Source organism: Pseudomonas sp. LBUM1669 (genome assembly GCF_059695705.1).
This window is the reverse complement of record NZ_CP166784.1, coordinates 1,832,144-2,059,334: the sequence shown is the minus strand read 5'-3', so window position 1 is coordinate 2,059,334 and position 227,191 is coordinate 1,832,144. Positions and strand designations below refer to the sequence as shown.

Here is a 227,191-nt window from a genome sequence, read left to right as displayed (position 1 = left end):
GGCGCGGTCAACAGCGTCGGCATGCCCGATGACTGGGCCAACTGGAAAGGCACCTGGGAAGACCTGGCCAAGACTTACGGCCTGAAACATATCGACACCGACATGAGTTCGGCGCAGGAAATCGCCAAGTTTGCCGCCGAGAAAGACAATGCCAGCGCCGACATCGGCGATGTCGGCGCAGCCTTCGGCCCGATCGCGGTCAAACAAGGCGTGGTGCAACCCTACAAGCCAAGCACCTGGGACCAGGTCCCGGACTGGGCCAAAGACAAGGACGGCAACTGGGCGCTGGCGTACACCGGCACCATCGCGTTCATCATCAACAAGAAGCTGTTGCACGGCTCCGAAGCTCCGACCAAGTGGGCGGATCTGAAAACCGGTAAATACAAGGTGTCCATCGGTGACGTGAGCACCGCCGCCCAGGCCGCCAACGGTGTACTGGCTGCGGCACTGGCCAACGGTGGCGACGAGAAGAACCTGCAGCCAGCGCTGTTGCTGTTCGCAGATATCGCCAAGCAGGGCCGCCTGTCCATGGCCAACCCGACCATCGCCACGATGGAAAAGGGTGAAATCGAAGTCGGCGTGGTCTGGGACTTCAACGGCCTGAGCTACAAAGCCAAGATGGCGAACCCGGACGATTACGTGGTGCTGATCCCCTCCGACGGCTCGGTGATTTCCGGTTACACCACCATCATCAACAAATACGCGAAGAACCCGAACGCCGCCAAGCTGACCCGCGAATACATCTTCAGCGATGCCGGTCAGATCAACCTGGCGAAAGGCAATGCCCGTCCAATCCGCGCCGATCACATCAAGCTGCCGGCCGACGTCCAGGCCAAGCTGCTGCCTAACGAGCAGTACAAAAAGGTCACGCCGATCAAAGACGCGGATGCGTGGGAAAAGACTTCCAAGGCCCTGCCTCAGAAGTGGAACGAAGAAGTCCTCGTCGAGATGAAGTAATGCTGTAGCACAAACACTGGAGAACCAATGTGGGAGCGGGCTTGCTCGCGAAGGCGGTTTCACATTCAACACATGTGTTGACTGACAGGCCGCCTTCGCGAGCAAGCCCGCTCCCACACTGGACCGTGTGAAGTTTAAGTTTTTCGAATATCTGTTTCACGGAGTCCCGCCCCTATGAAGCACAACGTCATCCTTGTCGTGCTCGACGGCCTCAACTATGAAGTCGCGCGCCACGCCTTGGGGCACCTGCAGGCTTACGTCGGCGCAGGACGCGCGGCACTCTACAAACTGGAGTGCGAACTGCCGGCCCTGTCCCGACCGCTTTACGAATGTATCCTCACCGGCGTCCCGCCCATCGAAAGCGGCATCGTCCACAACAACGTTTCGCGCCTGTCCAACCAGCGCAGCATTTATCACTACGCCACGGATGCTGGCCTGACGACTGCAGCCGCGGCCTATCACTGGGTCAGCGAGTTGTATAACCGCTCGCCGTTCGTGGCCGCCCGGGATCGTCACACCGACAGCCCCGACCTGCCGATCCAGCACGGTCACTTCTACTGGAACGATCACTACCCGGATTCGCACCTGTTCGCCGACGCCGAAAACCTGCGTCTACGCCATGCGCCCAACTTTTTGTTGATCCACCCCATGAACATCGACGACGCCGGGCACAAGCACGGCCTCGACACCCCGCAATACCGCAACAGCGCCCGCTCGGTGGACATTATTCTGGCCGACTACCTGCAAACCTGGCTTGACGCCGGTTATCAGGTGCTGGTGACCGCTGACCACGGCATGAACAACGACCGCTCGCACAACGGCCTGCTGCCGGAAGAACGCGAAGTACCGCTGTTTGTTCTGGGCGATGCCTTCAGCTTCAACACCAGCGCCGCGCCAAAACAGACGGACATCTGCGGCACGGTCTGCGAACTGCTGGGCGTGGCCCACGACAAACCTGTCTGCCGGGAGCTGCTCAAGTGAACGCCATGAACCGTGGTAAATGGCTGGCCGCCTTGTGCCTGGTACCTTTCGCTTTGTTTTTTATCGTGTTCGAGATCGCGCCGCTGGTCTGGGTAATGATCAACAGCCTGCCATCGGAAGAGTTCGGTTGGGGCCTGGCCAACTTCAGCAAAATCTTCAATTCGAAATTCTATTTGCAGGCGATCCAGTACAGCCTCGAGATCAGTTTCTGGTCCAGCGTATTCGGCATCATCATCGCGGTGCTCGGCGCCTATTCCCTGCGCCGGGTTGACTCGAAACTGCGCAACTTCGTCAACGCCTTCGCCAACATGACCAGCAACTTCGCCGGCGTGCCGCTGGCCTTCGCGTTCATCATTTTGCTGGGGTTCAACGGCAGCTTCACCATCATGCTCAAGCAGGCTGGGATCATTCAGGACTTCAACCTGTATTCGAAAACCGGGCTGATCATTCTCTACACCTACTTCCAGATTCCATTGGGCGTGCTGCTGCTCTACCCGGCTTTCGACGCCTTGCGCGAAGACTGGCGTGAGTCGGCCGAGTTGCTTGGCGCCAGCGGCTGGCAATTCTGGCGCCACATCGGTTTGCCGGTGCTGACCCCTGCGTTGTTGGGCACTTTCGTGATCTTGCTGGCCAACGCTCTTGGCGCCTACGCCACGGTCTACGCGCTGACCACCGGCAACTTCAACGTGCTGCCGATCCGCATCGCGGCGATGGTGTCCGGCGACATTTCCCTGGATCCGAACCTGGCCAGCGCCCTGGCCGTGGTGCTCGTGGCGTTGATGACCCTGGTGACCATCGTGCATCAGCTGCTGTTGAAGAGGAGCTACCATGTCTCGCGCTGAACTGGGCCCCGTCGGTGTCTATCACCGGGTGGTGGTGTACGTGCTGTTTGCCATTCTGTTGTTGCCGCTGGCCGGGACGTTGATTTACTCGATCGCCAGCAGCTGGTCGGCGACCATTCTGCCCAGCGGCTTTACCTTCAAGTGGTACATCCAGCTGTGGAGCGATCCGCGCTTCCTGCATGCCTTCGGGCAGTCGCTGCTGGTCTGCGTCGGCGCGTTGATTCTGTCGGTGGTGCTGATTCTGCCGCTGCTGTTCGTGGTGCATTACCACTTCCCCAAACTCGATGCGCTGATGAACATCCTGATCCTGCTGCCCTTCGCGGTGCCGCCGGTGGTGTCCTCGGTGGGGCTGTTGCAGCTCTACGGTTCCGGGCCGTTTGCGATGGTCGGTACACCGTGGATTCTGATCGGCTGCTACTTCACCATCGCGCTGCCGTTCATGTACCGGGCGATCACCAATAACCTGCAAGCGATCAACCTGCGCGACCTGATGGACGCCGCGCAACTGCTCGGCGCCAGCACCTGGCAAGCCGCGTTCCTGGTGGTACTGCCGAACCTTCGCAAGGGTTTGATGGTGGCGTTACTGCTGTCATTCTCGTTCCTGTTCGGTGAATTCGTGTTCGCCAACATCCTGGTCGGCACCCGCTACGAAACCCTGCAGGTCTACCTCAACAACATGCGTAACAGCAGCGGCCACTTCACCAGTGCGCTGGTGATCTCCTATTTCTTCTTTGTGCTGGTTCTGACCTGGGCGGCCAATATCTTGAACAAGGACAAAAGCGAATGAGTTATGTCAGCGTCCAACACCTTCAGAAAAACTACGCGGGCACCACGGTGTTCAGCGACATCAACTGCGAAATCCAGAAAGGTGAATTCGTCACCCTCCTTGGCCCGTCCGGTTGCGGCAAGTCCACGCTGTTGCGTTGCATCGCCGGCCTGACGTCGGTGGATGGCGGCAAGATTCTGCTGGAGGGCGTCGATCTGGTTCCGATGAGCCCACAAAAACGCGGAATCGGCATGGTGTTCCAGAGTTATGCACTGTTCCCCAACATGACCGTGGAGCAGAACATCGCCTTTGGTTTGCGCATGCAAAAGGTCAATACCGACGACAGCCAGAAGCGTGTCGCCGAAGTGTTGAAACTGGTTGAGCTCAATGACTTCGCCGCCCGTTATCCGCATCAACTGTCAGGCGGCCAATGCCAGCGCGTAGCCCTCGCCCGCTCACTGGTCACCCGTCCACGGCTGCTGTTGCTGGACGAACCGCTGTCAGCCCTCGACGCGCGGATTCGCAAGCACTTGCGCGAACAGATCCGTCAGATCCAGCGCGAACTCGGCTTGACCACGATTTTCGTCACACACGATCAGGAAGAAGCGCTGACCATGTCTGACCGGATTTTCCTGATGAATCAGGGAAAGATCGTACAGAGCGGCGACGCCGAAACCCTCTACACCGCGCCCGTGGATGTGTTTGCCGCCGGCTTCATCGGCAACTACAACTTGCTGGACGCCGACAACGCCTCGAAACTGCTGCAACGGCCGATCAACCATCGCATCGCGATTCGCCCGGAAGCCATCGAGCTGAGCCTCAATGGCGAGCTTGACGCACAAGTGCGCAGCCACAGCTTGCTGGGCAACGTGATTCGTTATCGGATCGAAGCCCGGGGCGTGGAATTGGTGGTGGACGTGCTGAACCGCTCGGCGGCCGATCTGCACCCCGATGGTCAGCGCCTGGCACTTTCCATCGATCCGACTGCCCTGTGTGAGGTAGCCTGATGCCTTTGTTGATGTCGAAGAGAGAACTGCACTGATGGCCCTGGCAATTTTTGATCTGGACGAAACCCTGATCCACGGCGACTGCGCCACCCTCTGGAGCGAGCAAATGGGGCGCCTGGGCTGGGTCGATCCCGAGTCGTTCATGCGTCAGAACAACGAATTGATGGACGCTTACAGCCACGGCAAGCTGCGGATGGAGGACTACATGACCTTCAGCCTGGAGCCGATGATCGGCCGCACACCGGAAGAGGTCGACCATTTGGTCGGGCCCTGGGTGGAAGATTTCATCGAGCCGATCATTTTCAGTGACGCCACCAAAGCCATCGCCGCCCATCGCAAGGCCGGCGACCGGATTCTGGTGATCTCGGCGTCGGGCACACATTTGGTCAGGCCGATTGCCGACCGTTTGGGCATCGACGAGATTCTCGGCATCGAACTGGAAGTGGCGCACGGCGTTTACAGCGGCCACACCGTCGGCACCCTGACCTACCGCGAAGGCAAGATCACCCGGCTGCTGGAGTGGCTGGATGCGGAAGAGGAAAACCTGGAAGGCGCGAGTTTCTATTCCGACTCGCGTAACGATTTACCGCTGCTATTGAAGGTGGATTTCCCACACGTGGTAAACCCGGATCCGGTCCTGCTCGAGCACGCCGAAAAAGCCGGCTGGCCAATCCATATCTGGAAGTAACCGATCCCCCTGTAGGAGCGAGGCTCGCCCGCGAAGAACGATAACGCGGTCTCACTGGTAAACCGCGTCGCCTCATTCGCGGGCAAGTCGGATCGCCGCCCGCTCGCTCCTACAGATTCAGTGTGTCCTTCAGGTCAGACTTGGGTCGATGATCAGGACCAACTTCCCCGCCACCTTATTACTCGCCAACTCCGCAAACGCCGCTTCGGCGTCCTTGATCGGGTAGGTCTTCGCCAACTGCGGACTCAACCGCCCCTCAGCAAACAACGGCCACACATGCTGGCTCAAATCACTGAGCAAATCTGCTTTGAACTGCTCATCGCGACTGCGCAAGGTCGAGCCCAGCAGTTGCACGCGCTTGGCCAGAACCTGCGCCAGATCCAGGTTTGCCTCACGCCCCCCCATCAAACCGATCAGCACCCAGCGACCATCCAAAGCCAGCATTTTCAGATTCAGCGCAGCGTAGTTGCCACCGACCGGATCGAGAATCACGTCGAACGGCCCCAGATCCCGCAAACTGTCGAGGACGCCCGAGCGCACCACACCGCCCTGCGCACCCAACGCTTCGCAATAAGCCAGACGCTCGGCGGAGCCGACGCTGACCCAGCACGGGTTGCCAAAGGCCTTGCACAGCTGAATGGCCGCTGAACCGATTCCACTTGCTCCGGCGTGCAGTAGAACTTTCTCACCTGGTTTGAGCGCAGCCAGTTGAAACAAATTCAGCCAAACGGTCGCGTACACTTCCGGCAGCGCTGCCGCCTCAGCCAGGGACAAACCTTCGGGAACCGGCAACACATGCCGTCCGTCGACAACTACCTCCTCGGCCATCCCACCCCCGGCCAGCAAGGCGCAGACTCGATCACCGACCTGCCAGGACGAGCCCGGGCCGACCTCGCTGATCACCCCTGAACACTCAAGACCCAGTACCTGACTGGCTCCCGGCGGTGGCGGATAAAGCCCTGCTTTCTGTAACAAATCGGCGCGATTGAGGCCTGCTGCCGCCACTCGAATCCGAACTTGTCCTACATCGCATGTAGGACTGGGCTCTTCAACCCACTCCACTTGACCTTCCACGCCTTGCAATGCTTTCACAGTGCCTCCATAGTGAGTCTGGACTGAGCCCGTAGCTGTAGCGCCGGGCTTTCTTGCATTATGTGACCGGCCCTTTGTGGAACCGGCGACTTCAAAGACGGCCTAATATGCGTGATCAATTGTCCCCGCGTCGAATCAGCATGAAGCATTTTTTCCCCAGCACCGCCCTAGCCCTATTCATTGGTATCGGCCTGTTGCCGATGTCGAGCAATACATTCGCAGCCAATAGCTGGGACAAGCTTCAGCCTGATCGTGACGAAGTGATCGCCAGCCTGAACGTCGTCGAACTGCTCAAGCGCCATCACTACAGCAAGCCGCCGCTCGATGACGCGCGCTCCGTGATCATCTATGACAGCTACCTCAAGCTGCTGGATCCGTCGCGCAGCTACTTCATGGCCAGCGACATTGCCGAATTCGACAAGTGGAAGACCCAGTTCGACGATTTCCTCAAAAGCGGCGACCTCAACGCCGGGTTCACCATCTACAAGCGCTACCTGGACCGCGTCAAAGCACGTCTGGACTTCGCCCTTGCCGAGTTGAACAAAGGCGTCGACAAAATCGACTTCAACACCAAGGAATCCTTGCTGATCGATCGCAAGGACGCCCCTTGGCTCAAGTCCACCGCCGAACTCGATGACCTGTGGCGCAAACGCGTCAAGGACGAAGTCCTGCGGCAGAAAATCGCGGGCAAGGACTCCAAGCAGATTCAGGAAACCCTGACCAAGCGCTACAAAAACCAGTTGGCGCGCCTGGACCAGACTCGTGCGGAAGACATCTTCCAGGCGTACATCAACACCTTCGCCATGTCCTACGACCCGCACACCAACTATCTGTCGCCGGATAACGCGGAAAACTTCGACATCAACATGAGCCTGTCCCTCGAGGGCATCGGCGCCGTGTTGCAGAGCGATAACGATCAGGTAAAAGTCGTGCGCCTGGTGCCTGCCGGCCCGGCCGACAAGACCAAACAGGTTGCACCGGCCGACAAGATCATCGGCGTTGCCCAAGGCAACAAAGAGATGGTCGACGTGGTTGGCTGGCGTCTGGACGAAGTGGTCAAGCTGATCCGTGGTCCGAAAGGCACCGTGGTGCGCCTGGAAGTGATTCCGGCCAGCAATGCGCCGAACGATCAGACCAGCAAAATCGTGCCGATCACCCGTGAAGCGGTGAAGCTTGAAGACCAGGCGGTGAAGAAGTCAGTCCTCAACCTGAAACAGGACGGCAAGGACTACAAGCTCGGCGTCATCGAGATCCCGGCTTTCTACCTCGACTTCAAGGCGTTCCGTGCTGGCGATCCGGATTACAAGAGCACCACTCGCGACGTCAAGAAACTGCTGACCGAGTTGCAGAAAGAGAAAGTCGACGGCGTGGTCATCGACTTGCGCAACAACGGCGGCGGCTCCCTGCAGGAAGCCACCGAGCTGACCAGTCTGTTCATCGACAAAGGTCCGACCGTACTGGTGCGTAACGCCGACGGCCGGGTCGATGTACTTGAAGATGAAAACCCGGGCGCGTTCTACAAAGGCCCGATGGCGTTGCTGGTTAACCGCTTGTCCGCCTCGGCTTCGGAGATTTTTGCCGGTGCCATGCAGGACTACCACCGCGCGCTGATCATCGGCGGCCAGACCTTCGGTAAAGGCACCGTGCAGACCATTCAGCCGCTGAACCATGGCGAACTGAAACTGACCCTGGCCAAGTTCTACCGGGTTTCCGGCCAGAGCACCCAGCATCAGGGCGTACTGCCGGACATCGATTACCCGTCGATCATCGACACCAAGGAAATCGGCGAAAGCGCCCTGCCGGAAGCCATGCCGTGGGACACCATCCGCGCGGCCATCAAGCCGGCGGTCGACCCGTTCAAGCCGTACATCGCGCAGCTCAAGTCCGAGCATGACGTGCGCTCGGCCAAGGATGCGGAGTTCGTGTTCATCCGCGACAAGCTGGCCTTGGCCCAGAAGCTGATGGCGGAAAAAACCGTCAGCCTCAACGAAACCGATCGTCGTGCACAACACGCCGATATCGAAGCCAAGCAACTGGTGATGGAAAACATCCGTCGCAAGGCCAAGGGCGAAGAGCCGCTCAAAGAGCTGAAGAAAGAAGACGAAGACGCGATCGCGGCCGAGCCGGACAAGACCAAGCCAGAAGACGATGCCTACTTGAGCGAGACCGGGCGGATTCTGCTGGATTACTTGAAACTCAACACCGCGGTAGCCAAGCACTAAAAATGGTGGCGATTTAATGCTGACGCTCTCCGGAGCGTCATCATACAGTCATCATTCTGTCGTGAAATAAAGGACTGGGAGCTCTTGGCTCCCAGTCCTTTTTTTATCGCCAGAGATTGCCATGACCACGACAGAACAGCTGAGTGCCTTGAGTTCCATACTGGCTCAAAGCGGCTTGCACAGCCTGTTCCAGCCGATCATTTCCCTCTCTGAGCGACGCATTGTCGGCTACGAAGCTCTCACCCGCGGCCCATCAAACAGCCCGCTGCACTCCCCCATCGCGTTGTTCGCGGTCGCCCGCCAGGCCGGTCGCTTGAGCGAGCTGGAAATCGCCTGCCGTGAAAGTGCCTGCCGACGCTTCAATGAACAACAACTGCCGGGCAAACTGTTTCTTAACGTCTCTCCGGAATCCTTGCTGGAAGCCGCTCATCAACCGGGACGGACCCTGCAATTGCTGCAGGACTTCGGCATACCGCCGAGCCAGGTTGTGATCGAACTCACCGAACAGACCCCAACCGACGATTTCCAGTTACTGCAAAACGCCCTGCATCACTACCGGGCGATGGGATTTTCCATTGCGCTGGATGATCTGGGCGCGGGCTACTCGAGTTTGCGCTTGTGGTCCGAGCTGCGTCCGGACTACGTGAAGATCGACCGGCATTTCATCGACGGCATTCATCAGGATGCGCTCAAGCGTGAGTTCGTCGGCTCGATCCTGCAAATCGCGAAAGCCTCGCGGGCGCAAGTGATCGCCGAAGGGATCGAACTGCCGGAAGAGCTCGCGGTGCTGACGGAGATGGGCGTAGATCTGGTGCAAGGCTACTTGCTGTGTCGGCCTCAAGAGCATCCACCTCGCGAGGCGCGATCCTTGATGCCCAAACACGACAGCACCGCCGTGGCGCTCAATGATGAAGGCAGCGACCTCAGCGCCTTGCTCAACGACCAACCGGCCGTGGCACGGGACACACCGACGGCCACAGTGCTGGAAGCCTTCCGCCGCCAGGCCAACCTGAACTCACTGGCGGTGCTCGACGAGCAAGGCCATCCTTGCGGCATCGTCCATCGGCATTCGCTCTCAGACGCGTTGCTCAAGCCCTTTGCTACCGATCTGTTTGCACGCAAGCCCATCAGCCGCTTGATGAACGACGACTTCCTCGCCGTGGAGATGAGCCAGTCGCTGCAACAAGTCAGTCGCTTGATCACCAGCCGCGCGCGGCAGCGCATCGAGGAGGACTTCATCATCACCCTCAACGGTGGCTATCTGGGCCTGGGCCGGGTGATCGATGTACTCAAGCTGATTACCGAACTGAAAATCCAGCAGGCCCGCTACGCCAACCCGCTGACCCTGTTGCCGGGCAACGTACCCATCCAGCAATGCCTGACGCGGCTGCTGCAACAGGAGCGGGAATCGGTGATCTGTTACGTCGACATCGACAGTTTCAAACCCTTCAACGACATCTATGGCTATGGCCGTGGGGACGAAGTCCTGCTGTGTCTGGCGCAATGCCTGAACGATCGCGTCGATCCGTCCCGCGACTTCGTCGGTCATATCGGCGGCGACGACTTCCTGCTGGTGCTCGGCCCGGAAGACTGGCGCAAACGGTTGAATCAGTTGCTGGACGACTTCCAGAGCCAGTGCCGGCGCTTCTACCGCAGCGAACACCTGGAAGCCGGCTGCTTTATCGCGCCGAATCGCCAGGGCGTGCGCCAGGAGTTTCCACTGTTGTCATTGTCGATCGGCGTGGTGCATTTGCATCCACAGGCCTGTGGACAACTCGATGCGAGCCAGTTGGCGGAGATGGCTTCGCAGGCCAAGCATCATGCGAAGAACGTGGCGGGGTATAGCGTGCATGTGATTGACAGTTTGGCGGTGCCGGTGGTCGAAGAAACCTTGATTGCCGGGCATCGCTAATCCTGCTTTTGTGGCGAGGGAGCTTGCTCCCTCGCCACAAATCAGCGCAAGACGCTACTCCGGCGACATTGCGCCCAACCGCCGCCCAACCACATCCAGCACATCACAGCCATCACGCAACGGAATGGCGCAGAGCAACGCGAAGTCGCTGAGAATCATCGAATCGCACTCAATCGAACCGCGCATGGACAGGTTCTCCAGTACTTGGGTTACAGCTCGGATTCGGTAGCGGGCGGCGTCGGTCAGAATATCGAGCGGCGCGTGGGTGTCGACGAACAAGGTCGGCATGTCGCTGCAGTTGCTGGTCAGCGCCATGAAGCGGTTGTCGGGATGAGGCGTTAGAGGGGTGTAAGGCGGATCTGGCGTAAGCGTTTTCATTGTTTTACTTCCTAACGTATGGATTGGAGCCGCCAGAAATCACTTCCACGCAATAGGTGGCGGCTGAACGCGGGTGTGGAAGACCGAGACGTTAGGCACTCGGCGCACTCGAAAGCGCCCCGCGCACAGTGTAGTGGTCTAATGAAACCGGACACCCATTTAGGCGAGAATGCTCGCCAGATCGAGGTGTCAGATGACCAAACAACGTCGGTTCTTTTCTGCTGAATTCAAACGCGAGGCTGCCGACCTCGTGCTTAAGCAAAACTACAGCTACATCGAAGCCAGCCGTTCACTCGGCGTCGGCGAGTCGGCATTACGCCGTTGGGTCGACCAGGTTCAGCAGGAGCGCAAAGGCGTTACCCCGCAGAGCAAAGCGCTGACACCGGAGCAGCAGAAAATCCAGGAGCTGGAAGCCCGGATCGCCCGGCTTGAACGGGAAAAATCGATAAAAAAAAAGGCTACCGCGCTCTTGATGTCGGAAGATCACGAGCGTACGCGCTGATCAATCAGCTGAGCGTCCATGAGCCGTTTGATTGGCTATGCAACGTATTTGAAATCAACCGCTCAAGTTACTACGCCCACCACCTAAAGCGCCGAACGCCGGATGTCGAACGACTTCGGTTGCGCAGCCGGGTGAGCGAGTTGTTTTCACAAAGTCGCAGTGCTGCCGGCAGCCGTAGCATCCTCTCGTTGATGCGTGACGATGGTGAGCAACTCGGTCGGTTCAAAGTGCGCAGCTTGATGCGTGAGCTTGACCTCGTCAGTAAACAGCCAGGTTCTCATGCCTATAAACGAGCGACGATTGAACGGTTGGATATCCCGAACATCTTGAATCGGGAGTTCAATGTCCCGGCACCCAATCAGGTGTGGTGCGGCGACATCACCTACATTTGGGCTCAGGGGAAATGGCACTATCTGGCGGTCGTGCTGGATCTTTGCGCGCGTCGGGTGGTGGGCTGGGCATTGTCGAAAAAGCCGGATGCCGAGCTGGTTACTAAGGCTCTGGATATGGCTTACGAGCAACGAGGAAGGCCTCAGGGCCTGCTATTTCACTCGGATCAAGGGTCGCAATATGCGAGTCGTTTATTTCGCCAGCGGCTGTGGCGTTATCGCATGCGCCAGAGCATGAGTCGTCGGGGGAATTGCTGGGACAATGCGCCGATGGAGCGCGTGTTCCGCAGCTTGAAAACTGAATGGATACCGACCACAGGTTACAGAACTGCTCAAGAAGCCCAACGCGATATCAGCCATTTCTTGATGCATCGGTACAACTGGATTCGGCCCCATCAATTCAACGGTGGGCTGGCGCCAGCTCGGGCCGAAGAAAAACTTAACGTCGTGTCCGGGATTAGTTGACCACTACACAGCCACCATAAAACACAGGCGAAAAAACGCCGAACTGGTGGCGCTTGACGCGCCTAACGATAGAAGGGCTTCCACGCCCTGTCACTGAATTTGCAGTGACAGCCAGAAGACTATCGATGAGACACGTCGCGCACCAGTTCATGAAAGCCGCCACAACTCGAAGGAAATCTCCGATGGATTTACACAGCAATAAACGCGCAGGACTTTGCGCGGGATCAATCAGGAAAGAAGTCAGGAACGGACGATGTTGGTGTAGGGCAATTCTCTAATGCGCCGTCACTAATAAACGAAACGTCAGAAACGCAAACGTGGCGAGAGGTTTCCCTCACGCCACGTCCCGTAAACCCTCGCTCTTTCAGCCGCGCGGTGATTGCACCAAAAACTCCGCAATCAGCGACGCAACCTGCTCCTGAATCATCTCCCGCGCCCTCCCACCCTCACCATCCCCACAAATAATCCCATCCCCCGGCACTTCTTCCTCAAGAAGCGCCACCGCCCCAGGTTTGCACACCGCCATAAAACTAAAGTGGCTAGCGTCTTTAATCTCGACATAGCGCGTCGACGCTTGGGGCAGGCGTTTAGCCAAGTCAGCAGACTCCAACTCAGCCGGAAGATCCTCAGACGGCACACCCGCAGCGATCACCAGCGTCGGTACCGGCAGCGCCGCAAGGCTTTCATCAGTCATCCCGCGTGACAGTCCCAGGTCCAATGAAACAACGGCGGTGACGCGTTTATCGCTTAAATCGGCGGCCAGTCGGCCCTTCGATTCCGGGGTGCTTGCCGGGTTCATCTGTCGGTAGACGTTGCAACTGGCCAACTTCGTGTGGGTTTTGCAGTCTTGGGCGAAACGGTCGGGGACGAAACGGGCGCCAGCGGTTTCCATGACGGTCCAGCCGCCGAGGGAATGACCCACGGCGGCGATTTGATGCTTGGCGACCGCGCCAAAGTGTTCTGGCTGGGCCATGACCGCGTCGATGGCCCGGCTGAGGTCCGCGGGCCGCAGCCACAACTGCGCCGCGGCTTGAGGGCTGCGGTCTTTGCTGGTACTGCCGGGGTGGTTGACCGCTGCCACGATGTAACCCTTGTGGGCCAGTGCGCTGGCCAGCCACATCTGGTTGCTCCAATTGCCCCCGTAACCGTGGGAGAGCACCACCAATGGATGCTCGCCGGCAGCCGGTGGTGCGTCGGGTACGGCGAGGGCGCCGACAAACACGGCGTTGTCGCGGATCAACTGCGGTTTGGCGGTGGATGCGCTGGGGTACCAGACGACCATCTCCAGCGGGCGGTCGTTTTTCGCGTCTGGCAGCGTCGAGGACTGGAAGCCGATGGGGTTATCGTCAGCGAATACACTCGTGGTCAGGCAGACCAGAAACAGGGCGCCGAAAGCTGTTTTCAATGTTTTATCTTCCTTGATTAGATTCAACTCATTAACACCTGACATCCGCAGTCAGGCGCATCAATTACTGCGCAGTATCGCCACTCTCCAACCCTTTCAACTTGATCTCCGCCAACGGATGCCCGGCCTGCGCTGCTATCCGCCAGAACCGCGCCGCTTCGACTGGATCCGGCGCCTTGCTCGGCGTCCCCGCCAAACTGATTACGCCCACCTGATACGCCGCTTTGCCATCCCCCGCCAACGCCGCCAGGCGCAGCAATCGCACACCCTCCTCGCGTGCCCCAAGGCCGACGCCGCGAAAGGTCAGGATGTGGCCATAGAAGCTTTGCGCGCCGACATCACCCAGGTTGGCCATGCGCGCGAACTGGCCTTCGAGCCAGCTCCAGCCGCGCGGCTGGCGCACAAACCACGACCAATGAAACAACCGGCGGGCCAGCCAGTAACTGGCGCGCGCCTTGAGCTTCAAGAACACTCAGGCCTCCGCCGACTCTGGGTATTCGTATTCAAACACGCGCACCACTTCCGAGGCGTGCCACGAGGCGGCAGCAACACCATCGGACGGCCCGGAGAAACGCCCCAGACGCTCGACGCATTCGAAAAAACCGGTGCGTGGCAGACGGCTGGCGCCCTGGCTGATCACCAACGAGCTGCGCAGCGGCTGCTCGGCCTTGGCGTCCAGCGCGGCCAAATGCTCAAGGGCAGCGGTCAGGGTTAGCATGGCCGGCGTGGGCAACTGCAAACGTTCCAGCAAGGCTCGATAAGTCAGCAGGTGGCGCTGACGGCGGGCCTGATCCAGCTCACCCAACAACCCGTCCCAATGTTGACGACTGATGCGTACGCTCACGATTCATCCCTCCACCCTGGCACCGTCAGTTCCCAGGCCAGGCTGCGGCGAATCGCAGCGTCGGGCAGACGCTCGCCACTTTCGATCAAGGCCAGATAAGACGGGCTGATGCCTACCGTGCGGGCGAGCGCCTCAATGGCGATGCCCTTCCCTTCGCGCAAACTGCGTAGTTGATCCAGACCCGGAAGAATCTGGTCTGGTGATGGTGCGTGACGCACCGGCGTGTCGGGCGCCGGTTGTTCGTTGATGCCTGCTGCTTTCAGTAGAGCCTGATACTGAGCCCACGGCAAAACCGCGTATTCGGGCTCGCCTTCGCGTGTGATTATCTGAATATCCATGACTTCCCCGTAGGACAACGACACTTAGCGAGTCGGCACTTTTCCCTAGAAGTGTAATCCTAACAGCGGCCACGGTCGCGGGGGGTAGGAATATAAGGACGATCCTCAATCGAATCAGGTTTTTTTCGGGCCCTGAAGCTGAAGTTGCTCGGGGGTATCGGGGAGACGTTCGACCACCGCAAGCTTCTCCGGCAACTGGCGATTGCGCCAGGCACGGAAGGCATTGAGTTCGTCGTCGAGGACTTTCATCAACCAGGCCAGCACGGCAATGTCATCGAGCATGCCGAATACCGGGATGAAGTCCGGAATCGCGTCAACCGGGCTGAGGAAGTACATCAGGCCGGCCACCACCGAGAGCAGCGCCTTCGGGCTGATGGCGCGGTATTCGCCACGCCAGTAGGCCAGGCACAACGCCTGCAACAGGCGCAGATCATCTTTGAGTTTGCCCAATCGGTTGCCCTGGCTGGCCCCTTTGCTGGCGACGGCGAACAGCAGGGTTGGCAAACGTCCACGGGCAAGCAGGCGTCCGGCGAGTGGCAGGAAGCGTGCGAAATTCCAGGGTGTTTTCATCATTCCTCCCGCTGAAATGTTATCCACACAAATTGTGGATAACCTTGTGAACAGAGCTATATTTCACCGCTGAAAGCCCCGTTTCATAAGGGCTCAACTCAGATCGGGCGTTTTTTACTCACATAAAAAAACCCAAGATTTCATTGACTTGGCGCGCTGGCGCGGCTAGCACGGCGTCCTCAATGGCTATGACTGCACCGTACAGCATCCGTTCGCTTTGTTTACCCTCGCTGAACGCCAGATGCAACAACGCCCCGCATAAAGCGAGGCGTTGTTTTTAAAGCAGACGCTGATTACTTGGCGGCGTCTTCTTTTGCTGGATCCTTGATCGCCAGCAGTTCCAGGTCGAATACCAGCACCGAGTTGGCTGGAATCGCCGGGCTTGGGCTTTGGGCGCCGTAGGCCAGCTCGCTAGGAATGTACAGTTTGTACTTCTCGCCAACGTGCATCAGTTGCAGGCCTTCGACCCAACCCGGAATCACGCCGCTAACCGGCAGATCGATCGGGCTGCCACGGTCGACGGAACTATCAAAGGTAGTGCCGTCGGTCAGCTTGCCGGTGTAGTGAACAGTCACTACGTCGGTCGGCTTTGGCTGTGCGCCATCAGCTTTCTTGACCACTTCGTATTGCAGGCCCGAAGCAGTGGTGGTGACACCGGCTTTCTTGGCGTTGTCTTCGAGGAATTTCTTGCCGGCGGTTGCCGACTCTTCGCTCATTTTGGCCATACGCTCTTCAGCACGCTTCTGCAGTGCTGCGAAGGCTTCGACCAGCTCGTCATCCTTCAGCTTCTGTTCTTTCTTGCCGACGGCATCTTCGATGCCTTGGGCTACGGCTTTGGAGTCCAGGTCATCCATGCCTTCCTGAGCCAGGCTCTTGCCCATGTTCAGGCCAATCCCGTAGGAAGCTTTTTGCGCCGGGGTTTTCAGCTCTACGCTGGTCTGCGAGTCACAACCCGCAAGTACCAGGCTAACCAGGGCCACCGCCGCCGCCAACCGATGCTGTTTCATGCTATTTCCTTGTTCATGCGCCTAAAGGGCAATCGAGTAAAGCCGCGAGCTTATCAGGCGGCCACGACCAATGGCTACCGGCATGAGAGCAGGAAACTTCTGATAAGTTCAGGTGTTTTAACGCATTTCGGGATTGTAATGATGAAGCTTCTGTCATCTTGAGCCCACTGAGACGGATACCGGATCCCACAGCATCTGGCGTAATGGCCACTTGCCGCACCTCAATCACTGAGGCATAAGAGAGCTAAAAATCGACAGGGATGTTTATTTTGCGCCTCTTATTCCGCCTGCTGGTGTTGTTCGCTGTGCTGCTGGGGCTGGGCCTGGCCGTGGTTCTTTATTACGTCGCCAACCCGAAGCTGCCGACCTGGTCACCCGCGCAACAGGTGCATTACCTGGAACAGTGGAGCGCCGCCGACCGCCAGACTTACTACTTCACCCCCCAGGGTACGCAGGTCAAAGGTTTGCGCTACGACTGGTTCAACGCCCTCGAACTGCCCTTCTCGCAACAACGCTTCGCCGCGCCCGAGTACCTCGCGCGCTTTGGTTTTTTGATCGATCCCGAGCAGAAGCCCACGCCGAACAACCCCGGCAACTTGCCCGTGGGTTTTGCTCGCCATCAAAACCCCGGCAGCCAGGACGAATACCTCGACATCACCTGCGCCGCCTGCCACACCGGAGAATTGCGTTTCAACGGCCAGGCCGTGCGCATTGACGGAGGTTCGGCGCAGCATGTCCTGCCTTCCAGTGTTCCTACACTACGGGGCGGCAGTTTCGGGCAAGCATTGGTGGCAAGCCTGGCCTCGACGTACTACAACCCCTGGAAATTCGAACGTTTCGCACGCAACGTGCTAGGCGAGGACTACGACACCCGGCGCCAACAGTTGCGCCAAGACTTCAAAGCCTCCCTCAATACGTTCGTGAAAGTGGCCTGGAACGATACCCATCGCGGGCTCTATCCGACCGAGGAAGGCCCCGGCCGCACCGACGCTTTCGGGCGCATTGCCAATGCCAGCTTCGGCGATGCGATTTCACCTGATAACTACCGCGTGGCGGATGCGCCGGTGGACTACCCGCAGCTGTGGGACATGTGGACCTTTGACTGGGTGCAATGGAACGGTTCGGCGCAGCAACCGATGGCCCGCAACATCGGCGAAGCGCTGGGCGTCGGTGCCACCCTGAATTTCTTCGGCGCCAATGGCCAACCGCTCAAAGGTGACGAGCGCTATCCTTCGAGTGTCCGCTTGCGCGACTTGCACCAGATCGAACAAACCCTGCAACGGCTCAAACCACCGGCCTGGCCAGAAGCGCTGCTGGGCGCAATCGACCGGCCCCTGGCCGTCAAAGGTCGCGAATTATTCAGCGAAAACTGCGCCGGTTGCCACGTGCCCCGATCGGTCCAGGCCAACGGACGCTGGGTGCAACACCTGAAAATGCTGCCGGTGGATTACATCGGCACAGACCCGGGGGCGGCCAATAACATTGCCGACCATCGCTTCGACCTCAGCGCCTTGCAATGGGACCCGACGGAGCTGGCGAAACTGGATGTGCAGTTGCAACCGCCGCCCACCGAGACACTGGACATGAGCAAACTCTCGTCAGCCAAAGGCCTGGCCTACGTCACCGCGCTCGTAGGAAACCGCGCTTACCGCGAAGCGAAAATCCCCGAGGCCGAGCGCCCGGCCATGGATGGCTTCGGCCTGCCGATTGGCGTGCGTGAATTGCGCGCCTACAAGGCCCGCCCATTGGCCGGCGTCTGGGCGACAGCGCCATTTCTGCATAACGGTTCGGTGCCGAGTATTTATCAACTGCTCTCGCCCCAGGATGAACGGGCAACGGCCTTCTACAAAGGCACGTTCGAGTATGACCCCAGGCACTTGGGCTATCGCACCGAGGCCTTCACCAATGGCTTCAAGTTCGACACGCGCATCACCGGTAATCACAACAGCGGCCACGAATTCCGGGCTGGCAAGCGTGGTAACGGCGTGATCGGTCGGCTGCTGCAACCGCAGGAGCGCTGGGCGCTGCTGGAGTATCTGAAAGTGTTAGGCGGCCCGTTGGAGGCACAATTGCCATGAGCAGACTCTGGATGTGGTTTGGCGCCTTCCTCGGCAAAACCCTGTTGTGGCTACTGGGCCTGGGAGTGCTCGGCTGGGCGCTGGCCACGGCGTGGTTTGCCTGGCAGCACCGGGGACCGGTTTCAGCTGAAGAACTGATCCCGAACGGCGAAGCGGCGATGACTCAGGACATCATTCAGACGGCCGTGCGCATCGTCGACCAGCACCGGGAAAGCATCCGCTACCTGCGCGACGCACATGCCAAGGCGCACGGTTGCGTGAAGGCCGAGGTTCAGGTGCTGCCGAATCTGACGGATGAGCTGCGTCAGGGCGTGTTCAGCGAACCCGGCAAAACCTGGCAAGCGACCATGCGATTGTCCAACGGCAATGCCTATCCACAGTTCGACAGTATCCGCGATGCCCGGGGCATGGCAATCAAGCTGCTCGATGTGCCTGGCAAGCAACTGCTCGCCGATCAACAAAGCCGTGGTGAACAGGACTTCGTGATGTTCAGCCACCCGAATTTCTTCGTCAGCGATGTCGCCGAATACCGTCAGAATGTGGGCGCTCAGGCCGATGGCAAGAAGCTGATGGCGTTTTTCCCCGGCTGGGATCCCCGCACGTGGCAGGTTCGCCATCTGTTTATTGCCTTGGCGACACTCTCCCCGGCCCCGGAAAGTCCGACGCAGACGACGTACTTTTCGGTCTCGCCCTACAAGTTTGGTAACGCCAATGCGAAGTTTCGGGTGACGCCGGACCCTGACAGTTGCCCGGCCTACACGTTGCCGGCGCAGAACCAGAAGCTGCCGAATTTTTTGCGCAATGCGCTGAATCAGCAATTGTCGACGGATCGGGTGCCCGTGTGCTTCGTCTTGCAGATTCAACGGCAGGACGCGGACCAATACATGCCGATCGAAGACACGAGTATCGAGTGGAAGGAAAAGGACGCGCCGTTCGAAACCGTGGCGCGGATCAAACTGCCCGCCCAGGACTTCGACACGCCGGCGCTGAACGTGCAATGTGACAACCAGTCGTTCAATCCATGGTTCGGGCTTGAGGCCCATCAGCCGATGGGTGGCATCAACCGCCTGCGCAAGGCGGTGTATGAAGCGGTCAGCGATTACCGCCACAGTCGTAACGCCGAGCAATAAAGCCAAATTCTAGACAGCAAAAAGCCCGCATTAAGCGGGCTTTCTGTGTGGTGACCTGGCGTTCAGCGTTCCAGGTTACCGAATATGGCGCAGCGGACGGGACTCGAACCCGCGACCCCCGGCGTGACAGGCCGGTATTCTAACCGACTGAACTACCGCTGCGCGTAGCGTTGAAAGTAAGTGGTGGGTGATGACGGGATCGAACCGCCGACATTCTGCTTGTAAGGCAGACGCTCTCCCAGCTGAGCTAATCACCCTTTACCTTCGTTGCGGGGCGCATTGTGCCACAGATTTTCGTAAAGTGTTGATTTAATTGATATTTTCTCAAAAAAATCTGAAAACCGATGAAACAACACATTCCGCAGGAACAACAGACAGAAAAAAACCCGCGTTAGCGGGCTTTTCCGTGGTGACCTGGCGTTCAGCATTCCAGGTGACCGAATATGGCGCAGCGGACGGGACTCGAACCCGCGACCCCCGGCGTGACAGGCCGGTATTCTAACCGACTGAACTACCGCTGCGCGTAACACTAAAGCGAATGGTGGGTGATGACGGGATCGAACCGCCGACATTCTGCTTGTAAGGCAGACGCTCTCCCAGCTGAGCTAATCACCCTTCACTTTCGGTGTGGCGCGCATTCTACGGAGCGACCCAACCTCTGGCAAGCACTTTTTTAAATAATTTTTGCAGGCCTTCCAAAGGCTTAGAGAAGGGTTGGCCTATGGCTTCGCTAAGAGAATAATGCCCCCCTTTGTATAAAGGAGAGACTCGCCCCATGTGGTTCAAAAACCTGCTTATCTATCGCCTGACCCAAGATCTGCCTTTTGATGCCGAGGCGTTGGAAACTGCACTGGCCACCAAACTGGCGCGTTCATGTGCAAGCCAGGAGTTGACCACCTACGGTTTCGTCGCGCCCTTCGGCAAAGGCGAAGATGCCCCCCTGGTGCACGTCAGCGGCGATTTCCTGCTGATCTCCGCCCGTAAAGAAGAACGCATCTTGCCGGGCAGCGTCGTGCGTGACGCCGTGAAGGAAAAGGTCGAAGAGATCGAAGCCGAACAAATGCGCAAGGTCTACAAAAAGGAACGCGACCAGATCAAGGATGAAATCATCCAGGCGTTCCTGCCGCGTGCCTTTATCCGTCGTTCGTCGACCTTCGCCGCCATCGCGCCGAAACAGGGCCTGATCCTGGTCAACTCGGCCAGCCCGAAACGCGCCGAAGACCTGCTGTCCACCCTGCGTGAAGTGATCGGCACACTGCCGGTACGCCCGCTGACCGTTAAAATGTCACCGACCGCGACAATGACTGAATGGGTCACCACCCAGAAAGCCGCGGACGACTTCTTTGTGCTGGACGAGTGCGAACTGCGCGACACCCACGAAGACGGCGGAATCGTGCGTTGCAAGCGTCAGGACCTGACCAGCGAAGAAATCCAGCTGCACCTGAGCACCGGCAAAGTGGTGACTCAGCTGTCGCTGGCCTGGCAAGACAAACTGTCTTTCGTCCTCGACGACAAGATGGTGGTCAAGCGCCTGAAGTTCGAAGACCTGCTGCAAGACCAGGCGGAGCAGGACGGTGGCGAAGAAGCCCTCGGCCAGCTGGACGCCAGCTTCACCTTGATGATGCTGACCTTCGGCGACTTCCTGCCGGCGCTGATTGAAGCGTTGGGCGGTGAAGAGCTTCCGCAAGGGATCTAAAGGCTGGTGATGACTACTGTGGGAGCGAGCCTGCTCGCGATGAGGGCGTGACATTCAACATTGAGTTGACTGACACCCCGCCATCGCGAGCAGGCTCACTCCCACATTTGGTTTGTGGTGGTACTTAAAATAAGGATCAGGCCATGCGCGCCCTCGCTGCATTGAGCCGTTTTGTCGGCAACACCTTCGCTTACTGGGTTCTGATTTTCGCGGTCGTGGCGTTTCTGCAGCCGACGTGGTTCATCGGTCTGAAAGGCGCCATCGTGCCGCTGCTGGGCCTGGTGATGTTCGGCATGGGCCTGACCCTCAAACTCGAAGACTTCGCCGAAGTCGCTCGCCATCCTTGGCGCGTAGCGCTGGGCGTGGTTGCACATTTCGTGATCATGCCCGGCGTGGCGTGGTTGCTCTGCCAGGCGTTTCAACTGCCACCGGAAATTGCCGTCGGCGTGATCCTGGTCGGCTGTTGCCCAAGCGGCACCTCGTCGAACGTAATGACCTGGCTGGCACGCGGTGACCTGGCGCTGTCGGTGGCCATCGCCGCCGTCACCACCCTCCTCGCTCCGCTGCTGACGCCGGCGCTGATCTGGCTACTGGCTTCGGCGTGGCTGCCCGTGTCCTTCATGGAGCTGTTCTGGTCGATCCTGCAAGTGGTGCTGTTGCCGATCGTGTTGGGTGTGGTTGCCCAACGCGTGCTCGGCAGCCGGGTGCGTCATGCGGTGGAAGTATTGCCGCTGATTTCGGTGGTGAGCATCGTGATCATCGTCACCGCCGTGGTGGCCGCCAGCCAGGCGAAGATTGCCGAGTCGGGCCTGTTGATCATGGCCGTGGTGATGTTGCACAACAGCTTCGGTTATCTGCTGGGTTACTTCACCGGGCGCCTGTTCAAGTTGCCGCTGGCCCAACGCAAATCCCTGGCGCTGGAAGTCGGCATGCAGAACTCCGGCTTGGGTGCTGCGTTGGCCAGTGCGCACTTCTCGCCACTGGCGGCGGTTCCCAGCGCATTGTTCAGTGTCTGGCACAACATTTCGGGGGCGTTGCTCTCGACGTATTTCCGTCGCATGAGCGAAAAACAAGACCGGAAAACCGCGGCTCAGCAAGCAGCCGAGTAATCCGCAAACTTGATCCCCGGGTTAATGATGGGCACTCTATGGTGCAACGCGAGGACGACCTCGCGGCTCGATCGAGTCATTAATCCGGGGACGACCCCGTCAATCGATGGAGGTCTCTCATGTCCTGGATCATTCTGTTTTTCGCCGGCCTGTTCGAAGTTGGCTGGGCCGTCGGCCTGAAATACACCGACGGTTTCAGCCGCCCGCTCCCGACCGCATTGACCGTTGCCGCCATGGCCATCAGCCTTGGCTTGCTGGGCCTTGCCATGAAGGAATTGCCGCTGGGCACGGCCTATGCGATCTGGACCGGTGTGGGTGCCGTGGGCACGGTCATCGCGGGGATCATTCTGTTTGGTGAATCCATGGCGCTGTTCAGGCTGGCCAGCGTGGCGCTGATCATTGCCGGGTTGGTTGGGCTCAAGATTAGCGCCTGACCTTTAGATCGCCTTCGCGGGCAAGCCTCGCTCCTACAGGGTTTATGTCGCATCCCGAATGATGGATATGCCACAAACCCCGTAGGAGCGAGGCTTGCCCGCGAAGAGGCCCTCACAGTCACCGCCTATCTAACGGTCCCACGCAGATCCCCAACCATCGCCTGCAACTTCGCTGGCTCCGCCGCCTCAACCGCCACCGCCGGACCAGCCACCAAGGTCACCGGCGACCACAACCGACGAAACAATCCCTTGCCCGGATCGCGGCTGAAGAAACTCCCCCACAACCCTTGTAACGCCAGCGGAATCACCGGCACCGGCGTCTCTTCGAGAATGCGCACCAGCCCGCCCTTGAACTCACTCATCTCCCCGTCAGCGGTCAACTTGCCTTCCGGGAAGATGCACACCAGCTCACCGTCCTTCAGATACTGAGCAATACGCGTGAAGGCTTTTTCGTAGATTTGAATGTCTTCCTGGCGCCCCGCAATCGGAATCGTCCCCGCCGTGCGGAAGATGAAGTTCAGCACCGGCAGGTTGTAGATCTTGTAGTACATGACAAAGCGAATCGGCCGACGCACTGCACCGCCAATCAACAACGCATCCACAAACGAAACATGGTTGCAGACCAGTAATGCCGCGCCTTCATCCGGGATCAAATCGAGATTGCGGTGCTCCACGCGGTACATGGAATGGCTGAGCAGCCAGATCATGAAACGCATGGTGAACTCAGGAACGATGCTGAAGATGTAGGCATTGACGCCGATGTTCAGCAGCGACACCACCAGAAACAGCTGCGGGATCGACAGCTCGACCATGCTCAGCAGCACGATCGAGACAATCGCCGACACCACCATGAACAGTGCGTTGAGAATGTTGTTGGCGGCAATCACCCGCGCGCGCTCGTTCTCGGGGGTGCGCGACTGAATCAGCGCATACAGCGGCACAATGTAGAAACCGCCGAAAATCCCCAGGCCAAGAATGTCGATCAACACCAGCCAGGTGTGGCCAAACCCAAGGATTTCGATCCAGCCATGGCCGTCAACGCTGTCTGGAATACCGCCGGAATGCCACCACAGCAGCAAGCCAAACACCGTCAGGCCAAACGAGCCGAACGGCACTAGGCCGATCTCGACTTTGCGTCCGGAGAGTTTCTCGCAGAGCATTGAGCCCAGCGCGATACCCACGGAGAACACCGTCAGAATCAGCGTCACCACGGTCTCGTCGCCGTGCATCCACTCCTTGGCATAGGCCGGGATCTGCGTCAGATAAATTGCCCCGACAAACCAGAACCATGAGTTGCCGACGATGGAACGCGACACCGCGGGCGTTTGCCCCAGGCCCAGTTTCAAAGTGGCCCAGGATTGGCTGAAGATGTTCCAGTTCAGGCGCATTTGCGGCGATGAGGCCGCCGCCCGGGGAATGCTGCGACTGGCCAGGTAGCCGAGCACCGCGACAGCGATGATCGCGGTGGACACGATGGGCGCGTAATGACTGGACGACATCATGATCCCGGCGCCGATGGTGCCGGCGAGAATCGCCAGAAACGTGCCCATTTCCACCAGCCCGTTGCCCCCCACCAGCTCTTCTTCACGCAGGGCCTGGGGCAGGATCGAGTATTTCACTGGCCCGAACAGCGCCGAGTGCGTGCCCATGGCGAACAACGCCACCAGCATCAGCGACAGGTGATCGAACAGGAAACCCACCGCGCCGACCGCCATGATGGCGATTTCCCCGAGCTTGATCAGACGAATCAGCGCGTCCTTGGCGAACTTTTCCCCGAACTGACCGGCCAGCGCCGAGAACAGAAAGAACGGCAGGATGAACAGCAACGCGCACAGGTTGACCCAGATCGAACGGTCACCCTCGATGGTCAGCTTGTACAGAATGGCGAGGATCAACGACTGCTTGAAGATGTTGTCGTTGAACGCCCCGAGGGACTGCGTAATAAAGAATGGCAGGAAGCGCCGGGTGCGAAGCAAGGTGAACTGTGAGGGGTGGCTCATCTTCCATGTGTCCCTGAGATTGGGTAGAGAGTGGCTTGGCGATTTGTTATTGGAATGTCGAACGTCGATCCAGGCCACACATTACCTAATCTTTGCCGGTTATTTCTTTAATCCTGCAATGCACGGCGAGACAAACAACTCGCCCCGCCACGCGCCCTGCACTGTGCGTTTGGAGACGATCAGCCACATCACCGCCAGCATCGCCACCAGCACACAACCAAAGACACTGAAAAACGTCAGGTTCAAGGTGCTGCCCAGTTTCAACGTCGTCAGAGAATAGACGCCCAGCGGGAAGGTGAAGCCCCACCAGCCCAGGTTGAACGGAATACCGTCGCGCAGATAACGCACGGTGATCAGCACCGCCATCAGCATCCACCAGAAGCCGAAGCCCCACAGCGTGATCCCGGCCACCAGGCCCAACCCGGCCGCAATTTCACCGATGCCCGGCAGGCCGTTGGCCGCGAAGATGGCCGGCGCGTCGGCGCCCAGCAGCAACATGCCAAGCGCCCCGGTGCCGATCGGCCCCAGCGCCAGCCAGCTGGAGGCGGCCATGTTTTCGTGAGGCAATTTATGCAGCGCCATGCGCAGCAACAGAATCGTCAGAATGCTGAACGCCACCGGTAGGGAAAAGGCCCAAAGCACGTAGCTGGTCGTCAGCACCACCAGTTGCGAATGGGCATCGGCCAAGTGCGGCGCCAGCAGACCACCGCTGGCGGCGGCCACTTCTGCCGCGACCACAGGCAACAGCCAGACTGCTGTCATCTGGTCGATGCTGTGCTCCTGGCGGGTGAACATCATGTAGGGAATCAGCACGCCGCAGGCCAAAGACATCGCCACATCGAGCCACCACAGCACTTCGGCGACATGAATCACGCCGTCGCCCCAGCGCGGCAAGCCGAACACCAGGAAACCATTGATGATGGTCGCCAACCCCATGGGGATGGTGCCGAAAAACATTGATACCGTGGAGTGGCCGAAGATCCGTCGAGCCTCATCGAAGAACAGCACCCAGCGCGCGGTGTAGGCGGCGGTGAATAATACGAACAGGCAGATATTGAGCAGCCAGAGACCTTCGGCCACCGCGTGCAGACCGGGTATGGCGACGGGCAATTGTGCCAGCGCCAATGCCAGTACGCCCGTGCCCATGGTCGCGGCGAACCAGTTGGGCGTGAATTGGCGAATGGCCTCAAGCGGATGCTGCAAATGGCTGAACGGTTTGAAACCGGGGGTGGTGTTGGGGCATGTCATGGCGAATTCCTCTCCTCTTGTGAGGTGGAATTCAGGGTAGACCCGAATCGAATATCTATATAACGGGTAATATCTCTAACTGTTATCTGTTTTGTAGATATAGCGTCAGACGCTGCCTTCGGTCTCGATCACCAGGATCCTCGCCGCACCTTGTGGATGGGCAACGTGTTCGGTGCCCACCGAGGCGTAGAAAATGTCGCCGATGTCGAGCAGCGTGTCCTTTTCAACACCGTCTTCGCGATAGCGCATCTGCACCTGGCCATCGAGCACGACGAACACTTCCTGACCTTCGTTGACGTGCCATTTATACGGCTGATCGGTCCAGTGCAAACGGGTGGTGATGCCGTTCATGCTGGCGATATCCAAGGCGCCCCAGGCACGGTCGGCGGTGAAGGATTTGCTGCGGATGATCTTCATGGGGCGTTCCGTCGAAAGAAGTGGCGGTGCCAAGGCTAGCGGTCATCGAACATCGGCGCCACAGACTTTGACAGGCTGTTGACGCATCAACGCCAACAACGCAACGACGGCCAGGACAATCAGCACCGCGCCATAACCATCGGTCGTGGTCACCAACCCAAAGGCTCGCGTCAGATTCCCCGCCAGCAACGACGGCAGGCAGAAGGCCAGATAGCTGAGCACATAAAACGCCGACATCAACCCGGCCCGTTCGTGAGGCAAAGCCAGCGGCACGACGCTGCGCAACGAGCCGAGGAAACTGGCGCCGAACCCGCATCCGGCGACCAGCGTCCCGATGAAAAACAACGGCAGGCTGGCGCTGTGTACCGCCAGTAAAATCAGCGCCACACCGACGGGCAGAATGCTCGCGCCGACCCGCAAGACTTTGTCGGCCGGGCGACTGCGCAAGGTGTAGATCATCAACGCGCCGGTGACGGTCAGCACGGCAACTGTCGCACCGCCAATCAGATTGGAAGTCGATCCGGTGGCCGTCCGCACAAGGGATGGAGCGAGGGACGCGTAAAAACCACCGAGCGCCCAAGCTGCAGTGTTGATCGGGAGCACCAGCCACAACGCACGCCGCGCCTGGATGGGCACATGCAGAGTCGGAAGCAGCGAAGCCAGCGCCCCCCGCTGTGGGCTGACACTTTCCGGCAGACGCCAGACGTACAGCGCCTGCAACCCGAACATCGCGAGCAGCACCCAGAAGGTCAATTGCAGTGGCAGCGGCGCAAACTCGGCCAACAAGCCGCAACCCATGGCGCCGGCCGCCATGCCGAGCAGCGGTGCGACGCTGTTGACCAGCGGACCTTGCTGGCGATCGGTGTCGAGCAGCGCGGCACCCAATACAGCCGTGGCCATCCCGGTAGCAAAGCCCTGAAGCACCCGGGCGCTGATCAGCCAGGCGACGCTGTCAGCATTGATAAACAGCAGCATGGCCAGCATGTTCAGCACCACAGCGGTGAAGATCACCGGCTTGCGCCCCAGGTAATCCGAGAGCGAACCGACGGTGAGCAGCGCGGCGAGCAAGCTGATGGCGTAGACGCCAAAGATCAGGGTCAGGGTCGCTGCCGAGAATCGCAGGTGTTCCTGATACAAGTGGTACAGGGGCGTTGGCGCAGTGGAAGCGGCAAGAAAACTCAGTAAAGTGATCGCCAGGAACCACAGGCTGGAACGGTTTGATATCGAGCTGGACATGCGCACACTCCGCAAAAGCTAATTTGTTGCTTTTGCGGAGTGTGCTACTGGTCCACGCTTAAAGCAAATTCTTTGTGTTAAGGTCCGCCATATGGCTATTAAAGAAGGTTTACGCCCGGGCGGTCGAAGCGCCCGGGTGCAAGAGTCGATTCATTCGGCTGTCCGCCAACTCCTTGAAGAGCAGGACCGCGCCACCGTGACCGTCCCACAAATCGCTGCGCGCGCGGGAGTGACGCCGTCGACGATTTATCGGCGTTGGGGTGATTTGTCGGTGTTGCTGGCCGACGTGGCCCTCGCCCGCCTGCGCCCGGAAAGCGAACCGGCCGACACCGGCAGCTTGCGCGGTGATGTGCGGGCCTGGGCGGAGCAGTATCTGGACGAGATGAATTCCGAGCCCGGGCGAAACATGCTGCGCGACGTGCAATGCAGCACCACACCGGTCTATTGCACCACGATCATCGGCGGGCAGTTGCAGACGATTCTGGACCGTTACCCGGATCAGCCGAAACCGAGTGTTGACCGACTGATCAACCTGGTGGCGGCACCGACGGTGTTTCGCATCCTGTTTTCGGCGGCGGCGCTGGAGGTTGAGGAATTGCATCAGTTGATCGAGCTTGCGTTAAATCAGTGAGGCCGCCTTCGCGGGCAAGTCGGGTCGCGAAGAGGCCAGCACAAACACTAAAAATCCAACTGACAAACACCCTGCGACACCCCACCACGCCACGACCTTGGTCGACACTGACTAACCCCGGCCATCGTGCGAGACTGTCTGACCGGGCGGGAGTCCCGGGTGTCTTTTGTCGGGAGTTCCCATGTCGCTGTCCAGCGGGCTGATCGCCGCCGTCGCCCTGGCCTATATGGCCATCATGTTCGCCATCGCCTTTTACGGCGACCGTCGCAGCACACCGTTGCCGCCGCGAGTGCGCGCGTGGGTGTACAGCCTGTCGCTGGCGGTCTATTGCACCAGCTGGACCTTCTTTGGCGCCGTCGGCCAGGCCGCCGAGCAACTCTGGTCATTCCTGCCAATCTACCTCGGGCCGATCCTGCTGCTGGTCTGCGCGCCGTGGGTCCTGCAAAAAATGGTGATGATCAGCAAACAGGAGAACATCACCTCCATTGCCGACTTCATTGCCGCCCGCTATGGCAAATCCCAATCGCTGGCGGTGGTAGTGGCGCTGATTTGCCTGGTTGGCGTGTTGCCCTACATCGCGCTGCAACTCAAGGGAATCGTGCTCGGGGTGAACCTGCTGATCGGCGCCGGTGCCGACGCCATGGGCACCCGCGCCCAGGACACGGCGCTGATCGTGTCGCTGGTATTGGCGCTGTTCACCATTGTCTTTGGCACCCGCAACCTCGACGCCACGGAACACCACCGTGGCATGGTGCTGGCGATTGCCTTTGAATCGCTGGTCAAGCTGTTCGCGTTTCTCGCGGTCGGGGCGTTCGTGACTTACGGCCTGTACGACGGATTCGACGACCTGTTTGACCAGGCCATGCTCGCCCCGCGCCTGGAGGCGTACTGGAAGGAAACCATCAATTGGCCGTCGATGGTGGTGCAGACCGGCGTGGCCATGATGGCGATCATCTGCCTGCCCCGGCAGTTCCACGTGACGGTGGTGGAAAACATCGACCCTCAGGATTTGCGCCTGGCGAAATGGGTGTTCCCTGCCTACCTGGCGCTGGCAGCGCTGTTTGTCGTACCCATCGCCCTCGCCGGTCAGATGCTGTTGCCCAGCTCGGTACTGCCGGACTCTTTCGTCATCAGCCTGCCGCTGGCCCAAGCCCACCCGGCCTTGGCATTACTAGCCTTTATCGGTGGCGCCTCGGCGGCGACCGGCATGGTGATCGTCGCCAGCGTGGCGCTGTCGACCATGGTCTCCAACGACATGTTGCTGCCGTGGCTGCTGCGCCGGAACAACGCCGAGCGACCGTTCGAAGTGTTCCGCCAGTGGATGCTTTCTGTGCGCCGGGTCAGCATCGTGGTGATTCTGCTGCTGGCTTACGTCAGTTACCGCCTGCTTGGCTCGACTGCGAGCCTGGCGACCATCGGCCAGATCGCCTTCGCCGCCGTGACCCAACTGGCCCCGGCCATGCTCGGCGCGCTGTACTGGAAACAGGCCAATCGCCGGGGCGTGTTCGCCGGTCTCGCCGCCGGGACATTCCTCTGGTTCTACACCCTCATTCTGCCGATCGCGGCCCACAGCCTCGGTTTGTCCTTGAGCAGTTTCCCGGGGCTGGCCTGGCTGCACAGCAACCCGCTGAACCTGCCGCTCACCCCGCTGACCCAAGGCGTGGTGCTGTCGCTGGCGGCCAACTTCACGCTGTTCGCCTGGGTGTCTGTGCTGTCACGCACGAGGGTGTCGGAGCACTGGCAGGCCGGGCGTTTCATCGGTCAGGAAATCAGCGCGCGCCCCAGCGCCCGCTCGATGCTCGCGGTGCAGATCGACGACTTGCTGCAACTGGCCGCACGCTTCGTCGGTGAAGAACGGGCGCGGCAGAGCTTCATCCGTTTTGCCTACCGCCAAGGCAAAGGTTTCAACCCGAACCAGAACGCCGACGGTGAATGGATCGCCCACACCGAACGTTTGCTGGCCGGCGTACTCGGTGCTTCCTCGACGCGCGCGGTGGTCAAAGCCGCCATCGAAGGTCGGGAAATGCAACTGGAGGATGTCGTGCGGATCGCCGACGAAGCCTCGGAAGTGCTGCAGTTCAACCGCGCCCTGTTGCAAGGCGCTATCGAAAACATCACCCAAGGCATCAGCGTGGTCGACCAGTCGCTGAAACTGGTGGCCTGGAACCGGCGTTATCTGGAACTGTTCAATTACCCGGACGGGCTGATCAGGCTTGGCCGCCCGATTGCCGACATCATTCGCTACAACGCCGAGCGCGGACTGTGCGGCCCCGGTGAAGCCGAAGTGCACGTCGCCCGCCGCCTGCACTGGATGCGTCAGGGCCGCGCCCACACCTCTGAAAGACTGTTCCCCAACGGACGTGTGATCGAACTGATCGGCAACCCGATGCCCGGCGGCGGTTTCGTCATGAGTTTCACTGACATCACTGCGTTCCGCGAGGCCGAGCAGGCGCTGACCGAAGCCAACGAAGGCCTGGAGCAGCGGGTCACCGCGCGGACCCACGAACTGTCCCAACTCAACGTGGCCTTGACCGAAGCCAAGGGCACCGCCGAATCGGCCAACCAGTCGAAAACCCGCTTTCTGGCGGCGGTCAGCCATGACTTGATGCAACCGCTGAATGCCGCACGCCTGTTCTCCGCAGCCCTCTCCCATCAAGACGATGGCCTGTCCAGCGAGGCGCAGAAACTGGTGCATCACCTCGACAGCTCGTTGCGCTCGGCCGAGGACCTGATCAGCGATCTGCTGGATATTTCCCGCTTGGAGAACGGCAAGATCAACCCGGACCCCAAGCCCTTCGTGCTCAACGAGTTGTTCGATGCACTCGGTGCCGAGTTCAAGGCACTGGCCCAGGAACAAGGGCTGAAATTCCGTGTTCGGGGCAGCACTTTACGAATCGACAGCGACATCAAACTGCTGCGGCGGATCCTGCAAAATTTCCTGACCAACGCGTTCCGCTACGCCAAGGGGCCCGTGCTGCTCGGCGTCCGGCGCCGCAACGGGGAGTTGTGCCTGGAGGTCTGGGACCGTGGACCGGGAATCCCTGAAGACAAGCAACAGGTGATTTTCGAAGAATTCAAACGCCTCGACAGCCACCAGACTCGCGCGGAGAAAGGCCTGGGACTGGGGCTGGCGATTGCCGACGGGCTGTGTCGCGTTCTGGGTCACACCTTGCGCGTAAGGTCCTGGCCGGGGCGCGGCAGTGTGTTCAGCGTCAGCGTGCCGCTGGCACAGGCACAAGCCGTCGCGCCGACCCAAGTCAACGAGCTCAATGGCCACGTGCTGAGCGGCGCGCAGGTGTTGTGTATCGACAACGAAGACAGCATCCTGATCGGCATGAACAGCCTGCTGACACGCTGGGGTTGCCAGGTCTGGACCGCACGCAACCGCGACGAATGCGCGGCGCTGCTGAAGGACGGTGTACGTCCGCAATTGGCGCTGGTGGATTACCACCTTGACCATGGCGAGACCGGGACCGAGTTGATGGCGTGGTTGCGCACCCAACTGGGTGAGCCGGTGCCGGGGGTGGTGATCAGTGCTGATGGCCGGCCGGAGACAGTGGCCCAGGTGCATGCGGCGGGCCTTGAGTACTTGGCCAAACCGGTGAAACCGGCGGCGTTGCGGGCGTTGTTGAGTCGGCATTTGCCGTTGTAGCGCAGGAGGGTTCAACACACATCAATGTGGCGAGGGGGCTTGCCCCTGTTGGGCTGCGCAGCGGCCCCCGAACCCTTACCGCGATTCCTTCAGGTAATAACGCGCGGCCTGATTGACGACTGCTGCGCAGCCGAACGGGGGCAAGCCCCCTCGCCACAAAGAACAGGTGCTGCCTTGTTTACTCAGGCAACTCGGCCAATCCATCGACATCGGTCATCGCCCGCTCCAACAGATCAGCCGGCAAGCTCTTGCTGGCTCGCGCACCCAGCAACTTCAACTGCTCACTGCGACTGACCAGGTTGCCGCGACCTTCTGTCAGCTTGTTGCGCGCAGAGCTGTAGGCCTTGTCCAGTTGCTGCAAGCGATTGCCGACTTCATCCAGGTCCTGGATGAACAACACGAACTTGTCGTACAGCCATCCGGCGCGCTCGGCGATTTCCCGGGCGTTCTGGCTCTGGCGCTCTTGCTTCCACAGGCTGTCGATGACCCGCAGGGTCGCCAGCAACGTGGTCGGGCTGACGATGACGATGTTGCGGTCGAAGGCTTCCTGGAACAGCGTCGGCTCAGCCTGCAACGCAGCGGAGAACGCCGCTTCGATCGGCACGAAGAGCAAGACGAAATCCAGACTGTGCAAGCCGTCGAGTCGCTTGTAATCCTTGCCTGACAGGCCTTTGACATGATTGCGCAGCGACAGCACGTGCTGCTTGATGGCGATCTGGCCGATGGCATCGTCTTCGGCCGATACGTATTGCTGATAGGCCGTAAGGCTGACTTTGGAGTCGACCACCACCTGCTTGTCGCCCGGCAGATAAATGATCACGTCCGGCTGGAAACGCTCACCGTCCGGCCCCTTGAGATTGACCTGAGTCTGGTACTCACGGCCCTTCTCCAGCCCGGCGTGTTCAAGCACGCGCTCAAGAATCAACTCACCCCAGTTGCCCTGGGTTTTCTGCCCTTTCAACGCACGGGTGAGGTTGGTGGCTTCGTCGCTTAGGCGCAGGTTCAGTTGCTGCAGGCGCTCCAGCTCTTTGGCCAGGGAAAACCGCTCTCGGGCTTCGGCCTGATAGCTTTCCTCAACGCGCTTTTCGAAAGACTGAATGCGTTCTTTCAAAGGATCGAGCAACTGGCCCAGGCGCTGCTGGCTGGTTTCGGCGAAACGCTGCTCGCGCTCGTCGAAGATCTTGCCCGCCAGTTCGGCGAATTGCGCTCGCAGCTCGTCTCGTGAGCCTTGCAGGTCGTCTAGGCGCTTTTGATGGCTGTCCTGCTGCTCACGCAGCTCGGCGGTGAGCGAGGCCGCCCGGGCGTCCAGGCGCCGCAGCTCGGCATCTTTGCCGGCGCGTTCGATGTTCCAGGCGTGAGCCGCATCGCGGGCATCGTCGCGCTCTATCTGTAGCAGTTCGATTTCACGGCGCATCGCAGCCAGCTCTGCCTGCTTGGCGGCGTTGGCCTGGCCCAGATCACCGATTTCATCGCGGCAGGCTTCGAGCTGAGCGTTCAAGCCGTCCTGCGCCAGTAGCGACATGGCCAGACGCTCTTCCAGCAACGCCGCCTCGGCTTGGCCAGCGCTCGCCCGGCGCTGGATTTGCCAGGCCAATACCAGCAAGGGCAGTGCGGCGCCCGCCAGACCCAGCAAAATGCTGGTCAAGTCCATAGCCATAGCGACTCCTGCCGATGAAATAAAGCTTGAAGGGTAACCAAGGCGTCAGGACTTGGACAGCTCAGTCTTCGACCAGGCCCAGTTCCTGTTGAGCGCGTCGGTCCCCTGCTCGCGCGGCCTGGCGCAACAGGTCCTGGCCAATCCGGCGATCGCGGGCATTGCCGCATTCACGGCACATCAACTGGCCGAGACGACTTTGCGCGGCCACCACACCTTCGCGGGCAGGCTGTTTGAGCAAGCGTCCGGCGAAATGTTTGATGTTGGTGTTTTCACCCAGGCGCGGGCTATCGAGCAACCACTCCGCCACTCGCATCGAAAAGCGTTTGGGAGGGGTAACACTGGGAGGTGTTGAGGTGGCAGAAACTGATACGGAGCGAAACTTCATAAAGCACTGTGGGGCAGATCGGAAGGCGCGCCACTCTACTCTTTTTTTCTTACAGGTAAAGTCTAAAAAACCCGGCACGCCCGTCCTAGAGCAAGCGCTCGGGACAATCCACAGAAGCTGTGGATAACTCAGTGGACAACCGCCCTTGAACTCGCGCAAAGCCCTGTGGAATGGGGCTCGCAGTCAAACTGACGATTTTTTCACCAGTAAAAAAAAGCGATGTTTTTCATTGACTTAAATTTTCAGTACAGGCACCCACTGTGGTCGGGGCGCGGATGACAGTCCGGTTACAGTCTGCGCAACTTATGTGCACAAGTACCTTCGCGGCAGTTATATCGATGCTCTTTTTCGGAGCGTTTTGTGCAGGGTTCCTGGGGATAACCTTGGTAAAGCCTTGTCCCAGGCTTATGCCGGAGCGGCGACCAACGGTCGGAAATTGTCCCCTGACGCAGCATGTTGGCGGGGCACGGAAATTATTTTACCTTCAAGCTTCCCTTCGCCTACTCAATCCGTTAGTATCCGCGGCGTTAGTACCAAGCTGAAAGTCAATTCTGGTCGAACAAATCCTCCCGGTCAGCCTTCCCAACGGAAGCCTCCACCGAACAAGCGGGATCGACCACCTCGATGGTTTCCAGGTAAACCTTGCGCCAACACAGCCTTTGAAACGAAAGCAAAGGGTGTTGCGAAGCTCACTTACTCTGACCGAACCAGCCTGCAAATTGATCAGGATCTTCACCCCGGGCCCAGAACCTTTGCCCTTGATGTGTTGCCTGCCCTCCTAAGTACCTACCTGCCAGCCCAAGCGCGCCAATTATTAGCGCTTCAAACTGGCTGCTTTGTTCCAGTCGGGTTCTTCGTTCGACCAATGGTGGTCGTCGTCACTGGAACGTTTAAATTTTGCACGGTTCTTATCCGTGTCGCTTGTAGGAACACCATTTAATGACTACTCAAATCCACACTCAGGATGCAATCCGCACCCTAACCAACGCTTTTGCACCAATGAACTGCCTGATCATGGCCGCTCGCAAAGGCTGCTTCAGCTTCACCCTGGTCAACGAACACGGCATCGCTCGTCACAGCGAACGCCTGTACCCCGATCAATACTCCAGCGCAGAACCGCTGCAGGCAGTGATCGAGCGTACCCGTCAGGCACTGGTTGCCTGATACGCCAGAAAGACTGAAAACCTCAAAAGCCCTGCTCAAAAAGCAGGGCTTTTTATTGCCCGATATTTCTCAACAGCCAGCCTGCGGCTAAGCACTAAACGATATAACGGTTATAACTCGCAGCCGGAAATATTTTAAAAACAGGCCTTTACAGCGCGAATATGACACTACACTTCAACTCAAGCGGCTTGATCCGCTTTCCGGCGAGCCTGAGTCGATTCACCTGCTGCCAACGCTCCCTTCAGGTTTCGCCGCCCATTTCATGTTTCGAGGGCTTTATGGGTATCGCTGCCAGCGAACTGTGCCGTTATGTGATCCGTCCGACATTGATTTACCTCGGGCGCCATAGCGCAACTGCCGAATCCCTTCTGCTGGGCATCGCCGCCAGCCAGTCAGCCCTTGGTTCCGCCCTGCACGACCGCCGTGGAAACGGCCTGTACCGAATCGCCGAACCCCGCCACCAGGCTCTCTGGGATCACTACCTGGCGCTGGACCCCGAGCGCGCGAGTCTCGTCCGCGGCCTCGCCAGCCAGCATGCCTTTCTCAGCGGACCGCACCTGGAATTGACCGTCAACCTGCGTTACGCCACTGCCATCGCCTGGCTGCTGGTAGAAGAACAGAACACTCCCCTCCCCGCCGCGGATGACTTGTTGGGAATGGCGCGAATCTGGCGCCAGACTTTTCAGCCTCAAGGACGCCTGCGCGATTTCACCTACGCTTGGCAAACCTGTGTATCACCACTGAATCAGGTCGCCTGCTGACCCACCGGTTTCCAAAGATCCTGCAACGGGTCGCGAATCTGGTCGGATTGTCCTACAAAACCGCTCTAACTCAAGCCATACAGCCTATAGCGCTGGGACGAAAATGTTGGTAATTTTCGCCCCGGTGATCACCAGGAGTTCTAATAATGAAAAAAGTAATGCTCAAAACCACCATTAGCCTCGCCGTTGCCATGGCATCCACCCAGATCTTCGCAAGTGGCTTTGCCCTCAACGAACAAAGCATCAGCGGGATGGGGACAGGTTTTGCCGGGCGATCTTCTTCTGCCGACGACGCATCCACCATTGCTGGCAACCCTGCCGGCATGTCTCGCATCAAGCGCGAACAAGTGACCGGCGGTTTAGCATTCATCGACGCGCACACTGACATCAGTGACGCCAGCTCCCGTCCGAATGGCGGTACCAACAAAGGTGACATGGTCCCTTTCATGGGCGTGCCGATGGGCTACTACGTCAAGCCAATCGACGACCACTGGGCATTCGGTATCGGTGTGTACGCTCCGTTCGGCCTGGTGACCGATTACGAGAACGGCTTCGCCGGCCGTTACTTCGGCAGCAAGAGCGAAGTCAAGATCGTCACCCTGCAACCGACTGTCAGCTACGCCTTCAACGACAAGGTCTCCATCGGTTTCGGCCCGACCATCAACCGTATCGACGGCACCCTGGAATCGAATCTGTCGATTACCCAGGCCGCACCGGACGGCAAGGTCAAGATCGAAGGTGACGACACCGCACTGGGCTACAACATCGGCGTCCTGGTGCAAGCCACCGACAGCACTCGCGTCGGCCTGACCTACCACTCGAAAGTGAAGTACAAGCTCGAGGGTGACACTAAGGTCAACTACAACGTGCTCGCCGCTGTGGGCCAGAATCCAAGCCAGAAGTACGACGCCTCGCTGGACCTGACCACGCCTGAATCGGTGGATTTCTCGGTCACTCACCAGTTGGACGACCAGTGGACGCTGTACGCAGGCAGCACCTGGACTCGCTGGAGCCGCCTGAAAGAAATCACCGTCGATAACAAGGGGGTTCCGGCCATCCTGAACGGTCAGTTCGGCACCATCACCGAAGAACAGAACTGGCACGACACCTGGGCTCACGCCATCGGTGCGTCCTACCAGCTGAACAAGCAATGGGTGCTGCGTACCGGCTTGTCCATTGACCAGGCACCGACCAACAACGTCGACCGCTCCCCACGCATCCCGACGGGCGATCGCAAGATTTTCAGCGTGGGCGCCGGCTGGAGCCCGACCGACGACCTGACCATCGACGTAGCGTACTCGTACCTGCGCGAAGAGTCGGTCAAGGTCAACAACAGCAACGACCGTGGCCAGAACTACAGCGCCAAGTATGAAAACTATGCGAACGGTTTCGGTGTAGGCGCGACCTACCGCTTCTGATGATTCACGGCGTGCCTGAAACGCTCGCCACCTGAATCAAAAAAGCCCCGCTCTCTTGCACAGAGGCGGGGCTTTTTCATGGGCGTCAATCAGGGTTGCGAGGCCAGGGCTTTTTCCACCGCGGCGATGAACTCGGGATCGTCGGGCTTGGTCAGGCTGGAGAAATTGGCGATCACCTTACCTTTGCGATCGACCACGTATTTGTAGAAATTCCACTTCGGCGCGCTGGTCTGTTTGGCGAGGACCTTGAACAGGTGAGTCGCGTCTTCACCGCGTACTTTCTGCGGCTCAGTCATGGTGAACGTCACGCCATAGTTCACGTAGCAGACCTTGGCGGTCTCAGCGCCGTCCTTGGACTCCTGCTTGAAGTCATTGGACGGAACGCCGATCACCTCCAGCCCCTGATCCTTGTAACGCTGATTCAGCGCCTCAAGGCTTTTGAACTGTGGGGCAAAACCACAGAAGCTTGCGGTATTGACCACCACCAGCGGTTTACCCTCAAACCGCTGGCACAGGTCGATGGATTCCTTGGCGCGCAGCTTGGGCAACGAGCCCTGCAACAGCTCCGGGCACTCGGCTGCTTGTGCCAATCCGGTAAACGCCACCAGCAACGCGGGGACTGCAATCCAGCGCATCAGCATGTCGGTGCATCCTTGATTAATGGTCACAAACGAAGTTACTCGCCCTCGCCTGTTCCTAGCAAGCGCCCATGCCCAACTGCATCAGCGCCAACCCGCCCTGATGCCATCCCCACCAGGCCAGGGCCAGCAGCAAGGCGCCGACAGCGACTACCGCCATTCGCGGCCAGAGACGGTTCATATCGCACTCAACCGGGTTTGCAGGCGCGCTACCGGCTGCTCACGCACCGGCCAGTTGAGGGCGGCGGCCAACAAGCTCAAGAGAATCGCCACTTGCCAGATCAAGTCATAGCTCCCGGTTCGGTCATACACCACGCCACCCAACCAGCCGCCGAGGAACGAACCGAGTTGGTGGAAGAGGAAAACAATCCCACCGAGCATGGACAGGTTTCGCACGCCGAACAAGGTCGCCACTGTGCCGTTGGTCAATGGCACGGTCGACAACCACAGGAAGCCCATGGCCATGCCGAACAGGTACGCAGTGGTCGTGGTGACCGGCGCCCACAGAAACAGGGTAATCACCACCGCCCGCAACAGGTACAAACCGGTGAGCAAGCGCGGTTTGGACATGCGACCGCCGAGCCAACCTGCGGTGTACGTGCCGAAAATATTGAACAGCCCGATCAGCGCCAGCACCGTGGTGCCCACCGTGGCCGGAAGATGCTGATCCACCAGATACGCCGGCAAATGCACACCGATGAACACCACCTGGAAACCGCAGACAAAAAAACCCAACGCCAACAGCCAGAACCCCGAATGGGAGCAGGCCTCACGCAGCGCTTCGGAGAGGGTTTGCTCATGACCGAGCACGGGCAGCGGCTTGTCCTTGAGCATGCTCACCAGCGGGATGATCAGCGCCACCAGCAAACCCAGGACCAGCAATGCGGCGGACCAGCCGAGCCAGCCGATCAACCCCAGCGTACCGGGCAACATGGCGAACTGACCAAACGAGCCGGCGGCGCTGGCGATGCCCATGCCCATGCTGCGTTTCTCCGGCGGCACGGCGCGACCGACCACGCCGAGGATCACCGAGAACGATGTGCCCGACAGGCCGATGCCAATCAACAGGCCCGCACTCAGGGACAAGGTCACCGCCGAGTCGGACAAGCCCATGAACACCAGGCCCACTGCGTACAGAACACCACCGACCAGCACCACTTTCGCCGCGCCAAAGCGGTCGGCCAACGCGCCGGTGAACGGCTGCGCCAGGCCCCAGATCAGGTTCTGCAAGGCAATGGCAAAGGCAAACGTCTCACGCCCCCAGCCAAACTCGGCACTCATCGGTGCCAGGAAAAGCCCGAAGCCATGTCGCACGCCCAAAGACAATGCCAGGATCAGTGCACTCCCCACCAAAACCCAACCGCATGTACGCCACATCGAGGTCATTCTTATTCTCCGGTAGCGGGTATATACCCGCTTAAGGTCGGAAAAACCGGCATCACGCCAGTTCGTCCAGCAGTCGCAACAAGGTTTCGCGTTTTTCGGCGCCCAGACGGTCGATCAGCCGCTGCTGCGCCGCTTCCCAGGCAGGCAAGGCCGCTGTCAGGCGATCTGCGCCCGCCTGGGTCAGCCGGACGATGCGGTTACGCATGTCCTCCCCCTCGACCAGCGCCACCAGACCTTCGCCCTCAAGCACTCGAAGATTGCGCCCCAGGGTGCTGCGGTCCAGGCCCATGGCTTCGGCCAGGGTGGAGATACTCGGTTCATTCAGACGCTGCAGATTGCATAGCAAAGAATACTGGGCAACGTTGATCCCGAAGCCGTCGAGAGCGCCGTCGTAATGCCTGCTGACGCCACGGGCGGCGCGACGCAGGTTGATGCATAAACATTGAGAGTCGAGCATGGTGCGTGTATATACCCGCGAGTGTGTTAAATCAAGTTACAGATGGGTTTGTTCAGCAAAATCAAAGGGGTCTGGCAGAGCGCATTCACGGGCCTGCTAGCGAAAATGCCGGTACATCTTGCCCACAACCATCAAACCAGCGCCAATCCTACCAGCACCACCATCTCCAGCAATTCCAGCATGGCCCCGGCCGTATCCCCCGTCGTCCCGCCCAATCGCCGCAGCATCAGCTGTCGTAACCAGACAAACATAACCCCCGCCAGCACAAGCGCCCAAACCCCACTGAGACCTGCGATCAAAACACAGGCCAACGCACTGACCGCCAACACCCGCTTACCCGCCAAACGCGGCAGATGATCGGCCAACGCCTGCCCCAACCCGCCGGCACGCACATACGGTGTGGTCAGGAACAAACCCAGCAAGGCGCTGCGGCCAATCAGTGGAACGATGATCAGCAACATACTGTGCGGCTGCTCGATCAACGCCAGCAACGCGGCGAATTTGAGCAATAACACCAACACCAGCGTCACCACCGCAATCGGCCCGCTGCGCGGGTCCTTCATAATGGTCAGCGTGCGCTCGCGGTCGCCGAAACCACCGAGCCAGGCATCAGCGCTATCGGCCAGACCATCCAGATGCAACGCGCCGCTGAGCAATACCCAAACGGTCAGCAGCAGCGCGGCGTGAAGCAATAGCGGCGTGCCCAGCAACAGCCAGTTCAGTGCCCATAAAAGGACACCAAACAGCAGCCCGACCAGCGGATAAAACAGCAGCGACCGACCCAGTTCCTCAGGTGTGGGCATACCGGGCAGACGTATCGGCAAACTGCTGAGAAATTGCAGGGCGATCCAGAAGGGCAACATGGTCAGATCGCTTCCTTGAGGAGGACGCCTGACTCGACGCTCAACGAAAACAGCGAGCCATGGCCGACCTCGACATTCAGCAACTGCTCACGGGGCAAGCCACGTGCCTGAGCCAGCAACAAACGCATGACGCCACCATGACTGATCAGCAAGATCCGTTCACCCGCATACGCGGCGTGCAGACGCTCTATCGACGCCAGCACCCGCATCGAAAATGCTTCAACCGGCTCACCTTCCGGCGGCGTAAAGGCATACGGATCGGCCCAGAACAGCCCCAACCCCTCGGCGTCAGTCTCCATCAGCGCCGCCGCGCTCTGCCCTTCCCAGGCACCGAAGTGCAGTTCTTGCAGATCCTTGTCGAGGTGCACAGGCAGCCCCAGTTGTGCACCGAGTTCGTCAGCAAACCGCGCACAACGTTGCAACGGTGAACTGATCAACCGATCCCAGGGCCCTTGCTCGACCACCGCCGCGCGCATCTGCGCCCAGCCCTTGTCGGTCAGCGTATCGTCGAGGCTGCCGCGCAAACCGCCGCCGAGTTCGGTTTCCCCGTGGCGCAGAAGATCCAGTCGCAACGTCATTCCGGACGATCCGCCACCGCCGCTTCGGCGAAGGTTGCCATCTGCCCGTGAAGATCGCAGGCCAGACGCAGCAACGGCACGGCCAACGCGGCGCCACTGCCCTCGCCCAGACGCAGCCCCAGATCCAGCAGCGGCTCGGCATTGAGGGTTTCCAGCACATGACGATGACCCGGCTCGGCACCGCGATGGCCGAACAACAGCCACTCACGGCAGTCAGGGTTCAAGCGCGCCGCCACCAACGCGGCGACGCTGCAGATAAAGCCGTCCACCAGCACCGCAACGCCTTCCTGGGCGCACGCCAGATACGCGCCGACCAGCGCCGCAATCTCAAAACCGCCGAGGTTGAACAGGGTTTGCAACGCATCACCCCGCTGAGCACCGTGTAATGCCAGGGCACGTTCGATGACCCGGGCTTTGTGGCTGACCCCCGCCGCGTTCAAACCGGTGCCCGGCCCGGCCAGATGCACCACCGGGCACTCGAGCAAGGCACAGGCCAGCGCGCTGGCCGCCGTGGTGTTGCCGATGCCCATCTCGCCGCCGATAAACAGCTGCGCGCCCGAGGCGACCGCTCGCTGCACGCTGTCGCGGCCAGCCTGCAAGGCGAGTTCGCCCTGGGCAACCGTCATGGCCGGGCCTTCGACGAAATTGGCGGTGCCCGCGCCGATGTTGAGGTGACGCACACCCGGCAGGTTCAACGCCGGCGTCACCGTGCCGAGGTCGACCACTTCAAGGGAAGCCCCGAGCTGGCGCGCCAACACACTGATTGCCGCGCCACCGCTGACAAAGTTATGCAGCATCTGCCCGGTGACTTCCTGAGGGAACGCCGATACGCCTTCTGCAACCACACCATGGTCGCCAGCAAAAATGGCAATCCACAGCTGATCGAGACTCGGTTTGACCTGCCGTTGCAGCCCCGCCAATTGCACGGCCACCGATTCCAGTCGGCCGAGGGAACCGGCGGGTTTGGTCAGCTGCTGTTGACGTGCCTGCGCCTGCTCGACGGCTTGCGCGTCGATCGATTTGCACGGGTTCAGCCACCAGGATTGAGTCATAAAGCAGTTCCTTTCAAAGTCAGGGGCAGGCCGGCGACAGTCAGGACGACACGTTGGCAGCGCTCGGCCAGGGCTTGATGCAGCCAACCGGCTTCATCGACATAGCGGCGAGTCAATTCGCCCAGCGGCACGACACCCATTCCGGTCTCGTTGCTGACAAAAATGATTTCACCCGGCAATGACGCCAGGCAGTCCAGCAGGGCTTCGCGTTCTGCGTTCAGACGTTCGGCATCGTCGAGCATCAGCAAATTGGTCATCCACAGGGTCAGGCAATCCACCAGCAGACAACGCTCGGCGCGGGCGCTTTCGCGCAATACGCGGGCGAGTTCGATCGGTTCTTCGATCAACGCCCATTCGGCCGGACGACGGGCCCGATGGTGGGCGACCCGTTCGTTCATTTCACCGTCCAGCGGTTGGCTGGTGGCGATGTAAGTCACCTGGAGTTGACTGTCTAACGCAAGTTTTTCAGCCAGTCGGCTTTTGCCGGAGCGGGCGCCGCCGAGGATCAGTTGCAGCATGGTTCATTCCTTAAATATGCGGTGTAGCTGCTGGCCTCTTCGCGGGCAAGCCTCGCTCCTACGGATCTGAGCCGCTCTTGACCTTGTAGGAGCGAGGCTTGCCCGCGAAGGCGTCCCCTCAAAAACCGCAGAGTTCACGCAGCAATCGGGTATCCAAATGCTTTTCCACCAGATCCGCCAACCGCTCGATATCCCGCTCGCGCAACCCGTGGTAATCCACTTCCTGCACATCCTGCAAACCCGCCCAGCGCAGCAGCGCACTGCACGCTGCCGGGGATTCAAACAGGCCGTGCAGGTAGGTGCCGAAAATCTGCCCGTCAGCACTTTGCGCGCCATCGCAGCGACCATCGTCTAACTGCACTGCGGCGTTTTCCAGCGCTGGCCCGGTGGTCACCCCGGCATGGATTTCATAGCCACTGACCTGCGCATCCTCCAGCCCCAGACGACCGCGCACATTGCGCAATTGCTTCTCTTCTTCGAGCTGTGTTTCGAACGCCAGCAGGCCCAGACCGGGACTGGAACCCGGCGCGCCTTCGAGGCCCAGCGGATCGTGCACCTGCTCACCGAGCATTTGCAGACCGCCGCAAATCCCCAGCACTTTGCCGCCATAGCGCAGATGACGACTGATGGCCGTGTCCCAGCCATTGGCCCGCAGGTACGCAAGATCACTGCGCACACTTTTCGAGCCGGGAAGAATGATCAGATCAGCCGGCGGGATCGCCTGGCCGGGGCCGATGAATTGCAGGTCCACTTGCGGATGCAGGCGCAGCGGATCGAAATCGGTGTGGTTGCTGATGCGCGGCAGTACCGGCACCACCACGTTGAGCACGCGCTCAGCCTTGTCGGTCTGGCGCTGATCGATGCCGTCCTCGGCTTCCAGGTGCAAATCCATGACATAGGGCAGCACGCCGATCACCGGTTTGCCGGTGCGCGCTTCGAGCCAATCGAGGCCGGGTTGCAACAAGGCGATGTCGCCGCGAAAACGGTTGATGATGAAGCCTTTGACCCGCGCCTGCTCGGTCGGCGACAGCAGTTCCAGCGTGCCCACCAGATGCGCAAAAACCCCGCCGCGATTGATGTCGGCGATTAACACCACCGGACAATCCACCGCCTCGGCAAAGCCCATGTTGGCGATGTCGCCGGCACGCAGATTGATCTCGGCCGGCGAGCCTGCACCTTCAACCATCACCACCGGATACGCCGCGCTCAAACGTTCGTGGGAGGCCAGCACCGCTTGCATTGCGATGGTTTTGTAGTCGTGATACGCGACCGCATTCATCGTCGTGACCGCGCGACCATGGATGATGACCTGGGCGCCGGTGTCGCTGTTGGGTTTGAGCAGCACCGGATTCATGTCGGTGTGCGGCTCAAGGTTGGCCGCCTGGGCCTGCACCGCTTGGGCGCGGCCGATCTCGCCACCATCGGCGGTCACGGCACTGTTAAGGGCCATGTTCTGCGGTTTGAACGGTACGACGCGCACGCCCTGACGCGTGACCCAGCGACACAACGCCGTCACCAGCGTGCTTTTACCGGCGTCGGATGTGGTGCCTTGCACCATCAACGTAGTCATCGGGTGTCCTTGACGAAAGATTGAAGCGCCAGTTCGAGGCGCTGCCAATCGGCTTCAACCGCCGGCAAGCCGAAACGCACGCTGCTGTTGTGGGCGAACAACCGCAGCAGGATGCCGCGCCTCGCCATGAACTCGTGAAGTGCTTCGGCATGCTCGGTGATCAGCCATTGGAACAAGGCGCAGCCACCCTGCGGCGGGAAGCCATGCTGACCGAGCAAAAGCGCCAGGCGTGCGCTGGCCTCCTCGCTGCGCCCGCGCTGCCTTGCGTGGCCTTCGGTGTCCAGCAAACAGGCTTGGCCCAACACGCGTGTCGGTCCACTGACAGCCCAGGGCCCCACCTGCTCGGCGAGCAGTTTGAGCAGCCTGCGCTCTGCCAGCACAAAGCCCAATCGCACACCGGCCAGGCCAAAAAACTTGCCGAAGGAACGCAGCACGATCAGGCCGACCTGATGGGCAAACGGCGCGAGGCTCAGCGTCGGCGTGTTGTCCATGAACGCTTCGTCCACCACCAGCCAGCCACCGCGCGAGGCCAGTCGGGCGTGCCAGTCGAGCAGGCGACTCGGGGGCAGGCTCAGGCCCGTCGGGTTGTTCGGGTTGATCACCACCAGCACGTCGAGGCTGTCGATATAGAAGTCGACTTCCTGCTCCAGCACCTCGCGCACGATGTAACCATTGCTGCGCCATGCGTGCGCGTGTTCGGCGTAACACGGCGACAGCACGCCGACCTTACCGGCCCGACGCAAACGCGGCAGCAACTGGATGGCCATTTGCGAACCGGCCACCGGCAGCACCTGTCCGGTGCCGTAATAATCGCAAGCGGCCTGCTCCAGACCGTCATCGGTTTCCGGCAAGCGCGCCCAGGCGCGCGACGGAATGTCCGGGATCGGGAATGGCCACGGCGCGAGGCCGCTGGACAGGTCCAGCCAGTCAGCTTCGGCAATGCCGTATTCGAGCGCTGCCTTGCGCAAGCGACCACCGTGCTCAAGCATAGAATTCAGCTCCCACGCAGAGAATCAGCAGCCATAACCATACCCCGCGCTGAACCAATTGCCAGCCACGGTCGATGGAATCGGCATCCGCCGGCACGCCTTCGCCCAGTTGCGGACGCTGATGCAGTTCACCGTGATAGATCGCCGCCCCGCCCAATTCGACGCCGAGCGCACCGGCACCGGCCGCCATCACGGGCCCGGCGTTGGGGCTGTCCCAGGTCGGGCCCTGGGTGCGCCAGCATTTCAAGGCCAGCCGGGTTTTGCCCAACAGCGCGTAGGTCAACGCCACCAGGCGTGCAGGCATGTAGTTGAGGACATCGTCGATCTTCGCCGCCGCCCAACCGAAACGTTCGAAGCGTTCGTTGCGGTAACCCCACATGGCATCGAGGGTGTTACTCAAGCGATAGAGCACCACGCCGGGCGCGCCGGCCACGGCAAACCAGAACAGCGCAGCGAATACCGCGTCACTGCCGTTCTCCAGAACAGATTCAGTGGCGGCGCGGGCGACTTCGGTTTTATCCAGTTCGCTGGTCTGACGGCTGACCAAATAACCCACGCGCTTGCGGGCTTCGTCCAAATCATCACTGCGCAAAGCCTTGGCCACCGGTTCGACGTGCTCACCGAGGCTACGCATGCCGAGGGCGCAATAGAGCGCGAGAATCTCGACAATCCAGCCCGCATACGGCGCCCAGGAAAACGCCGTGGCCAGCAACGTCAGCGGCACGACCGCGATCACCCACGCGGTGACGCCATGGCTGCGCCAGCCACGCCCCTCACCGTTGAAACGTTGCTCGATGCGGTCGGCAAAACGGCCGAACGCCACCAGCGGATGCCAGCGTTTGGGCTCACCCAGCAGCGCGTCCAGCGCAACCGCGGCGACACTCAATAACGCCACACTCATTGACTCACTCCCCAGTAATTTTCATACAGCAACTCACTGAGCGGACGCGCCTGCGCCCACCCTTCGAGTACCAGCATCGGCGCCGGATAGAATTCCTTGACCGGGCCGAGGCAAAGAACCGCCAACGGCTTGGCCCCGGGTGGCAAACCCAGCAGGTCCGCCAGCGCTTGCGGCTCGAACAGCGACACCCAGCCCATGCCCAGACCTTCAGCGCGGGAGGCCAGCCAGAGGTTCTGGATCGCGCAGGACAACGAGGCCATGTCCATTTCCGGCAAGGTGCGACGACCGAAGATGTGGCGCTCGCGATCGTCCATCAGCGCGGCGACCAGCACCTCGGCGCAGTCGTTGATGCCTTCGACCTTGAGCTTCATGAATTCGTCGGTGCGCTCGCCGAGTGCTTCGGCGGTGCGGATGCGTTCTTCTTCCACCAGCTGCTGGATCTTGCTGCGCAGGGCCTGGTCGCTGATGCGGATGAAGCGCCAGGGCTGCATCAGGCCGACGCTCGGCGCTTGGTGGGCGGCTTCGAGCAGGCGTCGTAGCAACTCAGGCTCGACAGTGCCGCCGCTGAAGTGGCGCATGTCGCGACGTTCGGCGATGGCCCGGTAGACCGCTTCGCGTTCGGCTTCGGAGAATGCGTTGTCGGTCATGGCCTGCTCGCGAAGACTGCATCAAAGTCCGGCGCAAAAAGAGCGGCAACCGCCGAAGGATTGGACGGAAAATAAAAATGCACATAAGAGGCCGTCATCCGCCCCGCACGATAAACCGCCTCCGCCCCCCGTCCGCCGTTCGGACTGAGTCCACGGGCAATCGGCTCAAGTTCGGTGCTGGTCAACGAATGGTGATAGGTGTGGCCACGCAACGCACCTTCCGGCAACTCAACCGCTTGCAAAGCCAACGCGGCCAGACGCTTTTGCATCACCGCATCACCTTTGAGCAAGCCAACCAATTCGGCGCGAGTACCTTCGACATCGGTCAGCGAATCGAGCAGGTACAACATCCCGCCACACTCGGCCAGCAACGGTTTGCCAGCGGCATGATGGGCGCGGATCGCGTCGAGCATCGAGGTGTTCTGTGACAGCGCCACATGGTGCAGTTCCGGATAACCGCCCGGCAGATAAAGGCTGTCCGCCTCTGGCAAATCAGCATCGCGGATCGGCGAGAAGAACAGCAACTCGGCGCCCATGGCCCGCAGCAAATCCAGGCTCGCGCCGTAGGTGAAGGCGAACGCTTCATCACGGGCCACGGCAATTCGGATGCCTTTAAGCAAAGGCTCGGCGGCGATCACATCGGGCCCGGCGAATTCCACCGCGGGCGGCAGCGCCACATCGCAACTGCTGGCCAGCGATTCGGCCGCCGCATCAAGGCGCACGTCGAGATCGTTCAACTCGCTGGCCTGAACCAGACCGAGATGCCGACTCGGCAATTCGATCCCGGTTTCCCGCGACAAGGCGCCGTACCAGCGCAAGCCTTCAGTCAGGCTGCCTTCGAGCAATTGCGCATGACGCAGCGTGCCCACGCGGTTGGCCAATACACCGGCAAACGGCAAGTCCGGCTGATACTTCGCCAGCCCCAGCGCCAGCGCACCGAAGGTCTGCGCCATCGCCGTGCCGTCAATCACCCCGAGCACCGGCACACCGAAATGCCGCGCCAGGTCGGCGCTGGACGGCGTGCCGTCGAACAGCCCCATGACGCCTTCAATGAGGATCAGGTCGGCTTCCCCGGCCGCCTCCCACAAAAGCCGACGGCTTTCCTGCTCGCCAACCATCCACATGTCCAGTTGATACACCGGCGCACCGCTGGCGCGCTCGAGAATCATCGGATCGAGAAAGTCCGGGCCGCATTTGAACACGCGCACCTTGCGCCCCTGATTGCGGTGCAAACGGGCCAGCGCGGCGGTGACAGTGGTCTTGCCCTGACCGGAGGCCGGCGCGGCAATCAATACCGCCGGGCATTGACGATGGCTACTCATAAAGTGCAGCTCACAATTCGACGCCTTTTTGCGCTTTGATCCCGGCCTGGAACGCGTGCTTGATCACGCCCATTTCGGTGACCGTGTCGGCCAGTTCGATCATCTCTGGCTTGGCGCCGCGACCGGTGACCACCACGTGTTGCATCGGTGGACGCGCCTGCAAGTCGGTGAGCACCTGATCGAGGTCGAGGTAACCGTGCTTGAGGGCAATATTCAACTCATCCAGCACCACCAGACCAATCGACGGGTCACGCAACAACTCACGCGACACAGCCCACGCGGCTTCGGCGGCGGCGATGTCACGCTGACGGTCCTGGGTTTCCCAAGTGAAACCCTCGCCCATCACATGAAAACGCACCTGCTCCGGGAAGCGGCGGAAGAACAGCTCTTCACCGGTGCTGTTACGGCCCTTGATGAACTGCACCACGCCGCACTGCATGCCGTGGCCCATGGACCGGGCGAGCATGCCGAAGGCCGAGCTGCTCTTGCCTTTGCCGTTGCCGGTCAGCACCAGCAGCAGGCCGCACTCATTCGGCGAGTTGGCGATGCGTTCGTCGATCACGGCTTTTTTGCGCTGCATGCGCGCCAAGTGGCGTTCGTCACGATCAGGGGAATCAGTCATGGGGAGCTCTCCGTTGAGGCTGGATAACGGCGGGCAGGCACAAGAATAGACGGCAAGAAGCCTGGCATCGCCCACCGTGATGCCGTTGGATGAATCAGGCCGGTCTCCGGGCTCATGAGCGGCTCGCGCCGGACTGCGCGCCTTCCCATGTCGACAGTCGACACAGTGGCTCAAGACGCAGTCTTTACTCATTTACCGTTGCGGGGGCAGCGCCGGGATCGTGACGTTTCGTCGCTTGGTGATAGTCACTCACCGGCTTCCCTGTTTCACTCTGTCGGCCACCGCCACAGAGCACCTGAAACAAGCCGCGAAGGTTAGAGGGTTGGGGGTGGAGCGTCAATTGAAGACAAAGCGCGCGCGAGCGATATACTGCCGCCGATCAATTATCTGACATCAATCTTGCACGACACTGTCAGCTTTGATATCAAAGCGCCACAACCCAACATCACAATTACAAGGGTGAGCAACATGCAAGGCATGATTATCAGCAATCCGAAGCTGGAATTCCTGCGACCGGTGCTGGAACGCTGGTTTGACTGTATCGACCGCTACAACACGGTGCGCGGCGATAACGACACGCCTTACTGGCACGACGAAAAAGCCAACCTCGGCCTGCTCTCTGCAGCAGCCTGGATGGCGGAAATGGTCACACTGCAACAAACACCGACGCGCAAACAGAACGAAGAAGGGGAACGCAACGGCCGCGCCGATCTGTATATCGCCACCCCCGAACAACGCGCCTACCTTCAGACTACTCAACGCTGGCCGCGGGTCAATAGCCTGAACCTGACTCAAGCGCTGCAGGACATCACCAGCAACGCCAAGCGCATCAGCTACGCCAGCGACCTGAGACTCGGCTGCCTGTTCGTTGCGCCTCAAAAGGCACAGCAGAGCGCGACACCGGAAGAACTCCAGGACATGGTCGACGACCTGCAAAAGGAACACAGCTGCGCCGTGGCCTGGTATTTCCCATACGCCTACCGCAAGTTGCGCAACGAAGCGGGCAACTATCACCCCGGCATCGCCGTGCTGCTCAAGGAAGCCCGCGGCTGACTGGTTGAACCATCGCGTGCTTAAGCTTCTCTATGATTAAGACAATGCACTCATAGGGAAGTCCAGCATGCACAAGCCCCAGCTCGTTCTCGTCATCGCGCTCGCCGGAGGGCTCGCCGCTTGTGGTGAAACCTCCAGCCTGCAAGTCTCCGACGGCACCGGCCCGTCACCCAAACTGCCCGAACCGAACAAGACCCTGATCCCGACGGTGAACATCGCCCCGGCGATCGGCTGGCCGGATGGCGCGAAACCCACCGCTGCGGCGGGCACTCAAGTGGCGGCATTTGCCGAAGGGCTCGATCACCCGCGCTGGCTCTACGTGCTGCCCAACGGCGATGTGCTGGTAGCCGAAACCAACGCGCCACCGAAACCCGATGACGGCAAAGGCGTTAAAGGCTGGGTCATGAAGAAAGTCATGGGCCGTGCCGGCGCCGCCGTTCCCAGCCCGAATCGCATCACGCTGCTGCGGGACAAGGACCACGACGGCATCGCCGAAACCCGCACGGTGTTCCTGGAAAACCTCAATTCGCCCTTCGGCATGACCCTGGTCGGCAATGACCTGTACGTCGCCGACACCGACCGCTTGCTGCGCTTTCACTATGAAAATGGCGACACCGCGATCAAGTCGCAGCCGATCAAGGTGGTCGACCTGCCGGGTGGCACGCTGAATCACCACTGGACCAAAAACGTCATCGCCAGCAAGGACGGCAGCAAGCTGTACGTCACAGTCGGCTCCAACAGCAATGTCGGAGAAAACGGCCTTGATCAGGAGGAAGGTCGCGCGGCGATCTGGGAAGTGGATCGCGCCACCGGCAATCACCGGATCTTCGCTTCGGGGATTCGTAATCCAAACGGCATGGCCTGGGAACCTCAGACCGGCGCCCTGTGGACGGCGGTCAATGAGCGGGACGAAATCGGTAGCGATCTGGTGCCGGACTACATCACTTCAGTGAAGGACGGCGGGTTCTACGGCTGGCCCTTCAGCTACTACGGCCAGCACGTCGATATTCGCGTCGAGCCGCAGAACCCTGACTTGGTGGCCAAGGCCATTGCGCCGGATTATGCGGTCGGCCCACATACCGCATCGCTGGGCCTGTCGTTTGCCGAGGGCAACACACTTCCAGCGCAATTCAAGGAAGGCGCCTTCATCGGCCAGCACGGCTCATGGAACCGCAACCCGCACAGTGGTTATAAAGTGATTTTTGTTCCGTTCGCCGGAGGCAAACCGACCGGAAAACCTGTGGATGTGCTGACTGGTTTCCTCAACGAGGATGAGAAAGCCATGGGCCGGCCTGTGGGCGTGGTGATTGATCAGCAGGGCGGCTTGCTGGTGGCCGATGATGTGGGGAACAAGGTGTGGCGCGTTTCGACCGCTAAATAGCAGCCCTGTAGGAGCGAGGCTTGCCCGCGAAGGCTGCAGGTCAGGCAACACTAATGCTGGATCTGCCAACGCCTTCGCGGACAAGCTCGCTCCTACAAGAATCCGCGTTTAGCGTTTACGACAGAGCGTGAGCCCATCGCCCAACGGCAACAACGACAGATCCACACGCGAGTCATCCTTCAAGGCACGATTGAGCGCCTGGATGGCTCGGGTGTCTGCGCTCTCGGCGTTCTCCTCAAGCACCCGCCCACTCCACAGCGTGTTATCGAACACCGCCAGGCCGCCGACGCGCAGCAGACGCAGGGCATGCTCCAGATAGTGGGGATAGTTGGACTTGTCGGCATCAATGAAGATCAGGTCGAACGCCTCCGGCTGATCCAACAGGGCGAGTGTTTCCAGCGCAGGTGCCAGACGCAGGTCAATTCGCTCGGCCAGCCCCGCCTCCTGCCAATAACCGCGTGCGATAGCGTTGTAGTCGCCGGGGATATCACAGCAGATCAGCGAACCGCCCTCCGGCAACGCAGCGGCCATGCACAAAGCGCTGTAACCAGTAAACGTACCGACTTCCAGCAAGCGCTTGGCGCCAATGAGCTTGACCAGTAACGCGAGGAACTGCCCCTGCTCCGGCGCCACCTGCCAGCGCGCCATGGGCAGCGCCTGGGTTTCGTCACGCAAGCGCTTGAGCAGCGGCGTTTCCCTCAGGGAAACGTCGAGCAGGTATTGGTACAGGGCATCATCGAGATTGAGGGTGCGAGCGGTCATGACAACCTCTTCGAACAGGACGCTACGGGTTACGCGCCAGGTGTTCAGGCTGCAGAACGCGCTTGGCGCTCAGATAAGCCTTCTGCCAGTAAGCCTTTGACAGGCTGTCCAGCTTCACCGTGCCGCCGGTGGCCGGCGCATGAACGAAGCGACCTTCGCCGACGTAGATCCCGGCATGACTGACCTGGGAGCCGCCATTGGTGGCGAAGAAGATCAAGTCACCGGTTTGCAGGCCTTCCTTGCCGACGCTGGCCGCCTGCATGCTGATCATTTCGCGGGTGGTACGCGGCAGGGAAATACCGGTGACGTCACGGTAGACGTAACCGATCAGGCCGCTGCAATCGAAGCCCGAATCCGGCGTATTACCGCCCCAACGATACGGCGTGCCCACCAGGCCAAGCGCGCGGAACAGCACGTCTTCTGCCTCGGCGGAAAAGGGTTGTGGATTACCGAAAACAATGGGAGCGCGAACCACCGGCGCAGGCGGCGGTGTGCGACTGGCGCAGGCGCTGAGCAGCGCTGCGAATAACATGATTGCGAGGCGGGCCGACATCGTCATAAGCAGAACATCCTGATCTGGCTGCGGCTTTTTCTATCGGGAAGACAGAAAAGAAAACCGCCTGCGCAGGACGCAGGCGGTTTGCCATCAATAATAGATCTGGATTCTAGCGGCTATGGGCCAAACTTCAAGTAAGACTTTAAGTTCGCCTTACAAACTGTCCGCCTACTTCCTTGCGAAGAGGCTTTTGTCGCCACTGGCGTGGCGACGGGCTGAAGATTTACTTGCGTGCGGTGACCACGGTCGGGGCCATCGCGAGGGCGCGCTTGGCTTCGATGAAGGTCTTGCTCCAGTAACTGTCGCCCAGGCTATCGACCCGGACACCACCGCTTTTGCGGCTGCTGGAGTGGATGAACTGGTTGTCACCCAGGTAGATCCCGGCGTGACTGACACGACCGCGACGACCATTGGTGGCGAAGAACAGCAGATCACCCGGCTTCAGCGCGCTGCGCGCTACCAGCGGAGCGTCGACGTTGATCATTTCGCGAGTGGAGCGCGGCAGGTTCATGCCGGCTTCTTCACGAAACAGATAACCGATGAAACCGCTGCAATCGAAGCCGGCCTCGGAGGTGCCGCCGAAACGGTAACGGGTACCGATCAGGGACATGCCACGCTCGAGGATGCTGTCGGCCAGAACCGGAAGCTGGTACGACTTGCCATCGGCGAAGTCTGCCAGTTCTTTATCGGTGGCCAGCTCTTCCTGGAAAAGAACGGAAGAAGACTGTGCAGTAACTGAATTCTTGACCTGCTGTTGTTGCTCTTGCTGAGTCACTGGGGAGTGGGCAGCGCAACCGAACAACAGGGTAACGAGTGCGAGAGGCACGAGGGGTGCGAAGCGCTTTAGCATGGGCACGACCGTGGCTGATAGTTGTAAAGAAGCCGAGACTATGCCCGCTATCATCCTCATTTGCAAATTCAATCGAACTTTATGTGACTTATCGGTTTCTCGTTTACATCTAAGCGCTTAAGCCCCATTTAGACGCTCGCGCAGCCTGCAACCCTGTAGGAAAGCGGATTTTCTGGCGCCTGAAATATGCCGAAACCCCCGCCAGGCTTAGGTTTTACCAGCCTAGAGTTTCTTTCAGGAACGGGATCGTCAGCTTGCGCTGAGCTTGAAGGGAGGCCTGATCGAGACGTTCAAGCAGCTCGAAAAGCGCGCTCATGCTGCGGGTACCGCGAGTCAAAATAAAATGCCCGACTTCATCGGTCAGGTGCAAGCCACGACGGGATGCGCGTAGTTGCAAGGCGCGCAATTTGTCTTCGTCAGAGAGCGGACGCATCTGGAAGATCAGTGCCAGGGTCAGGCGCGATTTCAGGTCAGCCAGTTTCACCGGCAATTCGCGCGGCGAGGTTGATGCGGCAATCAGCAGACGCCGACCGCTGTCGCGCAGACGATTGAACAGATGGAACAGCGCCTCTTCCCAATCCGCCCGGCCGGCTACCGCCTGCAAATCATCAAGGCAGACCAGTTCGTATTGTTCGAGGTTGTCGAGGATCGAGATGCCGCGGTCCAGTAGCTCGGCCAACGGCAGATACACCGCCGGCTCACCCAGTTGCTCAAAGCGCAGGCAGGCTGCCTGCAACAAGTGCGTGCGCCCTACCCCGTCCTTGCCCCAGAGATAGATCAGGCTTTCGGTCCAGCCGGCGTCGGCTTCGCATAGCCGCTCGACATAGCCGAGTGCAGCGGCATTGGCGCCTGGGTAGTAATTGATAAAGGTGGCGTCATCACGCAGACGCACACCTAGGGGCAGCTGAATCGGTTTCATGCTGACTGAACAGTTCCAAAGGAACCGTTAGTGGCCTCTGTGTAAAGTTTGCGAAGTTTATACCCGTGAGGCGGGTCGCACAATGCGACAGACCACAAGCAAAATCAAAGGTTTGCGTTAACGCCCTGGTTTCATGACAGTTTCTTTGGCGGCGCATGTGACAGCAACGCGAGGGATACGGGCCAACCTGGCATGAAACCAGGCCGCCCGCCATGAGACTTCAACGACCCTTACCGTTCAGGCTCGTCGACACGCCCGTAGATATCCGAATCTTTATACAAATCATGCACATGGCGCACCAGCACCATGATCACCGCCGCCACTGGCAACGCCAGTAACACGCCGGTAAAGCCAAACATTTCGCCCCCCGCCAGAATGGCGAAGATCACTGCCACCGGGTGCAGACCGATACGATCACCCACTAGCAACGGCGTCAGCACCATCCCTTCCAGTGCCTGCCCGACCATCAACACCGCGACGATACCGACCATGGGATACAGATCGCCGCCGAACTGGAACAGGCCGGCGATCAACGCCGCACCGATCCCGATGACAAACCCCATGTACGGCACAATGGCCGCCAGACCTGCGATCAGACCGATCAACAACCCCAGCTCCAGACCCACCAGCATCAAGCCCGCGGCATAGATCACGCCCAGCGCCAGCATCACCAGCAACTGCCCGCGCACGAATGCCCCCAGCACTTCATGGCATTCACCCGCGAGGGTCATGACGCGTTCTTCACGATCACGGGGCAGCAGGCTGCGGATCTTGGCCATCATCAGGTCCCAGTCCCGCAGCAGGTAGAAACTCACAACGGGGATCAGCACCAGATTCGCCAACCAGCCAATCAGCGCGAGCCCGGAAGCCGTCGCCTGACTCAGCACCACCCCGACAATGTCGGTGGTCTGGCCCATGTGTTCGCTGATCGCTGCCTTGAGCTTGTCGAACTTCCAGAAGTTATCCGACAGTCCGAATTTCGATTGCGCCCACGGCAGTGCGGTGTGCTGCAGCCAGTCGAGCATCTGCGGTGCCAGTTCATACAAGCGAAACAACTGCTTGGCGAGCATCGGCACCAGCACCAACAGCAATGCGGTGAAGATCAAGGTAAACAGCGCAAACACCGCCACCACGCCCCAGGTGCGTGACAGACCAGCCCTTTCCAGCCGATCCACCAGCGGATCGAACAGATAGGCCAGCAGCAACGCGACCAGAAAGGGCGTCAGGATCGGATGCAACAACCAGACAAACACGCAGAGCAGAACCACTCCACCCAACCAGAACCAACGCCGCGTATCGGCCATGTACCACTCCATATGCATCTATATAAAGAAAGAAAACCTTACCAACGGAATCTCAGCTGCGGCACCGGTGCCGGGGTTGGCGCAACCACAGGCGCCGCCCCCTCAGGCACCGGTTGCACAGGCGCTGCCGGAGCGGGTACCTCACCGGCCGGAACCTCCTGCAACTTCGCCAGGGACAACTGCGCCTTCAACTGCTCGGCGCTGCCATTGACTCGATAAAGAATGCGCTCACCCTCGACACTTTGCAGACGAGCACCAAACGGCTCCAGCAAACGCCCCAGCGCAGCATAGCGCTCCAGATTCATCCCTTGGACTTCCAACAGTTGTTGGCCCGAAGCCCCCGGCTTGACGACAAACCGCGGCGCCAGACGCTCACTGACTGCCAGCATTACCGCATCCGCCACAGCGGCCTGATCCGCGCCCTGCACGCTACCCGCCTCCTTCTTGTCGCCCAGCCACAAATTCCACTTGGCCTGCCACTGGCCGCCCTCTTCACGGGCATGCACCGCGAGCAAGGCGTCAGCGTTGTAACGGTCCGACGCACCGCGCAATGGCGCTGCATCAGTACCCTCAAGATTCGGCGCTGTAGCGACCAGTTGCTCACTCAGGTCCGCCAATGGGAGACGCAACGGCAGACCACGGTGTTGTGCCGCGCGACGCAACGGCGCGGCGCTGGCCTGACCATCACCCACCAGGCTCGAACCCTCGACGGAATCGTTCAACCACCAACTCAGGATCGACGGCCGATTCGCCCCCCACAGAGACAACCCGGCGCGGCGCAAGGCTTGTTCAGTGGTGGCCGGGTCGAAATCGACTTTCAGCACTTCCGGCGGGCCGGCGTCGAAACCGTATTGACTGATAATTTGCTGCGGGTCTTTGCGCAGCGCCGCCAACCCCGGGCTTTGCGCAGCCTTGGGGTCGCCGGTCAGGCGCAGCACCAGCGTGTCCAGCGCGCGCTGGGTCGCCTGATCGCGCTCCTCAGTCGACTGACTGCTGACAGGCTCGCGCACCTGATACAGGCCTTTGACGGTTTCGGCATGACTCGCCAGGCTGACCAGTGACAAACAGCCTGCAAATAAAAATCTGGAAAAAAAACGCATGGAAGATTCCTGACGACAAGAGCGGCTGGAACAGACCGCATGAAGATGATCGAGCAAGGCTGTGACCACATCCCTGCGCAAAACATTCACCACGGTCTAACGAAGTTTTCGCACTGTCATAACGATAGACGGTTAATCGCGATACCTTATACAGCCATCGAGGCGGCGACCAACACGGGCAATAACGGTTTTTTTCAGCCGATATGCCCCTGCCGTCGGCGTGAGGATGGCCGCTGCCCTTCAAGCCTGATAAAATCGCGCGCCTTCGCAGACCGGCAACAGCCGGGCACCCTGAAATTCGTGCAAGGCGCTCGCCTTCGTTTATTTCGGCGGTCCCACTGGACTCGGTCGTTACCCCTGAATCCCCCCTAAAGGCCTGGATCATGAGCAAGCAACCCTCCCTGAGCTACAAGGACGCCGGTGTAGACATCGACGCCGGTGAAGCATTGGTCGAACGCATCAAGAGCGTCGCCAAGCGCACTGCGCGCCCGGAAGTCATGGGCGGCCTGGGCGGTTTCGGCGCCCTCTGCGAAATCCCGGCCGGCTACAAGCAGCCCGTACTGGTTTCCGGCACGGACGGCGTGGGCACCAAGCTGCGCCTGGCTTTGAACCTGAACAAGCACGACAGCATCGGCATCGACCTGGTGGCCATGTGCGTGAACGACCTGGTGGTTTGCGGCGCCGAGCCGCTGTTCTTCCTCGACTACTACGCCACCGGCAAACTGAACGTCGAAACCGCGACCCAGGTCGTGACCGGCATCGGCGCTGGCTGTGAACTGTCCGGCTGCTCCCTGGTCGGCGGCGAAACCGCTGAAATGCCGGGCATGTACGAAGGAGAAGACTACGACCTGGCCGGCTTCTGCGTCGGCGTCGTGGAAAAATCCGAAATCATCGACGGTTCCAAAGTTGCTGCCGGCGATGCCCTGCTCGCCCTGCCGTCTTCCGGCCCGCACTCCAACGGCTACTCGCTGATCCGCAAGATCATCGAAGTGTCCGGTGCCGATATCGAAAACATCCAGCTCGACGGCAAACCGCTGACCGACCTGCTGATGGCCCCGACCCGTATCTACGTGAAGCCGCTGCTCAAGCTGATCAAGGACACCGGCGCGGTCAAAGCCATGGCCCACATCACCGGTGGCGGCCTGCTGGACAACATCCCGCGCGTGCTGCCAAAAGGCGCCCAAGCCGTGGTTGACGTCGCGAGCTGGACCCGTCCTGCCGTGTTCGACTGGCTGCAAGAGAAAGGCAACGTTGACGAAAACGAAATGCACCGCGTGCTGAACTGCGGCGTGGGCATGGTCATCTGCGTTGCTCAAGAGCACGTTGAAACCGCCCTGAACGTCCTGCGCGAAGCCGGCGAGCAGCCTTGGGTCATCGGTCAGATCGCCACCGCTGCCGAAGGCGCGGCTCAGGTTGAACTGAAGAACCTCAAGGCTCATTGATGTCCCAGACCTGTGATGTGGTGGTGCTGTTGTCCGGCACCGGCAGTAACTTGCAGGCCTTGATCGACAGCACGCGGACCGGCGACAGCCCGGCCCGCATCGCTGCGGTGATTTCCAACCGCAGCGATGCTTACGGCCTGCAACGCGCCAGGGATGCGGGTATCGACACCCGCTCCCTGGATCACAAGGCTTTCGAAGGCCGCGAAGCCTTCGATGCCGCACTGATCGAACTGATCGACGCCTTCAACCCCAAACTCGTAGTACTGGCCGGTTTCATGCGCATTCTCAGCGCTGACTTCGTGCGCCATTACGCGGGTCGCCTGCTCAACATCCACCCCTCGCTGCTACCCAAATACAAAGGGTTACACACTCATCAGCGCGCGCTGGAAGCCGGCGACACGGAACATGGCTGCTCCGTGCACTTCGTCACCGAGGAACTCGATGGCGGACCACTGGTCGTACAGGCAGTAATACCGGTAGAGTTGCACGATTCGCCGCAGAGTCTGGCGCAGCGGGTCCATGTTCAGGAACACCTGATCTACCCGATGGCTGTACGCTGGTTTGCCGAAGGCCGTTTATCGCTCGGTGAACAAGGTGCTTTACTGGATGGAAAGTTACTCGCGGCCAGCGGCCACTTGATTCGAAACTAGGAGATTTTATGCGTCGCGCCCTGCTCTTCGCTTGCGCTCTGTTTGCCCTGCCTTTTGCGCAGGCTGCAGAACTTCAACCGTTCTCCGCCAGCTACACCGCCGACTGGAAGCAGCTGCCCATGAGTGGCACGGCTGAACGCAGCCTGACCCAAGGTGCCAACGGTGTCTGGAAGCTCAGCTTCAAGGCCTCGATGATGATCGCCAGCCTGACTGAAGAAAGCACCCTGACCCTGGACAAGGACACGTTGCTGCCCCAGTCCTACCACTTCGAACGCGGTGGTCTGGGTAAAGCCAAGAAAGCCGACCTGGATTTCGACTGGACCAACAAAATGGTCACCGGCACCGATCGCGGTGATGCGGTCAAGATCCCGCTCAATCGCGGCATGGTCGACAAATCCACGTATCAACTGGCCCTGCAGCACGACGTAGCCGCTGGCAAGAAAAGCATGAGCTATCAGGTCGTTGACGACGGCGAAGTCGATACGTATGACTTCCGCGTGCTGGGTTCGGAGAAAGTCGACACCAAGGCCGGCCAGATCGATGCGATCAAGGTCGAGCGCGTGCGCGACCCGACGCAAAGCAAGCGCATCACCGTCCTGTGGTTCGCCAAGGATTGGGATTACCTGCTGGTTCGCCTGCAACAGGTCGAAACCGACGGCAAGGAGTACAACATCATGCTCCTCGACGGTACGGTCAACGGCAAGACTGTCAAAGGCAGCTGATCCAGCTCGACACAAGAATCCGGAATCCGACAAGGATTCCGGATTTTTTTATGCCTGCTGAACGTCAAATCCGCGCCAGCGCCTGGGCCAGGTCGGCGCGCAGGTCTTCGACATCCTCGACGCCCACGGACAAACGCACCAGCGCATCGCCGATCCCGAGTTCCGCGCGGGTGTCTGCCGGAATGGTGGCATGCGTCATGATTGCCGGGTGCTCGATCAGGCTTTCCACCCCGCCCAGGCTCTCGGCCAGGGCAAAGATCTGCACATTTTCGAGGAAGCGTCTGGCCCCAGCCAGATCGCTATTCAGATCGAGGGAAATCATCCCGCCGAATCCACGCATCTGCTGTCGTGCCAATTCGTGCTGCGGGTGCGACGGTAAGCCCGGATAGTAAACGCGCGCCACCTGCGGCTGACGCTCCAGCCATTGCGCCAGCTCCAGCGCGTTGCTGCAATGGCGCTCCATGCGCAGCGCCAGCGTCTTCACCCCGCGCAAGGTGAGGAACGCGTCAAACGGCCCGGCGATAGCGCCCACCGCGTTTTGCAAAAAGCCCAGGCGCTCGGCCAGTTCGGCGTTCTGCCCAACCACCGCGATGCCGCCGATCACGTCGGAGTGGCCGTTCAGGTACTTGGTCGTCGAATGCACCACGATATCGAAACCCAACTCCAGCGGGCGTTGAATCCACGGACTGGCGAAGGTGTTGTCGGCGACACAGAGGATGTCGCGCTCGCGGCAGATGCGCGCAATGGCGGCGAGATCAGAAAGGCGCAGCAAGGGATTGCTCGGCGTCTCGACACAAACCATCCGCGTGTCGTCCTGCAATGCCGCTTCGAAGGCCGTCAGGTCGGTCAGGTCGACGTAACTGAAGCGATGCCCGGCACTGCGCTGACGGACTTTGTCGAACAGCCGGAACGTCCCGCCGTACAAGTCGTTGCCGGAGACGATGTGCGCGTTTGCATCGAGCAGTTCCAGCACCGTGGAAATCGCCGCCAGCCCGGAGGCGAAGGCGAACGCCCGGGTCCCGCCCTCGAGGTCGGCCACGCAACGCTCCAGCGCGAAACGCGTCGGGTTGTGCGAGCGCCCATAGTCGAAGCCCTTGTGCACGCCGGGGCTTTGCTGCAAGTACGTGGAGTTGGCGTAGATCGGCGGCATCAGCGCCCCGGTGGAAGGATCCGGTGTTTGGCCGGCATGGATTACACGGGTGCCGAAGGCGCGTGACGAGCCGGATTCATCGTGCTGACTCATGTAAGGGATCTCCGCAGGTGATTGAGCAGGTCGACTCGCGTAATCAAGCCATGGAAGGCCGAGGCGTCGGCGATGATCGCCACCAGCCCGCGATCAAGCTCCGCCTGCAGTTCGGCCAGACTGGCGCTCGCCGGCAGGGTTTGCAACTTGTCAGTCATGGCGCTGGCCACGGGCATGCGCAAGTGCGAAGCGTCTGCCTGAACGCCCAGTAGAATATCGGACTCATCGATCACACCGACCAGTCGCTTCCCATCCGCCAGCACCGGCAGTTGCGATACATCCGCCAGGCGCATGCGCTGGAAGGCAGTGAGCAGCGTGTCGTCGGGCCCGACGCTGATCACCCGGCCATCCTCGAAACGCCGCGCGATCAGGTCACGCAGATCACCGTAACGCTTGTATTGCAGCAGGCCCTGATCGTTCATCCACTGGTCGTTGTAGACCTTCGACAGGTAGCGGGTGCCGGTGTCGCAGACGAAGCTGACCACGCGCTTCGGCTCGGTTTGCTCACGGCAGTAACGCAGGGCCGCCGCCAGTAAGGTGCCGGTCGAGGAACCGCCGAGAATGCCTTCGGCGCGCAGTAGTTGGCGGGCATGATCGAAACTTTCCTCGTCGCTGATCGAATAGGCGTGGCGCACGCTGGAGAGGTCGGCAATCGAAGGAATGAAATCCTCACCGATGCCCTCCACCGCCCATGAACCAGCCTTGCCGAGGGTGCCGCTGCGGCTGTACTCGGCCATCACCGAGCCGACCGGATCGGCCAGCACCATTTCGAGGTTCGGTTGCACGCGCTGGAAGAAACGGGTCAACCCGGTCAGCGTGCCGGCCGAACCGACGCCGACGACGATGGCATCCAGATCATGCTGGGTCTGTGCCCAGATCTCCGGCGCGGTGCTGCATTCGTGGGCCAGCGGATTGGCCGGGTTGTTGAATTGATCGGCGAAGAAGGCATCGGGAATCTCCTGCGCCAGCCGCGCCGCGACGTCCTGATAGTAATCGGGATGGCCTTTGCCGACGTCGGAGCGGGTGATGTGCACCTCGGCCCCCATGGCCTTGAGGTGCAAGACCTTCTCGGTGGACATTTTGTCCGGCACCACCAGCACCACTCGATAGCCTTTGGCACGGCCGACCAGGGCCAGGCCGAGGCCGGTGTTGCCAGCGGTGGCTTCGACGATGGTGCCACCGGGTTGCAGACGGCCATCGCGTTCAGCGGCGTCGATCATCGCCAGACCGATGCGATCCTTGATCGAACCGCCGGGGTTCTGTGATTCAAGTTTGAGAAACAGCGTACACGGGCCGGTATCGAAGCGGCTGACGCGCACCAGTGGCGTATTGCCGATCAGTTCAAGCACGGCAGGGCGGGAGTCGTTTGGCATGTCGTAACCTCGCTGCGAGAATCCGCACTGGATGGACAGCAACCGGCATCGGGTCTTCGCGCGCCAGTCACTCGTAATGCCTCGCAAGGAACATAGGCAGGGAATGCGCTATCCGCAACCGTGCGCAGCCAACCGGTCGCCTGGCCGTCTTAACGGTTGCGCGGCAGAATCGACAGAAAATTATCCCGCGCGACTTTTCTCGCAACCTTCTCGGGCAAGGCGTCGAGAAACGGATCGAAGCTGCGCAATTCCTTACCGAGCTTGTTGAAACGTCCCACCACATCAGAGCCGAGCATGAAGCGATCCGGGAAGCGCTCCACCAGTTTCAACCAGGCTTCTGAAGGCTTGCCCTGCTCATCCAGCAGGTAAGGCGTCAGCATGCTCCAGGACAGGTCGATGTACAGATTGGGGTAGGCCTCGAGCATTCGAGTCAGGGTCGGCAACAGAAAATCCAGCTGGGTCTGATGCCGATGGACCTCGGCGCTGGTGCCTGCGTGGGCCCAAATGAATCGCGTATGCGGATGATTACGTAGCGGCTCCTCGACTTCCGACAGGTACAGCGGATTTTTCTCACGCTTGGAGGTGATGTTGGAGTGCAACATCACGGGCAAGTCGTTCTCGGCAGCCAGGTGATAGATCCGCGTCATCGCCTCGTTGTTGGCCCGTGGCGTGTCGCCGGAGGTCAGCGCGGTCAGGTCATCATGGCGGGTAAACACTTCGCCGATTCCCTGCCACAGCCCCGGATTGAGATCGAGCATGCGCTGGATGTGCGCTACGGAGTTTTTGTCGTTGGGATTGAAGCCCGACAGGAACGGGTGAAAACGCTGACGCTGCCCGGGCGACAATTTGTTTACCGCTGCCGCGACAATCACATCCGTCGCGCTGTACCAATAGGCATCAGCGTCATCACCGGCGTAATAGCGTGGGCGCTTCGGTTCATCTTCGTGCCATTTCTTCGCCACCGGGATCCCGGAAACCATCACATGATCGATGGCGTTGTCGTCCATGGCCTTGAGCAATGTCGGCATGCCGGCCGTTTCCTGGAAAAAGTCCACGTAATGCAGGTGCGCATCGCTGTAGGCGTATTCGCGTGCAGTGGCGTGAGCACTGGATAGCGCCAACAAACAGGCAAGGCTCAAACGGAACAGGGGCACGGGCATTCTCCGGGGGCAGGAAAGACGTAGACCTGCGCGCACACGAAACGGTTCAGCCGGTAAGAAAGTGGAACGCGCATCATCAGGAATGCTCTATAACTTCGAGGTCTATTTTGATCGAATGACTTTTTAGCCTGGGAGGCTCCTCATGACCGTTACCGTCAATACCGTTTCCGCTGAAGGTTTTCGCCACAGCGTCCAGATCGACGACCACGAGCTCTTTGCCGATGTGCCGACCACATCTGGCGGCGAAGGCACCGCCCCTGAGCCACACGACTACTTCGACGCGGCCCTGGGCGCCTGCAAGGCCCTGACACTGAAGATGTACGCGAAGAAGAAAGACATTCCGCTGACCGGCGTGACGGTCGAAGTCAAACGTGACAACAGCGAAGAGCAGAAAGGCAAATATGCCCTGCACGTCAAACTGACCCTCAAGGGTGTGCTCACCGATGCCCAGCGTGATGAGTTGCATCGCGTAGCGGATCGCTGCCCGGTGCACAAACTGATGACCAGCACGCAAGTGAGCATCGAAACCCATCTGTCCGAGGGTGCCTTCAGCCAATAGCGGCAAGGGCTGCGCAAGCGGGTTATGCTCCACGCGTCACCCGCTCAGCCTGGAATGCACCATGAACACGCCACTCGTGATCCGCCCTCGCGCCGAAGATGTAGAAGGCCAGCCGATTTTGCGCCCGCTGCCGTCGGCCAAATGCCGCAGCGTCGGGCCTTTCGTATTTTTTGACCACATGCTCGAAACCCGCTATCCACCGGGTAAAGGCATGAACATCCGTCAGCACCCGCATATTGGCCTGTCCACCCTCACCTACTTGTTCGAAGGAAAAATCCAGCACAAGGACAGCCTCGGTTCCGACCAGGTGGTCGACGCCGGCGATGTCAGCTGGATGACGGCGGGCAGCGCGATTGCCCATGTCGAGCGCACGCCTGAGGCGTTGAAAGACAGCGGCTTCACAATACACGGTTTGCAGGTTTGGCTCGCCTCTCCCAAGGCGCATGAACAGGGGCCGGGCCACTACAGCCATCACCCGGCAGCGACGTTGCCGGTCAGCGATAACCTTGGCGTGAAGATCCGGATGATTGCCGGGGCAGGCTTTTGCCTGGAATCGCCGGTGCCGGTGCTTTCTCCTACGTTGTATGCGGAGTTGAACCTGCAAACCGCGACCACCTTGCTGATTCCGACCGAGCATGAAGAGCGAGCGCTGTATGTGTTGAGTGGTGAAGCGCAGCTTGATGGCGAGTCACTGGAGCCCCATGCGCTGGTGGTGCTGCCTGCCGGAGAGGAAATGACGTTGTTCGCCGAGAGCGATTGTCATGCGGTGCTGTTTGGCGGGGCACCGCTGGACGGGCCACGACGAATCAACTGGAATTTCGTGGCGAGCGATCCGGCGGCGATCGATGAAGCGCGGCGGCGCTGGGCGGCCGGGGATTGGCCGACGGTGCCGGGGGAAGTTGAGCGGATCGAACTGCCTTAGGATCTTCGGCATCAGTTACATCGCCATCGCGAGCAGGCTCACTCCTACAAGAGGGAATGCATTCCAATTGTAGGAGTGAGCCTGCTCGCGATGAGGTCGGCCCTGACACCAACAATGTCAGGGAACGACATCAGCCGCTAAACACTTCATCCAGCAGATTGTGCATCGAAGTAAACGCCCGCCCCGCCGTCTTCGCGTCATACATCATCTTGCCCGGCACGTTCGCATGCGGATCAGTAAACGAATGCACCGCGCCGCCGTAGCTCAGCAGTTGCCAATCCACGCCCGCCGCATTCATTTCCTCTTCAAACGCCGGCAATTGCTCTTTCGGCACCAGCGGGTCTGATGCACCGTGCAACACCAGCACCGAGCCCTTGATGTTTTTCGCATCGTTGACGTTCGGCGTATCGAGGGTGCCATGGAACGAAACCGCTGCTTTTACCGGCGCGCCCGTGCGGGCCAGTTCCAGTGCGCAGCAACCGCCAAAACAGAAACCAAAAGTCGCCAGCTTCGCCGTATCAACCACCGCCTCGCCCTGCCCTTGCAGCTGCTCGAACGCCGCCTGCATGCGCTTGCGCAGCAAGGCGCGATCGTTCTTCAGCGGCATCATGGCTGCACCCGCCTCGTCGCCATTCTGCGGACGCACCGACTGGCCGTACAGGTCCGCAATCAGCACCACATAACCCTTGGCCGCCACCGACTTGGCGATTTCCTCGGCACCGACGCTGACGCCCATCCAGTTCGGCGCCATCAACAGACCGGGGCGCGGGCCTTTGTGGTCGGCATCGAACGCCAGACGGCTTTCATATGACTGGCCATCAATCTGATAAGCGACGGAACGAACAGTAATTTGACTCATGACGAACTCCCAGTAAAAGACACCAGAATGAAAAAACCCGCCGAAGCGGGTTTTTGTACAACTTCAGTTAAACCGACAGTTCAACCAACAGCTTGTTGAGGCGGCGCACATAAGCGGCCGGGTCTTTCAAGCTGTCGCCGGCCGCCAGGGCCGCCTGATCGAAGAGAATGTGCGACAGGTCGCCGAAACGCTCGTCACTCTGCTCAGCGTCGAGTTTCTCGATCAGCGGGTGAGCCGGGTTGAATTCGAAGATCGGCTTCGAATCCGGAACCTTCTGCCCGCTGGCTTCGAGGATCTGGCGCATCTGCATGCCCAGGTCCTGCTCGCCGATGGCCAGAATCGCCGGGGAATCGGTCAGACGGTGGGAAACCCGTACTTCAGCAACAGAGTCGCCTAGTGCGGTTTTCAGACGATCAACCAGGCCTTCTTTGGACTTGGCGACTTCTTCCGCAGCTTTCTTGTCCTCTTCCGAGTCCAGGTTGCCCAGGTCCAGGTCACCACGCGCCACGTCGACAAAGCTCTTGCCGTCGAAGTCGCTGAGGTAGCTCATCAGCCACTCGTCGATGCGGTCGGTCAGCAGCAGCACTTCGATGCCTTTCTTGCGGAAGACTTCCAGGTGCGGGCTGTTCTTGACTTGCGCGTAGGTTTCGCCGGTCAGGTAGTAGATCTTGTCCTGACCTTCCTTGGCGCGAGCCAGGTACTCGGCCAGACCCACAACCTGCTCGCCTTCTTCGCCCTGAGTGGAGGCGAAACGCAGCAAGCCAGCGATTTTCTCTTTGTTGGCGAAGTCTTCTGCCGGGCCTTCTTTCATGACCTGACCAAAGTTCTTCCAGAAGCCTTTGTATTGCTCAGGTTCGTTCTTCGCCAGTTTTTCCAGCATGTCCAGGACGCGCTTGGTCAGGGCCGACTTCATGGAGTCGATGATCGGGTCTTTCTGCAGGATTTCCCGCGACACGTTCAGCGACAGGTCGTTGGAATCGACTACGCCCTTGATGAAACGCAGGTACAGCGGCAGGAACGACTCGGCCTGGTCCATGACGAATACGCGCTGTACGTACAACTTCAGGCCTTTCGGCGCTTCACGCTGGTACAGATCGAACGGAGCACGGGTCGGCACGTACAGCAGCGAGCTGTATTCGAGCTTGCCTTCGACCTTGTTGTGGCTCCAGCTCAGCGGATTTTCGAAGTCATGAGCGATGTGTTTGTAGAACTCCTGATATTCCTCGTCCTTGATCTCGGTGCGAGGACGGGTCCACAGGGCGCTGGCGCGGTTGACGGTTTCCCATTCAACGGCCGGCTTCTCTTCACCTTCAGCGGCGGCCACTTCTTTCGGCAACTCGATCGGCAAAGCGATGTGGTCGGAGTACTTCTTGATGACGTTGCGCAGGCGCCAGCCATCGGCGAATTCGTCTTCACCGGACTTCAAGTGCAGAACGATACGGGTGCCGCGCTCGGCTTTCTCGACGGTGGCCACTTCAAAGTCGCCTTCACCCTTGGACGACCAGTGCACGCCTTCGCTGGCGGCAGCACCGGCACGACGGCTGAACACGTCAACTTTATCGGCAACGATGAACGCCGAGTAGAAACCGACACCAAACTGACCGATCAGGTGCGAGTCTTTCTTCTGATCGCCAGACAGATGCTTCATGAAGTCGGCAGTGCCGGATTTGGCGATCGTGCCCAAATGGGTGATCGCGTCTTCACGGCTCATGCCGATGCCGTTGTCTTCGAGGGTGACGGTTTTGGCGTCCTTGTCGAAGCTCACACGGATTTTCAGTTCGGCGCCACCTTCCAGCAGTTCAGGCTTGGACAGGGCTTCGAAACGTAATTTGTCGACAGCGTCAGAGGCGTTCGAGATCAATTCGCGAAGGAAAATTTCCTTGTTGGAATACAGCGAATGGATCATGAGGTGCAGCAGTTGCTTCACCTCGGTCTGGAAGCCCAGGGTTTCCTTTTGAGTTTCCACACTCATGGTCATCAAACTCCAATCAGATGGCAGTGGCCGCGACCTGAAGGGTCGGCGGCGGGTTGTCATCAGAGTTTGGGGCTGAGTTCAGGATTTCAAGGGCTCTTCAATTTTGAAATGACCGCGGGCCGTGGCAATCGGTTCGGCTTCGGTGGTTTGCCAGGCGGTAATCGCTACGTTTGCGACACGCCGGCCCTGGCGACAGACCTGACATTTGGCCCAGGTGTCGCGAAACTGCCCGGCTCGCAGGTAGTCGAGGGAGAAGTCGATGATCTTCGGCACACCCGGCGAACCGGTGAAAATCAGCAGGTGCAGCGCTGCGGACAGCTCCATGAACCCGGCGATCACCCCACCATGGATGGCCGGCAGTAAAGGGTTACCAATGTTGTCCTTATTGGCCGGCAGGCGGAACAGCAACTCATCCCCGACACGGGAACACTCGACGCCGATCAGTTTGGCGTAAGGGAGCAGGTGCAGCAGCGAGGCGTAGTCTCCCTGCTCGTGGGCCTGCTGAAGTTGTTCTTTGAAAGTGTCAGTCATTTCGCACCTCCGGCGATCGCACCGCCAAAACCCTTGGCGCCTTTGACGGCTTTGCCCATGCGCATGAATGTGCCGACGACATGGGCGATGGGTTGCTCGGGATCGTCCTGGTAGGCAAAGCCTCGGGCGAAGATTACGTCGGTGGTCACCCGGTAGCATTGGGCGAAACCGTAGACATCCTTGTGAGGCGCGGCGGCGTGCATGTAGTCGATGCGTAAATCGAGGGTCGGACAGACTTCAAACTCGGGCAGGACGCAGAGCGTCGACATGCCGCACGCGGTGTCCATCAACGAGGTCAAAGCCCCGCCATGGATCACACCGGTCTGCGGGTTGCCGACGATTTGCGGACTGTATGGCAGGATGACTGTCAGGCCTTCGCTGCTGGCGCTGTGAACGCGCAAACCCAGTACCTGACAATGCCTGAGCGCCGACAGAAATCGCGTCGCGCGCTCAAAAACGGGGTTTTCGGTCATGTGAAAAATACTCTTCTTAATATTCGGCGATCGTATTCAGCGTATTCGTAAAAGTTCCCGTGGGAATAATCTTATATATCTGAACGAATTGAGGAACTTAACCCTAGTGGCTGTGCTCGAAAGGCCAGTAGATATTTTCCATAAGGAGATACACCCCATGCGTAAGACTTTAGCTATTGCCTTGATGTTGACCGCTTCCCTCGGTCTCGCTGCTTGCGATAAAAAATCCGAGGACAAAGCTCAAGATGCTAACCAACATGCTGAGCAAGCTCAGCAAGACATGAACAAAGCTCAGGATAAAGTGAACGACGCTGCGAAAGAAAACGCCGAAGCCGCCAAAGCTCAGGCTGAATCGGATGCAGCGGCAGCAAAAGAAGCACCTAAAAACTAAATCAGTTTTTAGCGTGATAAAGAAAACCCGCCAAGTGCGGGTTTTCTTTTGTCTGTGATTTACCCCGCTAGAGCAAAATAGTTCTAAAAGTCTGACTAATCATCAGCAGCAACGAACACACTAGTCCGATGAACCACACCAGACTCCGCTGCCAGGCAAGATCAGCCCAATAGCACAGTAAATAAATGACTCGGGTAATCACAAAGATGATTGCCAGCGAATCGATCAGCCACCCCGCCGTTTGCGTGGTGTGCGCCATCAACACCCCCACCGCAAACAATATGAAGGCCTCGAAGCAGTTTTGATGCGCTGCCACGGCACGGGCGCCGAAGCCTGTGAGTTGCGCTTGTTGCTGACGCGGCAAGTGATTGTTGTAACCGCCCTGCTCTTTCATGGCCTTGGCCACTGGCATGCGGGCCACGTAGATCAGCAAGGCGCTGATGAACACGCACCAGAACGGAATACTCATCAAGCGGCCTCTTTATTGGCTTCGGGCAATGGCGCCTCTGTAGGGGTATAGACCATCACATCGAGAACGTCGGAATGAAACTCCCGGCGATACAACACCAGCACCACGCCGGCACTCATCAACATGAACAGCCATGGGCTGACGAACCAGGCCAGCATGGTCATGCCGAAGTAGTAAGCGCGCAGGCCAAAGTTGAACTGGTTTGCCGCCATGGAGATCACCCGGGCGGCTCGCGCAGCGAAGGCTTTGCGCTCTTGTTCGGACACGTGACGTTCGCCAATCATTGGCGCCGACCCGATCAAAATGGCGGCGAAGTTGTACTGGCGCATGCACCAACTGAAGGTGAAAAACGCATAGACAAACACCAGCGCCAAGCAGAGCAACTTGATCTCCGACATACCCTGCGATGCCTGTTGCACCATCGGAATATCCGCCAGCAACGACACGGCCCGCTCAGAGGCGCCGAGTACAGTGAGAATGCCGGCCAGGATAATCAGCGTGCTGGAAGCGAAGAACGAGGCGTTGCGCTCCAGGTTGCCAATCACGCTGGCGTCGGCGATGCGGTTATCGCGCAACAGCATGCGGCGCATCCAGTCTTCACGGTACAAGTGCAGCACACTGGCCAGGCACGCGGTGTCGCGGCCTTTCCACGAAGCATAACGGGTGTAACCGCCCCAGCAGATGACAAACCAGAGCGCGGCGAGGATGTGGATGATGTTGGCGTGGATGAACGACATGCAGGTCCTTGTGATGTGAGATCGGTACACCGAAACCCTGTGGGATTTGCAGTGCTTCGACGTTAGCTGACAAAAAAAGACACCGCATCTCGCGCATAAAAAATGCCCCGTATCGATTGATACGGGGCATTTCTGTTTTCTGCTTGATTGGCCCGCTTGTGGCGGGCCATGAAGCAGCTTAAGCCAGCGCTTCCTCGCGCTTGCCCAGCAGACGGTCGCAAACCACCGCAACCACCAAGGTCATCACCGACGGCACCAGCCAGGCCAGGCCCTGCTCGCTCAGCGGCAGATGGGACAGCTGTGTTGGCATCCAGTCCGCCAGACCTGCGCCCTTGAGCGCATCGATCATGCCGAAAATGAACGAGACCAACATCACCGGGCCGACGATGCGGCCCTGTTCATGCCAGAAGTCTTTGCAGAAGCTCAGCGCTACCAGGGCGATGCACGGCGGGTAGATCGCTGTCAGCACCGGGATCGAGAACGCAATCAGCTTGGTGAGGCCCAGGTTGGACACAAACAGGGAGAACACAGCCAGGATAATGACCAATGTCTTGTAGGACAGTGGCAGCACACGGCTGAAGTATTCAGCGCAAGCGCAGGTCAGGCCGACTGCTGTCACCAGACAGGCCAGAGAGATCAGCACCGCCAGGAAACCGCTGCCCAACGAACCGAAGGTGTGTTGAACATAGGCGTGCAACACCGCCGCGCCGTTGGCTGCACCGGCCGCCACTTCATGGCTGCCCGAACCGAGACGGAACAGGCTGACGTACACCAGCGCCAGGCCCACGCCGGCAATCAGCCCGGCAATGATCGCGTAACGGGTGATCAGAGCGGGGGACTCGACACCACGGGAGCGGATCGCGTTGACGATAACGATGCCGAACACCAGTGCGCCGAGGGTATCCATGGTCAGGTAACCGTTGATGAACCCTTGGGAGAACGGCGCCGCGACATACTCAGGCGTGGCCACACCAATATCGCCGGCCGGCAACGCGAACGCGGCGATGCCGAGTGCGGCCAGGGCGATGATCTTCAGCGGCGCGAGGAAACGTCCCACGGTATCCAGCAAACGGCCTGGATACAGCGAAATGAAGAACACCAGCAGGAAGTACACCGAACTGTAGAGGAACAGCGCCAGCGGGCTCTCGCCGGTCAGCGGCGCAAGACCCACTTCGAACGATACGGTCGCGGTGCGCGGCGTGGCGAACAGCGGGCCAACAGCGAGGTAGCACGCAGCGGCCAGCAAGCCACCGGCGATTTTGCCGATCGGGCTGCTCAACGCATCCATCGCCCCACCGACCTTGGCCAGAGCAACTACGGTGATCACTGGCAAACCGACCGCGGTGATCAGAAAGCCCAGCGCTGCCATCCAGACATGAGGCCCGGACTGTAAACCGACGATAGGCGGGAAGATGATGTTGCCAGCCCCGACGAACAGGGCAAACGTCATAAAACCAAGTGCCAGGATGTCCTGACCTTTCAAAACTTTCATTAAGGAAATACCACACTACTGAATCGGAATTTAGAGAGGGATTTCCCTGAGGGTGAGGGAAATGCTGTCGGTCCGTATAGGACTGACCCGTTTAGCGCGACGCTTCCTTGTGGGACGCAAACGCAAAAATGGCGGATAGCCTAACGAATTTGCCCGACAAACGCACTGTTAAGGGGCGATCTATCCGATACGCGACATTTCCGTGTCGCGTTTACATATCTTATTTACCTACCTTAGAACAGATCGTTCCCACGCTCTGCGTGGGAACGCATCCCGGAAACGACAAAGGCCACCCGAAGGTGGCCTTTGTTTGGTGAAGCGTCAGCTAAGCGCGAGGCTTACTTGATCGCCCAACCGGTCAGCTCGGACAAAGCCTTGCCGATGTCTGCCAGCGAACGCACGGTTTTAACGCCTGCGTCTTCCAGGGCAGCAAACTTCTCGTCTGCAGTGCCTTTGCCGCCAGAGATGATTGCGCCAGCATGGCCCATGCGCTTGCCTGCAGGGGCAGTCACACCAGCGATGTAGGAAACAACCGGCTTGGTCACGTGTGCCTTGATGTAGGCAGCCGCTTCTTCTTCAGCCGAACCGCCGATCTCGCCGATCATCACGATCGCTTCGGTCTTCGGGTCTTCCTGGAACAGCTTCAGGATGTCGATGAAGTTCGAACCCGGGATCGGGTCACCACCGATGCCGACGCAAGTCGACTGACCGAAACCGGCGTCAGTAGTTTGCTTCACAGCTTCGTAGGTCAGGGTGCCGGAACGGGAAACGATACCGACTTTGCCTGGCAAGTGAATGTGACCTGGCATGATGCCGATCTTGCATTCGCCTGGAGTGATCACGCCTGGGCAGTTAGGACCGATCAGGACTACGCCCAGCTCGTCGCACTTAACTTTAGCGTCCAGCATGTCCAGGGTAGGAATGCCTTCAGTGATGCAGACGATCAGCTTGATGCCGCCGAAAGCAGCTTCCAGGATCGAATCTTTGCAGAAAGGAGCCGGAACGTAGATCACGCTGGCGGTGGCGCCAGTGGCAGCTACAGCGTCTTTCACGGTGTTGAACACTGGCAGACCCAGGTGCTCGGTGCCGCCTTTGCCTGGAGTTACGCCGCCAACCATCTTGGTGCCGTATTCGATGGCTTGCTGGGTGTGGAAACTACCTTGCGAACCGGTAATACCCTGGCAGATAACTTTGGTGTCTTTATTGATCAGGACGCTCATTATTTGCCCTCCGCAGCTTTGACAACTTGTTGAGCAGCGTCGGTCAGGCTGGTAGCAGCGATGATGTTCAAACCGCTTTCTGCCAGTACTTTAGCGCCCAGCTCAGCGTTGTTGCCTTCAAGGCGAACAACAACCGGGATTTTCACGCCGACTTCTTTCACAGCGCCGATGATGCCTTCGGCAATCATGTCGCAGCGAACGATGCCGCCGAAGATGTTGACCAATACTGCAGCGACGTTAGTGTCGGACAGGATGATCTTGAACGCTTCGGTAACGCGTTCTTTGGTAGCACCGCCGCCCACGTCGAGGAAGTTGGCTGGTTTGCCGCCATGCAGGTTGACGATGTCCATGGTACCCATGGCCAGGCCAGCACCGTTGACCATGCAACCGATGTTGCCTTCCAGCGCTACGTAGTTCAGTTCGAACTTGGCAGCGTGCGCTTCGCGCGGATCGTCTTGCGACGGATCGTGGAAAGTCTTCAGCTTAGGCTGACGGTACATGGCGTTGGCGTCGATGTTGATCTTGGCGTCGAGGCAATGCAGATCGCCGTCAGCCTTGATCACCAGCGGGTTCACTTCCAGCAGAGCCAGGTCGTGATCCTTGAACAGCTTGGCCAGACCTACGAAGATCTTGGCGAACTGAGCAACTTGCTTGCCTTCCAGACCCAACTGGAATGCCAACTCGCGACCCTGGAATGGCTGAGCGCCAACCAGTGGATCGATAGTGGCTTTCAGAATTTTTTCTGGAGTGTCGTGAGCGATCTTCTCGATGTCCACGCCACCTTCGGTGGAAGCCATGAACACGATGCGACGGCTCGAACGGTCAACGACAGCGCCCAGGTACAGCTCTTTAGCGATATCAGTGCACGATTCAACCAGGATCTTGGTGACTGGCTGGCCATTGGCGTCAGTCTGGTAAGTCACCAGACGCTTGCCCAGCCACTGCTGTGCGAAGGCCTTGGCGTCTTCTTTGCTGCGAACCAGCTTTACGCCGCCCGCTTTACCGCGACCACCAGCGTGGACCTGGGCTTTGACAACCCACTCGGTGCCGCCGATTTTGTCGCAAGCTTCTGCTGCTGCTTCCGGGGTGTCTACAGCGAAACCCTGGGATACTGGCAGGCCGTACTCAGCGAACAGCTGCTTACCCTGATACTCGTGAAGATTCATGCTTATTACCGTCTTCGTTAGGTACTGCGCATTCGGTGCTGCACTTGTTCAAGTGCCGCACCACCTGTGACTGCTGCTTGCGTAGCCTTTCCGGACAACCGGTGCAGCTACGCAAGACTGCGTCCAGCGGATATTCCGCGGTGAGTCTTGCATGCAAGGCTCACGACGGGCCATACCGCCGTGGTTTCTTATTGTCTTAACGCTTCTTGCGGTTGGCGATGTGGATGGCGCCGCCATTCACAGCCAAAGCTGCTTCGTGCAAGGCTTCAGACAGGGTCGGATGGGAGAAAACCATCATGCCCAGGTCTTCAGCGCTGGTGCCGAATTCCATGCCGATCGCGCCCTGCTGAACCAGTTCTGCAGCGCTCGGACCAATCACGTGGACGCCCAATACGCGGTCAGTCTTGGCATCAGCAATGACTTTCACGAAACCGCCGGTGTCGTTGGCTGCCATGGCACGGCCACTGGCTGCGAACGGGAAGGTGCCAACGTTAACTTCAACGCCTTCGGCCTTCAAGACCTGCTCGGTTTTGCCGACCCACGCGATTTCCGGGTGAGTATAAATAACAGACGGGATCAGGTCATAGTTGATTTGGGCTTTGTGGCCCTTGATGCGCTCAACCACCATGATGCCTTCTTCGGACGCCTTGTGCGCCAGCATCATGCCGCGAACCACGTCACCGATTGCGTAAACGCCCGGTACGCTGGTGGCGCACTGGTCGTCAACGAATACGAAACCGCGCTCGTCGATGTTCACACCGCTGTCGGCAGCCAACAGTTCGGTGGTCACTGGACGGCGACCAACGGCAACGATCAGCTTGTCGAAGGTGATGTTCTGTTCGCCGTTGGCATCGGTGTAGTTCACGACAACTTCGTTGCCGTTCACTTTGGAACCGGTGACGCGAGCACCCAGCTTGATGTCCAGACCTTGTTTGGTCAGGGTCTTGAAGGCTTCTTTGGAAACGGCGTCGTCAGCGGCTGGCAGGAACTTCTCCAGCGCTTCCAGGACAACCACTTCCGAGCCCAGACGCGACCAGACCGAACCCAGTTCCAGACCGATCACGCCAGCACCGATCACGCCCAGACGTTTTGGAACCGATTGGAATTCCAGCGCGCCGGTCGAATCAACGATCACGTTCTGGTCAACCGGAGCGGGTGGAATGTCGATCGGACGCGAGCCCGAAGCCAGAATCACGTTCTCGGCTTCGATGATTTCGACGGTGCCGTCTGGCTTGGTCAGTTCGACTTTCTTGCCGGCCAGCAGTTTGCCGTGGCCTTGCAGGGAAGTGACGCCGTTCGCCTTGAACAGAGTGGCTACGCCAGAGGTCAGGCCTTTGACGATGTTGGCTTTACGGCCAACCATTGCCGCCACGTCCATGGTCACGCCAGCGTGATTGATACCGTGGATCGCGAAGCCTTCTTTGGCTTCCTTGTATTTCCAGGAGCTGTCCAGCAGCGCCTTGGATGGAATGCAGCCGACGTTCAGGCAAGTACCGCCGAGGGCCAGTTTGCCTTCCTTGTCGGTGTATTTCTCGATGCAGGCAGTGGAGAGGCCCAGTTGCGCTGCTTTAATGGCAGCCACGTAACCGCCAGGGCCCGCGCCAATCACTACCACGTCGAATTTCTGAGTCATGTGTCATTCCTTCTCGAATCAAACCGGACAATCCCTTTTGGGGACTGTCGTGGGACGAAGCTGGTCATTACAGGAGGGCCGCCATTACCGAACGACCCGTGCAACGAAATCAGATATCCAGCAGCAAACGAGCCGGGTCTTCCAGCAGGTTCTTGATGGTAACCAGGAAGGTCACAGCTTCTTTGCCATCGATCAGACGGTGATCGTAGGACAGAGCGAGGTACATCATCGGACGGATAACAACCTGACCGTTGATCGCCATAGGACGCTGCAGAATGTTGTGCATGCCCAAGATGGCCGCTTGCGGCGGGTTGACGATCGGAGTCGACATCATCGAACCGAAGGTACCACCGTTGGTGATGGTGAACGTACCGCCGGTCATTTCGTCCATCGACAGTTTACCGTCGCGAGCCTTCTTGCCGAAGGTGGCGATGCCGCCTTCGATTTCAGCCAGGCTCATCAGTTCGGCGTTACGCAGAACCGGTACAACCAGGCCGCGGTCGCTGGAAACAGCCACACCGACGTCGGCATAACCGTGGTAAACGATGTCGGCACCGTCGATCGACGCGTTGACGGCCGGGAAGCGTTTCAGCGCTTCGGTGGCAGCCTTGACGAAGAACGACATGAAGCCCAGGCGCACGCCGTTGTGGGACTTCTCGAACAAGTCCTTGTACTTCGAACGCAGGGCCATGACTTCAGTCATGTCGACTTCGTTGAACGTGGTCAGCATCGCCATGTTCGACTGGGCTTCTACCAGGCGCTTGGCCACGGTAGCGCGAACGCGGGTCATCGGAACGCGCTTCTCGATGCGGTCGCCAGCGGCGAACACAGGAGCAGCGGCAGCCGGAGCGGCAGCCTTGGCAGGCGCGGCAGCCGGAGCGGCTTTCTTGGCAGCAACGGCTGCAACCACGTCTTCCTTGGTCACACGACCGCCTTTGCCAGTGCCGGCAACGGAAGCGATGTTGATACCGTTTTCTTCAGCCAGCTTGCGAGCAGCCGGTGCAGCAACAGGATCGTCTTCGCCTTCAGCGGCTGGCGCAGCAGCTTGTGCAGCAGCCGGAGCAGCGGCAGCAGCTGGAGCGGCAGCAGCGCCGCCCGCTTCGATGGAGCCCAGCACTTCGTCGGACAGAACGGTGTCGCCTTCGTTCTTGACGATAGCGCCCAGCACGCCGTCAGCGGTAGCCAACACTTCCAGCACAACCTTGTCGGTTTCGATGTCGACGATCAGGTCGTCACGCTTTACAGCGTCGCCCGGTTTTTTGTGCCAGGTGGCAACGGTGCCATCGGCAACCGATTCCGGGAAAGTGGGGGCTTTGATTTCGATAGCCATTATCTGTGGGTCCTTAAATTCGGTTTCAGGTGCGCGAAGGCGTTAAACAGTAAAGGCGTCTTGCAACAGTTTTTCCTGCTGCTCAGCGTGCATCGATGCATAACCACAAGCCGGTGCAGCAGAAGCATCACGACCGGCGTACTCGAGAACGAGTGCCTTGTTGTGATTACCTACGATGCGGCGCATGTGGTGTTGGCTGCAGTACCAGGCACCCTGGTTCATCGGCTCTTCCTGACACCAAACGATATGTTTGAGGTTGGTGTACGGAGCCAGGACTTCATTCAAGTCGTCCTCAGGGAATGGGTACAGCTGCTCGATACGCACGATGGCGATGTCATCACGACCTTCGGCACGGCGTTTTTCCAGCAGGTCGTAGTAGACCTTGCCGCTACACAGAACAATGCGCTCGACCTTTTTCGGGTCTTGAACATCGATTTCCGGGATAACGGTCTGGAACGAACCTTCGGCCAGATCTTCCAGGGTCGATATGGCCAGTTTGTGACGCAGCAGCGACTTCGGAGTCAGAACGATCAATGGCTTGCGCAGCGGGCGAATCACCTGACGACGCAGCAAGTGGTAGATCTGGGCCGGCGTAGTCGGTACGGCTACCTGAATGTTGTGCTCGGCGCACAGCTGCAGGTAACGCTCCAGACGCGCCGAAGAGTGCTCCGGACCCTGACCTTCATAACCGTGCGGCAGCAGCATGGTCAGACCGCATAGACGGCCCCACTTGTGCTCGCCACTGGTGATGAACTGGTCGATAACCACCTGGGCACCGTTGGCGAAGTCGCCGAACTGGGCTTCCCAGATCACCAGCGCCTCAGGCGTGGTGGTCGAGTAACCGTATTCGAACGCCAGCACGGCTTCTTCGGACAGGAACGAATCGTACAGGTCGAAACGTGGCTGGCCCTTGTACAGGTTTTGCAGCGGGATGTAGGTCCCCGCGTCTTTCTGGTTGTGCAAGACAGCGTGACGGTGCGAGAACGTACCGCGACCGATGTCCTGACCCGTCATGCGAATCGGGTGACCTTCGAACGCCAGGGTCGCGTACGCCATGGTTTCGGCGTAACCCCAGTTGATCGGCAGGCCGCCGGCTTGCATTTTCTGACGGTCTTCGTAGATTTTCGAGACCTGGCGCTGAACCACGAAGCCTTCCGGGATTTCCAGCAGCTTGGCGGACAGTTCCTGCAAGGTTTTCAGATCGAAGCGTGTGTCGTGACGCGCAGTCCAGGCGTGGCCCAGATACGGACGCCAGTCCACGAACAACTCTTTGTTCGGCTCTTTGACCAGGCTTTTTACAACATGCAGGCCGTTGTCCAGCGCGTTGCGGTATTCGTCGACTTTCGCCTGAACACGCTCTGCGTCGAGTACACCGCCCTGGGTCAGACGATCGGCATACAGCTCACGGGTGGTGCGCTGTTTGGTGATCTGCTGGTACATGATCGGCTGGGTGCCGCTTGGCTCGTCGGCCTCGTTGTGGCCGCGACGACGGTAGCAGACCAGGTCGATCACCACGTCACGCTTGAACTGCATGCGGTAGTCGATGGCCAGCTGGGTCACGAATAACACGGCTTCCGGATCATCGCCATTCACATGGAGGATCGGCGCCTGGATCATTTTCGCAACGTCGGTCGCGTACTCTGTGGAGCGCGAGTCCAGCGGGTTGCTGATGGTGAAACCAACCTGGTTGTTGATCACGATGTGCACGGTGCCGCCGGTCTTGAAACCGCGGGTCTGCGACATCTGGAAGGTTTCCATCACCACGCCCTGACCGGCGAATGCCGCGTCACCGTGGATGGAGATCGGCAGAACCTTCTCGCCGGTAGGGTCGTTACGACGATCCTGACGGGCGCGAACCGAACCCTCGACCACTGGAGATACGATTTCCAGGTGGGACGGGTTGAAGGCCATGGCGAGGTGAACTTCACCGCCGGTGGTCATTACGTTGGACGAGAAGCCCTGGTGATATTTGACGTCACCGGAACCCAGCTCGACCTTCTTCTTGCCTTCGAACTCGTCGAACAGCTCGCGCGGGTTCTTGCCGAAGGTGTTGACCAGCACGTTCAGACGGCCACGGTGGGCCATGCCGATAACGATTTCCTTGGTGCCATAGGAACCGGAACGCTGGATCAACTCGTCGAGCATCGGAATCAGGCTCTCGCCGCCTTCCAGGCCGAAACGCTTGGTACCCGGGTATTTGGTGCCCAGGTATTTTTCCAGGCCTTCGCCCGCGGTGACGCGCTCGAGCAGGTGGCTCTTGATGTCGGCGGAGTACGTCGGACGACCACGCACGCTTTCCAGACGCTGCTGGAACCACTGGCGCTGCTCGGAATCGGTGATATGCGTAAATTCAGCGCCGATGGTGCGGCAATATGTCTGCTGCAACGCTTCGTGAATTTCGCGTAGGCTCGCCTCCTCTTTGCCGATGAACAGGTCGCCGGCACGGAAGGTCGTATCAAGATCGGCATTGGTCAAGCCGTAATGATTGATCGACAGGTCTGCAGGTGCAGGACGCTGCCACAGCCCCAGCGGGTCAAGCTGGGCTGCCTGGTGGCCACGCATACGGTAGGCCTGGATCAATCGCAGCACTTCAACTTGCTTCTTCTCGTGCTCACTGCTCACGCTGCCGGCGGAAACCGGTTGGGCGCGGCGCTGGTTCTTTGCCAGCAAGACGAAATGATCGCGAATTGTGGAGTGCGATACATCGGTGGCAGTGTTGCCGTCAGCAGGCAACTTCTGGAAGTAGGTGCGCCACTCTTCTGGCACAGCGTTAGGGTCGTGCAGGTAGAGCTCATAGAGCTCTTCCACATAGGCAGCGTTACTACCGGATAGGTAGGCGCTGTTCCACATGCGCTGCATCACGCTTTCTTGCATGCTTGGTCACCCTCGGTTAGGGGAACACCACCGGCGTAGACACCGAGCAAACTTGCAGAAGTCCGAATGCAGCGACCAAAACAAGCCACTTAGGATCACGCTGATAGTCCGGGTACCAGCCCGGATGCCCCTGCTTGTCTCATTTCTTCAAAATAAGAGCCGCAGCTTTATGGGCTGCTGCCCAGGTTAAAACTACGGCGCCGGTTGAAGCCTGCGCCGTAGCATCTACGGGTACAACGGTCCTGCGATTACAGCCTGTATCACACGCCGCTTTGCAGCAGCATGTTACGCACGTGACCGATGGCCTTAGTCGGGTTCAGGCCTTTCGGACAGACGTTGACGCAGTTCATGATCCCGCGGCAGCGGAATACGCTGAACGGGTCATCCAGCGAAGCCAGACGCTCGGCAGTCTTGGTGTCGCGGCTGTCTGCCAGGAAGCGGTACGCTTGCAGCAGAGCAGCCGGGCCCAGGAACTTGTCCGGGTTCCACCAGAAGGACGGGCAAGAGGTCGAGCAGCAAGCGCACAGGATGCACTCGTACAGACCGTCGAGCTTTTCACGCTCTTCCGGGGTCTGCAGACGTTCGATGGCCGGAGCCGGCGTGTCGTTCTGCAGGAATGGCTTAACCTTTTCGTATTGCTTGTAGAAGATGCTCATATCGACGACCAGGTCACGGATAACCGGCAAACCTGGCAGAGGACGAACGATCAGCTTGTTACCTTTTACGACAGCGGACAGCGGCGTGACGCACGCCAGACCATTTTTGCCGTTGATGTTCATGCCGTCGGAACCGCAAACACCTTCACGGCAAGAGCGACGATAGGAGAAACCCTCGTCCTGCTCTTTGATCAGGGCCAGCACGTCCAGCACCATCAAGTCTTTACCGTTGGTATTGACCTGGAATTCCTGCATGAACGGCGCGGCGTCCTGATCAGGGTTGTAGCGATAAACACTGACTTGCAACATGGCGGCCACCCTTAATAAGTCCGAATCATTGGTTCAAAGGTCGGGACTGTTTTTGGCGAGAAGTTCACGGCACGCTTGGCGACGCGCTTCTCACCCGGGAAATACAGGGTGTGGCACAGCCAGTTAACGTCATCGCGCTCTTCGAAGTCTTCACGGGCGTGCGCACCGCGGGACTCTTTACGGATCTCTGCGGCGATGGCGGTAGCTTCGGCCACTTCCAGCAGGTTCTGCAGCTCCAGGGCTTCGATACGGGCGGTGTTGAACGCCTGGCTCTTGTCATTGATCTTGACGTTGGCGATACGGCTACGCAGATCAGCCAGCTGGGCAATACCCTTCTGCATGTATTCACCGGTACGGAATACACCGAAGTAGTTCTGCATGCAGCTTTGCAGTTCTTTACGCAGAGTGGCGACGTCTTCGCCTTCGGTACGCGAGTTCAGGCCATCGAGACGAGCCAGGGCTGCGTCGATGTCGGACTGGCGAGGACGGGCGTAATCAACGCCTTCTTTCAGGGTCTGCTCCAGGAACAGACCGGCCGCACGGCCGAACACCACCAGGTCGAGCAGCGAGTTGCCGCCCAGACGGTTGGCACCGTGAACCGATACGCAAGCCACTTCGCCCACTGCGAACAGACCAGGAATGATCTGGTCAACGCCTTCGGCGTCCTGGGTGATTGCCTGGCCATGAATGTTGGTGGCAACGCCGCCCATCATATAGTGGCAGGTTGGAACGACCGGAATCGGCGCCACGGCTGGATCGACGTGGGCGAAGGTCTTGGACAGTTCCATGATGCCTGGCAGACGGCTGTGCAGAACTTCTTCACCGAGGTGATCGAGTTTCAGCATTACGTGGTCGCCATCCGGACCGCAACCGTTGCCGGCGATGATTTCTTTAACCATCGAACGGGCAACAACGTCACGACCTGCAAGGTCTTTGGCGTTCGGAGCATAACGCTCCATAAAACGCTCGCCGTGCTTGTTGATCAGGTAACCGCCTTCACCGCGGCAACCTTCAGTAACCAGTACACCGGCGCCGGCGATGCCGGTCGGGTGGAACTGCCACATTTCAATGTCTTGTACCGGCACGCCAGCACGCAGAGCCATGCCGACGCCGTCACCGGTGTTGATCAGCGCATTGGTGGTGGACGAGTAGATACGGCCTGCACCGCCGGTCGCCAATACGGTGGCGTTAGCGCGGACGTAGGAAGTTTCGCCGGTTTCGATGCAGATGACGATCATGCCGACAAAGGCACCGTCTTCGTTCTTCACCAGATCGACGCCGTAGTATTCGTTGAGGAATACGGTGCCGGCCTTCAGGTTGGCCTGGTACAGGGTGTGCAGCAGCGCGTGACCGGTACGGTCGGCAGCGGCGCATGTACGTGCAGCCTGCCCACCTTTACCGAAGTCTTTCGACTGACCGCCGAACGGACGCTGATAGATGCGGCCCTGTTCGGTGCGGGAGAACGGCAAGCCCATGTGCTCGAGTTCGAAAACTGCTTCCGGGCCTACGGAACACATGTATTCGATAGCGTCCTGGTCACCGATGTAGTCGGAACCCTTGACGGTATCGTACATGTGCCAGCGCCAGTCATCGTTCGGATCTGCCGAGGCGATGGCGCAGGTGATGCCACCCTGGGCGGATACAGTGTGCGAACGAGTCGGGAAAACCTTGGTAACTACGGCAGTCTTGTGACCACCTTGTGCCAGTTGCAGCGCAGCGCGCATGCCAGCACCGCCGCCGCCAATAATAATGGCGTCGAACGAAAGCGTATTAACTGTAGTAGACATGAATCAGATACCCCAAAGAATCTGCACACCCCAGACGAAGTAGGCGAACATCGCAACGCCGCATACTGCCTGGAAGAGGAAACGTATTGCAGTCGCGGACTTGCCGAACGCCATTGGCGTCAGGTAGTCGGTCGCGATGGTCCACATGCCGACCCAGGCGTGAGCGCCGAGGGCAACGAGGGCCAGGAGACTGAAAATACGCATCCAGTTGCTTGCGAACAGTTCATGCCATTGGGCGTAGCCGATGCCAGGGTTGGCGACGACGTATCCGATCAGGAAAATGAAGTAAGCCGCGAGAACGACCGCAGACACACGTTGTGCCATCCAGTCATAGAGGCCCGAACGGGACAGGTTCGTGACGTTAGTTACCATATCCAAACTCCTGCCAGAACGATCACCACCACGGAAACGGCGATAACGATTTTCGAGCCCAGTTTGCCGCCTTCAAGCGACTCGCCGATGCCCATGTCCATGATCAAATGGCGCACACCGGCAACCAGGTGATACAGCAAGGCGGACAGGATGCCCCAAATCACTAGCTTGGCTAGCGGACTGGTCAGACACGCTTTCACCTGACCGAAGCCTTCTTCCGAGTCGAGCGACTTGTCCAATGCATAAAGCATGATGGCCAGGCTGACAAAGAGGATGATTCCGGAGATTCGGTGAAGAATGGACGTGTAAGCAGTGACTGGGAGTTTGATGGTCCTTAGGTCTAGGTTTACAGGTCGTTGGCTATTCACGGCTTTTTTTCACACTGAAGAGCCCCTAACAATCAGGGCAAAGTTGTTGGGGAGTGCACTGGTCAGGTACCCACCACCCAGGGAGTGCGACCCCCAATAAAGCAGGCCCAAAAGCCCCTGGCGGTCGGAGGCCGAGTATAGACAGTTAGGCTACTAATGACAACGCGTTCACCTTCCCCTAATAGCGCATTGCACAAGTTGGATAAAAGGCGTAAATGGCAGTCAATTTCGAGGAAAAAGTCCGGTTAAAGCCTTCTGGAGCAAGACTTTAGGCAAATTGACATTCGAATTTATCTCACTATAGTGGTGCGGGCCCTGCGTGGGGGGTCTGTCTGATGATTTCAAGCATAAATAGGAGGCCACATGGCTGACAAAAAAGCGCAGTTGATCATCGAGGGCGCAGCCCCCGTCGAGCTGCCCATTTTAACCGGCACCGTTGGTCCCGATGTTATCGATGTTCGGGGCCTGACGGCCACGGGCCGTTTCACCTTTGACCCTGGTTTCATGTCGACAGCTTCCTGCGAGTCGAAGATCACCTATATCGACGGCGACAACGGCATTCTGCTGCACCGCGGTTACCCGATCGAACAGCTGGCTGAAAAATCGGACTACCTGGAAACCTGCTATCTGCTGCTCAACGGCGAATTGCCGACCGCAGAACAGAAGGCCCAGTTCGTCAGCACCGTGAAGAACCACACCATGGTTCACGAGCAGCTGAAGACCTTCTTCAACGGCTTCCGTCGCGACGCTCACCCAATGGCCGTCATGTGCGGCGTAGTCGGCGCCCTCTCGGCCTTCTACCACGACTCCCTCGACATCAATAACCCACAGCATCGCGAAATTTCCGCGATCCGCCTGGTTGCCAAGATGCCGACCCTGGCAGCGATGGTTTACAAGTACTCCATGGGCCAACCCATGATGTACCCGCGCAACGACCTGACGTACGCGGAAAACTTCCTGCACATGATGTTCAACACCCCGTGCGAGATCAAACCGATCAGCCCGGTGCTCGCCAAGGCCATGGACAAGATCTTCATCCTCCATGCCGACCACGAGCAGAACGCATCGACTTCCACCGTACGCCTGGCCGGCTCTTCGGGTGCCAACCCGTTCGCCTGTATCGCCGCCGGCATCGCTGCACTGTGGGGCCCTGCCCACGGCGGCGCGAACGAAGCTGTTCTGACCATGCTGGATGAAATTGGCGATGTGTCGAACATCGACAAGTACATCGCCAAGGCCAAGGACAAGAACGATCCGTTCAAACTGATGGGCTTCGGTCACCGGGTTTACAAAAACCGCGACCCACGCGCTACCGTCATGAAGCAGACTTGCGACGAAGTACTGAAGGAACTGGGGATCAAGCACGACAAGCAACTCGAACTGGCCATGCGCCTGGAAGAGATCGCGCTGACCGACCCGTACTTCATCGAACGCTCGCTGTACCCGAACGTCGACTTCTACTCGGGGATCATCCTCAAGGCGATCGGCATTCCAACCAGCATGTTCACCGTGATCTTCGCTTTGGCGCGGACCGTCGGCTGGATCTCCCACTGGAAAGAAATGCTCTCCAGCCCGTACAAGATTGGCCGTCCGCGCCAGCTGTACACCGGCTACGAGTCGCGTGACATTACCAAGCTGGAAGACCGCAAATAAGACCTGTCTTGCGATAACGTCTTAAAGCTGTACCGGGAACGGCCTCTATTTATATAGAGGCCGTTTTTGTTTGTGCGGTCTCAGATGTCTCAGCGGCCTGAGGGCCGACTGGTTTTTTGGTTGGGTACATATCCATTTCTGCGGTAACGGCGACTTATGGTTTCGCTCTTACAGCGAGCCCCTTTTTCAAACGCCGGAGTGCCGGCCCAGCAAAAAGGAACCAAAAGGCTTCGCCCCGGCGTTCGGCCTGCCGAAGGGGCGAGAGGTCAAGATCAAGATCAAGATCAAGATCAACGTCAAAAGCCAAAGCCAAAGCCAAAGCCAAAGCCAAAGAAACCTACCACCTGTAGGAGCGAGCCTGCTCGCGATGGCGGTGTGCCAGACAAAGCAATGTTGATTGAACCACCCCATCGCTAGCAGGCTCACTCCCACAAAAAAGCAAATCGGCATACGGCTTTTGCTTTTCACCACTCATCAGGCCGAGCGTTAGCTCGCCTGCAGCTCTTGATTTTGATCTGCCCGCCCCTTCGGGAGGCTGAGTGGAGGTGTTTATCTGGGGGGAGGCGCGTAGCGCCGTGCGGCGAAGCCGCACACATCGAGAGGAGGTCGAAGCGAAGCCGACCGGAGGCGATGCCCCCAGATGAATGCCGGAGCGAAGGAACGCCGAGCCCAGGCGAGGGGCCGGACGTTGGGGCGAAGCGTTTTGGTTCCTTTTGGGCGTTTGCAAAAGGGACTCGCTGTAAGAGCGAAACCGCCAGCAGCCGTTACCGCAGAAATGGATATGTACACCTGAGAGAGACAGGTCGGCTACCAGGCCGCCTTCGCGAGCAAGCCCGCTCCCACAGGGTCAGCGCAACACCCAACAAAAAAAAATGCCCCGATCTCTCGACCGGGGCATTTTTCGTTTAACGCAACTTACACAGACAAACTCGAAGCCTTAGTGAGAAACCGCCCCACTCGCCCCCAAACCAGTCTGCGAACGAACAAACTGCGGGAAAAACAGCGCTCGCTCATTAACGCCAGCCGCGGACTTGTCAGTGATCGAGAAGAACCAGATCCCGATAAACGCAATGGCCATGGAGAACAGCGCCGGGTACTCATACGGGAAGATAGCCTTCTCGTGATGCAGGATCTGCACCCAAATGGTTGGCCCAAGCACCATCAAACCAACGGCACTGATTAGCCCCAACCAGCCGCCAATCATCGCACCACGTGTGGTCAGCTTCTTCCAGTACATGGAAAGCAGCAGCACCGGGAAGTTACAGCTCGCCGCGATGGAGAACGCCAGGCCCACCATGAACGCGATGTTCTGGCTTTCGAACAGAATGCCCAGGCCGATCGCCAGCACCGCCAAAGCGATGGTGGTGATTTTCGAGACACGGATCTCGTCCTTCTCGTTGGCCTTGCCTTTCTTGATCACGCTGGCATACAGGTCGTGAGACACCGCCGAAGCACCAGCCAGGGTCAAACCGGCAACCACTGCCAGAATGGTCGCGAACGCTACCGCCGAAATGAATCCCAGGAAAATACTGCCACCCACCGCGTTGGCCAGGTGCACCGCCGCCATGTTGTTGCCGCCCAACAGCGCGCCAGCCGCATCTTTAAAGGCCGGGTTGGTGCTGACCAGCAGGATCGCGCCAAAGCCGATGATGAAGGTCAGGATATAGAAGTAGCCAATGAAGCCGGTTGCATACAGCACGCTCTTGCGAGCTTCTTTTGCGTCACTCACGGTGAAGAAGCGCATCAGGATGTGCGGCAGGCCAGCGGTACCGAACATCAGTGCCAGCCCCAGGGAGAACGCGGAGACCGGATCTTTCACCAGACCACCCGGGCTCATGATCGCTTCGCCTTTGGCGTGAACCTTGATCGCCTCGGAGAACAGCGTGTTGAAGTCGAAGTTGACGTGCTTCATCACCATCAGCGCCATAAACGAGGCACCGGACAGCAACAGCACTGCCTTGATGATCTGCACCCAAGTAGTCGCCAGCATGCCGCCGAACAGCACGTACATGCACATCAGGACGCCGACCAGGATCACTGCCACGTGGTAATCCAGACCGAACAGCAACTGGATCAGCTTGCCGGCCCCGACCATTTGCGCGATCAGGTAGAACGCCACCACCACCAGCGAACCGCAAGCGGACAGCGAGCGAATCTGGGTTTGCCCAAGGCGGTAGGACGCCACATCGGCAAAGGTGTACTTGCCCAGGTTACGCAGGCGCTCGGCGATCAGGAACAGAATGATCGGCCAGCCCACCAGGAAGCCGATCGAGTAGATCAGGCCATCGTAGCCGGAAGTGAACACCAGGGCGGAAATACCCAGGAAGGACGCCGCGGACATGTAGTCACCGGCAATCGCCAGACCATTCTGGAAACCAGTGATCTTGCCGCCGGCCGCATAGTAGTCGGCCGCCGAGTTATTTTTCTTGGAGGCCCAGTAGGTGATATACAAAGTCGCGCCGACGAACGCCACGAACATCAGAATCGCGGCGACGTTCAGCGGTTGTTTCTGAACCGCGCCGGTCAGGGCTTCAGCCGCCCAGGCACCCGGTGCGAATGCTGCAACGCTCAATAGAGCCAATAGACGCCGGATCATTGCTGAGCCTCCTTGAGAATCAGATTGTTCAGGTCGTCGAATTCGCCATTGGCGCGTCGCACATAGATTGCAGTCAGGATAAAGGCCGAGAGAATCAGCCCGACACCAATCGGTATCCCCCAGGTAATCGAAGACTCGGGGCTGATTTTCGCCCCCAGAATATGCGGCCCGTAAGCAATCAAAAGGATGAATCCGGAGTAAAGCCCAAGCATGATCGCCGAAAGAATCCAGGCGAACCTTTCTCGCTTACTAACCAGCTCCTTGAAGCGCGGGCTGTTTTGAATCGAGAGGTAAATGCTGTCGTTCATTGTTTTTATCCTCGCAGCACAGATGAAGTTGGAACGTTATCCACTCTATGCGGCTGCGGGGCAGGTTCCAGACGACCTTAGTATTAGAACGACATGACAGAATCGCCATTTTCTGGTGTGACGCAACTTTTGTAGGAGCCAGGCTTGCCGGCGAAGGCGTCCTCACGATCGCTTTCGCCGGCAAGCCTGGCTCCTACAAAAAAACAAAAGGCCCCTTGGCAATATGCCAAGGGGCCTTGATAGTGGCTGACTAGAGCCGTCAGCTCAAATCACTTGATCCAGTCTGCAACGCGCTCAGGGTGTTTGGCCACCCAATCTTTCGCCGCGGCTTCAGGCTTGGCGCCGTCTTGAATCGCCAACATGACTTCGCCGATTTCGTCTTTCGAGGCCCACTGGAAGTTCTTCAGGAACTTGGCAACTTCCGGTGCCTTGGTCGCCAGTTCTTTGCTGCCAATGCTGTTCACGGTTTCAGCCGCGCCATAAACGCCTTTCGGGTCGTCCAGGAAGCGCAGTTTCCACTTGGCGAACATCCAGTGCGGCACCCAACCGGTGACGGCAATGGATTCGTTTTTCTTCTCGGCACGGGTCAGCTCGGCGATCATGCCGGCGCCGGAACTGGCCTTGAGTTGATACCCGGTCAGATCGTAATCCTTGATCGCCTGCTCGGTTTTAAGCATCACGCCCGAACCGGCGTCAATGCCGACGATGCGTTTTTTGAAGCTGTCGTCCGTTTTCAGATCGTCAATGGTTTTGGCCTTGACGTATTCCGGCACGATCAAGCCGATTTTTGCATCTTTGAAGTTCGGACCGTAATCGACGACTTGATCCTTGTTCTTGGTCCAGTATTCGCCGTGAGTCACCGGCAGCCAGGCGGACAACATGGCGTCGAGTTTGCCGGTGGCCACACCCTGCCACATGATCCCGGTGGCGACGGCTTGCAGTTTCACGTCATAACCCAGCTTTTGCTTGATCACTTCGGCGGCCACATGTGTGGTCGCGACGCTATCGGACCAACCGTCAACGTAACCGATGCTCAGGGTTTTGCTCTCGGCATTGGCAAATGTGGAGCCAATCGCAAGCACCAGAGCGGCACCTGCGCCTAAAAGTCGTCGCATCTTCATCGTTACTTCCCCGAAAGTGCTGCGCTCGACGGGTGCCGAGTCGCGTCAACGTATTGTTATGGTGCACAGCGCCCCCATCACGCCCACCGCAAACTCGTTCGAACATCAGCGTGATTTTCTAAGAGAGCACTGATGCCTCGATAATCAACCTGACGACAACCGCGACCTGTGCTGTCAGCGACCTCAAGGCATCGAGAAACGACATCAGAACGCCATTAATCACGACCGCCTCGAATGCGCCGGCCAATCCGCCCGAACTTTGCATGTCAAAATTATGCAAGCCCCCTAGGGCGGGGCAAATGAAGGTAACATGCGCGGCTTTGCTCCCAGACGGCCTGACCATGCCCGCGACATCCCGCTTTCCTTTTCCGGCTTATCTTTTCGCTTGCTTGCTGGGGCTGTTTGCCCTCGGCGGCTTCTGGTACGGCCTCGGCAAACCGGTGATCCTGCCGGACGTGGCCAGCGCGACGCACAAGCTGCAATGCGCCTCCTATACCCCGTTCGACAAGGACCAGTCGCCGTTCGACGTGCCGTTCAAGTTGCGCCCCGAGCGCATGGACGCCGACCTCGCGCTGCTGGCCAAAAGCTTCGAGTGCATCCGCACCTATTCCATGACTGGCCTCGAGGCGTTGCCCGATCTGGCGCGCAAGCATGGTCTGAAACTGATGATCGGCGCCTGGGTCAACAGCAACCCGGTGGACACCGAGAAAGAAGTCGACCTGCTGATCGCCTCGGCCAACGCCAACGCAGACGTGGTGTCCTCGGTGATCGTCGGCAACGAAACCCTGCTGCGCAAGGAAGTCACGGGTACACAGCTGGCGAAGCTGATCAATAAGGTCAAAAGCCAGGTCAAGCAGCCGGTCACTTACGCCGATGTCTGGGAGTTTTGGCTCAAGCACCCGGAAATCGCCCCGGCGGTGGATTTCCTGACCATCCATTTGCTGCCGTACTGGGAAGATGATCCCTCGAATATCGACGCCGCGCTGCAGCATGTGGCCGAAGTGCGTCAGGTGTTCGGCAACAAATTCGCGCCCAAGGACGTGGTGATTGGCGAAACCGGTTGGCCGAGCGAAGGCCGTCAGCGCGAAACCGCCCTGCCGAGCCGGGTTAACGAAGCCAAGTTCATTCGCGGTTTTGTCATCATGGCCGAGCAGCAAGGCTGGCATTACAACCTGATCGAAGCCTTCGACCAGCCGTGGAAACGCGCCAGCGAAGGTGCGGTCGGTGGTTACTGGGGGCTGTTCGATGCCGATCGCCAGGACAAAGGCGTGCTGGCCGGTCCCGTGTCGAACGTGCCGTACTGGTCGCAGTGGCTGGCCGTTGGCGGCTTGATCTTTGTCGGCACGCTGATCCTTGGCGGGCGTGTACGCACCACTCGTGCTGCCTTGGTGTTGCCGCTGCTCGGCGCACTGGCGGCTTGCTCGATTGGCGCTTGGGGCGATCTGGCGCGTGTCACGACGCGCTTCGCCAGTGAATGGTTGTGGGTGGCGTTGCTGACGGGGCTGAATCTGCTGGTGCTGGCGCATGCCGCATTGACGCTGAGCGCTCGCACCGGTTGGCGCGAGCGTGCATTCAGTGCACTGGAGCGTCGAGCGGGCTGGCTGGTCGCCGCGGCAGGGTTTGCGGCGGCGGTGATGATGCTGGAGCTGGTGTTCGATCCGCGCTATCGCAGTTTCCCGAGTGTCGCCTTCATACTGCCGGCGCTGGTTTACCTGTGCCGCCCGGTGAGCGTGCCGCGCCGTGAAATCGCCCTGCTGGCCTTCATCATCGGCGCCGGCATTGCACCGCAGCTGTTCCGTGAAGGGTTGCAAAACCAGCAAGCCTGGGGTTGGGCGCTTGTGAGTGTTTTGATGGTTGCCGCATTGTGGCGCAGTTTGCGGGTTCGCAAGGCCTGATCTTCAGCGCCGCTGCCGGCCTCATCGCGGGCAAGCCACGCTCCCACAGGGTTCTTCAGCGTATACAGATTTTGTGTACGACGAAGATCCTGTGGGAGCGTGGCTTGCCCGCGAAGACGGACTGTCAGGCGCTACGAGACGCCCGAACCAGACGCAACCCCGCAATCACCACCGCAAAAACGGCCAACGTCGTGTTGTACAACGCCAGCGCCGGAAACCCGAACACCAGCGCCAGCACCGCCAGCCACCACCCGCCCCGGCCCGGCACGACAAAACCGATAATCGCGGCGCCCAAAGCAGCGTAGCCCAATACCTTGAAGTGAATCATCCAGCCCAGGTTCGAACGGACCTGGCATTCCCAACGGCTTGCCTCGTCCACGCAGATGCCAACCCACTGCGCATCCTCCATGAAGCCATAACGCGCGCCATAACTGGCAACGAGCCATAACGGCAGCAAAACGAGTAACAAAATCACGGGCAGACGGCGGGACATGAAGCACTCCAGTAAACGAAAACGGCGGCCAGCTTAATCCCCCGACAGCGTCAAGCAAACGCGCGCAACAGATAATTGCTCACCAAATAGCTGCAAAGTGTATCGTCCAACTACTATTGATCCGAAATTCGCCCTGATTGGTGCCGCAGCATGGCACTTTGGCGCAAACCCCGTGGTCATAGCCTGCGAACTTCATTCGGCACCTTCCTCTAAGGGATCTAGTCATGCTCCGTTCCTTGCGCTTCGCCGCCCTGTTTGGCGGCCTTATTTTGAGTGCGTCCGCGCTGGCGGTCGATATCGACGCCGCCAGTTATGGCTACCCCTTGACCAACCCTTTCGAGGCGACCATCGCCACAACTCCGCCGGAACTGCGTCCGGAGTTGCCACTGGATGACGACATCAATCAACAGACACGCAGCGTGACTCTGCGCCCGGAGCGTGAATTCCAGTTGCCGGACAACTTCTGGCCGGTAAAGAAGCTGACCTACCGCATCGCCACGCAAGACAAGGCCGCGCCGCTGATCTTCCTGATCGCCGGCACCGGCGCGCGTTATGACAGCAGCCTCAATGAATACCTGAAAAAGCTCTACTACAAGGCCGGCTATCACGTGGTGCAACTGTCGTCGCCCACCAGTTTCGACTTTATGAGCGCGGCTTCACGCTTTGCCACACCCGGTATCACCAAGGAAGACGCCGAAGACATGTACCGGGTGATGCAGGCCGTGCGGGCGCAAAATCCGAAAGTGCCCGTCACCGATTACTACCTGACCGGCTACAGCCTGGGCGCACTGGATGCGGCATTTGTCGCGCACCTGGACGAAACCCGCCGCAGCTTCAACTTCAAGAAAGTCTTGCTGCTCAACCCGCCCGTCAACCTCTACACCTCGATCTCCAACCTGGACAAGCTGGTCCAGACCGAGGTCAAGGGCATCAACAACAGCACCACTTTCTATGAACTGGTGCTGAACAAGCTGACCCGCTACTTCCAGCAAAAAGGCTACATCGACCTCAACGATGCGCTGCTCTACGACTTCCAGCAGTCCAAACAACACCTGACCAACGAACAAATGGCCATGCTGATCGGCACCTCGTTCCGCTTTTCGGCGGCCGACATTGCCTTCACTTCGGACCTGATCAACCGTCGCGGCCTGATCACGCCCCCGAAATACCCGATCACAGAAGGCACCACCCTCACGCCATTCCTCAAACGTGCGCTGCAGTGCGACTTCGACTGCTACCTCACCGAGCAAGTCATACCGATGTGGCGCGCCCGCACCGACGGCGGCAGCCTGCTGCAACTAATCGACCAGGTCAGCCTGTACGCGCTCAAGGATTACCTGCAAGACAGCCCGAAAATCGCCGTCATGCATAACGCCGACGACGTGATCCTCGGCCCTGGTGACCTGGGCTTCCTGCGCAAGACCTTCGGCGACCGTTTGACCGTTTATCCACTGGGCGGCCATTGCGGCAACCTTAACTACCGCGTCAACAGCGACGCCATGCTGGAGTTTTTCCGTGGCTAAATACCTCCTGCTTATCGCTGCGTTACTCTGTGCAGGCGTCGCCAATGCCGACAACAGCAAAGCCAACGCACCTGTCGTGGTCGACAGTGACGGTTTCAAGGAACCGCTGAGCAAACTCAAGTTCAACCCGGGGCTGGATCAGCGCGAATTCGAACGTTCCACGCTCAATGCGCTGAACGTCTACGACCCGCTGGAAGAGTGGAACCGCCGGGTTTATCACTTCAACTACCGCTTCGACCAATGGGTGTTCCTGCCGGTGGTCGACGGTTATCGCTACATCACGCCGAGCTTCCTGCGCACCGGGGTGAGCAACTTCTTCAATAACGTCGGCGATGTGCCGAACCTGATGAACAGCCTGCTGCAGTTCAAAGGCAAGCGGTCGATGGAAACCACCGCGCGCCTTCTGCTCAACACCACCATCGGCATCGCCGGCCTGTGGGACCCGGCCACCGCCATGGGCCTGCCGCGCCAGAGCGAAGACTTCGGTCAGACCCTGGGCTTCTACGGTGTACCGGGTGGCGCCTACTTCGTGCTGCCGATCCTCGGCCCTTCAAACATCCGCGACACGGGCGGCCTGGTGGTGGACTTCAGCGCCGAATCGGCGATCAACTTCCTGAACGTCTCGGAAGTCAGCTCCAACCATCCTGAGGTCTGGGTCCTGCGCGGTGTCGACAAGCGCTACCAGAACAGCTTCCGCTACGGCCAACTGAACTCGCCGTTCGAGTACGAGAAAGTGCGCTACGTGTACACCGAGTCACGCAAGTTGCAGATTGCCGAGTAAATACGGCGGCAACAAAAAAGGCCATTCGATGCAGATCGAATGGCCTTTTTCATGGGGATTTTTCAAACAACACAAAACCAATGTGGGAGCGGGCTTGCTCGCGAAAGCGATCTGTCAGTTACATCAATGCTGAATGTGCCGCCGCCTTCGCGAGCAAGCCCGCTCCCACATTTTTTGGACAGTGTCCGGCTTCAGCCTTTCAGCGCCTTGTAGAGTTTGCTGACGACCATCACGCCAGCCAACACAATGGCACCGGCCACAATCCCCGCCACCGCATTCAACAACGTAGGCACGATAAACCCGGCACCGCCCGCCCCTGCGCTGACGCTTTCAATCCAGTGATGAACCACCGGCACGCCGTGGGTCAGAATCCCGCCGCCCACCAGGAACATCGCCGCCGTGCCGATCACCGACAGGCTTTTCATCATGTAGGGCGCTGCGCGCAGAATCCCGCCACCAATGCTTTTGGCCATCTGCCCAGGCTTCTGGGTCAGCCACAGACCGAGGTCATCGAGCTTGACGATGCCCGCCACCAGGCCATAGACACCGATGGTCATGACGATGGCGATACCCGACAGCACGATGACCTGCTGGGTCAACGACGCATCCGCCACGGTGCCGAGGGTGATGGCGATGATTTCCGCCGAGAGGATGAAGTCAGTGCGGATGGCGCCCTTGATCTTGTCCTGCTCGAATGCCACCAGATCGACCGCCGGATCAGCCACCGCCTCGACCAGTTGCGCGTGCTCGGCCTGGTCTTCAGCCTTGCTGTGCAGGAATTTGTGGGCGAGTTTCTCGAAACCCTCGAAACACAGGTAGGCGCCACCGACCATCAACAACGGCGTAACCAGCCACGGAACGAATGCGCTGATGGCCAAGGCCGACGGCACCAGGATCAACTTGTTGAGAAATGACCCCTTGGCCACCGCCCAAACGACCGGAATTTCCCGCTCGGCACGAACGCCACTGACCTGCTGGGCATTGAGCGCGAGATCGTCGCCGAGTACGCCCGCGGTCTTCTTGGCGGCCATCTTGGTCATCAACGCCACATCGTCCAGAACGGCGGCGATGTCGTCGATCAGCAACAGCAAACTGCTTCCTGCCATGAATCAGGTTTCCTTCTTGAATGGATGCCGCGCAGCATAGCGCGACCGAGCGCCACACGGGGCATTCTTGAGCGCCGCGCGAGGCCGGTGCTACCATGCGCAACCGCCAGAACAGGCAAGGAACCCCCTGGTTTATGAGCACTATCCGCGAGCGCAACAAAGAACTGATCCTGCGTGCCGCCAGTGAAGAATTTGCCGACAAGGGCTTCGCTGCGACCAAAACCAGTGACATCGCAGCCAAGGCGGGATTGCCCAAGCCCAACGTCTATTACTACTTCAAATCCAAGGAAAACCTCTACCGCGAGGTCCTTGAAAGCATCATCGAACCGATTCTGCAGGCTTCGACGCCGTTCAACGCCGACGGCGTGCCCAGCGAAGTGCTGAGTGGCTACATTCGCTCAAAAATCCGCATCTCCCGCGACCTGCCCTTCGCCTCTAAAGTGTTCGCCAGCGAAATCATGCACGGCGCCCCGCACCTCAGCGCCGACCTGGTGGAACAGCTCAACGGCCAGGCCAAGCACAACATCGACTGCATCCAGACCTGGATCGACCGCGGCCAGATCGCCCCGATCGACCCTAACCACCTGATGTTCAGCATCTGGGCCGCGACCCAGACCTATGCCGACTTTGACTGGCAGATCTCGGCCATCACTGGCAAGGCCAAGCTGGATGAAGATGACTATGAAGCGGCGGCGCAGACGATTATTCGGTTGGTGCTCAAGGGGTGTGAGCCGGATCATTAAGATTACGGTGACTTTATCGCTAGCAGGCTAGCTCCCACATCGGATCTATGGTGTTCACAAATCCCCTGTGGGAGCTAGCCTGCTAGCGATGAAGACGACCTGGATTCAGCTCAAACCCAAATAGCATCCCACAGTGGATAGTCGCCCAGTTTCTCAACCAATCCGGCGCGCAATGGGTTGGCCACGACATACCGCGCCACCTTCACCAAATCCTCTTCCCGCCGCAGAGCACGGTCATGAAAGCCTTTCTGCCAGAGATTGACCTTGAGGCCAGTGAACTGATTCACCGCTTTGGTGCTCAGTGATTTGGTCTTTTGCATCAGGTCACCCAACGATCCCTGCTGTAACTCGACCAGCCAATGGAAATGATCGGGCATGACAACCCAGGCCAGTGAATTCGCGATGCCTTGATCCTGAGCGCAGCGAAATTGATTAACCACCACTCTACCCAAGGTGAGGTCTTTGAATATTGGCTTTCGATCGTGTGTATTGGTAGTCAGCAAGTAAATCCGATTGGATTCGGTATAGCGGCCAATGCGCAAGCGATTTGAAGCGGGTAGATCAGGCATTCCTTTGCCCCTTGCATGATTAATTCATCTGGAAGGCTAGACCTGATATCACCCAAGGGCGGGGCATACATTTAGCTGGATGTGTCTGGTAGTCCGTCATCGCTAGCAGGCTAGCTCCCACACTGGATCTCTGTGAACACGAAATTCGTGTGCGACAAACATCCCCTGTGGGAGCCAGTCCTGCTGGCGATGGCGATAGATCAATCAATCAATCAATACAGAATCAGGCCGTCACCCCCGCATCCGCCCGCAACCCCACCGCCTCGATCGCACTGATCGCACACTGCTCGTCAACATCCGACAGATCCCCGCTGATGCCCACCGCCCCCAGCACATTCCCGTCCTGATTCCGAATCAGCACACCGCCCGGTGCCGGCACGACGCTGCCCTGCCCCAGGCTGTTCAGCGCGGCGAAGAATGCCGGGCGTTGCTGGGCGTCCAGTGCCAGCAGACGTGAGCCTTTGCCGAGGGCGATGGCGCCCCAGGCTTTGCCGATGGCGACTTGCGGGCGCAGCAGGCTGGCGCCGTCTTCGCGCTGCAATGTCATCAAGTGCCCGCCGGCATCCAGGACCGCGATGGTCAGTGGTGCCGCAGAGATAGCACGCCCTGCAGTGATGGCCTGATTGATCAGGTTGACTGCAACTTTCAAGGTTAAAGCGCTCATGGTGCCGTCCTCATTTTGTTTTAGGGAAAGCGGTGGACTGCGCGGTTGTGCCGCAGTCCGATGCAACAAATAGAACACAATGAGTTATTCTTTTGTATACAATAATTCTCGAAAAGCGCCACATGCGACGAAAAGCCACAGCAGGCTGGGCTTCCGACGAATGAAACAGTTGCTTGAGAAAATGGATTGACCTGCGCCGTCCGCCGTGAATAAACTCTGCGCAAAGCCACTTGTATACAATTACAAAACGTAAGAGGCACAAAACCATGAGCAAAATGAGAGCAATCGAAGCCGCCGTTCTGGTGATGCGCCGTGAAGGGGTTGATACCGCTTTTGGCATCCCGGGCGCCGCGATCAACCCGCTGTACTCCGCCTTGCAGAAGGTCGGTGGCATCGATCACGTCCTCGCTCGCCACGTTGAAGGCGCCTCGCACATGGCCGAGGGCTACACCCGCACCAAGGCCGGCAACATCGGCGTGTGCATCGGCACCTCCGGCCCGGCCGGCACCGACATGGTCACCGGGCTCTACAGCGCCTCGGCCGACTCGATCCCGATTCTTTGCATTACCGGCCAGGCCCCCCGCGCCCGTATGCACAAGGAAGACTTCCAGGCTGTCGACATCACCGCGATCGTCAAACCAGTGACCAAGTGGGCAACCACCGTCATGGAGCCGGGCCAGGTGCCTTACGCGTTCCAGAAAGCCTTCTATGAAATGCGCTCCGGCCGTCCAGGCCCGGTGCTGATCGACCTGCCGTTCGACGTGCAGATGGCTGAAATCGAATTCGACATCGATGCCTACCAACCACTGCCGCTGGCCAAGCCAACCGCTAACCGTGTGCAAATCGAGAAGGCCCTGGCCATGCTCGATCAGGCCGAGCGTCCATTGCTGGTCGCCGGTGGCGGCATCATCAATGCCGACGCCAGCGAGTTGCTGGTGGAGTTCGCCGAGCTGACCGGTATCCCGGTGATCCCGACCCTGATGGGCTGGGGCACCATCCCGGACGATCACCCATTGATGGTCGGGATGGTCGGTCTGCAGACATCGCACCGCTACGGCAACGCCACCCTGCTGAAGTCCGACGTGGTGTTGGGCGTCGGTAACCGTTGGGCCAACCGCCACACCGGTTCGATCGATGTGTACACCGAAGGCCGCAAGTTCATTCACGTCGACATCGAGCCGACGCAAATCGGCCGCGTGTTCAACCCGGACCTGGGCATCGTCTCCGACGCCGCAGCCGCGCTGACCGTGTTCATCGAAGTCGCTCGCGAATGGCAAGCCGCCGGCAAGCTGAAGAACCGCAGCGCCTGGCTGCAAGACTGCCAGCAGCGCAAAGCCAGCCTGCAGCGCAAGACTCACTTCGACAACGTGCCGGTCAAGCCGCAACGGGTTTACGAAGAGATGAACCAGGTGTTTGGCAAAGACACTTGCTACGTCAGCACCATCGGCCTGTCGCAGATTGCCGGCGCGCAGTTCCTGCACGTCTACAAGCCGCGTCACTGGATCAACTGCGGTCAGGCCGGCCCATTGGGCTGGACCATTCCGGCGGCGCTGGGCGTGGTCAAGGCTGATCCGACCCGCAAAGTCGTGGCACTGTCGGGCGACTATGATTTCCAGTTCATGATCGAGGAATTAGCGGTGGGCGCGCAGTTCAAGCTGCCGTACATCCACGTTGTGGTAAACAATTCGTACCTGGGGCTGATTCGTCAGGCTCAGCGTGGTTTCGACATGGACTACTGCGTGCAGCTGTCCTTCGACAACCTGAACGCTCCGGAACTCAACGGTTACGGTGTCGATCACGTCGCGGTCGCCGAAGGCCTCGGCTGCAAGGCGCTGCGTGTGTTCGAACCGGGTCAGATCCAGCCTGCTCTGCGCAAGGCTCAGGAAATGATCGAAGAGTTCAAGGTGCCGGTGATCGTCGAGATTATTCTGGAGCGCGTGACCAACATTTCCATGGGCACCGAGATCAACGCCGTCAACGAATTCGAAGACCTGGCGCTGGTCGGCAACGATGCGCCGACCGCGATTTCGTTGCTGGATTAACAGCTGAACGCTCCTTGTGTAGGAGCGAGGCTTGCCCGCGAAGGGGTCGTACCATTCAACATTGATGTCGACTGACACGACGCCTTCGCGGGCAAGCCTCGCTCCTACAGGGGGACCACACACATACGGGAGACCACCATGCCGCGTTTCGCAGCCAACCTGTCCATGCTGTTCACTGAGCAGGATTTTCTTGCCCGTTTCGAAGCGGCCGCCAAGGCCGGCTTCAGTGGTGTCGAATACCTGTTCCCCTACGACTTCAGCTCTGCCGAGATCAAGGCCAAGCTCGACGCCAATGGTCTGACCCAGGTGCTGTTCAACCTGCCGGCCGGTGACTGGGCCAAGGGCGAACGCGGTATCGCGTGCCTGCCGGACCGGGTCGAAGAGTTCCGCGCCGGTGTCGATCTGGCGATCGCTTACGCGAAAGTCCTGGGCAACACCCAGGTCAACTGCCTGGCGGGTATCCGTCCACAAGGCGTCGACGATGCCACCGTGGAAAAAACCTTCGTCGCCAACCTCAAGTACGCCGCCGACAAGCTGCAAACGGCGGGTATCAAACTGGTGATGGAAGCGATCAACACCCGCGACATCCCGGGTTTCTACCTGAACAACACGGCGCAAGCCCTGTCGATTCGCGAGCAGGTCGGCAGCGCCAACCTGTTCCTGCAATACGACATCTATCACATGCAAATCATGGAGGGCGACCTGGCCCGCACTATGGCTGCGCACCTGGGCGAGATCAACCACATCCAGTTGGCCGACAACCCGGGGCGCAACGAACCGGGCACCGGTGAAATCAACTACCGCTTCCTGTTCGAACACCTGGACCGGATTGGTTATCAGGGGTGGGTCGGCTGTGAATACAAGCCGCTGACCACCACTGAAGCGGGCCTGAGCTGGCTCAAAACCCATAACGCGATCTGACCTGTCGCCGCGTCATCGTTCTTCGCGGGCAAGCCTCGCTCCTACAGGATCAGGTTGATACGCAATAGGGTGACAGACACGCACCCGTAGGAGCGAGGCTTGCCCGCGAAGGCGTCCTCGCTGACACCCACGAATTTTGCGAACAGAGCAATAAAAACAAGAGGAATTTCTCATGGCTAAAATCGGATTTATCGGCACCGGCATCATGGGCCACCCAATGGCGTTGAACCTGCAGAAAGCCGGTCACAGCCTGTTCCTGTCGGCGCACCACGACCCGGCGCCTGCTGACCTGATTGCCGGTGGTGCCGTCGCCCTGGCGAACCCGAAAGAAGTCGCGCAAGAAGCCGAATTCATCATCGTCATGGTGCCGGATACCCCGCAGGTCGATGACGTGCTGTTCCGCGCCGACGGTGTTGCGGCCGGTGTTGGCAAAGGCAAAGTCGTGATCGACATGAGTTCGATCTCGCCGACGGCCACCAAAGCCTTCGCTGCCAAAATCAACGAAAAAGGCGCTCAATACCTCGACGCGCCCGTGTCTGGCGGTGAAGTCGGCGCCAAGGCCGCGACCTTGAGCATCATGGTCGGCGGTGATGCCGACGCCTTCGAACGCGCGCTGCCGCTGTTCCAGGCCATGGGCAAGAACATCACCCTGGTGGGCGGTAACGGCGACGGTCAAACCGCCAAAGTGGCGAACCAGATCATCGTCGCGCTGAACATTCAGGCCGTGGCCGAAGCGCTGCTGTTCGCCTCGAAAAACGGTGCCGATCCAGCCAAGGTGCGTGAAGCGCTGATGGGCGGTTTTGCTTCGTCGAAGATCCTCGAAGTTCATGGCGAGCGCATGATCAAAGGTACCTTCGATCCGGGCTTCCGCATCAGCCTGCACCAGAAGGACCTGAACCTGGCCCTGCAAGGCGCTAAAGAGCTGAACATCAACCTGCCGAACACCGCCAACACCCAGCAAGTATTCAGCACCTGCGCAGCGATCGGTGGCAGCAACTGGGACCACTCGGCGCTGATCAAGGGCCTGGAACACATGGCGAATTTCTCGATTCGCGATAAGTAACAAAGCCCTGCACAAAACCTGTGGGAGCGGGCTTGCTCGCGAAAGCGGCGTGTCAGTCAACATCTCTGTTGAATGTGAAGCCGCCTTCGCGAGCAAGCCCGCTCCCACAGGGAACCGAGTCGTTCTCCAATAACAAGAAATTCCCGGGAGCCCGCCATGTCGGTCGATCCGCAACAATTCCTGCGCGAGCTGTTTGCCACAGCCATCGACGCGGCCCATCCGCAGCAAGTCCTCGAAGCCCATTTACCCAAAGATCGCAGCGGTCGGGTGATCGTCATCGGCGCCGGCAAAGCCGCAGCAGCCATGGCCCAAGTGGTGGAGCGTTGCTGGCGGGGTGAAGTCTCCGGTCTGGTGGTCACCCGTTACGGTCACGGCGCCCCGTGCGAAAAAATCGAAGTCGTCGAAGCGGCTCACCCGGTGCCTGACGCCGCCGGTCAAGCCGTCGCCAAGCGGGTGTTTGAACTGGTCAGCAACCTGAGCGAAGACGACCGCGTGATCTTCCTGCTTTCGGGCGGCGGCTCTGCCCTGCTGGCATTGCCGGCGGCCGGCATCACCCTCGCTGACAAGCAATCGATCAACAAAGCGCTGCTCAAATCCGGCGCCACCATCGGCGAGATGAATTGCGTGCGCAAACACCTCTCGGCGATCAAGGGCGGCCGCCTCGGTAAAGCCTGCTGGCCGGCCACTGTTTATACCTACGCGATTTCCGATGTGCCGGGCGACCTCGCCACGGTCATCGCCTCCGGCCCTACCGTGGCCGATCCAAGCACTTCAGCCGAAGCCCTGGCAATCCTCAAACGCTACGGCATCGACGTACCGGCTTCGGTGCGCACCTGGCTGCAGAGCCCGGAATCGGAGACGGTCAAACCTGGCGATCCGAGCCTGGCGCGCAGTCACTTCCAGCTGATCGCCCGCCCCCAGCAATCGCTTGAAGCGGCCGCCGTGAAAGCGCGTCAGGCCGGTTTCAGCCCGCTGATCCTCGGCGACCTGGAAGGCGAATCACGCGAAGTGGCCAAGGTTCATGCCGGCATCGCTCGGCAAGTGGTCTTGCATGGCCAGCCACTGGCGACGCCTTGCGTGATTCTCTCGGGCGGTGAAACCACCGTCACCGTGCGCGGCAATGGCCGTGGCGGGCGCAACGCCGAATTCCTGCTGAGCCTGACCGACAGCCTCAAAGGCCTGCCCGGCGTCTATGCACTGGCCGGTGACACCGACGGCATCGACGGCTCCGAAGACAACGCCGGCGCCATCATGACCCCGGACAGTTACGCCCGCGCCGCCGCCCTCGGCTTGAGCGCCAGCGACGAGCTGGACAACAACAATGGCTACGGCTATTTCGAGGCGCTGGACGCCCTGATCGTCACCGAACCGACCCGCACCAACGTCAACGACTTCCGCGCCATCCTGATCCTCGAGAGCCCTAAAAATGACGCCTGATAAAAAGGTCAAAATCCTCGCCACCCTCGGCCCTGCCACCGACGGGATCGACGATATCCGTGAGCTGGTGCAGGCTGGGGTCAACATCTTTCGCCTGAACTTCAGCCACGGCGATCACGCCGACCACGCGCAGCGATATCAGTGGATTCGTGAAGTCGAGCGCCAGCTCAATTACCCGTTGGGCATTCTGATGGACTTGCAAGGCCCGAAACTGCGGGTCGGCAAGTTCGCTGAAGGCAAAGTGCAACTGCATCGTGGCCAGGCCCTGCGCCTGGACCTCGACCCGACGCCGGGCGATCAGCGCCGGGTCAACCTGCCACACCCGGAAATCATCGCCGCACTCGAGCCTGGCATGGACCTGCTGCTGGACGACGGCAAGCTGCGACTGCGCGTGGTCACCAAGTACGCCGACGCCATCGACACCACGGTGCTCAACGGCGGTGAGCTCTCGGATCGCAAAGGCGTGAACGTGCCGCAAGCGGTGCTGGAACTGAGCCCGCTGACCGCCAAGGATCGCCGCGACTTGAGCTTTGGTCTGGAGCTGGGTGTGGACTGGGTTGCGCTGTCGTTCGTGCAGCGGCCGGAAGACATCCGCGAAGCCCGCGAACTGATCGGCGACAAAGCGTTCTTGATGGCCAAGATCGAGAAGCCATCGGCGGTGACTCAGTTGCGGGAAATCGCCGAGTTGAGCGACGCGATCATGGTCGCGCGCGGTGACCTGGGCGTGGAAGTGCCGGCGGAAAGCGTGCCGCAGATTCAGAAAAACATCATCAGCTTGTGCCGCGAACTGGGCAAACCGGTGGTGGTGGCGACGCAGATGCTCGAATCGATGCGCTTCTCCCCTGCGCCGACCCGCGCCGAGGTGACCGATGTTGCTAACGCCGTGGCTGAAGGTGCGGATGCGGTGATGCTGTCGGCGGAAACCGCCTCCGGCGAGTACCCGCTGGAAGCCGTGCAGATGATGAGCAAAATCATTCGCCAGGTGGAAAACGGCCCGGATTACCAGGCGCAACTGGACGTGAGCCGGCCGAAGGCCGAGGCGACTGTTTCTGACGCCATCAGCTGCGCGATCCGCCGCATCAGCAATGTGTTGCCGGTGGCGGTGCTGGTGAATTACAGCGAGTCCGGCACGTCGAGTTTGCGTGCAGCGCGGGAACGGCCGACGGTGCCAATCCTCAACCTGACGCCGAACCTGCAGACGGCGCGCCGCTTGACGGTGGCGTGGGGCGTGCATTCGGTGGTCAATGATCGGCTGCGGCAAGTGGATGAAGTGTGCTCGACGGCGCTGGAGATTGCGCAGGCCCAAGGCATGGCCAAGCGGGGTGACACGCTGTTGATCACGGCGGGTGTGCCGTTTGGGCAGCCGGGGTCGACTAACTCGTTGCGAATAGAAACCCTGATCTAACAAATCACCCTGTGGCGAGGGAGCTTGCTCCCGCTCGACTGCGCAGCAGTCGTCTGGCATGACGGTTCCAATAGAAAAACCGCATTTGCCCAATTGGGGCCGCTCCGCAGCCCAGCGGGAGCAAGCTCCCTCGCCACAGGTTTTGTGCAAGACCTTTTGATTATCCTCTGCCCCCAGACTCCATCATGCCTGCCAACCACTTCAACACCCACTGCCCCGACTGGGCGACTGCCCTGCTCAACGGTTTCAGTCAGATCTTCCTCCAGCGCCATCCGCTGTTTGGTCTGCTGTGCCTGTTGGCGATTCTTTTCACCGCGCCTACCCTGCTCGGCGGTGCGCTGCTGGGCGGGGTCGCCGGGTTGCTCACCGCGCAACGACGCGGTTATGCCAAGGCCGATCGTCAGGCCGGGCTGTTCAGTTACAACGGTGTCTTGCTCGGCCTTTTGCTGAGCCTGTATTTCCCTTGGTCAGCACTGTTGCCGCCGCTGATCATTGCTGCGGGCGGACTGAGCGCGATGCTGACTCAGCAATGGCTCAAACGCGTCCGGGTCAGCCACTACCTGCCTGCCTATACGGCGCCCTTCGTTGGGTTGGGCTGGTTGCTGCTGTGCTTCGCCACCCCCTCGACAAAAGCGCATCTAATCGAAATCAACACGCTGAACATGCTCGCCGCACCGCTGAAAGGCTTCGGCCAGGTGATGTTCCTCGGTCATCCGCTGGCCGGTGCGATGATTGCCGTGGGTTTGCTGATCGCTGATCGCCGCGCATTCTGCTGGGCGTTGTTGGCGTCTGTCGCGGGCATGGGCTGGAGTCTGTTGCATCACGACGTTTACAGCGCATTGATCGGCCTCGGTGGCTATAACGCCGTACTCGCCGCCCTCGCCTTGAACTCGCTGCGCCAGCATCCGTGGCTGCCGCTGGTCGGCATTGCATCAGCGCTGTTGCTGACCTCGGTGTTTGCCGCCATCGGTCTGCCAACGCTGACCGCGCCGTTCATCCTCTCCTGCTGGCTGATCCGCACGGTTATTCAGATGCTCGGCATGATCGCTGTCGCCCGTGCGCCTTGCACTCTGGAGGAGAATCAACCTAGGCTTCGCTGATTATTGGTTCAGGCGGTATCCATGGACAGCAGCAAAAACTGGCGTGAAGAGCTTTACGTCATGGTTTTCCAAAGCGACACCAAGGCGGGGCGGCGCTTCGACGGCATCCTGCTGTTGATCATCCTCGCGAGCATCGTGATTGTGATGCTCGACAGCATCGACTCCATCCACCAGAACTACGCCAACGTGCTGGCGAACATCGAGTGGGGCTTCACCGTCATCTTCGTCATCGAATATGGCCTGCGCCTGTACTGCTCGCCCAAGCCGTTGCGCTATGCATTCAGCTTTTACGGGCTGGTGGATTTGCTGGCGATCGTGCCCGGCATCCTGGCGTTGTATTACGCCGATGCGCAGTATTTGCTGATTATTCGGATCATTCGGATGCTGCGGATTTTCCGCGTGCTCAAGCTCAGCCCGTACCTCAAGCAAGCCAACTATCTGATGTCGGCGTTGCGCGGCAGCAAGCAGAAAATCGTGGTGTTTCTGGTCAGCGTCTGCACGCTGGTGACGGTGTTCGGCACGTTGATGTACGTGATCGAAGGCCCGGAACACGGCTTCACCAGCATTCCCAAAGGCATCTACTGGGCGATCGTCACGTTGACCACGGTGGGCTTCGGCGACATCGTGCCCAAGACACCGTTGGGCCAGGTTATTTCGTCCCTGGTGATGATCACCGGTTACTCGATCATCGCCGTGCCGACCGGGATTTTCACCGCCGAACTGGCCAACGCCATGCGCGGTGAACAGCTGCAACACGACTGCCCGGTGTGCAAGAAAAACAATCACGAACACGGGGCGGCGTTTTGCTCCCGTTGCGGGAATGCTTTGTTTAAGAAAATGGAATAAGCAAAGTGCTTTTTAATCTTTAAAGGCCTATGCGAGCCCGGCTATAGTCGCTGGCAAATTGCCTCACTTTTTACAAAAAACTTTATAGAACACTCTTTATAAAACAAGGAATGCGCAGTGAAAAAACTCTTTGGCGCCTCACTTCTCGCTGCTGGCCTGGCCCTGACCAGCGTGGCTCAGGCCGCACCGACCCTGCTCAACGTTTCCTACGACGTGATGCGAGATTTCTACAAGGACTACAACACAGCGTTCCAGAAACACTGGCAAGCCGAGCACAACGAAAACATCACCTTGCAGATGTCCTTCGGCGGCTCCAGCAAACAGGCGCGTTCGGTGATCGATGGCCTGCCGGCTGACGTCATCACCATGAACATGGCCACCGACATCAACGCCCTGGCAGACAACGGCAAACTGGTCCCGGACAACTGGGTCACCCGCTTGCCGAACAACAGCGCACCGTTCACCTCGGCCACCGTGTTCATCGTCCGCAAAGGCAATCCGAAAGCCCTGAAAGACTGGCCGGATCTGCTCAAGGACGGCGTGCAAGTGATCGTGCCGAACCCGAAAACCTCGGGTAACGGTCGCTACACTTATCTGTCCGCCTGGGGTTACGTGCTGAAAAACGGCGGTGACGAGAACAAGGCCAAAGACTTCGTTGGCAAGCTGTTCAAGCAAGCGCCAGTACTGGATACCGGTGGCCGTGCAGCCACCACCACGTTCATGACCAACCAGATTGGCGACGTGCTGGTGACCTTCGAAAACGAAGCGGAAATGATTGCCCGTGAGTTTGGTCGTGACCAGTTTGAAGTGATCTACCCAAGCGTCTCCGCTGAAGCCGAGCCGCCGGTGTCGGTGGTCGACAAAACCGTCGACAAGAAAGGCACCCGCGCCGCAGCCGAGGAATACCTGAAGTACCTGTGGTCGCCGGAAGGCCAGGAAATTGCGGCGGCCAACTACCTGCGTCCGCGTGATCCGGCGGTGCTGGCCAAGTACACCGATCGCTTCCCGAAAGTGGATTTCCTGTCGGTGGAGAAGACCTTTGGTGACTGGCGCACCGTACAGAAGACTCACTTCAATGACGGTGGGGTGTTTGATCAGATTTACAGCGGTCAGTAATTCCTGAGCCCAACGAAAAGGCGACCTGATGAGGTCGCCTTTTTTGTGGCACAAGATTTGTGTTCACTGATAATCCCCTGTGGGAGCGGGCTTGCTCGCGAAGAGGCCGTGTCAGTCGACATCAATGTTGAATGACACACCGCTTTCGCGAGCAAGCCCGCTCCCACAGGGATTTCGATTCGCCGTTACATTGGCGGTGTAACGCCATCCTTGCCCGCCGAGATGGACTGCGCGGTCAGTGTCCCGTCTGCACTTTGGGTGACGAACGTTACGATCTTCACACCCACCTTCAGCAAACTCCTATCCCCCGGCATCAGATTCACGATCGGCACATCGTCCGGCACCAGAATCTTCTGCTGGCCGCCCTTGTAGTTGACGGTCAACACCCGGCCATTGCTCACCACCAGATCGCCGACGCTGCCGTTGGTCATGCTGCTGCCCTTGACCAGATCGAACGGCCGATGCCCGTCGCCGCTGCCCGCCAGTTCCGGTGGGAACACATGGACCTCCAGCGCCTTCAAGGTGCCATCGTCTTGCGGTATGGCCGCTGAGCCAATGTAGCTGCCGGGCCTGATGTCTTCGATATTGGCGAGGGTAACGGCGCGGACTTTGGTGTCGTTGGTCAGTTTAATGACCACGTTTTCACCCGTGTTGACGTGGACTTTCAAGACATCCGGGCTCACCCCGCTGATCTCGCCGCGAACGCCAATGCGCATGCCCGGCGCATCGGCAGCCTGGGCGATCCCTACTGTGAACAAGCCGATCAAGCCAAGAACTGAAGCGCCGCGAATAAGGTGACGAAACATCGCATTCATGGAAGTGCCTTCCGGTCAGGAATCGTGAAGATAGAACATAAGCACGCTATCGAACAGGATGTAAGTGAATGTATCATCGAGCCTCGATATTTTGACGCAAGGTTCATCGATGGACGGCCCATACGTCCGTCACTCATTCCGCAAAGGAATGATTGCTATCACTCCAAACTCTCTTTTGCCGAGTCCGATTCCTCTTTAGCCTGCGCGCATTCCCTTCTGTTCAGCGAGACACGTTATGAACCCAGCGACCCAGGTGCCTCACAGCACCGCGACAATGACCAAAGGCATGGTGCTGCTGTTCGCCTTTTGCTGCGGCGCTATTGTGGCCAACATCTACTACGCCCAACCGATCATCGGCCTGATCGCGCCGGACATCGGCCTGACCAGCACCATGGCCAGCCTGATTGTTTCGTTGACCCAGATTGGTTACGCGCTTGGCTTGTTCTTTCTGGTGCCGCTAGGCGATCTGCTGGAAAACCGCCGACTGATGATCATCACCACCGTGGTGGCGATTGCCAGCCTGTTGGGCGCAGCGTTTACCGATCAGCCGAATGTGTTTTTGCTGATCTCGTTACTGGTGGGTTTCAGTTCGGTGTCGGTGCAGATCCTGATTCCGCTGGCCGCACACCTTGCGCCGGAAGAATCACGGGGTCGGGTCGTCGGCGGGATCATGGGCGGTTTGCTGCTGGGGATTCTGTTGGCGCGGCCTGTATCCAGCTTGGTGGCTGACCACTTCGGCTGGCGTGCGATGTTTGTGATCGCGGCGGTGTTGATGGCGGCGATCAGCCTCGTGCTGGCGCTGACGATTCCCAAGCGCCAGCCTGATCACAGCGCCTCTTATGGCCAGTTGCTGGGGTCCCTGTGGACGCTGTTGCGCCAGCAACCAGTGCTGCGTCAGCGCGCGTTTTACCAGGGTTGCATGTTCGCCACGTTCAGCCTGTTCTGGACCGCCGTGCCGCTGGAACTGGCGCGAAATCACGGCCTGTCGCAAACCCAGATCGCGATCTTCGCCCTGGTCGGCGCCATCGGTGCGATCGCCGCCCCTATCGCCGGTCGACTGGCCGATGCCGGCCACACTCGCATCGCTTCATTACTGGCCCTGCTGTTCGCCAGCCTGAGCTTCCTGCCAGCGTTCATCCATCCGGTCTACAGCGTCATCGGCCTCGCAGTCACCGGCGTGGTCCTCGACTTCTGCGTGCAGATGAACATGGTCCTCGGTCAACGCGCGGTCTACGCCCTCGACGCCAAAAGCCGCAGCCGCCTGAATGCGCTGTACATGACCAGCATTTTCATCGGCGGCGCGTTCGGATCCTCGGTGGCCAGTGCGGTGTATGAGCACGGTGGCTGGTTGTGGATCGTGATTGTGGGCAGTGCGTTTCCGCTGTTGGCGTTGTTGCGGTTTTTGAGTGTTTCCGAAAAGAGCTCGTTGGCGACCGCGTGAACCTTCAAAAGCTTCGCGGGCAAGCCCCGCTCCCACAGGAAGGCTTGCTCGTGATTGATGTGCGACTGATGTTCCGCACTTCAAATCTTCAACATCCCCCAACCTCTGCCTGAAAATTCCGGATTACCTCGATGCTCGCTCACCAATGTGGGCACCGGAATATCCAGCCCCTGCGCCTCCATTTGTTGCAGAAGTATCTGCGCGATTTCGACGGCGGCGTCATATGCCTCCTCGAACGTATCCCCGGCAGTCACAGCACCCGGGATATCTGGTATTTGAATACCTGTCGCAGTCCTCTCATCTCCCCACTCGATAATGATTGGATAGTGCACAACGGTTCCTCCAGCAAAAACCACCTTAATGGAGCGCCACTGCACCATAGAAACCAGGCAGGGTCTGTTCACGTTGTTTTTCAGGATGTGAATCCTTCATGCCCCCAAGCATGAATCCCAAAACTTCACCTGACCGCCATTCGCCCCTGCGGTCAGGATTGATCTCACCTGATTCGTTACCGCCAAGGCCAACCCGGATTACACTCAGCGTCCAAAGCCTGAAGCGATGCTGGATGCGATTCGCGGCTGACCCGTTCAACGGCCGCCTGCCCCGGCGGCATGTGCTTTCAAGGAGTGTGCAATGACCCGACGTACCTTTCTCATTACCGGTGCCAGCAAAGGCATCGGCCGGGCAGTGGCCGAACATCTGGACCGTGCGGGGCATCGGGTGGTCGGGATTGCCCGGACGCCGGACCTGTCCTTCCCCGGCATTCTGTTTCCGCTGGATCTGAGCGACAGGGCACTGACTCAGGAAGTACTGGCGGATCTGGCCAGGACGTATGAATTTGATGGACTGGTGAACAACGTCGGCCTGGTTCGCCCGCAAGTGCTGGGCGAAATCGACCTCGATACGTTTGATGACGTGATGCGGGTCAACCTGCATTCGGCGTTGCAGGCCACTCAGGCGTTGCTGCCAAATATGCGCGCCAAGGGCTGGGGTCGGGTGGTGAATATTTCCAGTCTGACCGTACTCGGCATCACCCAGCGCACGGCCTACGCGGCGGCCAAGGCGGCGATGATCAGCTTCACGCGCTCTTGGGCGCTGGAATTGGCGCAAACCGGTGTGACCGTGAACGCCGTGGCGCCGGGGCCGACTGAAACAGAGCTGTTTCGCGCCAACAACCCGCCGGGCAGCGAAGGTGAAGCGCGGTATCTAGCGGGTGTGCCGATGGGACGACTGGGGCAGCCACAAGAGATCGCGGCGGCCATTGCGTTTTTGTTGTCCGAGCAAAGCGGGTTTATCACCGGGCAGACCTTGTTTGTCGACGGCGGCTCCTCCATAGGCAAAGCCGCGTTCTGACCACCGGCAAAATCCCCCTTGATCTTCACAAGGACCTGAGATGGACCGCCTCGGCGCAATGGAAACCTTCGTCTACGTGGTGGAAACCGGTTCGTTTTCCGCCGCCGCCCGGCGCTTGAATATCGGCCAGCCCGCCGTCTCGAAAGTCATCGCGCAATTGGAGGCGCGCCTTGCCGTTCGGCTGCTGCTGCGATCAACCCGTGGCCTGACACCCACCGAGGCTGGCCTGGCCTTTTTCGAACGCTCCAAGCGTGCCATCGAAGAAGCCAATGAAGCCGACAACGCAGCACGCGGCGCCGCCAGCGGTCTGAGCGGTAACCTGCGCATCTGCGCTGCCGTGACCTTCGGCCGGCTGCATATCGTTCCGCATCTGGGGCCATTTCTCGATCAGAACCCGGACCTGAACATCGATTTGATGCTGGACGATCGCAACGTCAATCTGGTGGAAGAAGGCGTCGACATCGCCCTGCGCATGGGCGCCCTGAGTGACTCCGGCCTGACCGCCCGCAAGATCGCCGAGTGTCGGCGCATGGTGCTGGGCACGCCAGCCTATTTCGAAAAACACCGCGAGCCCACCTGCCCTGCCGATCTGAGCAAACACCAAGCAGTCATCTACACCTTGGGCGGTGGTGCCAATTGGCAGTTCCGCAAGGCCTCGGAAGAACAGGCAGTGATCATCAACGGCCGAATCCGCGTCAACGTCGCCGAAGGTCTGCGTGCAGCCGTGCTCGCCCATCAAGGGCTGACGATAGCGTCCGAATGGATGTTTGCACCGGAACTGGCGAACGGCGCGGTCAGGGAAGTGATGAAGGATTGGACGTTGCCGAATCAGGACCTTTGGGCGGTGTTTCCCACAGGCAGAATGGCCAGCGCAAAGGCTCGGGCGTTTGTGAAGTATGTGCAAGGGGTGCTGATAAAAGAGGTCTGAGAAACGCTCAGAAAGCAAAACGGCGATCCTGGGATCGCCGTTTCTGTTTACTCCCCGAACTGCCGCCCCAACCCACCCGGCACACCATGGATATTGGTCTCTTCCCATGGCCCGTTCGGGCTGATCGACCGGCTCCAGCCGTTGTTCCAGCGGTAGTAGGTGCGCTGGCGGTAGAAGGTGTTGGGTTGGTCATCAAGCACATAGACGCCAAGCTTGGCATCCCAATGGCTGTTGCCCCCCGGTGGCGGCGCGAAGCTGGCGGAAGTGCGTGGCAGCGGCTTGGCGGGTTTGGCCGGGGTGGTCGGTTTACTCGGCGCTGTCGAGGGCGCCGGTTTGGTACTTGGCTGCGACGGCGGGATCGGTGGCGGGGTTGGCTGCTCAGGGGGCCGTTGGACCACACAAGCGCTTAACCCCAAAACCATACTGAGCAGGGTGATACGAGCGATGGTGGTCATAGTGGCGTTTCCTGTCATTTGTCCGGGCTGTCGATGGTCAGTGTTTGCTGCGTCGTGCTGCTGCTGGCCAGAGGCTGGCTGCGACCGATCCATTCGCCGGCCGTTGGTTGGCCGGCGCGAGAGATGCGCGCAACCAGTTGGACTTCAGGGAAGTTCGACAGTTTCAACTGCGGCATCATTGCGTCGGCATCGCCCAGTTCGACGGTGGCCGGCAGATCAGCCACGGTCAGACGCTTGGCGGCCAGCGGTGCCGGTGGACCCGAGGTCGCGCGGGCGAAAATGAACACGCTGTCGCCGGGCAGAACCTTGGCTTTGAGCTCGGGCGCCAGATCGACGGTGACTGTAAGCTTCGCTGCCGCTTTGGCCGCTGGAGCCTGGGCGACTTTGCCACCGCTGGCTTCGAGTTTCTCGGTGGCTCGCGTGATCCCGCCTTGCAGCGCGGCACGGGAACTGTCCTCCGGCGGCAGTTGCGCCAACAGGCGATTCCAGTAGTCGATGGCGTCCTGATACCGCTGGCTTTCAAACGCCGCGATGCCCAGCAGGCCAAGGCTGGTGACTTCTTTCGGATCGGCTTTCAGCGCTTCGTCAGTCAACGCCTGAATCTTGTCCGACCACTTTTTGCCATCGGCGAAGTACTGGGCCTGGGCCCATTGGCCGAGCAGCTCCGGCTGACGACCGGCCAGGTTCACCGTGCGCTCGAAGATCTTCGCCGCGTCGCCAGGACGGTCCTGAGCCATGTAGGTGCGACCGAGGAAGTACAAGCCTTCAGCCGAATCCGGCTGCGCCGCGACCGCGCGCTCCAGACGCTGGGTCATCTCTTCCATCGACTGCGGCGCCTGGGCGAATTCGCGGGTCAGTTCAACCTTGTCGCTGGCACCGTAATGCAGGTACAAGCCCAGCCCCAGGACCGGCACCAGAATCGCCGCCAGCAAGGGCCACGGTTTGCCAAGGCGGGACACGCGCGGTGCCTCGACGCCTTCGGTGTCGGCGAGCAACTCACGGGCAGCTTCGGCGCGACCGGTTTCCAGTTGAGCAGCGTTGAGCACGCCCTCTTCCTGCTCGGTTTGCAACTCAGCCACGCGCTCCTGATACAGCGCGACGTTCAGGGCAGTACGATCCTCTTCAAGTTGAGCGCGACGGCCACGCAAAACAGGGATCAGCAGAAAACTCAGGGCAACCAGAAGTAGCAGACCTGCAGCGAGCCAGAAATCAATCATTCTTGGTTTTATCCAACAGGTGGTCGAGGCGCTCACGCTCCTCGGCAGAGAGCTCATCCTTGGTGTCAGCGCGTTGCACGCGACGACGGCGGACGATCACGGCGATGATCACAAAACCGCCCAGCAGCAGGCCGGCCGGGCCGAACCAGAGCAAAGCGGTCTTGGCGTTCAGAGCGGGTTTGTAGCGGACGAAATCACCGTAGCGATCAACCATGAAGTCGATGATCTGCTGATTGTCCTTGCCCTCGCCCAACATGCGGAAAATCTCTTTGCGCAGGTCGGCGGCGATGGGTGCGTTGGAATCGGCGATGTCCTGATTCTGGCACTTGGGGCAACGCAGCTCTTTGGTCAACTCGCGAAAACGCTCGCGATCACCTTCTTTGGCGAACTCGTAGGTGTCGATGGCGCCGTGTGCAACACCGGCCATGCTCAAACCTAATACAGCGGCGGCTATCCAGCGCTTCATGGCTTGGCCTCATCGACCAGTGCCTGATACTTGGCCGCCAGTTTTTCGCGCCAGACCTGTTCGTCGATCACTCCGACGAACTTGTCGCGGATGATGCCTTTGGCGTCGATGAAAAAGGTTTCCGGGGCGCCGTACACACCGAGATTCAGGCCCAGCGAGCCCTCCGCGTCACTGATGCCCAACTGGTAAGGGTTGTGGAATTCCACCAGCCACTTCTTCGCGTCGGCGTTGACGTCCTTATAGTTGATGCCATAAATCGTCACGCCCTGCTGGGCCAGCTTGTTCAATACCGGATGCTCGACCTTGCAGGCGATGCACCAAGTGGCCCAGACGTTGACCAGTGCCGGTTTACCGAGAATGTCGGCTTTGGTCAGGGTCTTGTCGCCCTCCACGGTCGGCAGGGAAAACGCCGGGAACGGCTTGCCGATCATCGCCGAAGGCAACTCGGCCGGGTCCAGGTACAACCCGCGATACAGGAAAACAGCCACCACCAGAAAAATCGCCAGTGGCAACAGCATTAACCAACGTCTCATGCCGTGGCTCCCGTCATGCCCAGCGCTTCACGCACGCGGCTTTTCACCTTGACCCGATAACGGCGATCCAGCGCCGCCAGCAACCCGCCGAAACCTGTCAGCAGCCCGCCGAACCAGATCCAGCGCACGAACGGTTTGACGTGGACACGCACGGCCCAGGCGCCATCGCCCAGCGGTTCGCCGAGTGCGACGTAGATGTCACGGGTGAAACCGGCGTCGATCCCGGCTTCGGTCATCACCGAGTTCTGCACGGTGTAGAGGCGTTTTTCCGGGTGCAACACGCTGACTTCCTTGCCATCGCGGATCACCCGAACGGTGCCCTTGTCGGAGGTGAAGTTCGGACCTTCGTAGTGCTTGGCGCCTTCGAACACGAAGTGATAACCGGCCAGGTCCATGGACTCGCCCGGCGCCAGGCGCAAGTCGCGCTCGGCACTGTTCTGGCTCGACAGCACGACGCCAAGGGCACACACGGCGATGCCCAAGTGCGCGATCTGCATGCCCCAGTAGCTGCGGGTCAGAGTCGGCAGACCTTTGATCAGGCCTTTGTGGCGGGTCTTGTCGAGGATGTCGCGCACACCGGCCAACAGCACCCACGCCGCGAGCATGAACGTGGCGATCACCGCCCAGTTGAAATCGCCATAAGCGACGCCGGCCACCACGGCCAACGCGGCACTGCCGAGCAACACTGGGGTCAGCATGCTCATCAGCCATTTGACCGGGGTGTCTTTCCAGCGCACCAGCATGCCGACGGCCATCACCATCATCAGCAACGCCATCAACGGAATGAACAGCGCGTTGAAGTACGGCGGGCCGACCGACAGCTTGGCACCGGTCATCGCATCGAGAATCAGCGGATACAAGGTGCCCAGCAGAATCATCGACGCCGCCACCACCAGCACCAGGTTGTTGCCCAGCAGCAGGGTTTCCCGGGACCACAGATTGAAGCCGACGTGACTCTTAACTACCGGGGCGCGCAGGGCGAACAGCGTCAGCGAACCGCCGACCACGAACAGCAGGAAAATCAGGATGAACACGCCGCGCTCAGGGTCGGAGGCAAAGGCGTGAACCGAGGTCAGCACGCCGGAACGCACCAGGAACGTACCGAGCAAGCTCAACGAGAACGCGGCAATGGCCAGCAACACGGTCCAGCTCTTGAACACGCCACGTTTTTCCGTGACCGCCAACGAGTGAATCAGCGCCGTACCGACGAGCCATGGCATGAACGAGGCGTTTTCCACCGGGTCCCAGAACCACCAGCCGCCCCAGCCGAGTTCGTAGTACGCCCACCACGAACCCAGGGTGATGCCGATCCCGAGGAAGGCCCAGGCAACGATGGTCCATGGACGCGACCAGCGCGCCCACGCCGCATCAAGACGACCGCCCAGCAAGGCAGCGATGGCGAACGCGAACGCTACGGAGAAACCGACATAACCCATGTACAGCATCGGTGGGTGAACGATCAGGCCGATGTCTTGCAGCAAGGGATTGAGGTCGCGACCGTCCGCCGGAATCTGCGGCAGGATCCGTGCGAACGGGTTCGAGGTGAGGATCAGGAACAGCAGGAAACCGGTGCTGATCATGCCCATCACCGCCAGCACGCGGGCCAGCATCACTTGCGGCAACTGCCGGGAGAACACCGACACCGCAAAGGTCCAGCCGCCGAGGATCAAGGCCCAGAGCAGCAGCGAGCCTTCGTGAGCGCCCCACACCGCGCTGAACTTGTAGTACCACGGCAAGGCGCTGTTGGAGTTGCTGGCCACGTAGGCGACGGAGAAGTCGTCGGCCATGAACGCGTACGTCAGGCAGCCAAAGGCGAACAGCAAAAAGGCGAACTGGCCCCAGGCCGCTGGCTGAGCGAGGCTCATCCACAAACGGTCACCGCGCCAGGCGCCGAGCAATGGCACGATGGCCTGGACCAGCGCAAAACACAGCGCCAGGATCATGGCCAAGTGGCCGAGTTCAGGAATAAACAGTGCGGATGTCATCGATCAACCCTCCTTCGCGGGCGTTGGAGCAGATTGACCGCTGTCTTTCAAAGCCTTGGTCACTTCCGGCGGCATGTACTTTTCATCGTGCTTGGCCAGCACTTCGTCGGCAACCACCACGCCGTCAGCGTTGAGTTTGCCCAAGGCCACGATGCCCTGCCCTTCACGGAACAGGTCCGGGAGGATGCCGCGGTAGCTGATGGTCACGGATTTGCTGAAGTCGGTGACGATAAATTTCACGTCCAGCGAATCGCCGGAACGTTGCAGCGAGCCCTTCTCGACCATGCCGCCGGCGCGAATGCGCGTGTCTTGCGGGGCTTCGCCGTTGGCGATCTGGGTCGGGGTGTAAAACAGATTGATGTTCTGCTGCAGGGCGCTCAGGGCCAGGCCGACGGCAGCGCCGACACCCACCAGGATCGCGAGAATGATGATAAGACGCTTTTTGCGCAGCGGATTCACTTGCCGTTCTCCCGGCGCAAACGACGCGCCTCTTGTTGCAGATACCGCTTGCGGGCCAGGATCGGCGCCGCCACGTTGAGGGCCAGCACCGCCAGGCAGATGCCATAGGCTGACCAGACATACAGGGCGTGATGGCCCATGGCGAGGAAGTCGCCGAATGAAGCAAAACTCATCGAACGGCCTCCAGACTGTTCTGCACTTCAGCTTTCACCCAACTGGCCCGGGCTTCGCGCTTGAGCACTTCAAGGCGCATGCGCAGCAACAACACCGCGCCGAAGAAACAGTAGAAACCCAGCACCGTCAGCAACAATGGCAGCCACATCTCGGCGGGCATTGCCGGTTTTTCGGTGAGGGTGAAGGTCGCGCCCTGGTGCAGGGTGTTCCACCACTCCACCGAGTATTTGATGATCGGGATGTTGATCACGCCGACAATCGCCAATACCGCGCAGGCCTTGGCCGCGCTGTCACGATTACTGATCGCGTTGCCCAGCGCAATAAGACCGAAGTACAGAAACAGCAGAATAAGCATGGACGTCAGTCGCGCATCCCAGACCCACCACGAGCCCCAGGTCGGTTTGCCCCAGATCGCGCCGGTGACCAGCGCCACGGCGGTCATCCAGGCACCGATGGGCGCCGCGCATTGCAGGGCGACGTCGGCCAGTTTCATTTTCCAGACCAGCCCGACGATGCCGCACACCGCCAGCATGACGTAGACGGACTGCGCCAGCATGGCGGCCGGAACGTGGATATAGATGATGCGAAAGCTGTTGCCTTGCTGGTAGTCAGGCGGCGCGAAGGCCAGGCCCCAGACCACGCCGACGCCGATCAGCAGCACTGCGGCGATGCTCAGCCACGGCAGCAGTTTGCCACTGATGCCGTAAAACCATTTGGGCGAGCCGAGCTTATGAAACCAGGTCCAGTTCATTACTGTTTCCATCACGGTTGCTCTTCGCTATGAAGAGCACAGGGTCTTTACTGATCAAATTTTGACCAGACCTCATTATTCGCCGACGCTGATCTTCAGGCCAGCAGCTATTGCAAACGGTGTCAGCGTTATCGCCAGGGCGGTCAGGCTACCAAGCCACAAGAGATAACCGGTCGCCGGCATGCCCTGCAGGGCCGCCTGCAAGGCGCCACTGCCGAGAATCAACACCGGGATGTACAGCGGCAGAATCAGCAGCGCCAGCAACAGGCCGCCACGCTTCAATCCCACCGTCAGGGCTGCGCCCACCGCACCGAGCAGGCTCAGCACCGGTGTACCCAGCAATAAAGAAAGCAGCAACACCGGCAGACAGCCGGTTGGCAAACCGAGCATCAACGCCAGCAGTGGAGCGAGCAAAACCAGTGCCAGGCCAGAGAAGGCCCAGTGTGCCAGTACCTTGGCCAAAACCAGAAGAGGCAGGGGGTGCGACGAAAGGACCCACTGTTCAAGCGATCCGTCTTCGAAATCACTGCGGAAGAGCCCGTCCAGCGAGAGCAGGACCGATAAAAGGGCCGCGACCCAGACCAGCCCCGGAGACAAGATTTGCAACAATTGAGACTCGGGACCGACCGCCAAAGGGAACAGGGAAACGACGATCGCGAAAAATACCAACGGATTGGCCAGTTCAGCCGGACGGCGGAACAGCAGGCGGGCCTCACGGGCGACCAACAGGCCGAAAACACTCATACGGCCCACTTCCCCAGATCGATATCGCGATAGCCGGCCGGCATTCGGCTCAGCGTGTGGTGGGTGGTCAGCACCACCATGCCGCCGCGCTCACAGTGGGCGGCAAGGTGTTCTTCGAGTTGCGCCACGCCTTGTTTATCGAGCGCAGTGAACGGCTCGTCGAGGATCCACAGCGGCGGGCTGTCCAGATACAGCCGAGCCAACGCTACACGGCGCTTCTGGCCGGCGGACAACGTGTGGCAGGGAACATCCTCGAAACCGCGCAGTCCGACATCGGCCAGCGCTTGCCAGATCGCCTCGTGGGAAGCGGGTTGATGCAGGGCGCAGAGCCAGATCAGGTTTTCTTCCGGCGTCAGCAAGTCCTTGATCCCGGCGGCATGCCCGATCCACAGCAGGTTGCGCGCCAGTTCAAGGCGCTGGTCGTTCAGCGGCTGGCCGTTGAGCAACACTTGACCGGCGGTCGGCTGCATCAATCCGGACAGCAGACGTAAAAGGCTGGTTTTGCCACTGCCGTTGGGGCCACTGATTTGCACCATTTCGCCACTGGCCAGTCTCAATTCGAGATTTTCGAAAAGCAGCCGAAGGTCTCGCTCACAAGCGAGGGCAACGGTTTGCAGGACAGGACTGGTCAAGAGATCACGGGCCTTTTGCGGTTCAAGTCGGCGGCGGAGCGGCCGCTAAAGAGATGCAGCATAGATGCATTGGCGGCCTGTTCTAGAGAGCTGCGTCAAACAAATGCAATGTTTTCGCCACTCCCCGAAAGACGGGCGGCATTATACATGCCATGCCCTACTCTAAAGAGTGCATTTTCCTCAGGTTGTGACCGCGTATGACAGGCGAAATGAACATCCTCCCGCTACCACAGACCACGCCCGCGACTTCGCGGCCGTTGGTGGTGAGTGGCGATCTGCTCAAGCTGCTGACGCCGATGGAGGGCCTGATCACACCCGGCCAGACCGCCAAGGCCGAAGTGCTGTCGCTCAAGCAAGCGGATCAGACCTTTCAACTGTTGCTCAAAGTCACCCTCGACAGCGGTCGCCAGACCACGGTCCAGGCCACCAGCACCCAGCCGCTGCCCCAGGGCACCAGCCTGGCGATCACCCAGCCGTCAGCCAGCAATCTGGCGATCACGGTGCAACAGGCCATTGCTTCCAGCGTCGCCACCCTCACCCGCATCGACACGGCGCAATTGCCTGTCGGGACGTTGTTGCAGGGTAAAGTGCTGACTTCGCAGGTGTTGCCGCAGGTGCCGGGCCAGCCGACGGTGTTTCGTTCGATGGTGAGCCTGCTCAACACCGCGTTGAGCGGCAGCACGCTGAGCATCGACAGCCCTACGCCGCTGCGCATCAGTACGTTGTTGAGCGCCTTGGTGCAGGACACGCAAACCTTGAAGTTCGTGCCGCTGAGCAATCGTCAGGAGCAGTTGGCGGTCACCCAGCAATTGGTCAGTCAGCAGAGCCGCCAAGGTTCGCTGGATGGCTTGATAAAGGTGCTGCAAAACCTGCCACCGTCGGACCAGACCTCCAGCGACCTACGTGTTGCCGTGGAAAAACTGCTGGCCGGTTTGCCGGACGTTCAGCAACTGAGTACGCCAAAAGGCCTCGCCCAGGCGCTGGCCAATAGCGGGCTGTTCCTCGAAGCGAAATTGCTGAGTGGACAAAACCCGACATTGGCGCCGGACATGAAAGGCGATCTGCTCAAGCTGATCGCGCAACTGACGCCGGGGCTGCCGGCCAACACCAATCTCAACGCGATCATCGCGGCCAACACCTTGGTCCAGTCCATGCCGAGTTTCGTGCGCAGCGCCCTCGGCATGCTCGGCCAGGTCAGCGCAAAGCCGCTGCCCGCCAGTTTCCCGCTGCCCGAACGGCTGCTGCAAAGCCACGACGGCGAAGACGATCTGGAACAGTTGCTGCGTCTGGCTGCGGCGGCCGTCTCGCGCCTGCAAAGCCATCAATTATCGAGTCTTGAGCAAACCGGCGTCACTGACGATGGACGACTGCTCAGCACCTGGCAGCTGGAAATCCCGATGCGCAATTTGCAGGACATCGTGCCGCTGCAGGTCAAATTCCAGCGCGAAGAAGCACCCGAGAAAGAACCACCCCACGAACGCCGAGACGAACGCGAGCCGAAACAGCCCCTGTGGCGCGTGGACCTGGCGTTCGACATGGAACCGCTGGGCCCGTTGCAGATTCAGGCGCAGTTGATCAAGGGCAGCCTGTCCAGCCAGCTCTGGGCCGAACGCCCTTACACCGCCAGCCTGATCGAAAGCAATCTGGCCGCGCTGCGCCAGCGCTTGCTGGATTCCGGGCTGAACGTCGGCGATCTCGACTGCCACCTCGGCACACCACCACAAGGCCCTCAAACCCGCCTCGAACAACGCTGGGTTGACGAAACCGCATGAGAAACCCCAACACCCCACGCCAGGCCATCGCCCTCAAATACGACGGCACCCATGCCCCTACCCTCACGGCCAAAGGTGACGAAGAACTGGCGGAAGCGATTTTGAAAATTGCTCGCGAATGCGAAGTGCCGATCTATGAGAACCCGGAGCTGGTAAGGCTGCTGGCGAAGATGGAGTTGGGGGACAGCATTCCGGAGGAGTTGTACCGCACGATTGCCGAGATTATTGCTTTTGCGTGGAGTTTGAAGGGCAAGTTTCCGGCGGGGCATGATCCAGAGGCGGTCGTGCTGGAGAAGGACATTACCGAACGCGGGGATGACTACTGAGGTTTCGAGGACGCCATCGCGAGCAGGCTCACTCCTACATTGGATCTTTGGCGTGCACAGAATGTGTTCACTGAAGATCTACTGTGGGAGTGAGCCTGCTCGCGATTGGCTATCTCAGTTCCGGTGAAGCTTGCGCATCAACTCCGCTTCAGCCTGGGTCAAACCACACGACTGAGTCAGTTCATCAACGGTAGCCCCCATCCCGACCAATCGTGCCGCCTGTGCAAACGACAGGCTCGACGGATCGCGCTGTTCCAGCTGAGCCAGTTTGTCCGGCAAGGGACCGACGACGGCGCGCAGTTCGTGCAGGTCTTCACCCATGCGCACGTTGCCGCGCTGATAATCGTCGACGCGCTTGGCCAGGTCCTTGATGCGCTGATCGCGCAGCGCATCACCCTCGGCCTGTTGCGCCGCGATCACGCGCTGGCTGCGGATGTACGCCAGGAACATTGCCAGCGTGCCTGCCCAGAAAAGGAACAGGACAATGACCGCTACCTCAAGAATCAATCAGATGTTCTCCAGGTCCGACCATTCTTCTTCGCTCATCATCTTGTCCAGTTCGACCAGGATCAGCAGTTCGTTGTTCTTGTTGCACACGCCTTGGATGAACTTGGCGGACTCTTCGTTACCGACGTTCGGCGCGGTCTCGATTTCCGACTGACGCAGGTAAACCACTTCGGCCACGCTATCGACCATGATCCCGACCACTTGCTTGTCGGCTTCGATGATCACGATACGGGTGTTGTCGCTGATCTCGGCATTCATCAGGCCGAAGCGCTGACGGGTGTCGATGACGGTGACCACGTTACCGCGCAGGTTGATGATGCCCAGCACGTAGCTCGGGGCACCCGGGACCGGGGCGATTTCGGTGTAACGCAGGACTTCCTGAACGCGCATCACGTTGATGCCGTAGGTTTCATTGTCCAGCTTGAAGGTTACCCATTGCAGGATCGGATCTTCGGAACCTTTTGCATTCGTCGCTTGACTACTCATACCCTGACCCCTCGAAAAACCGCTTCTGGCGGTGTGTGTTCTGTGTGGCGGCATTCAACAATGCCGTCGCATACTTGTTATGTCGGCAGCTATGTCGGTTTGTGTAGCGGCTTGCTGCCGCCCATGTGCTTTGCCCCACCGCTGGCGATCAACTCGGCCAGGGCAGAAACGTCCAGCAGCGCACACATGTGCTCAATCACCGTGCCGGCGAGCCATGGCCGCTGACCTCGATGACTTCTCCATTTGATTTCGTTCGGGTCCAGGCGCAATGAGCGACTGACCTGATGCACCGCCAGCCCCCACTCGTAGCCCTGAACCGAAATGACGTATTGCAGGCCCTGGCGGAAATCATCGCGGTAGCGGTCGGGCATGACCCAGCGCGCGGTGTCGAGGACTTTCAGGTTGCCGGCCTGACTCGGCAGGATCCCGAGGAACCACTCCGGCTGACCGAACAGCGGCGTCAGCTCGTGACCGGCCAGCGAATAAATCGAGCCCAGGCACACCAGCGGCACCGCCAGGGTCAACCCGGCGACATCGAACAGCAGGCATTCGAACGGCTCGGCGGCCCACGCCGGGCGACCGTCAGTTTCTACCGGTGGCGGCGTGTTGCTCGGCGGCAGATGGACTTCGACCAGCGGCGGCACCAGGGTTTGCAGCAACGGTGCGAGGGTCGATACCGACGCCAGAACCGGTGCCGGCGCTTCTTCGAGTACCACCGGTGCTTTTGCGACCGGTGCAGCGACCGGAGCCGCCACGGGCGCTACGACAGGTGCAGCGGTCACGACGGACTTCTGCGCATCACGCGCCTGCTCTTCAAGCACGGCTGCCTGGAACTCGTCCAGCGCAGCCTCAACCTCTACCGCTTCGACAACCTCAATGACTTCAGCCACCGCTTCCACTTCCAGCGGCAACTCTTCAGTCGCCTCCATCAGCAGGCTGTCCAGATACGACTGGAGCGCCAGTTGCGGACGCGAGGTGATTTTCACCGGCCGATTCATCTCAGGCCACCTGCGGGACAAGTTGTGCTGCCAGCAAATGCTTGAGCAAGGCGCGATAAGCGAGAACCCCACGGCTCTTGCCGTCGAATTGCGAAGGCGTCAGCCCGGCCCGGCTCGCATCCCGCAGGCGCGTGTCGATCGGGATGTAGCCTTGCCAGATCTCTTCCGGGTATTTGTCGCGCAGCACGCGAAGGGTCCCGAGGGACGCCTGGGTGCGGCGGTCGAACAGAGTCGGAATGATGGTGAACGGCAACGCCACTTTGCGTGAGCGGTTGATCATTGCCAGGGTGTTGACCATGCGTTCCAGGCCTTTGACGGCCAGGTGTTCAGTCTGCACCGGAATGACCAACTGCTGGCTCGCCGCCAAGGCATTGACCATCAGTACGCCGAGCAACGGCGGGCTGTCGATCACGGCGTAATCGAAGTCCTGCCACAGCTGCGCCAGGCTCTTGGCAATCACCAGGCCCAAACCACTCTGGCCCGGCGACTGACGTTCAAGCGTGGCCAGAGCGGTGCTCGACGGCAACAGCGAAATGCGTTCGTCACTGGTCGGCAGCAGCAACTGACCGGGCAAACCTTGCGGCACGCTGCCCTTGTGCAGGAACAAGTCGTAGCTGCTGTGTTCCAGGCTGTCGGGGTCGTAGCCGAAGTAGCTGGTCATGGAGCCGTGGGGGTCGAGATCGACCACGACCACGCGCTTGCCCGCCTCGGCCAGCAAACCGGCTAAAGCGATAGAGGAAGTGGTTTTACCAACACCACCCTTTTGATTGGCAACGGCCCAGACTCTCATTCGAAATGTTCCTCCCGGTCGATACGCTCGACCGAGAAATAGCTCAACGTGTTGATGCAGGCGACGGAGAATTGACGGCGCTCTCTCGTACCGGCGACTTGACCGGGGTCGGTGCAGTTTGTGTGCCAGCACGCTTCAACGCGGCATCCGGTTGCGTATGGGCGGTTCCGGTACCGGTGAGGCTGCGACGTACATCGAGATTGCGTGACACGACCAGCACGACACGACGGTTGCGTGCACGGCCCTCGGCGGTGGCGTTATTGGCCACCGGCTGGAATTCGCCGTAACCCACCGACGCCAGGCGACCCGGGTTCACGCCCTGCATCGCTAGCATGCGCACGATGCTCGCCGAACGGGCCGAGGACAGCTCCCAGTTGGTCGGGTATTGCGCGGTGCGGATCGGTTGATCGTCGGTAAATCCTTCGACGTGGATCGGGTTGTCGAACGGTTTCAGAATGCCGGCGACCTTGTCGATGATGTTGAACGCCATGTCGCTGGGCATGGCGTCGCCGCTGCCGAACAACAGGCTGGAGTTGAGCTCGATCTCGACCCACAGCTCGTTGCCGTGCACGGTCATCTGGTTGGACTTGATCAAGTCGCCAAACGCCGCGCTGATGTCATCGGCGATGCTTTTCAGCGGATCGCTGGCGCCTGCTAAACCGGCGTCGACCTGCTCGCTGTCCTTGACCAGCGGCTTGGCCGGGGTCACGGTCATTGGCCGCTCTTCGCCAACCGGAATGGGCTTGAGGGAGCGATCGGCGTCGGCGAAGACCCCAATCAACGCTTGCGAAATGACTTTGTACTTGCCTTCGTTGATCGAAGAGATCGAGTACATGACCACGAAAAACGCGAACAGCAACGTGATGAAGTCGGCGTAGGAAACGAGCCAGCGTTCATGGTTTACATGTTCTTCAGGTTGCCTGCGACGTGCCATGGTCCATATCCCCCATCAATCCATGAAGCCCTGAAGCTTCAACTCAATAGAGCGAGGGTTTTCACCTTCGGCGATCGACAGGATCCCTTCCAGCAACATTTCGCGATAACGCGACTGGCGTAACGCGACGGACTTGAGCTTGGCGGCAATCGGCAGCAACACCAGGTTGGCACTGGCCACGCCGTAGATGGTCGCGACGAAGGCGACGGCAATGCCGCTGCCCAGTTGCGTCGGATCGGCCAGGTTGCCCATGACATGGATCAGGCCCATCACCGCGCCGATGATGCCGATGGTCGGCGCGTAGCCGCCCATGCTTTCGAAGACTTTTGCGGCTTCGATGTCACGGCTTTCCTGGGTGTAGAAATCCACTTCCAGAATGCTGCGAATCGCTTCCGGCTCGGCGCCGTCGACCAGCAGTTGCAGGCCTTTGCGCGAGTAGCTGTCAGGTTCGGCATCGGCCACCCCTTCCAGACCGAGCAAACCTTCCTTGCGCGCGGTCAGGCTCCAGTTGACGACGCGGTCGATGCCGCCGGCCAGGTCAACGCGAGGCGGAAACAGAATCCAGCCAATGATTTGCATGGCACGCTTGAAGGCGCTCATCGGCGATTGCAGCAACGCCGCGCCGATGGTCCCACCGAGTACGATCAGCGCAGCCGGGCCGTTGGCCAATGCGCCGAGGTGACCGCCTTCAAGGTAGTTGCCGCCAATGATGGCGACAAACGCCATGATGATCCCGATAAGGCTTAAAACATCCATCAGATACACGCCTCGACCAAGTGCCTGCCAATATCGTCCAGACCGTAGATCGCGTCGGCGAGATCGGCTTTGACGATAGCCATCGGCATGCCGTAGATCACGCAGCTGGCTTCATCCTGAGCCCAGATCGCGCTGCCGCCCTGCTTGAGCAGACGTGCGCCTTCACGACCGTCGGCGCCCATGCCGGTCAGTACGACCGCCAGAACTTTGTCGCCGTAGGACTTGGCTGCGGAACCGAAAGTGATGTCCACGCACGGTTTGTAGTTCAGACGCTCGTCGCCCGGCAGGATTTTCACCGCCCCACGGCCGTCGATCATCATTTGCTTGCCACCCGGTGCCAGCAGCGCCAGGCCCGGACGCAGGATGTCGCCATCCTCGGCTTCCTTGACGCTGATGCGGCAGAGCTTGTCCAGACGTTCGGCGAAGGCCTTGGTGAAGGCGGCCGGCATGTGCTGGATCAGTACGATCGGGGCTGGGAAGTTGGCCGGTAACTGGGTCAACACCCGTTGCAGGGCAACCGGACCGCCCGTGGACGTGCCAATGGCCACCAGTTTGTAGGCTTTGCGTTTTGGCGCGGGCGACGACGGGCCGGACGATGCCGGGGCCGGTGTCGGTGCGTAGCTACGCGCCGGAATCGGTGCCGGAGCCGCGCGCACAGGCGTGCTGCTGCCGTAACTGCTGACGCTCGAAGGCGCAGGCGTGGGGGCTGGCGCGGCGACCGGGGCCGGTGCGCTGTAGGTATTGGCGCGACGGTTACTGCGCGAAATGCTGAGAATCTTCTCGCACAGCAGTTGTTTGACCTTCTCCGGGTTGCGGGAGATGTCTTCGAAATTCTTCGGCAGGAAATCCACCGCGCCGGCGTCCAGCGCATCGAGGGTGACCCGGGCGCCTTCATGGGTCAGCGAGGAGAACATCAATACCGGGGTCGGGCAGCGTTGCATGATGTGCCGCACCGCCGTGATGCCATCCATCATCGGCATCTCGTAGTCCATGGTGATCACGTCTGGCTTGAGGGCCAGCGCCTGATCGATCGCCTCTTTTCCGTTGGTCGCCGTACCGACGACCTGGATATTCGGATCCGCTGAAAGAATTTCCGAGACGCGGCGGCGGAAAAACCCCGAATCGTCCACCACCAGGACTTTGACTGCCATAAACACTCCGTTAGGACGGAGCGAGGCTTAGTCGCCCCGCTCCACCAGAATCAAATACGCCGTGCGGCGTAACGCTTGAGCATGCTCGGAACATCGAGAATCAGCGCAATGCGACCGTCACCGGTAATGGTGGCGCCCGACATGCCCGGGGTTCCCTGGAGCATTTTGCCCAATGGCTTGATGACCACTTCTTCCTGGCCCACCAGCTGGTCGACGACGAAGCCGATCCGCTGAGTGCCCACCGAAAGGATCACCACATGGCCCTCGCGCTGCTCTTCGTGAGCGGCGGAGCTGACCAGCCAGCGCTTGAGGTAGAACAATGGCAGTGCCTTGTCCCGCACGATCACCACTTCCTGACCGTCCACCACGTTGGTGCGCGACAGGTCGAGGTGGAAGATCTCGTTGACGTTCACCAGCGGGAACGCGAACGCCTGGTTGCCGAGCATGACCATCAGCGTCGGCATGATCGCCAGGGTCAACGGGACCTTGATGACGATCTTCGAGCCCTTGCCCTTGGTCGAATAAATATTGATGGTGCCGTTGAGCTGGGCGATTTTGGTTTTCACCACGTCCATGCCCACGCCGCGTCCGGAGACATCGGAAATTTCGGTCTTGGTCGAGAAACCCGGCGCGAAGATCAGGTTGAAGCAGTCGGACTCGCTGAGGCGATCCGCGGCATCCTTGTCCATCAAGCCTTTCTTCACGGCAATACCGCGCAGAACATCAGCGTCCATGCCCTTGCCGTCATCGGAGATGGACAGCAGGATGTGGTCGCCTTCCTGTTCAGCGGACAGGATCACCTTGCCGCTGCGAGGCTTGCCCATCGCTTCGCGCTCGGCCGGCTCTTCAATGCCGTGGTCGACCGAGTTGCGCACCAAGTGGACCAGCGGGTCGGCCAGGGCCTCGACGAGGTTCTTGTCGAGGTCGGTTTCTTCGCCGACCAGCTCCAGGTTGATCTCTTTCTTGAGCTGGCGAGCCAGGTCGCGAACCAGACGCGGGAAGCGCCCGAAGACTTTCTTGATCGGTTGCATCCGGGTCTTCATGACCGCGGTTTGCAGGTCGGCCGTGACCACGTCGAGGTTCGACACGGCCTTGGACATGGCTTCGTCGCCGCTGTTGAGGCCCAGACGGACCAAGCGGTTACGCACCAATACCAGTTCGCCGACCATGTTCATGATTTCGTCGAGACGCGCGGTATCAACCCGCACGGTGGTCTCGGCTTCGCTGGCCGGTTTTTCCGGTGGCGGCGCGGACGGTGCGCGGGCTGGAGCCGGTGCAGCGGCAGCCGCCGGTTTCGGCGCTTCGGCTTTCGGCTCGGGTGCCTTGGCAACCGGTTTGGGCGCAGCAGCCTTGGCGACTGGAGCAGCCACCGCAGCACCTGTGCCGACTTCGGTGAACTTGCCTTTGCCATGCAATTCGTCGAGCAGCGATTCGAACTCGTGATCGGAGATCAGATCACCGCCGGCCGCTTTAGCGGTTGGCGCAGCCGAGGCAGGTACGGCGGCAATGGCCGATTCCAGCGCATCCACCGCAAAGTTGCCCTTGCCGTGCAACTGGTCGAGCAGTGCTTCGAATTCGTCGTCGGTAATATCAGAGCTGTCGCCGGCCGCTTTCGGTGCCGCCGGTGCAGCGGGCGCTGCCACCGCATCAACCGCGAACTGGCCTTTGCCGTGCAGTTGATCGAGCAACGACTCGAACTCGGCATCGGTAATTTCGTCGCTGGCCGCGGACTCGGCAGCCGCCACTGGAGCAACCGCCGGCGCTTCGGCTTGAGCCTTGACGGCGTTCAGCGAGTCCAGCAGTTGTTCAAATTCGTTATCAGTGATGTCGCCCGATTCTTCAGCGGCAGGTGCTTCGACCACTTCAGCCACCGGTGCAGATTCATCAGCTGTTTGCGGCTCGGCCAGACGGGCCAGTGCCGCGAGCAATTCAGGCGTGGCAGCCGTAATCGGGCTGCGTTCGCGAACTTCGGTGAACATGCTGTTCACTGCGTCCAGCGCTTCGAGAACCACGTCCATCAGTTCCGAGTCGACGCGACGTTCACCCTTGCGCAGGATGTCGAACACGTTCTCGGCGATGTGACAGCACTCCACCAGCTCGTTGAGCTGGAGGAAGCCGGCGCCCCCTTTTACAGTGTGAAAACCGCGAAAAATTGCATTGAGCAAATCCGCATCATCCGGTCGGCTTTCAAGCTCGACCAGCTGTTCGGACAGTTGCTCTAGAATCTCGCCGGCCTCAACCAGGAAATCCTGAAGGATCTCTTCATCGGCGCCGAAGCTCATTAAGGGGGTGCTCCTACAGGTCTAAAAACCTAAAAAACCTAAAATGCTAAAACTCTAAAATCCTAGGCTGGATAACAAATCGTCCACATCGTCCTGACCGGACACAACGTCTTCTCTTTTATCGGCATGAATCTGCGGACCTTCACCCTGAGAGAGATGTTTTTGCGGATCTTTTTCAGCAAGCATCGCATCACGGTCATGTTCGATACCCGCAAAGCGGTCTACCTGACTGGCCATGAGCACGAGCTTGAGCAGGTTGCTTTCAACTTCGGTGACCAATTGGGTCACGCGCTTGATCACCTGACCGGTGAGGTCCTGGTAATCCTGGGCCAACAGAATGTCGTTGAGGTTGCTCGACACCGTGCGATTGTCATCGCTGCTGCGCGTCAGGAAACCGTCGACGCGCCGGGCCAGTTCGCGGAACTCTTCAGCCCCGACTTCGCGACGCATGAACCGCCCCCAATCCGTGCTCAACGCCTGGGCTTCTTCGCTCAGGCGGTTGACCAGCGGCGTGGCGTTTTCCACCAGGTCCATTGTGCGGTTGGCGGCGGCCTCGGTCAGCTTGACCACATAACCCAGACGCTCGGTGGCGTCCGTGATCTGCGACACTTCCTCGGCTTGCGGCATGTTTGGGTCAATCTGGAAATTGACGATCGCGCTATGCAGCTCGCGAGTGAGCTTGCCCACTTCCTGATACAGGCCGCGGTCACGGGTCTGATTGAGCTCATGGATAAGTTGCACAGCGTCGCCGAACCTGCCTTTTTCAAGGCTTTCGACCAGTTCGACCGCGTGTTTTTTCAGGGTCGATTCAAAATCGCCCAGTGAAGATTCTTTATGCTCCATAGCTCCCCCGTGGCGCAGTGGATCAACCGATGCGTTCGAAAATCTTCTCGATTTTTTCTTTCAACGCCTGGGCCGTGAAGGGTTTGACCACATAGCCGTTAACACCGGCCTGTGCCGCTTCGATAATCTGCTCGCGCTTGGCTTCGGCAGTCACCATCAGCACCGGCAGGTGCTTGAGCTTTTCATCGGCGCGCACGTGACGCAGCAGATCGATACCGGTCATGCCAGGCATGTTCCAGTCCGTTACCAGAAAGTCGATGCTCCCGCTGTTGAGAACCGGAATGGCGGTAGTGCCATCGTCGGCCTCGACCGTGTTGGTGAACCCAAGGTCACGCAACAGGTTTTTTATGATCCGCCGCATCGTTGAGAAGTCATCAACGATGAGGATTTTCATGTTCTTGTCCAATTCGACCTCCAAGCAGTCTTAAACGCGCCCAGCACCTGGACGCGCCATTTCAATCAATCCGGCAATCCACTCGATGACTGTCTGGAGCACAACAGATCGCGACCGGTGCAGTTCAACACTCCACCGGCCTCGTTCGCAGTGTCCCCACACTGCCTTCAGCGCGCTCGCCACTCCCCCAAACGCCCCCGCAAACGGGCCGCGCACTGGCTATGTAACTGGCTGACCCGCGATTCGCTGACCCCCAGGACCTCACCGATTTCCTTGAGGTTCAGCTCTTCGTCGTAGTACAGCGCCAACACCAGTCGCTCACGCTCCGGCAAATTGGCAATCGCGTCCGCCAGCGCGGCCTGGAAGCGTTCATCTTCCAGATCGCGTGACGGCTCAAGATGTGCACTCGCGCCATCCTCGTGCAGCCCTTCGTGTTCGCCGTCCTGCAACAGATCGTCGAAACTGAATAACCGGCTGCCCAGGGTGTCGTTCAAAATCCCGTAATAATCGTCGAGACTCAATTGGAGTTCGGCCGCAACCTCATGATCTTTAGCGTCACGACCGGTTTTAGCTTCAATCGAGCGAATTGCGTCGCTGACCATGCGGGTATTGCGGTGAACCGAACGTGGCGCCCAGTCCCCCTTACGCACTTCATCGAGCATCGCGCCGCGGATTCGAATGCCCGCGTAGGTCTCGAAACTCGCGCCTTTGCTGGCGTCATATTTGGTCGACACTTCAAGCAGGCCGATCATCCCGGCCTGGATCAGGTCTTCAACCTGAACACTGGCCGGCAGACGGGCCAGCAAGTGGTAAGCAATGCGTTTGACCAGTGGCGCGTAACGCTCGATCAGCTCGTACTGCGCGTCACGTGCCGACTTCTTGTAGAGGTTGTAGCCACTGGCTGTCATAGGACGGGTCCTGCGGTCTGTTGCACGAGGCGCTCGACGAAAAACTCCAGGTGCCCACGCGGGTTGGCAGGCAGCGGCCAGGTGTCGACCTTCTGCGCGATCGCCTTGAACGCCAGGGCGCACTTGGAACGAGGGAAGGCTTCGTAGACGGCGCGCTGCTTCTGCACGGCCTTGCGCACGCTTTCGTCGTATGGCACTGCGCCGACGTATTGTAGGGCGACGTCGAGGAAGCGATCTGTGACCTTGGTCAACTTGGCGAACAGGTTGCGACCTTCCTGCGGGCTCTGAGCCATGTTGGCCAGGACGCGGAAGCGGTTCATGCCGTAATCGCGGTTCAGCAGTTTGATCAGCGCGTAGGCATCGGTGATCGAGGTCGGCTCGTCGCACACCACCAGCAAGACTTCTTGTGCTGCGCGAACGAAACTGACTACCGAGTCACCAATACCCGCAGCGGTGTCGATCACCAATACGTCGAGGTTGTCGCCGATATCGCTGAAGGCCTGGATCAGGCCGGCGTGCTGGGCCGGGCTCAGATGAACCATGCTCTGCGTGCCGGACGCGGCCGGAACGATGCGAATACCGCCAGGGCCCTGCAACAGAACGTCGCGCAGCTCACAGCGGCCTTCGATCACGTCGGCCAGGGTACGTTTGGGTGTCAGCCCCAACAGGACGTCGACGTTCGCCAGCCCCAGATCGGCGTCCAGCAGCATGACGCGCCGGCCGAGTTCAGCTAGAGCCAGGGACAAGTTCACTGACACGTTAGTCTTCCCGACGCCACCTTTGCCGCCGGTCACCGCGATCACCTGTACGGGATGCATGCTGCCCATGTTATTTCTTTACCTTGTCTTGCATAGACGGAGGCCACATTACTGGCTGCGCGCTCATAAAATGAACAATGCATGGCAGACCATCGATGTAGGTACAAAAACTGTTCATTAGTACCTCAGCCAACCTGCTTGGTCGGGCTGTGGTAAATATCAGCGAACATGTCAGCCATGGCTTCTTCGCTGGGTTCTTCTTGCATTTGCACGCTTACGGCGCGACTGACCAACTGATGACGACGCGGCAGATGCAAATCATCCGGAATACGCGGGCCATCGGTCAGGTAAGCCACCGGCAATTCATGACTGATCGCCAGGCTCAACACCTCGCCCAGACTTGCCGTTTCATCCAGTTTAGTCAGGATGCAGCCAGCGAGCCCGCAGCGCTTGTAACTGTGATAAGCGGCCGTTAGAACCTGTTTCTGGCTGGTGGTTGCCAAAACCAAATAATTTTTTGACTTGATGCCACGTCCGGCCAGGCTTTCGAGCTGCATACGCAGGGCTGGATCGCTGGCCTGAAGCCCGGCGGTATCGATCAGCACCACGCGTTTGCGCAACAACGGATCCAGCGCCTGCACCAGCGATTGGCCCGGATCGACATGGGTTACCGACACGTTGAGAATCCGGCCCAGCGTCTTCAATTGTTCCTGAGCACCGATACGGTAGCTGTCCATGCTCACCAGCGCGATGTTTTGCGCGCCGTATTTGAGCACGTAGCGGGCCGCGAGCTTGGCCAGGGTGGTGGTCTTGCCCATGCCGGCAGGGCCGACCATGGCAATCACGCCGCCCTCTTCCAGTGGCTCGACTTCCGGAGTGGCAATCATCCGCGCCAGGTGTGCCAGCAACATGCGCCAGGCCTGACGGGGCTCGTCAATGTCGGCAATCATCGCCAGCAAGTCGCGAGACAACGGGCCGGACAGGCCGATGCGTTGCAGGCGACGCCAAAGATTGGCCTGGGCCGGACGGCTGCCTTGCAGCTGATTCCAGGCCAGGGAGCCGAGTTGTACTTCCATCAGTTCGCGCAGGCTGTTGAGTTCGAAACGCATCGAATCGAACGCCCGTGGATCGAAGCCCCCAGCGGCAGGTGCCGGGGCTGGCGCCGAGCGACGAGGTTCGGCATACGTCGGCTCGATCAGCGGCTCGGCGGCGGTCAACGGCAGGCCGGCGAACAACTGGCGATTGGTGGTCTTGTCGCCTTCGGTTTCGCCTTCGCCACGCAGGCTCAATTCGGCCTGGGCGGTGACGATCCGCGACTGGGTCTTGCGCAGCTCATCCTCGAGTTCCATGTTCGGAACACGCGGGGCCAGCGCCGACAATTTGTAATCCAGGGCAGCCGTCAGCTCGACACCACCGGCGATCCGGCGATTGCCAATAATGGCGGCATCAGCGCCCAGCTCATCACGAACCAGTTTCATGGCCTGACGCATATCGGCGGCGAAAAAACGCTTAACTTGCATAAACCACTACCTCAGCCGTTGGGCCCTACTGTCGCAACGATGGTCACTTGCTTGTTGTCAGGAATTTCCTGGTAAGCCAACACATGCAAACCCGGGACTGCCAGTCGGCCGAATCGCGAAAGCATCGCGCGAACCGGACCGGCCACCAGCAAAATCACCGGTTGACCTTGCATTTCCTGACGCTGCGCCGCATCGATCAACGAGCGTTGCAATTTCTCAGCCATGCTTGGCTCCAGCAGAACGCCCTCTTCCGAGCCTTGTCCTGCCTTCTGAAGACTATTGAGCAATATTTGTTCCAACCTTGGCTCCAGAGTGATAACTGGTAGCTCGGAGTCAGTCCCTACAATGCTTTGGACGATTGCGCGGGATACGCCGACGCGCACCGCGGCCACCAAAGCGGCAGTATCTTGACTCTTGGCAGCATTGTTGGCGATGGCCTCGGCAATGCTGCGAATGTCCCGCACCGGCACCTGTTCGGCCAGCAACGCTTGAAGCACTTTGAGCAGCTGCGACAGCGAGACCACGCCCGGCACCAGCTCCTCGGCCAGCTTCGGCGAGCTTTTGGCCAGCAATTGCATGAGTTGCTGGACTTCTTCGTGACCGATCAGTTCGCTGGAGTGCTTGTACAGAATCTGGTTCAAGTGCGTCGCCACGACCGTACTGGCGTCGACCACGGTGTAACCCAGCGATTGTGCCTGGGCACGCTGGCTGATTTCGATCCAGACCGCTTCCAGGCCAAAAGCCGGATCTTTGGCGGTTATGCCATTGAGCGTGCCGTAGACCTGCCCCGGGTTGATCGCCAGTTCGCGATCCGGGTAGATCTCGGCTTCTGCCAGGATCACGCCCATCAGGGTCAGGCGGTAAGCACTCGGCGCCAGGTCGAGGTTGTCACGAATGTGCACAGTCGGCATCAGGAAGCCCAGGTCCTGGGACAGCTTCTTGCGCACACCCTTGATCCGCGCCAACAACTGACCACCCTGGTTGCGATCCACCAGCGGAATCAGGCGATAGCCGACTTCCAGGCCAATCATGTCGATCGGTGTCACGTCGTCCCAGCCCAGCTCCTTGGTTTCCATTGCGCGGGCTGGCGATGGCAGCAGCTCCTGTTGACGCTTGACCTCTTGCAGGGCCTGTACCTTGACCACGTTCTGCTTCTTCCAGAACAGGTATGCGCCGCCAGCAGCCAAGGCCGCCATGCTGAGAAAGGAGAAGTGCGGCATGCCGGGCACCAGGCCCATCACCGCCATCAAACCCGCCGCCACGGCCAACGCTTTCGGCGAGGCGAACATCTGGCGATTGATCTGCTTGCCCATGTCTTCCGAACCGGAAGCACGGGTCACCATGATCGCCGCCGCTGTCGATAACAGCAGTGATGGCAATTGCGCCACCAAACCGTCACCGATGGTCAACAAGGCGTAAACCCGACCGGCATCACCAAAGGTCATGCCGTGCTGGAAGATGCCGACTGCCATGCCGCCGATCAGGTTGATGAACAGAATCAGCAGGCCGGCGATGGCGTCACCGCGCACGAATTTGCTGGCACCGTCCATGGAACCGTAGAACTCGGCTTCCTGGGCGACTTCCATGCGGCGCAGTTTGGCCTGATTCTGGTCGATCAGGCCGGCGTTCAAGTCGGCGTCGATCGCCATTTGTTTGCCGGGCATCGCATCGAGGGTGAAACGTGCGCTCACCTCGGAAATCCGCCCGGCACCCTTGGTCACCACGACGAAGTTGATGATCATTAAAATCGCGAAGACCACGATACCAACTACGTAGTTACCGCCGATCACCACCTCACCGAAGGCCTGGATCACCTTACCGGCGGAAGCGTGACCGTCCTGTCCGTGGAGCATCACCACCCGGGTGGAGGCCACGTTCAGCGCCAGTCGCAACAGCGTCGCCACCAGCAGAATGGTCGGAAACACTGCGAAATCCAGCGGCCGCAAGGCGTAGACGCAAACCAGCAAGACGACGATCGACAACGCGATGTTGAACGTGAAAAACACGTCCAGCAGGAACGGCGGGATCGGCAACATCATCATTGCCAGCATGACCAGCAGCAACAACGGCACACCCAGGTTGCCCCGACTTAAGTCGGCAACGTTTGTGCGGGCAGTGTTGAGTAACTGAGAGCGATCCACCGGTTTTCCCCGTTTCTTTAAAGCAAACTTTTGACGCCTGAAGCAGGCGCAGAGCGGCTATTGCAAGAAGCCTTCCAACTTTTGCAGAGGCGGGACATAGAGGGTTGTTTTGAGGATTTGCGTCGTCTGTGCCGACCTCTTCGCGGGCAAGCCTCGCTCCTACAATCCCGTGTCGTTCACATATGCCGCGACCGACTCAAAAACGGTAGGAGCGAGGCTTGCCAGCGAAGAGGCCGGCACTACCCGCACAAAACTCAGGAATCACGCCGCAAATCCGGCGGGATCGGCAAATCATCCTTCAGCGGATCCGGACGCTTGCCCTTGCCCGCCCGGTACTGGCGGATCTGGTAGACGTAGGCCAGTACCTGAGCAACCGCCAGATACAACCCACCAGGAATTTCCTGCTCCAGCTCGGTGGAGTAATAGATCGAACGCGCCAGGGCCGGCGATTCGAGCAGCAGCACATTATTGGCCACGGCGATTTCACGAATTTTCAAGGCCAGGAAGTCACTGCCCTTGGCCAGCAGCACTGGCGCACTGCCCTTGTCGGGATCGTACTTGAGGGCTACGGCGTAGTGCGTCGGGTTGGTAATGACCACGTCGGCCTCGGGGATGGCCGCCATCATCCGGCGCTGAGACATCTCGCGCTGCAACTGGCGAATGCGCTGTTTGACCTCCGGCCGCCCCTCCTGATCCTTGTGCTCGTCGCGCACTTCCTGCTTGGTCATCAGCAGTTTTTTGTGGCTTTCCCACAGCTGCACCGGCACGTCAACGGCGGCGATGATGATCAATCCGCAGGCCATCCACAAGGTGCTCCAGCCCACCACTTGCAGGCTGTGAATGATCGCCATGTCCAACGGTTCATGGGCAATGCGCATCAGGTCGTCGATGTCGGAAGACAACACCGCCAGCGCCACGAACAGCACGATGAAAAACTTCGCCAGGGCCTTGAGCAGTTCGACCAGCGCCTTGGCCGAGAACATCCGCTTGAGCCCCGCGCCGGGGTTCATGCGACTGAATTTCGGCGCCATCGAGCCCGCGGCAAACAACCAGCCACCGAGGGAAATCGGGCCGATCAGCGCAGCCAGTAACAAAGTGATCATTACCGGTTGAATCGACAGCAGGGCGATCAGCCCCGAGTTCAGCAGGAAGGTGCCCATGTTGCGCTGATCCAGAATCACTTCCCGCGACAGCGTGAAGTTCATGCGCATCAGTTCCATCATGTCCTGCGCCAGGGCTCCACCGAAAATCAGCAGCCCGCCAGCGCCGGCGAGCATGACCGCCAGGGTATTGAGCTCCTTGGAGCGCGCAATCTCGCCCTTGTCCCGGGCGTCCTTTTTACGCTTCTCCGTGGGGTCTTCTGTTTTGTCCTGACCGCTTTCGCTCTCAGCCATGACTCAGCGCGCCCGTGCCAGTTCGCGTAACAACTGCAAGGCCTCGGTGGCCAGCGGTTGATACTGATTGATGATGTCCGCCAGCCCGACCCAGACGATGAACAGCCCGAGCACCAGGGTCAGCGGGAAACCGATGGAAAAGATGTTCAGTTGCGGCGCGGCCCGGGTCATCACGCCAAAGGCGATGTTGACCACCAGCAACGCGGTGATCGCCGGCAGTACCAGCAACAGTGCAGCACCCAGAACCCAGCCAAGCTTGCCGGCCAGTTCCCAGAAATGATTGACCATCAAGCCGCTGCCCACCGGCATCGTGGTGAAGCTTTCGGTCAGGACTTCGAAGACCACCAGATGGCCATTCATGGACAGGAACAACAGCGTCACCAGCATGGTGAAGAACTGCCCGATTACCGCCACCGAGACGCCGTTGGTGGGGTCGACCATCGACGCGAAGCCCATGCCCATCTGAATAGAGACGATCTGCCCCGCCACCACGAACGCCTGGAAGAACAGTTGCAAGGAGAAACCCAGCAACGCGCCGATGAGGATTTGCTCGGCGATCAGCAGCAGCGCACTCAGATCCAGCGCATTGATCGGCGGCATCGGCGGCAGGCCCGGCGCAATCACCACCGTGATCGCCAGGGCGAAGTACAGGCGCACGCGCGTGGGCACCAGGGACGTGCCAAAGACCGGCATGACCATCAGCAAGGCGCCGATGCGAAACAGCGGCAACATGAACGTCGCCACCCAGGTACTGATCTGGGTATCGGTCAGCTGCAGCAGCGACGGCATGGTTTAGCCGATGACCTGAGGAATACTGCCGTACAGCTGCAGGATGTATTCCATGAACGTCTGCACCATCCACGGGCCGGCGACGATCAGCGTCACCAGCATGACCAGCAAGCGCGGCAGGAAGCTCAGGGTCTGTTCGTTGATCTGCGTGGCGGCCTGGAACATCGCCACCAGCAGGCCCACCAGCAGACTCGGAATCACCAGCACAGCAACCATCATGGTGGTCAGCCAAAGCGCTTCGCGGAAGATGTCTACCGCCACTTCCGGCGTCATGGCGACACACCGCCGAAGCTGCTCGCCAGGGTGCCAATGATCAACGCCCATCCATCCACCAGCACGAACAGCATGATCTTGAACGGCAGCGAAATGATCAGCGGCGAGAGCATCATCATACCCATGGCCATCAGCACACTGGCCACGACCAGGTCGATGATCAGAAACGGAATGAAGATCATGAAGCCGATCTGGAACGCGGTTTTAAGCTCGGAGGTCACGAAGGCCGGCACCAGAATGGTCAGCGGTGCCTGATCCGGCGAAGCGATGTCGGTGCGCTTGGACAGACGCATGAACAACTCGAGATCGCTGCTGCGCGTCTGCGCCAGCATGAAGTCCTTGATCGGCACCTGGGCCTTGGCCACGGCATCCTGGGCGGTGAGTTTCTCCGCCAGATACGGTTGCAAGGCATCCTGGTTCACCCGGTCAAACACCGGCGCCATGATGAACAGGGTCAGGAACAGCGCCATGCCGGTGAGGATCTGGTTCGACGGCGTCTGCTGCAGGCCCAGGGCCTGACGCAGAATCGAAAACACAATGATGATCCGGGTGAAACTGGTCATCAGCATGACGAACGCCGGGATGAAACTCAGCGCGGTCATGATCAGCAGAATTTGCAGGCTGACCGAGTATTCCTGAGCGCCATTGGCGTTGGTGCCCAGGGTGATCGCCGGGATCGACAACGGATCGGCGGCGAAGGCCAGCGGCGCGACCAGCATCAGGGCCAGCGTCAAGACGATGCGTAACGCACCCATTACTTCTTATCCTTCTGATCCTTGCCGAGCATCTTCAACAGATGCTGGGCAAACTCCGGAGTCGCTTTCTCGGTGGTGGTCGACACTTCAATCGGCTCTTTAAGCACATGCAGTGCAGTGATCGTGCCGGGGCTCAGGCCAAGCAGGATCTGCTCGTTGCCGACTTGCACCAGCATCAAACGGTCGCGGGGACCCAAGGCACGGGAACCGACAATCTCGATCACCTGCCCCTTGCCGGCCGGCCCGGCCTGCTGGACCCGGCGCAACAGCCAGGCGAGGAAAAAGATCAACCCCAACACCAACAGCAAGCCGAACACCAACTGCGTCAATTGCCCGGCCACACCGCTACTGACTGCGGGCGCGGCGGCTGCAGTCGCCGTCGCGACCGGCTCGGCCGCCAGAACGCTGAACGGCAACGCCGATACGATCCCCAGAACCCTTTTCACTTAGCGCAGCTTCTTGATACGTTCGCTTGGGCTGATCACGTCAGTCAGGCGGATGCCGAACTTCTCGTTGACCACGACCACTTCGCCGTGGGCGATCAGGGTGCCGTTGACCAGCACGTCCAGCGGCTCACCGGCCAGACGGTCCAGCTCGATCACCGAACCCTGGTTGAGTTGCAGCAGGTTGCGGATGTTGATGTCGGTGCTGCCCACTTCCATGGAAATCGACACCGGGATGTCGAGGATCACGTCGAGGTTCGGACCGTCCAGGGTGACCTGATCGTGGTTCTTCGGCACGCTGCCGAACTCTTCCATCGGCAGACGATTGGACGGCGAGCTGGCGGCGTCGGCAGCCAGCAAGGCGTCGATGTCGTCCTGGCCGGCATCACCGGTTTCTTCCAGGGCGGCAGCCCATTCATCAGCCAGTGCCTGGTCGTCCTGGGCGTTCATATCGTCGTTCATCATTTGTCCTCGGCGGGCAACTGCTCAATCAAGAGCAGCCAATTAATAGGGGGTTGGAGCGCCGGTCAGCGGCGCTCGATCGGCTCGATCACCTGCAACGCGAGGTTGCCTTTGTGCGAGCCCATCTTGACCTTGAAGGCCGGCACGCCGTTGGCGCGCATGATCATTTCTTCCGGCATCTCGACCGGGATCACATCCCCCGGCTGCATGTGCAGGATGTCGCGCAAGCGCAACTGGCGACGGGCAACTGTGGCACCGATCGGCACGTCGACGTCCAGCACGTCCTGGCGCAGGGCGTTGACCCAACGCTCGTCCTGATCGTCCAGATCCGACTGGAAGCCGGCGTCGAGCATTTCGCGCACCGGTTCGATCATCGAGTACGGCATGGTCACGTGCAGGTCGCCGCCACCACCATCGAGTTCGATGTGGAAGGTGGACACGACAACCGCTTCGCTCGGGCCGACGATGTTAGCCATGGCCGGGTTCACTTCCGAGTTGATGTACTCGAAGTTCACTTCCATGATCGCCTGCCAGGCTTCCTTCAAATCGATGAAGGCCTGCTCCAGCACCATGCGCACCACACGCAGCTCGGTGGGAGTGAATTCACGCCCTTCGATCTTGGCGTGACGGCCATCGCCGCCGAAGAAGTTGTCCACCAGCTTGAACACCAGTTTGGCGTCGAGGATGAACAGCGCGGTGCCGCGCAACGGCTTGATCTTGACCAGGTTGAGACTGGTCGGCACGTACAGCGAGTGCACGTATTCGCCGAACTTCATCACCTGCACGCCACCGACGGCAACGTCCGCCGAGCGGCGCAGCATGTTGAACATGCTGATGCGGGTGTAGCGGGCGAAACGCTCGTTGATCATCTCCAGCGTCGGCATGCGTCCGCGGACGATGCGATCCTGGCTGGTCAGGTCGTAGCTTTTTACGCTGCCGGGTTCAGCAACGTTATCGGTCTGTACCAGACCATCGTCGACGCCATGCAACAGCGCATCGATCTCATCCTGGGACAGCAGGTCCTGCACGGCCATGTCGTGTTCCTACTGCAGTACGAAATTAGTGAAAAGCAGCTGTTCGATAACCACTTTGCCGAGTTCTTTTTGCGCCACTTCCTGGACGCTGGCCGTGGCCTTCTGACGCAACATCTCCTGGCCGACCGGGGTCGCCAGCGTGGCGAAGTCCTGGCCGGAGAACAGCATGACCAGGTTGTTACGGATCACCGGCATGTGCACTTTAAGCGCTTCCAGATCAGCCTGATTGCGCCCTTGCAGGGTGATGCTCACCTGCATGTAGCGCTGGCGACCGTTCACGTTGTAGTTGGCCACGAAAGCCGGGGCCATGGGCTCGAAAATCGCTGGCTGCTTGCCGACCACAGCGGTTTCGGCGGCGGCAGGCTTGCTCTGGGCGCTGTGCATGAAGAACCACGTCGCCCCCACGGACATGCCGATCGCCAGCAGCAGGGCCACCACGATCACAATGATCAGCTTGACCTTGCCTTTGGTTGCGGGGTCTTTTACTACTGCGTCGCTCTTCGCCATGCCAATAATCCGTCACTATTCGGGTTTTCACAGTCGCACGGCAAGGCAAGAGCAAGTGTTATGCCAGAAGTGTCGGGAGGGTATGGGAGACAGCGAATGGCAATCAATTGTAGGAGCGAGGCTTGCCCGCGAAACAGGCGTCGCGGCTTATCAGCCAGACCGCGTCATCGTTCTTCGCGGGCAAGCCTCGCTCCTACAGGAGATGTGATCAGGCGTAGTAGTCGACGGCGCTGGAGCCGATCACGCTGGTAGTGGTTGCCGCCACTTCTGCGGCGGTCGGTGCGATCTCTTCATCCATGCCGTCGAGACGACCACCATTGGCGCTGGTGCGACCGCCCTGCCCCTGCTGAGCCTGATCCTGGCCCTGACCTTGCCAGCCACGAGACTGGTCGGACACATTGACGTCGACCTGGCCCATGCCCTGCTGCGAAAACATGTCACGCAGGCGATGCATCTGACTGTCCAGCGCTTCGCGAACGCTTGGATGGGCGCTCAAGAAGGTGACTTGGGTCTGCTGATCAGGAACCATGTTCACCCGGATATCGAGACGCCCCAGTTCAGCCGGTTGCAACTGGATATCGGCCGCCTTGAGGTTGGCGCTGGAAAGGTACATGACGCGGTTGACCACTTCCTCGGTCCAGCCGCTCTGATGCATGGCGATCGGCTGGTTGACCGGCAAGGCATTGGCGGTTTTCGGGGTGGCCGCCTGGGTCAGTGCCGCCAGACGGTTGGCGAAGTCATCGACACGGGTATCGCTGCTGGCGGACGTCAAATCCTTGAGCCCACCATCAATCAGACCGCTGAAGGCTTTCTCGCCGCCCTGACTGGTGCTGTCCTTGTCGGTTTGTACGTCAAGCATGCTGGCCATGCCGGCGGCAAAGTTCTGCGCCGACGTCAGTTCACCGTCAGCCTGGGTCTGGGCTGGCGCGGCTTTTGGCTGGGCCTGGCTGCTGGCGGATACGTGGCCGCTCTGCTCCATGGCCATGCGCACGGCGGGCAATGCGTCGAGCGGATCAGCCTCGGGATCGAAATCGCTATCGATGGCAGTCGCCGCTGGCGCAGACGCGGCCACAACGGCTGTGGCAACCGGCGTTTCAGCCTGTGGCTGTGCGGTCGTGACAACTGGCACTGCGGTTTGCACGACCGGCACGGTTACCAAAGGCTGTACTGCCTGCATCAACGCAGGATCAAGCGCCGGGTCGAGGCTCGGATCAACAGGCGCTGTATCGGCCACCGGCGTTTCAACGGTCTCGGGCGGGTTGTCGCTTGCAGTTGTGTCATCGGTCGGCGCCGGTTTATCGGCGGGCAAGGAATTGCCGCTATCGGCAACCGCCGGTTCCGGGGCGGCAGGCTTCTCACCGCTGACATCCGGTTTGCCGGGGGTTTGCGAGGCATTTTCGGTAGCCGGTTTAGCCGCTTTATCGGCGACCACAGAAGGTTTGTTCTGGGTTTGATCGGCGTAAACATCAGCGAAGCTGGACGCCTTGTCCCCTGGCTCAGCGGCCGGCGCCGGGGTATTGGCGGAGGCGACTTGAGTCTTGGCCGTCGCGGCGGCCTGCAGAAGCGAATTGGGGGTAACGGGCATAAAACGGTCTCCGCTGCACTGGGATCGTAGGTACAGTTGAGTGAGTTGTTTGCAAAGGTCGAGCCAGGTTGGCTCGACAGAGGTTAAAAGCGCCGGACGGTCGCGTCAGCCTGCCAAAGAGCGCTGTCGCTCCGCTTCATACAAAGGGCGAACAATGGCGAATTCGCCGTCGATTTCCGAGACCAGTTTTTCAATGCCGGCCAGGTCTTTCTGCTTGGCGCGCTGCTCAAGTTCACCGCACAGCTCGGTCAACCGGGTAGCGCCCATATTGCTGCTGCTGCCCTTGAAGCTATGGGCGGTGTTCATGAGTTGCGCGGCATCTTCAGCCTTTCGCAACACGCGCAAGCGCTCTTCGGAATCGGCGATGAAGGTATCCAGCAACGTCGGATACTCACCCTCCATGACTTCCTGCAACGCGCTAAGCACGTCGCGGTCCAGATGTGTGTCAGCCACTTGCTCACTCCTTGATCAAGAATGGGTGAATTATGCCAGAGCCTCCCAGAAAAACTCCACGCGAGCACTACGACCATCGTTAGACCAGCTCGCGCTACGGCTCAATTGGCGAATCAGACTGACACCGCGCCCCGACAGACGGCCGCCATCGACGGGACGCTCCATCACCCGCGCCACATCGAAACCCTTGCCACTGTCTTCGACCCGCACAATCAGGCTGCCGCCCTTGCCCGTCGGCACGACCTGCAAATGCACTCGCACATAGCCGTCGCACAACGCCTCAAGCCGCTCATTGCGCGCTTGATAATAGCGCGCAAAACCCGAAGCATCGCGCTTGAGGCTTGAATCCAGCCCCAGCACGCCGTGCTCAAGGGCATTGGAATAAAGCTCTGCCAACACACTGTAGAGCGCGCCACTCTGAGCACGCAGGCCGTGGACCTCAAGCAGCAATTGCAATAGATACGGCAGCGGATTGAAACGTTTGAGGGTCTCGGCGCGAAACTCGAAACTCACCGACCAGTCAAGCGGACAGGACTGGCCACTGTCGGAATACACCGGCGCCGGCGGGATCAGTTGCGCGGCCTCCAGCAGACTGACCTCGACCATGCTCACGTCATCGCGGGCCTCGCCACGAAAATCCCGCAGCGCCTGCTCGATTTCTTCAAACAGCGCGTCTGGCTGGCGATTGGCCGCAAACACCCGCTGCAACCGCTCCACACCAAACAACTGTTCGTTGGCATCGCAGGTATCGATGACCCCGTCGGACAGCAGAAACACCCGATCACCAACGGCCATCGGAAACACTTCGGTGCGGTCACTGAAGATTTGCGGGCTGAGCACGCCCAGTGGCAAGTGCCGCGCCTTCAGCGGTGTGCGCTCACCGCTGGCGATGCTGTGCAAGTAACCGTCCGGCATTCCGCCGTTCCAGACTTCCACCGAGCGTCGCTGAAAGCTCAGGCACAGCAAGGTGGCGCAGCAGAACATGTCCACCGGCAGGATGCGCTTGAGCTTGGCATTCATCTCACGCAGGGTTTCAGCCAGGCCGTAACCCTTGGCGGTCATGCCGTAAAAGACTTCAGCCAGGGGCATGGCACCCACCGCGGCCGGCAGACCGTGGCCGGTGAAATCACCCAGCAGCACATTCATGTCGCCGGCCGGGGTGAACGCCGCGAGCAGCAGGTCGCCGTTGAACAGCGCATAAGGCGATTGCAGGTAGCGGATGTTTGGCGCACTCAGGCAGCCCGAATGCGCCACCTTGTCGAATACGGCCTTGGCCACCCGCTGCTCGTTGAGCAAGTAGTCATGATGTTTGGCGATCAGGTCGCGCTGCTGCAGCACCGTGGCTTGCAACCGACGCAAGCGATCCATGGCCTTGATCTTGGCAGCGAGGATCACCTGGTTGTAGGGCTTTGCCAGAAAGTCGTCGCCACCGGCCTCCAGGCACCGGGCCAGCGCCTCGCTTTCGGTCAGCGAGGTCAGGAAGATGATCGGCACCAGGGTTTCCCCGGCCAGCGCCTTGATCTGTCGTGCGGCCTCGAAACCGTCCATCACCGGCATCATGGCGTCCATCAACACCAGGTGTGGCCGCTGGTCGCGAAACGCCTCGACCGCTTCGGCACCATTGGCGGCCGTCAATACCTGGTGGCCCTGACGACGGACGATACTGGACAGGAGCATGCGATCGGCCGCGCTGTCTTCGGCGATGAGGATGGTCAGCGGATCAAGCGACGGCTGCATGACGGTCATGCAACGTCGAAGATTTGTTCAAAGTTGGAGATGGCGAGAATCTTGCGCACATCGGCGTTGGCGTTGGTCAACGTGATTTCGGCATTCTCGCCGCCGGCGTGATCACGCAACAGCAAAAGCATGCCGAGTGCGGAACTGTCGAGGTAGGTGGCGGCTTTAAGATCCACCTCGAACGATTCGGGCTTTTGCTCAAGCTTCTCGTAGGATTCACGGAATTCCTGATGCTTGGCGAAATCGAATCGTCCCTCGACCGAAATCGTCAGCTTTTTCCCATCCTGGGAGACTTTTGTAACAACTGGCATTTAACGGCTTCCTTGTCATGGGTGAACGTGCGTGTACAAGGTTTAGCACTTGGCGGAGATGGGAGCAAGGCGGGAAGTTATGGTGTCTGTCAGACCGCCTTCGCGGGCAAGCCTCGCTCCTACAGGTTTTGTGTCGTACACAGCAATTACGAACGACACGGATCCTGTAGGAGCGAGGCTTGCCCGCGAAGAACGATAACGCGGTCCGACTGACTCAATACGGATCATGCCTCGGCAACCGCTGGGACAATTCGTCCAGCAGCTTCTGCTCGCGCTTGTCTTCGAGCTTGCGCGCCTCGTCCATGTAGCGTTGTACAAGTTTGCGCAAGCCTTCAACCCGGGCAAACGCTTGCTGCCAGGACTCGCGCGCCTTGTTCAGGTTGTTCTGGTGCCAGTTCAGGCTTTGGCGCTGCTGATCGATGGCCGTGCCCAGTTGCGCCAGAAAGCCCTGATAGCCGAGCAGCCATTGGCCGGAAACGCCGGTGCTGCCACGCACGATCCATTGTTCCTGGTATTCAAGGCGGAAGTTTTCGAGATCGGCGAGTTTGCTTTCCGCCACACGAACCTGACCCTGGAAGTGCCCGAGGCGCATGACCGCGGTTTTTTCGGCCTTTTCGGCCATTTCCACCACGGGTGCCAGGCGTGCCGCGCGGCTCAGGGCCATGGCCGGTTAGCCGCCCGCTGCCGGAGCGAAGATCGAGGCGAGATGGTTTTCGCTGGCGCCCATGCCGATGTTGTCGTTCAAGCCCTGACGCAGATAAGTGGTCATGGCGGGCTGCAGGGAAATCGCGACGTCGGTTTCGCGATCACCACCCGGCACGTAGGCACCGACGCTGATCAAGTCGCGGCTTTGCTGATAGCGCGACCAATACTGCTTGAACATCTGCGCCCGCGCCATGTGCTCGGGGCTGACCACCGACGGCATGACCCGGCTGATGGAGGCTTCGATATCGATGGCCGGGTAATGACCTTCTTCCGCCAGGCGTCGGGACAGCACGATGTGCCCGTCGAGCACACCTCGCGCCGAGTCGGCAATCGGGTCCTGCTGGTCATCGCCTTCGGACAATACGGTGTAGAACGCGGTGATCGAACCGCCGCCCTTCTCGGCGTTACCGGCCCGCTCCACCAATTTCGGCAACTTGGCGAACACCGACGGCGGATAGCCTTTGGTCGCGGGTGGCTCGCCAATGGCCAGGGCGATTTCCCGCTGGGCCTGGGCGAAACGGGTCAGCGAATCCATGAGCAACAAGACGTTCTTGCCCTTGTCGCGGAAATACTCGGCGATGCGCGTGCAGTACATCGCCGCGCGCAGACGCATCAGCGGCGCATCGTCCGCAGGCGAGGCGACGACCACCGAACGCTTGAGCCCTTCTTCACCGAGGATGTGCTCGATAAATTCTTTAACTTCACGACCCCGTTCACCGATCAGCCCGACCACGATAATGTCGGCCTCGGTGAAGCGGGTCATCATGCCCAGCAGCACGGATTTACCGACGCCGGTACCGGCGAACAACCCGAGACGCTGACCGCGACCGACCGTCAACAAACCGTTGATGGTGCGAATCCCCACATCGAGTGGCTCACTGATCGGTTCGCGTTTGAGCGGGTTGATGGTCGGGCCGTCCATCGGCACCCAGTCTTCGGCCTTCATGCCGCCCTTGCCGTCCAGCGCACGGCCGGCACCGTCCAGCACCCGCCCGAGCATGCTCATGCCCATCGGCAAGCGGCCAGTGTCTGCCATAGGAACCACTCGGGCACCGGGCGCAATGCCGGCGACGCTGCCGACCGGCATCAGGAACACCTTGCTGCCGGAGAAACCCATGACTTCGGCTTCGACCTGCACCGGTTGATAACTGTCGTCGTTGATGACCATGCAGCGGCTGCCCATGGCGGCACGCAAACCTTCGGCTTCGAGGGTCAGACCGACCATGCGCAGCAGACGGCCTTCAAGGATCGGAGCCCCCGCCAGCGTAGTGACCTCGGCGTAGCTGCCGAGGCGCTTGGCGAAGCTGGTGCGATCAAGGCGCATCGGGGTCGTCCAGCTTCGGATCGACCGCAGCGACTGCAGGCTTTTCGTCGACCGGCAGTTCCAGGCTCAGATCCGGCGCGGCCGGGTGCAAGGCCTGGTCATGCAACTGATCGAACAGCTTGGCCATGACTTGGGCGACGCGGGTTTCAACGGTGGCGTCGATGCGACTGTGTTCGGTCTCGACCCGGCAACCGCCGGGTAGCAGGGATTCGTCTTCGACGATGCGCCAGGTTTCTTCATGGCGCTCGCGCAGGGCTTTGACCTGTTCGAAATCCTGCGGATTGATGTACAGCCGCACGTTACCCACGCCCAGCGGCAAGAGCTTGAGGGCTTCGCGCATGACGTGTTCGATTTGCGTCGAGTCGATGGCCAGTTCGCGCTGAATCACCTGTTTGGTGATGTGCTGCACGAGATCAACCAACGACTTTTCGATCTGGGTGTCCTGCTCGGCAATCGGCTCGAACAGGTTGGCCATCAGCTGTTCCAGGCCCGCGACTTTCGGCGCCAGGACGGCTTCGGCTTCCTGACGGACCTTGAGCGTGGTGCTGTGGAAGCCCTCTTTCTCGCCAATGGCGAAGCCTTCGTTGTAAGCCTCCTGACGGATGCTTTCGAGTTCTTCGAGGGTCAGTGGCTGGACTTCATCCAGCGGCACTTCTTCCATTTCCGGCGGTTCGGGCTCAGGTTCCGGCTCGGGCTCCGGCACAAAAGGATCGAAACTGGGCAACGCCCAGACGTCGAAACCGGCGACGGCCTTGCCTCGGATCAGGTCGGTCTGGGACTCATCATGTTTGGACGACATAGTGACCTTAGATCATCTCTTCGCCGCCCTTCCCGCCGAGAACGATTTCTCCGGCTTCGGCCATACGGCGGGCAATGGTGAGGATTTCTTTCTGCGCGGTTTCCACGTCGCTGACGCGCACCGGGCCTTTGGCCTCGAGGTCGTCGCGCAACAGTTCGGCCGCTCGTTTGGACATGTTCTTGAAGATCTTTTCCTTGACGCCTTCGTCCGAACCCTTGAGGGCCAGCACCAGCACGTCGGAGGACACTTCGCGCAGCAACGCCTGAATCCCGCGGTCGTCGACATCGGACAGGTTGTTGAACACGAACATGAGGTCTTCGATCTGACCGGACAGGTCTTCGTCGACTTCGCGAATCGAATCCATCAACTGGCCTTCGATCGAGCTGTCGAGGAAGTTCATGATGTCGGCCGCACGCTTGATGCCACCCAAGGTGGTGCGCGAGGCATTCGAGTTGCCGGAGAACTGCTTCTCGAGAATCTGGTTGAGTTCTTTCAGGGCGGCTGGCTGCACGGTGTTCAGCGAGGAGACCCGCAGGATGATGTCCAGTCGCACCTTGTGGTCGAAGTTGCCCAGCACTTCACCGGCCTGATCCGGATCGAGATACGCCACGACGATCGCCTGGATCTGTGGGTGCTCGTAACGGATCACGTCGGCGACGGCACGCGGTTCCATCCACTTCAGGCTGTCGAGGCCGCTGGTGTTGCCACCCAGCAGGATGCGATCGATCAGGCCGTTGGCCTTGTCTTCGCCCAGCGCCTGGGTGAGCATTTTGCGCACGTAGTCGTCGGAGCCGACGCCCAGGCTGGTCTGGTCGCCGACGATGTCGACGAACTCGCTCATGACCTGTTCGACCTGCTCGCGGTGCACGTTGCCCATCTGGGCCATCGCCACACCCACACGCTGGACCTCTTTGGGCCCCATGTGGCGCAACACTTGCGCAGCATCGGTCGAACCCAGGGACAGCAGCAGAATCGCGGCTTTGTCGACCTTGGTCAGTTTGGCGGCAACGGCTCGGTTATCACTCATCTGCGTTAATCCACTCTTTCACGACCTGGGCCACGCGACCCGGATCTTCTGCCACCAGACTCTTGATTGCATTCAACTGTGCGTCATAGCCTTCGCTCGGGCTCGGCAGCAGGATGCTTTGCGGACCACCGAGGCTGACGCGGTCGTTGGCCAGTTCGCCGTCCAGGCCGCCCATGCCACCGAGTTCCATGTCGTTGCCGATGCCGGCCAGCTGCTTGCCTTTGCCGCCACCGGTGATGTTGTTAAGCACCGGACGCAGCACACCGAACACCAGCACCAGGATGAACAAGACACCCAGCACTTGCTTGACGATGTCCCAGAACCACGGCTGGGAGTAGAACGGAATATCGGCAATCACTTCACCGCGCTCGGCGGAGAACGGCATGTTGATCACGCTGACGCTGTCACCACGGCTGGCGTCGAAACCGACGGCGTCCTGCACCAGGCGAGTGAAGCGCGCCAATTCATCGGCGCTCCACGGCGCACGTGTGGTCTCGCCGTTGGCGGCGTTGACCTTGACCTGATCGTCCACCACCACCGACACCGACAGGCGATTCAAACGACCCTGCTGTTGTTTGGTATGGCTGATCGAACGGTCGAGCTCGAAGTTCTTGGTGGATTGTTGACGCTTGTCCGCCGGGTACGGCGCCAGCATCGGCTGACCGGTGGCCGGGTCCATGATTTGCTGACCGTTGGCATCGATCAACGGCTGGCCTGGCTGAACCATGCCGGCTGCCGCGGTGCTGCCACCGGTGGTCTGCGGCGCGGAGGCTGGCGATGGCGGCTGGTTGCTCAGGGCACCCGGCACACCTTGCGGGCCATTACTGGCGGTGCGCTGTTCGTTGACCGACTGCTCGCTGCGCAACGCCGGTTGATCCGGGTTGAACTGCTCGGAGGTCGACTCGACGGCACTGAAGTCCACGTCAGCGGAGACTTCGGCTTTATAGCGGTCGTTGCCCAGTACCGGTTGCAGAATGTTGTGCACGCGCTGGGTCAGCATGGTTTCCATGCGACGGCTGTAGTCGAATTGCTTGCCGGCCATGGTCAGTTCGGAGTTTTCCGCCTGATCCGACAGCAGGTTGCCCTTCTGGTCGACCACGGTGATCTGGGATTTGCTGAGCTCGGGAACGCTGGTCGCGACCAGGTTGATGATCGCCACCACCTGACCCGGCTCCAGCGAGCGGCCGGAATACAGTTCAACCAGCACCGAAGCGCTTGGCTTGCGTTCGTCACGCACGAACACCGAGCTTTTCGGAATCGCCAAGTGCACGCGAGCGCCCTTGACGTTGTTCAGGCTGGAAATGGTCCGGGCCAGTTCACCTTCGAGGCCGCGACGATAACGGGTCGCTTCCATGAACTGGCTGGTCCCCAGGCCCTGATCCTTGTCGAGGATTTCAAAACCGATGTTGCCATCGCTGGGAGTGACACCAGCGCCCGCGAGCTTGAGCCGCGCACGGGACAGGTCATCGGCCTTGACCAGCAAGGCACCGGAGTTGGGTTCAACGGTGTAGGGAATATCGGCGGCGGCCAGGGTATCCATGACCTGCTTGGCGTCCATACCGGCGAGGCTGCCGTACAGAGGCCGGTAGTCCGGCTGCTGCGACCACAACACCACGGCAAAACCAATCGCCACGCTCGCAGCCAGGCCGACCAACAGGCCCACCTGACGCAACATGGTCATCTCGGAGAGGTTTTCCAGGAAGGACAAGCCGAACAGCGGCGGTTTGCCGTCTATCGGGGTGGCCTTGGCCGGAACGTTATCAGCGACTGCTTCTGCCATGACTCAATTCGTCCTTAAACCGGCATCTGCATGATGTCTTGGTATGCCTGAACCAGCTTGTTGCGCACTTGGGTCAACGCTTGAAAAGACACGCTGGCCTTCTGCGAGGAAATCATTACATCCGTCAGGTCGACGCCACTTTTGCCAATCTCGAAGGCACTGGCCAACTGACTGGACGCCTGCTGGGTGTCGTTAACTTTATTGACAGCCTGACCGAGCATGTCGGAAAAGCTGCTGCCACCCAGTTCAGGGACTGCGGCAGTCGATTTAGGCGCAGACATGGCATCCATTTGCATGGAACGCATGTCCAGCATCAACCGATTAAATTCAATACCTTGGCTCATGGTCTACTCTCGTTGGCGACCCGCAATTTTTTGACACTCACTCGGCGGGTAGTGAGGTGTTAGCAACAAGGGTGCCAGCTCCGTGGCTGCTCTGAACAAAAGCTCTTCCTGAGCTTCGCTGACAAACGAATCAGGTCGCGAACAAGTACGCTTCCACATCCATTCCGGCGTCGCGCATCTGCGCCAGCTTGTAGCGCAAGGTGCGCGGACTGATGCCCAATCGCTCGGCAGCCTCTTTGCGACGGCCGCGCTCGGAGCGCAAGGTGTCGATGATCATCTGGAATTCACGGCGGCGCAGGTCATCACCCAACGCCCCGGCCGATTCAGCCTCGACCTCCACCACCCGCACCGGCGCCAATGCCGGCAACGGCGCACAAGCCACCGGCCCGGACAGGCAGAAATCCTGAGGCTGGATCAAACCACCCTGTTGCAGAATCAAGGCTCGCTGTATCGCGTTATCCAGCTCACGCACGTTGCCCGACCACGGATAACCGACCAGGCACGCCTGCGCCTCAGGCGACAGTTTCGCCGCGGCATGCTTCATTTTATTGACGTGCTTGGCCAGCAGACGCTCGGCCAGCGGCAGGATGTCGGCGGTACGCTCGCGCAGCGGACGCCAGGCGAGCGGAAATACCGACAACCGATAGAAAAGGTCCTCACGGAACCGCCCCGCCGCCACTTCACCGGACAGGTCACGGTTGGTGGTCGCCACGACCCGTATGTCCAGGGTGATCGGCTTGCGCGCGCCGACCCGCTCGACTTCGCGCTCCTGCAACACCCGCAGCAGCTTGGCCTGGAGCCCGAGGGGCATTTCAGAAATCTCGTCGAGCAGGATCGTTCCGCCATCGGCCTGCTCGAACTTGCCTGCCTGCGCCGCAATGGCGCCGGTGAACGAACCTTTTTCGTGGCCGAACAAGGTGGCTTCGAGCATGTTGTCGGGGATCGCCGCGCAGTTGATCGCAATGAACGGCTGACTGGCGCGATGGGAATGCTGATGAATGTAGCGCGCCAACACTTCTTTACCGGTCCCGGATTCGCCGGAAATCAATACCGTCGAATCGCTGCGCGCGACTCGCGCGGCCAGTTCCAGCAATTGCACACTGGCCGGCTCGAAGGCGATCGGCCCTTCGCTCTCGGTCGCGCCGAGCGCGCCCAATGCGTGCCGCGCCACCAGGTCGAGCAAGGCTTTGGGCTCGAACGGCTTGACCAGATAATCCGCCGCGCCCTGGCGCATCGCATCGACCGCCCGCTCGACGGCACCGTGAGCAGTCATCAGCAACACCGGCAGCTGCGGCTGACGCGCTCGCAGCAAACCGAGCAGCTGATGACCGTCCATGCCCGGCATATTGACGTCACTGATCACCAGGCTGAACGCCTCGTTGCCGACCGTCGCGAGCGCCTCTTCCGCCGAACCGACGGCCGTGTAATCGTGCCCCGCGAGCAGCAGCGTATCGGCCAATGCTTCGCGTAGCGCGCGGTCGTCCTCGACCAGCAAAACCTTGATTGCCATGTCCTTCACTCCGCTCCCTGAGCGTTGGGCTGCTCACCGGAAAAAAGCGGCAGGATGACCTGCGCGCAGGTACCGCGACCCGGCCGCGAGCGCAACTGCAATTCTCCCTGATGTGCACGGGCCACCGCCTTGACCACGGTCAGGCCCAGGCCGGTCCCGGTGGTTTTAGTGGTGAAAAACGGCTCGCCCAGGCGTGCCAGCACTGTACCGTCGATGCCGCTGCCGCTGTCACTGACGCACACGCGCAGGTTGTTTCCCCTGGCATAGAAATGCACTTTCAAGCGGACATCACCGGCACTGGCCTGGATAGCGTTCTCGATCAGATTGAGGATTGCGCCGACCAGGGTGTCGCGGTTGCACAGTAATTCGCCGGCATGACTGTCGCACTGCCAGCGAATCGGCAGGTCCTGAACATGAGTCAGCGCTGCCGATTGCAGCGATTGCATCAGTTGCTTGGGCGTGACACGGTCGGTCAACGGCAGCTCTCCGCGCGCGAACACCAACATGTCGCGAACCTGATGCTCAAGCTCATGCAAACGCTCTTTCAGGCGCCCGGCAAAACGTTGCTGCGTGGCGACCGGCAATTCCTGCTCAGTCAAATGACTGGCGTAGAGCAAGGCGGCGGACAGCGGCGTACGAATTTGATGAGCCAGCGAGGCGACCATTCGACCGAGGGACGACAGGCGTTCGTGGCGGGCCAGCTGATCTTGCAGATGTCGGGTTTCAGTCAGGTCGTTGAGCAATACCAACTGCCCGGGCTCGGCATCCAGCGAGCGAGTGGCGATCGACAGACGCCGACCGTCCTTGAGGGAGATTTCGTGACCGTCGTCTTCGCGGGGGGCAAAGCAGCGAGCAATGACATGGCGCCAGAGCTCGCCTTCAAGGGGCAGACCGAGCAACTCGCAGGCCGCTGGGTTGGCTTCACGCACAATGCCCTGAGCATCGATGACGATGACGCCGCCAGGCAACAGATCGAGGAGGTTTTGCAGACGGTTGGCCAGGCGCTCCTTTTCCGCCAGCTCTTGCATGCGCTGAGCGCTGACTACCGCCAGTTCACCCTTGAGCTCGGTGACACGGGCTTCCAGCAAGCTGTAGGAATCAGTCAACTGGCTCGACATCTGGTTGAACAGCGAGAACGCCTGCTCAAGGCCAAGCCGGCTTGCCTGCTCTACGGACGACGGTTGCCCCGAAGCGTCTGGGACAGGAGACATCTGGGCGGCTTGGGGCATCGTGCACTCTCGCTAGGCTGACCGTCAGTTAAACGGAACGTTGCGAGGGATGTAGCAATACCCGTGCCTAAAAAAAACCGCCTACAAATGAACGACTTGAAAAACAGGCGTCAATCATCCGCCTGTTCATCACCGTCGCGACGGCTCATGCCGTACTTGCGCATCTTCTCCACCAGGGTGGTGCGACGAATACGCAGGCGTTCTGCAGCACGCGCCACGATGCCATTGGCATCGTCCAGCGCCTGCTGAATCAAGCCCTGCTCCAGACCACCGAGGTAGTCTTTGAGGTCCAGGCCTTCGGGCGGCAGCATGGCGTTGGCGGTGAAGTCCGGCGTATGACCGTTGATGGCCACTCGCTCTTCAAGATCGCTGCGCAGGCTGTCGACCAGTTGCTCGTCTTCGTCATCGACGTAGCGGAATTTTTTCGGCAGTTCGACCACGCCGATCACCCCGTATGGGTGCATGATCGCCATGCGCTCCACCAGGTTGGCGAGTTCGCGAACGTTGCCCGGCCAGCCGTGACGGCACAGCGACATGATCGCCGCCGAGTTGAAGCGGATCGAACCGCGCTTCTCGTGCTCCATTCGTGAGATCAACTCGTTCATCAGCAACGGGATGTCTTCGACACGCTCGCGCAGCGGCGCCATCTCGATCGGGAACACGTTCAGGCGGTAGTACAAGTCTTCGCGGAAGGTGCCGATCTCGATCATGCTTTCGAGATTCTTGTGAGTCGCGGCAATGATGCGCACGTCGACGCTCTGGGTCTTGTTGCTGCCCACGCGTTCGAAGGTGCGTTCCTGCAGGACGCGGAGCAACTTGACCTGCATCGGCAGCGGCATGTCGCCGATTTCGTCGAGGAACAAGGTGCCGCCGTTGGCCAACTCAAAACGCCCGGCGCGACTGGTGATCGCCCCGGTGAAAGCGCCCTTCTCGTGGCCGAACAATTCGCTTTCCAGCAACTCGGCCGGGATCGCCCCGCAGTTGACCGGAACGAACGGCGCGTCACGGCGCTTGGAGTGGTAGTGCAGGTTGCGCGCGACCACTTCCTTGCCGGTGCCAGACTCGCCAAGGATCAGCACGCTGGCGTCGGTGTCGGCCACTTGCTGCATCATCTGGCGGACGTGCTGAATCGCCCGGCTGGTGCCGACAAGGCTGCGAAAAAGATTGGGTTCGCGATGACGACCGCGCTCGCGGGCCTGGTCATACATCTCGCGATAGACCTGGGCACGGTGCAGCGAGTCGAGCAATTTGCTGTAGCTGGGTGGCATTTCCAGGGTCGAAAGCACTCGGCGACGCTGGTCTTCGGGCAAGTCAACGGAAGAATTATCACCCATTAACAAAACCGGAAGGAACTCATCCCAGGTTGCGAGTGTCTTTAACAAGCCCGGAAGTGCGCCAGGAGCATTGACCGTCCCGATAAGGACACAGATCACTTCACGACTTGATGACAAAGAGCCGACAGCCTGCTGCCAGTCATGGCTACCGCAGGGTAAATTTTCTTCGCCGAGAAAATTCAAGATCACCGCCAAATCGCGGCGGCGGACGCTATCGTCATCAATCAGCAGAATTTTGGTTTCACGCCACATGCAATAGCAACTTCCCTAGTCAACTCAATGCCCAAAATGATGGGGCAAGCTAGACGCTTGCAGACACGTTATGCCTGTAGACGCCTGAAATCTGGAACCAGCCACTAGTTAAGTCAAAAAACCGTGCACAGTCAAATTTATGGCGCACTATGTTTGGATTAACTGAGGATTAATTAACCAAACAGATGGTAAACCTTTGCCGCGCTCTGTGCTTGATGGATCTGCGACATCTCATCGACTATCGCCTGCCTCTCCCCCGTCGCCGCCTCCAGAAGCTGCTTGTACACCCCCAGCAACTCCTCAAGGTTATCGCGCAGAGCAGTCTCGTCCACCGACGCTTCACTCAAGACGTCTTCCATGCAGGAACGACACGCCAGGTCCAACTCACCGATGGCCTCCCAGTTTCGCTCGGCCAATGCACCGACCAGGGCTTCGCGGGTGTGCTCGATTCGCTGCAATACAAGACTCATGGTGATCTCCTTAAAACTGCGGACCCGGCGCGGCAATAGCATCCCAACCGTCTTTGACTGTTCGAAGCAAATCAGAGACTTCGTCGAGAATCGCCGGATCGGTTTTGATATTGGCCTCGGCCAGACGCTTCATCATGTAGGTGTACAGGTTGTCCAGTTCACCCACGGTTTCGACGGAGTTCTCAAGGTCCAGACCTTCACGCAAACCACCAATGATGCCGATGGCCTTGCCGATCAGAACACCCTTGTTCGGAATGTCTTTGCGCTCAATTGCGCCCTTGGCCTGGGCGATACGGTCCAGCCCGCCTTCCATCAACATCTGCACGAGACGATGCGGGCTGGCTTCGGAAGTCTGCGCCTGAGCGCCAATCTTCTGGTATTGGCGAAGGGCTAACATTGGATTCATGTTGTACCTCATCAAAATGCTGTAGTTCGTATAACCAGTGTATCGACGACGCGTCAAAAAACTTTAGATTCAAATGCAAAAAGCCCGGAGCGCTTGAAAACGCTGCCGGGCTTTTGGCGTTGTGCGCGTTACGAGTTCTTCTGCTGCGCGCTCATCGCTTCAAACATCGAGGTGATGTTGTTGCCTGTGGCTCTCAACTTGCCAACGAGTGTATCCATGTCGTTGTACTTTTTGGTCAATACCGCGGTCAGTGTTTCGACCCGACGATCCAAATTAGCCTGATCAGCGGTCAGCCTGGTTTTGGTCACATTCAGGTTGGTGGTGCGAGTATCGAGAATACCGCCCGTATCGGTGTACGGCTTGATCACATTGTTCATGCGCTCGAGCAAACCGTTGGTACCGGTAAACAGGGTCTGAACCTCGCCACCGAGCTTCTTGTCATTCATCGCCGCGGTGAACTTGACAGAGTCGAAGTTCAGCGCACCGGTTTTCTGGTCAGTGGTGATCCCCAACTGCGAGAGCACGGTCAGCTTGTCGCCAGCACCGGACTGGGACAACGGACCACGAATGGCGGCCAGCAGCGACCGTGGTAACGGGTCACCGGTCAGCGCAGCAGCGACAGTCGGCTTGCCATCGTCATCCAGGGACGGCTTGGTCAAGGACGTCACAGCATTAGCGATGGCGTTATAGGCGTCAACGAACTTCTGGATCGATGCCTTCAAACCATCGTTGTTGGAAGCGACGTTAACAGTCGATGTACCTGCGCCGGTCAGGGTCAGACTCAGGCCGGAGATCGTGTTGGCGACGGTATTGGACTTGCTGGTCATCGCCAGACCATCGACCGTGAACACCGCATCCGCGGCCAGGCCGCCGATGGCACCCGAAGAGGTCGCGGTCGGTGCGCCCATTGGGGCCGTCCCGTCGATTGTCAGGCCGGCGATACCGCTGGCGGAGATATCGGAACCCGCACCGGTCGCGGTAGAACCCAACACCAGGCGCGAACCGAAACTGTCGGTCACGATGTTAGCGCTCAGGCCACTGGCCTGGTACTGAGTGTTGATCGAGTCACGCACCGATTGCAGCGTGGCGCCCGCACCTACGGTGACAGGGTAGCTGGTGCCGTTCTGGGTGATGGTCAGCGTGCCCGCCGGGATAGCACTGGTCGCTCCGCCGGCAAATGCTGCAGAGGCTACTTTCGACGAAGTGGCAAGACTGGTTACTTTGACGACGTAATTACCGGCAACAGCCGTGTTACTGGACGTGGAGGTCAGTACTTTGGCATCTGAGGACGTCGCAGAAAAACCCGTGAACTGAGGGGTAGTCGTACTGCCCAGATCGGTGAGTGCTTTCTGGAACGTGGCCAGCAGCGACTTCAGCGTCCCGATCCCGGAGATGCTCGCCGTGTTGGTCGTGGTCCCACGGTCGATCTGACCTTGCTTGGCCGCTTTGTCAGCGTTCACCAAGGCTTTGACGATAGCACCGGTATCAAGGCCAGAGCCTAAACCCGTGCCCGGTAAAATTGGACTTGCCATGTGGAACTCCCTTCAGTGTGTCGCCGGCCTTTTGACCACTACAACGCCCAAAAGAACATAGCAACAAAATTCATGCCAACTGTCAGGCTTTAGCGCTGAACAACAGGCTGCTTGCATCATTCAAACTATTGGCCAGTTTCAGGACTTCTTCGTTGGGGATCTGACGGACCACCTCACCGGATTCACTGGCAATGACTTTGACAACAACCTGGCCTGAAGGCTCATCAATCGAGAACTCCAGATTACGCTTGACCGACTGAACGAACTTTTCAATTTCTTGAACAGCCATCTTCAGCTTGTCCTGCTCAGTCTGTGCGCTCTTGCGCACGTCCTTGACGTCGACCACTTTCGCGGGCTCCGCTCGAGGCTTTTCCGCAGGCTTGTCGGCAACCGTGGTTGCGTGCTTCGCTGTCGGATAAGACAAGTTCAGCTTCACGCTCATATCCATGTCCATCACCTCTAAAAGTAAAAAAGCGAGAGGGTACGACCAGCGCACACCCCTCGCCAAAACTCAATCAGCTATTACTGAAGCAGTTTCAGTACAGCGGATGGCAGTTGGTTGGCCTGAGCCAGAACTGCGGTAGAAGCTTGTTGCAGAGTTTGTTGCTTGGTCAGTTCTGCAGTTTCAGAAGCGAAGTCGGTATCTTGTACGCGACCACGAGCAGCACTGGCGTTTTCGTTGATGTTCTGCAGGTTGGAGATGGTGCTGGTCAGACGGTTTTGTGCAGCACCGAGGTCAGCACGCGCGCTGTTGATGGTCTGCAGAGCGGCGTCGATACGGGTCAGGGCAGCGGAGAACGAAGCTTGAGCGGTAGCCGAGCTGTTACCAGTGATCTGAGTGGTAGCCGAGTCAACCGACAGGGTTGCAGCGCCGAAACCGGAGGCCAGGGTCAGAGAGATCTGGTTAGCCGAACCAGTGTTGGAACCAACCTGGAAGGTCATGGTGCCAGCAGTACCGTCCAGCAGGTTCTTGCCGTTCAGGTTGGTGGAGTTGGCGATACGAGTGATCTCGTCCGACATTGCCGCGAATTCTTTGTTCAGAGCCACACGGTCTTGAGTACCGTTCGAGTCGTTTCGAGCTTGTACGGCCAGTTCACGCATACGCTGCAGAATGTTGGTGGTTTCCTGCATCGCGCCTTCAGCGGTCTGAGCGATCGAGATACCGTCGTTGGCGTTTTTGATCGCCATGGTCTGACCACGGATTTGCGCGGTCATACGAGTGGTGATTTGCAGGCCGGCGGCGTCGTCTTTGGCGCTGTTGATTTTCAGGCCGGAAGACAGGCGAGTCATCGAAGTCGACAGAGCGTCGGAGGAGCGGTTCAGGTTCTTCTGAACGCTCAACGATGTGACGTTGGTGTTTACTGTTAAAGCCATGACGAATTCCTCGTTGGTTGGGTACTGCGGCTTCCGGCCCTGGCAACCGCCGGGTATGGCCTAGAGAACCTTCGTAATAGTTATCGTCGCCAACGCAACTTGCTTTAGGGGATTTTCAAAAATATTTGCCATCACGTTGCCACCCCCCGTAAATCAAGGGGTTGGCGACGTCCGACAGCGAAAAAATGACGTCAGGGAAATGTCGGCGGCAGGTTGGCGAGGATTCGCCGGCACCGACTGAAGATAAATTGATTAAACGGACAGCGTGTTATTCAGCAACTGGACCAGTTCATATTCCAGGTAATCGGCCAGTGCGAGCCAGTTCTGCGCTTCCTGACACGCGAACATCTGGCCGAGCACAAACGCCCACTGCTGCTGAGCCTCCTGCGGCTTCGAATCGAACGCCGGATGGACCGCACCGGCCAACTCGATCATCGCCAGCCCGGCTTCGACATCACGCCCCAGACGGAACAGGATTGCGCATTGCTGCGCATCGGCAACGAAGGTTTCAAGCGCGCTCACGATGCAAACTCCGGATGAAAAACCGTGCCGGCGATCATTGCCCCTGCCCGGCTGCTGTTATAGAAGCGCACCTTTGGATGGCCCGCGATAAAACGCTCCAGTTCACACAGGTAACTGCGGAAGTTGAGCTGAGTCTTGATGCGCTGGCCGTGACCGTCCAGCACCCAGTGCTTGGCGGCGCCCAATTGCGGCCCCAGATCGCCATCGCTCCATCCCGCGTGGGTCTTGTCACCCGGGAAGGCAAAATCGGCGCCGAACAGCGTGATTTGCGCCGCGCCCATCTTCACCGCCAGGTCCGCCGCCGGATGAATAACGCTGCCACCGACATACAACTCGCCCCGGGGCAGTTGCCGACGCAACTGCTGATAGATCGGGCTCGCGGAGTAACCGGCATAACGCGCCCCCTGCCAGGCCTCGATCACCGCCGGATCAAGCATGGGCATGTACACCAGCGTGATGTCGGACGTGCCTTCAGCCGGCAGGTGCCGGTCCGAGATGCGCTGATCGATGCTGACGACCATGTCGGGACGAATGCCGTGCTTGAGCAACGGACGATAGGCCGTATCGACGCAGATGAACAACGGTCGCTCGGCTTCATTGCGAATCGCGCGCAAGGTCGCAAAGTGCTGTTCCAGGCTTGGCCCGGTGGCGATGACAAAGACCTCCTGCCCCGGCTGTGAACCGAACAACTCGGCCACGTCGTGATCTGCCTGCACCCACTTGAGGCTGACCTGCAAGCGCTCGACAATCTCAGGAGTCTGCGGGTCGAACTCACGATTATTGAACGTCAGGTGGGTTTCGCTGATCAGGCGGTCGCGGATCTTCGCGCTGAAATCGTCGGCCAGCACCAGCTCGGAGGGCAGGGCAAAAAACGGCAGCTGGATTTCGCCCAGATCACCGGCATACAGCAGCTCGACCCGCGGATCACTGAGCCACGGCTTTTGATCGAGCAGTTGCAGCACCAGGGCAAACACGGCGCCGTTGAGAATATGCACGTACAACCGTTCAAGACCGGCACGTTGCAGCCACTCCATTTGCAGATCGCCCAGCCCGGTACCGTAGATATGCATCACAGGACTGTCGGCCGGCAAGCTGTCGGCCTGAAGCACGGCCTCGCGACTGCGGTCATGACGGCTGGTCAGCTGAATGCCGTTGATGCTCAACGTCGAACCCAAGCCTTCCACCAGGTCAGCCTGCAACAGGCTCGTGTCTTCAACCAGCAAGCGCACAGCCAGCGCCGGCCAGCGTTGCTGGATGACGTCGACGTTGCGCTCAAAGAACTCGCTCATGGTGCCTCGCAGTTTGTTCGGGCAAAAAAATAGCGCTCAAGATTACACCTTGAGCGCTATTGTTGTGTCTGGCTTTCTTTGACTAAGGCACCGGGCTCAAGGGCGGTAGAGGATCGCCGAGCCCCAGGACAGGCCAACGCCGAAACCGCTCAGTGCAACGCGCTTCCAGTTGGAGTTCAGCACGTGTTTTTCCAACAGCAACGGAATGCTCGACGACACGGTGTTGCCGGTCTCGACCATGTCCTTGATGAACTTCTCCGGCTCGCCTTCGAAGCGACGCGCCACGGCGTCGACAATCGCGGCGCTGCCCTGGTGAATGCAGAAGGCATCGATATCGGCCGCCGTCAGCTGCGAGTCCTCCAGCAGTTCATGCAAGTGCGCCGGGACTTTGAGCAGCGCAAAGTTGAACACCTGACGACCGTTCATGTAGAACACGCCATCGGTGACTTTCAAATGCGGCGCACCGGAACCGTCGGTGCCGAACTTGGCCTTGCCCAGCTGCCAGGGCGCGTTTTCGCCCATCCAGGTCGCGGTGGCGGCGTCGCCGAAGAGCATGGTGGTGTTACGGTCTTCGGGGTCGACAATCTTCGAATACGGATCGGCGGTGACCAGCAAGCCATTCTTCAGGCCGGCGGCTTCCATGAAGCCCTTGATCGCGTAGATGCCATAGACGTAGCCGGAGCAGCCCAGGGAAATATCGAACGCCGCCACGGTGGTCGGCAGGCCCAGTTTGTCCTGAACGATGGCGGCCGTGTGTGGCAAGCCTTCTTCGTCGCCGTTCTGGGTGACGACGATCAGCACGTCGATGGATTCACGTTTCAGATCGGGATTGTTGGCGAACAGCGCATTGACTGCTTCGACACACAGGTCCGAAGTTTCCTGCCCGGCATCTTTGCGCGGCAGGAAGGCCGAACCGATTTTGCCCAGGATGAACTCTTCATCCTTTTCGAATTTTGCACCTTGTGCGTAATTGTCCACGCCGGCTACAGGAACGTAGCTCGCAATGCTTTTTATGCCAATCATTACGGCTTCCCAATAATAAACAGCCCAATACCACCGCTCGTAATGATTCGAGGGGCGCCGACAAACAGAGAAAAACGTCGCCCTGTGGAGGCGACTACGGGAAGAATAAAAGGCTATCACTGGGCCAAACAGAGACCAGGCGCCACCTCCCCGATTAATACAATACAGTGAAGATGCGCGTTATGACTCGCAGGTCACGCTATTTTGCCGAAACAGACCGACAAGGCGTTATTCGACCAACGACCAGTCCAGCGGGGTTCCACGCTTGATGACGTGGCGGGCGCGGCGGCCCAGAAGGGTTTCAGCGTGTTTGGGGGCAAGCCCCAAGCCCGGACGGATGGCCCGCAGATTGACTGCGGTAAACGGCTCGCCGGCCGCCATGTCTTGCGTGACATAGAGCGAGCGTCGGTACACCAGCGACTTGCGCTCGGCTTCGGTCACGCCGTAATGCACTTGGCCCATGGCCTGCCAGGCACGCTCGGTTTCGATCACCAGGCTTTCGAGTTCGGCCGGCTCCAGGGAGAAACTGGCGTCCACACCACCGGCCGAACGGTCGAGGGTGAAGTGCTTTTCCACCACCGTCGCTCCCAGCGCCACGGCCGCCACGGACACGCCGACACCCATAGAGTGATCGGACAGGCCGACTTCGCAGCCAAACAATTCACGCAAATGCGGAATGGTCCGCACGTTGCTGTTGGCGGGCGTCGCCGGATAAGTGCTGGTGCACTTGAGCAGCACCAGGTCCTTGCACCCCGCCTCACGGGCAGCGCGCACGGTTTCATCGAGCTCGGCGATGCTGGCCATGCCGGTGGAGATGATCAATGGCTTGCCGGTGGCCGCGACCCGGCGAATCAGCGGCAGGTCGGTGTTTTCGAAACTGGCGATCTTGTAGGCCGGCACATCGAGGCTTTCGAGGAAGTCCACCGCGCTGTCATCAAACGGCGTGGAGAAGGCCAGCATGCCCAGTTCCTTGGCCCGGGCGAAAATCGGCGCGTGCCATTCCCACGGCGTATGCGCTTTCTCGTACAAGGCGTACAACGATGATCCGGCCCACAGACTGTTGGGGTCCTTGATGAAGAACTCGCCTTCGGACAGGTCCAGAGTCATGGTGTCTGCGGTGTAGGTTTGCAGCTTCAAGGCATGCGCACCGGCCTTGGCCGCGGCTTCGACGATTTGCAGCGCCATGTCCAGCGACTGGTTATGGTTGCCGCTCATCTCGGCAATGATGAACGGCGGCGCGTCGGCACCGATGGAGCGGTTGCCGATCTTGAAGCTAGTCATTGCAGCGTTCCTTTAATACGCGCGTGAACGCGCAAGCACTCTGAGTAAAACCGGCTTCGCGAAAGACCTTCAGCGAAGGCTGGTTGTCCGGCAACACCTGGGCGGTGATGGCGGTCAGTTGCGGCCAGCGGGCCGTCACGAACGCCTCGCCACGGGCCAGCAGCGCCCTGCCCCACCCCAGGCCAATGCGATCTTCAAACAGATAGATCGAGACTTCGGCTGTAAAGCCGCGCACGTCATAACGCAACACACCCACCGGACCATCATCGGCTTCGGCGATCAACAGCAAGCGCTGCGCATTATTCAAACTGGCGGCCAGCCAGTGTTGATGCGACGGCCATTCAATCACCCTGGTGTCCAGCGACCAGCGCCGTACCGCCTCGGCGTTGCGCCCGTAGAACAGCAACTGAGCATCGTCGACAGTCGCGGGACGGATCTGCAACACCGCACCGGCCAACGCTGCCGCCACTCGCTGCGCCCCCCGGCCATCCACCAATTGCCGCGAATGCTCGGCCAGGCTCTGGCGTATCCCCTGATTACCCGCGACAAAACCGATGGCCTGGCGCAGTTGTTCGACGCTCACCTGCTCACGAGCGCCCAGGTAAACATGGGCGCCCGAAGCCGCCATGACTTCGCCGTTGGCCTGCTGATTGTTCGAGACCGCGATGCAAATCGTCGGTAGCCCCATGGCCGCGCGCTCCCAACTGGTGCCGCCACCGGCGCCGACAAACAGATCGGCCTCGGTCATCAGTCGGTAGAAGTCGCTGACAAAACTATGCAACCGCCAGTTCGGCCGAGTCGCCGCCATGGCCTGCATCGTGTTCCAGGCCGGATTGTCGGCACCGGCAACAAAATCGACTTCCAGCGCATCGAAATCGGCCATCGCCAGCATTGCGTGATGAGTCTGCATCGCCGCATCGAAGCCGCCGAAATTGACCAGCACCCGTTTGGCCTGAGGCCTGATGGGGATCGCCGGGCAGCGGAACTCATCGCGCAGCATCGCGAAACGCGGGCCTAATAACGTCTGGCAGCCGGGCGCGAGCAGCGAGGCATAAGCCGTTGGCGTGCCCGACAGGTTCTGGTTGAGCAGCAGATCGACGGCGTACTCGCGGGTGGCAAGATCATCCACCGCGGCGATCCGTGGCGCCCAGCGCCGGGCAGCGGTTTGCCAGTGATGGTCGAGGCCATAGTGGTCTACGATGATCCAGTCGAACGCCGGATGGTGTTCCAATGCCTGCGCCAACGCATCGATGTCCGCCTGCCACGGCAACATGGATTCGATGGCTTGCTGCGGGTCTTCATCGGGATAACGCTCTGGCAGCGCAAAGGTTTCAAAACCTTCCGCGGCCAGCATGTCCAGTCGATGCCCCGGCAGCAGGCGACACGCGAAGGCCACGTGCGAGCCCTGCTTACGCAAGGTTCTGGCCAGGGGCAACAAGCGAGCGATATGTCCGCTGCCAATGGTCGGCGACGCGTCGGAGCGAATCAGCACCCTCATTGCAGTTCACCACCAGCCTTGAGCGCGGCGTAAAGGTATTCGGCGCGCGTCCAGTCTTCGGCAGTGTCGATGTCCTGCACCAGATGCCGCGGCAGCATCACCGGCAGGCTCGCTGGGGAGAACAACACATCACCGCGCAACCAGGCCTCGCGGCGCCCCCAGTAGAACTGACCGGCGTCTTGAAAGGCTTCGGCCAGATCCTGCGAGCGAGTGTTGCGAAACTCCGGGTACAACGACGTCAACGCGCCGTGCTCGTCGAGTGTCAAGGCACGCTGCACGGGAAAGCCGAAACCGGCCACGGAAAACGCGAAGGATTTATCCGGGTGCTGTTCCAGCAATTCAAAGCCCTGACGCAGAAACCGCGCCTGCAACAGCGGCGCGGTGGCGTAGAGGCAACAGGCATAGTCGAATGCCGGAAGCTCATTCAAGGCATGCACCATCACCGCCGCCGTGCCGGTGAAATCGTCAGCCAACGACGCCGGACGCATGAACGGCACCTGAGCGCCGTGCGCCCGAGCGACTCCGGCGATTTCTTCATCGTCGGTGCTGACGATTACCTGATCGAACAGCTGCGAATCCAGCGCGGTGCGGATCGAACGGACGATCATCGGCACGCCGTCGAACGACTTGAGGTTTTTGCGCGGTATGCGCTTGCTGCCGCCCCGGGCCGGGATGATGGCTACGCAGCTCAAGATTCACTCCTGTTCAAGGCACTACTCTTCAAGAAGAAGTCGCCGCAGTTGCTCGATCACATAGTCCTGCTGTTCGTCGCTCAGCAAGGGAAACATCGGCAGGCTGATCGCCTCGGCGTAATAACGCTCAGCTTGCGGAAAATCACCTTCGGCAAAACCCAGGTCGCGATAGTACGGCTGCAAGTGCACCGGAATATAGTGCAGGTTCACACCGACACCCGCCGCTCGCAAGCCTTCGAACACTTGTCGATGGCTGAGATTGATGCGATCAGTCTGCAAACGCACCACGTACAAATGCCAGGCCGACTCGGCCTCGGGCTGCGCACTGGGCAAGGTCAGCGGCAAGTAGGCCAACAACCGGTCATAACGCATCGCCAACTCACGGCGGCGTTCGATGAAGTCGTCAAGCTTGTCCAGCTGTGACAACCCGAGGGCCGCTTGCAGGTCGGTTATCCGGTAATTGAAACCCAGCTCCACTTGCTGGTAGTACCAGGGACCGTGGCTCGGCTCTGTCATCTGCTGCGGATCGCGGGTCATGCCGTGGCTGCGCAAGCGCTGCATGCGTTCGGCCAGGTCTGCACGATGGGTCAGGACCATGCCCCCTTCGGCGCTGGTGATGATCTTCACCGGATGAAAACTGAACACCGTCATTGCCGCGAATTCGCAGCACCCCACCGGACGCCCGGCATAGGAGGCACCCACCGCGTGGGAGGCGTCTTCAATGACCGTGAAGCCATAACGCTCGGCCAGTTCGGCAATCTTGCGCATGTCGCAGCTTTGACCAGAGAACGCCACGGCCACCAACACCTTTGGCAGCGTCCCGTCACGTTCGGCGGCTTGAAGTTTCGATTCCAGCGCGAAGACATCGAGGTTCCAGGTCAGCGGATCGATGTCGACGAAATCCACCTCCGCGCCGCAGTAGCGACCGCAATTGGCGGAGGCCAGAAAGGTGTTCGGCGTGGTCCACAAACGGTCGCCCGCCGCGAGCCCCGCCGCCAGGCAAGCGATGTGCAGCGCGGCAGTGGCGTTACACACCGCCACGGCGAAATCGGCCTGGCAGCGCTCGGCCATGGCCTGTTCGAAACGCTCGATGGTCGGCCCTTGGGTCAGCCAGTCAGACTGCAGCACAGCCACCACCGCATCGATGTCTGCCTGATCGAGACTTTGCCGACCGTAGGGAATCATGCTGGCAACCCGGCGTGCAGGTCGGCGATCTGCCCCACCGACAGGAAGTGCGGGTTGGTGTCGGAGCGGTACTCGAAGTGTTCACCGACAGGCCGCCCCTGCTCGCCCAGGTTATCGACGGCAAAATCTACGTCGACGCTGGTGAAACGAATCGACGGCTGGATGGTGTAGTGATCGGCGAACTCCAGGGTCATTCGCGCGTCGTCCAGCGGCACCATCAACTCGTGCAGTTTTTCGCCCGGGCGAATGCCGACGTTCTTGTGCGGCAAGTGTTCAGCCATGCCCAACGCCAGATCAACGATGCGGATCGATGGAATCTTCGGCACAAACACTTCACCACCGTGCATGCGGGCGAAGCTGTCGAGCACAAATTGCACACCGTGATCGAGCGTGATCCAGAAGCGTGTCATGCGCTCATCGGTGATGGGCAATTCGGTTGCGCCTTCGGTAATAAGCTTACTGAAGAATGGCACTACCGAACCTCGCGAACCCGCCACGTTGCCGTAGCGGACCACGGCAAATCGGGTCTGCTGTTCGCCGGCAATGTTGTTGGCGGCCACGAACAGTTTGTCTGACAGCAGCTTGGTTGCACCGTACAGGTTGATCGGGCTGGCCGCCTTGTCGGTAGACAGCGCGACGACTTTCTTCACGCCGTTATCGATGGCCGCGGCAATGATGTTTTCCGCGCCATTGACGTTGGTACGAATGCATTCGGTGGGGTTGTATTCCGCCGCCGGCACTTGCTTCAGGGCGGCGGCATGCACCACGTAATCGATACCGCGCATGGCCTGACGCAAACGCTCGCCATCCCGTACATCGCCGAGGAAGTAGCGCATGCACGGCGCATTGAACGTCTGCTGCATCTCGTACTGCTTGAGTTCGTCTCGCGAGAACACCACTACCCGTTTAGGTTGGTATTGCTCCAACAGGCGGCGGATGAAATTGCGCCCGAAAGAACCGGTACCGCCAGAGATGAAAATCGATTTACCGTTGAACATGCCTTGAGTCCTTTTACCTGTCAGCAGGCTTAAGCAAGCAACTGCGCCCAGTTCACACTGGAAGCATCGCCGAGGGTAAAGCCCTTGCCGGTCAAGGCCAGGTTCTGGTTGTAAGCCGAATCTTGGGTGAAACGCGCTTGCCACTTGTCTTGCAGGGCCGCGGCGGTCTGCGGCGCGTCAGGCAGCAGGCCCGGGTGCAGCATTTGCGCCTGAGGGCACCAGACAATCAGGTAGCCAGCGTCGGCGGCTTTAAGGCACAGGTCGATGTCAGAGAAGGCTTCGTCGAAATGCTCTTCGTCCAGACCGCCGACGGCTTCGTAGAGCTCTTTGCGCACCATCATGCAAGCCCCGGACACCGCCGAGTAGTTCTGCTCCACCTGGTGGCCGTTCATGTAGCCTTTGGCATCTTTGCGCTCATCGATAAACACCGAGCCCAGCACGCCATTGAGGCCCAGCACCAGGCCGGCTTGCGTGGTGACGCCACGAATGTCCATCAGCTTGGCGCCGACAATCCCGACTTCCGGACGCTGGGCCTGGTTCAACAGACTGTCGAGCCAGTTGGCGTTGACCACGACGGAGTCAGCAGACATCAGCACCACGTAGGCACCCTTGGCCTCACGCACGGCAAAGTTATGCAACGCCGAGGCGCTCAGACGCTCGCCGGTACGCAGGACGCGCAGGCGTTCGTCCTTACCTTCCAGGCTGGCCAGCCAGGTCAGCAATTCTTCGGACTGGCTGTGGTTATCGGCGATCAGAATTTCGTGCTGCTGATAACGGGTGCGTTGCAGTACGCTGACCACGGCTTGTTGCAGCGACTCGAAATTGTCCTGGCTGTGCAGAATGATCGACACCTTCGGCCGTTCGGCGTGCTGGTAGTTGATCTGCCAGGTCTGCGGCAATTCGGAGCTGATCTGAGCGCGATAACCGCGCTCCTTGAGGGAACGTGTCAGAGCCTGACGTTCGTGAGGGTTTTCCTCGGTCGACGGCGCGTTGCAGATCAGCAGTGGTTCGGCCAGATGAGCCAGCCCACCCAGGCCGCCGTCTTCGATCAGGCGCAGCACCCGATCGAATTCCAGCGCCGACGCGTATTCAGTCGAGTAACCACCGGCCTCGGCCAAGACATCACGCTGGATCAACCAGTGACGAGCCATCAGCGACGGCACGGTTTGCAGCAGATCAAGGTTGACGCCCGGACGGAACACATCGCTCAGGGAACCGTTTTCCTGACGATGGATTTCGTCCATGGCGACGGCCCGCACGCCTTCGGCACCGAGCAACTCGAGGCTGGCACGCAGCAGGCCGCTGGCGGTGAATTGATCACCGGCCTCGGCCAGCACCAGCCAGTCAACGGTGGACTGGGCCACGCTCTGGTTGATGCGTTCAACGTAATTGGTGGCGGTGACTTTGACAAAGTGCACGGTGTCTCGCGGCGTGGTGGTTGCCGGCAAATCACCGGTGGTGAACACCACCACTTTGAACGCCTTGCAGTGACCACTGACCAGGCTGTCAAAGGTGGTCTGCAACTTGACCATGTCGGCGTCCAGGTCCAGCAGCAGGATGCCGAATTGTGGACCGCCGTTGTGTTTGGCCAGGTGCGCAGCAATCGACTTGAGTTGTTTGGCATCCGGGTTGCGCGCATCGATCCAGTTCAGCAGGCGACCGGACGGCATGTTCTCGAGCAACGACTGTTCGTCCTGTTTCGGCACCGACGCCAGGCGCTTGGCCCAGACTTGCAGCTTGACGCCCTCTTCCTCATCTTCGGTGCCCTGCAACGACTCGGCCAGACGTGCAACCACGGTGCGGTTGAACGCATAGAGGCTCAGCGCTTCCCACAAACGGGCACGCAGGGTGCGGTCGTTATCGTTGGGATGAATGCGCATCAGCTCATGTTGCTTGAGCAAGATGCCTTCCAGCTCCTGCAACTGCAATTTACCGGCGGGCATGGTGTGCAGGAGGAATTCAAATTCAGTCAGCAGATCGAACACCGGCTGGTTGTAGAACGGCATTTCGACGAACTGCTCGGTATTGAACGTGCGCACTGGCTCTTTGCCGGACTCCAGCCAGGCCGAGGTGAAAATCAGCGTGCCCTTCAGCGAGCGCATGTTGTTGAGGCAGTCGGCCATGGTGGCGAAACTGTCCAGCGCCACCTGCTTGCCCTCGGCCAGCGTCTTGTGGCTCATGCCGGTGGGCAACGAAGCCAGAAACTCGGCGAAGCGCTCGCGGTCGGCCACGGTTTTGGCGTCCTTGAGCGTCAATACCGTCAGGACGTTGGTGTTGTGCTCCGAGGAGCCGTAGGGGATCTCCCGCACCGCGAACGGGATCGGCAAGATCCGCGCTTTGGCCCGTGCGAGCATGTAATAGGCATGCCCGATTTCCTGCCACTCGAAGCTGGTGCCCGGCAGCAGCGCGTTGTGCCAGTCTTGCAGCAACTCGGTACGGCTGACCGCATAGAACGGCGGCAGGAAGTGCCCCATGAATTGCATCAGGCGATCTTCGGCCCGATCCGAGCAGTAATCTTCCGGCCCCTTGCGATCACGACGGAAGTAATTCACTTCCGTGGCTCGGGCCAGGTACATGATCCCGTAGCCGTGGGCCATGCCGTAGTCGGCGTTGTCTTCGAGGAATTCGAGCGACTCGGTGATCGCATCGTGTAGCAGGAAGTCGTCATCGGCCGCCAGCACCATGTACGGCGTGGTGACCTGATTCACGCCATAGGCGAGTTTTTCCTGCAACCCGGTGTAGGCGAACTGCGGCAGGTGCCGGTAATCGACCATCGGGTAATCCCGGGTGATGTCGTCGTCGCTTTTGAGCGAAGAGTCCAGAACCAGGATCGTGCAGGGATAGCTGCTGTAATACTGCAAGGTACGCCGCAGGTAGGCGTTGCGGTTGTGGGAAATCACCACCACCGTCAACCGTTCATTCAGCGGTGCCACATCGTTACGAGCAGTGTTTTGAACGTGCATATCTCTATCCCCACAACCGGCCAAGCGCCGAGAACCCAGATTCAATAATGATTAACGAACGCGACGCAGATAGCCGTCCGGCGCCACGGTGATCAGCAGCTTGTTCTGCAACTGACGGTCGATTTCGAAGTCAGCGTTTTCTTCCAGGTATTTCCACACGGCAGTCTTCGGGTTGTCGCCCGGGCCCCATGGACGATCAGGGAAGAAGTCGGCCGGCATGTCTTCAACCACGGTGTCCATCACCACGCAGTAGCTGTCCACCGAGACCAGTGGTGCGTACAGGCGCAGTTCTTCCAGTACGTGGTCGTGGGTGTGGTTCGAATCCAGCACCAGAATGACTTTCTTGCCTTCGGCCGCGGCGCGCACTTGCTCGGCGATGGCCGCGTCGATGCTCGAACCTTCGATCATTTTGATGCGCTTGCTCATCGGGTGGCTTTCGATGGCTTCGCGGTTGTGCGGGCGAATGTCGAGGTCGATGCCCAGCACTTCACCGTGGCCTTGCAGTTCCAGCAACGAGGCGTAGTAGATGATCGAACCGCCGTGGGCGATGCCGCATTCGATCACCAGGTCGGGTTTGACCTGCCAGATGATTTCCTGCATCGCCATCATGTCTTGCGGCAACTGAATGATCGGACGGCCCATCCACGAGAAGTGGTAGCTGTACTTGTGCTTGGCTGACTGGTTGAAGAAATCCTGGGCCAGACCTGTGAGTTTCTGGTCGTCGCCCTGGGCGGCGATTTCTGCCTGGCATTCGGCTTCGAAGGCTGTATTGATGGTGTTGTCGGTCATTTTTCTAATCTCAATAGTCACTGGAACGAAGCGCTGTCGACGGCGTGATAGACGTAGCGTCCATCGGTCATCCGCTTGATTTCTTCGAGGTAGTTGGAGTTCATCACAAACAGGTTGGCGCCTTCGGGCAGAGCGTCCATGGCCTCTTGCGGCGAGGACACCCGCACGCCGCTCAGGGGCAGATACCGCCCCTGTTTGGCCGGGTTGATATCCACCACGCGATCCACCGCCACGCCGGCCCGCTGCAGGAACAGCGAATAGATCACGCCTTTGGACGACGCGCCCCAGATTGCCGAACCTTGCTCGGGCACGGCCTGGATAATCTGCACCGCACGCTCGAGGCTGCTGGTGAAACCCTGTGGCAGCTCAAGGCGTGGCACCGGTTGTTCCGGGGTCAGGCGCAAGGTCGCCAGGTCCGCCACGATGTACAGGTATTGGCCACCGAACAGGTGACCGGCCTCGTGCACCGTGCCGAACATCCGGCGCAGGTCATCGAGGCGGAAATAATTGACGTGCTCGTAGAACAGGTCGAACCAGGCACGGTGCTCAAGGATCCAGTCGAAGCACGGCACTTCGATGTAGATCTGCCCGCCCTGATTGGCATCGGCCATCTCGGCGAGGAAACTCACCGGGTCTTGAATGTGTTCCAGCACATGGCGCAGCACAATGGCGTCCGCCGCCAGGCCCAGGCCACGGGTGAACGGCGCCTTGATCACGTCAGCGTTGTTGCCCTCGTAGGCCGGGTCGATGCCGGTGATGGCGTAGCCCAGGCTTTTCAGCAGCTCGAGGAAGTAGCCTTTGCCGCAGCCGACTTCGATCAGTTCCTGACCCTTGAAGTGACGGGCAATGATGCCTTCGACATCGCTCAGGTGCTTCTGGAACTGGCCCGAGTGCGCCTGTTCGTTCTGGTAGTCAGCGTCGTAGCTGAGCTTGTCGGCATCGAAGGCCTGGTTGAAGATCAACCCGCTCTTTTCGTCCTGCACCAAGACCATGTCGGCGCACGCCGACGCTTTCGCCGACGCAGGGTCGGCAAAGGTACGGTTCTGCAACACCGGCAGGTCGGCGACCCGATACAACTCATGCCTCATGCTCTGCTCCCAGTAGCTGTTGCAAACGGTCCGCCACGCCCCAGAACGCCATTGGCTCGTGGGTCGGATATGGGTAGTGACCGAGGTTCAGGCGGATCGCTGCGCCACGTTCGCGCAGTCGCTGCTCGACCAGCGCTCGGACCGAAACCGGTTGGCCGCTGGAACAATTGATCACGCCGTCGAATTCACACTGTTGCACGATGGCGGCGAGGTAACCCGCGGCCGTGTCGATGGCCAGGTAATCGCGCAGTTGTTCGCCGGCCGACATGTTGAAACTGGCGTCGCCGGCATCGATTGCCCGGTCCAGCGCCGCCAGCAAACTGTTCGGGTTTTGCCCCTCGCCGTGCAGGTAGAACAACCGTGCCCATTGCAGGGTGAACGGTTGAACCCGCTGCAGATTCTCGAGGAACAGGCGCAGGGTGTTTTTTGCCAAGCCGTAAGGATTACTCGGCTGCGGCGCGGTCTGCTCGCTGAGCGGCCCGCTCTGTAAGCCGTATTCAAAACAGGTACCGGTGACCAGCACTTGCGAGACGCCCGCCTCGACCGCGCCCTTGATGAACCGGTAGTCGGCCATCAGGTTGTGCTCGAAGTGAAACAGCGCCTGATAATTAGGCAACCCTGGCCAGGCCAGGTGCGCCAAGGCATCGATGCCATCGGTCAGCGCGGCGATATCGAGGTCGGCGGCGTGAATATCCGCCGCAACGAATTCCACGGCATTGATCCACGGCAAGTTCGCGGCGGTCTCGGCGTTACGCGCCACGGCGCGGACTTCGCAGCCACGGGCGAGCAAGGCCTTGACCAGATGCCGGCCGACGAACCCGGTCGCCCCGGTGACCAGGACCTTCACAGGACGGTCAACTCAGGCACGGCGATGACAAAGCGGCCATCCCACTGGCGTACCTGGGCCAGTTGCTGACTGACTTCGTGCAGCAGGTTCCACGGCAGCACCAACACGTAATCCGGCTTCTCGATATCGATCTGTGCCGGCGACACAATCGGAATGCGACTGCCCGGCAAGTACTTGCCCTGCTTGTGCGGGTTGGCATCGGCCACCCACGCCAGCAAGTCGGGTTTGACCCCAGCGTAGTTGAGCAAGGTGTTGCCCTTGGCTGCGGCGCCGTAACCAACCACACGTTTGCCATCGGCTTTTGCCTGCAACAGGAAACGCAGCAGTTCGTGCTTGATGCGTTCGGCAGCGGGCGCGAGGGTCGCGTAGTACTCGGGAGTTTTCACCCCGGCGGCGAGTTCGGCCTGCAGCTGCTGAGCAACTGCTGACTGCACGTCGCGGCGCACACCGTCGGCGCGCTGGACAAAGACCCGCAGCGATCCGCCATGGGTCGACAGCTGACTGACGTCGAACACTTCCAGACCGTTGCGCGCGCACAGGGTCTGGACAGCGGTCAACGACAGATACGAATAGTGCTCGTGATACAGCGTGTCGAACTGCTGCCCGGCCATCAGCGTCAGCAATTGCGGAAACTCAAACGTCGCCACACCGGTCGGCTTGAGCAATGTCGCGAAACCGCCGAGGAAATCGTTGATGTCCGGCACATGGGCCAGCACGTTATTGGCCGCCATCAGGTCGGCGGACCAACCGTCGGCGATCAATTGCGATGCCGTATCGCGGCCGAAGAACAGCTCGCGAATCTCCAGGCCTTTTTCCCGCGCCGCTTGTGCGGTGCTGCGGGTCGGCTCGACACCCAGGCATGGAATGCCGCGCCCGGCGACGTATTGCAACAGGTAACCGTCGTTGGCCGCAATTTCCACCACGCGGCTGTCGGTGCTCAGGCCGAAACGCTCGACCATCTCGGCGACGTATTTGTCGGCATGGGCCAGCCAGGTGCTGGAGAACGAACTGAAATACGCATACTCGGCGTCGAACAGGCTGTCGGCGCTGGTGTAATCCTCGGTCTGCACCAGCCAGCATTGCTGACACACCGCCACTTTCAGCGGCACCCATTGCTCGGCTTGTTCCAACTGATCGGCGCGCACATAAGCGTTGGACGGCGGCGAGGTGCCAAGATCGATCAGCGGCAAGGCCAGAGAAGTCCCGCAACCACGGCAGTTCATACACGTACTCCAGCGAAGTGTTCATCGAGCAAGGGATGGCTGGAATCCCGTACCGACAGATTATTGACAGGCAACGGCCAGGCAATCGCCAGCCGTGGATCGTTCACGCTCAAACCACCCTCGTGCACCGGCGTGTAATCAGCGCTGTGCAGGTAGAGCAATTCGGCGTCGTCGGTCAGGGTCTGGAAGCCATGGGCGAACCCGGCCGGGATCAACAGGCTGCGACCGTCGCCAGCCCGCAGGTGTTCGGCGTGCCAGTGCAGGAAAGTCTCGGAGTCGGGGCGCAAGTCCACTGCCACGTCCCAGACTTCACCGCGCAGGCAGGTGATCAGCTTGGCTTCCGGCGCGCTGGCGTTCTGGTAATGCAGACCGCGCACACTGCCGCGTAAACGTGTGCAGGAATGGTTGATCTGACGGATATGAAACGGTTGGCCGAAGGCACTGAGGCTGCCTTCACAGAACAGCCTCGCAAAGTGTCCGCGATCATCTTCGAAGCGTTTGTGCTGCACGCTGAACAGCCCGGCGAGCGGCAATGGTTTCAACAGAAACTCGCTCACAGCGCGCCTCGGTACAGGTTCAACTGGCCCAGGGTAATGGCGCGCATGTCGTCGCCGTTTTGCCACGCCAGGTGCCAGTCGAGAGTCTGGGTCAGGCACTGCTGCAACGACCAGCGCGGCTGCCAGGCCAACAGTTGACGAGCGCGGCTGCTGTCCAGGCGCAACAGACCTGCTTCATGCAAATCACTCGGTTCGATGCGCAAGCCAGGCGATTGCGGCCAACGGCTGGCGAGCAATTCGACCACTTCGCCAACGCTGCACATGTCCGCTTCGCTCGGGCCGAAGTTCCAGGCACCGGCAAACTCCGGGCCTTGCTCGTAGAGGCCGGCGGCCAGTTGCAGGTAACCGGCCAGCGGCTCCAGCGCGTGCTGCCACGGGCGCACCGCTTGCGGGTAGCGCAAGGTCACCGGTTCGTCGGCGGACCAGGCCTTGAGCACATCGGGAATCAAACGCTCCGGGGCAAAATCACCGCCGCCCAAGACGTTGCCGGCACGCGCGGTGGCCAGGGCCAGACCGTGCTCGGCATGCTTTTCCGCCGGAAAGAACGAAGCGGCGTAAGACTGTGCCAACAACTCGCAACAGGCTTTGCTGCTGCTGTAGGGATCGTGCCCGCCGAGGGCTTCGTTTTCACGGTACGGCCACAGCCACTCCTGGTTGGCGTAGACCTTGTCGGTGGTCACCAGCACGCAGGCGCGCACGCCGCCGACCTGGCGAATCGCTTCGAGCAGATTGAGGGTGCCCATCACGTTGCTGGAGTAAGTCCCCAGCGGGTCGCGATAACCTTCGCGCACCAGCGGCTGGGCTGCCAGGTGCAGGACGATTTCCGGCTGGGTCTCGGCGATCAGTTCCAGCAGTGCGCCGAGGTCACGCAGGTCGCCGCGTTGATCGTTGATGCCTTCGTGCACTCGCGCCAGCTCGAACAGGCTCGGCTCGGTCGACGGGTCCAGCGAAAAACCGCTGACCTCGGCACCCAGGCTTTGCAGCCACAACGTCAGCCAGCTGCCTTTGAAACCGGTATGGCCGGTCAGCAGGACCCGCTTGCCGCGCCAGAACTCCGGGCTCAATCCCATTGTTTCCATGGGGCCTCCCCGCTCAGCCACAACTGCTCAAGGTGGTTTTTGTCGCGCAGGGTGTCCATCGGATGCCAGAAACCGTCGTGCTGGAAGGCTTGCAGTTGCTGTTCGTTGGCCAACGCAGCCAGCGGCTCGGCTTCCCATGAGGTTTGATCGTCGGCGATGTAGGGCAGCACTTTGGGCGACAGCACGAAGAAACCGCCATTGATCCAGCCGCCGTCACCGCGTGGCTTCTCAATGAAGCCTTTGACGCTGTCACCGTCGCGCTCCAGGGCGCCGTAACGACCCGGGGGCTGCACGGCGGTCACGGTCGCGAGCTTGCCGTGAGTCAGGTGGAAGTCCACCAACGCGCCAATGTTGAGGTCCGAGACGCCGTCGCCGTAGGTGAAGCAGAACGCTTCTTCGCCTTCCAGGTAACGGGCGGCGCGGCGCAGGCGGCCACCGGTCATGGTGTCTTCGCCGGTATCGATCAGGGTCACGCGCCACGGCTCGCTGTAGTTCTGGTGAACGTCCATGCGGTTGTTGCACATGTCGAAGGTGACGTCGGAAGTGTGCAGGAAGTAGTTGGCGAAGAAATCCTTGATCGCGTAGCCCTTGTAGCCAAGGCAGATCACGAAGTCATGAATCCCGTGGGCGGAGTACTGTTTCATAATGTGCCAAAGAATTGGCTTGCCGCCGATTTCGATCATTGGCTTGGGCTTGAGGTGCGACTCTTCGCTGATCCGCGTACCGAGACCACCTGCCAGAATTACTGCCTTCATCGCTGTCCTCTTGCTCTTCGCGCGGCCCTGCCACCCCCCGCAAGGGTCGGCGAACCGTCAGATGCACATCATTTACCCGCAGCCACTGGGGCCTTCACGCGTTTTGGGGTGAAGGTTTTATGGCGATATACGGGGGACTTGCAGGAAGTGAGCCAATTGTCTGGGGTCGGCGACTGGTGGGGTTTGGAGGGTTTTAGGGGCGGGAGGTGAACTTGGGATTTTGGATTTTGGATTTTGGATTTTGGATTTTGGATTTTGGATTTTGGATTTGGGATTTGGGATTTGGGATTTGGGATTTGGGATTTGGGATTTTGGATTTTGGATTTTGGATTTTGGATTTGGGTACATATCCGTTTCTGCGGTAACGGCTACTTATGGTTTCGCTCTTACAGGGAGTCCCTTTTTCAAACGCCGGAGTGCCGGCCCAGCAAAAAGGAACCAAAAGGCTTCGCCCCGGCGTACGGCGCCTCGCTGAGGCTCCGCGTTCCCTCGCTACGGTGTCCATCAGGGGGCATCGCCTACGGTCTGCTTCGCGACGACCTCCTCTCGATGTGTGCGGCTTCGCCGCACGGCGCTGCGCGCCTAACCCCCTGATGAACACCTACGCTCGGCCTGCCGAAGGGGCGAGAGATCAAGATCAAGATCAACGTCAAAAGCCAAAGCCAAAGCCAAAGCCGAAGCCGAAGCCGAAGCCGAAGCCGAAGCCGAAGCCGAAGCCGAAGCCGAAAGGATCGCAGCCTTTGGGAAGCTTGCGTACGTCCCAAGAACAGGTCGGCTACAAAGCCGCCTTCGCGGGCAAGCCTCGCTCCTACAAGGGGTTCGGTGTACACGCTTCGCTCCTCACCACTCAACAGGCCGAGCGTTAGCTCGCCTGCTTTTGATTTTGATCTGCCCGCCCCTTCGGGAGGCTGAGTGGAGGTGTTTATCTGGGGGGTAGGCGCGTAGCGCCGTGCGGCGAAGCCGCACACATCGAGAGGAGGTCGAAGCGAAGCCGACCGGAGGCGATGCCCCCAGATGAATGCCGGAGCGAAGGAACGCCGAGCCTAGGCGAGGGGCCGGACGCTCGGGGCGAGCCTTTTTTTGCTTACTGTTTTTTTGGCGTTTGAAAAAAAAAGTGAGTCGCCGTAAGGGCGAAACCATAAGCCGCCGTTACCGCAGGAACGGATATGTACACCGAACAATCAATCAATCCGGCAACCACCCCCAAAGCCAGTGCTGAAGATTATCCCCCCGCAACATAAAGTCCCGATGCACCGCCTCCCGCAATTGATCCCCCATGCGATAACTGGCATCCGGATCAGCCAAGTGCATACGAATCGCCTGCAACCACTCCTCAGTGCTGTTACTCGACACCTTGGTGCACGGCAAGAACCCGTCATAGGCCCGGGTATCAGTGCAAATCACCGGATACCCGCACGCGCCGTACTCCAGCAACCGCAGATTGCTTTTGCAGTCATTGAAGATATGAAACTCCAACGGTGCCAATGCAAGGTCTAGATTCAGGCTCGCCAACTTGTACGGATAACTCTGCAAATCGATGGTGCCATGGAACTCATGGATGTAAGGGCGCAACGCATCCGGACACATGCCAAAGAACACCCATTCCACCTCATTGGCCAACTCACGAACCACGTCGGCAATGATTTCCAGATCGCCGGTGTGACTCGTACCGCCACCCCAGCCAACCCGCGGCTTCTTCGAGGTACGGCGCTGACTGGTCAGCGTCGCCCACGGCTCGGGCGGCAGCATGTTGGGCACCACGCGAATCTCGCTGTGCATGCTCGACAACACATCGGCCAGCGCCTGAGTGGTCACCACCACCCGATCACACAAGGCAATACCGTCACGCAGCATCTGTTCGGTGTTGGTCGGCTTGTTCCGGGCATGGCTGTTCTTTTTCGGCGTGCTGACAATGTAGTCGTCCAACTCGAAAATCCGCAGAGCGCTGGAGTATTTCTTCATGCGCAGAATGTCGGCCGCCGAGCCTTCGCTATAACGACCCTGCAAGATAATGGTGTCAGGCGACAGACGCTCGATTTCCACGGACGACGGCGACTCGTAGGCCACCCGAGAGATGACTCGCCCGGCAGCCTCAAGCTCTGCCAGCGGCGCCGTCACACGGTAATGCCCGATCGCTGATTCATTGACCGGCAAACCGAGAATCAGCGGCAGGTCGCGATGGCAGAACGGATTCCAGTTATTACGCAGCGAAGGCTCCAGACTGAAACTCGCCACGCCGAGCGTCAGCGCAGGGTTGTAGGCCGGATCACGAGAGATCGTCGGCAACCACTTTTTGTAGAAGGTTTCCTGCTCAAGCACCTGCGCCTGCACAGTGGCCGGCGTGGCTGCCGGTGACGGGTCTTCGCCCATCATCACGGTCGAAAATGGCGTCCAGACGACCAGGTAACCGTTTTGACCCGCCTTGAGGCACAGATCAACGCCGCTGAGCCCGAGGTTGAACTCAGCATCATCGCGCTGACCCAGGCTGTCGAACACGTCTTTGCGCACCATCAGGCAATCACTGCTGACCGCGCTCCAGTTCTGCACCACTTGCAGACGCTGCATGTAACCCCGGGCACTGGCGTGCTCACCGAGAAACGGCGAAGTGGCAGGTCCGGCGAGCCCCAGGATCAAACCCGCGGAGACGATCGCATTGTTGGGACCGAGCAGCCGCGCACCGACCACGCCGACTTCCGGGCGTTGAGCGTGATTGAGCAGTTCGGCTAGCCAGTCGCCCGCGCAAATCACACTGCGCGGGCTGAGCGTCAACAGGTATTCGCCCCGGGCGTGCTCGGCAGCAAAGTTGACCAGGGTCGCTTCACCGCCACTGCCGGCATAACGCAGCACTCGCAGCATGGCCGCGCCCATCTGAGCCATGGCGTCCAGCCAATCGGCCATCGCCGGATCGCCGCGACCTTCATCAACAATCAGGATTTCGTATTCGGTGTACGCGGTGGTTTCAATCAGGCTTTCGGTGCAGCGCTGCAACGCGCCCAGCGACGTGCCCGCGGCAATGATGATTGACACCAGAGGCCGCTGACCGTGCAGGTAATCGATGCGATTGAGCAGCGGCAATTCTTCGTGGCGAATCCGGTGTTCCAGACCGATGCGGGTCAGGTGCGCACTGACCAGTGCCTCACTGCCCTCGATCACCTCAGGCAACGACATCCAGTCGGGGAATGTCTGGGTCGACTCCACCTGAATCTCGGCGATGTGCTCAATGGTGTGCAACCCGGCCTCTTCCACCAGGCGCCAGAGCAAATCCTGCGGCGCCAGTTCGCCGTGCGCCGAATCGAAACCGCCCGCCGTCAGAAAGCGCTGACGCTCGAACGCCAGGGTTCGGCCGACGTAAGGGTAGGAACGCATCAGGTCGAGGTTGAAGTCAGGCTTGAACACCGGGTCGACGGACTCACCCTCGACCAGCGCGCCTTCATCGCTATAGGCACACAGCATGTCCGGCGTGTTGGCGATGCGCTCGGCCAGGACCAGCAGCGCCGACTCGCGCAGCGTGTCACCCGCCCGCAGCAGATAGAACCAATGCGCACCTTCCAGTTGCGGCACCACGGCATTGAGCTGTTGCGCCCAGTTTTCCTCAAGCGGCAGCTGCAGCACTTTATCGTCGCCATCGCAGTCAGCGTTGGAAAGCACCACGACCGCTTGCGGTGCGTACAGTTGACGGGCGAGGCTGGCCAGCGTGGCTTTCAACCCGGCACTGTCGGATTCGGTGTCGATGACGATCGGCACCAGGTTCGGACGCACCGCCCAGCGGCTGATACGCTCCGGCATGTGCCGCGCTTCCGCCGGATTGAAGGTGCGCACCGACAACCACTCGCGGTAGAAATCGGCATAGCTGTCGCTGTTCCCGCCGACTCGGCCGTTGACCACGGTGTTGCGGTTGCCGAGTACACGAACCACGCACAACTCTTCCCACTTGCGCGGTTCTTCTGAAGCCTTGCTCAGTTCGACGCTGCGCACCCAACCCGAGGCCGGTGCCGATTCGCCACCGCGCGCAGTCAGCATTTGCGTCAGCCATTCCCATTCCTGCACGGCGGCCCGCGTCATTTCCAGGGTCTTGCTCAGGCGCTCCGGGTACTGACGCTCGGTGCTCAGCACGGTGTTCAGCGCCGCCAGGTTTCCGCGACGCAACAGGCACACGAACAAGGCAAAATCGAGCATCGCGACAAAGCCAGAGCCTTCCTGGGTTAGCGCCGGCAACAGCTCCAATACATCGGCACGGCGCATCAGCGTCGAGCTGAAATTACCGATGAAATTCTTCGGCGTACCCTCGAAAATCGCCAGCATGTCATCGCCCTTGAGCAACGAGTCAATGGGCGAAAAACGGCAGTTATCAATCCGGGGCGGCAAGATGAAGTTGTTGGCATCGCTCATCATGCGCAGGGCGCAAACGAGGGTGGCCTCGGGATGATCGATCAATACCTGGGCCTGCATTGCGATGCTCGGCGCGAACAGACGGTCGTCGTCGCACAGCACTTTGATGAACTCGCCACGCGCTGATTCAACGCAGCGCAGCAGGTTCTTTTGCAGGCCAAGACGCTTCGGGTTTCGCAAGTAACGAACGGTGTGTACGGGGTCGGCAAACGACTCGACGATTTCGCGGATCTCGTCTGAGGACGAATCGTCACAGATGACGATCTCGATGTTCGAGTACGTTTGGGCGAGCGAACTTTCCAGCGCCTGACTGAAAAAGCGCGGGTTGAAGGCGGGGATGACGATGCTGACTAGAGGGTGTTGATTCACGGCGAAACTCTCGAGCGGCGAGCCCCTGCCCTTTCAGGCAGAGGCTTCGTAACCGCTTAGGAAAAGACGGTTGGCAGCTCGACAGGCACAGGCTCAGATCTTGTTGAACAAGCCCAGCTGAGCAATCTTGCTGAAAGCCAGTTGCGATGCTTGCAGCATGGTTTGTTGCAAGGTCAGGCGAGTCATCACGGTGGCCGGATCGGAATCGCGGATCGCCGATTGGGTCTGGGTGTTGGCCAGGACCAGACTCTGGTTGGTGTCGCTCTGGGTATCCAGGGCCGAACCGCGACCGCCCACTGAACTCAGCGAGCTAGACAACTGATCGTTGCCGCTTTTCAGGTTGCCAAGGCCCGAATCCAGCGAGGCCTGAAGCTTCTGGGTCAGGATCTTGTCGCCATTGGTGGGCGTGTTCAATGCGGTTTTCAACTGGTTCACGGTGTCCAGAATGTTCTGGGTTTCGTGAGTGTTGACGGACACGCTGAACTGATCGCCTGCCGCCGGTGCACCGGAGAGGTTGAAGCTCACGCCCGAGGCGGTAGCAACGCCAGCCGCAACCGTGCCGGCAGACACCGGCTGACTGCTGGCAGTCAAGGGGGCCGCATACAAGTCGAACGTAGTGGCACTGGTGAACTTCATGACCGCCGAACCAGTCGGGAAACTGGCGTGGTAAGCCACTGGGTTAGTGATGCTGCTGCCGGTCACTTGAGTTGGCGACGGGTTGCCCGGGCTGCGAGTTGCGGTGAAGGTGTCAGGCTTGGCCGCCAGGGTGAAACTGTGGCCCGGCAACACGGCGGCTGCGGTATCGCCAGCCGACAAGTTGATGTTGAGGGTCAACTCGACACCGCGGAACGACACGCCCTGGCCGCCTTTGGCAGCCGGGTCGAACGCACCGCCCTGGCTGGCTTCGGCGGTTACGTCGTTACCGCCCGAATCGGTGATTTTCAACTGGGTGCCGCTGATGAAATCGACGGTATACGGTTCGCCCGCACGGAATGCGTTGTTGTAGGTGACGCTCGACGAAACCTGACCATTGGACAGGACTACGCGACCGTCATCCACGGCCGGTGCGGTCATGGTGACCAGGCTGCGGCTGGTATTGATCGCCTGCTGGAATACTTCCCAGCCAGTGCTGTTGGTTGCCATCGACATGGTGTCGCCAATCGCCAGGTCGAGGGTCACCTGGTCGCCATTGTAACTGTAGGTGCCATCGTCATTGCGCGAGAACGGCGCGGTATCGCCCTTGGAACCGGCGAAAATGTACTTGCCGTTCTCGTCCTTACTGTTCATCAGGCTCAGCAACTGCTCTTCGATCTGACCCAGCTCTTTGGCGTTGGCCTGACGGTCGGCGTCGGTGTAACCGGCGTTGCCAGCACCAATGGCCAGCTCCTGAGCGCGCTGCAGCACGTTATTGATGCTGGTCATCACCGCTTCGGTCTGACCCAGGGTCGCCTTGAGGGTGTTGGTGTTGGCCTTGTACTGATCGAGCATCGAAGCCTGTTGACCCAATTGCAGCAGGCGCGAAGCGCCAACCGGATCATCGGCGGCGGTGTTGACGCGAACCAGGCTGCTGGCCTCTTCGCTGCTTTTGACCACGTTGGCGAAGTTCTTCTGGTAGTTCGCAGCAGAGGACTCGTAAAACTGGGCGGTAGAAATGCGCATGGGCTACGACTCCTTAAAGACTGTTGATCAGTGTGCTGAAGATTTCCTGCGCAGCCTTGATGATCTGCGAAGAGGCGGTGTAGTACTGCTGATATTTGACCAGGTTGCCGGTTTCCTCATCGAGGTCGACACCGGACAACGAGTCGCGAGCACCTTTGGCGTTGGCCAGGATGGCCCCGGTTGCGGCACTGTCGAGCTTGCCCTGAGCGGCTTTGGCGCCCACGCCTTCGACTAGTTTGCCGTAGGCGTCAGTCAGGGAAATGCCTTTGCTGGCGCTCCCGGTATCGACGACCTGCTTGGTTTGCAAACCGGCCAGTGCGGTGCCGTTGCGGTTGTCCATGGTGCCTGGCTGCGCGACGTTGATGTCGATCGCGCTGCCATTACCTGGCGAACCGGCCACGGTCATGTCGAAGGTCGCGGTACGCTGCACGGCGGGCGGGCCCGGATCCATGATCGGCGCACCCAACGCATCCTTGAGCGGCACGCTCAGGCTCAGGGTGTTGTTCTGGTTTGGTTTGATAGTGCCACTGCTGATCATGACGCCCTTGGCATCCAGCAATTGGTAAGTCTGGCTGGTACCACCGGCACTGGTTGCACCGAACACCACCTTGACTGGCATCGAAGTCTTGATGCCGTTCTGGATCACCGTGGTGGTGGCGGCATCGTAAATATCAAACTTAGTGGTCAGGGTCGGTTGACCGCTGGCCGGAATCGTCAAGGTGCCGCTGCCGCCCGGCACAATAGCCGCGCTCAACGGAGCCGCGATGGCCAGGCGCTTGCTATCGGTCATCTCGGTCTTGATGTTCGCCGCCGCGTTGCGGGTCGGAGTGATCTTGAACGTGTCGCCAGCCGCGGCGGTGCCGCCGGAAAGCGTCAGCGAGAAACCATCGATCACTGGCGGCGGCGTGGTCAGGGTGCTGAAGGCGCCCATGGACGTGCCCTCCGGCAGACGCTGCACGGTGTAGTTGGTGCCGCTGGTGAAAGTGACCTTGTAATCGTTGATGGTCAGCTTGCCGCTGTCTTCGATGCTCACATCGAAGTTACCCGAACCGACGCTGTTGCCGACCGTAGCGACGCTGCGCTGGGCCATCTGCGCGGCACTGTTGATGCTGTTGAACAGGTTCGAGCCGAACGCACCGTTCTTGTCGATGCCCTGGGCCTGGAGGCTGTTCATCTGATCGGCGACAACCAGAGCCACGCGGCCCAGTTCGTTCATCGCCGGGTCCAGCACGGTGTTGCGATAACGCAGCAGGCCACCCATTTCACCACCGGTCATCACCGAGGTGATGTCGATGGTACTGCCGTTGCGATCGAGCTGAATGCCCATGCGCGAAGGATCGTTCTGGCTCGGCACCACGGACAGGGTGCTGGCGGTGCCGCCAATGACCAGCGGCTGGCCGCTGCCCAGATAAACGTCGAGGTTACCGTCGCGCTCGATGACCTGCGCACCGGTGAAGGTGGAGAGCTGACGCACGGTTTCGTTACGCGCATCGAGCAGCTCGTTCGGCATGCCGCCGGACTTGGAAACCTCGGAGATTTTCTGGTTCAACTGCGCCACGGTAGCAGCGAGTTTGTTGACCTGATCGGCCATGTTCGTCAGGTTGCCGTTGATGCTCGCGTTTTGCTGGGTCAACTGGCTGGACACTGAGTTGAAACGATTGCTCAAGGCCTGGGCGTCGCTGAGCAGCAGTTGACGCGACGCGTCGTCACCCGGCTTGGCGTTGACGTTCTGCACCGAGGCGAAGAACTTGGTCAGGGCGCCATTGAGGCCGGTGCCGCTGTCCGAGAGTAAGGCGTCGAGCGGGCTGACCTGCCCGGCATAAGCGGCCGCATCGCTGTTGAGCGATGTGGTGGTCTGCAATTGCGCATCGAGGTAGCTGTTGTAGACGCGGCGTACATCGGCAAGGGTCGTACCGGTGCCGATGTAAACATTGCCGAACTGATTCGAGGCCTTGGTGCCCTGCACGGTTTGCTGGCGTGAATAACCGGCGGTGTCGGCGTTGGCAATGTTATTGCCGGTAGTCATCAACGAGGATTGGCCAGCGGCCAGACCCGACATCCCGATATTGAGCAAACTCATGGTTCAGACCTTATGCCTTGTGCCTATAGAGGCGTAGTGGAAGCGCCCGCCGCAGCGTAGTTTTGGTAACTCGTCATCTGCTTGGCTATCTGCGAAATTTTGCTTGCGTAGGCCGGGTCGGTTGCATACCCGGCTTTCTGCAGTTCGCGTACAAACTGTTCTGGGTTATCGGCAGACTTCACAACATCTTGATAGCGATTATTGGTTTGCAGCAAAGTCACCAGGTCATGGAAGCTGTCTTTGTATGAATCGTAGGAACGGAACTCGGCCGTCTCCTTGACCATCTCGCCATTCCTGAATTCGCTGGTGATCGCTCGCGCCGATTCACCCTTCCAACTGCTGCTGGCCTTGATGCCGAACAGGTTGTGACTGCTGCTGCCATCCTGGGCACGCATGACCGATTTGCCCCAGCCTGTTTCGAGGGCAGCCTGGGCCACCAGGTAACGCGGATCGACGCCGATACGGTCGGCGGCTTCCTTGGCCATCGGCAACATGGTGTTGACGAATTCGTCGGCGGAGCTGAAGGCTTTCTTCGGTGGCGCCAGCGGAATCTGCGCCATCGCACGGCCGTAAACCTGCAGGCGTCCGCTCGACTTGTTATCGGTTGGCGAGGGCAGCCAGTCGCCATTGAACAGCGGGCCGGCACCCGTCACAACCGGCGTCGCGGCACGTTCGGGCAGCAAGGTTTTGTTCGGAGTTGTCGCGGCGGTCGTCGCTGCCGAAGGCACCAGACCGGCGAGCAAACGATCGGCCAGTTTCGGCGGCAAGGCCAGACGGCGCTGATTGATCAGCTCCATGTCGTTGTGATGGGTGCCCTCGCCTGTCGGCGCTTTTACCGAGCGCGAGGCCCACAACGGACGCTGACCATTGAGGCGAGACAGCGGACCGTCAGTGGCCACAGTGCCCGCGGCAACCGGTGTCGGCACGGCCGCTTTCGCCGCCTCCTGCTTGGCGGCGGACAAGGCCGCAGCCTCGCCTGGCGCCAGCGGTTTGTTCTTCGACATCTGGCGCATCAGCACGTCCGCCAGACCAATACCGCCGCCCTCGCGGGACATGGAAACGGCCAGCTGCTGGTCGTACATTTCCTGGTATTGCTTGGCCGCCGGAGTATTGAGCGGGTTGTCCTTGCCCAGCGCTTCGGTGGCCGAGCGCATGGACTTGAGCATTTCACCGAGGAACAGCGACTCGAATTCCTGCGCCACCTTGCGCATGTTCGCGTCGCTGTCCTTGTCGCCGACCTTGAGCTGGTTCAAACGATTCAAGTCCGAATAGGACCCCGAATCGTTGCTGCTGACACCCAGACCGCCCTTGCGCATATCCATGGTCGCTGTCCTCAGATCACGATCAGGTCGGCTTGCAACGCGCCGGCCTGCTTCAGTGCTTCAAGGATCGCCATCAAGTCACCCGGTGCCGCGCCGACCTGGTTCACCGCCCGCACGATTTCGTCGAGGGTGGTGCCCGGGCCGAACTTGAACATCGGCTTGGCTTCTTGCTGAGCGTTGACTCGCGAGCGCGGCACGACGGCGGTCTGGCCATTGGACAGAGGGCCGGGCTGGCTGACAATCGGGTCTTCGGTAATGGTCACCGTCAGGCTGCCGTGAGTGACGGCAGCGGGTGAAACCTTGACGTTCTGGCCGATCACGATGGTGCCGGTGCGCGAGTTGATGATGACTTTCGCCACCGCCTGGCCCGGGTCGACTTCAAGGTTCTCGAGGATCGACAGATAGTCGACGCGCTGACTTGGATCGAGCGGCGCGCTGACCCGAATCGAACCGCCGTCGATGGCCTGGGCAACGCCAGGGCCGAGCATGTCGTTGATCTTGTCGACGATGCGCTTGGCGGTGGTGAAGTCCGAACGGTTGAGGTTCAGGGTCAGGCTGTTGCCCTGGTTGAAACCGCTCGGCACCGAACGCTCGACCGAGGCACCGCCAGGGATGCGACCAGCCGACGGAACGTTGACGGTGATCTTCGAACCGTCGCGACCTTCCGCATCAAAACCACCGACCACCAGGTTGCCTTGGGCGATCGCGTAGACGTTGCCGTCGATACCCTTGAGCGGCGTCAGCAGCAAGGTCCCGCCGCGCAGGCTCTTGGAGTTACCGATAGAAGCAACGGTGATGTCGACCTGTTGACCCGGTTTGGCAAACGCCGGCAAATCAGCACTGATCGACACGGCGGCGACGTTCTTCAACTGCACGTTGCCCGAACCCGGCGGCACCTTGATGCCGAACTGCGAGAGCATGTTGTTGAAGGTCTGCAGAGTGAACGGGGTTTGCGTCGTCTGGTCGCCGGTGCCGTTAAGCCCGACCACCAGGCCGTAGCCGATCAATTGGTTGGAACGCACGCCGGAAATGCTGGCGATATCCTTCAGCCGCTCGGCTTGCGCGTTGAACGCAGCCGAGAGCATCAAGGCGGCCATCATCAAATGCTTGAAATTCAACGTAGCCACCTAGAAAGGGAACAGCGGGCTGAGGAAGAAACGGTCGAACCAGCCTGGCTGACTCGCATCGGCAAACGCACCGGTGCCCGAGTAGGTAATGCGTGCATCGGCGACACGGGTCGACGACACGGTGTTGTCGGTGGCGATGTCATCGGCGCGCACCATGCCGGCAATCCGCACCAGCTCATCGCCGGTGTTGAGCGTCAGCCACTTCTCGCCGCGCACGGCGATGATGCCGTTGGGCAGCACGTCAGCGACGGTCACGGTGATAGAGCCGGTCAGGCTGTTGCTCTGCCCGGATTTGCTGTCGCCCTTGGTCGCACGGTCGCCGCTGTAGCCGACGTCCAGGCTCAAGTCGCCACTGCCAATCGGGTCATTGGTGTTCAGACCGCCGCCAAAGAACGAGCTCAGGCCGATGTCGGTCTTGCTGTTCTTGCCGATTTGCGAGTTGGCGTTCTTGCTGGCCTGAGTGCGTTCGTTCAGGGTGATGGTGATGATGTCACCGACCCGGAACGCCTTGCGGTCGCTGTACAGGTTCTGTTCAAAACCGGCCTGATAGATCGAGCCGTTGTTGGCGGCAGCCGGCAACGGCGTGCGCGGCAACACCGGAGCGTAGTAAGGGTCATTGGGCTTGGGCGGCGGAGCGACGCAGCCCGCGAGCACGACAACCCCACTCAGTGCCAGAACAGATACAAAGCGATTCATGACCCTACCTCACGGTGTTGCAGGCGACCTCATGGTCACCTCATAGACTGATTACAGATTCTGCGTTACGAACGAGAGCATCTGGTCGGCGGTGGAGATCACCTTGGAGTTCATCTCGTAAGCGCGCTGAGTGGTGATCATGTTGACCATCTCTTCAACGGTGCTGACGTTGGACGTTTCCAGGGTGTTCTGCAGCGTGGTACCGAAACCGTTCAGGCCCGGGGTGCCGATTTGCGGCGCGCCGCTGGCGGCGGTTTCCAGGAACAGGTTGTTACCCACGGCTTGCAGACCGGCCGGGTTGATGAAGTCGGCGGTTTGCAGGTTGCCGATCACCTGGTTGGCCGGGTTACCCGGAACGGTGATGGACACGGTGCCGTCGCGACCGACCGTGAAGGTCTGCGCGTCGTTCGGAATGACGATGGCCGGTTCCAGGGCGAAGCCACTGGCGTTGACGATCTGGCCGTTGGAATCGAGGTGGAACGTGCCGTCACGGGTGTAGGACGTGGTGCCGTCCGGCTGCAGGATCTGGAAGAAACCGCGACCGTCTACGGCCAAGTCGAGCGGTTGCTCGGTGGTTTGCAGGCTGCCGGCGGTGAAGTTTTTCTGAGTGCCGACGATGCGCACACCGGTACCCACTTGCAGACCCGACGGCAGTTCGCTGTCCTGGGTCGACTGAGCGCCTGGCTGGCGTTTGATCTGATAGAGCAAGTCCTGGAACTCGGCGCGGTCACGTTTGAAACCCGTGGTCGACACGTTCGCCAGGTTGTTGGAAATGGTCGTCAGGTTGGTGTCCTGGGCGGACAGACCTGTTTTGGCAACCCATAGAGCCGGAAGCATTCGATTCTCCTCGTGCGCCTGTTTTACGGCGCGACGTTCTGATAATTAGCTGATCTGCAAGACCCGAGCCATGGCCTGGTCATCGTCTTTGGCGGTGTTCATCATCTTGATGTGCAGCTCGAACTGCTTCGACAAAGCCAGCACCGAGGTCATCTCTTCCACGGCATTGACGTTGCTCGACTCAAGGAACCCGGACACCAGTTTGACGCCTGCATCGGCTTGCGCCGGCTTGCCGTCCTTGGTGTGGATCGAACCGTCCAGGCCTTTGGTCATGTTCTTCAGGTCAGGGTTGACCAGTTTGATGCGGTCGACTTCAGCCATCACGCGCGGGCCTTCGCCCATGGCGCGGATGCTGATGGTGCCGTCTTCGCCCACTTCGATTTTCTGCTCGGGCGGCACGGCGATCGGTCCGCCATTGCCCATCACCGGCATACCGTTGCCGGCACGCAGCACGCCCAGGGCGTCCACGTTCAGGCTGCCGGTGCGCACGTAGCTTTCAGCGCCATCGGGGGTCTGCACGGCGATCCAGCCATTGCCTTGCACCGCGACGTCGAGGTCGCGACCGGTTTCAACCAGCGAACCTGGAGAGAAGTCGGTGGCCGGACGCTCGGTCATGGCAAACGCACGCGCCGGAAAGCTGTCACCAAACACCGGCATCGAACGGGCCTGTTCCAGGTCCTTCTGAAAACCGTTGGTGGAGATGTTTGCCAGGTTGTTGGCATGAGCCTTCTGCGCCAGTGCATTCTGGCTGGCGCCGGTCATTGCCACATAAAGGTACTTATCCACACTCTTTCCTCTGCATGCCGGACGTTTGCCGCCCACCGCTGTACTGCTGAGCGATAAGCAATTTACAGACCAACTTTTTTCTGGCGGCGCGAGGCCCGGCAAACAAAGGACTTGAGGGGTTTTGCAGGGATTGGGGAAATGTATCGGAGACGAAAAACCGGCGGTGTTATGCCGTTTGGTGGCAAGTGCCGGCCATTGCAGCCAACAGATTCCCCTGTGGCGAAGGAGCTTGCTCCCGCTGGGCTGCGAAGCAGCCCCAAAAAGATTGGTCGAGGCCTGACAGGGAGGTCGCGCCGGATGGTTTTGCGGCCGCTTCGCGCCCGAGCGGGAGCAAGCTCTTATCAAACAAAAAATAACCCATTGTTTTTGCTCTTGAAAAATCATGCTGCTTTGACCAGTTGCATGCCTAGCTTGCGTGCTTTTCGCTCCAGAGCGCGCAGCTGTCGGCTGCGGCTTTTTTCTTCAAACTCTTCAATTCCCTTCTCAACATAGGGCTGCCCCTTCGTCAGCATGGCGTAGATCAGCCGCGCCAATTGGTGTGCGGTGGCTTTGATCGCGCAACTGGTGTCCATCCGCGTCAGGCGGGCGCGGTGGCTGGCGCCGATGAAACTTTTGTCCTGTCGCCCATTGGAAGCCGCTTGCTTAAGCGCTTGAGCTGCTCGATTAATGATTTTCGGTGCTTTCCCTGGAAGCGGTTTACCTCCTGATATCCGCGTAGGCGGTGCCACGCCCAGCCAGGAGCAAAAGTGCTGAGAGGTGGGAAAACGTGACAAATCCGGCCCCAATTCACTGGCTAATACCAGCGCCGTATCAATCCCGATGGTGGGGATAGCCGTCAGGTCCACACCCATTACCTTGTTCAATGCCCGGTGCAACGCTTGCTGTTGGTCGGTCGAGCGGTGCGGGCTGCGCAGCGGCTTGCCGGGTGCCACTGGTTCATGCTCAAGAACCGGTAGTCGCTCAAGTGCCTGGGCGATGGCCCGGTCACACTCGGCGATCTGGGTTTCCAGAAAGTCATGGCAGGCCAATTCCTGACTCAGAGCATGCAAGTGCTCGGCTCGCCAGTTGCCATGCAAACTGCGGGCAATGGTCGCCTGATCTGCCTTGATGCGCCCGTCTTTCATCGTTGCGAGTTGTTCAGGGTTACGCTCGCCGCCGACAATAGCCCGCAAAATCTTCAGGCCCGTCACCCCGGTGATATCGCTGATGACTTGGGCCAGCTGGATGTTCATCTGGCTCAAGGCTTTTTGCATGCGATTGATGGACTTGGCTTGATCGCAGACTTTATTGGCTCGCTGACGGACCAGAGAGCGCATTGAGCAGATTTCATCCGAAGGGCGAAACGCACCGCTGAGCAGGCCATGGGTCATGAGCTGCCAAATCCACTGGCAGTCGAGCACATCGGACTTGCGACCTGAGGTCTGCCGGGTGGCGCGCGAGTTGACGAGGTAAACCTCGAATCCGCGTGCATCCAGCACTTCGAAAAGGGGGATCCAGTAGACCCCCGTCGCCTCCATGGCCACCACGTTGATGTTCAGTGACTGGAGCCAGTCGGCCAAAGCAATCAAGTCGTCGGTGAAGGTGGAGAATTGACGAACAGGCGGATCACATCGCCCTGAATCCACGGCGACCCAGTGTTCGCGAAGGCCGACATCAATGCCGGCACAGTGATGATGGATAATCTCAAAACGCTTCTGGTTCTTGCGCGCCATGACAATTCCTCGCAGGATTGAACGACGCGCGCGGGGTACACGGTGGCGAACGGATTCACTCTCTTATACGAGGTCATGGCTTACGCCATGCCGTCAGCGACTCCACGCCGATACCGTGCAGGCCACTCTCCCTCTCGGGTGCTGTCACACCAGTGCTGGTTACGGCCTTTGCCCCGCGCGCGTTCTTCAAACTTTACGATGAACCTGTTTGCTGCGCGACAGCGCGGCGTCGAAGACGGCGCGGGGCCTCCCTCGCCACAATAAAGTTATTGCAGGTGCTTATGCGCCGGGGTCTTTACCGACTTCATACTCCCGCAACTTATTGGCGATCGTCGTATGGGAAACCCCCAACCGCTTGCCCAGCTGCCGACTGCTCGGATGCTCTGAATACAACCGCTCCAGCACCGCCTTCTCAAAGCGCCCGACAATCGCATCCAGCCCACCCTCGAGGGAGAAATCGCCAAGCGGCTGACGCATGCCGTAATCCGGCAAGCGAATGTGCTCAGCCTTCACGGTCCCGCCCTCGCAGAGGGAAACCGCCTGGAACAACACGTTCTCCAACTGCCGGACATTGCCCGGCCAATGGTAATGACTCAGCCGCTCCATGGCCGCGGGCGCCAGTTTCGGCAGCGGGCAACCGATCTGCCGGCTGGCCTGATCAAGGAAGTGCTCCACCAGCGGCGTCAAACCGTCGAGGCATTCACGCAGGGGCGGGATGTGCAGCGACAGCACGTTCAAGCGGTGATACAGATCCTGTCGAAACTCACCGCGCGCGCACAACTCGGACAAATCCACCTGCGTCGCGCAGATCACCCGCACATCCAGATAGACCTCTTCATCACTGCCCACACGACGGAAGCATCCGTCCTGCAGGAAGCGCAGCAATTTCACCTGCAAGCGCGGGCTCATTTCGCCGACGCCATCGAGAAACAGCGTACCGCCCGCCGTCAGTTCCAGCAGCCCGAGCTTGCCTTCGGCCCGCGCCCCTTCAAAAGCACCGGGGCCGTAACCGAACAGCTCGGTCTCGGCCATCGATTCCGGCAGACCGGCGCAGTTGAGTGCCATCAACGGCGATTGACCGCGAGGGCTCGCCAAGTGGCAGGCACGCGCCAACAACTCTTTACCGGTACCGGTTTCGCCTTCTATTAAGAGCGGCGCATCCAGCGGTGCCATGCGTCGGGCCTCGCGCACTACCGCCGCCATGACCTTGGAGCTTTGGAAAATGCTGTCGAACCCGCGCAACTCCTGTTTGCGCACGTTATAGATGCGCTCACCGACCCGATCCGCCCGGTGCAACGTCAACACCGCGCCGGCCATGGCTTCGCTGTCGTCATGCTCCGATTGCAGCGGTGCGATGTCGGCGAGAAACACATCGCCCTTGACCTTGACCCGCAAACCGTTGATTCGCGACTTGTTGGCGCGCACCAGTTCCGGCAGGTCGAAATCCTCGGCGTACCGCGACAGCGGAATCCCCGGCACCTCATCGACCCGCACCCCCAGCAACTGCGCCGCCGCACGGTTGGCCGCGACGATGGAGCCGCCCATGTCGATCGACAACACCGGAAACTCCAGGGCGCCGAGCAAGGCATTGAGTTCCATGTGCCGACGCTCGCTGGGCATCAGCCCTACACGCTTGACGCCAAATACCCCGGCGATCGACTCGAATTTCGGACGCAGCGCCTGGAACTGAATGTTGATCAGGTTCGGGCAATGCAGGTAGATCGCATTGCCATGCTCACCGCCGACCTCGCCGCGAGCGACGTTGATTCCGTACTCGACCAGCAAGTTGAGAATGTCGCGCAGGATGCCGATACGGTTCTGGCAGTGGACTTTGATACGCATATAAAGGCCCGAAAAAACGGTGAATGGGTTGTTGCCAAGCAAAGACCCTGTGGGAGCGGGCTTGCTCGCGAAAGCGTCGGCATATTGGACATTGATGTATCAGGCAGGCCGCCTTCGCGAGCAAGCCCGCTCCCACAGGAAATTACGGTGCGTCCAGAGGTTTTTTGCCAACGCGCTCAGATAGTCGTCAAGATTATGTGACACCTGTGCGCCGTTTCAAACCCGTAAATCTCAATAGCTGCGCCACAGGCGTCAATCCGTAACGAAAACTTTACGAAAAACACCGAATTCTCCTACACACACAACTGATCACCTGCTGCAACGCGGCACGCCTTGGGGTATTTCTAGGTCCATAGCAGCACATAACAAGAACGAAATCCCCTAGCAGGAGAGCAGCATGAAGCAGACGCAGTACGTGGCTCGCGAGCCCGATGCGCAAGGTTTTATCGACTACCCCGCTGAAGAACACGCGGTGTGGAACACGCTGATTACTCGTCAACTGAAAGTGATCGAGGGTCGTGCGTGCCAGGAATACCTGGACGGTATCGAAAAACTCGGTCTGCCCCACGACCGCATTCCGCAATTGGGCGAGATCAACAAAGTCCTCGGTGAAACCACGGGCTGGCAAGTGGCCCGGGTTCCGGCGCTGATCCCTTTCCAGACCTTTTTCGAATTGCTGGCCAACAAGCAGTTTCCGGTGGCGACCTTTATTCGTACCCGCGAAGAGCTGGACTATCTGCAAGAGCCGGACATTTTCCACGAGATCTTTGGCCACTGTCCGCTGCTGACCAACCCCTGGTTCGCGGAATTTACCCACACCTACGGCAAACTCGGCCTACAAGCCACCAAGGAAGAACGCGTGTACCTGGCGCGTCTGTACTGGATGACCATCGAGTTCGGCCTGGTCGATACACCAGAAGGCCTGCGCATTTACGGCGGCGGTATTCTCTCCTCGCCGAAAGAAACCGTTTACTGCCTGTCGGACGAACCAGAGCATCAGGCCTTCGATCCGCTGGAATGCATGCGCACGCCCTACCGCATCGACATCCTGCAGCCGCTGTACTTTGTCCTGCCGAACCTCAAGCGCCTGTTCGATGTGGCTCATGAAGACATCATGGCCATGGTCAAGCAAGGCATGCAGTTGGGTTTGCACGCGCCTAAATTTCCACCTAAAAAAGCCGCGTGATCCGCAGCTTTTAGAATCAAGTGAGCCTGTCAGGAACCGACGCTTTGGTTTAGCGTGGTGTCATTGACGGCCGATTTCCAATAATTCGATTTCAGGAACCCATCATGTCCACATTGAACCAAGCCCACTGCGAAGCCTGCCAAGCCGGTGCCCCGCAAGTCAGCGACGAAGAATTGCCGGTACTGATCAAGCAGATCCCGGACTGGAACATCGAAGTGCGCGACAGCGTGATGCAGCTGGAAAAAGTGTTCCTGTTCAAGAATTTCAAGCACGCCCTGGCATTTACCAACGCAGTCGGTGAAATTTCCGAGGCTGAAGGTCACCATCCAGGCCTGCTGACCGAGTGGGGCAAAGTCACCGTGACCTGGTGGAGCCACTCCATCAAGGGTCTGCACCGCAATGATTTCATCATGGCCGCTCGCACTGACGAAGTGGCCAAGGACGCCGAGGGCCGCAAATAATGCATTTCGACGCCATAGGTCGAGTTCCCGGAGACCCGATTCTCGGCCTGATGGAGGCCTATGCGCAGGACCCGAACCCGCGCAAATTCGACCTTGGCGTGGGCGTCTATAAAGATGCCCAGGGCCTGACGCCGATTCCCCAGTCCGTGAAGCTCGCCGAGCAGCGGCTGGTGGATCGTCAGACCACCAAGACCTACATCGGTGGTCACGGCGAACCGGCGTTCGGCAAGGCGATCAGTGAGCTGGTGCTCGGCGCCGACTCCCCGCTGATCGCCGAACAACGGGCCGGCGCCACCCAAACCCCGGGCGGCACCGGCGCGCTGCGTCTGAGCGCGGATTTCATTGCCCAGTGCCTGCCGGGCCGTGGCGTGTGGTTGAGCAACCCGACCTGGCCGATCCACGAGACCATCTTCGCGGCGGCCGGGGTCAAGGTCAGTCATTACCCCTACGTCGGCAGCGACAACCGCCTCGACGTTGAAGCCATGCTGGCAGTGCTCAAAGACGCGCCGAAGGGCGATGTGGTGTTGCTGCACGCCTGCTGCCACAACCCGACCGGTTTCGATCTGTCCCATGACGATTGGCGCCGCGTGCTGGACGTGGTGCGCAGCCGCGATCTGGTGCCACTGATTGACTTCGCGTACCAGGGTTTCGGCGATGGCCTGGAACAGGATGCGTGGTCGACGCGACTGTTCGCGGCCGAGTTGCCGGAGGTGCTGATCACCAGTTCCTGCTCGAAGAATTTCGGTTTGTACCGGGACCGCACCGGCGCATTGATTGTCTGTGCGAAAACCGCTGAGAAGCTGGTGGATATCCGCAGCCAACTGGCAAACATCGCTCGCAACCTGTGGTCGACGCCACCGGATCATGGTGCTGCCGTGGTCGCGACGATTCTTGGCGATCCCGAGCTGAAAAGCCTCTGGGCCGACGAGGTGGAAGCCATGCGTTTGCGCATCGCGCAATTGCGCAGCGGTCTGGTGGAAGCGCTTGAACCCCATGGTTTGCGCGAGCGTTTTGCGCATATCGGTGTGCAACGCGGGATGTTTTCCTACACCGGCCTGTCGCCGGAGCAAGTGAAACAACTGCGTGATCATCACAGCGTATACATGGTCGGCACCGGCCGGGCGAACGTGGCCGGGATCGATGCAACCCGCCTTGATCTGCTGGCCGAGGCCATCGCCGAAGTCTGCAAGTAACCTCAAGCCCTGCAAAGCGCCCCCTGTGGGAGCGAGCCTGCTCGCGATAGCGGTTAATCAGCCACATTGATGTTGAATGTGGCCGCCGCTATCGCGAGCAGGCTCGCTCCCACATTTGTTTTGTGGCGCTGCTACAGACCTGTCTAGACAACTCCATCCGTCGAAACAAATGGATATAAAAGTCTGTTTGTCATTTCTCCTGCTGTATCCTGCCCAAGCTTTTTAAAAGCGCGGATCTACCAGATCTATCAACAGACTTTGCGAGGAGCGCGAAACATGCACGAGATCCCTAATCTCCCCTTCCCAAGCCTGCACGAAACTGAGCAGACAACCACGCAACAAGCCGGTGCCCAACAGCCCGAGCCGAAAGAAGCCACTGAACGCCGCCAGGCCGACAGCGAAGACTGATACACCTGCAATGCCAGACCGTGTGGAAAGCGCTAACATGCGCTTTCCACACCGCCTGAACCGCCGAGCTCCACACCATGACCGACGAATTCAGCCCTACTTTTAATGAAGAGCAGCAAGCCAGCGTCCTGATCGGCACCGCCGAGAAGATGATCGAGATCTGGAATCGCCTGCCTCCCGAGAAACAAGCCGCGTTGCTCGCCCGTTTCGGCACCGAAGAAAACGCCCTGGCCGCTCTGGTCACGACCCAACTGGTTGCCCCGCAAAACCCTGAGTAACCCCCGCTCGGCAAATAGTTTTACTTTTCCACGCCCCACGGCCGTTCGCGCCGCTATCATAAGCAGCCTATCTATCCTGCTTTCCCGTGGACCTTTACCCATGTCTGAAAACCAGAGCCCCCTGGCGGTCACGCTGCAAGTCGTTTCCATCGTTCTCTTTACCTTCATCGGCTACCTGAACATCGGCATTCCCCTCGCCGTATTGCCCGGCTACGTCCACAGCGACCTCGGCTTCGGCGCCGTGATCGCCGGGCTGGTGATCAGCGTGCAATACCTGGCCACCCTGCTCAGCCGGCCGTACGCCGGCAAAATTATCGACAACAAGGGCAGCAAACTCGCGGTGATGTACGGTCTCGCCGGTTGCGGTTTGAGCGGCGTGTTCATGCTGGTTTCGGCCTGGACCCAGAGCCTGCCGATGCTGAGCCTGATCAGCCTGCTGATCGGCCGCCTGGTGCTTGGCAGCGCGGAAAGCCTGGTGGGTTCGGGCTCGATTGGTTGGGGCATCGGCCGGGTCGGCGCTGCGAACACCGCCAAAGTCATCTCCTGGAACGGCATTGCCAGTTATGGCGCGATCGCCATCGGCGCCCCGCTGGGGGTGTGGCTGGTCGGTGAGTTGGGGTTGTGGAGCATGGGCGTGAGCATCGTGCTGCTGGCCGTGCTGGGCCTGGCGCTCGCCTGGCCGAAAACCGCCGCGCCGATTGTCGTCGGTGAGCGGTTGCCCTTCATGCATGTGCTGGGTCGGGTACTGCCCCACGGCTGTGGCCTGGCGCTGGGCTCGATCGGATTCGGCACCATCGCTACTTTCATCACGCTGTATTACGCCACGCAACACTGGGACAACGCGGTGCTGTGCCTGAGCCTGTTCGGCGCCAGCTTCATCGGCGCACGACTGTTGTTCGGCAACCTGATCAACCGCCTCGGCGGCTTTCGCGTGGCGATTGCCTGCCTGTCGGTGGAAACCCTGGGGCTGTTGCTGCTGTGGCTGGCACCGGATGCTCATTGGGCCCTGGCCGGTGCGGCATTAAGCGGTTTCGGGTTTTCGCTGGTGTTTCCGGCGTTGGGCGTGGAAGCCGTCAACCTGGTGCCCGCCTCCAGTCGCGGTGCGGCGGTAGGGGCTTATTCGCTGTTCATTGATTTGTCGCTGGGAATTACCGGGCCACTGGCGGGTGCGATTGCTGCCGGGTTTGGCTTTGCCTCGATCTTCCTGTTTGCCGCCATTGCCGCATTGAGCGGTTTGGCACTGAGCATTTATCTGTACCGACAAGCGCCTAAGTATCGCGAAGAGCGCGACGCCCGCTAGAAGTCGATCTTGCCGCGCCCGGCCTTGATGCTGCCCCGCTTGGTCTTGGATTCCAGCCGACGCTTCTTCGAACCGAGGGTCGGCTTGGTCGGGCGGCGTTTCTTCTCGACTTTGGTGGCACTGAGGATCAACTCGACCAGCCGCTCCAGCGCATCGGCGCGATTGGCTTCCTGCGTGCGGTATTGCTGGGCCTTGATGATCAACACGCCTTCGCTGGTGATGCGACTGTCACGCAGTGCCAACAGCCGCTCCTTGTAGAACTCGGGCAAGGACGAGGCCGGAATGTCGAAGCGCAAGTGCATCGCGCTGGAGACCTTGTTGACGTTCTGCCCACCGGCGCCTTGCGCGCGGATGGCCGTCAACTCGATCTCGGTATCCGGTAGATGCACATTGTTGGAAATCACCAGCATGGAAAAAGCGCCCGTATTCAGAACGCGCAGGATACCGCGAATCAGATCCCCGGCACCGAAGATCCACTGTGGGAGCGGGCTTGCTCGCGAAATCGGTGTATCAGGCAATGTTGATGTCTACTGACACACCGCTTTCGCGAGCAAGCCCGCTCCCACAAGGATCAGCGCAATTCCACAGGGTTTGCGGCACGCACAAAAAACCCGGCACATTGGCCGGGTTTGTTGTATCTGCGTACGGCGCTTACTTCGCGTTTGCCGCCTGCAATGCATGCTGAGCGCTGCGCTTGTTCTTGATGCCGTAGCACATCCACATGAACGCGACCCACACCGGAATCGCATACACCGAGATCTGGATGCCCGGGATCAACAGCATCACGCCGAGAATGAACACCACGAACGCCAGGCAGATGTAGTTCCCATACGGGTACCAAAAGGCCTTGAACAGCGGCGTCTGATGGGTCTTGTTCATGTGCTGGCGGAACTTGAAGTGCGAGAAGCTGATCATCGCCCAGTTGATCACGAGGGTGGCAACCACGAGCGACATCAGCAGTTCCAGCGCGTTTTGCGGGATCAGGTAGTTCAGCAACACAGCGATCAATGTCACCGCTGCCGAAGCGAGGATCGAACGCACCGGTACGCCGCGCTTGTCGATCTTGGCCAAGGCTTTCGGCGCATCGCCCTGCTCGGCCATGCCCAGCAGCATGCGGCTGTTGCAGTAGGTGCCACTGTTGTACACCGACAGCGCCGCTGTCAGGACCACGAAGTTGAGGATGTGCGCGGCGGTGTCGCTGCCGAGCATCGAGAACACTTGCACGAACGGGCTACCGCTGTACGAATCACCCGACGCATTCAGGGTCGCCAACAGGCTGTCCCACGGCGTCAGCGACAACAGGATGACCAGCGCACCGATGTAGAAAATCAGGATCCGGTAGATCACCTGGTTGATGGCTTTCGGGATCACGGTTTTCGGCTTGTCGGCTTCGGCTGCGGTGAAGCCAAGCATTTCCAGGCCACCGAAGGAGAACATGATGATCGCCATGGCCATCACCAGACCGCTAACCCCGTTCGGGAAGAAGCCGCCGTGGGCCCACAGGTTGGTCACCGAGGCTTGCGGGCCGCCGTGGCCGCTGACCAGCAGATAGCTGCCGAGCGCGATCATGCCGACAATCGCCACGACCTTGATGATCGCGAACCAGAACTCGGCCTCGCCAAAGACTTTGACGTTGGCCAGGTTGATCAGGTTGATCAGGACGAAGAAGCCGGCGGCCGAGACCCAGGTCGGAATGTCCGGCGCCCAGTAGTGGATGTATTTGCCGACAGCGGTCAGCTCCGACATGCCCACCAGAATGTACAGGATCCAGCAGTTCCAGCCCGACAGGAAGCCGGCAAAACCGCCCCAGTATTTGTGGGCGAAGTGGCTGAAGGAACCGGCCACCGGCTCTTCGACAATCATTTCGCCAAGCTGGCGCATGATCATGAACGCAATGAAGCCGCAGATGGCGTAGCCGAGGATCATCGACGGGCCGGCAGATTTCAGTACGCCGGCCGAGCCGAGGAACAGCCCGGTACCGATCGCGCCACCGAGGGCGATCAGTTGAATATGGCGATTTTTCAGGCCGCGTTTCAGCTCGCCTGAATGCGAGTTTTGTCCACTCATGAAAAGGGTCTCACGCAAGGTTTGATGATGTTCGTTAGACGTTGCTGCTCGGTTGCGATTTCAAGCAGCGCCGATCAAACCCCAGCGAAGGCAAAAGGAGTTCAGCGTTTTTACAACGGTCATGCGTCACCTGTTTGTTTTTATCTGTGACGAAATCGAACCCGACACGCTTGTGGCGCGGCGGAGTGAACAAGGCGGATAGCCTTGAGGTTTGCGCAGATGCGCAGGAGGTCACAGTTAAAACGCGGCGCATTGTACACCTGTAACCCCCTGCTGCCAGACACCGCTGGATCAGCGTGTCGTTTGCCGGGATTGCCTGTGTCCGCCCCGAGGGTCTCGGGCGGCTGCAAAAACTGGGTCAGACCTTTGCAGGTCTTCGGCGGGGACGACGAACAAGTCGTCCTCGAGGGAGATGTGGAGATGAGTCACGGCGTTCATTGCGCCTCCTTCTTGTTATGCACCTGCACGACAGGCATGGAGCGCATCTCACCCGTCCCGCGCCTCTGAAACAAGCGGGCCAGAGCCCTTCATGACCGCGAACCAGCCAGTTGGCGGCAGGTTTTCCTTACACCCCTTCCGCAAGCGTCAATCCAAGGGCTTTGGGGCGTGATTCCGTCAACTTTTCTTTACATGCTGTAACGAACAATTTCCAAATCAGATCAATCTGTAGGACGACTGCAAATTGACGATAGGAAGCTTCCTAAGGAAAAGGTCGAGTTAGTTTTTTGTTTTTAATCGATAAAACTGCGCCTACAAAACAGAATAAAAAGTTTACGCCAAACTAATTTGATTATTTTTTTGCAATTTAAAACCCTCTGGACTAGGTTTTCAGCGACTTGCCGAAACGCATCGACCGGCAAGTTGGCACGATATTCAATGATTGAAAAACGCGCCGCTGCACTTACCGAAAAAGTCATCTAGGAGATTCACAATGCAAGCACTTGAAAAAGACTTGGACACTGAACTGCAACTGGACGATTGGTTTGAAGCGCCGACCCATGAAGCCGCCGTTGAAATGATGCAAGCCGACGCGGTTGTTCCGTTCGGCACGGCGATGTGGCCTCTGTAAGGCACCCAGGCAGGCACGATCCGGCCGGTTGTGCCTGCCACTTTTTCTCGGTTTGTCAGGGAGGACTACATGGATAAGCAACGCGCCATTTCGCATTTCCTTTACTACCTCGAACACCACCCTGCCGTTGCCGGCATCAACCCGGCAAAGGTCTTGCTCGGCCACACCGCTGATTACGAGGCACTGACCGGCGCCATCGCCGAACAGGCCGGTGACAGCCAGCCCTTCCGTTTCAGCGCGATGCGCCTGGACCTCGAACCGACCGAACGGCTGGCCCAGGCGATAGCCGAAAGCGATTTGTACATTTTCTTCTACGACTCTTCCACCCTGCCCAATCCTCGCCCCGACGGCCCGGAGTTTGTCCGCGCGCTGCAAGGTGTGATGGCCGAGAACTGGAAGAAGTCGCTGCTGTTCAAGGATTACGGCGATTACTTCTACGACACTTTCAGTGTCACCCCGCAGCGGATTGCCGGGTTGAACAGCCACTTGATCCAGCGCATGTCTCACGCGACAACGTTGAGTTTCAAAGATGATCATGGCTCGTGGTTTGAAACTCCGATGCATAGCATCAAGAGGTGGACGGATATCAACGGTGTCGGCAACTTTGATTTGGCGCCCGGTGAAATTGCCACGCACAGCGAAGCGATTAACGGCCAGGTGAAGTTCATGGGGACGTTCCTCAGCACCATTCCGTTTGCCCGCAAGTACGGGGTGCTCGATTCGCCGCTGGAGTTATGGATCGAGAACTCGACCATCCACAAGATCGCCACGGATGTGCCGGGGCTGGAACATGATTTCAACAAGTACCTGGAGGCCAATCCGTCGAACCGGCGCATTGAGGAGTTGGGGATCGGCACCAATGAAGGCGTGAAGGCGCTGTATGCGCGCAATGCCGGGTTCGAGGAGCGCCATTGCGGGCTGCATCTGGGGTTGGGTGGTGGGGCCAAGGGCAGCCATCATCTGGACCTGATCTTCTCCAGCGGGGTGTTGGCGCTGGATGATGAGCCGGTGTTTGATGGGCGGTTTGTGTTCTAGCGGCTGACGCCTTCGCGGGCAAGCCTCGCTCCTACAAGGGCGCCGCCGAACCAAGGAGCGAGGCTTGCCCGCGAAGGCGTCGGCAACAACACAACCTTACTTAAAGTCAGACGAAAAAAAACGCCAACCCGAAGGTTGGCGTTTTTTATGCGGCGCTTACCGATTATTCAGGCTTGCGACGGCCAAACCCCGGACGCTGGCCCGAACCCGCTGGCGCACCACGGCGTTTGCCCGATGGCGCATCCTTATCGACCAGAACAATGCCTGGGCGCTTCTTCGCCGGTGCCTTGGCCGGGCGCTTGGTGTCGGCCGGACGGTCTGCCACTGGCGTACCGCGACCGGCTGGAGCACCGCGATCACTGCGACCACCGCTTGGCGCACCACGGCCTTCGCCACGTTCAGTGCGACCATTGGCCGGACGCGGTGTGCGTGGACCGCGCTCGCCATCAGCACGAGGCGCTGCTGGTTTGCGGGCTGGACGCTCGCCTTCGATATGCGGTTCACGAGTATCACGTGGCGTAGCCGCTGTCTGGTTGCCGATGGCTGGACGCAACGAACGCACGCGCTCGGTCTTGCCCATTGGACGCGACGATTTACGCTGCATGCGGTCGAGCTTATCTTTGCTCTTGGCGTTCATCTGCGGCATGGCCACTGGGGTCAGGCCGACTTCAGCACTCAGAATGTCGACTTCGTACTGGCTCATTTCGCGCCAGCGACCCATCGGCAGGTCGGAGTTAAGGAACACCGGACCGAAACGCACGCGCTTCAGACGGCTGACCACCAGGCCCTGGGATTCCCACAGACGACGAACTTCGCGGTTGCGACCTTCCATCACCACGCAGTGGTACCAGTGGTTGAAACCTTCGCCACCTGGCGCTTGCTTGATGTCGGTGAACTTGGCCGGGCCGTCTTCGAGGACGACGCCTGCTTTCAGACGCTCGATCATCTCGTCATCGACTTCGCCACGAACACGTACCGCGTATTCACGGTCCATTTCGTAGGAAGGGTGCATCAGGCGGTTGGCCAGCTCACCGTCGGTGGTGAACATCAGCAGGCCGGTGGTGTTGATGTCCAGACGACCAATGTTGATCCAGCGACCTTCTTTCGGGCGCGGCATCTTGTCGAAAACGGTCGGACGGCCTTCCGGATCAAGGCGGGTGCAGATTTCACCGTCGGGCTTGTTGTACATGATCACGCGGCGTACCGACTCGGCGGCTTCTTCGCGCTTGATCACCTTGCCATCAATGGTGATGGCGTCGTGCATGTCGACGCGCTGCCCAAGGGTGGCGTCTTTGCCATTGACCTTGATGCGGCCGTGGCTGATCCAGGCTTCTACGTCACGGCGCGAGCCGACGCCGATACGGGCGAGGACTTTCTGCAGTTTTTCGCCTGCTGGGCCGATTTCCTGGTCGTCTTTCTGGTCGTTGATACTCATCTGGGCACCTCCCGGTGTGGTCTGTTCAGGCGGCCCTGAATTGAGCGTCCTGAAGCGATGTAAAACTGGGTACTTGGGCAAAGGGATCGCCAAAGGGTCGCGAATCATACGCTCATAGGAGCGTTCGCGCATCAGAGACTAGCTGATGATTGCCAGGTTATTTGTTTTTACGCCGAACGGCGCCGCCGAGTTTGATCAACCTGAGCGCCGACTCCGCGAGCACCGTGCGCTTGTCAGCCTTGTCGAGTTTCTTCCAGGCCCTGATCTCGCGTTTGCTGCGGCCGCAGCCGAGGCAGATGTCGTCGGTGAATGTGCAGACGCTGATGCACGGGTCTTTGGTAGAACTCATCAAATACTCCAGACAACACCACAAAACCATTGTGGGAGCGGGCTTGCTCGCGAAGAGGGAGTGTCAATCGACATCATGGTTGCCTGACCCACCGCTATCGCGAGCAGGCTCACTCCCACAAGGGGAATCGGCGTCCACAAGATCCGGGTCAGTCTTCGAATTCGCGGCGTTCGGCTTCGATCGCTTCGGCCAGGGCGCGGGCTTCGGCTTCTTCGTCGCTCAATTCGGGCTCGGATTTCGGCTGTTCGAGAGCGGCGACAGCAGCCAGGAGTTTCTCGCGCGCCTCGGCGACACCGAGCACGTCGTCTTCCAGTTCTTCTTCCGGCTCTTCTTCGACTGTGGCTTCTGGCTCGACGTGAAGTTCAACTTCGATTTCCGGCTCCGGCAGCTCCAGAACCTCATTGGAGCCAGTCGCCTCGCCGTCGCGCAGGATGTCATCAAAGTCGGTCTTGATCCCCTCCTCCATGGTGTCCAGCTCGAGCAACAGCGTATGAAAACTGGTCTCCTCTTTGGGCTCCTCCGGCTCGGCGCTGGCATCTGCCAGCTCCTGCAACCCAGCCGGCACCGGCGCATCGTCGAAATCGAGCACGGGATCTGGCTCCAGCTCACGCAAATCAGCCAGCGGCGGCAAATCGTCGAGGTTCTTCAGGTTGAAGTGATCGAGAAAAGCCTTGGTGGTGGCAAACATCGCCGGTTTGCCAGGCACGTCGCGGTACCCGACGATGCGAATCCACTCGCGCTCCAGCAGGGTCTTGACGATGTGACTGTTAACCGCCACGCCACGCACGTCTTCGATCTCGCCCCGGGTTATCGGCTGGCGATAAGCGATCAGAGCGATGGTTTCGAGCATGGCGCGGGAATAACGCTGCGGGCGCTCTTCCCACAAGCGGCCGACCCACGGCGAGAACTTTTCGCGGATCTGCAGGCGATACCCGGAAGCCACTTCCTTCAGCTCGAAGGCGCGACCGTCGCAGGACTTGGCCAGAATCGTCAGCGCTTTCTTGAAGACCGGCGGCTCCGGGCGTTCGCCCTCTTCGAAGAGTTCGAACAGGCGTTCAAGCGATTGCGGTTTTCCCGAGGCCAACAGAAAGGCTTCAAGCAATGGCGCCAGCTCGCGGGGTTCAGTCAGGTTCATGATTCAACTCGTTATTCGGCTCGGGCTCGCACGTGGATCGCCGCGAACGGCTCATTCTGCACCAGCTCAACCAAAGATTCCTTGACCAGTTCGAGGATCGCCATAAAGGTCACCACGACCCCCAGACGTCCTTCTTCAGCGGTGAACAGCTCGACAAAGGGCACGAAACCGCCGCCCTTGAGCCGCTCCAGCACATCGCTCATGCGTTCGCGGGTGGACAGCGCCTCGCGGCTGACCTGATGGCTTTCGAACATGTCGCCACGGCGCAGGACCTCGGCCATGGACAGCAGCAGCTCTGACAAGCGCACGTCCGGCAACAACTTGCGCGCCCTGGCTTCCGGGGCATCCAGTTTGGGCACCACCACGTCACGCCCGACGCGAGTCAAACCATCGATGCCTTCGGCTGCGGCCTTGAAGCGTTCGTATTCCTGCAAGCGGCGGATCAGTTCGGCGCGCGGGTCATCTTCTTCGTCTTCGATGGTTTCGGCCCGCGGCAACAGCATCCGCGACTTGATCTCGGCCAGCATCGCGGCCATCACCAGGTACTCGGCTGCCAGTTCCAGGCGCACCGACTGCATCAACTCGACATAGCCCATGTACTGGCGAGTGATTTCCGCCACGGGAATGTCGAGGATGTTGATGTTCTGTTTGCGGATCAGGTACAGCAACAGGTCGAGGGGGCCTTCGAAGGCTTCGAGAAACACCTCGAGCGCATCCGGCGGGATGTACAAGTCCAGCGGCATTTCCATGACCGCCTGGCCATAGACCATGGCGAAGGGCAGCTCTTGCTGGGCTCCGGCCTGACTGTCGACAACGGGTTCTACTGCAGACATCTACGCCTCGGCCATGAACGGCGCAGGGTCGCCGCAACCGACGCGGATCACTTCCGGCTCGCCGTCGGCGAGGTTGATCACGGTGGACGCCTTTATCCCACCGAATCCGCCATCGATGATCAGGTCGACCTGATGCTCAAGCAATTGGCGCATTTCGTGCGGATCGCTCATCGGGTCGGTGTCGCCGGGCATGATCAGCGTCACGCTCATCAAGGGCTCGCCGAGTTCTTCCAGCAGCGCCAAGGCAATCGGATGGCTTGGCACCCGCAGGCCGATGGTGCGTTTTTTCGGGTGCAACAACAGCCGCGGGACTTCGCGGGTGGCGTTGAGAATGAAGGTGTAAGGCCCCGGCAGGTGCGCCTTGAGCAAGCGGAAGGTGCCAGTGTCGATTTTGGCGAACACCCCCAGTTGCGACAAGTCGCTGCAGATCAGCGCGAAGTTGTGCTTTTCGTCCAGCCCACGCAAACGGCGCACGCGATCCACGGCATTCTTGTCGCCGATCTGGCAACCAATGGCGTAGGACGAGTCTGTGGGATAAATCACCACCCCGCCTTTACGGATGATCTCGACAGCCTGTTTGATCAGGCGCGCTTGCGGGTTTTCCGGATGAATCTGGAAAAATTGACTCACATTCTCTACCTGTTCAGACGGCGGCAATAATTGGGTCATGTTTGAATCGACACCACAGTGGTGGCAGATCCTCCGGGAGCGGGCGGTATTCGCCGATCTCGGACCAGCCTCCAGGGCCATGAAAATCACTGCCGGCGCTGACCAGCAGACCGAACTCACGGGCAAGAATCGCCAGGCTGCCCACTTGCTCGGCGGGCTGATGGCCATTGACCACTTCAATGGCGTGGCCCCCGGCTTGAATATAGTCAGAAATCAGGCGGCGACGCTTGCTGCGAGTGAAATCGTAGTGCCACGGATGCGCCAGGCTGACCCAGGCTTTCGCGGCTCGCAGGGTTTCGACAGTGTCTTCCAGGGTCGGCCAGTGCTGCTTGACGTCGCCCAGCTTGCCGGCGCCCAGCCATTTACGGAACGCTTCGGCGCGATCCTTGACGAAACCTTCACGCACCATCCAGTCGGCGAAGTGCGGACGGGCCGGCGCATTGCCGCTGTCGCCCAGTTCCTGCTGGATGGCCCGGGCACCTTCCAGCGCGCCGGGCATGCCTTTCAATGCCAGCTTGCGGCTTATTTCTTCGGACCGTAGCCAGCGGCCATCGTGCAATTTGGCGATCGCCTCGACCAACGGTACGGCAGTCACATCAAATCCGTAGCCGAGCACATGAATGGTCGCGCCGCCCCAGGTGCAGGACAATTCGACGCCGTTGACCAGTTGCATCCCCAGCGCCGTGGCCGCACTGCGGGCCTCGTCGAGCCCCTCGAGGGTGTCGTGATCGGTCAAGGCCAGCACTCGCACGCCTTTCTCGAACGCACGCGCCACCAGGACAGCAGGCGCGAGAGCGCCATCGGAGGCGGTGCTATGGCAGTGCAAGTCAACATTCACGGGGATGTGTTACCTCAAATCAGCTGGCGCTATCGCGCGCCCATATGTTTGTTATTATGCCGCCACATCCTGCTTCTGGCTGCCACTGTGAAACAATTCATCGATTTCATCCCGCTCCTGCTGTTTTTCATCGTTTTCAAAATCGATCCACGGGTCGTCGACATTGGCGGTCATCAGCTGACTGTAGGCGGTATTTACAGTGCCACCGCGATGCTGATCATCAGCTCCCTGGTGGTTTACGGTGCGCTGTTCATCAAGCAGCGCAAGCTGGAGAAGAGCCAGTGGCTGACCCTCATCGCCTGCCTGGTCTTCGGTAGCCTGACCCTGGCGTTCCACAGCGAAACCTTCCTGAAGTGGAAAGCGCCGGTGGTCAACTGGCTGTTCGCCCTGGCGTTCATTGGCAGCCACTTCATCGGTGACCAACTGCTGATCAAGCGCATCATGGGCCACGCACTGACCCTGCCGGACCTGGTCTGGACGCGCCTGAACATCGCCTGGATCGGCTTTTTCCTGTTTTGCGGTGCCGCCAACCTGTTCGTCGCGTTCACGTTCCAGAGCTACTGGGTCGACTTCAAGGTCTTCGGCAGCCTGGGCATGACGTTGCTGTTCCTGGTCGCCCAGGGCATTTATCTGTCCCGTCACCTGCACGACGCCGATACCACCACGCCAAAAACCGAGGACTGACATGCTTTACGCAATCATTGCCACAGACGTCGCCAACTCCCTGGAAGCCCGCCTGGCCGCACGGCCTGCCCACCTTGAGCGTCTGCAAGTGCTCAAGGGTGAAGGTCGTATCGTATTGGCCGGCCCGCACCCGGCGGTCGACAGCAATGATCCGGGCGCGGCGGGCTTCACCGGCAGCCTGATCGTCGCCGAGTTCGATTCCCTGAGCGCCGCCCAGTCCTGGGCCGATGCGGATCCGTACATCGCCGCCGGCGTCTACGCCAACGTTTCGGTCAAGCCGTTCAAGCAAGTCCTGCCGTAAATTGCGCCCGCGCGATGAACCTTGCCGGTTCATCGCGCGCTCAACGCTCATTATTCTCGTTTGCCGGCCGACAACCTGCCCAATACTCGTATTGGAATCAGGAGTGGCGATGCGCAAAGGTCCGTTGTGTCTGATGTTGGTGACGTTGTCGATGGTGGCCCCTGCCCACGGCGAAGAAAGCGCCGAAGGCGGCAGTTCGACGCCGCTGTCGCTGAGCGCCGGCAGCCAAATCACTGAGTTGCAGCAGCGCTTGAAGGCAAGTGAGCAGCAACGAGAAGAACTGAGCAAACAACTGCAAAATACCGACAGTGAACGTGAAAGCGCTCAGTTGGGCCGGTTGCGCCAGGAGAACCAGCGCCTCAAGCTGCAACTCAAGGAAGCCCAGGCCAGCAACCCGCTGCCACGTCTGCTGACTGATCAGCAGCAATGGTTTGTAATCGGTGGTGGAGTGGCGCTATTGGCCCTTCTCTGCGGTATCTTCGCCAGTGGCGCCACCAGAAAACGTCGGCAATGGCTAAATTGAGTGAGTAATGAGCGAGCTGTTATTAATTGATGATGACCAGGAGCTGTGCGAGCTCCTGAGCAGTTGGCTGAGCCAGGAAGGCTTTCAGGTCCGTGCCTGTCACGACGGCCAGAGTGCTCGCCGTGCGCTGGCCGAAACCTCCCCCGCCGCCGTGGTACTGGACGTGATGCTGCCGGACGGTAGCGGTCTGGAACTGCTCAAGCAATTGCGCAGCGACCATCCGGACCTGCCGGTGCTGATGCTGTCTGCGCGTGGCGAGCCACTGGATCGTATCCTCGGCCTGGAACTCGGCGCCGACGATTACCTGGCCAAGCCGTGCGACCCACGGGAACTGACAGCCCGTCTGCGCGCCGTACTGCGCCGCAGTCATCCAACGGCGGTGTCCAGCCAGCTCGAACTGGGCGACCTGTGCTTCAGTCCGGTGCGTGGCGTGGTCAGCATCGACGAACAGGAATTCACCCTCACCGTCTCCGAAAGCCGTCTGCTCGAAGCCTTGCTCAAGCAACCCGGCGAGCCGCTGGACAAACAGGAGCTGGCGCAAATCGCCCTAGGCCGCAAGCTGACCTTGTACGACCGCAGCCTGGACATGCACGTCAGCAACCTGCGCAAAAAAATCGGCCCGCATCCCGACGGCCGCCCGCGCATCGTTGCCCTGCGTAGTCGCGGTTACTACTACAGCCTGTAAGCACCAGGAAGAACTGGATAAGAACAACCTGTGGCGAGGACGCTTGCTCCCGTCGGGCTGCGAAGCGGCCCCAAACGAAGGCCTGCTGCGCAGTCCAGCGGGAGCAAGCTCCCTCGCCACAGGTCACTGCCGGCAAAGTTTGTAAGGACGCCACGAACTCGTCTTTACCCAAGCTTTACGCTCCGCTGACCGCCGCTGACCTTGATCTCCGTAATCTGAACTCATCCGGAACGTACCGGGAACGAGACAAGGAGATTCACCATGCGCAAGACTCTTATCGCTCTGATGTTCGCTGCCGCCCTGCCGACCGTTGCCATGGCCATGCCTGAAGGTGCCGGCTCGATGGGTGGCCCGATGGACGGCCCGCGCCACGGCGGTCAGATGCACGGCATGCACGGTAAAGGCCCGTACAGCCAGCTGGACCTGAGCCGCGAACAGCGTGAGCAGATCCGTAAAATCATGGGCGAGCAGATGCACGAGCGTAAGCAAGTGGTCGAGAAGTACCTGGAGAAACTCTCGCCGGCCGACCAGAAAGCCATGAAGGACGAAATGGCCGCCAACCACAAGAAAGGCGAAGCCGAGGTCCGTGGCCTGCTGAAACCGGATCAACAGAAGAAATTCGACGAGATCCAGAAGAAACAGGCTGAGCGCCGCGCCGAATGGGCCGAGTTCAAGGCGTGGAAAGCGCAACAACCGCAAAAAGCGCAATAATGCGCTGACCCAGGACCCGACGGCTAACCCCGTCGGGTCTGTCTCCACCCAGTTAAATGTGGGAGCGGGCTTGCTCGCGAAGGCGTCCTTTCAGTCACGTTGATGTTGAATGTACCGACGCTTTCGCGAGCAAGCCCGCTCCCACATGGGATTTGTGTTTGTCTGAGGATTTTCTGTGCGCTCATTGTTCTGGCGTATCCTGGCCAGCTTCTGGCTGGCCATCGCTCTGGTTGCTGGGCTTTCCATTCTGTTGGGGCACATGCTCAACCAGGACGCATGGATTCTCAGCCGCCACCCGGGCCTCAACACCCTGGCCGAACAGTGGACGCAAACCTACGAAGCCCAGGGTGAGGAAGCCGCTCAGGACATCCTGGAACAGCGCAAGCGCCAGTATCACATCGACGTTCAGGTGCTCAACGAGAGCGGCGACCCGGTGGTGCGCGGCACCTTCCCCCGGCGTGCGGCGGCTTTCGAAGCACGGCAGAACAACGACGATCGCCGCCTGCCGTGGCGACGTCTGACCGACGAATACACCAGCGCCAAAACCGGCGACACCTACCTGCTGATCTACCGCATCCCGCACCCGGAACTGGACGCCTGGCACCGCGAAAGCCTGCTCTGGCCGCTGAGCGCGCTGGGTATTGCGCTGGTGGTGCTGACCCTCTTCAGCCTGTTCGTGACCCTGTCCATCACCCGCCCGCTGAACCGCTTGCGCGGCGCGGTGCATGACCTTGGGCAAACCACCTATCAGCAGAACAGCCTGGTGAAACTGGCTAACCGGCGCGACGAATTTGGTGTATTGGCCAACGACTTCAACCGCATGGGTGCGCGCCTGCAAAGTCTGATCGGTAGCCAACGACAATTGCTGCGCGATGTGTCCCATGAACTGCGTTCACCGCTGGCGCGACTGCGCATTGCCCTGGCACTGGCCGAACGGGCCACACCCGAGGAACGGGAAAAACTCGCGCCACGCTTGACCCGTGAATGCGATCGACTGGAAGCCTTGATCAGCGAAATCCTGGTATTGGCGCGGGTCGATGCCGACAACGCCAGCGCTGAAGAAGTGGATCTGAATGCGTTGCTCAGTACGCTGCAAAAGGATGCGCAATTGGGTTCATCGGAGCAGACCGTTCACCTCGACGCCGAACCGCAGCTGAACCTCAAGGGCTGGCCGACGATGATCGAGCGCGCCGTCGACAACCTGCTGCGAAACGCTCAGCGCTTCAACCCCGTGGGGCAGTCGATTGAAATGCAGGCGGTGCGCCAGGGTGAGCGAATTGTGGTCAGCGTCAGGGACCATGGGCCCGGTGTCGATGCCGAGCATCTGACTCAGTTGGGTGAGCCATTCTATCGGGCGCCGGGGCAAACGGCGGCCGGGCATGGCTTGGGACTGGCCATTGCGCGACGTGCGGCGGAGCGACATGGCGGGAGTCTGGTACTGGCCAATCACCCGCAAGGCGGGTTCATTGCCAGCCTGGAATTACCGTTGGTGCCCGGAGCTGTCGTCCAGCCTTGAAAGCTTCGCGGGCAAGTCGGATCGCCGCCCGCTCGCTCCTACAGGTCCTATGCCGAACACAATATCGAGGCATGACACATAAACCTGAGCGAGGCTTGCCCGCGAAGCATTTGATTTCAGGGTTTAGAAGGCCAGGCGCTGACGAACTCGGCGAGGTCGACTTTCTCCGCCACCCGCGGCTCTTTCTGCGGCGTGCCCAGGTACAGGAAGGCAATCACCTCTTCCCCTTCTGCCAACCCCAATCCCTTGGCCACATGCGCCGAGTACGCCAGCTCACCGGTGCGCCACACCGCGCCAATGCCTTGCGCGTAAGCGGCCAGCAGAATCCCGTGAGCCGCACACCCTGCCGCCAGCAATTGCTCGGATTTCGGGTATTTGACGTGGTCCTGCAACCGTGCGATCACCACGACCACCAGCGGTGCGCGCAACGGACCGTTACGCGCCTTGTCCAGCGCCGCCTCGGACACTTCGCTGTCTTGCAGCTTCGCCGCTTCGGCCAGCAACTCGCCCATTTGTTCGCGCGCCGCACCTTCGACTGTCAGGAAGCGCCAAGGCTGCAAATGGCCGTGGTCCGGCGCACGCATCGCGGCAGAAAACAGCACTTCACGCTGCGCTGCGGTCGGTGCCGGTTCGAGCAGTCGTGGAACGGAAACACGGTTGAGCAAAGCGTCGAGAGCCTGCATCGGCCACCTCCTGAAAAATATGTGCAGCTATTCTAGCTTCAACTGCCGTGGCAGTGCCGGTTTACATGCCCTGCCCCGCAGGTAGAATGGCGGCCTTCCCTTCTTCAGCCCGAGCGGACTTCATGGCGTTGCCGACCTTACGGATTATTGGTTTCATCATCGGCATCTTCCTGATCACGCTGGCCATCGCCATGGTCGTGCCCATGGCGACCCTGGTGATTTTCGAGCGCACGAGCGATCTGCCGTCGTTCCTCTGGGCGAGCATGATTACCTTCGTCGCGGGTTTGGCTCTGGTCATCCCCGGTCGTCCCGAACACATACATCTGCGCCCGCGAGACATGTACTTGCTGACCGTCAGCAGCTGGGTGGTGGTGTGCATCTTCGCTGCGCTGCCATTTCTGCTGACCCAGCGCATCAGCTACACGGACTCGTTCTTCGAAAGCATGTCCGGCATTACCGCCACAGGGGCCACGGTGCTCACGGGCCTGGACAGCATGTCCCCCGGCATCCTGATGTGGCGCTCGTTGCTGCACTGGATCGGCGGCATCGGCTTTATCGGCATGGCGGTGGCGATTCTGCCGTTGCTGCGCATCGGCGGCATGCGGCTGTTCCAGACCGAGTCGTCGGATCGCTCCGAAAAGGTCATGCCGCGTTCGCACATGGTGGCGCGTTTGATCGTTGCGGCCTACGTCGGCATCACCATTATCGGCAGCCTGGCGTTCTGGTGGGCCGGGATGAGCCCGTTCGATGCGATCAACCACGCGATGTCGGCGATTTCCACCGGTGGTTTCTCAACGTCCGACCAGTCTTTGGCCAAGTGGCCTGAGCCTGCAGTGCATTGGGTCGCGATCGTCATCATGATTCTTGGTGCCCTGCCGTTCACCCTGTATGTAGCGACCTTGCGCGGTAACCGCAAAGCACTGATCAAGGACCAGCAGGTGCAAGGCTTGCTCGGCATGTTGCTGGTGACCTGGCTGGTGCTAGGCACCTGGTACTGGTGGACCACCCAGCTGCATTGGCTGGAGGCGCTGCGGCATGTGGCGCTGAACGTGACCTCGGTGGTGACGACCACCGGTTTTGCGCTGGGGGACTACAGCTTGTGGGGAAATTTCTCGCTGATGCTGTTCTTCTATCTGGGTTTTGTCGGTGGTTGCTCGGGTTCGACTGCCGGCGGGATCAAGATTTTCCGTTTCCAGGTCGCCTACATCCTGCTCAAGGCCAACCTTAACCAATTGATTCACCCGCGGGCGGTGATCAAACAGACGTACAACGGTCACCGCCTCGACGAAGAGATCGTGCGTTCGATCCTTACTTTTTCCTTCTTCTTCGCCATCACTATTTGCGTGATCGCCCTGCTGCTGTCGCTGCTCGGCGTGGAATGGATGACTGCCCTGACCGGCGCCGCCAGCACCGTGTCCGGCGTCGGTCCTGGCCTGGGCGAGACCATCGGCCCGGCGGGCAACTTCGCCACCCTGCCGGACGCCGCCAAATGGATTCTGTCGTTCGGCATGCTGCTGGGCCGACTGGAGATCATTACGGTGTTTGTTCTGTGTATTCCTGCGTTCTGGCGGCACTGACAACCGCCGGCGCTTGCGTCAGCCGCGCCCGATATTCACCGGGCGTGGCGTCGAACCAGCGTCGAAAGGCGCGGAAGAAGTTGCTCGGATCGGCGAATCCCAACAGGTAGGCAATTTCCAGCAAGGTCATGGTGGGCTGCGCCAGGTATTGCTCGGCCAGTTCACGTCGCGTGTCGTCGAGCAAGGTTTGAAAACTCGTGCCTTCCTCCTGCAAGCGGCGCTGCAAGGTGCGTTGTGACAGGTGCAGCGTCTGCGCCACCGTATCGCGCTTGGGTTCGCCCTGGGGCAGCAAACGGCACAGCACCTGCCGCGCCTTGTGGGTCACGCGGCTCTCGGAAAACCGCGCCAGGTATTCGCCGGCAAACCGGTCATGCAACAGCGCCATCGCCTCGTTGGCCGTCGGCAGCGGCGCTTCCATGTCGGCGCGTTCGAAGATCAAGGCGTCATAAGGAGCGTTGAACACCAACGGCGCATGGAACGCTTGTTTATAGGGTTCCAGATCGACAGGCTGATCGCCCTGTATCAGCACCTTGCGCGGTTGCAACGTGCGCCCGGTCAACCAGCCGCACAGCGCCAACGCACAGGCCAGCGAAGCTTCGGCGCTCTGTCGGGTCGGCGGCAAGTGATCGCCATGCACCGTTAGAATCAGCGCATAGCCTTCATCCAGCAGTCGGAAACTCAGGTCGGCACTTTCGGCAATGATCCGCTGATAACGCACCAGCCGCTGAAAGCCTTCGGCCAGGGTCTGGCTGGACATCAGCGCGTAGCCAGCCACATGGAAGGACGCCGGTCGCACCACCTTGCCCATGTTCAGGCCAATCGCCGGGTTGCCGGACAGCTCGACCGCGCGCTGCCACAGGCGTGTCATGGAATCTTGCGGGAAGCGTGCATCCGGATCATCCAGTGAGGCGTAGTCGAGCCCCAGCTGCTTGAACAGAGCCCGGCAATCCAGGCCGTCCATCTCCAGTGCTTTGACAATCCCCATCGCCCAGCTTGCAGAAGTCGTTCGTTCGCTCATGGCGTTTTCTTACTGTTTTGTGAGCCGTCTACACGCGGCAAATTTGCGAAGGATACTAAAGTGGCGCCTATTGTCACTGGCCGATGCCAATGATCACTCTAGACTTAAATAGGCTACCCGCAGAACAACTTGCAATCAGAACAACAACCACAGAGATCGCAGTCGTGGAAAACGTCAAACGTTTCAATACGTTCGCTGAGTTTTACCCGTATTACCTCAGCGAACACAGCAACAGCACCTGTCGGCGACTGCATTTTGTCGGCACCACCCTGGTCATCTTCATTCTGGCGCTGACCATCGGCAAAGGCGCCTGGTTGATGTTGCTGGCCTTGCCGCTGGCAGGTTACAGCTTCGCCTGGGCCGGGCATTTCTTCTTCGAGAAGAACCGTCCTGCCACGTTTCAACACCCCCTTTATAGCCTGCTCGGCGACTTTGTCATGTACCGCGACATGATTCTGGGGCGTGTGCCGTTCTAGGCTCCACTCGCCATCAAAACGTCCTGCGCAGTCAGTGCGATAGTGGATCCAAGTCCTACACTCAAGACATCCCTGTCGCCAAGAACAAGAGGATAGCTGATGAACGCCAATGCACGATTCACCCACATGCAGGATGGCACGCAGGAAGACTGGGCGATCATCGCCGCCGACTTCAGTGCCTACGCCAGGCAATTGCCGTCACGGATTGTGGCGCACCTGAAATTGCTGGAGGGTGATTTTGGCGGCTTCCCGGTGGATCGCCTGACCCACTCCTTGCAAACCGCCAGCCGTGCCTGGCGCGATGGCAGGGATGAAGAATACGTGGTTTGCGCCCTGTTGCACGACATCGGCGACACGCTCGGTTCCTATAACCATCCGGACATCGCCGCGGCGATCCTCAAGCCGTTCGTCAGCGCCGAAAACCTGTGGATGGTGGAGAAGCACGGGATTTTCCAGGGGTATTACTTCTTCCATCACCTGGGAATGGATCGACACCTGCGCGAGCAATTCAGCGGGCATCCGCAGTATCAGGCGACTATCGAGTTTTGCGCCAAATATGACGCGGCGGCGTTTGATCCGGCTTACGAGACGTTACCGCTGAGCTTCTTTGAGCCGATGATGGAGCGCTTGTTTGCGCAGCCGAAGAACTCGATCTACAAGGCGGCGATGGAAGAACATTCGCCAGCCTGACAGGCTTGGGGTGTCCGGCCAGGCCTCTTCGCGGGCAAGCCCGCTCCCACAGGGTTCTCTGGCGTTTCACAGATTTTGTGTTCACCTCGGTCACTGTGGGAGCGGGCTTGCCCGCGAAGAGGCCAGCTCAGACACTACATTGCTAACAGACTATGCCGGCTCTGCGACTTTAATAGCCTTCAACTCCGCCTCCCGCGCTTGGGCATCCGCCAACCGGTACAACTCGATCGACCCGTCCCAATGCTCGATCAACGCCGTGCACGACTCCACCCAATCCCCGCAGTTGAGGTAATCCACCCCGCCGACTTTGCGAATCTCGGCATGGTGAATGTGCCCGCACACCACCCCGTGCAACTCGCGTTTGACGCACTCGTGGGCGATGGCTTCTTCAAAGTCGCTGATGAAACTGACCGCCGTTTTCACCTTGTGCTTGAGGTAGGCCGACAGCGACCAGTAGCCGTAGCCATAACGCGCGCGCCAGTGATTCAGCCAGCGGTTGAGGGTCAGGGTAAATTCGTAGGCCGAGTCACCGAGAAAAGCCAGCCAGCGGTGATACCGGGTAATCACGTCAAACTGGTCGCCGTGGATCACCAGCAGATGGCGGCCATCAGCGGTCACGTGCACCGCTTCGTCCACCAGTTGGATGTTGCCCAGAATCAGCTTCGAATAGCGTCGCAGAAACTCGTCGTGATTGCCGGTGACGTAGATCACCTCAGTGCCGCGCTTGCTCATGGTCAGCAGGCGGCGAATCACGTTGGTGTGCGCCTGAGGCCAGTACATGCCGCCGCGCAGTTTCCAGCCGTCGATGATGTCGCCGACCAGGTAGATCTTGTCAGCGTGGTAGCCCTTGAGAAACTGCGACAGGTGTTCGGCTTGGCAGTCCCGGGTGCCCAGATGCACGTCGGAAATCCACAAGGTCCGCACACGTTGCTTACGGCTGGGTTTGGCGAGCTCGGCGCTGGTCATGGGCAACACTCAGGACAAGTTTTGGCAAGCTTGCGCCGGTCGGGTTAATGGTCCATGACAGCTGCGAGTCAGTCCTGTGACAACGCCCGGCCGGTGTAGACTGGCCGCATCTTGACCGGGAGACCTGCGATGAGACCGATCCTCACGCTGCGCCAATACACCAAGGACCTGATCGTCCACAGCCACGACCACGCGCAATTGGTGTTCGGGTTGTCGGGTGCGCTGGACTTCGAGGTCGACGGGCTTGGCAGCCAGGTGGTTCAACAGAGTTTCGTGGTGGTGCCGTCGGGTTTCCATCACGCCTGCGGCAGCAGCAATGGCAGCCGTTGTCTTGTGCTGGATATACCGAGTGATCAATGGGTTTCGCAGTCCCTTGGCGATCACGCCGACGCCAGCCACCGTTTGCTCGACAACGCCGGGCGCCTGCCGCTGGACGCAGGGCAAAGCCAATTGGTGAGTTGGCTGGCGGGCAGCCAGGTCAGTGACCCGTTGATTGCCCAGCAGGGCGCGGTGCTGTTATTGGCCAGCCTCAACAACGCCAAGCCTGACATCGTGGGCGGTCGGCGTCTGCCGTATGCGGCGCTGAATGCGCATATCGATCAGTACGCGGCGTGTCCGCTGCAGGTCGCCGATCTGGCGCGCGTTGCCGGGCTGTCCAGCGCCCGGTTGCATGCGCGGTTTGTCGCTGAGTGCGGGCAGACACCGATGGATTACATCCGCAGTCGGCGGCTGCATAGTGCGGTGCGACTGCTGCGGGATTCACCGTTGCCCATCGGCGAGATTGCCAGTCGGGTCGGTTACAGTTCTCAGAGTGCCTTTGCCGCGGCGGTGTTGCGAGAGTTTGGGGCGACACCGGGCAAACTGCGGCGCGAGGCTGGCGACAAAAGTCGATAGTCTGCCGACAGACTGGCTGGGGGCTGATGCGGTCAAATGTAGCAGCTGGCGAAGCCTGCGTTCGGCTGCGAAGCAGTCGTCATCAGGACACATGCGATTTACCTCACGCACCGCGTTTACTGGTTTTACGACTGCTTCGCAGCCGAACGCAGGCTGCGCCAGCTGCTACAGGGGGGCGATGGTCGTCTGGCAGCCCGTTTTAAATACATTTATCAAGGATCGCAATGACTCCCCGTACCGCCCTTGGCGCCCTGCATATCGGCGCACTGATGTTCGGCCTGACCGGTGTATTCGGCAAACTCGCCGCCGCCTCGCCCGCCGTCATCGTGTTTGGCCGTGCGGCATTTGCCGTCCTCGCCCTGGCGGTGTTCGCGCGGTTCGCCAGCAACACGCGCTGGTACAAACTCGAAGCGCTGGACTGGCGCCGTCTGTTGCTCAGCGGTTTACTGCTGGCCGGGCATTGGGTGAGTTTCTTCATTGCGGTGAAAGTGGCCGGAGTGGCGATCGCGACCCTGGGTTTCGCCAGCTTCCCGGCGTTTACCGTGATCCTCGAAGGGCTGATATTCCGTGAGCGGATCCGCGCCAATGAAATCCTCTTGGTGGTGCTGGTGAGTGTCGGGTTGGTGCTGGTGACGCCTGATTTTGATCTGGCGAGTGGCGCCACCACGGGCCTGCTCTGGGCGGTCGGCTCAGGCTTGCTGTTCGCCCTGCTGTCACTGACCAACCGCGCCAGCTCCGGCAGAATCCCGCCGGTGCAGGCCGCGCTGTGTCAGAACGTGGTTGTCGCGCTGTGCCTGCTGCCGGTGGCGGCGCCGCAGTTGAGCGACGTCCGCGCCATCGACTGGCTGTGGATCGGTTTGCTCGGGGTGTTCTGCACCGGCGTCGCGCACAGCTTGTTCGTCGCCAGCCTGGCGGTGATCAAGGCGCGCACCGCCGCCGTGGTGTTCGCCCTGGAGCCGGTGTACGGGATCACTGTGGCGTGGCTGTTGTTCGATGAAAACCCGACGCTGCGCATGCTGCTCGGCGGCGCCTTGATCATCGTCGCGATTGTGGTCTCCAGCAGACTGTCCGGTTCAAGCAAAAAGACCGTGGCAGCCGAAGCCGCGTCTCACTGAGTGCGGTCGTTGTGGCCGAGGTCGCGGTCCGGGTCGATCTGATCGCGAACCCGCTGCTTGAGCACCTTGGCCTCCGGAAAACCGCCGTCGGCCTTGCGCTCCCAGATCTGCACATCGTCACAGAAAATATGAAAAACCCCACCGGTGCCGGGCACCAGCGACACTTTGCCCAGGTCGTCGCCAAAGGTGCTGAGCAGTTCCTGGGCCAGCCAGGCCGCACGCAACAACCATTGGCATTGCGTGCAATAGGTGATGACGATTTCCGGTTTATGCGCGGTCATGATGGGCAATACTCCTGAGCCAGAGGGCGCCGCTATAGTAGTGGCTCAGCGGATTCCGGCCAACAGGCTCCGGGCAGTCTGCTTGAGCGGCTCATCGCCCTCCTTCAGCAGCTCGTTGAGCAGTTCGATGGCACTGTCCAGGTCGCCATCATCGATACAGGTCTGGGCTTGTTCCAGTTTACCGGCACTGATCGGCGTGGCTGGCTCCAGACTGAGCGGTTCAAGTTCCAGTGACTGGCCGGGATCGCTGAAGGTATCGAGAAAGTCGTCATCCAGGGCCTGTGCATCGGGTTCGGCGACCCATTCGAGTTCAGGTTTGTCCAGCGGCGAATCCTCGGGCATCTCGAACACATCGGGCAACACGTGCAGGTTCGAAGTGAACGCTGGCTCTACAGCCTTTGTCGGTGCGTCTGAAGATTTAGCGCTTTCGAAGGGGCTGACCAAATCCCAATTCGCATCCATCGACAGATCATCCAGGTTCAGCTGAAATTCGTCGTCAGGCGCGCCTTCGGCTTTCATCGGCGGGTTGATTGTCGCCGCCGCAGGCACCGGCACTGCAATACTCAGTTTCGGATAACAGACACGGATGTCCTGCAGTTTTTGTGGGTCGACCCCTGCGTCGCGCAAACTGTTTTCCTGTGTCTCATAGGCGGCAGCGTCACCTTGTTTGCCGAGGACTTCCAGCAACTGCAAGGCAAGATCGGTACGCTGTGGCTCCTTGACTAATGCCTCTTGCAACAAACCGGCCGCTTCGGCAAAACGGCCATACGCCAGGTAGATCCCCACGCCTTCCAGCACATCGCCTGACGGCGTCTCTTCATGATGGGCCTGGGCAGGTTTGAGCACAGAACCGTGTGCCTGCGGTTCCGCAGTTCGATCAAGTGCAGGCTCATGTCGCGACGGCAGAACCGGGAAATCCGGAGCCAACGCCTGAACTTGCTGGCGTTGACGTCGAACAAACAGCCCCAGCAACACCAGAGCGATCAGCGCCAGCAAGCCGATAATCAGCGGCCAATGGCTAGCCTCGGGTTCTTCAACGACGACAGGGGCAGGTGCCACCGCTACCGGCGTCACCGGCGGCGCCTGGTTGACCTCCGACAGCCGGGTTTGCAGCTCGCTCACCTGTTTCTTCTGGCCAGCGATCTGTTCATTTTGAGCCTGAAGCGCTGCATTCAACTCATCGATGGTTTTTTGCAACTGCTGGTTTTGCAACACGCTGGCGGCCAGTTGTTCGGCAGCGGGATCGGTCGCAGGCGCGGCAGGTTGAACGACGGCCGGCGCCGGTGCGGACTTCTTCGCCGCCGGTGCCGGCGCAGTGGCCGGTTTGACGCTCGGGAATGGAGAGTTCTGTGGGCTGACGGCAGGTTCGTCTTCTGCCGGCACGATCCCCGGTGAGCCCGGCGGGTCGATCAGCACCGTGTACTCGCGCAGCAAGCGCCCATTGGGCTGATTGAGCTGCACCAGGAAATTCAGGAAAGGTTCATTGACCGGTTTGTTGGACGTCACCCGGATCAAGCTGCGATTGCCCCGCAGGATCGGTGTGAACTTCAGATCATTGAGGAAGAAAACCCGATCGACGCCGGCGCGGGTGAATTCATCCGCCGTCGCCAGGCTGACCGAGAGTTCGTCCTCCTCCAGCCCACCGACATCCATCAAAACGATGTCAGCACTCAACGGCTGATTCAACGCGGAATGAAGGGTAATGTCGCCCAATCCCAGCGCAGGGGCCAATGCCGAGTAAGTGACAGCACCACCGACCAGAAGCAGCCTGGCGCAACACCGCAATACAACGTGCCAACTCTCGAGCATGAGCATCCCTTAGATAACCAGAACCAACCTGTACGCGTTCGCACATCCGGTACGAACACGATATTGCCTAGTAGTTCTTTATAGTCTGCCCAACGGGGTATCTCAAAAAGCTGACGCGCGGTTATGCCTCAAGATTTTTCCAGGTTGGCCAGAATGTGCCCGTGAACACGCATGCAGACCTTCAAGTCAGCCTCATCGACGCCGTCGAACAGTTCGTGGCGCAGTTGATTGGCAATGGTTTCAATTTGTTCGATCAGAGGACGGGCCGGGGCACAGAGGACGATTTTTTTCGCCCGGCGGTCTTCCAGCACGGATTGGCGCTGGACCAGGCCCTGGGTTTCCAGGCTGTCGAGCAACCGGGCCAGGGTCGGCCCTTCGACGCCGACGCTTTGCGCCAGTTCACGCTGGGTCGGTGCTTCTTCAAAGCGCGCCAGGTGCAGCAGCACCAGCCAGCGCGCCTGGGACAGACCCAGGCCAGCCAGACGGCGATCCAGTTCGGCACGCCAACCGCGCGACATCTGGGCCAGTTGCATGCCAAAACGGTGTTGATCAGTTAACGGCATAAAAAACTCATGATTAGACTGAAAATAGAGAAAAACTAATTATTAGTCAGCTAAGCATGACCGTTGGCTTGAGGCAAGGTCTGGTCTGTAGTGAATCGTTACATCACTGTAACAGGTCATTTAAACCTCGAATTCGGATTGCAGCGCCGCCCGAACGCAGTACAAGACACCTTCCGGCACTCTCCCGGCGAACAGCGCGGCAATCTCCGACACCGGCGGCAATTCGCCCTCGCCATCGAGGAAGGCATCCTGCACCTCGCCCATCAACTCTTCGGGCAGGTCCAGTGCTTGCTCCAGCGACAACTGCTGCTTGCCAATCGCTTCGGCGAGCATCGTGTAGACGTTCTTTTCCGAGCATTGCAGCTGACCGGCGATCTGCAGCGGCGTCATGCCGGCGCGAGCGAGGGTGATCAACTCGTGGCGCACGTCGGCAACGACTTTCGGCGCCTCGACCTGACCGCCCAGCACTTCGAGGAAGGCCTCGCCGTACCGTTCGAGCTTGCGCGCGCCGACGCCGCTGACCGTGGCCATTTCCGCCAGCGAGGTTGGCTGGCTGCGGAGCATTTCCAACAGTGTCGAGTCGGGGAAGATGACATACGGCGGCACGCCGTGTTCCTCGGCGAGCTTGCGACGCAAGGCGCGCAAGGCTTCCCACTGTTCGCGTTCTTCGCCGCGAACCAGCTGACTCGCCTGGCTCTTGCTGCTTTTGGCGGTGGTTTGCGGCTTGAGGTCGCGGCGCAGTTCCAGGGTCACTTCGCCCTTGAGCAGCGGTCGGCACGTGTCGCTCAGGCGCAGGCCGCCGTAGCCTTCGAGGTCAATGTCTGCCAGGCCACGGGCCACCAGCTGGCGGAACAGGGAGCGCCATTCACTCTCGCCCATGGCCTTGCCAACGCCATACACCGACAGGTGTTGATGGCCGAAGCTGCGGATCTTTTCGTTGTCCTTGCCCAGCAGCACGTCAACCAGATGCCCGACGCCATAACGCTGGCCGGTGCGGTAGATTGCCGAGAGCGCCTGCCGGGCCGGCTCAGTGGCGTCCCAGGTCTGCACGCCATCGACGCAGTTGTCGCAATGGCCGCACGGCTCGGGCATGTCTTCGTCGAAGTAGGCCAGCAAGGTTTGCCGACGGCAGCGGGTTTCTTCGCAGAGCGAAAGCATGGCGTCGAGCTTGTGCTGCTCCAGACGCTTGTGCCGCTCGTCGCCTTCGGAGTTTTGCAGCATCTGCTTAAGCATCACCACGTCTTGCAGGCCGTAAGCCATCCAGGCATCCGCCGGCAGGCCATCACGACCGCCGCGACCGGTTTCCTGGTAGTACGCCTCAAGGGATTTCGGCAAATCGAGGTGCGCGACAAAGCGCACGTTGGGCTTGTCGATGCCCATGCCGAACGCCACGGTGGCAACCATGATCAGGCCTTCTTCGTTGAGGAAGCGCTTCTGGTGATGGGACCGGGTGTCGTTGGGCAAACCGGCGTGGTACGGCAGCGCCGGGAAGCCTTGCTCGCTGAGAAACACCGCGACTTCGTCGACTTTCTTGCGCGACAGGCAATAGACAATGCCGGCATCACTGCGGCGCTCGGCAAGGAACGCCAGCAACTGCTTGCGCGGCTGCTCCTTGGGTACGATGCGGTAGAAAATGTTCGGACGGTCGAAGCTCGAGAGAAAGCGTTCGGCGTTCTGCAGATGCAAACGGTCGACGATTTCTTCACGGGTGCGCTTGTCGGCCGTGGCCGTCAGGGCAATACGCGGGACGTTGGGGAACAACTCCGCCAACTGACCCAGTTGCAGGTATTCGCGACGGAAGTCATGGCCCCATTGGGACACGCAGTGCGCTTCGTCGATGGCGAACAAGGCGATTTCAAGGCTTTGCAGGAAAGCCAGCATGCGTGGCTGGACCAGACGCTCGGGCGCCAGATACAGCATCTTCACTTCGCCGCGCTTGATCCGCGCCGCCAGATCACGCTGCTGCTCGGCGCTCAGCGTGGAGTTCAATGCAGCGGCGGCGACACCGAGTTCTTCGAGGGTCGCGACCTGATCGTCCATCAGTGCGATCAACGGCGATACCACCACCGCCAGGCCTTCACGCAGCAGCGCCGGCACCTGGAAGCACAAGGATTTGCCGCCACCGGTAGGCATCAGCACCAGGGCGTCGCCGCCACTGGCCACGCGCTCAATGATTGCACCCTGGCGGCCACGGAAACTGTCGTAGCCGAAGATGTCCTTGAGGACGCGTTGAGCCTGTTCGAGCATAAAAACTCCAAAAATCACAAAAACATCCCTGCAAGGCTGGTTCAGAACCACGCAGGCTGCACCGACAAATCGTAAGTGCGCATTGCATGACGCTTCACATCTCAGCCGCGACGCCAGCAGGGCATCACAAAACGCGCGAGTATACCCGAGGCCTCCCTTGCAAAGGGCACCGCTGAGAAGACACATAAGGACAAACACCGCACAACCTGTGGGAGCGAGCCTGCTCGCGATGGCGGCGTGTCAGGCGATAAATGCATTGGATGTACCGGCCTCATCGCGAGCAGGCTCGCGCCCACAGGGATTGCGGTGTTTGTGAGGTCCCGGCAGCGCAAATATCCCGCGCGGCTGGCCTGAGCGCTCAAGAAGGCCTAGAATTCCCGCATCCGTTAATTCCCCCAAGGTAGCCCTTTAATGTCCTTCGCTGAGCAACTAACCCGTTTGCAAGTCTTCCTCGACGCCGACGAACTGCATGACGAGGCGCTGGACTACGTGGCCGCCCACGGCTACCTCACTGCGCTTTCGATCTGTTCCGAAGTCGTTCCGGATCGTGAATGGATCGACGCCCTCTTCGCCGAAGAGCCGCATTACGCCGACGATACAGAGCGTGAAGCGATCGAATCCACCCTGCTGGCCCTCAAGGCTCACATCGCGCGCCAACTGGCTTCCGATGAAGAGTTCGAGCTGCCATGCGACCTGGACCTGGGCGAAGAGCCGGACGATTCCGACCTGCGCGGCTGGTGCATCGGTTTCATGGAAGGCGTGTTCCTGCGCGAAGCGGCCTGGTTCGAAACCGCCGAAGACGAAGTCAGCGAAATGCTGCTGCCAATCATGGTCGGTTCGGGTCTGTTCGACGAACAGCCTGAGTTCGAAGACATCGCCAAAGACGCCAACCTGATGGACGACATGATCGTGCAGATCCCGGAAGCCCTGACCGCGCTTTACCTGCTGTGCCAGGCGCCCGACGAAAAACCGGCGATCCTCAAGCCACGTCACCACTAAGGTTTTGCCTATGGACAACCCCATAGGCAACCGCTCCCTGATGTTGCGTTACGTGCTGCTGGCCATCGGCTGGCTGAGCGTAGCGCTGGGGGTGATCGGGATTTTCCTGCCGGTGTTGCCCACCACGCCCTTTCTGCTGTTGGCGGCCGCCTGCTTTGCCCGCAGTTCGCCACGGTTTTACCAGTGGCTGGTGGGGCATCCACGGCTTGGCCCGTGGATTCGCGACTACCTCGACGGCAACGGCATCCCGCTCAAGGGCAAGGTCTACGCCATCGGCCTGATGTGGGTGAGCATCCTGTTCTCCTGCTACCTGGTGCCCCTGCCGTGGGCGCGGGGGATCATGCTGACCAGCGCGGTGCTGGTGACGATCTACCTCCTCAAACAGAAAACCCTGCAAAAACCCTGAGCTTCTGTGGCGAGGAAGCTTGCTCCCACTGGGTTGCGAAGCAGCCCCAAAACCTCCCCCCCATTTCTCCTGACAAACCTCATTGATTGGTATGGCGACTGCTTCGCAGCCGAACGGGAGCAAGCTCCCTCGCCACAGGGTCCATCTGCCGACCCGACAATTAGTCCTGTCTTTTAAAGAACTCCGCCTAGACTTCAGTCATCTGCACCCGAGCAGCCAGACATGTCCCGTCGCCGGCGTAGTCCAGGAAGGTCAACGCTCCGATTTCGGCTCGGCGGATGGCTGCTGTTGGCCAGTTTTCTGCTGACCGGGCTCGGCAGTGTCTGGGCCGACTGGAACTTTACGCAGATCCTGCAAATCGCCGAAAAGCGCTATGGCCCGCTCGGCCCCGCCCAAGGAAGAATCGAGGCCTGGAGTCAAATGCTCAAAAGCGAACTCAACCAACCCGAGCGCGAGCAACTGAACGCGGTCAATCGCTTCTTCAATCAACAGCTGAATTTTCAGGACGACACGCGCATCTGGCGCCAGACCGATTACTGGGCCACGCCAGAAGAATCGCTGATCAAAGGCGCCGCCGACTGCGAAGACTACGCCCTGGCGAAATATTTCAGCCTGCGCCAACTCGGGATTCCCAGCGAGAAACTGCGCATTACCTACGTCAAGGCACTCTCCCAAAACCAGGCGCACATGGTGCTGACCTTCTACAGCAGCCCCACGGCCGAGCCGCTGGTGCTCGACAACCTGATCGGCGAAATCCGCCCCGCCTCCCAACGCAAAGACCTGCTGCCGGTGTACGCCTTCAACGCCGAGGGCCTTTACTTGCCGGGGACGAATGGCGGAAAACGCAGCAGCGACTCAAAAAAGCTGTCGCGCTGGCAAGACGTGTTGAAA

General features: G+C 59.8%; 219 protein-coding genes, 4 tRNA genes, 1 pseudogene and 1 riboswitch (2 of these 225 cut by a window edge). Of the genes and pseudogenes, 67 read left to right on the top strand and 157 right to left on the bottom strand.

Features of this window, described 5'->3' with window-relative positions; all coding sequences use genetic code 11:
- The 6 genes from ACA051_RS09575 to ACA051_RS09550 form a co-directional block, all read left to right on the top strand.
- Positions 1-957: the 3' portion of an ABC transporter substrate-binding protein gene (locus ACA051_RS09575; protein ID WP_497374482.1), read on the top strand. The gene continues 108 nt to the left of window position 1, outside the view; only the last 957 of its 1,065 coding nucleotides appear in the window; its start codon lies off the left edge, out of view; its stop codon occupies positions 955-957.
- Between the two features lie 174 nt (positions 958-1,131).
- Positions 1,132-1,938 carry an alkaline phosphatase family protein gene (locus ACA051_RS09570; RefSeq protein WP_497309381.1) on the top strand — a complete coding sequence of 269 codons (807 nt, stop codon included), beginning with the start codon at positions 1,132-1,134 and terminating at the stop codon, positions 1,936-1,938.
- 5 nt (positions 1,939-1,943) lie between these two features.
- Positions 1,944-2,780: an ABC transporter permease gene (locus ACA051_RS09565; protein ID WP_497375531.1), complete on the top strand. Its 837-nt coding sequence runs from the start codon at positions 1,944-1,946 to the stop codon at positions 2,778-2,780.
- Positions 2,767-3,567 (top strand): ABC transporter permease, encoded by an 801-nt coding sequence (locus ACA051_RS09560; protein WP_403100910.1) that lies wholly within the window; start codon positions 2,767-2,769, stop codon positions 3,565-3,567. The genes ACA051_RS09565 and ACA051_RS09560 overlap by 14 nt, the downstream gene beginning before the upstream one ends.
- Complete coding sequence (locus ACA051_RS09555; RefSeq protein WP_497309378.1) at positions 3,564-4,553, top strand: ABC transporter ATP-binding protein; 990 nt, start codon at positions 3,564-3,566, stop codon at positions 4,551-4,553. The genes ACA051_RS09560 and ACA051_RS09555 overlap by 4 nt, the downstream gene beginning before the upstream one ends.
- A 34-nt stretch (positions 4,554-4,587) precedes the next feature.
- On the top strand, positions 4,588-5,241 hold the full coding sequence (locus ACA051_RS09550; protein WP_497309376.1) for an HAD family hydrolase: 654 nt from the start codon (positions 4,588-4,590) through the stop codon (positions 5,239-5,241).
- Between the two features lie 129 nt (positions 5,242-5,370).
- On the opposite strand, the gene ACA051_RS09545 is transcribed toward ACA051_RS09550, so the two are convergent.
- Entirely contained in the window at positions 5,371-6,333 is a 963-nt protein-coding gene (locus tag ACA051_RS09545) for a zinc-binding dehydrogenase (protein ID WP_497309374.1), read from the bottom strand.
- A 140-nt stretch (positions 6,334-6,473) separates the two neighbouring features.
- Here ACA051_RS09545 and ACA051_RS09540 point away from each other — a divergent pair, with 140 nt between their 5' ends.
- Entirely contained in the window at positions 6,474-8,555 is a 2,082-nt protein-coding gene (locus ACA051_RS09540; protein WP_497310560.1) for a carboxy terminal-processing peptidase, read from the top strand.
- Between the two features lie 121 nt (positions 8,556-8,676).
- Positions 8,677-10,467 carry a bifunctional diguanylate cyclase/phosphodiesterase gene (locus ACA051_RS09535; RefSeq protein WP_497374480.1) on the top strand — a complete coding sequence of 597 codons (1,791 nt, stop codon included), beginning with the start codon at positions 8,677-8,679 and terminating at the stop codon, positions 10,465-10,467.
- Positions 10,468-10,521: 54 nt separating this feature from the next.
- Here the strand turns inward: ACA051_RS09535 and ACA051_RS09530 are convergent, their stop codons facing one another.
- Positions 10,522-10,845, bottom strand: coding sequence for a hypothetical protein (locus ACA051_RS09530; RefSeq protein WP_497309370.1), 324 nt, complete (start codon positions 10,843-10,845; stop codon positions 10,522-10,524).
- Between the two features lie 193 nt (positions 10,846-11,038).
- Between ACA051_RS09530 and ACA051_RS09525 the strand changes: the two genes are divergently transcribed.
- A protein-coding gene (locus ACA051_RS09525) for an IS3 family transposase (RefSeq protein ID WP_497375529.1) occupies positions 11,039-12,201 on the top strand; the annotation gives its coding sequence in 2 pieces (ribosomal slippage) (positions 11,039-11,294 and positions 11,294-12,201; 1,164 coding nt in all).
- Between the two features lie 364 nt (positions 12,202-12,565).
- On the opposite strand, the gene ACA051_RS09520 is transcribed toward ACA051_RS09525, so the two are convergent.
- The 6 genes from ACA051_RS09520 to bamJ form a co-directional block, all read right to left on the bottom strand.
- On the bottom strand, positions 12,566-13,606 hold the full coding sequence (locus ACA051_RS09520; protein ID WP_497374478.1) for an alpha/beta hydrolase family protein: 1,041 nt from the start codon (positions 13,604-13,606) through the stop codon (positions 12,566-12,568).
- Between the two features lie 64 nt (positions 13,607-13,670).
- Positions 13,671-14,078: an SEL1-like repeat protein gene (locus ACA051_RS09515; RefSeq protein ID WP_497309366.1), complete on the bottom strand. Its 408-nt coding sequence runs from the start codon at positions 14,076-14,078 to the stop codon at positions 13,671-13,673.
- A complete protein-coding gene (locus ACA051_RS09510) occupies positions 14,079-14,450 on the bottom strand; it encodes a hypothetical protein (protein WP_046049139.1) in 372 nt (123 codons plus the stop codon).
- A complete protein-coding gene (locus ACA051_RS09505; protein ID WP_497309364.1) occupies positions 14,447-14,788 on the bottom strand; it encodes a helix-turn-helix domain-containing protein in 342 nt (113 codons plus the stop codon). Before ACA051_RS09505 ends, ACA051_RS09510 begins: the two co-directional genes overlap by 4 nt.
- 114 nt (positions 14,789-14,902) lie before the next feature.
- Positions 14,903-15,358 carry a YkvA family protein gene (locus ACA051_RS09500; protein WP_497309363.1) on the bottom strand — a complete coding sequence of 152 codons (456 nt, stop codon included), beginning with the start codon at positions 15,356-15,358 and terminating at the stop codon, positions 14,903-14,905.
- 293 nt (positions 15,359-15,651) lie between these two features.
- On the bottom strand, positions 15,652-16,365 hold the full coding sequence (gene bamJ, locus ACA051_RS09495) for a BamJ family beta-barrel-assembly machinery protein (protein WP_497309361.1): 714 nt from the start codon (positions 16,363-16,365) through the stop codon (positions 15,652-15,654).
- Between the two features lie 269 nt (positions 16,366-16,634).
- Here bamJ and ACA051_RS09490 point away from each other — a divergent pair, with 269 nt between their 5' ends.
- Together ACA051_RS09490 and ACA051_RS09485 are read left to right on the top strand one after the other, a co-directional pair.
- Positions 16,635-18,443, top strand: a complete 1,809-nt coding sequence (locus ACA051_RS09490; RefSeq protein WP_497374476.1) for a di-heme-cytochrome C peroxidase — start codon at positions 16,635-16,637, stop codon at positions 18,441-18,443.
- Complete coding sequence (locus ACA051_RS09485; protein WP_497374474.1) at positions 18,440-19,573, top strand: catalase family protein; 1,134 nt, start codon at positions 18,440-18,442, stop codon at positions 19,571-19,573. The genes ACA051_RS09490 and ACA051_RS09485 overlap by 4 nt, the downstream gene beginning before the upstream one ends.
- 85 nt (positions 19,574-19,658) lie before the next feature.
- Here the strand turns inward: ACA051_RS09485 and ACA051_RS09480 are convergent.
- From ACA051_RS09480 to ACA051_RS09465, 4 genes are all read right to left on the bottom strand, one after another.
- Positions 19,659-19,735, bottom strand: a tRNA-Asp gene (locus ACA051_RS09480).
- Between the two features lie 19 nt (positions 19,736-19,754).
- Positions 19,755-19,830, bottom strand: a tRNA-Val gene (locus ACA051_RS09475).
- Positions 19,831-20,017: 187 nt separating this feature from the next.
- A tRNA-Asp gene (locus tag ACA051_RS09470) sits at positions 20,018-20,094 on the bottom strand.
- An 18-nt stretch (positions 20,095-20,112) separates the two neighbouring features.
- Positions 20,113-20,188 (bottom strand) — tRNA-Val (locus ACA051_RS09465).
- Positions 20,189-20,348: 160 nt separating this feature from the next.
- Here ACA051_RS09465 and rdgC point away from each other — a divergent pair.
- From rdgC to sugE, 3 genes are all read left to right on the top strand, one after another.
- A complete protein-coding gene (gene rdgC / locus ACA051_RS09460; RefSeq protein ID WP_219095593.1) occupies positions 20,349-21,269 on the top strand; it encodes a recombination-associated protein RdgC in 921 nt (306 codons plus the stop codon).
- A gap of 143 nt (positions 21,270-21,412) precedes the next feature.
- Positions 21,413-22,378 (top strand): bile acid:sodium symporter family protein, encoded by a 966-nt coding sequence (locus tag ACA051_RS09455; RefSeq protein ID WP_497309355.1) that lies wholly within the window; start codon positions 21,413-21,415, stop codon positions 22,376-22,378.
- A gap of 119 nt (positions 22,379-22,497) precedes the next feature.
- Positions 22,498-22,812, top strand: a complete 315-nt coding sequence (gene sugE, locus ACA051_RS09450) for a quaternary ammonium compound efflux SMR transporter SugE (RefSeq protein ID WP_123599434.1) — start codon at positions 22,498-22,500, stop codon at positions 22,810-22,812.
- A 125-nt stretch (positions 22,813-22,937) separates the two neighbouring features.
- Here the strand turns inward: sugE and ACA051_RS09445 are convergent, their stop codons facing one another.
- The 4 genes from ACA051_RS09445 to ACA051_RS09430 form a co-directional block, all read right to left on the bottom strand.
- Positions 22,938-24,812 carry an MFS transporter gene (locus ACA051_RS09445; protein ID WP_497374472.1) on the bottom strand — a complete coding sequence of 625 codons (1,875 nt, stop codon included), beginning with the start codon at positions 24,810-24,812 and terminating at the stop codon, positions 22,938-22,940.
- Between the two features lie 99 nt (positions 24,813-24,911).
- Complete coding sequence (locus tag ACA051_RS09440) at positions 24,912-26,060, bottom strand: TDT family transporter (protein WP_497309352.1); 1,149 nt, start codon at positions 26,058-26,060, stop codon at positions 24,912-24,914.
- Between the two features lie 105 nt (positions 26,061-26,165).
- Positions 26,166-26,477 carry a cupin domain-containing protein gene (locus ACA051_RS09435; RefSeq protein WP_497309350.1) on the bottom strand — a complete coding sequence of 104 codons (312 nt, stop codon included), beginning with the start codon at positions 26,475-26,477 and terminating at the stop codon, positions 26,166-26,168.
- 42 nt (positions 26,478-26,519) lie between these two features.
- On the bottom strand, positions 26,520-27,713 hold the full coding sequence (locus ACA051_RS09430) for an MFS transporter (protein WP_497309348.1): 1,194 nt from the start codon (positions 27,711-27,713) through the stop codon (positions 26,520-26,522).
- 91 nt (positions 27,714-27,804) lie between these two features.
- Here ACA051_RS09430 and ACA051_RS09425 point away from each other — a divergent pair, with 91 nt between their 5' ends.
- Positions 27,805-28,344: a TetR/AcrR family transcriptional regulator gene (locus ACA051_RS09425; RefSeq protein ID WP_497309346.1), complete on the top strand. Its 540-nt coding sequence runs from the start codon at positions 27,805-27,807 to the stop codon at positions 28,342-28,344.
- Positions 28,345-28,525: 181 nt separating this feature from the next.
- Positions 28,526-31,996: a hybrid sensor histidine kinase/response regulator gene (locus ACA051_RS09420; protein WP_497374470.1), complete on the top strand. Its 3,471-nt coding sequence runs from the start codon at positions 28,526-28,528 to the stop codon at positions 31,994-31,996.
- Positions 31,997-32,174: 178 nt separating this feature from the next.
- On the opposite strand, the gene ACA051_RS09415 is transcribed toward ACA051_RS09420, so the two are convergent.
- Positions 32,175-33,539, bottom strand: coding sequence for a DNA recombination protein RmuC (locus ACA051_RS09415; protein WP_497310559.1), 1,365 nt, complete (start codon positions 33,537-33,539; stop codon positions 32,175-32,177).
- Positions 33,540-33,714: 175 nt separating this feature from the next.
- Positions 33,715-34,038 (bottom strand): sel1 repeat family protein, encoded by a 324-nt coding sequence (locus ACA051_RS09410; protein WP_497374468.1) that lies wholly within the window; start codon positions 34,036-34,038, stop codon positions 33,715-33,717.
- A 939-nt stretch (positions 34,039-34,977) separates the two neighbouring features.
- On the opposite strand from ACA051_RS09410, the gene ACA051_RS09405 reads away from it, so the two are divergent.
- The 3 genes from ACA051_RS09405 (at position 34,978) to ACA051_RS09395 (ending at position 37,381) form a co-directional block, all read left to right on the top strand.
- Positions 34,978-35,202: a hypothetical protein gene (locus ACA051_RS09405; protein ID WP_008031832.1), complete on the top strand. Its 225-nt coding sequence runs from the start codon at positions 34,978-34,980 to the stop codon at positions 35,200-35,202.
- 278 nt (positions 35,203-35,480) lie between these two features.
- Positions 35,481-35,963 (top strand): hypothetical protein, encoded by a 483-nt coding sequence (locus tag ACA051_RS09400; protein WP_497309341.1) that lies wholly within the window; start codon positions 35,481-35,483, stop codon positions 35,961-35,963.
- 146 nt (positions 35,964-36,109) lie between these two features.
- Positions 36,110-37,381, top strand: a complete 1,272-nt coding sequence (locus tag ACA051_RS09395) for an OmpP1/FadL family transporter (protein ID WP_497309340.1) — start codon at positions 36,110-36,112, stop codon at positions 37,379-37,381.
- Positions 37,382-37,470: 89 nt separating this feature from the next.
- On the opposite strand, the gene ACA051_RS09390 is transcribed toward ACA051_RS09395, so the two are convergent.
- The 14 genes from ACA051_RS09390 to cobO all read right to left on the bottom strand — a co-directional run bounded on the left by ACA051_RS09390 (position 37,471) and on the right by cobO (position 48,924).
- Positions 37,471-38,022, bottom strand: a complete 552-nt coding sequence (locus ACA051_RS09390; protein ID WP_497309338.1) for a glutathione peroxidase — start codon at positions 38,020-38,022, stop codon at positions 37,471-37,473.
- 55 nt (positions 38,023-38,077) lie between these two features.
- Complete coding sequence (locus tag ACA051_RS09385; RefSeq protein WP_497309336.1) at positions 38,078-38,200, bottom strand: hypothetical protein; 123 nt, start codon at positions 38,198-38,200, stop codon at positions 38,078-38,080.
- Positions 38,197-39,405, bottom strand: coding sequence for an MFS transporter (locus ACA051_RS09380; RefSeq protein ID WP_497374466.1), 1,209 nt, complete (start codon positions 39,403-39,405; stop codon positions 38,197-38,199). Before ACA051_RS09380 ends, ACA051_RS09385 begins: the two co-directional genes overlap by 4 nt.
- Positions 39,406-39,457: 52 nt before the next feature.
- Positions 39,458-39,862, bottom strand: a complete 405-nt coding sequence (locus ACA051_RS09375; protein ID WP_497309334.1) for a MarR family winged helix-turn-helix transcriptional regulator — start codon at positions 39,860-39,862, stop codon at positions 39,458-39,460.
- 131 nt (positions 39,863-39,993) lie between these two features.
- Positions 39,994-40,725: an adenosylcobinamide-GDP ribazoletransferase gene (locus ACA051_RS09370; RefSeq protein ID WP_497309332.1), complete on the bottom strand. Its 732-nt coding sequence runs from the start codon at positions 40,723-40,725 to the stop codon at positions 39,994-39,996.
- 2 nt (positions 40,726-40,727) lie between these two features.
- Entirely contained in the window at positions 40,728-41,303 is a 576-nt protein-coding gene (cobC, locus tag ACA051_RS09365) for an alpha-ribazole phosphatase family protein (protein WP_497309330.1), read from the bottom strand.
- Positions 41,300-42,355: a nicotinate-nucleotide--dimethylbenzimidazole phosphoribosyltransferase gene (gene cobT, locus ACA051_RS09360; RefSeq protein WP_497374464.1), complete on the bottom strand. Its 1,056-nt coding sequence runs from the start codon at positions 42,353-42,355 to the stop codon at positions 41,300-41,302. The genes cobC and cobT overlap by 4 nt, the downstream gene beginning before the upstream one ends.
- Positions 42,352-42,873 (bottom strand): bifunctional adenosylcobinamide kinase/adenosylcobinamide-phosphate guanylyltransferase, encoded by a 522-nt coding sequence (cobU, locus tag ACA051_RS09355; RefSeq protein WP_497309327.1) that lies wholly within the window; start codon positions 42,871-42,873, stop codon positions 42,352-42,354. The genes cobT and cobU overlap by 4 nt, the downstream gene beginning before the upstream one ends.
- A 118-nt stretch (positions 42,874-42,991) precedes the next feature.
- Positions 42,992-44,443, bottom strand: coding sequence for a cobyric acid synthase (locus ACA051_RS09350; RefSeq protein ID WP_497374462.1), 1,452 nt, complete (start codon positions 44,441-44,443; stop codon positions 42,992-42,994).
- Positions 44,440-45,432: a threonine-phosphate decarboxylase CobD gene (cobD, locus tag ACA051_RS09345; protein WP_497374460.1), complete on the bottom strand. Its 993-nt coding sequence runs from the start codon at positions 45,430-45,432 to the stop codon at positions 44,440-44,442. Before cobD ends, ACA051_RS09350 begins: the two co-directional genes overlap by 4 nt.
- Positions 45,425-46,333 (bottom strand): adenosylcobinamide-phosphate synthase CbiB, encoded by a 909-nt coding sequence (cbiB, locus tag ACA051_RS09340; protein WP_497374458.1) that lies wholly within the window; start codon positions 46,331-46,333, stop codon positions 45,425-45,427. The genes cobD and cbiB overlap by 8 nt, the downstream gene beginning before the upstream one ends.
- Positions 46,330-46,980 carry a 5,6-dimethylbenzimidazole synthase gene (bluB, locus tag ACA051_RS09335; protein ID WP_497309319.1) on the bottom strand — a complete coding sequence of 217 codons (651 nt, stop codon included), beginning with the start codon at positions 46,978-46,980 and terminating at the stop codon, positions 46,330-46,332. The genes cbiB and bluB overlap by 4 nt, the downstream gene beginning before the upstream one ends.
- A complete protein-coding gene (locus tag ACA051_RS09330; RefSeq protein ID WP_497374456.1) occupies positions 46,977-48,302 on the bottom strand; it encodes a cobyrinic acid a,c-diamide synthase CobB in 1,326 nt (441 codons plus the stop codon). The genes bluB and ACA051_RS09330 overlap by 4 nt, the downstream gene beginning before the upstream one ends.
- 10 nt (positions 48,303-48,312) lie before the next feature.
- A complete protein-coding gene (cobO, locus tag ACA051_RS09325) occupies positions 48,313-48,924 on the bottom strand; it encodes a cob(I)yrinic acid a,c-diamide adenosyltransferase (protein WP_090181682.1) in 612 nt (203 codons plus the stop codon).
- A gap of 80 nt (positions 48,925-49,004) precedes the next feature.
- Positions 49,005-49,238: riboswitch (cobalamin riboswitch) on the bottom strand.
- Positions 49,239-49,392: 154 nt separating this feature from the next.
- Here cobO and ACA051_RS09320 point away from each other — a divergent pair.
- Positions 49,393-49,977 carry a hypothetical protein gene (locus ACA051_RS09320; RefSeq protein ID WP_497298087.1) on the top strand — a complete coding sequence of 195 codons (585 nt, stop codon included), beginning with the start codon at positions 49,393-49,395 and terminating at the stop codon, positions 49,975-49,977.
- Positions 49,978-50,044: 67 nt separating this feature from the next.
- Positions 50,045-51,358, top strand: coding sequence for a PQQ-dependent sugar dehydrogenase (locus tag ACA051_RS09315; protein WP_497374454.1), 1,314 nt, complete (start codon positions 50,045-50,047; stop codon positions 51,356-51,358).
- A gap of 108 nt (positions 51,359-51,466) precedes the next feature.
- Here the strand turns inward: ACA051_RS09315 and ACA051_RS09310 are convergent, their stop codons facing one another.
- The 6 genes from ACA051_RS09310 to ACA051_RS09285 form a co-directional block, all read right to left on the bottom strand.
- Positions 51,467-52,120, bottom strand: a complete 654-nt coding sequence (locus ACA051_RS09310; protein WP_497374452.1) for an O-methyltransferase — start codon at positions 52,118-52,120, stop codon at positions 51,467-51,469.
- A 22-nt stretch (positions 52,121-52,142) separates the two neighbouring features.
- Positions 52,143-52,679 (bottom strand): C40 family peptidase, encoded by a 537-nt coding sequence (locus ACA051_RS09305; protein WP_497309312.1) that lies wholly within the window; start codon positions 52,677-52,679, stop codon positions 52,143-52,145.
- Positions 52,680-52,899: 220 nt separating this feature from the next.
- Positions 52,900-53,526 carry a C40 family peptidase gene (locus ACA051_RS09300; RefSeq protein WP_219095611.1) on the bottom strand — a complete coding sequence of 209 codons (627 nt, stop codon included), beginning with the start codon at positions 53,524-53,526 and terminating at the stop codon, positions 52,900-52,902.
- A gap of 214 nt (positions 53,527-53,740) precedes the next feature.
- Positions 53,741-54,445 carry a DnaA regulatory inactivator Hda gene (gene hda / locus ACA051_RS09295; protein WP_010456804.1) on the bottom strand — a complete coding sequence of 235 codons (705 nt, stop codon included), beginning with the start codon at positions 54,443-54,445 and terminating at the stop codon, positions 53,741-53,743.
- 230 nt (positions 54,446-54,675) lie between these two features.
- Entirely contained in the window at positions 54,676-55,749 is a 1,074-nt protein-coding gene (locus ACA051_RS09290) for an AI-2E family transporter (protein WP_497374450.1), read from the bottom strand.
- Between the two features lie 38 nt (positions 55,750-55,787).
- Positions 55,788-56,849 carry a DUF2066 domain-containing protein gene (locus tag ACA051_RS09285; protein ID WP_497309308.1) on the bottom strand — a complete coding sequence of 354 codons (1,062 nt, stop codon included), beginning with the start codon at positions 56,847-56,849 and terminating at the stop codon, positions 55,788-55,790.
- Positions 56,850-57,232: 383 nt separating this feature from the next.
- Between ACA051_RS09285 and purM the strand changes: the two genes are divergently transcribed.
- Genes purM through ACA051_RS09270 form a run of 3 tightly spaced genes read left to right on the top strand, consistent with a single transcriptional unit; the run spans position 57,233 to position 59,663 of the window.
- Positions 57,233-58,291: a phosphoribosylformylglycinamidine cyclo-ligase gene (gene purM / locus ACA051_RS09280; protein WP_010456810.1), complete on the top strand. Its 1,059-nt coding sequence runs from the start codon at positions 57,233-57,235 to the stop codon at positions 58,289-58,291.
- Positions 58,291-58,941 carry a phosphoribosylglycinamide formyltransferase gene (gene purN / locus ACA051_RS09275; protein WP_497309306.1) on the top strand — a complete coding sequence of 217 codons (651 nt, stop codon included), beginning with the start codon at positions 58,291-58,293 and terminating at the stop codon, positions 58,939-58,941. The genes purM and purN overlap by 1 nt, the downstream gene beginning before the upstream one ends.
- A gap of 8 nt (positions 58,942-58,949) precedes the next feature.
- Positions 58,950-59,663: a DUF3108 domain-containing protein gene (locus ACA051_RS09270; RefSeq protein WP_497309305.1), complete on the top strand. Its 714-nt coding sequence runs from the start codon at positions 58,950-58,952 to the stop codon at positions 59,661-59,663.
- Positions 59,664-59,727: 64 nt separating this feature from the next.
- On the opposite strand, the gene ACA051_RS09265 is transcribed toward ACA051_RS09270, so the two are convergent.
- The 3 genes from ACA051_RS09265 to ACA051_RS09255 form a co-directional block, all read right to left on the bottom strand.
- Positions 59,728-60,906: a trans-sulfuration enzyme family protein gene (locus ACA051_RS09265; protein ID WP_497309303.1), complete on the bottom strand. Its 1,179-nt coding sequence runs from the start codon at positions 60,904-60,906 to the stop codon at positions 59,728-59,730.
- Complete coding sequence (locus tag ACA051_RS09260) at positions 60,903-62,279, bottom strand: pyridoxal-phosphate dependent enzyme (protein ID WP_497309301.1); 1,377 nt, start codon at positions 62,277-62,279, stop codon at positions 60,903-60,905. Before ACA051_RS09260 ends, ACA051_RS09265 begins: the two co-directional genes overlap by 4 nt.
- 149 nt (positions 62,280-62,428) lie before the next feature.
- The gene (locus ACA051_RS09255) at positions 62,429-63,439 is read right to left on the bottom strand and encodes an amidohydrolase family protein (RefSeq protein ID WP_497374448.1); all 1,011 of its coding nucleotides are present in this window, start codon (positions 63,437-63,439) and stop codon (positions 62,429-62,431) included.
- A 142-nt stretch (positions 63,440-63,581) separates the two neighbouring features.
- On the opposite strand from ACA051_RS09255, the gene ACA051_RS09250 reads away from it, so the two are divergent.
- Positions 63,582-63,998 carry an OsmC family protein gene (locus ACA051_RS09250; RefSeq protein ID WP_497309299.1) on the top strand — a complete coding sequence of 139 codons (417 nt, stop codon included), beginning with the start codon at positions 63,582-63,584 and terminating at the stop codon, positions 63,996-63,998.
- A gap of 61 nt (positions 63,999-64,059) precedes the next feature.
- Positions 64,060-64,920, top strand: coding sequence for a pirin family protein (locus ACA051_RS09245; RefSeq protein WP_497374446.1), 861 nt, complete (start codon positions 64,060-64,062; stop codon positions 64,918-64,920).
- Positions 64,921-65,050: 130 nt separating this feature from the next.
- On the opposite strand, the gene ACA051_RS09240 is transcribed toward ACA051_RS09245, so the two are convergent.
- The 4 genes from ACA051_RS09240 to ACA051_RS09225 form a co-directional block, all read right to left on the bottom strand.
- Entirely contained in the window at positions 65,051-65,779 is a 729-nt protein-coding gene (locus tag ACA051_RS09240) for a dienelactone hydrolase family protein (RefSeq protein ID WP_497309295.1), read from the bottom strand.
- A 67-nt stretch (positions 65,780-65,846) separates the two neighbouring features.
- Positions 65,847-67,751, bottom strand: coding sequence for a molecular chaperone HtpG (gene htpG, locus ACA051_RS09235; protein ID WP_497309293.1), 1,905 nt, complete (start codon positions 67,749-67,751; stop codon positions 65,847-65,849).
- Positions 67,752-67,832: 81 nt separating this feature from the next.
- The gene (locus ACA051_RS09230; RefSeq protein WP_403101016.1) at positions 67,833-68,285 is read right to left on the bottom strand and encodes a PaaI family thioesterase; all 453 of its coding nucleotides are present in this window, start codon (positions 68,283-68,285) and stop codon (positions 67,833-67,835) included.
- Complete coding sequence (locus tag ACA051_RS09225) at positions 68,282-68,758, bottom strand: PaaI family thioesterase (RefSeq protein WP_497309291.1); 477 nt, start codon at positions 68,756-68,758, stop codon at positions 68,282-68,284. The genes ACA051_RS09230 and ACA051_RS09225 overlap by 4 nt, the downstream gene beginning before the upstream one ends.
- A 157-nt stretch (positions 68,759-68,915) precedes the next feature.
- Here ACA051_RS09225 and ACA051_RS09220 point away from each other — a divergent pair, with 157 nt between their 5' ends.
- A complete protein-coding gene (locus ACA051_RS09220; RefSeq protein WP_109635983.1) occupies positions 68,916-69,149 on the top strand; it encodes a hypothetical protein in 234 nt (77 codons plus the stop codon).
- 67 nt (positions 69,150-69,216) lie between these two features.
- On the opposite strand, the gene ACA051_RS09215 is transcribed toward ACA051_RS09220, so the two are convergent.
- The 12 genes from ACA051_RS09215 to sdhC all read right to left on the bottom strand — a co-directional run bounded on the left by ACA051_RS09215 (position 69,217) and on the right by sdhC (position 83,562).
- Positions 69,217-69,618 carry an MAPEG family protein gene (locus ACA051_RS09215; RefSeq protein ID WP_497374444.1) on the bottom strand — a complete coding sequence of 134 codons (402 nt, stop codon included), beginning with the start codon at positions 69,616-69,618 and terminating at the stop codon, positions 69,217-69,219.
- Complete coding sequence (locus tag ACA051_RS09210) at positions 69,618-70,355, bottom strand: DUF599 domain-containing protein (RefSeq protein ID WP_497309288.1); 738 nt, start codon at positions 70,353-70,355, stop codon at positions 69,618-69,620. The genes ACA051_RS09215 and ACA051_RS09210 overlap by 1 nt, the downstream gene beginning before the upstream one ends.
- Positions 70,356-70,533: 178 nt before the next feature.
- Positions 70,534-71,847, bottom strand: coding sequence for a branched-chain amino acid transport system II carrier protein (gene brnQ / locus ACA051_RS09205; protein WP_497374442.1), 1,314 nt, complete (start codon positions 71,845-71,847; stop codon positions 70,534-70,536).
- 338 nt (positions 71,848-72,185) lie between these two features.
- The gene (sucD, locus tag ACA051_RS09200; RefSeq protein WP_008148605.1) at positions 72,186-73,067 is read right to left on the bottom strand and encodes a succinate--CoA ligase subunit alpha; all 882 of its coding nucleotides are present in this window, start codon (positions 73,065-73,067) and stop codon (positions 72,186-72,188) included.
- Entirely contained in the window at positions 73,067-74,233 is a 1,167-nt protein-coding gene (sucC, locus tag ACA051_RS09195; RefSeq protein WP_008148602.1) for an ADP-forming succinate--CoA ligase subunit beta, read from the bottom strand. Before sucC ends, sucD begins: the two co-directional genes overlap by 1 nt.
- Before the next feature lie 196 nt (positions 74,234-74,429).
- Entirely contained in the window at positions 74,430-75,866 is a 1,437-nt protein-coding gene (gene lpdA / locus ACA051_RS09190; protein ID WP_403099562.1) for a dihydrolipoyl dehydrogenase, read from the bottom strand.
- Positions 75,867-75,975: 109 nt separating this feature from the next.
- A complete protein-coding gene (odhB, locus tag ACA051_RS09185) occupies positions 75,976-77,196 on the bottom strand; it encodes a 2-oxoglutarate dehydrogenase complex dihydrolipoyllysine-residue succinyltransferase (protein ID WP_010456848.1) in 1,221 nt (406 codons plus the stop codon).
- A 42-nt stretch (positions 77,197-77,238) separates the two neighbouring features.
- Entirely contained in the window at positions 77,239-80,070 is a 2,832-nt protein-coding gene (locus tag ACA051_RS09180) for a 2-oxoglutarate dehydrogenase E1 component (RefSeq protein WP_497309282.1), read from the bottom strand.
- 260 nt (positions 80,071-80,330) lie between these two features.
- Entirely contained in the window at positions 80,331-81,035 is a 705-nt protein-coding gene (locus ACA051_RS09175) for a succinate dehydrogenase iron-sulfur subunit (RefSeq protein WP_497298066.1), read from the bottom strand.
- Positions 81,036-81,046: 11 nt separating this feature from the next.
- Positions 81,047-82,822: a succinate dehydrogenase flavoprotein subunit gene (gene sdhA / locus ACA051_RS09170; protein ID WP_497309280.1), complete on the bottom strand. Its 1,776-nt coding sequence runs from the start codon at positions 82,820-82,822 to the stop codon at positions 81,047-81,049.
- A 3-nt stretch (positions 82,823-82,825) separates the two neighbouring features.
- Positions 82,826-83,194 carry a succinate dehydrogenase, hydrophobic membrane anchor protein gene (sdhD, locus tag ACA051_RS09165; RefSeq protein WP_007945134.1) on the bottom strand — a complete coding sequence of 123 codons (369 nt, stop codon included), beginning with the start codon at positions 83,192-83,194 and terminating at the stop codon, positions 82,826-82,828.
- Positions 83,188-83,562: a succinate dehydrogenase, cytochrome b556 subunit gene (gene sdhC / locus ACA051_RS09160; RefSeq protein ID WP_010456855.1), complete on the bottom strand. Its 375-nt coding sequence runs from the start codon at positions 83,560-83,562 to the stop codon at positions 83,188-83,190. Before sdhC ends, sdhD begins: the two co-directional genes overlap by 7 nt.
- A gap of 363 nt (positions 83,563-83,925) precedes the next feature.
- Here sdhC and gltA point away from each other — a divergent pair, with 363 nt between their 5' ends.
- Positions 83,926-85,215 (top strand): citrate synthase, encoded by a 1,290-nt coding sequence (gene gltA, locus ACA051_RS09155; protein ID WP_131062225.1) that lies wholly within the window; start codon positions 83,926-83,928, stop codon positions 85,213-85,215.
- Positions 85,216-86,152: 937 nt separating this feature from the next.
- Here gltA and ACA051_RS09150 read toward each other — a convergent pair.
- The 3 genes from ACA051_RS09150 to ACA051_RS09140 form a co-directional block, all read right to left on the bottom strand.
- Positions 86,153-87,811: a cation acetate symporter gene (locus ACA051_RS09150; RefSeq protein ID WP_497309278.1), complete on the bottom strand. Its 1,659-nt coding sequence runs from the start codon at positions 87,809-87,811 to the stop codon at positions 86,153-86,155.
- Positions 87,808-88,119 carry a DUF485 domain-containing protein gene (locus tag ACA051_RS09145; RefSeq protein ID WP_154912287.1) on the bottom strand — a complete coding sequence of 104 codons (312 nt, stop codon included), beginning with the start codon at positions 88,117-88,119 and terminating at the stop codon, positions 87,808-87,810. Before ACA051_RS09145 ends, ACA051_RS09150 begins: the two co-directional genes overlap by 4 nt.
- 269 nt (positions 88,120-88,388) lie before the next feature.
- A complete protein-coding gene (locus tag ACA051_RS09140) occupies positions 88,389-89,240 on the bottom strand; it encodes a glycine betaine ABC transporter substrate-binding protein (RefSeq protein ID WP_497309276.1) in 852 nt (283 codons plus the stop codon).
- A 299-nt stretch (positions 89,241-89,539) separates the two neighbouring features.
- On the opposite strand from ACA051_RS09140, the gene ACA051_RS09135 reads away from it, so the two are divergent.
- Positions 89,540-91,135 carry a glycoside hydrolase family 17 protein gene (locus ACA051_RS09135; RefSeq protein ID WP_497309274.1) on the top strand — a complete coding sequence of 532 codons (1,596 nt, stop codon included), beginning with the start codon at positions 89,540-89,542 and terminating at the stop codon, positions 91,133-91,135.
- A 124-nt stretch (positions 91,136-91,259) separates the two neighbouring features.
- Here the strand turns inward: ACA051_RS09135 and ACA051_RS09130 are convergent, their stop codons facing one another.
- Complete coding sequence (locus tag ACA051_RS09130; RefSeq protein ID WP_497374440.1) at positions 91,260-91,628, bottom strand: hypothetical protein; 369 nt, start codon at positions 91,626-91,628, stop codon at positions 91,260-91,262.
- A 224-nt stretch (positions 91,629-91,852) separates the two neighbouring features.
- Between ACA051_RS09130 and ACA051_RS09125 the strand changes: the two genes are divergently transcribed.
- The gene (locus ACA051_RS09125) at positions 91,853-93,151 is read left to right on the top strand and encodes a serine/threonine protein kinase (RefSeq protein WP_497309271.1); all 1,299 of its coding nucleotides are present in this window, start codon (positions 91,853-91,855) and stop codon (positions 93,149-93,151) included.
- Positions 93,144-93,932: an MlaA family lipoprotein gene (locus ACA051_RS09120; RefSeq protein ID WP_497374438.1), complete on the top strand. Its 789-nt coding sequence runs from the start codon at positions 93,144-93,146 to the stop codon at positions 93,930-93,932. The genes ACA051_RS09125 and ACA051_RS09120 overlap by 8 nt, the downstream gene beginning before the upstream one ends.
- Before the next feature lie 191 nt (positions 93,933-94,123).
- On the opposite strand, the gene ACA051_RS09115 is transcribed toward ACA051_RS09120, so the two are convergent.
- Positions 94,124-95,038: a DUF808 domain-containing protein gene (locus tag ACA051_RS09115; protein WP_497374436.1), complete on the bottom strand. Its 915-nt coding sequence runs from the start codon at positions 95,036-95,038 to the stop codon at positions 94,124-94,126.
- Positions 95,039-95,172: 134 nt separating this feature from the next.
- On the opposite strand from ACA051_RS09115, the gene ACA051_RS09110 reads away from it, so the two are divergent.
- Positions 95,173-95,781, top strand: coding sequence for a TetR/AcrR family transcriptional regulator (locus ACA051_RS09110; protein WP_497374434.1), 609 nt, complete (start codon positions 95,173-95,175; stop codon positions 95,779-95,781).
- 110 nt (positions 95,782-95,891) lie between these two features.
- On the opposite strand, the gene ACA051_RS09105 is transcribed toward ACA051_RS09110, so the two are convergent.
- Both ACA051_RS09105 and ACA051_RS09100 read right to left on the bottom strand, forming a co-directional pair.
- Entirely contained in the window at positions 95,892-96,350 is a 459-nt protein-coding gene (locus ACA051_RS09105; protein WP_497374432.1) for an REP-associated tyrosine transposase, read from the bottom strand.
- Positions 96,351-96,573: 223 nt separating this feature from the next.
- On the bottom strand, positions 96,574-97,014 hold the full coding sequence (locus tag ACA051_RS09100; protein ID WP_497374430.1) for a GlcG/HbpS family heme-binding protein: 441 nt from the start codon (positions 97,012-97,014) through the stop codon (positions 96,574-96,576).
- 266 nt (positions 97,015-97,280) lie between these two features.
- Between ACA051_RS09100 and gcl the strand changes: the two genes are divergently transcribed.
- The 8 genes from gcl (at position 97,281) to ACA051_RS09060 (ending at position 106,944) form a co-directional block, all read left to right on the top strand.
- The gene (gcl, locus tag ACA051_RS09095) at positions 97,281-99,056 is read left to right on the top strand and encodes a glyoxylate carboligase (protein WP_497374428.1); all 1,776 of its coding nucleotides are present in this window, start codon (positions 97,281-97,283) and stop codon (positions 99,054-99,056) included.
- A 138-nt stretch (positions 99,057-99,194) separates the two neighbouring features.
- Positions 99,195-99,977 (top strand): hydroxypyruvate isomerase, encoded by a 783-nt coding sequence (gene hyi, locus ACA051_RS09090; RefSeq protein ID WP_497374426.1) that lies wholly within the window; start codon positions 99,195-99,197, stop codon positions 99,975-99,977.
- A gap of 172 nt (positions 99,978-100,149) precedes the next feature.
- Entirely contained in the window at positions 100,150-101,040 is an 891-nt protein-coding gene (locus ACA051_RS09085) for a 2-hydroxy-3-oxopropionate reductase (RefSeq protein WP_497309258.1), read from the top strand.
- Between the two features lie 156 nt (positions 101,041-101,196).
- Positions 101,197-102,477 (top strand): glycerate kinase type-2 family protein, encoded by a 1,281-nt coding sequence (locus tag ACA051_RS09080; RefSeq protein ID WP_497309256.1) that lies wholly within the window; start codon positions 101,197-101,199, stop codon positions 102,475-102,477.
- Positions 102,467-103,882 (top strand): pyruvate kinase, encoded by a 1,416-nt coding sequence (gene pyk, locus ACA051_RS09075; RefSeq protein ID WP_497309254.1) that lies wholly within the window; start codon positions 102,467-102,469, stop codon positions 103,880-103,882. The genes ACA051_RS09080 and pyk overlap by 11 nt, the downstream gene beginning before the upstream one ends.
- Positions 103,883-104,067: 185 nt before the next feature.
- Positions 104,068-104,982, top strand: a complete 915-nt coding sequence (locus ACA051_RS09070; protein WP_497309252.1) for an urea transporter — start codon at positions 104,068-104,070, stop codon at positions 104,980-104,982.
- A gap of 21 nt (positions 104,983-105,003) precedes the next feature.
- A complete protein-coding gene (locus ACA051_RS09065) occupies positions 105,004-105,828 on the top strand; it encodes an ion transporter (protein ID WP_497309250.1) in 825 nt (274 codons plus the stop codon).
- 117 nt (positions 105,829-105,945) lie between these two features.
- Positions 105,946-106,944 carry a sulfate ABC transporter substrate-binding protein gene (locus tag ACA051_RS09060; RefSeq protein WP_150702741.1) on the top strand — a complete coding sequence of 333 codons (999 nt, stop codon included), beginning with the start codon at positions 105,946-105,948 and terminating at the stop codon, positions 106,942-106,944.
- Positions 106,945-107,129: 185 nt separating this feature from the next.
- Here the strand turns inward: ACA051_RS09060 and ACA051_RS09055 are convergent, their stop codons facing one another.
- On the bottom strand, positions 107,130-107,759 hold the full coding sequence (locus ACA051_RS09055; protein ID WP_497374425.1) for a hypothetical protein: 630 nt from the start codon (positions 107,757-107,759) through the stop codon (positions 107,130-107,132).
- 235 nt (positions 107,760-107,994) lie between these two features.
- Between ACA051_RS09055 and ACA051_RS09050 the strand changes: the two genes are divergently transcribed.
- Positions 107,995-109,200, top strand: coding sequence for an MFS transporter (locus ACA051_RS09050; RefSeq protein ID WP_497374423.1), 1,206 nt, complete (start codon positions 107,995-107,997; stop codon positions 109,198-109,200).
- 83 nt (positions 109,201-109,283) lie between these two features.
- Here ACA051_RS09050 and ACA051_RS09045 read toward each other — a convergent pair.
- Positions 109,284-109,532 (bottom strand): annotated as a pseudogene (locus tag ACA051_RS09045) (type II toxin-antitoxin system HicB family antitoxin); the annotation flags it as partial.
- Between the two features lie 301 nt (positions 109,533-109,833).
- On the opposite strand from ACA051_RS09045, the gene ACA051_RS09040 reads away from it, so the two are divergent.
- Positions 109,834-110,553, top strand: a complete 720-nt coding sequence (locus tag ACA051_RS09040; RefSeq protein WP_497309245.1) for an SDR family oxidoreductase — start codon at positions 109,834-109,836, stop codon at positions 110,551-110,553.
- Positions 110,554-110,593: 40 nt separating this feature from the next.
- Positions 110,594-111,481, top strand: coding sequence for a LysR family transcriptional regulator (locus ACA051_RS09035; RefSeq protein ID WP_497309244.1), 888 nt, complete (start codon positions 110,594-110,596; stop codon positions 111,479-111,481).
- Positions 111,482-111,528: 47 nt separating this feature from the next.
- On the opposite strand, the gene ACA051_RS09030 is transcribed toward ACA051_RS09035, so the two are convergent.
- The 10 genes from ACA051_RS09030 to ccmA form a co-directional block, all read right to left on the bottom strand.
- Positions 111,529-111,936, bottom strand: coding sequence for a hypothetical protein (locus ACA051_RS09030; protein ID WP_497309242.1), 408 nt, complete (start codon positions 111,934-111,936; stop codon positions 111,529-111,531).
- Positions 111,937-111,950: 14 nt separating this feature from the next.
- Positions 111,951-113,153, bottom strand: coding sequence for a c-type cytochrome biogenesis protein CcmI (ccmI, locus tag ACA051_RS09025; protein WP_497309241.1), 1,203 nt, complete (start codon positions 113,151-113,153; stop codon positions 111,951-111,953).
- Complete coding sequence (locus tag ACA051_RS09020; RefSeq protein WP_497309239.1) at positions 113,146-113,619, bottom strand: cytochrome c-type biogenesis protein; 474 nt, start codon at positions 113,617-113,619, stop codon at positions 113,146-113,148. The genes ccmI and ACA051_RS09020 overlap by 8 nt, the downstream gene beginning before the upstream one ends.
- Positions 113,616-114,152 (bottom strand): DsbE family thiol:disulfide interchange protein, encoded by a 537-nt coding sequence (locus ACA051_RS09015; RefSeq protein WP_497309238.1) that lies wholly within the window; start codon positions 114,150-114,152, stop codon positions 113,616-113,618. The genes ACA051_RS09020 and ACA051_RS09015 overlap by 4 nt, the downstream gene beginning before the upstream one ends.
- On the bottom strand, positions 114,149-116,137 hold the full coding sequence (locus ACA051_RS09010) for a heme lyase CcmF/NrfE family subunit (protein ID WP_497309236.1): 1,989 nt from the start codon (positions 116,135-116,137) through the stop codon (positions 114,149-114,151). The genes ACA051_RS09015 and ACA051_RS09010 overlap by 4 nt, the downstream gene beginning before the upstream one ends.
- A gap of 3 nt (positions 116,138-116,140) precedes the next feature.
- The gene (gene ccmE, locus ACA051_RS09005) at positions 116,141-116,596 is read right to left on the bottom strand and encodes a cytochrome c maturation protein CcmE (protein WP_283183583.1); all 456 of its coding nucleotides are present in this window, start codon (positions 116,594-116,596) and stop codon (positions 116,141-116,143) included.
- Complete coding sequence (gene ccmD / locus ACA051_RS09000) at positions 116,593-116,769, bottom strand: heme exporter protein CcmD (protein ID WP_008145547.1); 177 nt, start codon at positions 116,767-116,769, stop codon at positions 116,593-116,595. The genes ccmE and ccmD overlap by 4 nt, the downstream gene beginning before the upstream one ends.
- Positions 116,766-117,521 carry a heme ABC transporter permease gene (locus ACA051_RS08995; RefSeq protein ID WP_010456917.1) on the bottom strand — a complete coding sequence of 252 codons (756 nt, stop codon included), beginning with the start codon at positions 117,519-117,521 and terminating at the stop codon, positions 116,766-116,768. Before ACA051_RS08995 ends, ccmD begins: the two co-directional genes overlap by 4 nt.
- A gap of 75 nt (positions 117,522-117,596) precedes the next feature.
- Complete coding sequence (gene ccmB, locus ACA051_RS08990) at positions 117,597-118,265, bottom strand: heme exporter protein CcmB (RefSeq protein ID WP_497374422.1); 669 nt, start codon at positions 118,263-118,265, stop codon at positions 117,597-117,599.
- On the bottom strand, positions 118,262-118,897 hold the full coding sequence (ccmA, locus tag ACA051_RS08985; protein ID WP_497374421.1) for a cytochrome c biogenesis heme-transporting ATPase CcmA: 636 nt from the start codon (positions 118,895-118,897) through the stop codon (positions 118,262-118,264). Before ccmA ends, ccmB begins: the two co-directional genes overlap by 4 nt.
- A 197-nt stretch (positions 118,898-119,094) precedes the next feature.
- Here ccmA and fliK point away from each other — a divergent pair, with 197 nt between their 5' ends.
- Positions 119,095-120,669 carry a flagellar hook-length control protein FliK gene (gene fliK, locus ACA051_RS08980; protein WP_497374420.1) on the top strand — a complete coding sequence of 525 codons (1,575 nt, stop codon included), beginning with the start codon at positions 119,095-119,097 and terminating at the stop codon, positions 120,667-120,669.
- On the top strand, positions 120,666-120,995 hold the full coding sequence (locus tag ACA051_RS08975) for an EscU/YscU/HrcU family type III secretion system export apparatus switch protein (RefSeq protein WP_497309230.1): 330 nt from the start codon (positions 120,666-120,668) through the stop codon (positions 120,993-120,995). The genes fliK and ACA051_RS08975 overlap by 4 nt, the downstream gene beginning before the upstream one ends.
- Before the next feature lie 114 nt (positions 120,996-121,109).
- Here ACA051_RS08975 and ACA051_RS08970 read toward each other — a convergent pair whose 3' ends face one another.
- From ACA051_RS08970 to ACA051_RS08645, 66 genes are all read right to left on the bottom strand, one after another.
- The gene (locus tag ACA051_RS08970) at positions 121,110-121,502 is read right to left on the bottom strand and encodes a DUF2802 domain-containing protein (protein ID WP_497309228.1); all 393 of its coding nucleotides are present in this window, start codon (positions 121,500-121,502) and stop codon (positions 121,110-121,112) included.
- On the bottom strand, positions 121,503-121,988 hold the full coding sequence (locus ACA051_RS08965) for a chemotaxis protein CheW (protein WP_010456928.1): 486 nt from the start codon (positions 121,986-121,988) through the stop codon (positions 121,503-121,505).
- 89 nt (positions 121,989-122,077) lie between these two features.
- Positions 122,078-122,986, bottom strand: coding sequence for a CheW domain-containing protein (locus ACA051_RS08960; RefSeq protein WP_497374419.1), 909 nt, complete (start codon positions 122,984-122,986; stop codon positions 122,078-122,080).
- A gap of 1 nt (position 122,987) precedes the next feature.
- Positions 122,988-123,776: a ParA family protein gene (locus ACA051_RS08955; RefSeq protein ID WP_109628602.1), complete on the bottom strand. Its 789-nt coding sequence runs from the start codon at positions 123,774-123,776 to the stop codon at positions 122,988-122,990.
- Between the two features lie 43 nt (positions 123,777-123,819).
- Positions 123,820-124,710 carry a flagellar motor protein MotD gene (gene motD, locus ACA051_RS08950; protein WP_497374417.1) on the bottom strand — a complete coding sequence of 297 codons (891 nt, stop codon included), beginning with the start codon at positions 124,708-124,710 and terminating at the stop codon, positions 123,820-123,822.
- A gap of 15 nt (positions 124,711-124,725) precedes the next feature.
- Positions 124,726-125,466 carry a flagellar motor protein gene (locus ACA051_RS08945; protein ID WP_131061601.1) on the bottom strand — a complete coding sequence of 247 codons (741 nt, stop codon included), beginning with the start codon at positions 125,464-125,466 and terminating at the stop codon, positions 124,726-124,728.
- Positions 125,466-126,617 carry a protein-glutamate methylesterase/protein-glutamine glutaminase gene (locus ACA051_RS08940; RefSeq protein ID WP_497309222.1) on the bottom strand — a complete coding sequence of 384 codons (1,152 nt, stop codon included), beginning with the start codon at positions 126,615-126,617 and terminating at the stop codon, positions 125,466-125,468. The genes ACA051_RS08945 and ACA051_RS08940 overlap by 1 nt, the downstream gene beginning before the upstream one ends.
- A gap of 50 nt (positions 126,618-126,667) precedes the next feature.
- Positions 126,668-128,899, bottom strand: coding sequence for a chemotaxis protein CheA (locus ACA051_RS08935; RefSeq protein ID WP_497309221.1), 2,232 nt, complete (start codon positions 128,897-128,899; stop codon positions 126,668-126,670).
- A gap of 54 nt (positions 128,900-128,953) precedes the next feature.
- Positions 128,954-129,742 (bottom strand): protein phosphatase CheZ, encoded by a 789-nt coding sequence (locus tag ACA051_RS08930; RefSeq protein WP_497309219.1) that lies wholly within the window; start codon positions 129,740-129,742, stop codon positions 128,954-128,956.
- A 22-nt stretch (positions 129,743-129,764) separates the two neighbouring features.
- A complete protein-coding gene (locus ACA051_RS08925) occupies positions 129,765-130,136 on the bottom strand; it encodes a chemotaxis response regulator CheY (protein WP_003183998.1) in 372 nt (123 codons plus the stop codon).
- Positions 130,137-130,303: 167 nt separating this feature from the next.
- Positions 130,304-131,044 (bottom strand): RNA polymerase sigma factor FliA, encoded by a 741-nt coding sequence (gene fliA, locus ACA051_RS08920; RefSeq protein ID WP_007894214.1) that lies wholly within the window; start codon positions 131,042-131,044, stop codon positions 130,304-130,306.
- On the bottom strand, positions 131,041-131,871 hold the full coding sequence (fleN, locus tag ACA051_RS08915; RefSeq protein ID WP_003222917.1) for a flagellar synthesis regulator FleN: 831 nt from the start codon (positions 131,869-131,871) through the stop codon (positions 131,041-131,043). The genes fliA and fleN overlap by 4 nt, the downstream gene beginning before the upstream one ends.
- 116 nt (positions 131,872-131,987) lie before the next feature.
- Entirely contained in the window at positions 131,988-133,322 is a 1,335-nt protein-coding gene (gene flhF / locus ACA051_RS08910; RefSeq protein WP_497374415.1) for a flagellar biosynthesis GTPase FlhF, read from the bottom strand.
- Between the two features lie 11 nt (positions 133,323-133,333).
- Positions 133,334-135,463: a flagellar biosynthesis protein FlhA gene (gene flhA, locus ACA051_RS08905; RefSeq protein ID WP_083375990.1), complete on the bottom strand. Its 2,130-nt coding sequence runs from the start codon at positions 135,461-135,463 to the stop codon at positions 133,334-133,336.
- A 254-nt stretch (positions 135,464-135,717) separates the two neighbouring features.
- The gene (gene flhB, locus ACA051_RS08900; RefSeq protein WP_497309214.1) at positions 135,718-136,857 is read right to left on the bottom strand and encodes a flagellar biosynthesis protein FlhB; all 1,140 of its coding nucleotides are present in this window, start codon (positions 136,855-136,857) and stop codon (positions 135,718-135,720) included.
- A 3-nt stretch (positions 136,858-136,860) separates the two neighbouring features.
- Positions 136,861-137,646, bottom strand: a complete 786-nt coding sequence (gene fliR, locus ACA051_RS08895) for a flagellar biosynthetic protein FliR (protein ID WP_497309212.1) — start codon at positions 137,644-137,646, stop codon at positions 136,861-136,863.
- 3 nt (positions 137,647-137,649) lie between these two features.
- Positions 137,650-137,919: a flagellar biosynthesis protein FliQ gene (gene fliQ / locus ACA051_RS08890; protein WP_219095676.1), complete on the bottom strand. Its 270-nt coding sequence runs from the start codon at positions 137,917-137,919 to the stop codon at positions 137,650-137,652.
- Positions 137,916-138,674, bottom strand: coding sequence for a flagellar type III secretion system pore protein FliP (fliP, locus tag ACA051_RS08885; RefSeq protein WP_010456947.1), 759 nt, complete (start codon positions 138,672-138,674; stop codon positions 137,916-137,918). Before fliP ends, fliQ begins: the two co-directional genes overlap by 4 nt.
- Positions 138,674-139,120 (bottom strand): flagellar biosynthetic protein FliO, encoded by a 447-nt coding sequence (fliO, locus tag ACA051_RS08880; protein WP_497309210.1) that lies wholly within the window; start codon positions 139,118-139,120, stop codon positions 138,674-138,676. Before fliO ends, fliP begins: the two co-directional genes overlap by 1 nt.
- A complete protein-coding gene (gene fliN / locus ACA051_RS08875) occupies positions 139,121-139,579 on the bottom strand; it encodes a flagellar motor switch protein FliN (RefSeq protein WP_497309209.1) in 459 nt (152 codons plus the stop codon).
- A 65-nt stretch (positions 139,580-139,644) separates the two neighbouring features.
- Positions 139,645-140,613, bottom strand: coding sequence for a flagellar motor switch protein FliM (fliM, locus tag ACA051_RS08870; protein ID WP_219095679.1), 969 nt, complete (start codon positions 140,611-140,613; stop codon positions 139,645-139,647).
- Positions 140,614-140,622: 9 nt separating this feature from the next.
- Positions 140,623-141,120, bottom strand: coding sequence for a flagellar basal body-associated protein FliL (fliL, locus tag ACA051_RS08865; RefSeq protein WP_497374413.1), 498 nt, complete (start codon positions 141,118-141,120; stop codon positions 140,623-140,625).
- Between the two features lie 208 nt (positions 141,121-141,328).
- Positions 141,329-142,705, bottom strand: a complete 1,377-nt coding sequence (locus tag ACA051_RS08860) for a flagellar hook-length control protein FliK (protein WP_497374411.1) — start codon at positions 142,703-142,705, stop codon at positions 141,329-141,331.
- Positions 142,706-142,810: 105 nt separating this feature from the next.
- Positions 142,811-143,158 carry an Hpt domain-containing protein gene (locus ACA051_RS08855; protein WP_497374409.1) on the bottom strand — a complete coding sequence of 116 codons (348 nt, stop codon included), beginning with the start codon at positions 143,156-143,158 and terminating at the stop codon, positions 142,811-142,813.
- Positions 143,159-143,188: 30 nt separating this feature from the next.
- Entirely contained in the window at positions 143,189-144,895 is a 1,707-nt protein-coding gene (locus ACA051_RS08850; protein ID WP_497375527.1) for an ATP-binding SpoIIE family protein phosphatase, read from the bottom strand.
- Between the two features lie 5 nt (positions 144,896-144,900).
- Positions 144,901-145,206, bottom strand: coding sequence for an STAS domain-containing protein (locus tag ACA051_RS08845; RefSeq protein WP_497309199.1), 306 nt, complete (start codon positions 145,204-145,206; stop codon positions 144,901-144,903).
- Between the two features lie 214 nt (positions 145,207-145,420).
- Positions 145,421-145,870 (bottom strand): flagellar export protein FliJ, encoded by a 450-nt coding sequence (fliJ, locus tag ACA051_RS08840; RefSeq protein ID WP_010456956.1) that lies wholly within the window; start codon positions 145,868-145,870, stop codon positions 145,421-145,423.
- Between the two features lie 6 nt (positions 145,871-145,876).
- Complete coding sequence (gene fliI, locus ACA051_RS08835) at positions 145,877-147,235, bottom strand: flagellar protein export ATPase FliI (RefSeq protein ID WP_077748627.1); 1,359 nt, start codon at positions 147,233-147,235, stop codon at positions 145,877-145,879.
- Positions 147,225-148,034, bottom strand: coding sequence for a flagellar assembly protein FliH (gene fliH / locus ACA051_RS08830; RefSeq protein ID WP_497309196.1), 810 nt, complete (start codon positions 148,032-148,034; stop codon positions 147,225-147,227). The genes fliI and fliH overlap by 11 nt, the downstream gene beginning before the upstream one ends.
- Positions 148,035-148,041: 7 nt before the next feature.
- Positions 148,042-149,061 (bottom strand): flagellar motor switch protein FliG, encoded by a 1,020-nt coding sequence (gene fliG / locus ACA051_RS08825; protein WP_007894195.1) that lies wholly within the window; start codon positions 149,059-149,061, stop codon positions 148,042-148,044.
- On the bottom strand, positions 149,054-150,841 hold the full coding sequence (gene fliF, locus ACA051_RS08820) for a flagellar basal-body MS-ring/collar protein FliF (protein WP_497309194.1): 1,788 nt from the start codon (positions 150,839-150,841) through the stop codon (positions 149,054-149,056). Before fliF ends, fliG begins: the two co-directional genes overlap by 8 nt.
- 14 nt (positions 150,842-150,855) lie before the next feature.
- On the bottom strand, positions 150,856-151,185 hold the full coding sequence (fliE, locus tag ACA051_RS08815; protein ID WP_010456962.1) for a flagellar hook-basal body complex protein FliE: 330 nt from the start codon (positions 151,183-151,185) through the stop codon (positions 150,856-150,858).
- A gap of 130 nt (positions 151,186-151,315) precedes the next feature.
- Positions 151,316-152,695, bottom strand: a complete 1,380-nt coding sequence (locus ACA051_RS08810) for a sigma-54-dependent transcriptional regulator (protein ID WP_497374407.1) — start codon at positions 152,693-152,695, stop codon at positions 151,316-151,318.
- A gap of 5 nt (positions 152,696-152,700) precedes the next feature.
- Complete coding sequence (locus ACA051_RS08805) at positions 152,701-153,906, bottom strand: sensor histidine kinase (RefSeq protein ID WP_497310556.1); 1,206 nt, start codon at positions 153,904-153,906, stop codon at positions 152,701-152,703.
- A gap of 128 nt (positions 153,907-154,034) precedes the next feature.
- A complete protein-coding gene (locus ACA051_RS08800; protein ID WP_150712167.1) occupies positions 154,035-155,510 on the bottom strand; it encodes a sigma-54 dependent transcriptional regulator in 1,476 nt (491 codons plus the stop codon).
- 173 nt (positions 155,511-155,683) lie between these two features.
- Positions 155,684-155,980: a flagellar protein FliT gene (gene fliT, locus ACA051_RS08795; RefSeq protein WP_403099428.1), complete on the bottom strand. Its 297-nt coding sequence runs from the start codon at positions 155,978-155,980 to the stop codon at positions 155,684-155,686.
- 10 nt (positions 155,981-155,990) lie between these two features.
- Positions 155,991-156,386: a flagellar export chaperone FliS gene (gene fliS / locus ACA051_RS08790; RefSeq protein WP_497309188.1), complete on the bottom strand. Its 396-nt coding sequence runs from the start codon at positions 156,384-156,386 to the stop codon at positions 155,991-155,993.
- Positions 156,387-156,514: 128 nt separating this feature from the next.
- Positions 156,515-157,918, bottom strand: coding sequence for a flagellar filament capping protein FliD (fliD, locus tag ACA051_RS08785; protein ID WP_497374405.1), 1,404 nt, complete (start codon positions 157,916-157,918; stop codon positions 156,515-156,517).
- A gap of 82 nt (positions 157,919-158,000) precedes the next feature.
- Positions 158,001-158,366: a flagellar protein FlaG gene (locus tag ACA051_RS08780; RefSeq protein WP_497374403.1), complete on the bottom strand. Its 366-nt coding sequence runs from the start codon at positions 158,364-158,366 to the stop codon at positions 158,001-158,003.
- A 74-nt stretch (positions 158,367-158,440) separates the two neighbouring features.
- Positions 158,441-159,292: a flagellin domain-containing protein gene (locus ACA051_RS08775; RefSeq protein WP_497309183.1), complete on the bottom strand. Its 852-nt coding sequence runs from the start codon at positions 159,290-159,292 to the stop codon at positions 158,441-158,443.
- A gap of 252 nt (positions 159,293-159,544) precedes the next feature.
- Entirely contained in the window at positions 159,545-159,814 is a 270-nt protein-coding gene (locus ACA051_RS08770) for a hypothetical protein (RefSeq protein WP_497309182.1), read from the bottom strand.
- Positions 159,811-161,103, bottom strand: a complete 1,293-nt coding sequence (locus ACA051_RS08765) for a motility associated factor glycosyltransferase family protein (protein ID WP_497374401.1) — start codon at positions 161,101-161,103, stop codon at positions 159,811-159,813. The genes ACA051_RS08770 and ACA051_RS08765 overlap by 4 nt, the downstream gene beginning before the upstream one ends.
- 96 nt (positions 161,104-161,199) lie before the next feature.
- Positions 161,200-162,126: a ketoacyl-ACP synthase III gene (locus ACA051_RS08760; protein ID WP_497309179.1), complete on the bottom strand. Its 927-nt coding sequence runs from the start codon at positions 162,124-162,126 to the stop codon at positions 161,200-161,202.
- Between the two features lie 228 nt (positions 162,127-162,354).
- A complete protein-coding gene (gene pseI, locus ACA051_RS08755; RefSeq protein ID WP_497309177.1) occupies positions 162,355-163,407 on the bottom strand; it encodes a pseudaminic acid synthase in 1,053 nt (350 codons plus the stop codon).
- Positions 163,400-164,905 carry a UDP-2,4-diacetamido-2,4,6-trideoxy-beta-L-altropyranose hydrolase gene (gene pseG, locus ACA051_RS08750; RefSeq protein ID WP_497374399.1) on the bottom strand — a complete coding sequence of 502 codons (1,506 nt, stop codon included), beginning with the start codon at positions 164,903-164,905 and terminating at the stop codon, positions 163,400-163,402. Before pseG ends, pseI begins: the two co-directional genes overlap by 8 nt.
- Positions 164,902-165,597 carry a pseudaminic acid cytidylyltransferase gene (gene pseF / locus ACA051_RS08745; RefSeq protein WP_497309173.1) on the bottom strand — a complete coding sequence of 232 codons (696 nt, stop codon included), beginning with the start codon at positions 165,595-165,597 and terminating at the stop codon, positions 164,902-164,904. The genes pseG and pseF overlap by 4 nt, the downstream gene beginning before the upstream one ends.
- A gap of 21 nt (positions 165,598-165,618) precedes the next feature.
- On the bottom strand, positions 165,619-166,782 hold the full coding sequence (gene pseC, locus ACA051_RS08740; protein ID WP_497374397.1) for a UDP-4-amino-4,6-dideoxy-N-acetyl-beta-L-altrosamine transaminase: 1,164 nt from the start codon (positions 166,780-166,782) through the stop codon (positions 165,619-165,621).
- Positions 166,779-167,780, bottom strand: a complete 1,002-nt coding sequence (pseB, locus tag ACA051_RS08735; protein ID WP_497309169.1) for a UDP-N-acetylglucosamine 4,6-dehydratase (inverting) — start codon at positions 167,778-167,780, stop codon at positions 166,779-166,781. Before pseB ends, pseC begins: the two co-directional genes overlap by 4 nt.
- 29 nt (positions 167,781-167,809) lie before the next feature.
- A complete protein-coding gene (locus tag ACA051_RS08730) occupies positions 167,810-170,743 on the bottom strand; it encodes a TIGR00180 family glycosyltransferase (RefSeq protein ID WP_497374395.1) in 2,934 nt (977 codons plus the stop codon).
- A 51-nt stretch (positions 170,744-170,794) separates the two neighbouring features.
- Positions 170,795-171,532, bottom strand: a complete 738-nt coding sequence (locus ACA051_RS08725) for a cephalosporin hydroxylase family protein (protein WP_094471212.1) — start codon at positions 171,530-171,532, stop codon at positions 170,795-170,797.
- A 17-nt stretch (positions 171,533-171,549) separates the two neighbouring features.
- Positions 171,550-172,620 (bottom strand): class I SAM-dependent methyltransferase, encoded by a 1,071-nt coding sequence (locus ACA051_RS08720; RefSeq protein ID WP_497374393.1) that lies wholly within the window; start codon positions 172,618-172,620, stop codon positions 171,550-171,552.
- A complete protein-coding gene (locus ACA051_RS08715) occupies positions 172,610-173,467 on the bottom strand; it encodes an NAD-dependent epimerase/dehydratase family protein (RefSeq protein WP_497374391.1) in 858 nt (285 codons plus the stop codon). Before ACA051_RS08715 ends, ACA051_RS08720 begins: the two co-directional genes overlap by 11 nt.
- Positions 173,464-174,690 carry a methyltransferase domain-containing protein gene (locus ACA051_RS08710; protein WP_497374389.1) on the bottom strand — a complete coding sequence of 409 codons (1,227 nt, stop codon included), beginning with the start codon at positions 174,688-174,690 and terminating at the stop codon, positions 173,464-173,466. Before ACA051_RS08710 ends, ACA051_RS08715 begins: the two co-directional genes overlap by 4 nt.
- Positions 174,687-175,247: a dTDP-4-dehydrorhamnose 3,5-epimerase family protein gene (locus ACA051_RS08705; protein ID WP_497374387.1), complete on the bottom strand. Its 561-nt coding sequence runs from the start codon at positions 175,245-175,247 to the stop codon at positions 174,687-174,689. Before ACA051_RS08705 ends, ACA051_RS08710 begins: the two co-directional genes overlap by 4 nt.
- Entirely contained in the window at positions 175,244-176,326 is a 1,083-nt protein-coding gene (rfbG, locus tag ACA051_RS08700) for a CDP-glucose 4,6-dehydratase (protein WP_497309161.1), read from the bottom strand. The genes ACA051_RS08705 and rfbG overlap by 4 nt, the downstream gene beginning before the upstream one ends.
- Entirely contained in the window at positions 176,308-177,081 is a 774-nt protein-coding gene (gene rfbF / locus ACA051_RS08695; RefSeq protein ID WP_094471206.1) for a glucose-1-phosphate cytidylyltransferase, read from the bottom strand. Before rfbF ends, rfbG begins: the two co-directional genes overlap by 19 nt.
- Positions 177,082-178,266: 1,185 nt before the next feature.
- Positions 178,267-181,839 (bottom strand): glycosyltransferase, encoded by a 3,573-nt coding sequence (locus ACA051_RS08690; RefSeq protein ID WP_497374385.1) that lies wholly within the window; start codon positions 181,837-181,839, stop codon positions 178,267-178,269.
- A 93-nt stretch (positions 181,840-181,932) separates the two neighbouring features.
- Positions 181,933-183,498: a flagellar hook-associated protein 3 gene (locus ACA051_RS08685; protein WP_497309158.1), complete on the bottom strand. Its 1,566-nt coding sequence runs from the start codon at positions 183,496-183,498 to the stop codon at positions 181,933-181,935.
- Positions 183,499-183,511: 13 nt separating this feature from the next.
- Positions 183,512-185,578, bottom strand: a complete 2,067-nt coding sequence (gene flgK, locus ACA051_RS08680) for a flagellar hook-associated protein FlgK (protein WP_497309157.1) — start codon at positions 185,576-185,578, stop codon at positions 183,512-183,514.
- 23 nt (positions 185,579-185,601) lie between these two features.
- Positions 185,602-186,900 (bottom strand): flagellar assembly peptidoglycan hydrolase FlgJ, encoded by a 1,299-nt coding sequence (gene flgJ, locus ACA051_RS08675; protein ID WP_497309155.1) that lies wholly within the window; start codon positions 186,898-186,900, stop codon positions 185,602-185,604.
- Between the two features lie 11 nt (positions 186,901-186,911).
- Positions 186,912-188,000 (bottom strand): flagellar basal body P-ring protein FlgI, encoded by a 1,089-nt coding sequence (locus tag ACA051_RS08670; protein WP_497310555.1) that lies wholly within the window; start codon positions 187,998-188,000, stop codon positions 186,912-186,914.
- A 27-nt stretch (positions 188,001-188,027) separates the two neighbouring features.
- Positions 188,028-188,723 carry a flagellar basal body L-ring protein FlgH gene (gene flgH / locus ACA051_RS08665; RefSeq protein WP_497309154.1) on the bottom strand — a complete coding sequence of 232 codons (696 nt, stop codon included), beginning with the start codon at positions 188,721-188,723 and terminating at the stop codon, positions 188,028-188,030.
- A gap of 51 nt (positions 188,724-188,774) precedes the next feature.
- The gene (flgG, locus tag ACA051_RS08660; RefSeq protein WP_219097700.1) at positions 188,775-189,560 is read right to left on the bottom strand and encodes a flagellar basal-body rod protein FlgG; all 786 of its coding nucleotides are present in this window, start codon (positions 189,558-189,560) and stop codon (positions 188,775-188,777) included.
- A 45-nt stretch (positions 189,561-189,605) separates the two neighbouring features.
- Positions 189,606-190,346 carry a flagellar basal body rod protein FlgF gene (locus ACA051_RS08655; RefSeq protein WP_497309152.1) on the bottom strand — a complete coding sequence of 247 codons (741 nt, stop codon included), beginning with the start codon at positions 190,344-190,346 and terminating at the stop codon, positions 189,606-189,608.
- 380 nt (positions 190,347-190,726) lie between these two features.
- The gene (locus ACA051_RS08650) at positions 190,727-192,058 is read right to left on the bottom strand and encodes an IS110 family RNA-guided transposase (protein ID WP_497373144.1); all 1,332 of its coding nucleotides are present in this window, start codon (positions 192,056-192,058) and stop codon (positions 190,727-190,729) included.
- Positions 192,059-192,337: 279 nt separating this feature from the next.
- Positions 192,338-193,900 carry a sigma-54-dependent transcriptional regulator gene (locus ACA051_RS08645; protein WP_497374383.1) on the bottom strand — a complete coding sequence of 521 codons (1,563 nt, stop codon included), beginning with the start codon at positions 193,898-193,900 and terminating at the stop codon, positions 192,338-192,340.
- 397 nt (positions 193,901-194,297) lie between these two features.
- Here ACA051_RS08645 and phhA point away from each other — a divergent pair, with 397 nt between their 5' ends.
- The 6 genes from phhA (at position 194,298) to ACA051_RS08615 (ending at position 198,726) form a co-directional block, all read left to right on the top strand.
- On the top strand, positions 194,298-195,086 hold the full coding sequence (gene phhA, locus ACA051_RS08640) for a phenylalanine 4-monooxygenase (protein ID WP_010457022.1): 789 nt from the start codon (positions 194,298-194,300) through the stop codon (positions 195,084-195,086).
- Between the two features lie 104 nt (positions 195,087-195,190).
- Entirely contained in the window at positions 195,191-195,547 is a 357-nt protein-coding gene (locus tag ACA051_RS08635; protein ID WP_129442142.1) for a 4a-hydroxytetrahydrobiopterin dehydratase, read from the top strand.
- Positions 195,547-196,740, top strand: a complete 1,194-nt coding sequence (locus tag ACA051_RS08630; RefSeq protein WP_497309147.1) for an amino acid aminotransferase — start codon at positions 195,547-195,549, stop codon at positions 196,738-196,740. The genes ACA051_RS08635 and ACA051_RS08630 overlap by 1 nt, the downstream gene beginning before the upstream one ends.
- Positions 196,741-197,016: 276 nt before the next feature.
- Complete coding sequence (locus tag ACA051_RS08625) at positions 197,017-197,148, top strand: hypothetical protein (protein WP_010461912.1); 132 nt, start codon at positions 197,017-197,019, stop codon at positions 197,146-197,148.
- Positions 197,149-197,225: 77 nt separating this feature from the next.
- Entirely contained in the window at positions 197,226-197,426 is a 201-nt protein-coding gene (locus ACA051_RS08620; protein WP_497309146.1) for a hypothetical protein, read from the top strand.
- A 100-nt stretch (positions 197,427-197,526) separates the two neighbouring features.
- The gene (locus tag ACA051_RS08615) at positions 197,527-198,726 is read left to right on the top strand and encodes an MFS transporter (protein WP_497374381.1); all 1,200 of its coding nucleotides are present in this window, start codon (positions 197,527-197,529) and stop codon (positions 198,724-198,726) included.
- On the opposite strand, the gene arfB is transcribed toward ACA051_RS08615, so the two are convergent.
- Together arfB and ACA051_RS08605 are read right to left on the bottom strand one after the other, a co-directional pair.
- Complete coding sequence (gene arfB / locus ACA051_RS08610; protein ID WP_497309142.1) at positions 198,723-199,136, bottom strand: alternative ribosome rescue aminoacyl-tRNA hydrolase ArfB; 414 nt, start codon at positions 199,134-199,136, stop codon at positions 198,723-198,725. The two genes, ACA051_RS08615 and arfB, sit on opposite strands and share 4 nt — an antisense overlap.
- A 241-nt stretch (positions 199,137-199,377) precedes the next feature.
- Positions 199,378-200,793, bottom strand: coding sequence for an amino acid permease (locus ACA051_RS08605; protein WP_497374379.1), 1,416 nt, complete (start codon positions 200,791-200,793; stop codon positions 199,378-199,380).
- A gap of 931 nt (positions 200,794-201,724) precedes the next feature.
- Here ACA051_RS08605 and ACA051_RS08600 point away from each other — a divergent pair.
- Positions 201,725-201,862 carry a hypothetical protein gene (locus ACA051_RS08600; protein ID WP_167360483.1) on the top strand — a complete coding sequence of 46 codons (138 nt, stop codon included), beginning with the start codon at positions 201,725-201,727 and terminating at the stop codon, positions 201,860-201,862.
- Between the two features lie 69 nt (positions 201,863-201,931).
- The gene (locus ACA051_RS08595) at positions 201,932-202,897 is read left to right on the top strand and encodes a M29 family metallopeptidase (protein ID WP_497309138.1); all 966 of its coding nucleotides are present in this window, start codon (positions 201,932-201,934) and stop codon (positions 202,895-202,897) included.
- A 163-nt stretch (positions 202,898-203,060) separates the two neighbouring features.
- On the opposite strand, the gene rluB is transcribed toward ACA051_RS08595, so the two are convergent.
- From rluB to ACA051_RS08565, 6 genes are all read right to left on the bottom strand, one after another.
- Positions 203,061-204,332: a 23S rRNA pseudouridine(2605) synthase RluB gene (rluB, locus tag ACA051_RS08590; protein WP_403099344.1), complete on the bottom strand. Its 1,272-nt coding sequence runs from the start codon at positions 204,330-204,332 to the stop codon at positions 203,061-203,063.
- A gap of 157 nt (positions 204,333-204,489) precedes the next feature.
- Complete coding sequence (locus tag ACA051_RS08585) at positions 204,490-204,681, bottom strand: DUF1289 domain-containing protein (RefSeq protein ID WP_497309136.1); 192 nt, start codon at positions 204,679-204,681, stop codon at positions 204,490-204,492.
- Positions 204,682-204,829: 148 nt separating this feature from the next.
- A complete protein-coding gene (scpB, locus tag ACA051_RS08580; protein WP_497374377.1) occupies positions 204,830-205,816 on the bottom strand; it encodes an SMC-Scp complex subunit ScpB in 987 nt (328 codons plus the stop codon).
- An 11-nt stretch (positions 205,817-205,827) separates the two neighbouring features.
- On the bottom strand, positions 205,828-206,649 hold the full coding sequence (locus ACA051_RS08575) for a segregation and condensation protein A (RefSeq protein ID WP_497297987.1): 822 nt from the start codon (positions 206,647-206,649) through the stop codon (positions 205,828-205,830).
- Entirely contained in the window at positions 206,650-207,279 is a 630-nt protein-coding gene (locus tag ACA051_RS08570) for an L-threonylcarbamoyladenylate synthase (protein WP_497309133.1), read from the bottom strand. It abuts the gene before it with no gap.
- A 13-nt stretch (positions 207,280-207,292) separates the two neighbouring features.
- On the bottom strand, positions 207,293-208,156 hold the full coding sequence (locus ACA051_RS08565; protein ID WP_497309131.1) for a PHP domain-containing protein: 864 nt from the start codon (positions 208,154-208,156) through the stop codon (positions 207,293-207,295).
- Positions 208,157-208,243: 87 nt separating this feature from the next.
- Here ACA051_RS08565 and ACA051_RS08560 point away from each other — a divergent pair, with 87 nt between their 5' ends.
- The 6 genes from ACA051_RS08560 to ACA051_RS08535 all read left to right on the top strand — a co-directional run bounded on the left by ACA051_RS08560 (position 208,244) and on the right by ACA051_RS08535 (position 212,576).
- A complete protein-coding gene (locus ACA051_RS08560) occupies positions 208,244-208,840 on the top strand; it encodes a septation protein A (RefSeq protein WP_219095129.1) in 597 nt (198 codons plus the stop codon).
- A 1-nt stretch (position 208,841) separates the two neighbouring features.
- Positions 208,842-209,141, top strand: coding sequence for a YciI family protein (locus ACA051_RS08555; protein ID WP_497309129.1), 300 nt, complete (start codon positions 208,842-208,844; stop codon positions 209,139-209,141).
- A gap of 109 nt (positions 209,142-209,250) precedes the next feature.
- A complete protein-coding gene (locus ACA051_RS08550; protein ID WP_497309128.1) occupies positions 209,251-209,664 on the top strand; it encodes an SH3 domain-containing protein in 414 nt (137 codons plus the stop codon).
- A gap of 7 nt (positions 209,665-209,671) precedes the next feature.
- Positions 209,672-210,349, top strand: a complete 678-nt coding sequence (locus ACA051_RS08545) for a response regulator transcription factor (protein ID WP_008010984.1) — start codon at positions 209,672-209,674, stop codon at positions 210,347-210,349.
- 261 nt (positions 210,350-210,610) lie between these two features.
- On the top strand, positions 210,611-211,060 hold the full coding sequence (locus ACA051_RS08540; protein WP_497309127.1) for an LTXXQ domain protein: 450 nt from the start codon (positions 210,611-210,613) through the stop codon (positions 211,058-211,060).
- Between the two features lie 175 nt (positions 211,061-211,235).
- The gene (locus tag ACA051_RS08535; RefSeq protein ID WP_497309125.1) at positions 211,236-212,576 is read left to right on the top strand and encodes a sensor histidine kinase; all 1,341 of its coding nucleotides are present in this window, start codon (positions 211,236-211,238) and stop codon (positions 212,574-212,576) included.
- A gap of 116 nt (positions 212,577-212,692) precedes the next feature.
- On the opposite strand, the gene ACA051_RS08530 is transcribed toward ACA051_RS08535, so the two are convergent.
- Entirely contained in the window at positions 212,693-213,259 is a 567-nt protein-coding gene (locus tag ACA051_RS08530; RefSeq protein ID WP_461957750.1) for an NAD(P)H nitroreductase, read from the bottom strand.
- Between the two features lie 122 nt (positions 213,260-213,381).
- On the opposite strand from ACA051_RS08530, the gene ACA051_RS08525 reads away from it, so the two are divergent.
- Positions 213,382-214,836 (top strand): TrkH family potassium uptake protein, encoded by a 1,455-nt coding sequence (locus ACA051_RS08525; protein WP_497309123.1) that lies wholly within the window; start codon positions 213,382-213,384, stop codon positions 214,834-214,836.
- Here the strand turns inward: ACA051_RS08525 and ACA051_RS08520 are convergent.
- Positions 214,793-215,854, bottom strand: coding sequence for an AraC family transcriptional regulator (locus ACA051_RS08520; protein ID WP_497309122.1), 1,062 nt, complete (start codon positions 215,852-215,854; stop codon positions 214,793-214,795). The genes ACA051_RS08525 and ACA051_RS08520 overlap by 44 nt on opposite strands.
- Positions 215,855-216,018: 164 nt before the next feature.
- Here ACA051_RS08520 and ACA051_RS08515 point away from each other — a divergent pair, with 164 nt between their 5' ends.
- Entirely contained in the window at positions 216,019-216,330 is a 312-nt protein-coding gene (locus ACA051_RS08515; RefSeq protein ID WP_497309120.1) for an Mpo1-like protein, read from the top strand.
- Positions 216,331-216,429: 99 nt separating this feature from the next.
- Positions 216,430-217,020: an HD domain-containing protein gene (locus tag ACA051_RS08510; RefSeq protein WP_497374375.1), complete on the top strand. Its 591-nt coding sequence runs from the start codon at positions 216,430-216,432 to the stop codon at positions 217,018-217,020.
- 150 nt (positions 217,021-217,170) lie between these two features.
- Here the strand turns inward: ACA051_RS08510 and ACA051_RS08505 are convergent, their stop codons facing one another.
- Positions 217,171-217,986, bottom strand: coding sequence for a UDP-2,3-diacylglucosamine diphosphatase (locus tag ACA051_RS08505; protein ID WP_283190225.1), 816 nt, complete (start codon positions 217,984-217,986; stop codon positions 217,171-217,173).
- Between the two features lie 129 nt (positions 217,987-218,115).
- Between ACA051_RS08505 and ACA051_RS08500 the strand changes: the two genes are divergently transcribed.
- Complete coding sequence (locus tag ACA051_RS08500) at positions 218,116-218,880, top strand: helix-turn-helix transcriptional regulator (RefSeq protein WP_497374373.1); 765 nt, start codon at positions 218,116-218,118, stop codon at positions 218,878-218,880.
- A gap of 224 nt (positions 218,881-219,104) precedes the next feature.
- On the top strand, positions 219,105-219,995 hold the full coding sequence (locus ACA051_RS08495; protein ID WP_497309114.1) for a DMT family transporter: 891 nt from the start codon (positions 219,105-219,107) through the stop codon (positions 219,993-219,995).
- Here the strand turns inward: ACA051_RS08495 and ACA051_RS08490 are convergent.
- The 4 genes from ACA051_RS08490 to recQ form a co-directional block, all read right to left on the bottom strand.
- Entirely contained in the window at positions 219,989-220,276 is a 288-nt protein-coding gene (locus ACA051_RS08490; RefSeq protein ID WP_084320512.1) for an Rdx family protein, read from the bottom strand. The genes ACA051_RS08495 and ACA051_RS08490 overlap by 7 nt on opposite strands.
- A 45-nt stretch (positions 220,277-220,321) precedes the next feature.
- A complete protein-coding gene (locus tag ACA051_RS08485; protein ID WP_497309112.1) occupies positions 220,322-222,085 on the bottom strand; it encodes a motility hub landmark protein FimV in 1,764 nt (587 codons plus the stop codon).
- Between the two features lie 128 nt (positions 222,086-222,213).
- A complete protein-coding gene (locus ACA051_RS08480) occupies positions 222,214-222,648 on the bottom strand; it encodes a MarR family transcriptional regulator (RefSeq protein ID WP_497309110.1) in 435 nt (144 codons plus the stop codon).
- Positions 222,649-222,768: 120 nt separating this feature from the next.
- Positions 222,769-224,895, bottom strand: a complete 2,127-nt coding sequence (recQ, locus tag ACA051_RS08475) for a DNA helicase RecQ (protein WP_497309109.1) — start codon at positions 224,893-224,895, stop codon at positions 222,769-222,771.
- Between the two features lie 411 nt (positions 224,896-225,306).
- Between recQ and ACA051_RS08470 the strand changes: the two genes are divergently transcribed.
- From ACA051_RS08470 to lapG, 3 genes are all read left to right on the top strand, one after another.
- Positions 225,307-225,894: a UPF0149 family protein gene (locus ACA051_RS08470; RefSeq protein ID WP_497309107.1), complete on the top strand. Its 588-nt coding sequence runs from the start codon at positions 225,307-225,309 to the stop codon at positions 225,892-225,894.
- Positions 225,895-225,904: 10 nt separating this feature from the next.
- Entirely contained in the window at positions 225,905-226,300 is a 396-nt protein-coding gene (locus ACA051_RS08465) for a YbaN family protein (protein ID WP_497309105.1), read from the top strand.
- A gap of 222 nt (positions 226,301-226,522) precedes the next feature.
- Positions 226,523-227,191, top strand: the 5' portion of a protein-coding gene (lapG, locus tag ACA051_RS08460; RefSeq protein WP_497309103.1) for a cysteine protease LapG. Its footprint extends 39 nt past the window's final position; the window shows 669 of its 708 coding nt (coding positions 1-669); it begins with the start codon at positions 226,523-226,525; its stop codon lies off the right edge, out of view.

What these genes read in the sequence shown, in the direction of transcription:
- recQ (WP_497309109.1), bottom strand. Translation starts at nt 224,895, where the DNA reads ATGCTCGAACAGGCTCAACGCGTCCTCAAGGACATCTTCGGCTACGAC.
- ACA051_RS09080 (WP_497309256.1), top strand. Translation starts at nt 101,197, where the DNA reads ATGTCGGTCGATCCGCAACAATTCCTGCGCGAGCTGTTTGCCACAGCC.
- ACA051_RS09430 (WP_497309348.1), bottom strand. Translation starts at nt 27,713, where the DNA reads ATGTCCAGCTCGATATCAAACCGTTCCAGCCTGTGGTTCCTGGCGATC.
- ACA051_RS09030 (WP_497309242.1), bottom strand. Translation starts at nt 111,936, where the DNA reads ATGACCACCATCGCTCGTATCACCCTGCTCAGTATGGTTTTGGGGTTA.
- cbiB (WP_497374458.1), bottom strand. Translation starts at nt 46,333, where the DNA reads ATGAGTGTGGCGTTATTGAGTGTCGCCGCGGTTGCGCTGGACGCGCTG.
- ACA051_RS09010 (WP_497309236.1), bottom strand. Translation starts at nt 116,137, where the DNA reads ATGACATCCGCACTGTTTATTCCTGAACTCGGCCACTTGGCCATGATC.
- pseB (WP_497309169.1), bottom strand. Translation starts at nt 167,780, where the DNA reads ATGTTCAACGGTAAATCGATTTTCATCTCTGGCGGTACCGGTTCTTTC.
- ACA051_RS08670 (WP_497310555.1), bottom strand. Translation starts at nt 188,000, where the DNA reads ATGATGGCCGCCTTGATGCTCTCGGCTGCGTTCAACGCGCAAGCCGAG.
- fliG (WP_007894195.1), bottom strand. Translation starts at nt 149,061, where the DNA reads ATGAGTGATAACCGAGCCGTTGCCGCCAAACTGACCAAGGTCGACAAA.
- gltA (WP_131062225.1), top strand. Translation starts at nt 83,926, where the DNA reads ATGGCTGACAAAAAAGCGCAGTTGATCATCGAGGGCGCAGCCCCCGTC.
- ACA051_RS08805 (WP_497310556.1), bottom strand. Translation starts at nt 153,906, where the DNA reads ATGTCTCCTGTCCCAGACGCTTCGGGGCAACCGTCGTCCGTAGAGCAG.
- ACA051_RS08625 (WP_010461912.1), top strand. Translation starts at nt 197,017, where the DNA reads ATGCACGAGATCCCTAATCTCCCCTTCCCAAGCCTGCACGAAACTGAG.
- pseI (WP_497309177.1), bottom strand. Translation starts at nt 163,407, where the DNA reads ATGACTAGCTTCAAGATCGGCAACCGCTCCATCGGTGCCGACGCGCCG.
- fliT (WP_403099428.1), bottom strand. Translation starts at nt 155,980, where the DNA reads ATGAGTCTTGTATTGCAGCGAATCGAGCACACCCGCGAAGCCCTGGTC.
- fliH (WP_497309196.1), bottom strand. Translation starts at nt 148,034, where the DNA reads ATGTCGTCCAAACATGATGAGTCCCAGACCGACCTGATCCGAGGCAAG.
- ACA051_RS09535 (WP_497374480.1), top strand. Translation starts at nt 8,677, where the DNA reads ATGACCACGACAGAACAGCTGAGTGCCTTGAGTTCCATACTGGCTCAA.
- ACA051_RS09540 (WP_497310560.1), top strand. Translation starts at nt 6,474, where the DNA reads ATGAAGCATTTTTTCCCCAGCACCGCCCTAGCCCTATTCATTGGTATC.
- fliR (WP_497309212.1), bottom strand. Translation starts at nt 137,646, where the DNA reads ATGCCGTCGCTGCTGCAGCTGACCGATACCCAGATCAGTACCTGGGTG.
- ACA051_RS09310 (WP_497374452.1), bottom strand. Translation starts at nt 52,120, where the DNA reads ATGACCGCTCGCACCCTCAATCTCGATGATGCCCTGTACCAATACCTG.
- pseC (WP_497374397.1), bottom strand. Translation starts at nt 166,782, where the DNA reads ATGATTCCCTACGGTCGGCAAAGTCTCGATCAGGCAGACATCGATGCG.
- ACA051_RS08595 (WP_497309138.1), top strand. Translation starts at nt 201,932, where the DNA reads ATGGATAAGCAACGCGCCATTTCGCATTTCCTTTACTACCTCGAACAC.
- ACA051_RS09110 (WP_497374434.1), top strand. Translation starts at nt 95,173, where the DNA reads ATGAGCACTATCCGCGAGCGCAACAAAGAACTGATCCTGCGTGCCGCC.
- flgK (WP_497309157.1), bottom strand. Translation starts at nt 185,578, where the DNA reads ATGAGTTTGCTCAATATCGGGATGTCGGGTCTGGCCGCTGGCCAATCC.
- ccmD (WP_008145547.1), bottom strand. Translation starts at nt 116,769, where the DNA reads ATGAGTTTTGCTTCATTCGGCGACTTCCTCGCCATGGGCCATCACGCC.
- ACA051_RS09260 (WP_497309301.1), bottom strand. Translation starts at nt 62,279, where the DNA reads ATGCCAAACGACTCCCGCCCTGCCGTGCTTGAACTGATCGGCAATACG.
- ACA051_RS08965 (WP_010456928.1), bottom strand. Translation starts at nt 121,988, where the DNA reads ATGAGTAGTCAAGCGACGAATGCAAAAGGTTCCGAAGATCCGATCCTG.
- ACA051_RS09375 (WP_497309334.1), bottom strand. Translation starts at nt 39,862, where the DNA reads ATGCTCGACTCTCAATGTTTATGCATCAACCTGCGTCGCGCCGCCCGT.
- ACA051_RS09320 (WP_497298087.1), top strand. Translation starts at nt 49,393, where the DNA reads ATGCAAGGCATGATTATCAGCAATCCGAAGCTGGAATTCCTGCGACCG.
- ACA051_RS09250 (WP_497309299.1), top strand. Translation starts at nt 63,582, where the DNA reads ATGACCGTTACCGTCAATACCGTTTCCGCTGAAGGTTTTCGCCACAGC.
- ACA051_RS08685 (WP_497309158.1), bottom strand. Translation starts at nt 183,498, where the DNA reads ATGCGCATTTCTACCGCCCAGTTTTACGAGTCCTCTGCTGCGAACTAC.
- flgJ (WP_497309155.1), bottom strand. Translation starts at nt 186,900, where the DNA reads ATGGATATGCGCAAGGGCGGTCTGGGTGTCAGCAGCAACGATTCGGGG.
- ACA051_RS09370 (WP_497309332.1), bottom strand. Translation starts at nt 40,725, where the DNA reads ATGTTGCCCTTCTGGATCGCCCTGCAATTTCTCAGCAGTTTGCCGATA.
- ACA051_RS08485 (WP_497309112.1), bottom strand. Translation starts at nt 222,085, where the DNA reads ATGCTCGAGAGTTGGCACGTTGTATTGCGGTGTTGCGCCAGGCTGCTT.
- ACA051_RS08930 (WP_497309219.1), bottom strand. Translation starts at nt 129,742, where the DNA reads ATGGAGCATAAAGAATCTTCACTGGGCGATTTTGAATCGACCCTGAAA.
- ACA051_RS08850 (WP_497375527.1), bottom strand. Translation starts at nt 144,895, where the DNA reads ATGCAGCCGTCGCTTGATCCGCTGACCATCCTCATCGCCGAAGACAGC.
- rfbF (WP_094471206.1), bottom strand. Translation starts at nt 177,081, where the DNA reads ATGAAGGCAGTAATTCTGGCAGGTGGTCTCGGTACGCGGATCAGCGAA.
- fliD (WP_497374405.1), bottom strand. Translation starts at nt 157,918, where the DNA reads ATGGCAAGTCCAATTTTACCGGGCACGGGTTTAGGCTCTGGCCTTGAT.
- ACA051_RS08720 (WP_497374393.1), bottom strand. Translation starts at nt 172,620, where the DNA reads ATGAGGCATGAGTTGTATCGGGTCGCCGACCTGCCGGTGTTGCAGAAC.
- ACA051_RS08945 (WP_131061601.1), bottom strand. Translation starts at nt 125,466, where the DNA reads ATGGATGTTTTAAGCCTTATCGGGATCATCATGGCGTTTGTCGCCATC.
- ACA051_RS09420 (WP_497374470.1), top strand. Translation starts at nt 28,526, where the DNA reads ATGTCGCTGTCCAGCGGGCTGATCGCCGCCGTCGCCCTGGCCTATATG.
- fliA (WP_007894214.1), bottom strand. Translation starts at nt 131,044, where the DNA reads ATGACAGCCAGTGGCTACAACCTCTACAAGAAGTCGGCACGTGACGCG.
- ACA051_RS09505 (WP_497309364.1), bottom strand. Translation starts at nt 14,788, where the DNA reads ATGGATATTCAGATAATCACACGCGAAGGCGAGCCCGAATACGCGGTT.
- ccmI (WP_497309241.1), bottom strand. Translation starts at nt 113,153, where the DNA reads ATGATTGATTTCTGGCTCGCTGCAGGTCTGCTACTTCTGGTTGCCCTG.
- ACA051_RS09435 (WP_497309350.1), bottom strand. Translation starts at nt 26,477, where the DNA reads ATGAAGATCATCCGCAGCAAATCCTTCACCGCCGACCGTGCCTGGGGC.
- ACA051_RS09550 (WP_497309376.1), top strand. Translation starts at nt 4,588, where the DNA reads ATGGCCCTGGCAATTTTTGATCTGGACGAAACCCTGATCCACGGCGAC.
- ACA051_RS08800 (WP_150712167.1), bottom strand. Translation starts at nt 155,510, where the DNA reads ATGTGGCGTGAAACCAAAATTCTGCTGATTGATGACGATAGCGTCCGC.
- arfB (WP_497309142.1), bottom strand. Translation starts at nt 199,136, where the DNA reads ATGCTGGTGATTTCCAACAATGTGCATCTACCGGATACCGAGATCGAG.
- rdgC (WP_219095593.1), top strand. Translation starts at nt 20,349, where the DNA reads ATGTGGTTCAAAAACCTGCTTATCTATCGCCTGACCCAAGATCTGCCT.
- ACA051_RS08555 (WP_497309129.1), top strand. Translation starts at nt 208,842, where the DNA reads ATGCTTTACGCAATCATTGCCACAGACGTCGCCAACTCCCTGGAAGCC.
- ACA051_RS08465 (WP_497309105.1), top strand. Translation starts at nt 225,905, where the DNA reads ATGGACAACCCCATAGGCAACCGCTCCCTGATGTTGCGTTACGTGCTG.
- ACA051_RS09050 (WP_497374423.1), top strand. Translation starts at nt 107,995, where the DNA reads ATGAACCCAGCGACCCAGGTGCCTCACAGCACCGCGACAATGACCAAA.
- ACA051_RS09385 (WP_497309336.1), bottom strand. Translation starts at nt 38,200, where the DNA reads ATGAACCGTCTCTGGCCGCGAATGGCGGTAGTCGCTGTCGGCGCCTTG.
- ACA051_RS09180 (WP_497309282.1), bottom strand. Translation starts at nt 80,070, where the DNA reads ATGCAAGAAAGCGTGATGCAGCGCATGTGGAACAGCGCCTACCTATCC.
- ACA051_RS08470 (WP_497309107.1), top strand. Translation starts at nt 225,307, where the DNA reads ATGTCCTTCGCTGAGCAACTAACCCGTTTGCAAGTCTTCCTCGACGCC.
- ACA051_RS08545 (WP_008010984.1), top strand. Translation starts at nt 209,672, where the DNA reads ATGAGCGAGCTGTTATTAATTGATGATGACCAGGAGCTGTGCGAGCTC.
- ACA051_RS09015 (WP_497309238.1), bottom strand. Translation starts at nt 114,152, where the DNA reads ATGAGACGTTGGTTAATGCTGTTGCCACTGGCGATTTTTCTGGTGGTG.
- bluB (WP_497309319.1), bottom strand. Translation starts at nt 46,980, where the DNA reads ATGACCGACAACGCATTCTCCGAAGCCGAACGCGAAGCGGTCTACCGG.
- sdhD (WP_007945134.1), bottom strand. Translation starts at nt 83,194, where the DNA reads ATGGTAACTAACGTCACGAACCTGTCCCGTTCGGGCCTCTATGACTGG.
- ACA051_RS09405 (WP_008031832.1), top strand. Translation starts at nt 34,978, where the DNA reads ATGACTACTCAAATCCACACTCAGGATGCAATCCGCACCCTAACCAAC.
- ACA051_RS09220 (WP_109635983.1), top strand. Translation starts at nt 68,916, where the DNA reads ATGCGTAAGACTTTAGCTATTGCCTTGATGTTGACCGCTTCCCTCGGT.
- sdhA (WP_497309280.1), bottom strand. Translation starts at nt 82,822, where the DNA reads ATGTCTACTACAGTTAATACGCTTTCGTTCGACGCCATTATTATTGGC.
- ACA051_RS08995 (WP_010456917.1), bottom strand. Translation starts at nt 117,521, where the DNA reads ATGAACTGGACCTGGTTTCATAAGCTCGGCTCGCCCAAATGGTTTTAC.
- ACA051_RS09455 (WP_497309355.1), top strand. Translation starts at nt 21,413, where the DNA reads ATGCGCGCCCTCGCTGCATTGAGCCGTTTTGTCGGCAACACCTTCGCT.
- fliL (WP_497374413.1), bottom strand. Translation starts at nt 141,120, where the DNA reads ATGGCGAAGAGCGACGCAGTAGTAAAAGACCCCGCAACCAAAGGCAAG.
- scpB (WP_497374377.1), bottom strand. Translation starts at nt 205,816, where the DNA reads ATGAACCTGACTGAACCCCGCGAGCTGGCGCCATTGCTTGAAGCCTTT.
- ACA051_RS09555 (WP_497309378.1), top strand. Translation starts at nt 3,564, where the DNA reads ATGAGTTATGTCAGCGTCCAACACCTTCAGAAAAACTACGCGGGCACC.
- ACA051_RS08725 (WP_094471212.1), bottom strand. Translation starts at nt 171,532, where the DNA reads ATGACCGACAACACCATCAATACAGCCTTCGAAGCCGAATGCCAGGCA.
- ACA051_RS09390 (WP_497309338.1), bottom strand. Translation starts at nt 38,022, where the DNA reads ATGCTGATGCGCTGGATTGCAGTCCCCGCGTTGCTGGTGGCGTTTACC.
- ACA051_RS08605 (WP_497374379.1), bottom strand. Translation starts at nt 200,793, where the DNA reads ATGAGTGGACAAAACTCGCATTCAGGCGAGCTGAAACGCGGCCTGAAA.
- ACA051_RS08955 (WP_109628602.1), bottom strand. Translation starts at nt 123,776, where the DNA reads ATGAGAGTCTGGGCCGTTGCCAATCAAAAGGGTGGTGTTGGTAAAACC.
- purM (WP_010456810.1), top strand. Translation starts at nt 57,233, where the DNA reads ATGAGCAAGCAACCCTCCCTGAGCTACAAGGACGCCGGTGTAGACATC.
- ACA051_RS09135 (WP_497309274.1), top strand. Translation starts at nt 89,540, where the DNA reads ATGAAGGTAACATGCGCGGCTTTGCTCCCAGACGGCCTGACCATGCCC.
- ACA051_RS09225 (WP_497309291.1), bottom strand. Translation starts at nt 68,758, where the DNA reads ATGACCGAAAACCCCGTTTTTGAGCGCGCGACGCGATTTCTGTCGGCG.
- ACA051_RS08975 (WP_497309230.1), top strand. Translation starts at nt 120,666, where the DNA reads ATGAGAAACCCCAACACCCCACGCCAGGCCATCGCCCTCAAATACGAC.
- ACA051_RS09020 (WP_497309239.1), bottom strand. Translation starts at nt 113,619, where the DNA reads ATGAAGCGCTGGATAGCCGCCGCTGTATTAGGTTTGAGCATGGCCGGT.
- ACA051_RS09425 (WP_497309346.1), top strand. Translation starts at nt 27,805, where the DNA reads ATGGCTATTAAAGAAGGTTTACGCCCGGGCGGTCGAAGCGCCCGGGTG.
- hyi (WP_497374426.1), top strand. Translation starts at nt 99,195, where the DNA reads ATGCCGCGTTTCGCAGCCAACCTGTCCATGCTGTTCACTGAGCAGGAT.
- ACA051_RS09500 (WP_497309363.1), bottom strand. Translation starts at nt 15,358, where the DNA reads ATGAAAACACCCTGGAATTTCGCACGCTTCCTGCCACTCGCCGGACGC.
- flhF (WP_497374415.1), bottom strand. Translation starts at nt 133,322, where the DNA reads ATGCAAGTTAAGCGTTTTTTCGCCGCCGATATGCGTCAGGCCATGAAA.
- ACA051_RS09210 (WP_497309288.1), bottom strand. Translation starts at nt 70,355, where the DNA reads ATGTCGTTCATCCACGCCAACATCATCCACATCCTCGCCGCGCTCTGG.
- ACA051_RS09150 (WP_497309278.1), bottom strand. Translation starts at nt 87,811, where the DNA reads ATGATCCGGCGTCTATTGGCTCTATTGAGCGTTGCAGCATTCGCACCG.
- ACA051_RS08730 (WP_497374395.1), bottom strand. Translation starts at nt 170,743, where the DNA reads ATGCACGTTCAAAACACTGCTCGTAACGATGTGGCACCGCTGAATGAA.
- ACA051_RS09100 (WP_497374430.1), bottom strand. Translation starts at nt 97,014, where the DNA reads ATGAGCGCTTTAACCTTGAAAGTTGCAGTCAACCTGATCAATCAGGCC.
- ACA051_RS08860 (WP_497374411.1), bottom strand. Translation starts at nt 142,705, where the DNA reads ATGCCCGTTACCCCCAATTCGCTTCTGCAGGCCGCCGCGACGGCCAAG.
- motD (WP_497374417.1), bottom strand. Translation starts at nt 124,710, where the DNA reads ATGGCACGTCGCAGGCAACCTGAAGAACATGTAAACCATGAACGCTGG.
- ACA051_RS08505 (WP_283190225.1), bottom strand. Translation starts at nt 217,986, where the DNA reads ATGACCAGCGCCGAGCTCGCCAAACCCAGCCGTAAGCAACGTGTGCGG.
- sucD (WP_008148605.1), bottom strand. Translation starts at nt 73,067, where the DNA reads ATGAGCGTCCTGATCAATAAAGACACCAAAGTTATCTGCCAGGGTATT.
- ACA051_RS09440 (WP_497309352.1), bottom strand. Translation starts at nt 26,060, where the DNA reads ATGACATGCCCCAACACCACCCCCGGTTTCAAACCGTTCAGCCATTTG.
- cobU (WP_497309327.1), bottom strand. Translation starts at nt 42,873, where the DNA reads ATGCTGCAACTGATCCTCGGCGGCGCCCGCTCCGGCAAAAGCCGACTG.
- cobT (WP_497374464.1), bottom strand. Translation starts at nt 42,355, where the DNA reads ATGACTCAATCCTGGTGGCTGAACCCGTGCAAATCGATCGACGCGCAA.
- ACA051_RS09565 (WP_497375531.1), top strand. Translation starts at nt 1,944, where the DNA reads ATGAACCGTGGTAAATGGCTGGCCGCCTTGTGCCTGGTACCTTTCGCT.
- ACA051_RS09255 (WP_497374448.1), bottom strand. Translation starts at nt 63,439, where the DNA reads ATGCCCGTGCCCCTGTTCCGTTTGAGCCTTGCCTGTTTGTTGGCGCTA.
- ACA051_RS08960 (WP_497374419.1), bottom strand. Translation starts at nt 122,986, where the DNA reads ATGAATCGGCCGGTGAAAATCACCTCGCGTCCGCAACTGGCGCTCCAG.
- ACA051_RS08495 (WP_497309114.1), top strand. Translation starts at nt 219,105, where the DNA reads ATGACTCCCCGTACCGCCCTTGGCGCCCTGCATATCGGCGCACTGATG.
- ACA051_RS09035 (WP_497309244.1), top strand. Translation starts at nt 110,594, where the DNA reads ATGGACCGCCTCGGCGCAATGGAAACCTTCGTCTACGTGGTGGAAACC.
- ACA051_RS09175 (WP_497298066.1), bottom strand. Translation starts at nt 81,035, where the DNA reads ATGTTGCAAGTCAGTGTTTATCGCTACAACCCTGATCAGGACGCCGCG.
- fliQ (WP_219095676.1), bottom strand. Translation starts at nt 137,919, where the DNA reads ATGACGCCGGAAGTGGCGGTAGACATCTTCCGCGAAGCGCTTTGGCTG.
- ACA051_RS08710 (WP_497374389.1), bottom strand. Translation starts at nt 174,690, where the DNA reads ATGAACTGCCGTGGTTGCGGGACTTCTCTGGCCTTGCCGCTGATCGAT.
- ACA051_RS09395 (WP_497309340.1), top strand. Translation starts at nt 36,110, where the DNA reads ATGAAAAAAGTAATGCTCAAAACCACCATTAGCCTCGCCGTTGCCATG.
- ACA051_RS08480 (WP_497309110.1), bottom strand. Translation starts at nt 222,648, where the DNA reads ATGCCGTTAACTGATCAACACCGTTTTGGCATGCAACTGGCCCAGATG.
- ACA051_RS09315 (WP_497374454.1), top strand. Translation starts at nt 50,045, where the DNA reads ATGCACAAGCCCCAGCTCGTTCTCGTCATCGCGCTCGCCGGAGGGCTC.
- ACA051_RS09270 (WP_497309305.1), top strand. Translation starts at nt 58,950, where the DNA reads ATGCGTCGCGCCCTGCTCTTCGCTTGCGCTCTGTTTGCCCTGCCTTTT.
- ACA051_RS08765 (WP_497374401.1), bottom strand. Translation starts at nt 161,103, where the DNA reads ATGAGCGAGTTCTTTGAGCGCAACGTCGACGTCATCCAGCAACGCTGG.
- ACA051_RS09485 (WP_497374474.1), top strand. Translation starts at nt 18,440, where the DNA reads ATGAGCAGACTCTGGATGTGGTTTGGCGCCTTCCTCGGCAAAACCCTG.
- ACA051_RS08575 (WP_497297987.1), bottom strand. Translation starts at nt 206,649, where the DNA reads ATGTCTGCAGTAGAACCCGTTGTCGACAGTCAGGCCGGAGCCCAGCAA.
- ACA051_RS08530 (WP_461957750.1), bottom strand. Translation starts at nt 213,259, where the DNA reads ATGCAGGCTCTCGACGCTTTGCTCAACCGTGTTTCCGTTCCACGACTG.
- fliK (WP_497374420.1), top strand. Translation starts at nt 119,095, where the DNA reads ATGACAGGCGAAATGAACATCCTCCCGCTACCACAGACCACGCCCGCG.
- flgG (WP_219097700.1), bottom strand. Translation starts at nt 189,560, where the DNA reads ATGCTTCCGGCTCTATGGGTTGCCAAAACAGGTCTGTCCGCCCAGGAC.
- htpG (WP_497309293.1), bottom strand. Translation starts at nt 67,751, where the DNA reads ATGAGTGTGGAAACTCAAAAGGAAACCCTGGGCTTCCAGACCGAGGTG.
- ACA051_RS08775 (WP_497309183.1), bottom strand. Translation starts at nt 159,292, where the DNA reads ATGGCTTTAACAGTAAACACCAACGTCACATCGTTGAGCGTTCAGAAG.
- fliM (WP_219095679.1), bottom strand. Translation starts at nt 140,613, where the DNA reads ATGGCCGTGCAGGACCTGCTGTCCCAGGATGAGATCGATGCGCTGTTG.
- cobC (WP_497309330.1), bottom strand. Translation starts at nt 41,303, where the DNA reads ATGACGTTGCGACTGGATCTTCTGCGCCACGGGGAAACCGAACTCGGC.
- fliF (WP_497309194.1), bottom strand. Translation starts at nt 150,841, where the DNA reads ATGGCAGAAGCAGTCGCTGATAACGTTCCGGCCAAGGCCACCCCGATA.
- ACA051_RS09410 (WP_497374468.1), bottom strand. Translation starts at nt 34,038, where the DNA reads ATGAAGTTTCGCTCCGTATCAGTTTCTGCCACCTCAACACCTCCCAGT.
- ACA051_RS09265 (WP_497309303.1), bottom strand. Translation starts at nt 60,906, where the DNA reads ATGAGTCAGCACGATGAATCCGGCTCGTCACGCGCCTTCGGCACCCGT.
- ACA051_RS09400 (WP_497309341.1), top strand. Translation starts at nt 35,481, where the DNA reads ATGGGTATCGCTGCCAGCGAACTGTGCCGTTATGTGATCCGTCCGACA.
- ACA051_RS09330 (WP_497374456.1), bottom strand. Translation starts at nt 48,302, where the DNA reads ATGAGTAGCCATCGTCAATGCCCGGCGGTATTGATTGCCGCGCCGGCC.
- ACA051_RS08550 (WP_497309128.1), top strand. Translation starts at nt 209,251, where the DNA reads ATGCGCAAAGGTCCGTTGTGTCTGATGTTGGTGACGTTGTCGATGGTG.
- ACA051_RS09070 (WP_497309252.1), top strand. Translation starts at nt 104,068, where the DNA reads ATGCCTGCCAACCACTTCAACACCCACTGCCCCGACTGGGCGACTGCC.
- ACA051_RS09040 (WP_497309245.1), top strand. Translation starts at nt 109,834, where the DNA reads ATGACCCGACGTACCTTTCTCATTACCGGTGCCAGCAAAGGCATCGGC.
- cobD (WP_497374460.1), bottom strand. Translation starts at nt 45,432, where the DNA reads ATGCTTGAGCACGGTGGTCGCTTGCGCAAGGCAGCGCTCGAATACGGC.
- rfbG (WP_497309161.1), bottom strand. Translation starts at nt 176,326, where the DNA reads ATGGAAACAATGGGATTGAGCCCGGAGTTCTGGCGCGGCAAGCGGGTC.
- lpdA (WP_403099562.1), bottom strand. Translation starts at nt 75,866, where the DNA reads ATGACTCAGAAATTCGACGTGGTAGTGATTGGCGCGGGCCCTGGCGGT.
- ACA051_RS08520 (WP_497309122.1), bottom strand. Translation starts at nt 215,854, where the DNA reads ATGAGCGAACGAACGACTTCTGCAAGCTGGGCGATGGGGATTGTCAAA.
- ACA051_RS09560 (WP_403100910.1), top strand. Translation starts at nt 2,767, where the DNA reads ATGTCTCGCGCTGAACTGGGCCCCGTCGGTGTCTATCACCGGGTGGTG.
- purN (WP_497309306.1), top strand. Translation starts at nt 58,291, where the DNA reads ATGTCCCAGACCTGTGATGTGGTGGTGCTGTTGTCCGGCACCGGCAGT.
- ACA051_RS08935 (WP_497309221.1), bottom strand. Translation starts at nt 128,899, where the DNA reads ATGAGCTTCGGCGCCGATGAAGAGATCCTTCAGGATTTCCTGGTTGAG.
- ACA051_RS09055 (WP_497374425.1), bottom strand. Translation starts at nt 107,759, where the DNA reads ATGAATGCGATGTTTCGTCACCTTATTCGCGGCGCTTCAGTTCTTGGC.
- ACA051_RS09305 (WP_497309312.1), bottom strand. Translation starts at nt 52,679, where the DNA reads ATGACGATGTCGGCCCGCCTCGCAATCATGTTATTCGCAGCGCTGCTC.
- pseG (WP_497374399.1), bottom strand. Translation starts at nt 164,905, where the DNA reads ATGAGGGTGCTGATTCGCTCCGACGCGTCGCCGACCATTGGCAGCGGA.
- ACA051_RS09145 (WP_154912287.1), bottom strand. Translation starts at nt 88,119, where the DNA reads ATGAACGACAGCATTTACCTCTCGATTCAAAACAGCCCGCGCTTCAAG.
- ACA051_RS08810 (WP_497374407.1), bottom strand. Translation starts at nt 152,695, where the DNA reads ATGGCAATCAAGGTTTTGCTGGTCGAGGACGACCGCGCGCTACGCGAA.
- ACA051_RS09285 (WP_497309308.1), bottom strand. Translation starts at nt 56,849, where the DNA reads ATGCGTTTTTTTTCCAGATTTTTATTTGCAGGCTGTTTGTCACTGGTC.
- ACA051_RS08585 (WP_497309136.1), bottom strand. Translation starts at nt 204,681, where the DNA reads ATGAGTTCTACCAAAGACCCGTGCATCAGCGTCTGCACATTCACCGAC.
- ACA051_RS09130 (WP_497374440.1), bottom strand. Translation starts at nt 91,628, where the DNA reads ATGTCCCGCCGTCTGCCCGTGATTTTGTTACTCGTTTTGCTGCCGTTA.
- brnQ (WP_497374442.1), bottom strand. Translation starts at nt 71,847, where the DNA reads ATGAAAGTTTTGAAAGGTCAGGACATCCTGGCACTTGGTTTTATGACG.
- fliJ (WP_010456956.1), bottom strand. Translation starts at nt 145,870, where the DNA reads ATGGCCCTGAGCCGCGCGGCACGCCTGGCACCCGTGGTGGAAATGGCC.
- ACA051_RS08650 (WP_497373144.1), bottom strand. Translation starts at nt 192,058, where the DNA reads ATGGCGCGCAAGAACCAGAAGCGTTTTGAGATTATCCATCATCACTGT.
- fliP (WP_010456947.1), bottom strand. Translation starts at nt 138,674, where the DNA reads ATGGGTGCGTTACGCATCGTCTTGACGCTGGCCCTGATGCTGGTCGCG.
- ACA051_RS08490 (WP_084320512.1), bottom strand. Translation starts at nt 220,276, where the DNA reads ATGACCGCGCATAAACCGGAAATCGTCATCACCTATTGCACGCAATGC.
- ACA051_RS09085 (WP_497309258.1), top strand. Translation starts at nt 100,150, where the DNA reads ATGGCTAAAATCGGATTTATCGGCACCGGCATCATGGGCCACCCAATG.
- ACA051_RS09570 (WP_497309381.1), top strand. Translation starts at nt 1,132, where the DNA reads ATGAAGCACAACGTCATCCTTGTCGTGCTCGACGGCCTCAACTATGAA.
- ACA051_RS09240 (WP_497309295.1), bottom strand. Translation starts at nt 65,779, where the DNA reads ATGAGTCAAATTACTGTTCGTTCCGTCGCTTATCAGATTGATGGCCAG.
- ACA051_RS08630 (WP_497309147.1), top strand. Translation starts at nt 195,547, where the DNA reads ATGCATTTCGACGCCATAGGTCGAGTTCCCGGAGACCCGATTCTCGGC.
- ACA051_RS08645 (WP_497374383.1), bottom strand. Translation starts at nt 193,900, where the DNA reads ATGCGTATCAAAGTCCACTGCCAGAACCGTATCGGCATCCTGCGCGAC.
- rluB (WP_403099344.1), bottom strand. Translation starts at nt 204,332, where the DNA reads ATGAGTATCAACGACCAGAAAGACGACCAGGAAATCGGCCCAGCAGGC.
- ACA051_RS08510 (WP_497374375.1), top strand. Translation starts at nt 216,430, where the DNA reads ATGAACGCCAATGCACGATTCACCCACATGCAGGATGGCACGCAGGAA.
- ACA051_RS09140 (WP_497309276.1), bottom strand. Translation starts at nt 89,240, where the DNA reads ATGAAGATGCGACGACTTTTAGGCGCAGGTGCCGCTCTGGTGCTTGCG.
- cobO (WP_090181682.1), bottom strand. Translation starts at nt 48,924, where the DNA reads ATGACTGATTCCCCTGATCGTGACGAACGCCACTTGGCGCGCATGCAG.
- flhB (WP_497309214.1), bottom strand. Translation starts at nt 136,857, where the DNA reads ATGGCTGAGAGCGAAAGCGGTCAGGACAAAACAGAAGACCCCACGGAG.
- ACA051_RS08780 (WP_497374403.1), bottom strand. Translation starts at nt 158,366, where the DNA reads ATGGATATGAGCGTGAAGCTGAACTTGTCTTATCCGACAGCGAAGCAC.
- ACA051_RS09290 (WP_497374450.1), bottom strand. Translation starts at nt 55,749, where the DNA reads ATGGCCGATACGCGGCGTTGGTTCTGGTTGGGTGGAGTGGTTCTGCTC.
- phhA (WP_010457022.1), top strand. Translation starts at nt 194,298, where the DNA reads ATGAAGCAGACGCAGTACGTGGCTCGCGAGCCCGATGCGCAAGGTTTT.
- sucC (WP_008148602.1), bottom strand. Translation starts at nt 74,233, where the DNA reads ATGAATCTTCACGAGTATCAGGGTAAGCAGCTGTTCGCTGAGTACGGC.
- ACA051_RS09125 (WP_497309271.1), top strand. Translation starts at nt 91,853, where the DNA reads ATGCTCCGTTCCTTGCGCTTCGCCGCCCTGTTTGGCGGCCTTATTTTG.
- ACA051_RS09245 (WP_497374446.1), top strand. Translation starts at nt 64,060, where the DNA reads ATGAACACGCCACTCGTGATCCGCCCTCGCGCCGAAGATGTAGAAGGC.
- fliI (WP_077748627.1), bottom strand. Translation starts at nt 147,235, where the DNA reads ATGCGCCTTGATCGCACCAGCTTCGCCAAGCGCCTCGGCAGCTACGCC.
- ccmB (WP_497374422.1), bottom strand. Translation starts at nt 118,265, where the DNA reads ATGAGTGTTTTCGGCCTGTTGGTCGCCCGTGAGGCCCGCCTGCTGTTC.
- ACA051_RS09230 (WP_403101016.1), bottom strand. Translation starts at nt 68,285, where the DNA reads ATGACTGACACTTTCAAAGAACAACTTCAGCAGGCCCACGAGCAGGGA.
- ACA051_RS09530 (WP_497309370.1), bottom strand. Translation starts at nt 10,845, where the DNA reads ATGAAAACGCTTACGCCAGATCCGCCTTACACCCCTCTAACGCCTCAT.
- ACA051_RS08845 (WP_497309199.1), bottom strand. Translation starts at nt 145,206, where the DNA reads ATGCCAGTTGTTACAAAAGTCTCCCAGGATGGGAAAAAGCTGACGATT.
- ACA051_RS08760 (WP_497309179.1), bottom strand. Translation starts at nt 162,126, where the DNA reads ATGATTGGCATAAAAAGCATTGCGAGCTACGTTCCTGTAGCCGGCGTG.
- ACA051_RS08925 (WP_003183998.1), bottom strand. Translation starts at nt 130,136, where the DNA reads ATGAAAATCCTCATCGTTGATGACTTCTCAACGATGCGGCGGATCATA.
- flgH (WP_497309154.1), bottom strand. Translation starts at nt 188,723, where the DNA reads ATGAATCGCTTTGTATCTGTTCTGGCACTGAGTGGGGTTGTCGTGCTC.
- fliS (WP_497309188.1), bottom strand. Translation starts at nt 156,386, where the DNA reads ATGAATCCAATGTTAGCCCTTCGCCAATACCAGAAGATTGGCGCTCAG.
- ACA051_RS09380 (WP_497374466.1), bottom strand. Translation starts at nt 39,405, where the DNA reads ATGACCTCGATGTGGCGTACATGCGGTTGGGTTTTGGTGGGGAGTGCA.
- ACA051_RS08600 (WP_167360483.1), top strand. Translation starts at nt 201,725, where the DNA reads ATGCAAGCACTTGAAAAAGACTTGGACACTGAACTGCAACTGGACGAT.
- ACA051_RS09065 (WP_497309250.1), top strand. Translation starts at nt 105,004, where the DNA reads ATGGACAGCAGCAAAAACTGGCGTGAAGAGCTTTACGTCATGGTTTTC.
- pyk (WP_497309254.1), top strand. Translation starts at nt 102,467, where the DNA reads ATGACGCCTGATAAAAAGGTCAAAATCCTCGCCACCCTCGGCCCTGCC.
- ACA051_RS08540 (WP_497309127.1), top strand. Translation starts at nt 210,611, where the DNA reads ATGCGCAAGACTCTTATCGCTCTGATGTTCGCTGCCGCCCTGCCGACC.
- fleN (WP_003222917.1), bottom strand. Translation starts at nt 131,871, where the DNA reads ATGGGCAGCATGCATCCCGTACAGGTGATCGCGGTGACCGGCGGCAAA.
- bamJ (WP_497309361.1), bottom strand. Translation starts at nt 16,365, where the DNA reads ATGAAACAGCATCGGTTGGCGGCGGCGGTGGCCCTGGTTAGCCTGGTA.
- ACA051_RS08500 (WP_497374373.1), top strand. Translation starts at nt 218,116, where the DNA reads ATGAGACCGATCCTCACGCTGCGCCAATACACCAAGGACCTGATCGTC.
- ACA051_RS09115 (WP_497374436.1), bottom strand. Translation starts at nt 95,038, where the DNA reads ATGGCAGGAAGCAGTTTGCTGTTGCTGATCGACGACATCGCCGCCGTT.
- hda (WP_010456804.1), bottom strand. Translation starts at nt 54,445, where the DNA reads ATGAAACCGATTCAGCTGCCCCTAGGTGTGCGTCTGCGTGATGACGCC.
- ACA051_RS09445 (WP_497374472.1), bottom strand. Translation starts at nt 24,812, where the DNA reads ATGAGCCACCCCTCACAGTTCACCTTGCTTCGCACCCGGCGCTTCCTG.
- fliE (WP_010456962.1), bottom strand. Translation starts at nt 151,185, where the DNA reads ATGAGCCAAGGTATTGAATTTAATCGGTTGATGCTGGACATGCGTTCC.
- ACA051_RS09350 (WP_497374462.1), bottom strand. Translation starts at nt 44,443, where the DNA reads ATGACTACGTTGATGGTGCAAGGCACCACATCCGACGCCGGTAAAAGC.
- ACA051_RS08525 (WP_497309123.1), top strand. Translation starts at nt 213,382, where the DNA reads ATGGCGTTGCCGACCTTACGGATTATTGGTTTCATCATCGGCATCTTC.
- ACA051_RS08615 (WP_497374381.1), top strand. Translation starts at nt 197,527, where the DNA reads ATGTCTGAAAACCAGAGCCCCCTGGCGGTCACGCTGCAAGTCGTTTCC.
- ACA051_RS09105 (WP_497374432.1), bottom strand. Translation starts at nt 96,350, where the DNA reads ATGCCTGATCTACCCGCTTCAAATCGCTTGCGCATTGGCCGCTATACC.
- sugE (WP_123599434.1), top strand. Translation starts at nt 22,498, where the DNA reads ATGTCCTGGATCATTCTGTTTTTCGCCGGCCTGTTCGAAGTTGGCTGG.
- odhB (WP_010456848.1), bottom strand. Translation starts at nt 77,196, where the DNA reads ATGGCTATCGAAATCAAAGCCCCCACTTTCCCGGAATCGGTTGCCGAT.
- ACA051_RS09215 (WP_497374444.1), bottom strand. Translation starts at nt 69,618, where the DNA reads ATGAGTATTCCGTTCTGGTGCGTGTTCATCAGCGCCTTGCTGATCTAC.
- ACA051_RS08635 (WP_129442142.1), top strand. Translation starts at nt 195,191, where the DNA reads ATGTCCACATTGAACCAAGCCCACTGCGAAGCCTGCCAAGCCGGTGCC.
- fliN (WP_497309209.1), bottom strand. Translation starts at nt 139,579, where the DNA reads ATGAACGACGATATGAACGCCCAGGACGACCAGGCACTGGCTGATGAA.
- gcl (WP_497374428.1), top strand. Translation starts at nt 97,281, where the DNA reads ATGAGCAAAATGAGAGCAATCGAAGCCGCCGTTCTGGTGATGCGCCGT.
- ACA051_RS09300 (WP_219095611.1), bottom strand. Translation starts at nt 53,526, where the DNA reads ATGCTAAAGCGCTTCGCACCCCTCGTGCCTCTCGCACTCGTTACCCTG.
- ACA051_RS08940 (WP_497309222.1), bottom strand. Translation starts at nt 126,617, where the DNA reads ATGGCAGTCAAAGTCCTGGTGGTGGACGATTCGGGGTTTTTCCGCCGC.
- ACA051_RS08620 (WP_497309146.1), top strand. Translation starts at nt 197,226, where the DNA reads ATGACCGACGAATTCAGCCCTACTTTTAATGAAGAGCAGCAAGCCAGC.